At 73.0% G+C, this 230,686-nt stretch carries 183 protein-coding genes, 3 pseudogenes and 1 riboswitch (2 of these 187 cut by a window edge); of the genes and pseudogenes, 67 read left to right on the forward strand and 119 right to left on the reverse strand.

What is annotated here, in order from left to right:
- The 7 genes in view from O7606_RS06120 to O7606_RS06150 are tightly spaced (at most 49 nt apart) and all read right to left on the reverse strand, a layout consistent with a single transcriptional unit that may run on beyond the window.
- Positions 1-8,934 carry the 5' end (the start) of a non-ribosomal peptide synthetase gene (locus tag O7606_RS06120; protein ID WP_281598087.1) on the reverse strand. The gene continues 9,567 nt to the left of window position 1, outside the view, so 8,934 of the gene's 18,501 nt are visible here — the first part of the coding sequence; it begins with the start codon at positions 8,932-8,934; its stop codon lies beyond the left edge, outside the window.
- A gap of 49 nt (positions 8,935-8,983) precedes the next feature.
- Entirely contained in the window at positions 8,984-9,184 is a 201-nt protein-coding gene (locus O7606_RS06125) for an MbtH family protein (protein WP_281598088.1), read from the reverse strand.
- Complete coding sequence (locus tag O7606_RS06130; RefSeq protein WP_281598089.1) at positions 9,181-10,458, reverse strand: MFS transporter; 1,278 nt, start codon at positions 10,456-10,458, stop codon at positions 9,181-9,183. Before O7606_RS06130 ends, O7606_RS06125 begins: the two co-directional genes overlap by 4 nt.
- Positions 10,455-11,735, reverse strand: a complete 1,281-nt coding sequence (locus O7606_RS06135) for a glutamate synthase-related protein (protein ID WP_281598090.1) — start codon at positions 11,733-11,735, stop codon at positions 10,455-10,457. The genes O7606_RS06130 and O7606_RS06135 overlap by 4 nt, the downstream gene beginning before the upstream one ends.
- Positions 11,732-12,739 (reverse strand): asparagine synthetase A, encoded by a 1,008-nt coding sequence (locus tag O7606_RS06140; RefSeq protein ID WP_281598091.1) that lies wholly within the window; start codon positions 12,737-12,739, stop codon positions 11,732-11,734. Before O7606_RS06140 ends, O7606_RS06135 begins: the two co-directional genes overlap by 4 nt.
- Entirely contained in the window at positions 12,736-14,040 is a 1,305-nt protein-coding gene (locus O7606_RS06145) for a methylaspartate mutase (RefSeq protein WP_281598092.1), read from the reverse strand. Before O7606_RS06145 ends, O7606_RS06140 begins: the two co-directional genes overlap by 4 nt.
- Positions 14,037-14,549: a cobalamin-dependent protein gene (locus tag O7606_RS06150; RefSeq protein WP_281598093.1), complete on the reverse strand. Its 513-nt coding sequence runs from the start codon at positions 14,547-14,549 to the stop codon at positions 14,037-14,039. Before O7606_RS06150 ends, O7606_RS06145 begins: the two co-directional genes overlap by 4 nt.
- Positions 14,550-14,726: 177 nt before the next feature.
- Here O7606_RS06150 and O7606_RS06155 point away from each other — a divergent pair, with 177 nt between their 5' ends.
- Complete coding sequence (locus O7606_RS06155) at positions 14,727-14,882, forward strand: hypothetical protein (RefSeq protein ID WP_281598094.1); 156 nt, start codon at positions 14,727-14,729, stop codon at positions 14,880-14,882.
- A gap of 24 nt (positions 14,883-14,906) precedes the next feature.
- On the opposite strand, the gene O7606_RS06160 is transcribed toward O7606_RS06155, so the two are convergent.
- Together O7606_RS06160 and O7606_RS06165 are read right to left on the reverse strand one after the other, a co-directional pair.
- A complete protein-coding gene (locus O7606_RS06160; RefSeq protein WP_281598095.1) occupies positions 14,907-17,891 on the reverse strand; it encodes an AfsR/SARP family transcriptional regulator in 2,985 nt (994 codons plus the stop codon).
- Between the two features lie 125 nt (positions 17,892-18,016).
- Complete coding sequence (locus O7606_RS06165; protein ID WP_281598096.1) at positions 18,017-18,424, reverse strand: hypothetical protein; 408 nt, start codon at positions 18,422-18,424, stop codon at positions 18,017-18,019.
- Between the two features lie 643 nt (positions 18,425-19,067).
- Here O7606_RS06165 and O7606_RS06170 point away from each other — a divergent pair.
- Positions 19,068-20,435, forward strand: a complete 1,368-nt coding sequence (locus tag O7606_RS06170; protein ID WP_281598097.1) for an endo-1,4-beta-xylanase — start codon at positions 19,068-19,070, stop codon at positions 20,433-20,435.
- A 216-nt stretch (positions 20,436-20,651) separates the two neighbouring features.
- On the opposite strand, the gene O7606_RS06175 is transcribed toward O7606_RS06170, so the two are convergent.
- Positions 20,652-21,641, reverse strand: a complete 990-nt coding sequence (locus O7606_RS06175; protein WP_281598098.1) for a LacI family DNA-binding transcriptional regulator — start codon at positions 21,639-21,641, stop codon at positions 20,652-20,654.
- A 351-nt stretch (positions 21,642-21,992) separates the two neighbouring features.
- Complete coding sequence (locus O7606_RS06180; RefSeq protein WP_281598099.1) at positions 21,993-24,113, reverse strand: RICIN domain-containing protein; 2,121 nt, start codon at positions 24,111-24,113, stop codon at positions 21,993-21,995.
- Between the two features lie 767 nt (positions 24,114-24,880).
- Between O7606_RS06180 and O7606_RS06185 the strand changes: the two genes are divergently transcribed.
- Positions 24,881-26,494 (forward strand): RICIN domain-containing protein, encoded by a 1,614-nt coding sequence (locus tag O7606_RS06185; protein WP_281599514.1) that lies wholly within the window; start codon positions 24,881-24,883, stop codon positions 26,492-26,494.
- Between the two features lie 64 nt (positions 26,495-26,558).
- On the opposite strand, the gene O7606_RS06190 is transcribed toward O7606_RS06185, so the two are convergent.
- Positions 26,559-29,414, reverse strand: coding sequence for a glycoside hydrolase N-terminal domain-containing protein (locus tag O7606_RS06190; protein WP_281598100.1), 2,856 nt, complete (start codon positions 29,412-29,414; stop codon positions 26,559-26,561).
- Positions 29,415-30,075: 661 nt separating this feature from the next.
- Here O7606_RS06190 and O7606_RS06195 point away from each other — a divergent pair.
- A complete protein-coding gene (locus O7606_RS06195; RefSeq protein ID WP_281598101.1) occupies positions 30,076-30,780 on the forward strand; it encodes a FadR/GntR family transcriptional regulator in 705 nt (234 codons plus the stop codon).
- 72 nt (positions 30,781-30,852) lie between these two features.
- On the opposite strand, the gene O7606_RS06200 is transcribed toward O7606_RS06195, so the two are convergent.
- The 11 genes from O7606_RS06200 to O7606_RS06250 form a co-directional block, all read right to left on the reverse strand.
- Positions 30,853-31,710, reverse strand: a complete 858-nt coding sequence (locus tag O7606_RS06200; RefSeq protein WP_281598102.1) for an amidohydrolase family protein — start codon at positions 31,708-31,710, stop codon at positions 30,853-30,855.
- 33 nt (positions 31,711-31,743) lie between these two features.
- A complete protein-coding gene (locus O7606_RS06205; RefSeq protein ID WP_281598103.1) occupies positions 31,744-33,069 on the reverse strand; it encodes an enolase C-terminal domain-like protein in 1,326 nt (441 codons plus the stop codon).
- The gene (locus O7606_RS06210; protein WP_281598104.1) at positions 33,066-33,212 is read right to left on the reverse strand and encodes a hypothetical protein; all 147 of its coding nucleotides are present in this window, start codon (positions 33,210-33,212) and stop codon (positions 33,066-33,068) included. The genes O7606_RS06205 and O7606_RS06210 overlap by 4 nt, the downstream gene beginning before the upstream one ends.
- Positions 33,209-34,240 carry an ABC transporter permease gene (locus O7606_RS06215; protein ID WP_281598105.1) on the reverse strand — a complete coding sequence of 344 codons (1,032 nt, stop codon included), beginning with the start codon at positions 34,238-34,240 and terminating at the stop codon, positions 33,209-33,211. Before O7606_RS06215 ends, O7606_RS06210 begins: the two co-directional genes overlap by 4 nt.
- On the reverse strand, positions 34,233-35,774 hold the full coding sequence (locus O7606_RS06220; protein WP_281598106.1) for a sugar ABC transporter ATP-binding protein: 1,542 nt from the start codon (positions 35,772-35,774) through the stop codon (positions 34,233-34,235). The genes O7606_RS06215 and O7606_RS06220 overlap by 8 nt, the downstream gene beginning before the upstream one ends.
- Positions 35,771-36,832, reverse strand: coding sequence for a sugar ABC transporter substrate-binding protein (locus tag O7606_RS06225; protein WP_281598107.1), 1,062 nt, complete (start codon positions 36,830-36,832; stop codon positions 35,771-35,773). The genes O7606_RS06220 and O7606_RS06225 overlap by 4 nt, the downstream gene beginning before the upstream one ends.
- Before the next feature lie 581 nt (positions 36,833-37,413).
- Complete coding sequence (locus tag O7606_RS06230; protein ID WP_281599515.1) at positions 37,414-38,811, reverse strand: endo-1,4-beta-xylanase; 1,398 nt, start codon at positions 38,809-38,811, stop codon at positions 37,414-37,416.
- Between the two features lie 722 nt (positions 38,812-39,533).
- Entirely contained in the window at positions 39,534-40,556 is a 1,023-nt protein-coding gene (locus tag O7606_RS06235; protein ID WP_281599516.1) for a LacI family DNA-binding transcriptional regulator, read from the reverse strand.
- A gap of 77 nt (positions 40,557-40,633) precedes the next feature.
- Complete coding sequence (locus tag O7606_RS06240; RefSeq protein ID WP_281598108.1) at positions 40,634-41,473, reverse strand: carbohydrate ABC transporter permease; 840 nt, start codon at positions 41,471-41,473, stop codon at positions 40,634-40,636.
- Positions 41,470-42,459 carry a sugar ABC transporter permease gene (locus tag O7606_RS06245; RefSeq protein WP_281598109.1) on the reverse strand — a complete coding sequence of 330 codons (990 nt, stop codon included), beginning with the start codon at positions 42,457-42,459 and terminating at the stop codon, positions 41,470-41,472. Before O7606_RS06245 ends, O7606_RS06240 begins: the two co-directional genes overlap by 4 nt.
- A gap of 98 nt (positions 42,460-42,557) precedes the next feature.
- A complete protein-coding gene (locus O7606_RS06250; protein WP_281598110.1) occupies positions 42,558-43,850 on the reverse strand; it encodes an extracellular solute-binding protein in 1,293 nt (430 codons plus the stop codon).
- Between the two features lie 253 nt (positions 43,851-44,103).
- On the opposite strand from O7606_RS06250, the gene O7606_RS06255 reads away from it, so the two are divergent.
- The 3 genes from O7606_RS06255 to O7606_RS06265 all read left to right on the forward strand — a co-directional run bounded on the left by O7606_RS06255 (position 44,104) and on the right by O7606_RS06265 (position 48,115).
- Complete coding sequence (locus O7606_RS06255; RefSeq protein WP_281598111.1) at positions 44,104-45,729, forward strand: glycoside hydrolase family 43 protein; 1,626 nt, start codon at positions 44,104-44,106, stop codon at positions 45,727-45,729.
- A 278-nt stretch (positions 45,730-46,007) separates the two neighbouring features.
- A complete protein-coding gene (locus O7606_RS06260) occupies positions 46,008-47,201 on the forward strand; it encodes an endo-1,4-beta-xylanase (protein ID WP_281598112.1) in 1,194 nt (397 codons plus the stop codon).
- Between the two features lie 167 nt (positions 47,202-47,368).
- Positions 47,369-48,115, forward strand: coding sequence for a polysaccharide deacetylase family protein (locus O7606_RS06265; protein WP_281598113.1), 747 nt, complete (start codon positions 47,369-47,371; stop codon positions 48,113-48,115).
- 49 nt (positions 48,116-48,164) lie between these two features.
- On the opposite strand, the gene O7606_RS06270 is transcribed toward O7606_RS06265, so the two are convergent.
- Complete coding sequence (locus tag O7606_RS06270) at positions 48,165-49,322, reverse strand: AI-2E family transporter (RefSeq protein ID WP_281598114.1); 1,158 nt, start codon at positions 49,320-49,322, stop codon at positions 48,165-48,167.
- Positions 49,323-49,536: 214 nt separating this feature from the next.
- Positions 49,537-49,616: riboswitch (S-adenosyl-L-homocysteine riboswitch) on the forward strand.
- Positions 49,617-49,631: 15 nt separating this feature from the next.
- Here O7606_RS06270 and metH point away from each other — a divergent pair.
- Positions 49,632-53,204 carry a methionine synthase gene (metH, locus tag O7606_RS06275; RefSeq protein ID WP_281598115.1) on the forward strand — a complete coding sequence of 1,191 codons (3,573 nt, stop codon included), beginning with the start codon at positions 49,632-49,634 and terminating at the stop codon, positions 53,202-53,204.
- Positions 53,205-53,316: 112 nt separating this feature from the next.
- Here the strand turns inward: metH and O7606_RS06280 are convergent, their stop codons facing one another.
- The 6 genes from O7606_RS06280 to O7606_RS06305 form a co-directional block, all read right to left on the reverse strand.
- Positions 53,317-55,722: a ricin-type beta-trefoil lectin domain protein gene (locus O7606_RS06280; protein WP_281598116.1), complete on the reverse strand. Its 2,406-nt coding sequence runs from the start codon at positions 55,720-55,722 to the stop codon at positions 53,317-53,319.
- A 366-nt stretch (positions 55,723-56,088) separates the two neighbouring features.
- Positions 56,089-56,940, reverse strand: coding sequence for a sugar phosphate isomerase/epimerase family protein (locus O7606_RS06285; protein ID WP_281598117.1), 852 nt, complete (start codon positions 56,938-56,940; stop codon positions 56,089-56,091).
- 6 nt (positions 56,941-56,946) lie between these two features.
- Positions 56,947-58,131: an ABC transporter substrate-binding protein gene (locus O7606_RS06290; RefSeq protein WP_281598118.1), complete on the reverse strand. Its 1,185-nt coding sequence runs from the start codon at positions 58,129-58,131 to the stop codon at positions 56,947-56,949.
- 14 nt (positions 58,132-58,145) lie between these two features.
- Positions 58,146-59,135: an ABC transporter permease gene (locus tag O7606_RS06295; protein WP_281598119.1), complete on the reverse strand. Its 990-nt coding sequence runs from the start codon at positions 59,133-59,135 to the stop codon at positions 58,146-58,148.
- Positions 59,136-59,137: 2 nt separating this feature from the next.
- Positions 59,138-60,112, reverse strand: coding sequence for an ABC transporter permease (locus O7606_RS06300; RefSeq protein WP_281598120.1), 975 nt, complete (start codon positions 60,110-60,112; stop codon positions 59,138-59,140).
- Positions 60,109-61,623 carry a sugar ABC transporter ATP-binding protein gene (locus O7606_RS06305; RefSeq protein ID WP_281598121.1) on the reverse strand — a complete coding sequence of 505 codons (1,515 nt, stop codon included), beginning with the start codon at positions 61,621-61,623 and terminating at the stop codon, positions 60,109-60,111. Before O7606_RS06305 ends, O7606_RS06300 begins: the two co-directional genes overlap by 4 nt.
- 564 nt (positions 61,624-62,187) lie before the next feature.
- Between O7606_RS06305 and O7606_RS06310 the strand changes: the two genes are divergently transcribed.
- The gene (locus O7606_RS06310) at positions 62,188-65,736 is read left to right on the forward strand and encodes a ThuA domain-containing protein (RefSeq protein WP_281598122.1); all 3,549 of its coding nucleotides are present in this window, start codon (positions 62,188-62,190) and stop codon (positions 65,734-65,736) included.
- Between the two features lie 254 nt (positions 65,737-65,990).
- On the forward strand, positions 65,991-67,550 hold the full coding sequence (locus O7606_RS06315) for an arabinofuranosidase catalytic domain-containing protein (RefSeq protein ID WP_281598123.1): 1,560 nt from the start codon (positions 65,991-65,993) through the stop codon (positions 67,548-67,550).
- An 88-nt stretch (positions 67,551-67,638) separates the two neighbouring features.
- On the opposite strand, the gene O7606_RS06320 is transcribed toward O7606_RS06315, so the two are convergent.
- Genes O7606_RS06320 through O7606_RS06350 form a run of 7 tightly spaced genes read right to left on the reverse strand, consistent with a single transcriptional unit; the run spans position 67,639 to position 74,757 of the window.
- Positions 67,639-68,652 (reverse strand): aldo/keto reductase, encoded by a 1,014-nt coding sequence (locus tag O7606_RS06320; RefSeq protein WP_281598124.1) that lies wholly within the window; start codon positions 68,650-68,652, stop codon positions 67,639-67,641.
- Positions 68,649-69,410: an SDR family oxidoreductase gene (locus tag O7606_RS06325; RefSeq protein WP_281598125.1), complete on the reverse strand. Its 762-nt coding sequence runs from the start codon at positions 69,408-69,410 to the stop codon at positions 68,649-68,651. Before O7606_RS06325 ends, O7606_RS06320 begins: the two co-directional genes overlap by 4 nt.
- Complete coding sequence (locus tag O7606_RS06330; RefSeq protein ID WP_281598126.1) at positions 69,407-70,435, reverse strand: alcohol dehydrogenase catalytic domain-containing protein; 1,029 nt, start codon at positions 70,433-70,435, stop codon at positions 69,407-69,409. Before O7606_RS06330 ends, O7606_RS06325 begins: the two co-directional genes overlap by 4 nt.
- Positions 70,436-70,459: 24 nt before the next feature.
- Positions 70,460-71,686 carry a mandelate racemase/muconate lactonizing enzyme family protein gene (locus O7606_RS06335; protein WP_281598127.1) on the reverse strand — a complete coding sequence of 409 codons (1,227 nt, stop codon included), beginning with the start codon at positions 71,684-71,686 and terminating at the stop codon, positions 70,460-70,462.
- A 1-nt stretch (position 71,687) separates the two neighbouring features.
- A complete protein-coding gene (locus O7606_RS06340; RefSeq protein ID WP_281598128.1) occupies positions 71,688-72,515 on the reverse strand; it encodes a carbohydrate ABC transporter permease in 828 nt (275 codons plus the stop codon).
- Entirely contained in the window at positions 72,515-73,489 is a 975-nt protein-coding gene (locus tag O7606_RS06345) for a sugar ABC transporter permease (RefSeq protein ID WP_281598129.1), read from the reverse strand. The genes O7606_RS06340 and O7606_RS06345 overlap by 1 nt, the downstream gene beginning before the upstream one ends.
- 2 nt (positions 73,490-73,491) lie before the next feature.
- Positions 73,492-74,757, reverse strand: a complete 1,266-nt coding sequence (locus O7606_RS06350) for an extracellular solute-binding protein (RefSeq protein ID WP_281598130.1) — start codon at positions 74,755-74,757, stop codon at positions 73,492-73,494.
- A 153-nt stretch (positions 74,758-74,910) separates the two neighbouring features.
- Between O7606_RS06350 and O7606_RS06355 the strand changes: the two genes are divergently transcribed.
- Positions 74,911-75,681: a FadR/GntR family transcriptional regulator gene (locus tag O7606_RS06355; RefSeq protein ID WP_281598131.1), complete on the forward strand. Its 771-nt coding sequence runs from the start codon at positions 74,911-74,913 to the stop codon at positions 75,679-75,681.
- A gap of 105 nt (positions 75,682-75,786) precedes the next feature.
- Here O7606_RS06355 and O7606_RS06360 read toward each other — a convergent pair whose 3' ends face one another.
- Positions 75,787-77,211 carry an RICIN domain-containing protein gene (locus O7606_RS06360; RefSeq protein WP_281598132.1) on the reverse strand — a complete coding sequence of 475 codons (1,425 nt, stop codon included), beginning with the start codon at positions 77,209-77,211 and terminating at the stop codon, positions 75,787-75,789.
- A 625-nt stretch (positions 77,212-77,836) separates the two neighbouring features.
- The gene (locus O7606_RS06365) at positions 77,837-79,147 is read right to left on the reverse strand and encodes a PHB depolymerase family esterase (RefSeq protein ID WP_281599517.1); all 1,311 of its coding nucleotides are present in this window, start codon (positions 79,145-79,147) and stop codon (positions 77,837-77,839) included.
- A gap of 358 nt (positions 79,148-79,505) precedes the next feature.
- Between O7606_RS06365 and O7606_RS06370 the strand changes: the two genes are divergently transcribed.
- Positions 79,506-80,528, forward strand: coding sequence for a PaaX family transcriptional regulator C-terminal domain-containing protein (locus O7606_RS06370; protein WP_281598133.1), 1,023 nt, complete (start codon positions 79,506-79,508; stop codon positions 80,526-80,528).
- Between the two features lie 4 nt (positions 80,529-80,532).
- On the opposite strand, the gene O7606_RS06375 is transcribed toward O7606_RS06370, so the two are convergent.
- Positions 80,533-82,428, reverse strand: coding sequence for a copper resistance protein CopC (locus O7606_RS06375; RefSeq protein WP_281598134.1), 1,896 nt, complete (start codon positions 82,426-82,428; stop codon positions 80,533-80,535).
- 146 nt (positions 82,429-82,574) lie between these two features.
- On the opposite strand from O7606_RS06375, the gene O7606_RS06380 reads away from it, so the two are divergent.
- The 3 genes from O7606_RS06380 to O7606_RS06390 all read left to right on the forward strand — a co-directional run bounded on the left by O7606_RS06380 (position 82,575) and on the right by O7606_RS06390 (position 85,237).
- Positions 82,575-84,143, forward strand: coding sequence for a serine/threonine-protein kinase (locus O7606_RS06380; protein ID WP_281598135.1), 1,569 nt, complete (start codon positions 82,575-82,577; stop codon positions 84,141-84,143).
- Between the two features lie 117 nt (positions 84,144-84,260).
- Complete coding sequence (locus tag O7606_RS06385) at positions 84,261-84,599, forward strand: hypothetical protein (protein WP_281598136.1); 339 nt, start codon at positions 84,261-84,263, stop codon at positions 84,597-84,599.
- 83 nt (positions 84,600-84,682) lie between these two features.
- Positions 84,683-85,237 carry a Uma2 family endonuclease gene (locus O7606_RS06390; protein WP_281598137.1) on the forward strand — a complete coding sequence of 185 codons (555 nt, stop codon included), beginning with the start codon at positions 84,683-84,685 and terminating at the stop codon, positions 85,235-85,237.
- Between the two features lie 41 nt (positions 85,238-85,278).
- Here O7606_RS06390 and O7606_RS06395 read toward each other — a convergent pair whose 3' ends face one another.
- Both O7606_RS06395 and O7606_RS06400 read right to left on the reverse strand, forming a co-directional pair.
- Positions 85,279-85,542: a hypothetical protein gene (locus tag O7606_RS06395; protein ID WP_281598138.1), complete on the reverse strand. Its 264-nt coding sequence runs from the start codon at positions 85,540-85,542 to the stop codon at positions 85,279-85,281.
- Positions 85,535-86,416: a helix-turn-helix transcriptional regulator gene (locus O7606_RS06400; protein ID WP_281598139.1), complete on the reverse strand. Its 882-nt coding sequence runs from the start codon at positions 86,414-86,416 to the stop codon at positions 85,535-85,537. Before O7606_RS06400 ends, O7606_RS06395 begins: the two co-directional genes overlap by 8 nt.
- Before the next feature lie 416 nt (positions 86,417-86,832).
- On the opposite strand from O7606_RS06400, the gene O7606_RS06405 reads away from it, so the two are divergent.
- Positions 86,833-87,033, forward strand: a complete 201-nt coding sequence (locus O7606_RS06405; protein WP_088983780.1) for a helix-turn-helix domain-containing protein — start codon at positions 86,833-86,835, stop codon at positions 87,031-87,033.
- Positions 87,034-87,053: 20 nt separating this feature from the next.
- Positions 87,054-87,290 (forward strand): GntR family transcriptional regulator, encoded by a 237-nt coding sequence (locus O7606_RS06410; RefSeq protein ID WP_281598140.1) that lies wholly within the window; start codon positions 87,054-87,056, stop codon positions 87,288-87,290.
- 314 nt (positions 87,291-87,604) lie between these two features.
- Here the strand turns inward: O7606_RS06410 and O7606_RS06415 are convergent, their stop codons facing one another.
- Positions 87,605-89,539: an FHA domain-containing protein gene (locus O7606_RS06415; RefSeq protein ID WP_281598141.1), complete on the reverse strand. Its 1,935-nt coding sequence runs from the start codon at positions 89,537-89,539 to the stop codon at positions 87,605-87,607.
- 172 nt (positions 89,540-89,711) lie between these two features.
- Entirely contained in the window at positions 89,712-91,664 is a 1,953-nt protein-coding gene (locus O7606_RS06420) for a hypothetical protein (protein ID WP_281598142.1), read from the reverse strand.
- Positions 91,665-91,853: 189 nt separating this feature from the next.
- On the opposite strand from O7606_RS06420, the gene O7606_RS06425 reads away from it, so the two are divergent.
- Positions 91,854-92,423 (forward strand): NADAR family protein, encoded by a 570-nt coding sequence (locus O7606_RS06425; RefSeq protein ID WP_281598143.1) that lies wholly within the window; start codon positions 91,854-91,856, stop codon positions 92,421-92,423.
- A 540-nt stretch (positions 92,424-92,963) separates the two neighbouring features.
- On the forward strand, positions 92,964-93,221 hold the full coding sequence (locus tag O7606_RS06430) for a DUF4190 domain-containing protein (RefSeq protein WP_281599519.1): 258 nt from the start codon (positions 92,964-92,966) through the stop codon (positions 93,219-93,221).
- Between the two features lie 8 nt (positions 93,222-93,229).
- Here the strand turns inward: O7606_RS06430 and O7606_RS06435 are convergent, their stop codons facing one another.
- The 8 genes from O7606_RS06435 to O7606_RS06470 all read right to left on the reverse strand — a co-directional run bounded on the left by O7606_RS06435 (position 93,230) and on the right by O7606_RS06470 (position 103,891).
- On the reverse strand, positions 93,230-94,330 hold the full coding sequence (locus O7606_RS06435; RefSeq protein WP_281598144.1) for an NYN domain-containing protein: 1,101 nt from the start codon (positions 94,328-94,330) through the stop codon (positions 93,230-93,232).
- A 114-nt stretch (positions 94,331-94,444) separates the two neighbouring features.
- A complete protein-coding gene (locus tag O7606_RS06440) occupies positions 94,445-95,497 on the reverse strand; it encodes a S1 family peptidase (RefSeq protein ID WP_281598145.1) in 1,053 nt (350 codons plus the stop codon).
- 313 nt (positions 95,498-95,810) lie between these two features.
- Complete coding sequence (locus tag O7606_RS06445) at positions 95,811-96,764, reverse strand: NAD-dependent epimerase/dehydratase family protein (protein WP_281598146.1); 954 nt, start codon at positions 96,762-96,764, stop codon at positions 95,811-95,813.
- The gene (locus O7606_RS06450; protein ID WP_281598147.1) at positions 96,755-97,972 is read right to left on the reverse strand and encodes a cytochrome P450; all 1,218 of its coding nucleotides are present in this window, start codon (positions 97,970-97,972) and stop codon (positions 96,755-96,757) included. The genes O7606_RS06445 and O7606_RS06450 overlap by 10 nt, the downstream gene beginning before the upstream one ends.
- Positions 97,969-99,450 carry a class I adenylate-forming enzyme family protein gene (locus O7606_RS06455; RefSeq protein ID WP_281598148.1) on the reverse strand — a complete coding sequence of 494 codons (1,482 nt, stop codon included), beginning with the start codon at positions 99,448-99,450 and terminating at the stop codon, positions 97,969-97,971. Before O7606_RS06455 ends, O7606_RS06450 begins: the two co-directional genes overlap by 4 nt.
- A gap of 23 nt (positions 99,451-99,473) precedes the next feature.
- The gene (locus O7606_RS06460; RefSeq protein WP_281598149.1) at positions 99,474-100,211 is read right to left on the reverse strand and encodes a glycosyltransferase family 2 protein; all 738 of its coding nucleotides are present in this window, start codon (positions 100,209-100,211) and stop codon (positions 99,474-99,476) included.
- Positions 100,208-101,239 (reverse strand): 3-oxoacyl-[acyl-carrier-protein] synthase III C-terminal domain-containing protein, encoded by a 1,032-nt coding sequence (locus O7606_RS06465; RefSeq protein WP_281598150.1) that lies wholly within the window; start codon positions 101,237-101,239, stop codon positions 100,208-100,210. Before O7606_RS06465 ends, O7606_RS06460 begins: the two co-directional genes overlap by 4 nt.
- Positions 101,240-101,311: 72 nt before the next feature.
- A complete protein-coding gene (locus O7606_RS06470) occupies positions 101,312-103,891 on the reverse strand; it encodes a tetratricopeptide repeat protein (RefSeq protein ID WP_281598151.1) in 2,580 nt (859 codons plus the stop codon).
- 131 nt (positions 103,892-104,022) lie between these two features.
- Here O7606_RS06470 and O7606_RS06475 point away from each other — a divergent pair, with 131 nt between their 5' ends.
- On the forward strand, positions 104,023-104,778 hold the full coding sequence (locus O7606_RS06475; RefSeq protein ID WP_281598152.1) for an alpha/beta fold hydrolase: 756 nt from the start codon (positions 104,023-104,025) through the stop codon (positions 104,776-104,778).
- A gap of 85 nt (positions 104,779-104,863) precedes the next feature.
- Here the strand turns inward: O7606_RS06475 and O7606_RS06480 are convergent, their stop codons facing one another.
- The 6 genes from O7606_RS06480 to O7606_RS06505 form a co-directional block, all read right to left on the reverse strand.
- Positions 104,864-106,084, reverse strand: a complete 1,221-nt coding sequence (locus O7606_RS06480) for an MFS transporter (protein ID WP_281598153.1) — start codon at positions 106,082-106,084, stop codon at positions 104,864-104,866.
- Between the two features lie 23 nt (positions 106,085-106,107).
- The gene (locus tag O7606_RS06485; protein ID WP_281598154.1) at positions 106,108-106,992 is read right to left on the reverse strand and encodes a pentapeptide repeat-containing protein; all 885 of its coding nucleotides are present in this window, start codon (positions 106,990-106,992) and stop codon (positions 106,108-106,110) included.
- Between the two features lie 60 nt (positions 106,993-107,052).
- On the reverse strand, positions 107,053-107,658 hold the full coding sequence (locus O7606_RS06490) for a TetR/AcrR family transcriptional regulator (protein WP_281598155.1): 606 nt from the start codon (positions 107,656-107,658) through the stop codon (positions 107,053-107,055).
- A 145-nt stretch (positions 107,659-107,803) separates the two neighbouring features.
- Positions 107,804-108,652 carry a sugar phosphate isomerase/epimerase gene (locus tag O7606_RS06495; RefSeq protein ID WP_281598156.1) on the reverse strand — a complete coding sequence of 283 codons (849 nt, stop codon included), beginning with the start codon at positions 108,650-108,652 and terminating at the stop codon, positions 107,804-107,806.
- Positions 108,649-109,800 (reverse strand): dihydrodipicolinate synthase family protein, encoded by a 1,152-nt coding sequence (locus tag O7606_RS06500; protein ID WP_281598157.1) that lies wholly within the window; start codon positions 109,798-109,800, stop codon positions 108,649-108,651. The genes O7606_RS06495 and O7606_RS06500 overlap by 4 nt, the downstream gene beginning before the upstream one ends.
- Positions 109,797-110,948 (reverse strand): Gfo/Idh/MocA family oxidoreductase, encoded by a 1,152-nt coding sequence (locus O7606_RS06505; RefSeq protein WP_281598158.1) that lies wholly within the window; start codon positions 110,946-110,948, stop codon positions 109,797-109,799. Before O7606_RS06505 ends, O7606_RS06500 begins: the two co-directional genes overlap by 4 nt.
- 194 nt (positions 110,949-111,142) lie before the next feature.
- Between O7606_RS06505 and O7606_RS06510 the strand changes: the two genes are divergently transcribed.
- Positions 111,143-112,159, forward strand: a complete 1,017-nt coding sequence (locus tag O7606_RS06510) for a LacI family DNA-binding transcriptional regulator (RefSeq protein ID WP_281598159.1) — start codon at positions 111,143-111,145, stop codon at positions 112,157-112,159.
- A 39-nt stretch (positions 112,160-112,198) separates the two neighbouring features.
- Here O7606_RS06510 and O7606_RS06515 read toward each other — a convergent pair whose 3' ends face one another.
- The 6 genes from O7606_RS06515 to O7606_RS06540 are packed head-to-tail and all read right to left on the reverse strand — an operon-like array spanning position 112,199 to position 118,010.
- Complete coding sequence (locus O7606_RS06515; protein ID WP_281598160.1) at positions 112,199-113,041, reverse strand: PmoA family protein; 843 nt, start codon at positions 113,039-113,041, stop codon at positions 112,199-112,201.
- Positions 113,038-113,649 carry a hypothetical protein gene (locus tag O7606_RS06520; protein ID WP_281598161.1) on the reverse strand — a complete coding sequence of 204 codons (612 nt, stop codon included), beginning with the start codon at positions 113,647-113,649 and terminating at the stop codon, positions 113,038-113,040. The genes O7606_RS06515 and O7606_RS06520 overlap by 4 nt, the downstream gene beginning before the upstream one ends.
- Before the next feature lie 4 nt (positions 113,650-113,653).
- Positions 113,654-114,532 carry a carbohydrate ABC transporter permease gene (locus tag O7606_RS06525; RefSeq protein WP_281598162.1) on the reverse strand — a complete coding sequence of 293 codons (879 nt, stop codon included), beginning with the start codon at positions 114,530-114,532 and terminating at the stop codon, positions 113,654-113,656.
- Positions 114,529-115,509: a sugar ABC transporter permease gene (locus O7606_RS06530; RefSeq protein ID WP_281598163.1), complete on the reverse strand. Its 981-nt coding sequence runs from the start codon at positions 115,507-115,509 to the stop codon at positions 114,529-114,531. The genes O7606_RS06525 and O7606_RS06530 overlap by 4 nt, the downstream gene beginning before the upstream one ends.
- A gap of 22 nt (positions 115,510-115,531) precedes the next feature.
- Positions 115,532-116,869 carry an extracellular solute-binding protein gene (locus O7606_RS06535; RefSeq protein ID WP_281598164.1) on the reverse strand — a complete coding sequence of 446 codons (1,338 nt, stop codon included), beginning with the start codon at positions 116,867-116,869 and terminating at the stop codon, positions 115,532-115,534.
- Positions 116,870-116,888: 19 nt separating this feature from the next.
- On the reverse strand, positions 116,889-118,010 hold the full coding sequence (locus O7606_RS06540) for a LacI family DNA-binding transcriptional regulator (RefSeq protein ID WP_281598165.1): 1,122 nt from the start codon (positions 118,008-118,010) through the stop codon (positions 116,889-116,891).
- Positions 118,011-118,256: 246 nt separating this feature from the next.
- Between O7606_RS06540 and O7606_RS06545 the strand changes: the two genes are divergently transcribed.
- From O7606_RS06545 to O7606_RS06575, 7 genes are all read left to right on the forward strand, one after another.
- On the forward strand, positions 118,257-119,585 hold the full coding sequence (locus tag O7606_RS06545; protein ID WP_281598166.1) for a Gfo/Idh/MocA family oxidoreductase: 1,329 nt from the start codon (positions 118,257-118,259) through the stop codon (positions 119,583-119,585).
- 148 nt (positions 119,586-119,733) lie between these two features.
- Positions 119,734-121,164, forward strand: coding sequence for a glucuronate isomerase (uxaC, locus tag O7606_RS06550; RefSeq protein WP_281598167.1), 1,431 nt, complete (start codon positions 119,734-119,736; stop codon positions 121,162-121,164).
- Positions 121,161-122,465: an enolase C-terminal domain-like protein gene (locus tag O7606_RS06555; protein ID WP_281598168.1), complete on the forward strand. Its 1,305-nt coding sequence runs from the start codon at positions 121,161-121,163 to the stop codon at positions 122,463-122,465. Before uxaC ends, O7606_RS06555 begins: the two co-directional genes overlap by 4 nt.
- A complete protein-coding gene (locus tag O7606_RS06560; RefSeq protein ID WP_281598169.1) occupies positions 122,456-123,946 on the forward strand; it encodes a mannitol dehydrogenase family protein in 1,491 nt (496 codons plus the stop codon). Before O7606_RS06555 ends, O7606_RS06560 begins: the two co-directional genes overlap by 10 nt.
- 88 nt (positions 123,947-124,034) lie before the next feature.
- The gene (locus O7606_RS06565; protein WP_281598170.1) at positions 124,035-125,186 is read left to right on the forward strand and encodes a Gfo/Idh/MocA family oxidoreductase; all 1,152 of its coding nucleotides are present in this window, start codon (positions 124,035-124,037) and stop codon (positions 125,184-125,186) included.
- Positions 125,187-125,246: 60 nt separating this feature from the next.
- Positions 125,247-126,692, forward strand: a complete 1,446-nt coding sequence (locus O7606_RS06570) for a polysaccharide lyase family 1 protein (protein ID WP_281598171.1) — start codon at positions 125,247-125,249, stop codon at positions 126,690-126,692.
- A 168-nt stretch (positions 126,693-126,860) separates the two neighbouring features.
- A complete protein-coding gene (locus O7606_RS06575) occupies positions 126,861-127,598 on the forward strand; it encodes an HD domain-containing protein (protein ID WP_281598172.1) in 738 nt (245 codons plus the stop codon).
- A 114-nt stretch (positions 127,599-127,712) separates the two neighbouring features.
- On the opposite strand, the gene O7606_RS06580 is transcribed toward O7606_RS06575, so the two are convergent.
- Positions 127,713-129,338, reverse strand: a complete 1,626-nt coding sequence (locus tag O7606_RS06580) for an anibiotic ABC transporter (protein ID WP_281598173.1) — start codon at positions 129,336-129,338, stop codon at positions 127,713-127,715.
- Positions 129,335-130,252, reverse strand: a complete 918-nt coding sequence (locus O7606_RS06585; RefSeq protein WP_281598174.1) for an ABC transporter ATP-binding protein — start codon at positions 130,250-130,252, stop codon at positions 129,335-129,337. The genes O7606_RS06580 and O7606_RS06585 overlap by 4 nt, the downstream gene beginning before the upstream one ends.
- Before the next feature lie 108 nt (positions 130,253-130,360).
- Here O7606_RS06585 and O7606_RS06590 point away from each other — a divergent pair, with 108 nt between their 5' ends.
- Positions 130,361-131,101 (forward strand): TetR family transcriptional regulator, encoded by a 741-nt coding sequence (locus tag O7606_RS06590; protein ID WP_281598175.1) that lies wholly within the window; start codon positions 130,361-130,363, stop codon positions 131,099-131,101.
- 81 nt (positions 131,102-131,182) lie between these two features.
- Here the strand turns inward: O7606_RS06590 and O7606_RS06595 are convergent, their stop codons facing one another.
- On the reverse strand, positions 131,183-132,769 hold the full coding sequence (locus tag O7606_RS06595; RefSeq protein ID WP_281598176.1) for a glycosyltransferase 87 family protein: 1,587 nt from the start codon (positions 132,767-132,769) through the stop codon (positions 131,183-131,185).
- A 132-nt stretch (positions 132,770-132,901) separates the two neighbouring features.
- Positions 132,902-133,465, reverse strand: a complete 564-nt coding sequence (locus tag O7606_RS06600) for an NAD(P)H-dependent oxidoreductase (RefSeq protein WP_281598177.1) — start codon at positions 133,463-133,465, stop codon at positions 132,902-132,904.
- Positions 133,466-133,568: 103 nt separating this feature from the next.
- Here O7606_RS06600 and O7606_RS06605 point away from each other — a divergent pair, with 103 nt between their 5' ends.
- A complete protein-coding gene (locus tag O7606_RS06605) occupies positions 133,569-134,090 on the forward strand; it encodes a MarR family winged helix-turn-helix transcriptional regulator (RefSeq protein ID WP_281598178.1) in 522 nt (173 codons plus the stop codon).
- Here O7606_RS06605 and O7606_RS06610 read toward each other — a convergent pair.
- The 16 genes from O7606_RS06610 to O7606_RS06685 all read right to left on the reverse strand — a co-directional run bounded on the left by O7606_RS06610 (position 134,043) and on the right by O7606_RS06685 (position 152,000).
- Entirely contained in the window at positions 134,043-134,345 is a 303-nt protein-coding gene (locus O7606_RS06610; RefSeq protein WP_281598179.1) for a PRC-barrel domain-containing protein, read from the reverse strand. The genes O7606_RS06605 and O7606_RS06610 overlap by 48 nt on opposite strands.
- Positions 134,335-134,709, reverse strand: a complete 375-nt coding sequence (locus tag O7606_RS06615; protein ID WP_281598180.1) for a hypothetical protein — start codon at positions 134,707-134,709, stop codon at positions 134,335-134,337. Before O7606_RS06615 ends, O7606_RS06610 begins: the two co-directional genes overlap by 11 nt.
- 4 nt (positions 134,710-134,713) lie before the next feature.
- A complete protein-coding gene (locus tag O7606_RS06620) occupies positions 134,714-135,943 on the reverse strand; it encodes a divalent metal cation transporter (protein ID WP_281598181.1) in 1,230 nt (409 codons plus the stop codon).
- Between the two features lie 21 nt (positions 135,944-135,964).
- Positions 135,965-136,423 (reverse strand): hypothetical protein, encoded by a 459-nt coding sequence (locus tag O7606_RS06625; protein WP_281598182.1) that lies wholly within the window; start codon positions 136,421-136,423, stop codon positions 135,965-135,967.
- A gap of 126 nt (positions 136,424-136,549) precedes the next feature.
- Complete coding sequence (locus O7606_RS06630; RefSeq protein ID WP_281598183.1) at positions 136,550-137,371, reverse strand: maleylpyruvate isomerase family mycothiol-dependent enzyme; 822 nt, start codon at positions 137,369-137,371, stop codon at positions 136,550-136,552.
- Between the two features lie 151 nt (positions 137,372-137,522).
- On the reverse strand, positions 137,523-138,392 hold the full coding sequence (locus O7606_RS06635; protein ID WP_281598184.1) for a sugar ABC transporter permease: 870 nt from the start codon (positions 138,390-138,392) through the stop codon (positions 137,523-137,525).
- 35 nt (positions 138,393-138,427) lie between these two features.
- The gene (locus O7606_RS06640; protein ID WP_281598185.1) at positions 138,428-139,513 is read right to left on the reverse strand and encodes an ABC transporter ATP-binding protein; all 1,086 of its coding nucleotides are present in this window, start codon (positions 139,511-139,513) and stop codon (positions 138,428-138,430) included.
- Positions 139,510-140,835 (reverse strand): sugar ABC transporter substrate-binding protein, encoded by a 1,326-nt coding sequence (locus tag O7606_RS06645; protein WP_281598186.1) that lies wholly within the window; start codon positions 140,833-140,835, stop codon positions 139,510-139,512. Before O7606_RS06645 ends, O7606_RS06640 begins: the two co-directional genes overlap by 4 nt.
- Positions 140,832-141,689 carry a carbohydrate ABC transporter permease gene (locus tag O7606_RS06650; RefSeq protein ID WP_281598187.1) on the reverse strand — a complete coding sequence of 286 codons (858 nt, stop codon included), beginning with the start codon at positions 141,687-141,689 and terminating at the stop codon, positions 140,832-140,834. Before O7606_RS06650 ends, O7606_RS06645 begins: the two co-directional genes overlap by 4 nt.
- Before the next feature lie 28 nt (positions 141,690-141,717).
- Entirely contained in the window at positions 141,718-144,528 is a 2,811-nt protein-coding gene (locus O7606_RS06655) for a sialidase family protein (protein ID WP_281598188.1), read from the reverse strand.
- Between the two features lie 302 nt (positions 144,529-144,830).
- On the reverse strand, positions 144,831-145,787 hold the full coding sequence (locus O7606_RS06660; protein WP_281598189.1) for a TerC family protein: 957 nt from the start codon (positions 145,785-145,787) through the stop codon (positions 144,831-144,833).
- 225 nt (positions 145,788-146,012) lie between these two features.
- Positions 146,013-146,999, reverse strand: a complete 987-nt coding sequence (locus O7606_RS06665) for a dipeptide ABC transporter ATP-binding protein (protein WP_281599521.1) — start codon at positions 146,997-146,999, stop codon at positions 146,013-146,015.
- Positions 147,000-147,049: 50 nt separating this feature from the next.
- Positions 147,050-148,102, reverse strand: a complete 1,053-nt coding sequence (locus O7606_RS06670) for an ABC transporter ATP-binding protein (protein WP_281598190.1) — start codon at positions 148,100-148,102, stop codon at positions 147,050-147,052.
- A 13-nt stretch (positions 148,103-148,115) separates the two neighbouring features.
- Positions 148,116-149,105: an ABC transporter permease gene (locus O7606_RS06675; protein WP_281598191.1), complete on the reverse strand. Its 990-nt coding sequence runs from the start codon at positions 149,103-149,105 to the stop codon at positions 148,116-148,118.
- A 59-nt stretch (positions 149,106-149,164) separates the two neighbouring features.
- Positions 149,165-150,910: an ABC transporter substrate-binding protein gene (locus tag O7606_RS06680; RefSeq protein WP_281598192.1), complete on the reverse strand. Its 1,746-nt coding sequence runs from the start codon at positions 150,908-150,910 to the stop codon at positions 149,165-149,167.
- Positions 150,911-150,968: 58 nt separating this feature from the next.
- Entirely contained in the window at positions 150,969-152,000 is a 1,032-nt protein-coding gene (locus tag O7606_RS06685; protein ID WP_281598193.1) for an ABC transporter permease, read from the reverse strand.
- 319 nt (positions 152,001-152,319) lie between these two features.
- Between O7606_RS06685 and O7606_RS06690 the strand changes: the two genes are divergently transcribed.
- The 3 genes and pseudogenes from O7606_RS06690 (at position 152,320) to O7606_RS06695 (ending at position 153,049) form a co-directional block, all read left to right on the forward strand.
- A complete protein-coding gene (locus O7606_RS06690; protein ID WP_281598194.1) occupies positions 152,320-152,547 on the forward strand; it encodes a hypothetical protein in 228 nt (75 codons plus the stop codon).
- Positions 152,548-152,608: 61 nt separating this feature from the next.
- Positions 152,609-152,698: pseudogene (locus O7606_RS27590) on the forward strand (SEC-C metal-binding domain-containing protein); the annotation flags it as partial.
- A complete protein-coding gene (locus O7606_RS06695) occupies positions 152,699-153,049 on the forward strand; it encodes a YchJ family metal-binding protein (RefSeq protein WP_348651155.1) in 351 nt (116 codons plus the stop codon).
- Positions 153,050-153,431: 382 nt separating this feature from the next.
- On the opposite strand, the pseudogene O7606_RS06700 reads toward O7606_RS06695, so the two are convergent.
- From O7606_RS06700 to O7606_RS06710, 3 genes and pseudogenes are all read right to left on the reverse strand, one after another.
- Positions 153,432-154,154: pseudogene (locus tag O7606_RS06700) on the reverse strand (hypothetical protein); the annotation flags it as partial.
- Between the two features lie 78 nt (positions 154,155-154,232).
- Entirely contained in the window at positions 154,233-155,150 is a 918-nt protein-coding gene (locus O7606_RS06705; protein ID WP_281598196.1) for an SPFH domain-containing protein, read from the reverse strand.
- A 119-nt stretch (positions 155,151-155,269) separates the two neighbouring features.
- Positions 155,270-156,535: pseudogene (locus O7606_RS06710) on the reverse strand (MFS transporter); the annotation flags it as partial.
- Positions 156,536-156,752: 217 nt separating this feature from the next.
- Here O7606_RS06710 and O7606_RS06715 point away from each other — a divergent pair.
- The 8 genes from O7606_RS06715 to O7606_RS06750 all read left to right on the forward strand — a co-directional run bounded on the left by O7606_RS06715 (position 156,753) and on the right by O7606_RS06750 (position 165,703).
- Positions 156,753-157,082, forward strand: coding sequence for a hypothetical protein (locus O7606_RS06715; RefSeq protein WP_281598198.1), 330 nt, complete (start codon positions 156,753-156,755; stop codon positions 157,080-157,082).
- A 195-nt stretch (positions 157,083-157,277) separates the two neighbouring features.
- Positions 157,278-158,411 carry an N-acetylmuramoyl-L-alanine amidase gene (locus tag O7606_RS06720; protein ID WP_281598199.1) on the forward strand — a complete coding sequence of 378 codons (1,134 nt, stop codon included), beginning with the start codon at positions 157,278-157,280 and terminating at the stop codon, positions 158,409-158,411.
- A gap of 168 nt (positions 158,412-158,579) precedes the next feature.
- On the forward strand, positions 158,580-159,857 hold the full coding sequence (locus O7606_RS06725) for a DUF559 domain-containing protein (protein WP_281598200.1): 1,278 nt from the start codon (positions 158,580-158,582) through the stop codon (positions 159,855-159,857).
- Positions 159,844-160,533: a hypothetical protein gene (locus tag O7606_RS06730; RefSeq protein ID WP_281598201.1), complete on the forward strand. Its 690-nt coding sequence runs from the start codon at positions 159,844-159,846 to the stop codon at positions 160,531-160,533. Before O7606_RS06725 ends, O7606_RS06730 begins: the two co-directional genes overlap by 14 nt.
- The gene (locus tag O7606_RS06735; RefSeq protein ID WP_281598202.1) at positions 160,530-163,802 is read left to right on the forward strand and encodes a DUF87 domain-containing protein; all 3,273 of its coding nucleotides are present in this window, start codon (positions 160,530-160,532) and stop codon (positions 163,800-163,802) included. Before O7606_RS06730 ends, O7606_RS06735 begins: the two co-directional genes overlap by 4 nt.
- Positions 163,803-163,931: 129 nt before the next feature.
- Positions 163,932-164,822: a helix-turn-helix transcriptional regulator gene (locus tag O7606_RS06740; RefSeq protein ID WP_281598203.1), complete on the forward strand. Its 891-nt coding sequence runs from the start codon at positions 163,932-163,934 to the stop codon at positions 164,820-164,822.
- 33 nt (positions 164,823-164,855) lie between these two features.
- The gene (locus O7606_RS06745; protein ID WP_281598204.1) at positions 164,856-165,197 is read left to right on the forward strand and encodes a hypothetical protein; all 342 of its coding nucleotides are present in this window, start codon (positions 164,856-164,858) and stop codon (positions 165,195-165,197) included.
- Positions 165,198-165,265: 68 nt separating this feature from the next.
- Positions 165,266-165,703 carry a hypothetical protein gene (locus O7606_RS06750; RefSeq protein WP_281598205.1) on the forward strand — a complete coding sequence of 146 codons (438 nt, stop codon included), beginning with the start codon at positions 165,266-165,268 and terminating at the stop codon, positions 165,701-165,703.
- Between the two features lie 7 nt (positions 165,704-165,710).
- Here the strand turns inward: O7606_RS06750 and O7606_RS06755 are convergent, their stop codons facing one another.
- From O7606_RS06755 to O7606_RS06785, 7 genes are all read right to left on the reverse strand, one after another.
- Positions 165,711-167,162 (reverse strand): condensation domain-containing protein, encoded by a 1,452-nt coding sequence (locus O7606_RS06755; RefSeq protein ID WP_281598206.1) that lies wholly within the window; start codon positions 167,160-167,162, stop codon positions 165,711-165,713.
- Positions 167,159-168,526 (reverse strand): MATE family efflux transporter, encoded by a 1,368-nt coding sequence (locus O7606_RS06760; protein WP_281598207.1) that lies wholly within the window; start codon positions 168,524-168,526, stop codon positions 167,159-167,161. Before O7606_RS06760 ends, O7606_RS06755 begins: the two co-directional genes overlap by 4 nt.
- A gap of 7 nt (positions 168,527-168,533) precedes the next feature.
- Positions 168,534-172,136 (reverse strand): type I polyketide synthase, encoded by a 3,603-nt coding sequence (locus O7606_RS06765; protein WP_281598208.1) that lies wholly within the window; start codon positions 172,134-172,136, stop codon positions 168,534-168,536.
- A gap of 7 nt (positions 172,137-172,143) precedes the next feature.
- Positions 172,144-172,986, reverse strand: a complete 843-nt coding sequence (locus O7606_RS06770; protein ID WP_281598209.1) for an acyltransferase domain-containing protein — start codon at positions 172,984-172,986, stop codon at positions 172,144-172,146.
- Between the two features lie 13 nt (positions 172,987-172,999).
- Complete coding sequence (locus O7606_RS06775) at positions 173,000-174,106, reverse strand: hypothetical protein (protein ID WP_281598210.1); 1,107 nt, start codon at positions 174,104-174,106, stop codon at positions 173,000-173,002.
- Between the two features lie 715 nt (positions 174,107-174,821).
- Entirely contained in the window at positions 174,822-175,418 is a 597-nt protein-coding gene (locus tag O7606_RS06780) for an STAS domain-containing protein (protein ID WP_281598211.1), read from the reverse strand.
- 148 nt (positions 175,419-175,566) lie between these two features.
- A complete protein-coding gene (locus O7606_RS06785; RefSeq protein WP_281598212.1) occupies positions 175,567-176,139 on the reverse strand; it encodes an STAS domain-containing protein in 573 nt (190 codons plus the stop codon).
- A gap of 634 nt (positions 176,140-176,773) precedes the next feature.
- Between O7606_RS06785 and O7606_RS06790 the strand changes: the two genes are divergently transcribed.
- From O7606_RS06790 to O7606_RS06800, 3 genes are read left to right on the forward strand one after another with little or no spacing between them, the layout of a single operon-like run.
- Complete coding sequence (locus O7606_RS06790; RefSeq protein WP_281598213.1) at positions 176,774-177,457, forward strand: response regulator transcription factor; 684 nt, start codon at positions 176,774-176,776, stop codon at positions 177,455-177,457.
- Positions 177,454-178,803, forward strand: coding sequence for a HAMP domain-containing sensor histidine kinase (locus O7606_RS06795; RefSeq protein ID WP_281598214.1), 1,350 nt, complete (start codon positions 177,454-177,456; stop codon positions 178,801-178,803). The genes O7606_RS06790 and O7606_RS06795 overlap by 4 nt, the downstream gene beginning before the upstream one ends.
- Positions 178,797-179,390 carry a GerMN domain-containing protein gene (locus O7606_RS06800; RefSeq protein ID WP_281598215.1) on the forward strand — a complete coding sequence of 198 codons (594 nt, stop codon included), beginning with the start codon at positions 178,797-178,799 and terminating at the stop codon, positions 179,388-179,390. Before O7606_RS06795 ends, O7606_RS06800 begins: the two co-directional genes overlap by 7 nt.
- Positions 179,391-179,480: 90 nt before the next feature.
- Here O7606_RS06800 and htpG read toward each other — a convergent pair whose 3' ends face one another.
- Positions 179,481-181,394 carry a molecular chaperone HtpG gene (gene htpG / locus O7606_RS06805; protein WP_281598216.1) on the reverse strand — a complete coding sequence of 638 codons (1,914 nt, stop codon included), beginning with the start codon at positions 181,392-181,394 and terminating at the stop codon, positions 179,481-179,483.
- Positions 181,395-181,594: 200 nt separating this feature from the next.
- Between htpG and O7606_RS06810 the strand changes: the two genes are divergently transcribed.
- From O7606_RS06810 to O7606_RS06850, 9 genes are all read left to right on the forward strand, one after another.
- Entirely contained in the window at positions 181,595-182,530 is a 936-nt protein-coding gene (locus tag O7606_RS06810; protein WP_281598217.1) for an STM4015 family protein, read from the forward strand.
- 35 nt (positions 182,531-182,565) lie between these two features.
- Complete coding sequence (locus O7606_RS06815; RefSeq protein ID WP_281598218.1) at positions 182,566-183,654, forward strand: STM4014 family protein; 1,089 nt, start codon at positions 182,566-182,568, stop codon at positions 183,652-183,654.
- Positions 183,642-184,445: an STM4013/SEN3800 family hydrolase gene (locus tag O7606_RS06820; RefSeq protein WP_281598219.1), complete on the forward strand. Its 804-nt coding sequence runs from the start codon at positions 183,642-183,644 to the stop codon at positions 184,443-184,445. The genes O7606_RS06815 and O7606_RS06820 overlap by 13 nt, the downstream gene beginning before the upstream one ends.
- On the forward strand, positions 184,442-185,752 hold the full coding sequence (locus tag O7606_RS06825; protein WP_281598220.1) for an STM4012 family radical SAM protein: 1,311 nt from the start codon (positions 184,442-184,444) through the stop codon (positions 185,750-185,752). The genes O7606_RS06820 and O7606_RS06825 overlap by 4 nt, the downstream gene beginning before the upstream one ends.
- Entirely contained in the window at positions 185,749-186,609 is an 861-nt protein-coding gene (locus tag O7606_RS06830) for an STM4011 family radical SAM protein (protein ID WP_281598221.1), read from the forward strand. Before O7606_RS06825 ends, O7606_RS06830 begins: the two co-directional genes overlap by 4 nt.
- Positions 186,610-186,834: 225 nt before the next feature.
- A complete protein-coding gene (locus O7606_RS06835; protein WP_281598222.1) occupies positions 186,835-188,526 on the forward strand; it encodes a serine/threonine-protein kinase in 1,692 nt (563 codons plus the stop codon).
- A gap of 84 nt (positions 188,527-188,610) precedes the next feature.
- Positions 188,611-190,251, forward strand: coding sequence for a hypothetical protein (locus O7606_RS06840; protein WP_281598223.1), 1,641 nt, complete (start codon positions 188,611-188,613; stop codon positions 190,249-190,251).
- Positions 190,252-190,463: 212 nt separating this feature from the next.
- A complete protein-coding gene (locus tag O7606_RS06845) occupies positions 190,464-191,687 on the forward strand; it encodes a multidrug effflux MFS transporter (RefSeq protein WP_281599523.1) in 1,224 nt (407 codons plus the stop codon).
- A gap of 550 nt (positions 191,688-192,237) precedes the next feature.
- Positions 192,238-193,155 carry a 5'-3' exonuclease gene (locus O7606_RS06850; protein ID WP_281598224.1) on the forward strand — a complete coding sequence of 306 codons (918 nt, stop codon included), beginning with the start codon at positions 192,238-192,240 and terminating at the stop codon, positions 193,153-193,155.
- Between the two features lie 77 nt (positions 193,156-193,232).
- On the opposite strand, the gene O7606_RS06855 is transcribed toward O7606_RS06850, so the two are convergent.
- Both O7606_RS06855 and O7606_RS06860 read right to left on the reverse strand, forming a co-directional pair.
- Positions 193,233-194,120: an MHYT domain-containing protein gene (locus O7606_RS06855; RefSeq protein ID WP_281598225.1), complete on the reverse strand. Its 888-nt coding sequence runs from the start codon at positions 194,118-194,120 to the stop codon at positions 193,233-193,235.
- Positions 194,121-194,304: 184 nt separating this feature from the next.
- On the reverse strand, positions 194,305-197,106 hold the full coding sequence (locus O7606_RS06860; protein ID WP_281598226.1) for a DEAD/DEAH box helicase: 2,802 nt from the start codon (positions 197,104-197,106) through the stop codon (positions 194,305-194,307).
- Between the two features lie 86 nt (positions 197,107-197,192).
- Here O7606_RS06860 and O7606_RS06865 point away from each other — a divergent pair, with 86 nt between their 5' ends.
- Positions 197,193-197,954: an HAD-IA family hydrolase gene (locus O7606_RS06865; protein WP_281598227.1), complete on the forward strand. Its 762-nt coding sequence runs from the start codon at positions 197,193-197,195 to the stop codon at positions 197,952-197,954.
- 58 nt (positions 197,955-198,012) lie between these two features.
- Here O7606_RS06865 and O7606_RS06870 read toward each other — a convergent pair whose 3' ends face one another.
- From O7606_RS06870 to O7606_RS06895, 6 genes are all read right to left on the reverse strand, one after another.
- Complete coding sequence (locus tag O7606_RS06870; RefSeq protein ID WP_281599524.1) at positions 198,013-198,954, reverse strand: diacylglycerol kinase; 942 nt, start codon at positions 198,952-198,954, stop codon at positions 198,013-198,015.
- Positions 198,955-199,054: 100 nt separating this feature from the next.
- Complete coding sequence (gene tatC, locus O7606_RS06875; protein WP_281598228.1) at positions 199,055-199,987, reverse strand: twin-arginine translocase subunit TatC; 933 nt, start codon at positions 199,985-199,987, stop codon at positions 199,055-199,057.
- Between the two features lie 18 nt (positions 199,988-200,005).
- Positions 200,006-200,371, reverse strand: coding sequence for a Sec-independent protein translocase subunit TatA (tatA, locus tag O7606_RS06880; RefSeq protein WP_281598229.1), 366 nt, complete (start codon positions 200,369-200,371; stop codon positions 200,006-200,008).
- A gap of 135 nt (positions 200,372-200,506) precedes the next feature.
- The gene (locus O7606_RS06885; RefSeq protein ID WP_281598230.1) at positions 200,507-200,755 is read right to left on the reverse strand and encodes a hypothetical protein; all 249 of its coding nucleotides are present in this window, start codon (positions 200,753-200,755) and stop codon (positions 200,507-200,509) included.
- A 9-nt stretch (positions 200,756-200,764) separates the two neighbouring features.
- On the reverse strand, positions 200,765-201,775 hold the full coding sequence (locus O7606_RS06890) for a YafY family protein (protein WP_281598231.1): 1,011 nt from the start codon (positions 201,773-201,775) through the stop codon (positions 200,765-200,767).
- Positions 201,772-202,770: a WYL domain-containing protein gene (locus O7606_RS06895; protein WP_281598232.1), complete on the reverse strand. Its 999-nt coding sequence runs from the start codon at positions 202,768-202,770 to the stop codon at positions 201,772-201,774. Before O7606_RS06895 ends, O7606_RS06890 begins: the two co-directional genes overlap by 4 nt.
- 234 nt (positions 202,771-203,004) lie before the next feature.
- On the opposite strand from O7606_RS06895, the gene O7606_RS06900 reads away from it, so the two are divergent.
- Positions 203,005-204,090: a DUF3866 family protein gene (locus O7606_RS06900; RefSeq protein WP_281598233.1), complete on the forward strand. Its 1,086-nt coding sequence runs from the start codon at positions 203,005-203,007 to the stop codon at positions 204,088-204,090.
- A 157-nt stretch (positions 204,091-204,247) separates the two neighbouring features.
- On the opposite strand, the gene O7606_RS06905 is transcribed toward O7606_RS06900, so the two are convergent.
- From O7606_RS06905 to arc, 8 genes are all read right to left on the reverse strand, one after another.
- The gene (locus O7606_RS06905) at positions 204,248-204,427 is read right to left on the reverse strand and encodes a hypothetical protein (RefSeq protein ID WP_281598234.1); all 180 of its coding nucleotides are present in this window, start codon (positions 204,425-204,427) and stop codon (positions 204,248-204,250) included.
- 58 nt (positions 204,428-204,485) lie between these two features.
- On the reverse strand, positions 204,486-205,844 hold the full coding sequence (gene pafA, locus O7606_RS06910) for a Pup--protein ligase (protein WP_281598235.1): 1,359 nt from the start codon (positions 205,842-205,844) through the stop codon (positions 204,486-204,488).
- Positions 205,845-205,987: 143 nt separating this feature from the next.
- Positions 205,988-206,836, reverse strand: coding sequence for a proteasome subunit alpha (prcA, locus tag O7606_RS06915; protein WP_281598236.1), 849 nt, complete (start codon positions 206,834-206,836; stop codon positions 205,988-205,990).
- Positions 206,837-206,899: 63 nt separating this feature from the next.
- Positions 206,900-207,739, reverse strand: coding sequence for a proteasome subunit beta (gene prcB, locus O7606_RS06920; protein ID WP_281598237.1), 840 nt, complete (start codon positions 207,737-207,739; stop codon positions 206,900-206,902).
- On the reverse strand, positions 207,658-208,344 hold the full coding sequence (locus O7606_RS06925; RefSeq protein WP_281598238.1) for an endonuclease VII domain-containing protein: 687 nt from the start codon (positions 208,342-208,344) through the stop codon (positions 207,658-207,660). Before O7606_RS06925 ends, prcB begins: the two co-directional genes overlap by 82 nt.
- A 21-nt stretch (positions 208,345-208,365) precedes the next feature.
- Entirely contained in the window at positions 208,366-208,581 is a 216-nt protein-coding gene (locus tag O7606_RS06930) for a ubiquitin-like protein Pup (RefSeq protein WP_281598239.1), read from the reverse strand.
- Between the two features lie 93 nt (positions 208,582-208,674).
- Complete coding sequence (dop, locus tag O7606_RS06935) at positions 208,675-210,192, reverse strand: depupylase/deamidase Dop (protein WP_348651136.1); 1,518 nt, start codon at positions 210,190-210,192, stop codon at positions 208,675-208,677.
- Positions 210,193-210,368: 176 nt separating this feature from the next.
- Positions 210,369-212,150 carry a proteasome ATPase gene (arc, locus tag O7606_RS06940; protein ID WP_281598240.1) on the reverse strand — a complete coding sequence of 594 codons (1,782 nt, stop codon included), beginning with the start codon at positions 212,148-212,150 and terminating at the stop codon, positions 210,369-210,371.
- Between the two features lie 168 nt (positions 212,151-212,318).
- On the opposite strand from arc, the gene O7606_RS06945 reads away from it, so the two are divergent.
- Positions 212,319-212,609: a ferredoxin gene (locus O7606_RS06945; RefSeq protein WP_281598241.1), complete on the forward strand. Its 291-nt coding sequence runs from the start codon at positions 212,319-212,321 to the stop codon at positions 212,607-212,609.
- A gap of 515 nt (positions 212,610-213,124) precedes the next feature.
- Here the strand turns inward: O7606_RS06945 and O7606_RS06950 are convergent.
- The 3 genes from O7606_RS06950 to O7606_RS06960 all read right to left on the reverse strand — a co-directional run bounded on the left by O7606_RS06950 (position 213,125) and on the right by O7606_RS06960 (position 215,872).
- Positions 213,125-213,697, reverse strand: coding sequence for a hypothetical protein (locus tag O7606_RS06950; protein WP_281598242.1), 573 nt, complete (start codon positions 213,695-213,697; stop codon positions 213,125-213,127).
- 43 nt (positions 213,698-213,740) lie between these two features.
- Entirely contained in the window at positions 213,741-214,709 is a 969-nt protein-coding gene (locus O7606_RS06955; RefSeq protein ID WP_281599527.1) for a tRNA (adenine-N1)-methyltransferase, read from the reverse strand.
- A gap of 71 nt (positions 214,710-214,780) precedes the next feature.
- Entirely contained in the window at positions 214,781-215,872 is a 1,092-nt protein-coding gene (locus O7606_RS06960) for a site-2 protease family protein (RefSeq protein WP_281599529.1), read from the reverse strand.
- Positions 215,873-216,081: 209 nt separating this feature from the next.
- Here O7606_RS06960 and O7606_RS06965 point away from each other — a divergent pair, with 209 nt between their 5' ends.
- From O7606_RS06965 to O7606_RS06985, 5 genes are all read left to right on the forward strand, one after another.
- Entirely contained in the window at positions 216,082-217,029 is a 948-nt protein-coding gene (locus O7606_RS06965) for a PD-(D/E)XK nuclease family protein (protein WP_281598243.1), read from the forward strand.
- Positions 217,030-217,181: 152 nt separating this feature from the next.
- Complete coding sequence (locus tag O7606_RS06970) at positions 217,182-218,399, forward strand: sensor histidine kinase (protein WP_281598244.1); 1,218 nt, start codon at positions 217,182-217,184, stop codon at positions 218,397-218,399.
- Entirely contained in the window at positions 218,396-219,076 is a 681-nt protein-coding gene (locus O7606_RS06975) for a response regulator transcription factor (protein ID WP_281598245.1), read from the forward strand. Before O7606_RS06970 ends, O7606_RS06975 begins: the two co-directional genes overlap by 4 nt.
- 232 nt (positions 219,077-219,308) lie before the next feature.
- Entirely contained in the window at positions 219,309-220,073 is a 765-nt protein-coding gene (locus O7606_RS06980; protein WP_281598246.1) for an ABC transporter ATP-binding protein, read from the forward strand.
- Complete coding sequence (locus O7606_RS06985) at positions 220,073-222,622, forward strand: FtsX-like permease family protein (RefSeq protein ID WP_281598247.1); 2,550 nt, start codon at positions 220,073-220,075, stop codon at positions 222,620-222,622. The genes O7606_RS06980 and O7606_RS06985 overlap by 1 nt, the downstream gene beginning before the upstream one ends.
- A 57-nt stretch (positions 222,623-222,679) precedes the next feature.
- Here O7606_RS06985 and O7606_RS06990 read toward each other — a convergent pair whose 3' ends face one another.
- Together O7606_RS06990 and O7606_RS06995 are read right to left on the reverse strand one after the other, a co-directional pair.
- The gene (locus O7606_RS06990; protein ID WP_281598248.1) at positions 222,680-223,342 is read right to left on the reverse strand and encodes an HAD family phosphatase; all 663 of its coding nucleotides are present in this window, start codon (positions 223,340-223,342) and stop codon (positions 222,680-222,682) included.
- A 123-nt stretch (positions 223,343-223,465) separates the two neighbouring features.
- Complete coding sequence (locus O7606_RS06995) at positions 223,466-224,470, reverse strand: neutral zinc metallopeptidase (protein WP_281598249.1); 1,005 nt, start codon at positions 224,468-224,470, stop codon at positions 223,466-223,468.
- Here O7606_RS06995 and O7606_RS07000 point away from each other — a divergent pair.
- From O7606_RS07000 to O7606_RS07010, 3 genes are all read left to right on the forward strand, one after another.
- A complete protein-coding gene (locus O7606_RS07000; protein WP_281598250.1) occupies positions 224,366-224,797 on the forward strand; it encodes a DUF1707 domain-containing protein in 432 nt (143 codons plus the stop codon). The genes O7606_RS06995 and O7606_RS07000 overlap by 105 nt on opposite strands.
- Before the next feature lie 223 nt (positions 224,798-225,020).
- Positions 225,021-226,283: a hypothetical protein gene (locus tag O7606_RS07005; RefSeq protein ID WP_281598251.1), complete on the forward strand. Its 1,263-nt coding sequence runs from the start codon at positions 225,021-225,023 to the stop codon at positions 226,281-226,283.
- A gap of 109 nt (positions 226,284-226,392) precedes the next feature.
- Complete coding sequence (locus tag O7606_RS07010; RefSeq protein ID WP_281598252.1) at positions 226,393-226,782, forward strand: hypothetical protein; 390 nt, start codon at positions 226,393-226,395, stop codon at positions 226,780-226,782.
- A gap of 29 nt (positions 226,783-226,811) precedes the next feature.
- On the opposite strand, the gene O7606_RS07015 is transcribed toward O7606_RS07010, so the two are convergent.
- Entirely contained in the window at positions 226,812-227,330 is a 519-nt protein-coding gene (locus O7606_RS07015) for an NUDIX hydrolase (RefSeq protein ID WP_281598253.1), read from the reverse strand.
- 353 nt (positions 227,331-227,683) lie between these two features.
- Positions 227,684-227,899, reverse strand: coding sequence for a hypothetical protein (locus tag O7606_RS07020; RefSeq protein WP_281598254.1), 216 nt, complete (start codon positions 227,897-227,899; stop codon positions 227,684-227,686).
- A 135-nt stretch (positions 227,900-228,034) separates the two neighbouring features.
- Between O7606_RS07020 and O7606_RS07025 the strand changes: the two genes are divergently transcribed.
- From O7606_RS07025 to O7606_RS07035, 3 genes are all read left to right on the forward strand, one after another.
- Positions 228,035-228,418 (forward strand): hypothetical protein, encoded by a 384-nt coding sequence (locus O7606_RS07025; RefSeq protein ID WP_281598255.1) that lies wholly within the window; start codon positions 228,035-228,037, stop codon positions 228,416-228,418.
- Positions 228,419-228,677: 259 nt separating this feature from the next.
- Positions 228,678-229,547 carry a PAC2 family protein gene (locus O7606_RS07030; RefSeq protein WP_281598256.1) on the forward strand — a complete coding sequence of 290 codons (870 nt, stop codon included), beginning with the start codon at positions 228,678-228,680 and terminating at the stop codon, positions 229,545-229,547.
- Positions 229,548-229,668: 121 nt separating this feature from the next.
- Entirely contained in the window at positions 229,669-230,460 is a 792-nt protein-coding gene (locus tag O7606_RS07035; protein ID WP_281598257.1) for a GntR family transcriptional regulator, read from the forward strand.
- A 33-nt stretch (positions 230,461-230,493) separates the two neighbouring features.
- On the opposite strand, the gene mshC is transcribed toward O7606_RS07035, so the two are convergent.
- A protein-coding gene (gene mshC / locus O7606_RS07040; protein ID WP_281598258.1) for a cysteine--1-D-myo-inosityl 2-amino-2-deoxy-alpha-D-glucopyranoside ligase crosses the window boundary here: on the reverse strand, positions 230,494-230,686 show its final stretch. Its footprint extends 1,046 nt past the window's final position; 193 of the gene's 1,239 nt are visible here — the last part of the coding sequence; its start codon lies off the right edge, out of view — the gene reads right to left on this strand; its stop codon occupies positions 230,494-230,496.

The raw sequence follows: 230,686 nt of genomic DNA on the forward strand, positions 1-230,686 counted from the left end.
GGCGACCGGCGGGCGGGCCCGGTCGGTCGGCACCACCGGCGCCGACGGCAGTCCGGCGAGCGCCCCGGTCCAGTGCCGCAGTTGCGTGGCGACCACGCTGTCCGGCTCGTCGGCCGCGCCCAGCAGGGCGTGCTGCCAGGCCGCGTAGTCGGCGTACTGCACCGGCAGCGGCGTCCAGGCGGGCCCGACGCCGGCCCGGCGGGCGGCGTAGGCGGTGGCCAGGTCGCGGGTCAGCGGCCCGACCGACCAGCCGTCGCAGGCCACGTGGTGCAGCAGCAGCACCAGCACCGTCTCGACGCCCAGCTCGAACACGGTGACCCGCAGCGGCGTCTCGACGGCCAGGTCGAACGGGCGACCGACGACGTCCCCCAGGGCGGTGGGGTAGTCGGTCGGCGCGCAGGTGACCACCTCGACCACCGGCCGCGCGCCGGTCAGCGTCCGCGGCGTGGGACGTCCGTCCACCGCCGGCAGGACGGTCCGCAGCACCTCGTGCCGTTCCAGCACGTCGGCGAGGGCGTGGACGAGCGCGGCGTGGTCGAGCCGGCCCCGCAGCCGGTACGCCAGCGGCACGTTGTAGGCCGCCGGGCGGTCCACCTCGCGCAGGAACCACATCCGCCGCTGGGCGTGCGACACCGGCACGACCGCCGGATCGGGTCGGGGGCGCAGCGCGGGGCGGCGGGTCGAGTCGCCGTCCAGGGTCCGGGCCAGCCCGGCCACCGTGGGGGCCCGGAACACCGTCCGGATGTCGATCTCCGCGGCGAAGGTGGCGCGGACCCGGGCGATCAGGCGGGCCGCCAGCAGCGAGTGCCCGCCGAGGGCGAAGAAGTCGTCGTGCCGGCGCACCCGCGGCACGCCCAGCACGTCGGCGAAGAGTCCGGCGAGGATGGCCTCCCGGGCGTCGACGGGCGACCCGTCGGCGCCGGCGCCCGCGCCCGGGTCGCCGCCGACGGCCGGGGGCGCGGGCAGCGCAGCCCGGTCCAGTTTGCCGGTCGCGCCGATCGGCAGCGCGTCGACCGGCACGATCGCCGCCGGCACCAGGTGGTCGGGCAGGTGGTCACGCAGGTACGCGCGCAGCGCCGCGGGCGCGGGCGTGCTGCCCGGCCGGGCCACGACGTACCCGGTCAGCCGGCGGTCCCCCGGCCGGTCCTCGCGGACCACCACCGCGGCCCGGCCGACGTCCGGATGCCGGGCCAGGACGGCCCGGACCTCCCCCGGCTCGATCCGGAAGCCACGGATCTTCACCTGGTCGTCGACCCGGCCGACGAACTCGAGGATCCCGTCGGCCCGCCAGCGGACCAGGTCCCCGGTGCGGTACATCCGTTCCCCGGGCGCGCCGAGCGGGTGGGCGACGAACCGGGTAGCCGTGGTGGCCGGCTGGCTGACGTACCCGTCGGCGAGTCCCACCCCGGACATGTACAACTCGCCCACCACGCCCACCGGTGCCAGGTCGAGCCGGTCGTCGAGGATGTAGATCTGTTTGCCGGGGGTGGGGACGCCGACCGGGATGGTGGCCCGGCGGGTGTCCGCCGGGACGACCCGGTGACACACCGTGAAGATGGTGCTCTCGGCCGGCGAGTAGCAGTTCTCCAACCGCAGGTCGGGGTGACGGTCCAGCAGCCGGGCCAGGTGCTCGACCGAGGCCACCTCGCCGCCGGTCATCACCTGCCGGACCCCGTCGAACACCGTCGGGTACTCGTCGAGCAGGAAGTTCAGCAGGCTCGCCGACAGGTGCAGGGTCGTCACCCGGTGCTCGGCGACCAGGCGGGCGATCACGTGGGGCTGCGGCGTGCCGCCCGGCTGCAACACGCAGGTGGCCCCGATCAGCAGCGGGGCGAACAGCTCCAGCACGAAGCCGTCCCAGGACAGCGGCGCGCACTGCAACCACACGTCGGTCGGGTCCAGGTCCACGTAGGACGGGTCGAGCAGGGTGCCGAGGACCGCCCGGTGCGAGGTCATGATCCCCTTGGGTCGCCCGGTCGACCCGGAGGTGAACATCACGCACGCCGGGTCACCCGGGCGCGCCGACGCCGGCACGACCACGCCGTCGTGCCGGGCATCGCCGTCGTGCCGGGCATCGCCGGGCCCGGCGGCGGGGGCCAGCCCGCGTGCCTCGCCCAGCCCGACGCCGTCGGGGGTGACGACCAGCGGGGCGCGGGTCTCGGCCAGCACCGCCCGTCGGCGTTCCAGCGGGAAGGCCGGATCCAGCAGCGTGTACGCCGCGCCGGTCTTGAGCACGGCCAGCACCGCGACGACCAGGTCCGGCCCCCGGTCGAGCTGGATCCCCACCACCGTCCCCCGGCGCGCGCCGGCGGCGGCCAGCCGCCGGGCCAGCCGGTCGGCGCGGGCGTCCAGCTCCCGGTAGCCGATCCGCTCGACGCCGAAGACCAGGGCGGTCGCCTCCGGTCGGGCGGCGGCCACGGCCGCCACGGCGGCGTGCAGCGTCACGTCCGGCTCGGACCGGCCGACGCCGTTCCAGTCGTACCGCAGTCGACGGCGCTCGTCGGCGCTCAGCAGGTCGATCGCGCCGATCCGGGTGTCCGGCGTGGCGACCACGTGGTCGAGCAGCCGGGTCAGCCGCTCGGTGAAGGCCGCCACCGTGGTCCGCTCGAACAGCGGGGCGGGGAACTCCACCACGCCGTCCAGACCGGCCGGCACGCCCTCGGGCGACCGGCGTTCCCGCAGCTCCACGTTGAGGTCGAACTTGGCCGTCCCGGTCCGCACCGGCTCCAGCCGGGCCGGGGCCGCGCCGAGCCGCACGTCGTCGTCGACGGTGTTCTGCAGCACCAGCATGACCTGGAACAGCGGATGCCAGGAGGTGGAGCGGGGCGGGTTGACCTCCTCCACCACCCGCTCGAACGGCACGTCCTGGTGGGCGAACGCGGCCAGGTCCGTCCGGCGCACCCGGGCCAGCAGCTCCCGGAACGTCGGGTCGCCCGTCGTGTCGGTCCGCAGGACCAGCGTGTTGACGAAGAACCCGACCAGGTCGTCGAGGGCGGCGTCGGTCCGCCCGGCCACGGCGGCGCCGATCGGGACGTCGCCGCCCGCCCCGAGCCGGGTGAGCAGGGCCGCCAGGGCCGCCTGGAGGACCATGAACAGCGTGACGTCGTTGGCCCGGGCGAGCTCACCGAGCCGGGCGTGGGTGGCCGCGTCGATCCGGAACGGCAGGTGCGCCCCGGCCGTGCCGCCGTCGACGGGTCGCGGGTGGTCCGTGGGGAACACGGGTGACCCGGGCAGCCCGGCCAGCGCGGCCCGCCAGTACGCCAGCCCGGTGGCGAGCACGCCGCCCGGGGCGGTCCCGTCGCCGAGCAGCGCCCGCTGCCAGCGCGCGTAGTCGGAGTACCGGACCGGCAGCGGCGCCCAGTCCGGGGCGACGCCGTCCCGCCGCGCCGCGTAGGCGGTGGCGAGGTCGCGTACCAGGGGCGTCATCGACCAGCCGTCACAGGCGATGTGGTGCAGCACCAGCACCAGCACCGAGTCACCGGTGTCGAGGGCGACCAGGGTGGCCCGCAGCGGCGGCTCGTCCGCCAGCGCGAACCGGTGCCGGGCCGCGCGGGCGACGACCGCCGCCACCTCCGCCTCCGGGCACCACGCCGTGTCCAGCGCCGGTCGGACGTCCGCCGGCGGCAGCACCACCGGGCGCGGCTCGCCGTCGACCGCCGGGAACAGGGTGCGCAGCGGCTCGTGCCGGACCATCAGGTCGCCGAGCGCCGCCCGCAGCGCCGCCGGATCGAGGACGCCGCGCAGCCGTACCGACTGCGGGGCGTTGTAGGTGCGGCCGTCACCGTCGGTCTGGTCGAGGAACCAGAGGCGACGTTGGGCGTGGGACAGCGCCGGCGGCGCGTCCGGCGGCGCGGCGGTGACCGCCGGGCGCGCGGCGTCCGCGCCGTCGATGCGTTCGGCGAGGTCGGCGACCCGCGGGGCGGCGAACAGCGCGGCCAGCGGCAACTCGACCCCGAGGGCGGCCCGGATCCGGCTCACCAGCCTCGTCGCCAGCAGGGAGTGCCCGCCGAGGGCGAAGAAGTCGTCGTCGACGGTGACCGTGGGCAGGCCCAGCACCCCGGCCACCAGCCCGCACAGGATCTCCTCACGGGGGGTGCGGGCGGCCCGGCCGGCCGACACGGCGGCGAAGTCCGGCGTCGGCAGCGCGGCCCGGTCCAGCTTGCCGTTGGCCGTCCGGGGCAGCTCCGCCACCAACACCACGGCGGCCGGAACGAGATGACCGGGCAGCCGGTCGACCGCGTGCGCCCGCACCTCGACGGCGGTGAGCGTACGGGTGACCACGTAGGCGACCAGCCGGGCGCCGTGCGCGGCGTCGGTGTGCGCGACCACCGCCGCCTGGGTGACCTCCGGATGCTCGGTGAGGGCCGCCGCCACCTCCGCCGGCTCCACCCGGAACCCGCGGATCTTCACCTGGTCGTCGGCCCGGCCCAGGTAGTCGAGGGTCCCGTCGGCCCGGCGTCGCGCCAGGTCCCCGGTGCGGTACATCCGCTCGCCCGGCGCGCCGAACGGGTCGGCCACGAACCGCTGCGTGGTCGCCCCGGGCTGGTCGAGGTAGCCGCGGGCGAGGCCGACTCCGGCGACGTACAGCTCACCGACCACGCCGGGCGGCGCCTGCCGCAGGGCGGCGTCGAGCAGGTACGCCCGCTTGTTCGCCACCGGCCGGCCGATCGGCACGGTCACGCCGGTCACCTGGTCGGCCCGGTCGACCTGGTGCCAGGTGGTGAACCCGAGACTCTCCGCCGGCCCGTACCCGTTGACCACGGTCAGGCCGGGCCACCCGCGCAGCGCCGCGCCGACGTGGGCGGGCGAGGCGGGCTCCCCGCCGGTGAACACCCGGCGCACCCCGGCCAACGCCCGCGGGTGCTCGTCGACCAGGTGGTTGAAGAGGCTCGCGGAGGTCTGCAGCATGGTCACCCCGTGGGCGGCCACCAGCTCGGTGATCCGTTCCGGGTCCGGTCGGCCGTCGGGGTGCAGCACGCACACCCCGCCGAACAGCAGCGCCCCGAACAGCTCCAGCGCGAACGCGTCCCAGGACACCGGGGAACACTGGAGGAACACCTGGTCCGGGCCGAAGTCGGCGTACCGCTGGCCGGCGTACGTGCCGACGAGCGCCCGGTGGGCGGCGACCACCCCCTTCGGCGTCCCGGTGGAGCCGGAGGTGAACATGACACAGGCCGGATCGTCGGGGCGGACCCCGACCGTGGGCGCGGTGAGGCCGTCGCCGCCCGGCGGCAGCTCGTCGAGGCAGACCAGCCGGGCGGTGGCGGGCAGGCGTCCGGCCGCCGCCCGCCGGGTCACCACGAGCGGCGTCGACGCGACGAGCGCGGCGAGCCGGGCGGCCGGGAAGGCCGGGTCGAGCAACGCGTACGCCCCGCCGGCCTTGAGCACGGCGAGCAGCGTGGTCACCAGGTCCGGGCCACGTTCCAGGTGCACGCCGACCACGACGCCGGGCCGGACGCCCGCCCCGACCAGCCGGTGGGCGAGCGGGTTCGCCCGGGCCTCCAGCGCGCGGTAGGTGAGCGTGGTGTCCCCGGCGACCAGGGCGGGCGCGTCCGGGGTCCGCTCCGCCTGCGCGCGGACCAGGTCGTGCAGGCACCGGTCGGCCGGGTACCGGACGCGGGTGTCGTTCCAGGCGGCCAGGTCCCGCCGTTCGGCCGGCAGGAGCAGGTCGAGGTCGCCGATCGGAGTGCCCGGGTCGGCGGTGAGCACCGCGACCAGCCGGTCGGCCAGCGCGGCCACCGTCGCCCGGTCGAACCGGTCGGCGGCGTACTCCAGCACGCCGGTGACGCCGGCCGGCCGCCCGTCGGCGGTGTGCGTCTCGGCCACGTCGACCAGCAGGTCGAACTTGGTCGCCGCCGGCCGGATCTCGCGTACGTCGACCGCCAGGCCCGGCAGGGACCGCGGCCCGCCGGCGTTCTGGAGGACCAGCAGCACCTGGAACAGCGGGTGCCGGCCCGGCAGCCGGGCCGGGTTGACCGCCTCCACGACCTGGTCGAACGGCACGTCCTGGTGGGCGAACGCGGCCAGGTCGGTCTCCCGGATCCGGTCGAGCAACTGACGCAGCGACGGGTCGCCCGAGGTGTCGGCGCGCAGCACCAGGGTGTTGACGAAGAAGCCCACCAGGTCGTCGAGCGCGACGTCGGACCGGCCGGCCACCACCGTGCCGATCGGCACGTCGACGCCGGCGCCGAGCCGGGTGAGCGTGGCGGCGAGCGCCGCGTGCAGCACCATGAACACGGTGGCCCGGGCGGCCGTGGCGACCTCGACGAGTCGGGCGTGCACGTCGGCGGGCAGCGTGAACGGCACCGTGCCGGCCCGGTACGTCGGCACGGCCGGTCGGGGCCGGTCGGCGGGCAGGGCCACCTCGGCGGGCAGCCCGGCGAGCCGGTCCCGCCAGTAGCCGGTCTGCGCGTCGCCGAGCCCACCGGCGAGCAGGTCACGTTGCCACAGGGTGTAGTCGACGTAGCCGACCGGCAGCGGGTCCCAGTCCGGGGCGTGCCCCGCCAGACGCGCCCGGTACGCCACCGCCAGGTCACGCAGCAGCGGTCGCATCGACCACCCGTCGCCCGCGATGTGGTGCAGCACCAGCACGACCACCGTCTCCCGGGCGGCGCGCAGCACGGTGACCCGCAGCGGCGGGTCGGTCGCCAGGTCGAAGACCCGGGCCGCCTCGGCCCGTACCGCCGGCTCCGGGTCGGCCCCGACCTCCCGTACGGACACCCGGGGGCGTCCCCGGGCGGCCTCGACGACCTGCTGCCGGGGCCGCCCGTCGACGACGGGGAACACGGTCCGCAGCACCTCGTGCCGGTCCGCGAGGTCAGCTACCGCCGCGTCGAGCGCGGCGACGTCGGGCGGGTCGGTCGTCCGGGCCACCCGGACCAGGTTGTACTTCTCCGGGGCCTCCTCGAACTGGTCGAGGAACCACAGTCGGCGTTGGGCCGGCGACGGCTCACAGTCGGCGGGGCGGGCCCGGGGCAGCAGCGGTGGACGGGCCGTCGGCGCGGTCCGGACCAGGTCGGCGAGGCCCTCGGGGGTGGGCGCCGCGAACAGGGCCCGAATGTCGATCTCCACCGCCAGCTCGGCCCGGATCCGGCTGATCAGGTGGGCGGCCAGCAGCGAGTGGCCGCCCAGGTCGAAGAAGTCGTCGTCCGCGCCGACGGCCGGCAGCCCCAGCACGTCGGCGACGAGCGCGCACAGCGTCTCCTCCGTGGGCGTCACCGGGGCCCGGCCGCGGGCCTCGACCGTCGGGGCGGGCAGCGCCGCCCGGTCCAGCTTTCCGTTGGCGGTGAACGGGATGGCGTCGAGGACCACGACCGCCGCCGGCACCAGATGGTCGGGCAGCCGGGTCCGGGCGTCGGCCCGCAGCTCCGCCCCGCCGACCCCGGCGTCGGGGGCGAGCACCACGTACGCGGTGAGCCGCCGGTCGCCGGGGCGGTCCTCCCGTACCACCACCTCGGCCCGGCGTACCGCCGGATGGCGTGTCAGCGCGGCCCGCACCTCGGCGGGCTCCACCCGGAACCCACGGATCTTCACCTGGTCGTCGGCCCGCCCGACGAAGTCCAACGTCCCGTCCGGACGCCACCGGACGAGGTCACCGGTGCGGTACATCCGCTCCCCGGGCCGGTCGAACGGGTCGGCCACGAACCGTTGCGCGGTCGCGCCGGCCTGGTGGAGGTAGCCGTCGGCCAGCCCGACACCGGCCATGTACAGCTCGCCGACGACGCCGACCGGCACCCGTTCGAGCCGTTCGTCGAGGACGTGCACCCGCTTGTTGCGGATCGGCCCGCCCACCGGGATCGCCGTGCCGGTGTCGGCCACGGCGATCCGGTGGCAGGTGGTGAAGATGGTGGACTCGGCCGGCGAGTACCCGTTGACCAGCCGCAGGTCGGGGCGGCGGCGCAGCAGCCGGGCGACGTGCGTGGTCGATGCCGGCTCCCCGCCGGTCAGCACCTGCCCGACCCGGTCGAAGACCTCGGGACGTTCGTCGACCAGGAAGTTGAGCAGGCTCGCCGACAGGTGCAGCACGGTCACCCCGTGCCGGGCGACGAGGTCGACGATCACGCCGGGCTCGGGCCGGTCGCCGGGGTGCAGCACGCAGGTTCCGCCGTGCAGCAGCGCGCCGAACAGCTCCAGCGCGAAGCCGTCCCAGGACACCGGGGAGCACTGCAACCACACCTGCGCCGGCGCGAAGTCGACGAAGGACTGACCGAGCAGGGTGCCCACCAGGGCCCGGTGCGGGGTGGCGACGCCCTTGGGCCGACCGGACGACCCGGAGGTGAACATGACGCAGGCGAGGTCGGCGGCGGTGGCCACGCCGGGGGCGACGTCGGCCCCGGCGTCGCTGTCGGCGTCGGCGTCCGCGCCGGTGTCGGTCCGGACGATCCGGACCGGCGCGCCGGCCAGCCGGCGCGCCGTCTCCCCGTCGCCGACCACCAGCGCGCAGCGCGCCTCGGCGAGCACGAGCCGCAGCCGGGCCGGCGGGAACACCGGATCCAGCAGGGTGTACGCGGCGCCGGCCTTGAGCACGCCGAGGAGCGCCACGACGAGGCTCGCCCCCCGGTCCAGACAGATCCCGACGACGTGGCCGGGGCCGGCGCCCCGGCCACGCAGCGTCGCGGCGAACCGGTCGGCCCGCTCGTCCAGCTCGCGGTAGTCGAGCCGGTCGTCACCGGAGACGACAGCCGTCGCCGTCGGGGTCCGCCCGGCCCACTGGGTGACCAGCTCGTGCAGACACCGGTCGGCGGGGTACGCCGACGTCGTGTCGTTCCACCCGACGTCGGGCCACCGGGCGTCGGGCCAGCGGACCTCGGGCCGCCTGGCGTCGGGCGGCGCGGGCCGGGTCGGCTGCGGCCCGGGGCCGCCGGGGGTCGGCCGCCCCGGGGCCCCGTCGGTCGGCCGGGGCGCCCCGCTGAGCCGTTCCTGTGACTGGGTCACCGTTCCACCACTCCACTCGTCGGTCTCGACACCGGTCAGGGGATCCCGCTCACCCGGCCGCGAGGCTCGCCGGCCGCAGGTCGGTCCAGGACCGCTCCACGTAGTCCAGGCAGGCCTGCCGGGTGTCCTCGCCGAACGCCACCCGCCAGCCGGCGGGCGCCACGATCCGGGCGGGCCAGAGTGAGTGCTGGTTCTCGTCGTTGACCAGGACCAGGTACACGCCGTCCTCGTCCTCGAACGGATTGGTCATGACTCCTCCTTGGGTGGGCTGGTGGGCAGGTCCCGGACGGACCTGATCGGGCCGATGAGCCGGACGAGCTTGCCGAGGACCACCGCGACGGTGATCACCCAGAGCGCCTGCCGGATGCCGAGCACGGCGCCGAGCCAGCCGCCGAGCACGGCCCCGACCGGGATGACGCCGAACTGGATGAAGCGCGAGCTGGTGTACATGCGGGCGAGCAGGCGCGGTGGGCAGTACGCCTGCCGGAAGCCGGTCACCACGACGTTCCCGACCACCATGCCGATCGACGGGACGAGGATCCCGAGGACGAACAGCAGCAGCCCGGGGCCGTCCTGGGTCAGCGGGATGAGCAGGCAGAACGGCGCGGTGCCGAGGGAGAACAGCAGCAGGGCGCGGGCGCTGCCGAACCGGGTGGCGACCCGCCGGGCCAGCACCGCGCCGACCAGACCGCCGATGAAGTCGGCCGCGAGCAGGAACCCCACCACCCCCGGCGCGGCGCCGACGGTACGGATCAGGAAGATGACCGTCAGGGCGTACATCGCGTTGAGGGTGAAGTTGTCCACCGCCGCGCTGATCGCCAGGATCCGCAGGTAGCGGTCCCGCCCCACGTAGCGCAGCCCCTCGCCGATCTCCTGCTTGGTGCTGGTCCGCCTGACCTGCGGGCGGGGCAGGTTCTCGGTGACCCGCATCCGGAGCAGGCACACCGCCGAGACGACGAAGGTGACCGCGTCCAGGAACAGCCCGGTCACCGCGCCGACCGCCTGGGCGATCAGACCGCCGAGGGGCGGCCCGGCCAGGTTGGCCACCTGGTCGGTTCCCTGGAGCTTGGCGTTGGCCTCGGCGAGTTGGGCCTTGTCCACCACCGCCGGCAGGAACGCCTGGTAGGCGGTGGTGAAGAACATCGACGCGGTGCCGGCGGCGAACGCCACCACGATCAACTGCCCCACGCTGAGCAGCCCGAGCCAGGCCGCCACCGGCACGCTGAGGAGCACGGCCACCGACACCGCGTCGGCGGCCAGCATGGTCTGCCGACGTGAGCTGCGGTCGATCCAGGCGCCGGCGGGCAGGCTGATCAGCAGCCACGGCAGCCACGCCATCGCGTTGATCACGCCCATGGTGACCGGCCCCGCCTCCAGCGTGACGACCGCGACCAGGGGGAACGCCACGCCGGTCACCGCGCTGCCGACCTTGCTGGTCGCCTCGCCGAACCACAACAGCCGGAATTCGCGGTGCCGCAGCAGCGGGACGGAGGCCGGCGCCGGCGGGTTCTCGGTGAGACTCATACCGGCTGCGCCTCCCGTTCCGTCGTCTCCGGCGACCAGACGTCCATCTCGGACAGACCCGTGGTGGCGTACCGTCCCAGCGCGCTGACCAGCAGCCGTATCTCCAGCTCCAGGGCCTCGACGAGCCGGACCAGCCCCGCCTCCGGATCGGTGTCGGCGGCCAGCAACGCGGCCCGGCCCAGGCCGACGGCGTCCGCGCCGAGCGCGAGCGCCTTCACCGCCCGTGCCCCCGACCACATCCGACCGCTGACCAGCAGCGGTCCGGACGGCGACCGGCCGATCCGGCGCAGGCACTCCACCAGCGGCAGCCCGACGTGGTCGAGGAAGGCCAGCGGCGCCCAGCCGGTGCCGCCCTCCGCCCCGTCGACGGTCACCGCGTCCGCGCCGGCGGCCCAGGCCACCCCGGCCGCCTCGGCGACGTCCCGGGCCGGCGGCAGCTTCACCCACACCCGGGCGCGGGGGTAGTTGTTGCGCATCAGGTGGATCTGGTGCGCCAGGATCTCCGGGGTGAACGTGCCCGGGGCGCTGGACCGGAGCACGGCGTCGGCGCCCGCGCCGTACACCGGGTCGAGCAGGTACTGGTCGCCGAGGCGGGTGGCGGCCTGCCCGGCCACCACCGTCATGCCGCCCAGGCCCGGCTTAGCCCCCTGGCCGACCTTCAGCTCGAAGCCGAGCCGGCCGCTGTCGAGCAGCGGCTGCGCCGAGGGGTCGCTGTAGACGAGGTTCCACACCTCGGCGTCGGCGTCCTCGGTGCTCTGCTGCACCACCACGCCGCCGAGTCCGTCGGGCACGGCCGTGCCGTACGCCTGGAGCCGGCCGAGCAGCGCGCTCTCCCCCGGCGGGCCCAGCCGGCCGTACCCGTTCACCGGCACGACGTTCTCGCCGATCACCATGGGCAGACCGAGGGCGCCCGCCTGCCGGGCCACCGCCCGACCGAGGTCGGCCCCGGCCACCCGGGTCGAGCCGAAGGCGGACACGTAGACCGGCAGCGGCGTGCGGAACCCACCGACCGACGCGCGCAGGTCCACGTCCCGGTAGGTGGGCTCGCGGGCCAGGTCGACGAGCTTCTCCAGCCGCAGCGGCACGAACACCGGCGGCACCAGCCGCAGCGCGTCGAGCCCGTCGGCCGGGGTGGTCCCGCCGCCGCCGTACAGGGCGCGCCCGTAGGTCGCCAGCTCCGGGAAGACCGCCGCCGCGCCGACCCGCGCCCGTTCCCGGACGACGTCCTCGGCGAAACCGTCGGCGCGCAACGCGGCAGGGCGCCCACCCGCGGTCACGGGGCCACCACCCCGGGGACCTTCGGGAAGGCCGCGGCCTGCCACACCGCGTCCAGTCCCGCCACGTACCGGGTCAGCCGCTGGACGCCGAGGCCGAACCCGGCGCTGGCCGGCAGGCCCTCCCGCAGCATCCGCAGGTACCAGCCGTACTTGGCCGGGTTCTCCCCGGTCTCCCGCATCCGGGCGATCACCCGGGCGTAGTCGGACTCGCGTTCCCCACCGCTGATCAGCTCCCCGAAGCCCTCCGGGGCGATCAGGTCGAAGTTGCGCAGCCGGCCGGGCTGCGCCGGGTCCTCCCGGTCGTAGAAGCCCCGGGAGCCCTTCGGGTAGTCGACGAGGAAGAACGGGCGACGCGCGGCACGGGACAGCAGCGCCTCACCGGCCCAGTCGATCTCCGCCGCCGGGTTCTGGTCATGCCCCGCCGCGCGCAGCTCGGCGACGGCCGAGGCGTGCGTACGCTCGTCGAACACGCCGGTGAGCAGCTCGGCGAACGCGCTGGCCGGACGGCCGAGGGTGGCGAGCTCCGCCGGGCAGTGGGTGACCACGTGCCGCACGGCATGGGTGACCAGGCCGGTGGCCAGCGCGATCACCTCGTCGCGGCCGGCGCCGGCCAGCTCGACGTCGATCTGGTGGAACTCGGCCAGGTGTCGGCTGGTGTGGCAGGTCTCCAGGGGTTCCAGGCGGACGTTCGGCGCGATCGAGAAGATCCGGTCGAACGCCCGCAGGGACGCCTGCTTGTAGAGGATGACGCTGGTCATCAGCTTGTAGCGATGGCCGTAGTAGTCGAGGTCGACCTGCTTGGCGCCGCGCGCCCCCGGGTCGGTGACCGGGCCGATGATCGGCGGGAGCAGCTCGACGAAACCCGCGGCGGCGAGGTACTCCCGGGCGGCGGCCAGGATCCCGTGCTGGATGCGCAGCGCGGCCCGGGTGGTCGCCGCCGACAGGTGCTCGCCGGGCGGCGGGGGCAGCACCGGGGCGATTGTCGTTTCGGGCGCTGTGGTCATCGGATTCCTCTCGTTCGGTGCGGTACGGACGGGTCGGCGTCGAACCGGCGCTCCACGTGGGACAGCGCGTTCATCAGGCTGGCGGCGGTGGTCGGCGGCGGAGTCGGGACGTCCGCCGGGATGGGCATGTTGCCGGTACGGGCCCAGCGCAGCCGGCCCCGCTCGTCGATGAAGCTGGCGCTGCGTCCGGCGTTGTCCGGGTGCAGGCAGTACGGGACGTCGAGGTGCCCGCGGGCGAACGCCGCGAGCAGGGCCCGGCCGACGTCGTCGTCGAGCTCCAGCGTGGCCTCGATCAGGTTGCCGGCCTCGCGGTACACCTGCCCGACGAGGTCGTCCGGGTCCTCGGCCCCGACCACCCGGACGATCGCCGCCTCGTCCCGTGCCGCCTCGTCGGCCAGCCGCAGCGCCGCTACGTTCTCGCCGATCGTCGGGATCCGGTGCGCCTCGGCGGCGGTCTTGACGATCAACCGGGCCGCGCCCGCCCGTACCGCCACCCGGGCGGCCAGCTCCGACAGCCGGCGGGCGCCCGCCGCGTGGCGGGGGTACACGCCCATGTAGGTGTAGACGACCACGTGCCACTGGATGTCGGGCAGGTACTCCCGGGCCAACCGGCGCAACGCGGTCACCGCGGCGACGTCCTGCTCCGCGTCGGTCTGCTGGGCGTAGCTCAGGGACACGCTGCGCAGCCCGTACGCCCGGAAGAACAACGCCTCCAGCACGCTGACGGCGACCAGCAGCCCCGGTGGGCACAACTGCCCCAGCAGGCAACCGCCGAACGTCTCCAGGTGCGGCTCGGGCCCCCGGTCGCCGGCCCGGGCGAGCAGCGCGCAGGAGTCCGCCCAGTTGCGCACCGACTCCCGCAGCGGGGTGCGGCCGTACGGCAGGCAGTAGGAGACCGGGCCGCCCTCGGTCGCGTGCAGTCCGACGTCCACCAGCGCGCCGACGATCCGCCGGGGGTCGGCCGAGCCGTGCCGCACCTGCACCGGGAAGGTCGGGCCGGGCAGGTCGCGCAGCATCGCGCGGGTCGTGTCCGCCGGGTGGGTGACCAGCGGGTACCCGTTGAGGTCGAGGCCGGCGGCGACCGCCCGGCGGGCCGCCGCGTGGTCGCCCACCCGGGTGTAGCTGTCCAGGGTCACGGTGCCGGCGGTGACGGCCGGCGTCGAACGGACCGCGAGCAGCCCGGCCCGCATCCGCCCCGGGTCGCTGAACCCCATCCGGGGCTGCACCACCAGGCGTCCGGCGGCTGCCGCGCGGTCGACGAAGTCCCCGAAGGAGGCCCCGGCGACCGCCGGTGGGGTCAACACGGCACCGTCGCGGCCAGCGAGTCGACGAAGGCGCGGAACGACCGCAGGTGGTCGGTGGCGCGCAGCAGACCCGCGGCGGCAGGCTCGGCCGGACCGCCCGTGATCGCCGCGTCGGCGTCGAAGACCGCCCGGTAGCCGGCGGCGACGAGACGACCGGTACGTTCGACGGCCCCCTCCCCGGCGGTGAGCCCGAGTTTGCCGCCGATGACCACCGGCAGCCGGGCCGTGTCGGCGGACCGTCGGATCGTCCTGATGAGACGCAGGCCGTCGTGGAAACCGTGTCCGTTGACGGTGCTGACCACCACCAGGTCCGGCCGCCGGCGGGCGCACTCCTCGGCGAGCAGCTCCTCGGGGACGCAGGGGCCGAGGTTGGTGGTCCGGTGGCCCCATTCCTGGAGCAGAAGTTGCAGGAACACCAGGTTCCAGGTGTGCGCGTCCGAGGACACGCTGCTGATGATGATGTCGAGCCCGGCCTGCGCCGGCACCGCATCGTCGGGATCACTCATGACGGCGATCGTCGACCCCGACCCTATCGGCCGGTTATCGCACGACCCGGCGACTGATCGACAGACGACATCGGGACAACGGCGGCGACAATAAGGCGGCAATAGGTTTCGGGACTAGCGTGATTCTCATCAGGCGGGCCCGTCGAGGTCGGACCCGGAATCTGCTGAGGAGTCGAGATGAACGCAGTACGCCGTATGGTCGTCATCGGAGCGGTCGCCCTGGGCGTGGCCCTCACCGGCGTCGCCACGCTGGCCGAGCACGCCGCCGACGGTCGGGCCCGCGCCGACGGCGTCCCCCCGGTCGTCATCACCGGCGACACCCCGTGGGAGTAGCCGCCCGCTGACCCACCCGCCGGGTCATCCCCCGTGGCGTGACTCCACCGTCGCCGGGTCCACCGACATCGACCGCAGCACCGTACGGGCCCGGGTGGCCCACGTCGACAGTCCCCGGTCGACGAACGTCCGTAGCGCCGCTCCCGCCAACCCGACCGCCTGGTCCCTGTCCCGGTCGGAGAGCAGCGCCGCCAGGTCCAGACCGGCCCGCGCGACGCCGACCTGGTCGAGGATCTTCTCCGCGCTCGCCACCGCCGCCCGCAGCAGCGCCGCCGCCTCGTCCGGCTTGCCGAGCCGGGCCTTGATCAGGCCGAGGGCGTGCAGCGCGTAGCCCTCCCCGAGCATGTCCCGGTTGCCCCGGACCATCTCCAGCACCGTCTCCATGATCAGCTCGGCTTCGGCGTACCGGCCCTGCAGACGCATCGCGGTGCCCAACCGGTGCAGCACCTGCGCCTCCACCCGGGAGCCGCCGACGTCCTGGCAGATCACCAACGCCGCGTTGAGGTCCTGGACGGCCCGCCCGTACGCGCCGGCGTCCAGGTCGATGCGGGCGAGCTGGTTCAGCGCGTGCGCCTGACCGATGACGTCGCCGACCGCGCGGAACGCCGCGATCGCCCGGGTGTAACCGTCGGCGGCCCGCTCCTGGCTGCCGGTGTGGTAGTCGAGCGAGGCCAGGTTGCGCCAGACCATCGCGAGCCCGTGGGTGTCGTCGAGCTCGGTGAAGATGGTGAAGGCGGGGGCGAGCGCCGCCCGCGCGGCGTCGAACCGGCTCCGGCTCAGGTTCAGGGAGCCGAGCGAGCACAGCAGCGCCGCCTCACCCCGCCGGTTGCCCGCCGCGCGCACCGCGGCCAGCGCCGTCTCGTGGGTCCGTTCCCACTCCGTGGTGTACCGGTTGGCCTCGAACAGCGTCACCAGGCTGACCGCGAGCTCCCAGCTCAACTCGTCCAGGCCGGCGGACGCGGCGTCATCGACCGCGGCGCAGAGGTTCAGTCGTTCGGCGTCGAGCCACCCCAACGGGTCGGCCAGCATCCGGCCCGGAAAGCCGTCCGGGGGACGCCACCGTGGCGCCGTGCCGCGGAGCACGGTGTAGTCGCCGCCGTAGAGTCTCCCGTGCGCCTGTTCGGCCAGGGCGAGCCAGCCGCCGAGCATCCGGATCCGGGCGTCGGCGACCACTGTCGCGTCCTCGTCGGAGGCCAGCCGGTCGACGGCGAAGAGCCGGATGATGTCGTGGAAGGCGTAGCGCGGCTCGGCCTCCAACCCGATCGCCCGGACGTCGAGCAGTTGGGTGTCGACCAGCAGGTCGAGCAACCCGTCGGCGCGGCGGAGGTCGTCGCCGAGCAGCGCGGCGGCCACCCAGGGCGGCACGCTGTCGCGGGCGGCGAGCCCCAGCAGCCGGAACAGCCGGGCGCTACGCCCGTCCAGGCCGTCGTAGGTGAGGGTGAGGCTGGCCCGCACCATCATGTCCCCGTGGGCCAGCTCGTCGAGCCGGTGCCGTTCGTCGGCGAGCCGGCCCACCATCGACGCCAGCGACCAGTGCGTACGGGCGCTCAGCCGGGCGGCCACGATCCGCAGGGCCAGGGGCAGGCCGCCGACCACCTGCACCAGGGTCCGCGCCGCGACCGGCTCACGACTGACCCGCTCGACGCCGATCACGCGGGTGAGCAGGCCCAGCGCCGGATCCGGGTCGAGCACCCCCACCTCGACCAGGCGGGCCCCCGCGATCCCGGTGAGCCGGGTCCGGCTGGTCACGATCACCGCGCAGGTGTCGCTGCCCGGCAGCAGCGGGGCGATCTGCCTTTCGGTCGCGGCGTCGTCCAGCACCACCAGGACCCGCCGGTCGGCCAGCAGGGTGCGGTACAGGTCGGCCCGCTCCTCGGCGGCCTCGGGGATGCTGGCGCCGGGCAGACCCAGCGCGCGCAGGAACCGGGCCAGCACCTCCGTCGGATCGGCCGGCGGGTGCTGCATGCCGGCCAGGTTGCAGTAGAGCTGCCCGTCCGGGAACCGGCCGGCGGCGAGAAGGTGGGCCGCGTGGACGGCCAGGGCCGTCTTGCCCACCCCGGCCTTGCCCGCCACGACGACGACCCGCACCGCCCGGTCGACCGGCTCCACCAACGAGGTGACGACCTGCGCGACCTGCGTGTCCCGTCCGGTGAAATCCGAGATGTCCGCCGGAAGCTGGTGGGGGGCGAGCCGGGCCGGCCCCGGCGACGCCGCGTCGACGGCCAGGCGCAGGGACGGGTCCTCGGTGAGGATCGCGGTCTCCAGGCGACGAAGCTGCTCCCCCGCCTCGATGCCCAGCTCGTCGATGGCGATCTGCCGCCCGGCCCGGTACGCCTCCAACGCCTCGGCGGCCCGGCCCGACCGGTAGAGCGCGATCATGAGCTGCCCGCGCAGCCGTTCCCGGAGCGGATGGCTGGCCACCAGGTCGCCGAGCTCGACGCTGAGCCGGTGGTGCCTGCCGAGCTGCAGCTCGACGTCGATGCACTCCTCCAGCGCCCCGAGACGCTCCTCGTCGAGGTGCACCGCCCGACCGCGCAGCGTGTCGCCGATCTCCCCGCCGAGGGCCGGACCACGCCAGAGCGCCAACGCCCGGCGCAGCAGGTCGGCGGCTTCGGCGAGCTGATCACCCCGCCGGGCGGCCCGGGCCCGACCCACGAGCGTCCGGAACAGGCCGAGGTCCAGGCTGTCCTCGGGGAGTCGGATCAGGTAACCCGGCGCACGGGTGACGATGGTGTCCGCCAGACCGACGGGGGCCAGCGCGGCGCGGAGCGCGGACACGCAGATCTGCACCTGGCTGCGGGCCGTGGTGGGAGGTCGCTCGCCCCACACCAGGTCGATGAGGGTGTCCATGCCGACGACCCGGTTGGCGTCGAGCAGCAGCGCGGCCAGGATGACCTGCTGACGCCCCGGCGGGATCCGCACCGGGGCGGCCACGGCGCCGATCTCGACCGGCCCGAGAATTCGGAAAGCCACGTCGACCAGGGCTGCGTTCGGGTGACCGGCGTCCATCCCGTCGCCTCCACTCGAAGCTGGCCGCAATGAGGTGAGGAATAGCAGAAGCAGATTCCACGTCGACCGTAACGGGACGCCGCCCCCGGGGACAACCGCTGATCACCGCTCACGCGATCCTACGCTCAACTGATCCGACCGTCCGGTGGCGGGCTACCGGTCGGGGGTCCCGGCGACACGAAGCGCTGCCTGTCGATCAGCAGCGCGCGGTCGGAAACCCGGAACACGTCCACGAAGTCGTACGCCTCACCGTCCACGGTCAACCGGCCCACCGCGGCCAGCCGCCGGTCGGATCCGAACACCTCGACCACGGCGTGGTGGGCCCTGGCCCCGGATTCGAGTAGTCGCTCGACCCGCTCGGGCAGGTCGGCCGACGAGCCGGTGACGACCGACCGCGCCCCGGGCTCGAACAACGAAAGACACCCGTCGATGTCACCGGAATCGAGGTAGTCGTAGCACAGCCGGACATGGTCCACCGCCGCCGCCAGCGTGGCGTCGACCCGCAACCCCGAACGAGCCCTGCCCCCGTCCATCACGACACCGCCTCACCCCTCGACCGCCTATTCTGACAACCCTCCTCCCAGCCCCCATCACGGCGCTATTCCGGCATCCCGCGCGCCCTCGGCGCGGAGGCGGCCGGGCGAGATCAGTCGGGCCACGGAGGAAGCTCCCGCCGACCCGGGGCTGTGAGCGATCACATTGACGCCTCTGCTCGCTGACCATCCGACCCGACCCCGCGCCGACGCTTCCACCAGTTGAGCATGTTATCGATAACATGGTATGTTTCGGCGGAGCGCAGGGCACGCTCACGCGGGGTCGCCGGGCACAGCGCGGACCTGCACAACCGCACCCGTCGACGACCCGTCCGGGCCAGTCCGTGAGGCATCCCGACGTTCTCCCGCCAGGAGCACGCCGCCTCGACGGCACACATCACGGAGCCGACTCCTGGCGGTCCGCCGCCCGGAGCGGCCCCGAGCATCGCCGTCATCTCCGTTCCAGTCGCGACCGGGCCGGCACGTGCCCGTCCCGCTGCGGCACGCCCGCCGGAGCCTGGCCCGACGGCAGCGACGACCCGTCCCCGCCGCGCCGGGCCGCCCACCGGGCGCTCCACCTACCACCTCCCGCTGTGCGGGGGCCGCGTCCCCGGACAGCACCACCTCCCCTGGAAGGCGAACCATGAAGGACAGATCAACCACCCGGGCCCGGCTGCGGCTCGCGTTGGCGCCGCTGCTGGCGACCTGCGCCGCCGCCGCCACGATGGTCGCGATGGCGCCCAGCGCCAGCGCCGGTACGACTCTTGGCGCGTCGGCTGCGGAGAAGGGTCGGTATTTCGGCGCGGCGATCGCGGCGGGCCGGATGTCGGACAGTCAGTACATGAATATTCTGAACGCCGAGTTCAACAGTGTGACGGCTGAGAACGAGATGAAGTGGGCTTCCACGGAGCCTCAGCAGAATGTGTTCAGTTATGGTAGTGCGGATCGGATCGTGAACCACGCGTTGTCGCGGGGTATGTCGGTGCGTGGTCATACGTTGTTGTGGCATGCGCAGCAGCCGGGGTGGGCGCAGGGCATGTCGGGTTCGGCGTTGCGGAACGCGGCGATCAATCATGTGACGAAGGTGGCCACGTATTATCGTGGGAAGATCCATTCGTGGGATGTGGTGAACGAGGCGTTCGCCGATGGTGGTTCGGGTGGTCGTCGGGATTCTAATCTGCAGCGTACGGGTAATGATTGGATCGAGGCGGCGTTCAGGGCGGCGCGGGCGGCGGATCCGGGCGCGAAGTTGTGTTACAACGATTACAACACGGATGGGATCAACGCGAAGTCGACGGGGATCTACAACATGGTGCGGGATTTCAAGTCCCGTGGTGTGCCGATTGACTGTGTGGGGTTCCAGTCGCATCTGGGGACGACGTTCCCGGGTGATTATCAGGCGAATTTGCAGCGGTTTGCTGATCTTGGTGTGGATGTGCAGATCACCGAGTTGGACGTGATGAAGGGGTCGAACCAGGCGAACGTGTTCGCGTCGGTGACGCGGGCGTGTCTGGCGGTGTCGCGGTGTACGGGTATCACGGTGTGGGGTATCCGGGACAGTGACTCGTGGCGGGGCAGCGACGACGCGCTGTTGTGGGACCGCAGCGGCAACAAGAAGCAGGCCTACCACTCCACCCTGGAGGCGCTCAACGCCGGCGGCGGCACGCCGCCGCCCACGACCACCCCGCCGCCGCCCACCACGACCCCGCCGCCCTCCGGCGGCGGCTGCACCGCGTCGGTGACGCTCAACTCCTGGTCCGGCGGCTTCGTCGCGAACGTGAAGGTCACCGCCGGCAGCGCCGCGATCAACGGCTGGACCGTGCGGGTCGCCCTGCCCGGTGGCACCGCCGTCACCGGCACCTGGAGCGCCCAGGCCAGCGGCGCCAGCGGCACGGTGAACTTCCGCAACGTCGACTACAACGGTCAGGTCGGCGCCGGAGCCAGCACCGAGTTCGGCTTCCAGGGCACCGGGGTCGGCCCTTCCGCCGCCCCCACCTGCACCGTCGGCTGAGCGACCGCGCCGTCGGGGTCCGGCCCGGGAACGTCTCCGGGCCGGACCTGTGGCCTGCCGGCCGGACGGCTCACGCGCGCCCGCTCCTGCTCACACCCAGGACCCGTCCGCCCGGTCGGGCCCGGCGCGGACGTGGCCGGGCCCTGTGCGCGTCGGGCCGGTTGGGCGTCGGCCCCGGGGTCGCCGGAGGCAGGCTCGGCTCAGTGGCTCAGTGGCTCAGTGCCGCGGCGGCGCGGCTACGCTGCGCCGGGAGACCAGCGTCGGCGCGATCGTCCGGCGCAACGCGCCGCCGCTGACCGACTCGATCTGGGTGAGCAGCATGTCCAGGCTCGCCTGGGCCACCGCGGCGAAGTCCGGCCGGACGGTGGTCAGGGGCGGAATGAAGTACGCGGCCTCCGGCACGTCGTCGAAGCCCACCACGCTGATGTCGTCCGGCACCCGCCGGCCGTGCTCGTGCAGGGCCCGGAGCACCCCGAGGGCGAGGTGGTCGTTGGCGGTGAAGACGGCCGTGACCTCGGGCATCCGGGCCAGCATCTGCCCGCACCGGTAACCCGCCGCCGCCGACCAGTCCGCGGGCACCAGAGGCGGGATCTCCGCTCCCGCCGCGAACAGCGCCTCCCGCCAGCCGTCGATGCGCCCGGCGCTGTCGAACCAGTCCGCCGGCCCGGACACGTGCCAGACCGTACGGTGGCCCGCGTCGAGCAGGTGCTGGGTGGCGGCCCGCGCGCCGGCCACCTGGTCGACGGTGACCAGCGGCACCGGCCCCTGCGGATCACCGTCGACGGTGACCAGTGGCACCGTCTTCGGGAGACGTTCCAGCGCCTCCCCCGCCGACTCGACGGGCGCGATGACGATCACTCCGGCGACGCGGTGCGCCAGGTGCCGCTCGACCACCGCCGAGATCGACCGGTGGTCGAGGTCGCGGACGCTGCCCACGCTGACCGCGAAGCCGGCCTCCGCGGCGGCCTGCTCCAACGCGGCGAGCAGCGAGGCCGGGCCGTAGAGGGTGGTGTTCTGGGCGACCACCCCGATCACCTGCGACCTGCCGGTGACCAGCGCCCGGGCCGCCCGGTTCGGCCGGTAGCCCAGCTCGGCGATGGCCGCCTGCACCCGCAGCCGGGTCTGCTCACGGACGTTCGGATGACCATTGAGCACGCGCGACACGGTCTGGTGGGACACTCCGGCAAGCCGAGCCACGTCCGTCATCGCAGGATCGCGTACGGTCATCTCCATACTCCCCGCCTGCCCGTCGGTCGCCACAGCCCGTCAACGATGACCGGAGCGGCAAGGAATCGCACGGCGCCCACGCCGCCGAAACGTGCCGGAGTGGATAGCGCCAGGTGACGGACAGTCTACGCGAGGGGACAACCCGGAAGCGGCGAGGTGGCGCAGGCCACCCCGGCGAGCCGGGGCGCTGACGGGGGCGAACGGCGGGCTGCCGGGGCTAACGGCAGGCGGCCTGGTCCGCACGCCACCCGGAAGCGTGCGGACCAGGCCGCCGTCACCAGGCGCGGAGCGGGCGGGAAGCTCCGCCCACCCGGCGCCTCGTGAGCTGGGTCACGGCGTGGCGAGCTCGAAGCGTCGCACCGTGACCGCGCCGCCCAGTGCCTGGGTGGCGTAGTTGAAGATCCCGAACCGGTAGCCCATGAAGAACTGCCAGTTGCTGTCGAGGGTCAACGCGTTGCCCAGGGCGACGAAGTTGACCCCGTCGGTGCTGTACGAGAACCGGGCCTGTCGACCCGAGCCGGGTCGGATGTCGGCGTTCGCCCGGAGCCAGATGCGTCCACCTGAGACGGCCGCGCTGGCGATCTCGGTGCCGGTGCCGGTGGTGTTCCAGCTACCGTCCATGGTCAGACCGTTGGTCATCACCACCCGGGTGGCCCCGTTGTCCCGCCGGACGCCGATCCAGGCCGAGGAGTTGCGCAGCACCGCCAGTCCGGCCCGGTCGCCGTCACGCATGGTCGAGTAGTCCAGCTCGATGGTGCCGGTCGAGGACGGCCCCTGGATCCGGTGGGTCACCGTGTTGCGGGCCCGGTAGAGGTCGTTGGTGACCGTGGCGGTCTGCAGGCGCAGGCCGTTGTTCACCGAGTACCGGCTGGTGTCCGGGTTGTGGTTCCACTCGTACTGTGGGCCGAGGGTCGTGCCGGCGAAGGTGTCCACGCCGGTCAGCGGCTTCACCGCCCGCGGCGGCGTGGGCACGGCCGGCTTCGGGTACGTCGCGCCCCATGCGCCGTTGACCGTCTGCACCTGCGGCCAGCCGTCGCTGGTCCAGTTGATCGGTGCCATGGCCGGCATCCGGCCGCCGGGGTACGCGTCGACGAAAGCCATGTAGTACCACTGGCCGCTCTGGGTCTGCACGAGTCCGCCCTGGTGGGGGACCCCGCCACCGGAGATCGGGCCGGGCATGTTCAGCAGCACCTGGCGCATCTCGTACGGGCCCCAGGGGTTGTTGGCCTTCAGCACGTACTGGCCGTTGGCCGGGCGGGTCAGCCAGATGTAGTAGCTGCCGTTGCGCTTGTAGAACCGCGCGCCCTCCAGGGTGCCGACGCTCGACGGCGTCTGGAACACCTGTTGCGCCCGCACCTGGGTCTTACCGTCGGCGGACAACTGCGCCACGCTGATCGTGGTGTTGCCGTACGCGACGTACATGGTGTCGTTGTCGTCGACCAGCAGGCCGGCGTCGTAGTAGCAGTTGTTGATCGTGGCGTGCTGGTTCCACTGGCCGTCGACAGCCGTGGCGGTGTAGATGTACGTCCGGGCGAAGTCGATGCAGCCGGCCCAGTAGTACGTCCGGTTGCTGGGCCGGTAGCCCAGCGTGGACGCCCAGATCCCGTTGACGTACGCCTTCTGCCCGTTGGTCAGGTCGTACTTGGTGCCGAAGTCCAGCTTGGGCACCGCGTGCCCGGCGAACTCCCAGTTCACCAGGTCGTACGAGCGCAGGATCGGCGCGCCCGGCGAGTAGTGCATCGTCGACGAGGTCAGGTAGTAGACGTCGTCGACCCGGATGACCTCGACGTCGGCGAAGTCCTGCCAGACCACCGGGTTGTTGTACGTGCCGTTGCTGGGCGGCGGCGTGGTGGGCGGCGGGGTGGTGGGGTTGGTGCCGCCGTCGACCCGGACGAACTGCCACTGCTGGTTCGCGCCGCCCCAGTCGTCGTACTGGACGATGTTCGCCCCGTCGGCGGTCGAGGCGTTCTGCACCTCCAGGGCCTTGTTGCTGTTGCGGTTGATCAGGCGGACGTGGCCGCCGTCGGAGTCGGCCAACCGCCACTGCTGGTTGGCCCCGTTGTGGTCGGACCACTGGTGCACGGCCGCGCCGTTGGCGGTCGACACGTTCGCCACGTCGAGGACCTTGCCCGACAACCGCGACTTGACCCGGTAGTAGCCGCCACCGGAGTCGACGAACTGCCACTGCTGCTGGTTGCCGTTGTTACGGGTCCACTGGGTGATCCGCGCGCCGTCGTTGGTGGCCAGGTTGTACACGTCCAACGCCTTGCCGCTGTTGCGGTTGACCAGCACGTACCAGGCGTTCGTGTCGACCGTCGCCGCGGCGGCCGGCGACGACGCCACCGCCGCGAGGGTGCCGCCCACCACCAGCGCCGCCGCCGCGGCGACGACCCGCGTCAGCCATCCGCGCCGCCGTGGCACGGCCGGCGGGGCCATACCAATGGTCACCATGATCCTCCTTAGGGAAAACGGAACCGGGTAACCGCGCGCAGGCGGCTGCCGGGAACGCGTGAGCGTGCGCTTCAACTGGTGATGTGATCGCGCCACGACACGCTCCCCTGCCCGAGGGAGCGCGCCCAGCGGCGCCGACGGTGACGAGAGCGGCGCAGCCCGGCGCAGCTACAGGTTCAGCCGTCTTGAGTATCGACTGTGAACGATAACAAGGGCTTAGTCAAGCCGTAACACCAACGACCCAGGGGGGCCGGCCCGGCTTCCCGGGGGGATGCCGCCGCGGCTGGTGAGCCGACGTCGTGTCGACCCCGGACCGACGGATCCGGACCGGCGCGGACCCGGTCGACGTCCGGTCAGGTGAGCGCTCACAACGCGGCGGGCGGGCCGCCCTTCCCACCGAGTCGAATCGCTTTACATAGATGTTTGTCATCGCTAACATCGCTGACACCATCGCGCGCCTGACGCAGCCGTCGAAAGGACCGGTCCTCCGCGGGATCACGCGGAGCGGCCGGGCTCCGACACGGCTGTCGGTCGACGCGATCCGGGCCGTCCGTCGCGATGCCCGCGCGACGCGGCTCGCTGTTCCGTCCACCCCGCCGCCGTCCGACCCCCCGGGCGGCGGGTCGCGGCGGTCCGGCGCCGACGGGCGCTCCGGCGTCGACGACGGCCCCAGCGCCGACCGGTGACGCGCCGGTCGGCCACCCCACCACCCCAGGAGGATCTACGTGCGCGTGACAACGAGATGGCTGTTGGCCGTCATGAGCGCCATGCTGGTGACGCTCACGACGGCCGCCGTCGAGTCTGCGGTCTCCCCCCAGCCCGCCCAGGCCCTGAACAACGGGGTCGGCCGGACCCCGCCGATGGGCTGGAACAGTTGGAACACGTTCGGCTGCAACATCAGCGAGACGTTGATCAAGCAGATGGCCGACGCCATCGTCAACTCCGGCATGCGCGACCTGGGCTACAAGTACGTCGTGGTCGACGACTGCTGGATGAACCCGACCCGCGACGCGCAGGGCAACCTCCAGGCCAACCCGAGCCGCTTCCCCAGCGGCATGAAGGCCCTCGGCGACTACCTGCACTCCAAGGGCCTGCTCTTCGGCATCTACCAGGCGCCGCTGGACAAGACCTGCGCCCAGTACTTCAACTCCTACCCGGGGGCGACCGGCGCGCTCGGCCACGAGGCCCAGGACGCCCGCCAGTTCGCCGCCTGGGGCGTGGACTACCTGAAGTACGACTGGTGCTCGCCCACCGGCACCATCAACGAGCAGGTGTCCCGGTTCGCCCTGATGCGTGACGCCCTCGCGGCCACCGGCCGACCGATCCTCTACAGCATCAACTCGAACAGCATCCACGAGAAGACCGGGCCCATGCGCAACTGGGGCGACGTGGCCAACATCTGGCGTACCACCGAGGACATCACCAACACCTGGGACTCCGGCCAGACCAACGGCTACCCGATGGGCATCCAGAACATCGTCAACGTCAACGTGCCGCTCGCCGGCTACGCCGCCCCGGGCTCGTTCAACGACCCGGACATGATGGAGGTCGGCAACGGCGGCATGACCGACACGGAGATGCGCTCGCACTTCTCCCTCTGGACGATCATGGCGGCGCCGCTGATCGCCGGCAACGACATCCGCTCGATGTCGTCGGCCACCCAGACCATCCTGAAGAACGAGAACCTCATCGCGATCAACCAGGACAGCCTCGGTCTCCAGGCCGTCCAGGTCTCGCACGACGGCACCCGGCGCGTGCTGGCCAAGCGCCTGGCCAACGGTGACGTCGCGGTGGCCCTGTTCAACCAGGGCAACAGCACCACCACCGTCTCCACCACGGCGGCGGCGGTCGGTAAGAGCGGCACCTCGTTCACCCTGCGCGACGCGTGGACCAACGCCGTCACCACCACCGGCGGGGCGATCAGCGCCTCCGTGCCCGCCCACGGCACCGTCGTCTACCGGGTCAGCGGCGGCGGCACCGTCACTCCCCCGCCGACGCCGACCACGTTCCGGCTGCGCAGCGAGTCCAGCGGCCGGTGCCTGGACGTCGACAACGCCGGCACCGCCAACGGCACCGGAACCCTGATCTGGGACTGCCACAGCAACGCCAACCAGCAGTTCACCCAGAGCGGCCAGACCCTCCGGGTGCTCGGCAAGTGCCTGGACGTGCCGACCAACGCGGCCAACGGCACCCGGGTGCAGATCTGGGACTGCAACGGCGGCAACAACCAGCAGTGGACGTTCAACGGCAACGGCTCCGTCAGCAACGTCCGGTTCCCGAACCTCTGCCTGGACGTCAACAACGGCGGCACCGCCAACGGCACCACGGTGATCCTGTGGAGCTGCCACGGCGGCGTCAACCAGCGGTGGGCCAGGGCCTGACCCGGCGCCGCGTACGGACGTGCCCCCCGGGCTCAGGCACGGGGGGCACGTCCGGCGACGGCCGTCACAGGTTCGTGACGGTCCACTGGTTGTTGGGGCTGGTGTTCGGCGCCCACAGGCAGACGGCGGAGCCCACGGTGGCGTTGCCCATGCCGTCCAGGGCGGTGCTGGTGCCCCGGTTGACGATCTGCTGCCGACCGCCGCCGACGTCGGCGAGCCGCCACTGCTGGTTGTTGCCGCCGTTCCAGGCGGCCTGGCGGACGTTGGCCCCGTTGGCGGTGTTGCCCCAACTGTCCAGGACCATGCCGTTGGTGCGGTTGACGATGCGGTACCAGCCCCCGCCGGCGTCGACCAGTTGCCACTGGAGGTTGTTGCTGCCGTCCCAGTTCCACTGCTTCAGGTTCGACCCGGAGGCGACGTTGCCGCCGCTGTCCAGGACCAGGCCGGTCGCGGCGTTGCCGATCCGGACGTACCCGGTGGGTTGTTGCGGCGGGGCGGCCGCCGCCGTCACCCGGTAGGTCCGGCCCGCCTGGACGGGCAGGGCGATGACGTCGGTCTCCGGCTTGGTGACCGTGACGGCGCCGCCGCTCGTCGTGTCGGTCACCTCGAAGGCGCCGGTGAATGCCCGGCCGCGCACGTTGACCGTGCCGGCCCGGTCGGCCCGGATCTGGATCTCGGTGGCCTGGCCGTTGCTCCACGTCACGCCCACGGTGTAGCCGCCGCGGCCGCGCAGCCCGGAGACCTGGCCGGACGGCCACGCCGTCGGCAGCGCCGGCAGGACGTGCAGCTCGTTGTTGTGGCTGTGCAGCAGCATCTCGGCGATGCCGGAGGTCGCGCCGAAGTTGCCGTCGATCTGGAACGGCGGGTGCAGGTCGAACATGTTCGGCGCGAGCCGATCGGTGCGTACCAGGTCCCGGATCAGCTTGTGCGCCCGCGCGCCGTCCTCCAACCGAGCCCAGAAATTGATCTTCCAGGCGAGGGACCAGCCGGTGCCGTCGTCGCCGCGCAGCTCCAGGGTGCGCTTGGCGGCCTCGAAGAGCTGCGGGGTGCCCCGCCTGGTGATCTGGTTGCTGGGGTGCAGGCCGTACAGGTGCGAGACGTGCCGGTGGGTCCGCTCGGGCTCCACCCAGTCGTAGAGCCACTCCATCACGTTGCCCCGGGAGCCGACCTTCATCGGGGCCAGCCGCTGCCGGGTGGCCCGGACCTGGGTACGGAAGTCGGCGTCCACGCCGAGGATCTCGCTGGCCCGGGCACAGCCGTCGAACAGGTCCCGCAGGAGCTGGTTGTCCATCGTCGGGCCGGCGCAGACGCTGGCGTCCTGGTGGTGGCCCAGCTCCGGTGAGTTCGACGGGTTGGTCACCAGGTAGCCGAGGGTCGGCTCGGTGACCAGGGTGTCCAGGAAGAACTGGGCGGCGCCCTTCAACGCCGGGTAGTTCACCCGGAGGAACTCGACGTCCCCGGTGAACAGGTAGTGGTCCCAGATCATGGTGGCCAGCCACGCGCCGCCGGTCTGCCACATGCCCCAGAACGCGCCGTCGACGACGGAGGTGGCCCGCCAGGCGTCGGTGTTGTGGTGGGTGACCCAGCCCCGGGCGTTGTACTGCACCTGGGCGGTGCGGGCGCCCGCGGTCGCCAGGTCGTTGATCATCGAGAAGACCGGCTGGTGGCACTCGGGCAGGTTCGTCGTGTTCGCCGGCCAGTAGTTCATCGGCAGGTTCACGTTGATCGTGTACTTCGAGTCCCAGGACGGGGTCATCGAGTCGTTCCAGATGCCCTGGAGGTTGGCCGGCTGGGTGCCCGGCCGCGACGAGGCGATCAGCAGGTACCGGCCGTACTGGAACAGCAGCGCGGAGAACTGCGGGTCGGTGCTGCTCGCGTGCTGGGCGATCCGCACGTCGGTCGTCCGGTCGGCCGCCGAGGTACGGCCGAGGTCGATCGAGACCCGGTTGAACAGCGTCTGGTGGTCGGCCACGTGCCGGCTGCGCAGGTCGTCCCAGGTGCGCGCGGTGGCGGCGTCGAGGTGCCGCCGGGCGATGCCCTGGTGGTCGCCACCCACGTTGCGGTAGTTGACGTAACTGGAGCCGATGGAGACCAGCACCGTCACGCTGTTGGCGTTGGTCACCCGCACGGTGCCGCCGGAGCTGCTGACCGTGCCACCGTCGGCGATCACCCGGGCCAGCGCGTGGAAGCGGACCTGGCCGGTGATCCCCTCCATGCTGCCCGAGGTGCCCTCCAGCGCCACCGTGCGGCCGTCCGGGCTGGAGATCGTCGTACGCTGCGGGCTGTCGAAGACGCCGGTGAAGCTGATCGACCCGGCCCGGTCTGCGGTGATCCGCATGGCGATCACCTGGTCCGGCGCGCTGGCGATCACCTCACGCCGGTGCCGGACGCCGTTGGCCAGGTAGGTCGTCGTGGTGGTCGCGGTGGTCAGGTCGAGCTCACGGCGGTACTCCGTCGCGGTGACGCTGGGAAACGTCAGGTTCAGGTTGCCGACCGGCTGGTACGCCAACTGGCCCACCGGCCGGCCGAGCATCCGCTGGTTGATCAGGTCCTGCGCCTGGGTCCACTGGTTGGCGAAGACCAGCCGCCGGATCTCCGCCAACGCGCCCGCGCCGTTCGGGTTGCTGGGGTCGTGCGGACCACCGGCCCAGACGGTGTCCTCGTTGAGTTGCAGCCGCTCCCGGTCGACGTTGCCGAAGACCATCGCGCCGAGGCGGCCGTTGCCGACCGGGAGGGCGCGCAGCCAGTCCGTGCCGGCCGACCTGTCGTACCAGAGGGTGAGGTCGCTGGCGGCGGCGCTGGGCCCGGCCGACGCGGACGGGGCGGCCTGGGCGGCGGCCGCCAGGGACACCGGCAGCAGGGCGCCTCCCGCGCCTGCCGCGCCGGCTTTGAGCACGTGCCGTCGGGTTACGTCTGACATCGATGGTCCTCCGTACGGAAGCGGATCGGTGGTGGTGGGGTGGCGGTCGCGCGGCGACGGCGCGGCGCCGCTGACAGGTGCGGGTCAGCGGCTGGCGTCCGTGGCGGCGCGGCGTCAGAGGGACGGCCGTCGTCGGCGCCGGCCCCTCCACGGCCCATCCGTCCTCCTCCCGCCGCTGGCCCGGTCGGCGCCGGACCGGCGGCGGTTCGTCACCGATGTTCGGCGATCGGCCGTAGGTGGTGACACACTTTGTCGCGACGCGTGTGAGCGCTCACACAGACGACGCTCGGAGCGGGAGGCCGGCACGGTGTAACCTGCGCCAACGACGACCATCGACCTCTATGTTATCGATAACATTAAGTTCGTCAAGAGCCGGTAACGAACAGTCGATCCACCACGTGCCGGGTCCGTTCCGGCCGCGACGGTCAGCGGGCGAGCCAGCCGCCGCCTCGACGACCAGGGCGACGAAGGCGGTCGCCGACGTAGCGGGCGCCGCGGGTCACTCGTGCTCCTCGGTCGGGGCGGTGGCGGCCCGGTCGTGCCGCGTGATCAGGGTATCGTGACGACGGGGAGACATCTGATGTCTTTATAGTGGAGTGGATCGTCGGTGTCCAGGGCTGGGCACCGACGCGATCCGGCCGGCGTGTGTGAAGGGAAGCTCGTGGCACTGACCGACGAGGCGATCGCGAAGATCCGGGGCATGATCCAGAGCGGCGAGCTGCCCCCCGGCACGAGGTTGCCACCGGAGCACCAGCTCGCCGCGCAGATCGGCCTGTCGCGCAGCGGCGTACGGGAGGCGGTGAAGGTCCTGGAGTCCGCCCGGGTGCTCGACGTGCGCCGCGGGGACGGCACCTACGTCACCAGTCTCGCCCCCCGACTGCTGCTGGAGGGGCTCGGCGTCGCCGTGGAGCTGCTGCGCGACGACACCCTGCTGGAGGTGATGGAGGTGCGCCGCATGCTGGAGCCGGTGGCCACCGGGACGGCGGCGCTGCGCATGTCCGAGCGGGACCTCGACGAGCTCGCCCGGATCCTGGAGGACATGCGCGCGGCGGCCGACGACGCCGAGAAGCTCATCCAGTTCGACACGGCCTTCCATCGCACGGTCATCGCGGCCACCGGCAACGAGACGCTGACGTCGCTGCTGGACGGGTTGTCCAGCCGCACCCTGCGGGCCCGGGTGTGGCGTGGGCTGATCGAGGGGAACTCGGCGCACACGACGATCGAGGAGCACCACGCGATCTACCTCGCGCTACGCTCCCGCGACCAACTGCTCGCCCAGGCCAGCGCCCTGATGCACGTCAACACCTCCGAGGCGTGGCTGCGTACGGTGCTGGCCGCCCCGCGGCCGGAGCAGCCGCCGCGGTAGCCCCCGGACAGGGGGCGGCGTCGGCGCCCGCCCCGGACGTCCGCTGCGCCGGGCCGACCGGCCGGTAGGTCGTCATCCCACCCGCCCGGCCAGCCGGTAGGCGCGGATCGCGGTGCCGGCGAAGACGTCCCGGCGCTCCGCCTCGGTCAACGGGGGCAGGCACTCCACCAGCGCCGAGTGGACCGTGCCGTAGTCAGCGGCCAGCAGGCAGACCGGCCAGTCCGACCCGAACATCAGACGTTCGGCGCCGAACTCCTCGAACGCCACCGCGACGAACGGTCGCAGGTCGTCGGGCTTCCAGCCCGGCCCGGCCTCGGTGACCAGACCGGAGAGCTTGGCGGTGACGTTGGCGTTAGCGGCCAGCGCCGCGAACGGGCCGCGCCACCGGCGCAGCCCCGCCCCACCCTCGTCGATGCGGGGCTTGCCCAGGTGGTCCAGCACGAACCCGAGCTCCGGCACCGCCTCGGCGGCCCGCGCCGCCGAGGCGACCTGGTCGACCCGGATCACCAGGTCGAACGCCAGCCCCGCCGCGCCGATCTCGGCCAGCCCGCGCCGCACCTCGGGGCGGTCGAGGTAGTGGGGGTCCGGCTCGCCCTGCACCTGGGCGCGCAGCCCCACCAGCAGGTCGCCGCCGCGCAGGCCGCGGTACCGCTCGACGGTGGCCGTGACGTCGTCGGCCGCGACGTCGATCCAGGCCACCACCCCGGCGATCGCGGGGGTGTCCGCCGCCCAGCCCAGGAACTCGACCGCCTCGTCGGGATGGCAGCGGCCCCCCTCGACCAGCACCGTCGCGTCGATGCCGTGCGCGGTGAGCTCGGTGGTCAGGTCGGCCGGGGTGAACGGCCGGCGGATCGCCGCCAGCCCCGGCTCGTCCAGCCAGTGGTAGCCGTGTTCGGGCTGCCACAGGTGGTGATGCGCGTCGATGATCACGTGACCTCCGGTGGTGGTGGGCGGGTCGGCCGGTCAGGACGTCGCCGCGGGGACCGGGGTCGCGGCGGTCGCCCACTCGGGGCCGTCCGGGAAACGGTACGCGGCCAGTGACCCGGCGACGATCTCGGCGCTCATACCGGGGGCGGTGGGCGCCAGGTACCGGCCGCCACGCAGCCGCACCGGGTCCACGAAGTGCTCGTGCAGGTGGTCGACGTACTCGATGGCCCGGTCGTCGGTGCTGCCGCTGACCGCCACGAAGTCGAACATGGCCAGGTGCTGCACCAGCTCGCAGAGGCCCACGCCGCCGGCGTGCGGGCAGACCGGCACGCCGAACTTCGCCGCCAGCAGCAGGATCGCGAGATTCTCGTTGACCCCGCCGACCCGGCAGGCGTCGATCTGCACCACGTCCACCGCGCCGGCCTGCAGGAGCTGCTTGAACATCACCGCGTTGTGCACGTGCTCGCCGGTGGCCACCTTGACCGGCGCGAGGGCCCGGCGCACCGCGGCGTGGCCGAGCACGTCGTCCGGCGAGGTGGGCTCCTCGATCCAGTACGGGTCGAACGGGCTCAGCTCGCGCATCCAGCCGATGGCGTCCGGCACCCCCCAGATCTGGTTGGCGTCGACCGCGAGCCGGATGTCCGGCCCGACGGCCCGCCGGGCGATGCCCATCCGGCGTACGTCGTCGGCGAGGTCGCCGCCGACCTTGAGTTTGATCAGGTCGTAGCCGGCGGCGACGGCCTCCACGCAGAGCCGCGCCAGCTTCTCGTCGTCGTAGCCCAGCCAGCCGGGGGTGGTGGTGTAGGCCGGGTAGCCCTCGGCCAACAGCCGCCGTTCGCGTTCCGCCCGTCCGTCGGCGGCGGCCCGCAGCAGCTCCAACGCCTCGTCCCGGGTCAACGCGTCCCGCAGGTAGCGGAAGTCGACCTGCGCCACCAGTTGCTCCGGGGTGAGGTCGGCGAGCAGCTTCCACAACGGTTTGCCGGCCCGCCGGGCGGCGAGGTCCCACACCGCGTTGACCAGACCGCCCGCGGCCATGTGCACGACGCCCTTCTCCGGGCCCAGCCAGCGGATCTGGCTGTCGCCGATGAGTCGCCGCGCCAGCGCGCCCGGGTCGGCGACCAGCTCGTCGACCGGCTGGCCGACGACCATCCCGGCCAACGACCGCACCGCCGCGACCTGGATCTCGGTGCCCCGGCCCACGGTGAAGACGAGCCCGTGGCCCTCGGCGCCGGCGGTGGTGCGCAGCACCACGTACGCGGCCGAGTAGTCGGGGAACGGGTTCATCGCGTCGGACCCGTCGCGGTGGCGGGACGTGGGAAACCGTACGTCGATGGTTTCCACGGACGAGATGCGTTCGGTCACCGGTGCTCCTGGAGGTCGGTCGGCACCGCCGGGTGGGCGACGGCGGATTCGGCGCCGCCCGGGTCGGGCGGCGAGGTGTCGACAGGGGTACGGCGGGTGGCGGCCGGGCCGGACGGTCGGCCGCCCCCGGTGGTTCGTCTCACGTCTGGGCCTTGCCGCCGGTGATCCGGGAGACCACCAGCGCGACCAGGATGACCGCGCCGTTGAGGAAGTTGGTCCACTGGGCGGGCACTCCGGCCAGCGTCAACACGTTGATGATCATGAACAGCAGGAGGACGCCGGTGAAGGCACCGAACACGCTGCCCTTGCCGCCGTTGAGGCTGACACCGCCGATGACCGCCGCCGCGAACACCTGGAAGATCGCGCCGTCGCCCTGCGCGGCCGGCACCGCCGCGAGCCGCCCGCTCATCAGCAGACCGGCCAGGGCGGCGAGCATGCCGGCCACCACCAGGCTGGCCCAAAGGATCCGGTCGGTGCGGATGCCCGCCGCGCGCGCCGCGTCGACGTTGCCGCCGATGGCGTAGAGGGCACGCCCCGGGCGGGTGAAGCCGAGCACCACGATGCCCGCGGCGAAGAGCAGCAGCGACACCCAGATCGAGGCCGGAACCCCCAGCCAGGACGCCGAGCCGAGGTACGTCATCGTCTCCGGCAGGGCGAAGAAGGTCTTGCCGCCGGAGATGCCGGTCAACAGCCCGCGCAGCACGATGAGCATGCCCAGCGTGACGATGAAACCGTTGAGACCGAACCGTACGATCAGCAACCCGTTGAACGCCCCGACGAGCGCCCCCACGAGCAGGACCAACGGAATCGCCAGCGCGTCCGGCAGGGCGTTCAGCCCGAGGCCGTGGGTGAGCGCCGGGTCGATGATCAGCCAGGCCGCGACCCCGGGGGCGAGGCCGAAGACGGACTCCAGGGAGAGGTCCATCTTGCCGGTGATCAGCACGATGGTCTCGGCGAGGACCACGATGGAGATCTCCGACATGCTCTGCAGCACGTTGATGATGTTGTCGGAGCTGAGGAAGACCGGGTTGACGATCGCGCCGACGATGGCGACCGCGACGATCGCCGGCACCAGCGCCAGGTCCCGCAGCCGCGCGAGCGCCAGCCTGCGCGGCGGTGGCGGCGGGGACGTGGCGGGGGGCGTGGCGGTCGGGGAGAGTGTGTCAGACATGGTCGAGATCGACCCCTTCCATGGCGGCTACCAGGTCGTTGTCGCTCCAGCCGTGGGCCATCTCGCGGACCACCCGGCCCTGGAACATCACCAGGATCCGGTCGCAGATGCGCAGGTCGTCGAGTTCGTCGGAGACGACCAGCACGGCGGCGCCCCGCCGGCACACGTCGTCCACGACGCCGAGCAGGGTCTGTTTGGAGCGCACGTCGACCCCGGCGGTGGGCGTGATGAGCACCAGCAGCTTCGGGTCACTGGCCAGGGCCCGGCCCATCACGACCTTCTGCTGGTTGCCGCCGGACAGGTCGGCCACCGGCGCCTGCGGGCCGGACGCCTTCACGGCCAGGTCGGCGATGGTCCGCCGGGCCAGGGCGTCCCGTCGGGCCGGCGAGATCAACCCGTGCCGACCGATTCGCTGCGGCACGGTCATGGTGACGTTCTCCGCGATGGACAGCCCCGGCACCAGGCCCTCCCGGTGCCGGTCCTGCGGCACCAGACCGACCCCGGCGTCGAGCGCGTCGGGCACGCTGCCCGGGCGCAGCGCCCGGCCGTCGAGGGTGACGCTCCCCCCGACCGGCCGGGCCAGCCCGACGATCGCCTCGGCCACCTCGACCTTCCCGCTTCCGCCGCCGCCCGCGATGCCGACGACCTCGCCGGCCCGCGCCTGCAGGGAGAGCTCCGCGCCGGACCGGGTGGTGAGGTCCCGCACCGACAGCAGCACCCGCTGCCGCGTCGGGGCCGGCCGCTGGACGCTGTCCGGCAGGCTGACGTCCTCACCGGTCATCGCCCCGACCAGCGCCGAACGGCTGAGCCCGGCCACCGGCGCGGTGACGATGTGGCGGGCGTCGCGGAAGACCGTCACCCGGTCGCAGATCTCGTAGATCTCCTGGAGGTGGTGGCTGATGAACAGGAAGGTCACGCCCTGGGCGCGCAGGTCCCGGATCCGCTCGAACAGCCGGTTGATCCCGGCGGCGTCGAGCTGTGCGGTCGGCTCGTCGAGAATGATGAACCGCGCGCCGAAGGAGAGCGCCCGGGCGATCTCCACGAACTGCCGCTGCTCCACCGAGAGCGTCGCGGCCGGCTGGCGTACGTCGACGTCGACCGACCAGCCGGCGAGCAACTGCTCGGCCTGCCGGCGTACCGCGTTCCAGCGGATCAACCGGCCCGGGCCCCGCGCGTGCCGGTTGAGGAAGAGGTTCTCCGCGACGGTCAGCGTCGGGATGATCGTCGACTTCTGGTAGACGCAGGCCACCCGCTGCCGCCAGGCGTCCCGGTCGCCGAGGGGTGGCGCCGGCCGGCCGTCGAAGGCGACCGCGCCGGCGTCGGCGGTCTGCAGGCCGGTGAGGATGCTGACCAGAGTGGACTTGCCCGCGCCGTTACGTCCGACGAGCGCGTGGGTCTCCCCCCGCCGGACCAGGATGCCGGCGCCGTCCAGGGCCAGCGTGGAGCCGAAGCGTTTGGTGATGTCCACGGCCTCCACGACGGGCCGGTCGGCGGCGGCCGGCCCGTCGGTCGGGTGGTGCGCGGCGGCCGTCATCCGGCGTTGCCCCACAGTGAGGTGTCGTCGTACTTGAGGGTGGGCTCGCCGCCGATCGACGCGCCGTCCTGGGTCACCAGCGGGGCGGAGAGCTGGTCCTCCAGCAGGCCCTCACGGACCTGGACGATGACGCTGTCGTGGTCGGTGGGGCCGGGCTGGAAGGTCCTGCCGTCCATCGCCGCCTTGACGTAGAAGAGTCCGTACTTGGCGAACAGGTCGGCCGGCTGGCTGACGGTGGCGTCGATCAGACCGTCCTTGATGTTCTTGAGCTCCTCGGGGATGCCGTCGTTGGAGACGATGAAGACGTGCTCCGGGTCCGACGGCGGGACCTGCAGGCCCTTCTGCTTGAGGAGCTGGAGGGTGCCCGACAGCGCGAACGAGGACTGCATGTAGATGCCCTTGACGTCCGGGTCCGACGCGAGGCGGGTCTGCAGCTTCGCCGCGGCGACGTCGCTCTTCCAGTCGGTGGCCTCGCCGAAGACGGTGATCCCCGGGAACTCCTTCTTCATGCACTCGTTGAACGCCTCGGTGCGGTCCCGCCCGTTGATCGAGTCCAGGCTGCCCTGCAACATGACGACCTTGCCCTGGCCGCGGAGCTTGGCGCCGAGGAACTGGCAGGCCTTGGTGCCGTAGGCGCGGTTGTCCGCGCGCACCACCATGAAGACCCTGCCGGTGTCCGGACGGGTGTCGACGGTGACGACCGGGATGTCCTTCTGTTCGAGCTGGGCGAGGGTCGGGGCGATGGCCGCGGTGTCCTGCGGGGCCATCACCACCCCCTTGACCCCCTGGCTGATGAAGGTCTGGGTGTTCGAGATGAGGTTGGCGATGTCGTTCTGCGAGTTGGTCGTCTTCAGGTCGACGCCGGACTCGCCCGCGTACTGCGGCACGTACTTGATGTAGGAGTTCCAGAAGTCGGTGTCCGAACGCGGGTAGTCGACGCCGACGAGGGGCTTGCCGCCCTCGCCGCCGGCGGAGTTCCCGTTGCCGCAGCCCGCCGTGGCCAGGGCCGCGCCGAGCATCGTCGTCAGTGTCAGGCTCAGCAGAGCTTTCCGGTTCACCGGTGTCCCTTCGTGGTGGTGTGCATCGGTACGGTCGCGCGGCCCGGACCGGCCGAAGCGCCCGAGGGCCGGTCCGTCAGCAGGTCGGTCGACGGGTCGAGCCGGTGGTTCTGCCGACGCCGGCCGTGTCAGGAGCGGACGGGATACATCAGATGTATTTTATAGATCAGGCATCCGGGGGTGTCCAGAGCGAACGTGGCACCGGTCCGTCGCCCCGGTTTGATCCGCGCGCCATCCGTCCGATACATCTGACACCTCTACCCTCCGCACGAACCGTGCCCCACCACGGTGGGACGTGGCGGGGCACGAGGCTCACCGCGCCGCCGGTCAGACTCGGTGGCGCTGAGGGCTTCGAGCACGCAGCGCCGACTGAACGGCGGACTGGACCTGGCGGGACGCCGCGAATTGCGCTGGCCCGCAGGGCCAGCCCTGAGACATCCGATGTCAGACCGGGCAGCCAGCGGCGTCGCTGTGAACGTCTGCCGCGGCAGGTGGATTGTTGCCGCCAATGGCGGTACCGGCCGTTCGACCAGACATGAGATGTCTGGTCGAACGGCCGGACCGAGCCGGTACGGCCGTGGTCAGCCGATCCGGACGAGCTGCCACTGCTGGTTGGCGCCGCCCCAGTCGTCGTACTGCACGATGTTGCCGCCGTCGGCGGTGGAGGCGCCCTGCACCTCCAGGGCCTTGTTGCTGTTGCGGTTGATCAGGCGGAGGTAGCCGCCGCCCGAGTCCGCCACCCGGAACTGCTGGTTGTTGCCGTTGTGGTCGGACCACTGGATGATCGCCGCGCCGTTGGCGGTGGACGCGCCGTTGACGTCGAGGACCTTGCCGGACAGCCGCGACTTGACCCGGTAGTAGCCGCCGCCGGAGTCGACGAACTGCCACTGCTGCTGGTTGCCGTTGTTACGGGTCCACTGGGTGATCCGCGCGCCGTCGTTCGTGGCCAGGTTGTACACGTCCAACGCCTTGCCGCTGTTGCGGTTGACCAGCACGTACCAGGCGTTGGTGTCGATCGGGCCACCCGGGTTGGGATTGCCGCCGCCGGCGTTGAGCGCCTCCAGGGTGGAGTGGTAGGCCTGCTTCTTGTTGCCGCTGCGGTCCCACAACAGCGCGTCGTCGCTGCCCCGCCACGAGTCACTGTCCCGGATACCCCACACCGTGATACCCGTACACCGCGACACCGCCAGACACGCCCGCGTCACCGACGCGAACACGTTCGCCTGGTTCGACCCCTTCATCACGTCCAACTCGGTGATCTGCACATCCACACCAAGATCAGCAAACCGCTGCAAATTCGCCTGATAATCACCCGGGAACGTCGTCCCCAGATGCGACTGGAACCCCACACAGTCAATCGGCACACCACGGGACTTGAAATCCCGCACCATGTTGTAGATCCCCGTCGACTTCGCGTTGATCCCATCCGTGTTGTAATCGTTGTAACACAACTTCGCGCCCGGATCCGCCGCCCGCGCCGCCCTGAACGCCGCCTCGATCCAATCATTACCCGTACGCTGCAGATTAGAATCCCGACGACCACCCGAACCACCATCGGCGAACGCCTCGTTCACCACATCCCACGAATGGATCTTCCCACGATAATACGTGGCCACCTTCGTCACATGATTGATCGCCGCGTTCCGCAACGCCGAACCCGACATGCCCTGCGCCCACCCCGGCTGCTGCGCATGCCACAACAACGTATGACCACGCACCGACATACCCCGCGACAACGCGTGGTTCACGATCCGATCCGCACTACCATAACTGAACACATTCTGCTGAGGCTCCGTGGAAGCCCACTTCATCTCGTTCTCAGCCGTCACACTGTTGAACTCGGCGTTCAGAATGTTCATGTACTGACTGTCCGACATCCGGCCCGCCGCGATCGCCGCGCCGAAATACCGACCCTTCTCCGCAGCCGACGCGCCAAGAGTCGTACCGGCGCTGGCCGGGGCGCCCAGGCCGAGCACCATGCCGGCGGCGAGCAGTCCGGCGGCGACGCGTGGAAACGCCGCTCTCATCCGGGGAAATCGTGAGGGGCTACCCGAGCCCTTCGAGACGTTCATGCTTGTGACGCCTTTCGGGACGGGGCCGCGAGCTGGTGGTGGTCACGGCCCGGTACGTGCGAGTCGGTGGGTTGCGGTGACACCCGGGGGTCATGGCAGGATCACCGGGCCCGGTCACCGGCGGCCCGTCGGCCGCCGCGCGTCTGCTGGTCACCGCGTGGTACGGGTCCGGCACGGGTGACACGACCCGGGTCGAACCCCGGCGGCACGCGTCGACGCTCCCGGTGGCGACGCACCGCCGTTCACCTGCTGTGCTGCCCATTGTTAACGATCACAGCAGGCCGAGGCCAGCGTGTACCTGCTCGATTGACGAGCATGGAGAACGCTAACATCGATAACGACGAGATTGCCAGATCGTTTCGCAACCTTCAAGAGGGCGTCCGGCAGCGACGCTCCGACCTGGGCCGGAGCCCGGCCGAGGGTGGGCGGGTGACCGACCGACGTGACACCACCGGCCGCAGGACACGACCGGGCGCGCGGGACACGACCGGGCGCGCGGGACACGACCGGGCGCGCGGGACACGACCGGGCGCGCGGGACACGACCGGGCGCGCGGGACACGACCGGGCGCGCGGGACACGACCGGGCGCGCGGCGGCGACGGGAAAAGCGGGCGGGCCGGGCCCCGGCTCAGCGACCGGGCGGTGGGGCGGCGCTGTCCCGGACGACCAGTTCGGTGGCGAGCTCGACGCGCGGGCTCTCGATCTTCTCGCCGTTGGCCAGCCGGAGCACCGTACGCGCGGCCAGCATGCCCATCTCGGCCAGCGGCTGGCGGATCGTGGTCAGCGGCGGTGAGCACCACCGGACCTCCGGCAGGTCGTCGAAGCCGACCACGCTGATGTCGTCAGGCACCCGCAGGCCGCGCTTGCGGACCGCCTCGTAGACGCCCAACGCCATCTGGTCACTGGAGGCGAAGATGGCGGTGGGCGGGTCGGCCAGGCCCAGCAGCTGGGTGCCGCCGGCGTAGCCGGCCTCGTGGTAGAAGTTGCCCGGCCGGATGAGGGTGTCGTCGATGGCGAGCCCGGCGGCGTCGAGGGCGGCCCGGTAGCCGTCCATCCGGGCCCGGCTGCACATGAGCTGCGGCGGACCGGCGATGAAGCCGATCCGCCGGTGCCCGAGGCTGAGCAGGTACTGGTTGGCGCGCAGGCTGCCCGCCCAGTTGGTGGCGCCGATGGTGGGCGCCTCCTGCGGGGCCACCCCGGCCGGGTCGACGATGACCACCGGAATGTTGAGGCGGCGCAGCTCGGCCTGCAACGGTGGCGCCACCATCGAGGTCACGAAGATGACGCCCTCGGTGGAGCGGGCGCGCATGTTGTCCAGCCACTGCTTGGCCGACGAGGTGCGTCGGTGGATGGCCGACACCACGGTGCCGGTGCCGCTGGAGTGCGCGACGTCCTCGACACCCCGGATGATCTCCACCGCCCAGGGGCTGTCGATGTCGTTGAAGACCAGGTCGACCAGCCCGGAGCTGGGCCGCCGGCTGGGCTGTCGACGACGGTAGCCGTGCCGGGTGAGCAGGTCCTCCACCCGTTCCCGGGTCTGCGGCGCGACGTCCGAACGGCCGTTGATCACTCGGGAGACCGTGGGCACGGAGACGCCGGCCAGGCGCGCGATCATCGCGATGGTGACGTTCCGGTTGGTCTCGGAGCCCACGGTCTGCCCTTTCGTCATGCCTGCAGCCTACGGCCGGGGAAGGCTGGCGGATCCGGTGCCACTGCCTGCCTCGCCGGTCAACCCTTGACGCTGCCGGCCAGACCACCGACGAGCTGACGCTCGGCGACGGCGTAGAAGGCGAGCGCCGGCAGCATCGACAGCACCACGTAGGCCAGCACCTTGGCGGTGTCGTCGGCGTACTGGCCCTGGAACGCCTGGACGCCGACGGGCAGCGTCCACCAACCCTGGTCGGTGAAGACCACCAGCGGGAGCATGAAGTTGTTCCAACTCGTCACGACGGCCAGCACCGAGACGGTGGCCAGCGCGGGACGCGCCATCGGCAGCAGGACCCGCCAGAAGAACCCGAACGGGCTGCACCCGTCGAGGATGGCGGCCTCCTCCACCTCGCCCGGGATCGTCCGGAAGAACTGCCGCAGGATGACGATGGTGACCGGCAGGCCGAACGCCGCCTGCGGCAGGATCACCCCGAGCGGATTGTCCAGCAGACCCATGCCGCGCAGCAGCACGAACAGCGGCAGGATGGCCACCGCGAACGGGAACATCAGCCCGATCGCGAAGATGGTGACGATCAGCTCCCGGCCCCGGAAGGCGTAGCGGGCCAGGATGAACGAGGCCATCGCCGCCGACGCCACCATGATCACGGTGCCGGACACGGCGATGAAGAGACTGTTGCCGAGCTGCCGCCAGAACACCTCGGAACCGAGGATCTCGGTGTAGTTCCCGGTCACCCAGGGGTCGGGCAGCCCGAGCGGGTTGGTGGAGAGCTGCCCGTTGTCCTTGAAGCCGCCGAGCACGCCGAACAGCACCGGCACCACGATGAGCGAGCCCACGGCGATGGAGATGAGGTGCAGCACGAGGCGGCGGGTCCGGACCGCGGGGTTGGCCGTGGTGGTCATCCGTTCGCTCCCTGGGTGGTGAGCGCGCCTTCGGTGTCGCGGCGCATGACGATCCGCTGGTAGAGGAGGGCGAAGACGAGGCTCAGCAGGAACATGATGATGCTGATCGCGCTGGCGTAGCCGACCTCGAAGCGCCGGAAGCCGTACTGGTACATGGTCACCGCCATGGTCTCCGAGGCGTGCACCGGGCCACCGCCGGTGAGCACCCAGACCATGTCGAAGAGCTGGATGGTGCCGATGACCGACAGGAACACGCTGATCCGGATGGTCGGCCCGAGCAGGGGCAGGGTGACGTGCCGGAACGCCTGCCAGGCGGTGGCGCCGTCGGTGGTGGCGGCCTCGGTGAGCTCCTTGGGGATGCTCTGCCGCCCGGCCAGGTAGAGGATCATGTGCAGGCCGAAGTACTTCCAGGAGACCACCAGGAAGACGGCGAGCAGCACGGTGTCCTGGTCGGCGAAGATCGTGCCGGCGTCCGCGCCGAGCACCCGGGTCAGCCAGTCGCCCAGTCCGCGGTTGGGCGAGAACACCAGGGAGAACAGCACCGCGGTGGTGACCTCGGAGAGCACGTACGGGGCGAAGAAGATCAGCCGGTAGACGCTGCGGCCCCGCAGCGGCTGGTTGAGCAGCATGGCCAGGCCGAGCGCGATCGGGAGCTGGACGACGACCGTCAGCACGATCAGGACCAGCCCACGCCACAGGTCGCCGAGGAAGGTCGGGTCCTGGAAGGCCCGGGTGTAGTTGTCCAGCCCGATGAAGTTCTCCGGCAGTCCGAAGCCGTTCCACTTGTAGAGGCTGGCGTAGCTCGCCACCACGATCGGGGCGAGGACCAGCAGCAGGAACAGCAGCAGCGCCGGGGTGAGGAAGGTGGCGAAGGTGCCCAGCCGGCCCGGCCGGGGCCGACGGTCACGCGATCGTCTGGCCGCCGGGGTCTGCGTCGGACGTCCGGCCGCCTGCCGCGGGCCCGACATCGTCGGTGGACTCGTCATAGCTGCTCCACTCGGTTCTACACGGACGACTGCGGGGATGGACGTCGTCCCTGACGACGGAGTCAGGTCGTCAGGGACGACGGTGCGGCTGGGGCCGGTTACTGGCTCTTCGCCACCTTGGTGATGTCCTTGACGATGTCCTGGGCGGACTTGTCCCCGGCGACCAGCGCGGCGACGCTGTCGTTGACCTGCTGCCCGACGGCCGGCGGGTACGCCTGGTCCAGGTAGAGCTGGAACCCGGTCGCGTTGGCCAGGGTCTGCGCGACGGCCTTGTTGTTCGGGTCGGCGATGCCGTCGGTGGCGCCGGTGACGGTGGGGAGCACCGCGCCGGTCGCGGCGGACTTGCGCTGGTTCTCCACGCTCAGCAGGGTCTTGAGGAAGTCGAGCGTGGAGGCGGGGGCGTCCTTGCCGACGGCGAAGCCGTTACCGCCGCCGAACACCTCCGTGGCGGAGCCCTTGCCGCCGTCGACGGCCGGGAACGGGAAGAAGCCGAGCTTGTCGCCGAGGCCCTTCTTGCTGGTGGAGGCGGACGCCTGCACCGACGGCGCCCACTGGCCCATCAGCTCCATGGCGGCCCCGCCGTTGCCCATCGTGGCGGCCTGCCCGTCCGGCGAGCCGAACTCCGCGCCCAGGAACCCCTTCTGGAAGGGTTGCAGGTCGACGAGCTCCTTGAAGCGCTGGCCCGCGGCGACGAAGTCGGGGGTGTCGAAGTTGTTGTCCTTGGACGCCTGCTGCAACGCGCCGAGGCCGCCGATCCGCATCGCCAGGTACGCCCAGTAGAAGTGGGCCGGCCACTTGTCCTTGCCGGCCAGGGCGACCGGGACGATGCCCGCCGACTTGATCTTGCGGACGGCGTCGAGCAGCTCGGCCCAGGTGGCCGGCGGGGTGGTGACGCCGGCCGTGGCGAAGTGGTCCTTGTTGTACCAGAAGCCGACCATACCGAGGTCGAACGGGACGCCGTAGATCCGGCCGTCGATCGTGTACGGCTCCATGGACAGCGGCAGCAGCGTGTCGATCCACGGCTTGACGTCGTCGGTCAGGTCCTTGACCAGACCCGCCTCCACCTGCTGCTTGAGCACGCCCCCGCCCCAGGACTGGAACAGGTCGGGCGGGGAGCCCGCCTGGGTGGCGGTGGTCAGTTTGGCCTTGAACGCCTCGTTCTCCAGCGGCTGGATCTCGATCTTCACGTTGGAGTTGGCGCCCTGGTAGCTCTTGGCGATGTCCGCCCACACCGGCAGCATCGGCTCGGTGTTCTGGATGTGCCACCAGTTGATGGTCTGCGATCCGCCCGAGTCAGCGGAGTCGTCGCCGCTACAGGCGCTGAGCAGGTAACTGCCGACGCCAGCGCCGACGAGGCCGAGCAGCGTTCGGCGGGAGAGGTGCGCGGTCATGGTTCATCCCTTCGCGGGCTCACGAGGTACGCGGATGCCGGGTCATCCGCGGGTGGGGTATCGGAAGCGGGGTCCGGAAGTTTCGGGGTGGTGGTGGTGTGTTTCCGGGTGATGGCCGGCACGCTACGACGTCTGTGTATTCACGGTCAAGAGTCTGTCGCCACTGGACCCGAACCGTTACGGTGGTCGAGACTTTCCAAACTTCCCGAACGACCTTCCGGAAGTTGCCCGAAAGATGGACAGAGGAGCCGACATGTCGACCGAGACCGCTGACGTGGCGACCGCCGCCCGGTCGATCCGTAATCCCGTGCTGTCGGGTTTCCACCCGGATCCGTCGATCCTGCGGGTGGGTGACGACTACTACCTGGCCACCTCGACGTTCGAGTGGTACCCGGGGGTGCGGGTGCACCACTCCCGCGACCTCGTGCGCTGGCGCGCGGTGGGCGGGATCATCACCGAGCGTCGCCTGCTCGACCTGCGCGGCTGCGGCGACTCCAACGGGGTGTGGGCGCCCGACCTGACGTACCACGACGGCGAGTTCTTCCTGGTGTACAGCGACGTGGCCAGCTTCGCCAGCGGGTACTGGGATCCACAGAACTTCCTGATCACCGCGCCGGACATCACCGGCCCGTGGTCCGACCCGGTCAAGCTGCACGGCCGCGGCTTCGACGCCGCGCTGTTCCACGACGACGACGGCAGCACCTGGCTGCTGAGCATGAGCGCCGACTGGCGGCCCGGCCGGGACCGGTTCGGCGGCATCGAGATCCAGCAGTACGACCGGGCCGAGCGGCGACTGGTCGGACGCCCCCGGATCATCTTCACCGGCACCGCGGTCGGCCTCACCGAGGGGCCGCACCTGTACCGCCACGACGGGTGGTACTGGCTGGTCACCGCCGAGGGGGGCACGAGCTGGGAGCACCAGGTCACCGTCGCGCGGTCCCGGGAGCTGTTCGGGCCGTACGAGGTCGACCCGGCCGGCCCGCTGCTGACCTCGGTGGGCCGCCCCGACCTGCCGTTGCAGAAGGCCGGCCACGGCAGCCTGGTCCGCACCCAGAGCGGCGACTGGTACCTGGCCCACCTGGTCGGCCGCCCCTACACGCCGCTGGGCAACTGCGTGCTCGGGCGGGAGACCGCCATCCAGCGGGTCGAGTGGGCGCCGGGCGGCTGGCCCAGGATCGCCGACGGCGTGCCGGCCGACGAGGTCGACGCGCCCGACCTGCCGGCGCACCCGTGGCCGGACGAGCCGGTCACCGACCACTTCGAGACCGACGAGCTGGGCCCGCACTGGTCGACCCTGCGCCGCCCGGCCGGCCCCGACTGGATCGACCTGCGGTCCCGGCCGTCGCACCTGCGGATCCACGGTGGGCAGTCGCCGGTCGGCCGGCAGACGCCCAGCCTGGTGGCCCGCCGGGTCGGCGCGACCCGCTGCTCGCTGGAGACGGCGCTGGAGTTCGATCCGACCGACCACCGGCAGCTCGCCGGGATCACCGCCTACTACAACACCCTCAACTGGCACCACCTCTACCTGACCCGCGCCGACGACGGCCGGACGGTGCTGGAGGTGCTCAGCTCGGACAGCGGGCGACGCCGGGCCCGGCCCGAGCTCAGCGTGGACACCGCCGGCGTCACCCGGGTCGGGCTGCGGGCGGAGTTCGACGGTCCGGTCGTCCGGTTCGCGTACGACCTGGGCGCCGGCTGGCAGGCACTGCCGGTGGAGCTGGACGCGACGATCCTGTCCGACGAGCACGCCGCGCTGATCATCGACGGGGAGCCGGCCGCGTGGGGCTTCACCGGGGCCTTCCTCGGGTTGTGGGTGCAGGATCTCGGTGGTGACGGCGGGTACGCCGACTTCGACCACGCCACGTACCTCGAACACTGAGCACCGCCGGACGGGCCGGGTCGCACGTTCTCGCGGCCCGGCCCGTCCGGCGTCCCCGGTCGGGGCGCTCCCCCGCCGCCCGACGAGCGCCGCCGACGTCGGAAGTTTCGGTGGTTGACCAGCGGCATCGACCGACCTTAACGTTTCAGGCGAGTTTCCGAAATTCCCCTCGAAATTATCGGGACGTCTTCCGGTAGTTCGGTGTGCCCGGCGGCGGCCACCAGCGTGACCCGCCCCCGCGACGCCCGGCCCGGCGACGTACCCGGGAAGGAGCGTCGATGCTGCTCAGACGGTGGATAGCCGCCGGTGTCGTCGCCGTGGCGACCGTCGGTGTGCTGAGCACCGTGCCGGCCACGGCGGGTCGCCCCCACGACCCCGCCGACCAGAGCCTGCGCGCTCTCGGCCTGCGCCACGGCCTGTACGTCGGCACCGCGGTCGACACGGCCGCCCTGGACGACCCCGACGACCCCCGGTACCGGGAGATCGTCCGGGACGAGTTCTCCTCCGTCACCGCGGAGAACGCCATGAAGTGGGAGTCGTTGGAGCCCACCCGGGGCAGGTACGACTGGGCGGCGGCCGACAAGATCGTCGCCACCGCCCAGCGCAACGGCCAGCGACTGCGCGGCCACGTCCTGGTCTGGCACAACCAACTGCCCACCTGGCTGACCGACGGGGTCGCCGACGGATCCATCGACAAGGCCCAGCTACGGCAGATCCTGCGCCAGCACATCACCACGGTGGTCAGCCGCTACCGGGGCAAGATCTGGCAGTGGGACGTCGTCAACGAGGCGGTCAGCGACCCCTGGGACGACCCGCCCACCCTGCACTACAAGGGCTTCTGGGCGCAGCACCTGGGTCCGGGCTACGTCGCGGACGCGTTCCGCTGGGCGCGGGCCGCCGACCCGAAGGCGCTGCTGTTCTACAACGACTACAACATCGAGGCGTTCGGCTCGGGCGACCCGGCCGACGACAAGACCCAGTTCGTCCACGACATGGTCCGGGACCTGCTGGCCCGGGGCGTGCCGATCGACGGGGTGGGCAGCCAGGGGCACCTGGGCACCCAGTACGGCAACTTCGACACCTTCCAGGTGGCCGACGCGCTGCGCCGGTTCGCGAAGCTGGGCCTGGCCACGGCCTTCACCGAGGTCGACGTGCGCAGCCAGCTCACCGAGGGGGTCCGGGCCGGCGTCCCCGACGAGATCAACCCCCGTCTCCAGGCGTCCGCGGCGAACTTCCACGTGCTGCTGCAGGCGTGCCTGGCCGAGCCACGCTGCCTGTCCTTCACCGTCTGGGGCTTCACCGACCGGCACTCCTGGGTGCCGGGCTGGTTCGACGACCCGCCGGAGGGCCTGGCCACCCTGTACGACGAGAACTACCAGCCCAAACGGGCGTACCAGACGGTCAAGGCCGACCTGATCTTCGCCGGCCCGCCGTACGTGCTGCCCCGCGTCACCCCGCGTCCCCGCCGCTGACGAGCCGCCGGGGTTCCCGGCCGACGTCGCCGTGGGCCGGTCCGCCGTCGGGGTGGACCGGCCCACGGCGACCGGAGCCGACCGCCGCCCGTGGGACGGGGCCCGCCGACCCACGGGCGGCGCGCCGGACGGACCGCGGGCATCACCCGGACAGGAGGGCGCCACCCGTGCCACCGAACGCGGTGACCCGCCGCCTGCCGTACCCGCCCACGGCACCCGGCCCGACCACGGCCGCGGCACCCGGACTGACCACGGCCGTCACGGCCGGCCCCGCCGTGGCCGCCGCGCGGCCCGCCCAGGCCCGCCCCGGGGTCAGCCCCGACATCGTGGACCCGGCGCGTGGCGGCGGTCGGGTGGTCAGCCTCACCTTCGACGACGGGCCCAACCCGGTCGACACGCCACGACTGCTGGACGTGCTGCGCCGGCACCGGATCACGGCGGTGTTCTGCCTGGTGGGCGACCAGGTCGACGCGCACCCCGAGGTGGTCGGCCAGATCGTCGCCGCCGGTCACCCGCTGGGCAACCACAGCATGCGCCACGACGACATGAGCGGCTGGAGCGTCGAGCGGATCGCGGCGGACCTACGGCGGACCAACGAGGCCATCCACCGGGCCGTGCCCGGCACCCGGATCCGGTACTTCCGGGCCCCGTACGGCGCCTGGGGTCGTACCCCGGCCGTGGCGGCCTCGTTGGGCATGCGACCGCTGGGGTGGCGGCTGGCGATCGGGGACTGGGAGCCACCCGGCGCGGACGAGCTCGCCCGCCGCCTGCTCGACGGGATCACCCCCGGCGCCGTCGTGTTGCTGCACGACGGCGGAGGTGACCGGAGCCAGACCGTCGACGCGGTGGCCCGGGCCGTGCCCGTGCTGAGAGCGCGGCGGTGGCGGTTCGCCCTACCCGAGCACCGCGCCTGAACCCATCCCACAGTCGCGCGGGGCGCGCCGGCCGGGAAGAGCGGCCCGGTCAGGCCGTCTCCGGCGCGGTGGCCGCCCGACCGGGGGCCGGCACGTCGGAGACGGGCTCGTCGGTCCCCGGCACGTCGGACTCGGGCTGCGGCGCCGGATCACTGAGCTGTTCCCGCAGGTACGTCCAGCCGACGGCGATCAGCGCGGCGGCCGGTACGGCCAGCAGGCTGCCCACGATGCCGGCCAGGCTGCCGCCGAGCGTCACGGCGAGCAGCACCACCGCCGCGTGCAGCCCGAGGCCCCGGCTCTGCACCATGGGCTGGAACACGTTCCCCTCGAGCTGCTGGACCACGATGATGATGGCGAGCACGATCAACGCGTCCGTTGGTCCGTTCGACACCAGCGCGATGAGCACCGCGACGAAACCGGCGAAGAGGGCGCCCACGATCGGGACGAACGCCGCCACGAAGGTCAGTGCCGCCAGCGGCAGCACCAGTGGCACGCCCACGAACCACAGGCCGAGACCGATGAAGACGGCGTCGAGCAGGCCGACGAACGCCTGGGAGCGGACGAACGCCCCGAGGGTGTCCCAGGAGCGGGCGGCCACGACCGGGACGTCGGTGGCGAGCCGACCCGGCAACTGGCGGCCCAGCCAGGGCAGGAAGCGGGGGCCGTCCTTGAGGAAGAAGAACATCAGGAAGAGCGCCAGGACGGTGGTGACCAGTCCGTTGACCAGGGTGCCCACGCCGGTCACCGTGGCGGTGACGATACTGCCCATGCTGTCCTGGACCCGGCCGACCGCGGTGTCGAGCGCCGCGCTCATCTCGTCGTCGCCGATGTTCAACGGTGGCCCGGAGGCCCACTCGCGGAGCTGCTGGAGACCGCCGACCACGCCGGTGACCAGTTCCCCGGACTGCGCGGCCACCGGCACCGCGATCAGCACCACGACACCCGCGGCGAGCAGGAGAAAACCCACGGTGACGGCCGACGCGGCCAGCCCCGGCGGCCACCCGTGCCGACGCAGGAAACGGGTCACCGGCCAGGTCAGCGTGGTGATCAGCAGCGCGATCACCAGCGGCCAGACGATCGGCCACATCCGGCCCAGCACCCACAGCACGACGGTGGTGAACAGCAGGACCAGCAACGCCTCCAGCGAGACCCGGGCCGACGTACGTAGCGCGGCGCGGGTCTTCGTGGCGCTCACCGTGGTCGGCATCGGTCTCTCCAGGCTTCGTCGGCATGCTCCCGGCAGCCCCGCACGGCGCTCCACCGGCGCGGCGGCGCAGCCTCCACCGGCGCAGAGGCGCAGCCAGTATGCACGCGCAGGCCGACGACGGGATCGACGGGTGACGGGCGTGGCACCGGACCGCCGCACCGCTCCGGCACCGGCGGAGTGACCGACCCGCCCCGCTTCGGTTAGGATCGACAGGCTGACCGAGAGGCGCTGCAACGGGCGTGAGCCCGCCACGCTCGGCCGGCTTGCCGTACTCCGCAAGGGCGCCTCCCGGAATGGGAGGGTGCGCGGATGCGAAATTCAGTGCGAGAGCTGCGGAGCCTGCTGGCGGAGCGGATCGTGGTGCTCGACGGGGCGTTCGGCACGATGCTCCAGGGCGCCGGCCTGGCGCCCGCCGACTACCGGGGTGACCGGTTCGCCGACCACCCGCAGGACGTCACCGGCGACCCGGACCTGCTCAACCTCACCCGGCCGGACGTCATCCTCGACGTGCACCGGCGCTACCTGGCGGCCGGCGCGGACATCACCACCACCAACACCTTCACCGCGACCAGCATCGGCCAGGCCGACTACGGTCTGCAGTCGGTGGCGGCGGAGATGAGCCTGCGCGGCGCGCAGCTCGCCCGGCAGGCCGCCGACGAGGCGGGCGGCCGGTTCGTGGCCGGGTCGATCGGCCCGTTGAACGTCACCCTGTCGCTGTCGCCCAAGGTCGAGGACCCGGCGTTCCGGGCGGTCACCTTCGACGAGGTGCGCGCCGCCTACGCCGAGCAGATCGCCGCCCTGGCCGAGGGTGGCGTCGACCTGCTCATGGTCGAGACGATCTTCGACACGCTCAACGCGAAGGCCGCCATCGCCGCCGCCCGCGAGGTCGCCCCGGACCTGCCACTGTGGATCTCGGTGACCATCGTGGACCTGAGCGGCCGGACGCTGTCCGGGCAGACCGTCGAGGCGTTCTGGGCGTCGGTGGCGCACGCCGAGCCGCTCGTGGTCGGTATGAACTGCGCGCTCGGCGCGGCGGAGATGCGCCCCCACCTGGCCGAGTTGGCCCGGGTGGCCGACACCTTCGTGGCCAGCCACCCGAACGCCGGCCTGCCGAACGCCTTCGGCGGCTACGACCAGACCCCGCAGGAGAGCGGCCTGCTGCTGGGCGAGTTCGCCCGGGACGGCATGGTCAACATCGTGGGCGGCTGCTGCGGCACCTCCCCCGCGCACATCGAACGGATCGCCAAGTCGGTCGCCGGGCTGCCGCCGCGCCGGGTGCCGGCGCCCCCGGCGGCGACCCGGTTCAGCGGTCTGGAGCCGTTCACGATCGCCCCGGACACCGGGTTCGTCATGATCGGCGAACGCACGAACGTCACCGGGTCGGCCCGGTTCCGCCGGCTGATCGAGGCCGACGACTACCAGGCGGCCGTCGACGTGGCCCTGGAGCAGGTACGCGGCGGGGCCAACCTGCTCGACGTCAACATGGACGCCGACCTGCTCGACAGCGAGCGGGCGATGACCACGTTCCTCAACCTGCTCGCCACCGAGCCCGAGGCGGCCCGCATCCCGATCATGGTCGACAGCTCGCGCTGGAGCGTGCTGGAGGCCGGGCTCAAGTGCGTGCAGGGCAAGGGCGTGGTCAACTCGATCAGCCTCAAGGAGGGCGAGGAGCCGTTCCTCGCGCAGGCCCGGCAGATCCGCGAGTACGGCGCCGGCGTGGTGGTGATGGCCTTCGACGAGCAGGGCCAGGCCGACACCACCGAACGCAAGGTGGCGATCTGCGGCCGGGCGTACGACCTGCTCACCAAGCAGGCCGACTTCCCGCCGGAGGACATCATCTTCGACCCGAACGTGCTGGCCGTGGCCACCGGCATCGCCGAGCACAACGGGTACGCCAAGGCGTTCATCGACGCGCTGCCGCTGATCAAGGAACGCTGCCCCGGCGCGCGTACCAGCGGCGGCATCTCCAACCTGTCGTTCTCGTTCCGCGGCAACGACGTGGTCCGGGAGGCCATGCACTCGGCGTTCCTGTTGCACGCCGTCCGGGCCGGGCTGGACATGGGCATCGTCAACGCCGGTCAGCTCGCCGTCTACCAGGACATCCCGGCCGACCTGCTGGAGCTGGTCGAGGACGTGATCTTCGACCGGCGGCCGGACGCGACCGACCGGCTGGTGACGTTCGCCGGGAGCGTGCAGGGCGCCGGCACCCGGCGGACGGTGGACCTCACCTGGCGGGAGGCGCCGGTCCGGGAACGACTGTCGCACGCCCTGGTGCACGGGATCGTGGACTTCATCGAGGCCGACACCGAGGAGGCGCGGCAGCAGGTCGTCCGCCCGCTGGAGGTGATCGAGGGTCCGCTGATGGACGGCATGAAGGTCGTCGGCGACCTGTTCGGGGCGGGGAAGATGTTCCTGCCGCAGGTGGTCAAGAGCGCCCGGGTGATGAAGCGGGCGGTGGCGTACCTGGAGCCGTACATGGAGGCGGAGAAGGCCGCCGGCATCGGTCGGGGCAACGGCAAGGTGGTGCTGGCCACGGTCAAGGGCGACGTGCACGACATCGGCAAGAACATCGTCGGCGTGGTGCTCGGCTGCAACAACTACGACGTGGTGGACCTCGGGGTGATGGTCCCGGCCGCGAAGATCCTGGACGTCGCGGTCGCCGAGAAGGCCGACGCGGTCGGCCTGTCCGGGCTGATCACGCCGTCGCTGGACGAGATGGTCACGGTCGCCGCCGAGATGCAGCGGCGCGGCCTGACCCTGCCGCTGCTGATCGGCGGGGCCACCACCTCCCGGCAGCACACCGCCGTGCGGATCGCGCCCGCGTACGAGGGCAGCACCGTGCACGTGCTCGACGCGTCCCGGGTGGTCGGGGTGGTGTCCGACCTGCTGGACGCCGACCGCGCCGAGAAGCTGGGCGAGGAGAACCGCATCGAGCAGGCCCGGCTGCGCGAGCAGCACGAGCAGCGGCAGCGTACTCCCCTGCTGCCGTTGGGTCGGGCCCGCGCCAACCGGGAGGCCGTCTCGTTCGACGGGCTGCCGGTGCCGGAGTTCACCGGCGTACGGGAGGTCCGGCCGGATCTCGGCACGCTCCGCGAGATGATCGACTGGCAGTTCTTCTTCCTGGCCTGGGAGTTGAAGGGGCGCTACCCGGCGATCCTGGAGCAGCCGGCCGCCCGGGAGCTGTACGACGACGGGAACGCGCTGCTGGACGAGATCGTCGCGGCCGGTTCGCTCACCGCGCACGGCGTGTACGGGTTCTGGCCGGCGCACGCCGAGGGCGACGACCTCGTGGTGGACGGCGTACGGCTGCCGATGCTGCGCCAGCAGACCGCCAAGCCCGACGGGCGTCCCAACCGCTGCCTGGCCGACTACGTCGCCCCGGCCGGCGACCACCTGGGCGGGTTCGCGGTGGCGATCCACGGCGCGGACGCGCTGGCCGCCCGGTACGAGGCCGAGCACGACGACTACCGGGCCATCATGGTCAAGGCGCTGGCCGACCGGCTGGCCGAGGCGTTCGCGGAGTGGATCCACCTGACCGCCCGCCGTGAGTGGTACGAGCCGGGCGTGGAGCCGTCGCTGGCGGACCTGCACGCCGAACGGTTCCGGGGCATCCGGCCGGCGCTCGGCTACCCGGCCAGCCCCGACCACAGCCTCAAGGGCGAGCTGTTCACGCTGCTCGGCGCGGACCGGGCCGGCCTCGGCCTGACCGAGTCGTACGCGATGACGCCCGCCGCCGCGGTCAGCGCGCTGCTGTTCGCCCACCCGGCGTCCCGTTACTTCACGGTCGGCCGGATCGGCGAGGACCAGGCCCGCGACTACGCCGACCGCCGGGCCCTGCCCTACGAGCAGATAGAACCCTGGCTCCGCCCCAACCTAAGCTGACCCCGCCCACCCCTCCCCCGCCTTGTCGATCTAGGGAAGATTGTCGTTGGTGCATCTCCATCCACGACAATCTTCCCTAGATCGGCGGAGAAGGGGGGGGGAAGGGGGAGGGTTAGTTGCGGAGGGACCACTGTTGGTTGGTGCCGCCGTGGCAGGACCACAGGTGCACCTTCGAGCCGTTGGCGGTGCCCTGGGCGGAGACGTCCAGGCAGAGGCCGGACTGCACGCCGGTGATGGTGCCGTTGCTGTTGAGGTTCCACTGCTGGTTGGACTGGCCGTTGCAGTCCCAGATGATGGCCAGGGTGCCGTTGGCGGTGCCCTGCCCGGAGGCGTCCAGACACTTGTTGCCGTACACGATCAGTTGCTTGCCGGCGGTGTGGGTCCAGCGCTGGTTGGTCGCGCCGAGACAGTCCCAGATCTGGGCCTGGGTGCCGTTGGTGGTGCTCGACCCGCCGATCTCCAGGCAACGGCCGGACTGACCGCCGACGATCTGCGTGTTCTGCGGCGTGGGCGGAGGCGTGGTGCCGCCCTGCGGGCCGGCGGCGGCCATCACGGCCTGCGCGCCCGCCGGCCACTGGCCGTTGGACACCACGACGTTGTTGTTGACGACGTTGCCCCGGTCGCCGTTGGTGACGTTGGTGCTGTTGTTGGTCGACCAGTTGTTGGTGACGGTGAAGTTGCCCATGTTCTCGGCGTACCAGTAGTTGGCCGTGGCCCAGGTGCCGGTGTTGGAGAAGACGTTGTTGCGGGCCGTCCAGTACCGGGAGCCCTCGTCGAAGTAGACGCCGAAGTAGCCGTTGGTGCGCAGGCAGTAGTTGTCGCTGATCAGCCCGCCCTGGTTGGCCGAGAGCGTGTAGATGCAGCCGCCGTCGTTCATCTGCTGCATCACGTCGTGCACGTAGTTGCCGATCAGCCGGTTGTTGGACGCGGTGGTCGGGGTGGAGTAGCGCGGCTGGTAGTTGTAGAGCCCCCGGTTGGCGTAGTGGTTGCTGCCGCCGGCGTCGTTCGCGCCCCAGCCGTACCCCATCGACATGCCGGTGTACGGCATGTTGTAGACCTCGTTGTACGAGACGGTGGCGTTGGTGACGTACGTGGTCAGCACCGACACGATGCCCCGGTGCTCCACGCCGAGATCGTGGATGCGGTTGTTGCTGATGGTGATGTCCCGGTTGACCATCCGCTGGTCGCCGGGGTGGTGGGCGTCGGCGCGCACGCCGCCGACGACGATGCCCCCGGCGGAGCTGCGGGCGATCTCGGAGCGGGTGACGACGATGTTGCTGGCGCCCAGGCCGACCCCGCTGGTGTGCGCGTTGGCGTCGTTGCCGATGCCGATGGCCGTCTGGCCGAGGTTGAGGAACTGGGAGTCGGTGAGGGTGACGTTGTTGGCCGCGGAGACCTGCACGGCGGCGGGTGACTGCGCCCAGTTCGGCCGGGTGGCCTCGAACTGGGAGCAACCGTTGTGGCAGGAGGTGAAGCTGGGCCAGCTCCAGTTGCCGACGATGTAGGCGCCGGTCTGCTGGTCGACGTAGCCCTGGTTGCTGCTGGGCGTCAGCCAGCTCGTGCCGGTGAAGGTGATCCCGCTGAAGGTGAGGTGGTGCGCGGGCGCGTCGTAGGTGCCACCCACGCTCAGCAGGGACTGCAACGTCGGCAGCTCCACGCTGACGTTGCTCATGTTCTGGCCGGCGAGCGGGATGTAGGACAGCGCCCCGGTGCCCGGGTTGAGGTACCACTCCCCCGGCGCGTCGAGAAACTCGTAGGCGTTGCTCAGGTAGAGCGGCCCGGCCCGGTGCGGGCTGGTGAACGTGTCGTACCCGAAGTTGTTGTTGCTCCAACCCGGCTGCTGCATCGTGATCATGCCGCCGCTGATGCTCTGCACCGACACGTACCGGTCGGTGAACGAGCCGACGCTCTCCATCTGGATGCGGTTCTGGTTGGTCGTGTTGTTCAGGTAGCCCAGCGCGCTGTTGGTGAACCGCATGCCGGTGCTGCTGGGCGTGAAGTCGGCCCGGTTGACCTGGGTGCGGGCCCGGGTGGCGATGGCGCCGTTGACGTAGAGCTGCCGGGTGTCGACGCCGGCGCCGACGTTGGCCCGCCAGATGTTCTTCGCGGAGTCCACCAGCGACCAGCCGGTGACCGCACGGGCGCCGCTGATCACCGGCCGCGCGGAGGCGGCGGCCCGCCACACCACCCGGTGGCCGTTGACGCCGGAGTCGGCGGCGGTGAACCGCAGCGGGGCGCTGAGCCGGTACACCCCGTCGGCCAGTTCCACCACGATGTCGTCGGTCATCGCGGCGGTGCGGGAGCGTACCGCGGTCTGGGCGGCGGTCAGTGAGCACGGCTGGGCGGCGGAGCAGGTGGTGCCGCTGCCCGAGGGGGAGGCGTAGAGGGTGGTGACGGCGGCGGAGGCGGGAGCGGCCGAGGTGACCACGACGGTCACGGCGGTCGCGGCGGTCAACGCCGCCGCGGCCGCCCCGGCCCACAACCGCCGCGGCGCGGCGGGAGAGGGGGGTACGGACACGGGAGGTACTCCTAACTCGGGTGGGGGTGGTGTGGTGCGGGCGGTCACCGCCCCTGGCCGGTGGCGCCGGCGGCGGCGTGGTCACCGCGGTCGGTCCTGCGGGGACGGGGTCCGACTGCGGCGTGACGGACCCCGTGCCCGCAGAACAGCCGATCGACCCGAGGTCGCGCCCGGTGGTCGGCGCCACCGCGCGTGGCGTGGCACGGGTGCCACGCCGGACGCTCGCGCTCGGACGGCTCATCGAGGGGGAGATCGGGCTGCGGCTTGCCCTCCGCGGCGCCCGGTGACCCGACTGCGGTGAATTTCATCATACGAATGATGTGTTGGCAAGGATCGCGGGCGCCCCCGGGCCCACGACAGGACCGGTCAGCGCAGGAGTTGTCGCAGGTAGCTCAGCCCGTCCATGGCGAGGTGGTCCTGCGACGGGGCGAGCGGTCGCCAGATCGAGGCGGCGGTGGCGATTGTCTCGTTCTCGGCGGTGAACGACTCGATGCAGATCGAACCCCGGTAACCGGTGGCGCGGAGCACGGCGAAGAACCGCGGCCAGTCGAAGTGGTCCATCCCGGGCGCGCCCCGGTTCGTCCCGCTGACCTGGACGTGCTTGATGCGCCGACCCGCCAGGACGAGCGCCAGGTACGGGTCGGCCTCCTCGATGTTCATGTGATAGGTGTCGATCATGATGCCGACGTTGGCGGGCAGGCCGTCGATCAGCTCGATGGTCTGCTCCATGGTGTTGACCACGCTCGTCTCGTACCGGTTGAGCGCCTCCACCCCGATGCTCACGCCACGCTCCCCGGCGTACTCGGCGACCGGGGCGAGCGCCCGCCGGAACTGCCGGTAGCAGGCCTCGCGGGCGGCCGGAGACATCCGCCAGGTCCGGCCCACCGCCGCGTAGACCGGGCCGCCCACGCAGCCCGCGCCGACGACCGCCGCCGCGTCCACGCAGCCCCTGAGGTACGCCGCGGTGGTCTCGACGGCGTCCGGGGTGGTGGCCACCAGATCCCGCCCGGGCGGGGTGACCGCGCAGACGGCGGCCACCCCCAGCCCGTGCTCGGCGAGCAGGTCACGGGCGCGGACCGGATCCCAGTCACCGGGCTGCTCGATCGGCAGCTCCACCACGTCGAAGCCGAACGCGGCGATCCGGGGCACCAGTTCGGCGAGCGCCCGGTCGTCGACCGGAGAGGTCCACACCCACGGATTGACGCCGATGTCGTACACCGGCTGCTACTTCCAGCGTTGCGGATAGCCGGGCAGGTCGGTGCAGCCGCACATCGCGTAGTGCAGCGGCGGCATGCCCGGGTCGACGTACTGGTCCAGGTTGTCCTGGGTGATGGTCGGCTGGGGCAGCTTCCAGGGGTTGGCGACGGGCTCGCCGTCGAGGATCCGCAACGCCGCGATGATCGGCGTACGCCACTGGTAGGTCGGGTACGTGGGCGCGACGGCGGTGAGACCCTTGTCCTTCCAGAGCTTCAGGAAGTCGAGCTGGTCCTCCCCGTTGATCGGCGGCACCGGCTTGCCCGCGTCCTGGAACGCCTCGACGGCGGCGACGGCGACCGCCCCGGCGTCCATCCAGACGCCGTCGATGGTGCCGTGCCGCTGAAGGTAGTCGTCGACGATCTTCTTGGTCTTGGCCGGGTCGCCGTCGGTGAACTCGACGCCGACCACGTCCACCTTCGCCTTGTCGAAGACGAGCTTCGCGGCCGACCAGCGGGTCTCCAGGACGTCGACGCCGGGCAGGATGCGCAGGGCGAGCAGCTTGCCGCCGGGCTTCATCCGCTGGCTGACGAACTCGGCCCCGACGTGGCCGAAGCCGTACCCGCCGATGGGGTTGATGAAGGTCACCGGGCAGGTGGTGTCGACGCCCCGGTCGAAGACGACGACCGGAAGCCCCTGCTTGCAGGCGGCCTCCACGGCCGGGGTGAGCGTGGCGGTGGTGTTCGGCGAGACGATGAGGGCGTCGCAGTCCTTGCCGAGCAGATCGTTGATGTCGGCGATCTGCTTCTGGTCCTTGCCCTCGGCGTCCACGTGGACGAACTCGCTGATCCGGCTCTTCTGCGCCTCGACCTCGGCCTGCATGGTCTTGAACCCGACCTGCCGCCACGGGTTGTTCAGCGCCGCGTTGGAGAAGCAGATCTTGTGCGGGCCGGCCTTCCTGAACTTCGCGGTCTGCGCCATCGTCGGGTTGAGCGCCTGCTCCCAGGGCCGGTCGGCCGGCCCGGTGGGGGTGGCGGCGAGCAACGCCAACTCGTTGTCGTAGTCGGCCTGCACGAAGAACTTCGACTGCTCCCCGGTGCCCGACCCGGTGGACTCCGAGGCCTCGCCGGACGGGGACGCGCCCGGCTCGTCGGTGGCGCAGCCGGCCAGCGTCAGCAGGGCGGCGGCGGCCAGCACGGTGATGGTACGTCTCATGTGGTGATTCCCCTTTACCTGGATGAGGAGCGCAGGGCCGAGACCGCGACAGCGGCCAGGATGATCGCGCCCTGGACGGTCGATCTGAGGGCGCCGGAGACGCCGTAGAAGTTCATCAGCGCGAAGAGGACCTCCAGGGTGAGCGCCCCCAGCATCGCGCCGACCACCGAGCCGCGACCGCCGCCCAGGGCGACCCCGCCGAGGACGACCGCGGTGATCGCGCCGAACTCCAGGCCGGCGCCCGCCTGGAACGACACGCCGCTGTACCCGCCGAGCAGGATCGCCGCGAGCGCCGCGGCCAGCCCGCTGAGCACGAACGCGGTCGTCCGGACCCGCCAGACCCGTACCCCGCTCAGCTCCGCGGTGCGGGCGTTGTCGCCGACGGCGACCAGGCTCCGGCCGAAGTCGGAGCGGGCCAGCAGCACCGCCAGCGTCGCGGCGACCAGCAGCACGAGCAGCGCGTACGGGACCCGCCCGAGGCCCGGAACGTCCTCGAACGCGCGCCGGCCGAACCTGCGGAACTCCTCGGAGAGCCCGCCCTTCGGGGCGCCGTCGGACCACAGGTACACCGCGCCGACGAGGATCAGGAACATGCCCAGCGTGGTGATGAACGACGGCACCCGCAGCCGCGTGGTGACCAGCCCGTTGACCAGCCCGACGAGCATCCCCCCGACGAGCAGCAGCGCCACCACCGGCCAGGTGCGGGACGGGTCGCTGTCGATGAGCCGGGCGGCGACGACCACCTGCGCGGTGACCAGGGAGCCGACGGAGAGGTCGAACTCGCCGGAGACGATCACGAAGTACTGGCCGGCGGCGAGCAGGACGATCGGCGCGGACCGGCCGAGGAAGGACATCAGCGACGGCGGCGCGAGGAAGTCGGGCTGCCGGATCGCGACGAGCACCAGCAGCACCGCGAGGATCGCGACGATGGGGGCGAGGCCGCCGGGGCGGGGACGCCACCGGGTCCACCCGGTCGACTGGTGACGGTCTTCGGCGAGTTGCATGGTCAGGACGCCTCCCTGCGCATGGTCCGCCGGGCGTAGACGGCGACCGCCGCGATGATGATCACGCCTCGGATCACCTGCTTGAAGAAGGCGTCCACTTCGAGCTGGTTGAAGATGGCGTCGATACTGGCGAGCAGGAGCACCCCGCCGACGGTGCCGACGACGCCGCCGCGCCCGCCGGCGAGGGCGGTGCCACCGAGGACCACCGCGGCGATCGACTCCAGGTCGTAGAGGCCCTCGGTGCCGACCCGGGGCGCGCCCGAGCCGAGCCGGCTGGCGAGGTAGATCCCGGCGAGGCCGGCGCAGAGCGAGCAGAGCACGTGCGCGGTGACCAGGACCCGGTCGTTGCGGACGCCGGAGAGGCGGGCGACCTCCGGGTCCCCGCCGACGGCGACCAGGTGGTGGCCGAAGCGGGTCCGGGCGAGCAGGAACCAGACCGCCCCGGCGACCGCGAGCAGCAGCAGGAAGGAGAGCGGCACCGGCCCGATCCGTTGGTAGCCGAGGCTGCTCACCAGGGCGGGGGCGGTCTCGCCGGCCGGTCCGTCGTAGCCGTTGTCGAGGTAGCCGCGCAGCAGCAGCCCGACGCCCAGGGTCGCGATGAACGCGTTGACCCGCAGCTTGGTGACGAACACCCCGTTGAGCAGGCCGATCGCGGCGCTGACCGCGAGCACCAGGCCGATCGCCGGGAGCAGCCGCCCGTCGCTGCCGGCCATCGTCTCGGCGGCCACCAGGGTGCTGAGGCTGACCACGTACGCCACGGAGAGGTCGAGCGAGCCGCCGAGGATGACCAGGGTCTGCCCGACGGCGACGAGGCCGAGGCCGGCGGCGACGTGCAGCAGGCTCACCGTGGTCGACTGGTTGAAGAGCTGACCGCCGTCGAGCATGACGACCAGCCAGCCGATCGCCAGGGTGAGGCCCAGCGCGACGAAGACGCCCGACGCGGTCCGCCGGGCCGGCAGGGTGATCGTGGCGTTCACGCGGCGGCCTCCCGTACGGTCCCGACCGCCAGGGCGAGGACCTCCTCCTCGGACGCGCCGGCCGGCAGCTCACCGGCCACCCGGCCGTCGCGCATGACGACGACGCGGTCGCTCATGCCCAGCAGCTCGGGCAGCTCGGACGAGATCATCAGCACGGCCGCGCCCTCCCGCGCGAGTCGACGGACCAGGTCGTGGATGGCCGACTTGGCGCCCACGTCGATGCCGCGGGTCGGCTCGTCGAAGAGCAGCACCTTCGGGGTGAGCGCCAACCACCGGGCCAGGACGACCTTCTGCTGGTTGCCGCCGGACAGGAACCGGATCTCCTGGTCGTCGCCGGCGGCGCGGACCTCGACGGCGGCGAGCAGCTCGCGCAGCCGTACGGTCCGGGCGGCGCGGCCGGTCCAGGCCGGCCGGAGGGCCCGGCTGGCGAGCAGCCCGTTGTCGAGCACCGACTGGCGGGCGACGATCCCCTCCCCCTTGCGGTCCTCGGTGACGTAGGCGATGCCGGCGCGCATCGCGGCGCGGGGCGACCGCAGCCGCACGGGTCGGCCGTCCAGGGTGACCTCGCCGGTGGTGAAGGGGGCCACGCCGAAGAGGGCACGGGCCAGCGTCGACCGGCCGGAGCCCTGCAACCCGCCGACGCCGAGCACCTCGCCGGCGCGCAGCGTCAGGTCGACGTCGCGTAGTTTGCGGTTGCCGCCGCCACGGACGGTCACCCGGACCGGGCCGAGGTCGGCGGGACCGGACCGGTCCGGGTAGTAGTGGGACAGCTCGCGGCCGACCATGTGCCGGACCAGCTCGTCGACGCCGGTGTCGGCGGCGCGCGTCGTGGTCACCTTGCGGCCGTCCTTGAGCACGGTGATCCGCCCGGCGAGGTCGAACACCTCGGTCAACCGGTGCGAGACGTAGAGCAGCCCGATGCCCTGTTCCTGGAGCCGCCGGACGAGTCGGTAGAGCAGCTCGACCTCGTGGTCGGCGAGCGCGGCGGTGGGCTCGTCCATGATGAGCAGCCGGGCGTCCAGGGCCAGCGCCTTGGCGGTCTCGACGACCTGCTGCTGGGCGACGCCGAGCTCGCCGACGCGGGCGTCGGGGGACAGGGTGGTCTCGCATATGGAGGCGAGCAGCTCGGCCGTCCGGTCACGCATCGCCCGGCGGTCGACCAGCCCTCGCCGGGTCGGCTCGTGTCCCAGGTGGACGTTCTCCGCGACGGTGCGCTCCGGCAGGAGGTTGAACTCCTGGTGGATGATGCCGATGCCGGCCCGCTGGGCGTCCCGGGGGCCCCGGAAGGTCCGGGGCGCGCCGGCGAAGGAGATGGTGCCGGCGTCGGGCGCGTGCGCGCCGGACACGACCTTCATGAGAGTGGACTTGCCGGCGCCGTTCTCGCCGACCACAGCGTGCACCTCGCCTGGGTCGACGTCGAGGTCGACGCCGTCGAGGACCCGCACGCCGAGGAACGACTTGCCGATCCCCCGGAGTGTGAGCAGCGCGGACGGCGGTGGGTCGGAGGACATCGCGGTATCCCTACAGGCGGCGGTGGTGGACCGGGGTCGGGTGAGGGGGCGCCGGGTCGACCGGGCCCGACGCGCGAAGAACGCGCTTCCTGGCGGATAGCCGTAACTTTTGCCCTACCCGCCCGAACTTTCGGTTGCCCCCGGGAGACATAACACGTATGAAGATAGATGTTCGTCTGGACGCTCGCAATCCCTTGATCACCGTGACCGGGTCCGTCTCCCGGACCGCTCCCGCCGTACGGCGGGCCGCGCGACGCGGGACCGCAGCCGGCCCCGGGTCAGCGACGTCGCAGCCGCCCCGAAAAACAACACCAACCCCTCATATTGACATTTACTGATGCAAAGCGCATGCTGACCGCGCAGACCACAGGGACGGGACGCAGCCGGGCAACGCTGTGTCACGCCCTTCGCAACTGACTGCCGTCGCGGCGGACGGCAGGGGGACCGACCAGCACCACGTCAGCGCCCACCGCGGATCCGGGCACCGCTTCGGGCACGCCGTGGTGCGGCTGCTCCGCGCCCAGTGGCCGCCACCCCCACCGTTCCGTCCACAGAGGAGACGGCATGCGTCGCAGCACATTGATCATCGGCACGATAGTGGGCCTGTTACTCTCGCTCGCGCTCGTGCCCCCGGCCTCGGCCGCCCCGGCCTTCCGCGCCCTGCTGTTCACCAAGACCACCGGCTACCGGCACGACTCGATCCCGGCCGGGGTCACCATGTTCCAGCAGCAGGCCGCGGAGAACAACTTCGAGGTCGTGCACAGCGAGGACTCGTCCGTCTTCACCCCCGCCAACCTCGCCACCTTCGACGTCCTCATCATGTTCCAGACCTCGGGCATGGTCTGGACCTCGACGGCCCAACGCCAGGCGGTGGAGGGTTTCCTCGCCAGCGGCAAGGGCATCGTCGCCATCCACAACGCCACCGACATGGGCATCGAGTCCGAGTACCCGTGGTGGGACCAGACGGTCAACGCCGGCGCCCACATGCCGGAGCACTCCCCCGGCGTGTTGCAGGGCACCGCCATCGTCGCCGACAAGAAGCACCCGTCGACGGCGAGCCTGCCGGACCGCTGGACCCGCAGCGAGGAGTGGTACAACTTCGACAAGAACCCGCGTGGGCAGGTCCACGTCCTGGTCACCGCCGACGAGCGCACCTACAACCCGGGCTCCCGGGCGATGGGGGCGGACCACCCGATCTCCTGGTGCCGTACGGTCAGCGGCGGCCGGGTCTGGACCACCGCGATGGGCCACGCCGCCGCCTCCTACAGCGAGACCCACTTCCGTAACCACGTCCTCGGCGGGGTCAGGTGGGCCGCCGGCAACGCGGCCGGGGACTGCGGCGGCACCGTCTGGGGCAACTTCGAGAAGCGCACCCTGGACGACAACACCGCCGACCCGATGGCGCTGGCCGTCCTCCCCGACGGGCGGGTGATGTACGCGCAGCGGGCCGGCCAGGTGAAGATCTTCAAGCCGTCCACCAACACCACGGTCACCGCCGGCACGCTCAGCGTCTACACCGGCGGCGAGGACGGCCTCACCGGGCTGGCGCTGGACCCGAACTTCGCCAGCAACGGCTACGTGTACCTGTACCACTCACCGGCCAGCAGCACGACCGACATCAACCGGGTGTCCCGTTACACGCTCAGCGGCGACACGCTGAACACGTCCAGCGGGGTCACCGTCATCGACATCCCGGCGTACCGCAGCCGGACCCACCCCGAGCCCGGCCACACCGGCGGCTACATCGAGTTCGGGCCGGACGGCAACCTCTACATCGGCACCGGTGACGACACCCCGCCGAACCTCGACCCGGCCTGGCAGGGCTACGCCCCGCTGGACTGGCGGTCCGGCAAGTCGCACCTCGACGCCGCCCGCAGCGCCGGCAACACCAACGACCTGCGCGGCAAGCTGCTGCGGATCCGCCCCTCGACCAACGGCGGCTACACGATCCCGACCGGGAACCTGTACCCGCAGGGCACCGCGCAGACCCGGCCCGAGATCTACGCGATGGGCTTCCGCAACCCGTTCCGCTTCTCCATCGACCCGGCCAACGGCTGGGTCTACCTGGCCGACTACGGCCCGGACCGGAACCCGCCGACCACCAACCGTGGCCCGGAGGGGCTCGTCGAGCTGAACGTCATCAAGACCCCGGGCAACTACGGCTGGCCGTTCTGCCACGGCGACAACCAGCCCTACGCGCCGTACAACCCGGACACCGGGGTGGTCGGGGCGAAGTTCAACTGCTCCGCGCCGGTCAACAACTCGCCCAACAACACCGGCCTGACCAGCCTCAAGCCGGTCGTCGCGCCGAACATCTGGTACGGCTACGGCACCTCGCCGACCTTCCCGGAGCTGGGCTCCGGCGGCTCCGCCCCGATGGGCGGTCCGGTCTACCGGTACGACCCGAACAACCCGTCGGCGACGAAGTTCCCGCCGTACTACGACGGTGTGCACTTCTTCTACGAGTGGGCGCGCAACTACGTCAAGGAGGTCCACTTCGACTCGGCGTCGGCGGTGACCCGCACCAACCCGTTCCTGCCCGCCGGCAACTTCAACAAGCCGATGGACATGGAGTTCGGCCCGGACGGGTCGCTGTACCTGCTCGAGTGGGGCAGCAACTTCGGTGGCGGCAACAACGACTCGGGCCTCTACCGGATCGACTACATCCAGGGCGGCCGGTCGCCGATCGCCAAGGCCGTGGGCACGCCCACCAGCGGCAACGCGCCACTGACCGTCCAGTTCAGCAGCGCCGGCACGATGGACCCGGACCCGGGCAACACGCTCACCTACCAGTGGACGTTCGGTGACGGCGCCACTTCCACGGCGGCCAACCCGTCACACACCTACACCTCCAACGGCAGCTACACCGCGCAGCTCAAGGTCACCGACAACACCGGCAAGACGGGCTTCGCGAACGTGCAGATCACCGTCGGCAACACGGCCCCGGTGGTCACCATCACCACGCCGGCCAACGGCGGCATGCTCACCTTCGGTGACAGGGTGTCGTACACGGTCACCGTCTCCGACCCGGGTGGCGCGGCGATCGACTGCAGCAAGGTGTTCGTCAACCCCGCTCTCGGGCACGACGACCACCAGCACGAGACCGTCGAGTACCCGGGCTGCTCGGGCACCATCCCCACCGACCTGCTCGGTGGGCACCCCGACGGCGCGAACCTGTACTACGTGCTCAACGCCCGCTACACCGACAACGGTGGCAGCGGGGGCGCGCCCCCGCTGACCGGCTACGCCTCGACGATCCTCCAGCCGAAGCACAAGCAGGCCGAGTACTTCTCCAGCCAGTCGGGCATCCGGGTGGTCGACCAGGCCGGCGCGGAGAGCACCAAGCGCGTCGGTGACATCTCGAACAACGACTGGATCGCCTTCACCCCGATGAGCCTGTCGGGCATCAGCACGGTCAGCTACCGGCTGTCGTCGCCGAGCGGCGGCGGCTCCATCGAGCTGCGGGCCGGGTCCCCCACCGGCACGGTGCTGGCCACCACGCCGGTGCCCAGCACCGGCGGCTGGGACAACTACCAGTCCACGCCACCGGTGAACGTCACGCCGCTGGCCGGCTCGCACACGCTCTACCTGGTGTTCAAGGGCAGCTCGAACAACTGGTTCGACCTGGACTCGCACACCTTCGGCGGCGCCGGGGTCGGCACCCCGGCCGCCCCCAGCGGGATCGCCGGTCGGACCTGGACGCTCACCGCCCAGCACAGCAACAAGCTGATGGACGTCAACGGCGTCTCCACCGCCGACGGCGCGCAGATCCACCAGTGGGCGGCCACCGGGGGCAACAACCAGAAGTGGCAGGCCGTCGACGCCGGTAACGGCGCGGTCCAGCTGAAGGCGGTGCACAGCGGCAAGTGCGCTGAGGTGACCGGCGGATCCACCGCCGCGGGCGCGTACCTCCAGCAGGCCACCTGCGGCACCGGCAACCAGCAGAAGTTCACCGTCACCGCGACCGGCGCCACCGGCGTGTACACGGTGAAGAACGTCCAGAGCGGACTCTGCCTGGACGTCAACAGCGCCGCCACCACCGACGGCGCACGGCTGGTGCAGTGGACCTGCCACAGCGGCGCCAACCAGCAGTGGCGGTTCACCGCGGTATGAGGTGACCGGCGTCCGGCGGACGCCCGGTGACCACGGCTCAGGCCAGGGCCGGGATCAGCTCCCAGAGAACTGATCCCGGCCCGCTGCTGTTAACGCTCACGACACTGGTCGGCAGACGTAAACATCGACTGATGAGCGATTACCAGGTCGCCCATGGTTCGGCTTGACCCGTCCATTGTTAGCGTTATCATTGAGAAACCCCACTGAAATCCGGTCGCCGCCGACCCCCGTCCCGTCGTCCGTGAGGAACCGCCATGGTCGTTCCGAAACGCCCGCGCCGTCGAACGTCCCTCCTGGTCAGCGCGTCGATCATCGCCCTCGTCGCCGGCACCGCGTCCGCGCACTCCCCCGCCGCCGCCCGCACGCCCGTCCCGGGCGCCGCCACGACCACGACGGCCGTCCCGGCCGTGGCGGCGGCCATCGAGCCGGGGCAGAGCACCCGGATCGTGGGGACCCAGTCCGGTCGCTGCCTGGAGGTCGGTAACTCCAGCACCGCCAACGGAACCCAGACGCAGCTCTGGGACTGCCACGGCGGCGTCAACCAGACCTGGACCTGGACCACCGCCAGGCAGCTCACGGTGTACGGCGACAAGTGCCTGGACGCCTCCGGGCAGGGCACCGCCAACGGCACCCCGGCCATCATTTGGGACTGCAACGGCCAGCCCAACCAGCAGTGGGCCGTCAACAGCAACGGCACCATCACCGGTGTGCAGTCCGGGCTCTGCCTGGACGCCAGCGGCAACGGCACCGCCAACGGCACCAGGATCCACCTCTGGTCCTGCCACGGCGGCACGAACCAGCAGTGGACCTCACCGACCTCGCCGACGCCGCCCCCGCCACAGCCGGCCGGGCCGCGTCCGTGCGACATCTACGCCTCCGGCGGCACGCCGTGCGTCGCCGCGCACAGCACGACCCGGGCGCTGTTCGGCTCGTACGCCGGCAACCTCTACCAGGTGCGGCGCGCCTCCGACAGCACCAGCCGGAACATCCCCGTACGGGCCGCGGGCGGCACCGCCGACGCGACGGTCCAGGACTCGTTCTGCGCCGGCACGAGCTGCGTCGTCACCGTCGTCTACGACCAGTCCGGGCGCGGCAACGACCTCTGGTACCAGGGGTCGAGCGTGGTGCCGGGCTCACCGCAGAGCAAGCCGGCGAACGCGACCTCCGAGTCGCTCACCGTCGGCGGAAACAAGGCGTACTCGCTCTACATCAACCCCGGCAACAGCTACTGGCGCGACGGTCACCTGACCGGCGTGCCGACCGGCGCTGCCCCCGAGGGCATGTACATGGTGACCAGCGGCACGCACGTCAACAACGGCTGCTGCTTCGACTACGGCAACAGCGAGACCACCCGCAAGGCCGACGCCGCCGGCGCGATGGACGCCATCAACTTCAGCAGGCAGTGCTGGTTCGGCGGCTGTCAGGGCACCGGCCCCTGGGTCCAGGCGGACCTCGAATGGGGGCTCTTCCCCGGTGGCAGCCAGAGCTGGAACCCCAACCAGCGCTCCTTCACCAGCAAGTTCGTCACCGCGACCCTGAAGAACAACGGCACGACGCGCTTCGCGATCAAGGGCAGTGACGCGCAGGCCGGCAACCTGTACACGCTCTGGGACGGCGCCCTCCCGCCCGGCTACAGCCCGATGAAGAAGCAGGGGGCCATCATCCTGGGCAGCGGCGGGGACTGCTGCAAGCCCGACGGTGGCGCGAACCTCAGCGCGGGCACCTTCTACGAGGGGGCCATGGTCGCCGGTTACCCGTCCGACGCCACCGAGAGCGCGGTGCAGGCCAACATCGTGGCCGCCGGCTACCGCTGACGCCGGCGGACGCGTCCCGCGCGCCGGTCCGCCGCCCGGAGACGGGCGGCGGACCGGCGCGCCACGGACGACGGTCGGGGGCGGGGGGTCAGTCGGGTGGTGGCGCGTCGAGCAGCCCGGCCGTGCGCAGCGCCGACCACAGCTCCGTCGGGACGTCCACGTCGGCCCGGCGCAGGGTCTCCGTCACCTGGCCCGGGCCGCGCAGGCCGACCACCGTCGAGACCACGGCCGGATGCGAGCGGACGAAGGCGAGCGCCGCCTGCGGCAGGGTCACCCCGTACGTCTCGCAGACCGCCGCGATCCGCCGGACCCGGTCGATCAGCTCCGGCGGGGCCTGCCGGTAGTCGTAGACCGCGTCGTCCGGTGGCCGCTCCCGGGACAGCAGCCCCGAGTTGTAGACCCCGGCGACCACCACGCCCACCCCGCGCTCCTGCGCGGCGGGCAGCAGGTCGGCCAGCGCGCCCTGTTCGAGCAGGGTGTACCGGCCGGCGCACATCACCACGTCGACGTCGGTCTCCCGGACGAAGCGGGCCGGCATCGCGGACTGGTTCATGCCGACCCCGACGGCCCGGACGACGCCCTGCTCCCGCAGCTCCACCAGCGCGGGCACGGCCTCGGTGGCGGCCTGCTCCCAGTGTTCGTCCGGGTCGTGCAGGTAGACGACGTCGAGCCGGTCCAGGCCGGTGCGGTCGAGGCTCTCCTGCACCGAGCGTCGCACCCCGTCCCGGCTGAAGTCCCAGACCCGCCGGTGGGTGGCGGGCACGTCGAACCCTTCCGGGTCGCGCCGGCGCGCCTGCTCCGGCGACGGTACGAGCAGCCGCCCGACCTTCGTCGACACGACGTACCCGTCGCGGGGGCGGGCGCGCAGGGCCGCGCCGAGGCGACGCTCGGACAGGCCGAGCCCGTAGTGCGGCGCGGTGTCGTAGTAGCGGATCCCCGCCGCCCAGGCGGCGTCCACGGCCTCGGCGAACTCCTCGTCGGTGGTCGCCCGGTACAGGTTGCCGCCCTGCGACCCGCCGAAGCCCAGCTCGGTGAGGCGCACCGCCGGCCGGCGTGGCAGCGCCCGGGTCCGCGTCGCCCGGGGCGGTGGTCCGTCGGTCATCGGCCCAGCCAGCCGCCGTCGACGGGCAGGACCACGCCGTTGACGTAGTCCGACGCCGCCGACGCCAGGAAGACGGTCGCGCCGGCGATGTCGTCGGCCCGGCCCCACCGGCCGGCCGGGATCCGGGTGAGGATCGCCTGGTTGCGGTCGGGGTCGTCGCGCAGCGCCCGGGTGTTGTCGGTGGCGATGTAGCCGGGCGCGATGGCGTTGACGTTCACGCCGTGGGCCGCCCACTCGTTGGCCAGGGCCCGGGTGAGCCCGGCCAGCCCCGACTTGGCGGCGGCGTAGCCCGGCACGGTGATGCCGCCCTGGAAGCTCAGCAGCGACGCGGTGAAGATGATCTTGCCTTGGCCGCGGGCCACCATTCCCCGGCCGATCTCCCGGCTCAGGACGAACTGGCTGCTCAGGTTGACCTCGATGACGTGGTCCCACAGCTCGTCGGCGTGCTCGGCGGCCGGGGCGCGGGCGATCGTGCCGCCGTTGTTGACCAGGACGTCCACCGGGCCGAGCGCGTCGAGGTCCCGGGCCAGCCGACGCACGGCCGCCCGGTCGGCCAGGTCGACACGCAGCGCGGTGAACCGGCGGCCGGTCGCGCGTACCCGGCGTTCCACCTCGCTGCCGGTCGGTTCGAGCTGGGCGGAGACGCCCACCACGTCGGCGCCGGCCCGGGCCAGCGCCTCCGCCATGGCCAGGCCGATGCCGCGCCGGGCGCCGGTCACCACCGCGGTGCGGCCGGACAGGTCGAAGGGGGTGGTCACCGGCCTTCCCCCTGCCAGTCGAGGAGCACCTTCATCACGCCGCCGCCCGACTCCAGCGCGTCGAACGCGGCGGTCACCGCCGTCACCGGCTCGACCCGGGAGATGAGCTCCCGCGCCGGGATCGCGCCGGAGGCGACCAGCCGGATCGCCTCGGCCACGTCGTCGCGCGTGTACAGCCGCGCGCCGAGCAGCTCCAGCTCGCGCCAGAAGAACCGGTGCAGGTTCACCGGCCGGGGCTGGGCGTGGATGGCCACCATGACCAGCCGGCCCCGGGTGGTCAGGACGTCCACCGCCGTGGCGACGCCGGCAGCGGCGCCGGACACCTCGAAGGCCACGTCGGCGCCCGCGCCGTCGGTGCGTTCGCCCACCAGCGCCACGACGTCGGTCGCCGCCGGGTCGACGGCCTCGACGCCGACCTTCCCGGCGACCGCACGGCGGAACGGGTCCGGCTCGACGAGCAGCACCCGCGCGCCGCGACCCTGCGCGACGGTGGCCACCAGCACGCCCACCGGCCCGCCGCCGACCACGACGACGTGGTCGTCCGCGGTCACCTGGCCCCGCCGGACGTCGTGCACGGCCACCGCGACCGGCTCGACGAGCGCCGCGTGGTCGAGGGGTAGCCCCTCGGGCAGCGGCAGGACCAGGTCCGCCGGCACCGTCCAGGACGACTGCATGGCGCCCGGCGAGTCGATGCCGAGGAAGTTCATGGCGTGGCAGACGTGGGAGTTGCCGCGTCGGCACGCGGCGCACCGCCCGCACGAGCGGGTCGGCAGCACGGTGACGGCCTGGCCGTCGGCCAGGCCGGTGACGTCCGCGCCCACGGCGTCGACCCGGCCGGACATCTCGTGCCCGAGCACCGCCGACGCGCCGACCCGGGCGTCCATGTCGCCGTGGTAGATGTGCAGGTCGGTGCCGCAGATCCCGGTGTAGGCCACCGCGATCCGCACCTCGCCGGGGCCCGGGGGCAGCGGGTCGCGTTCCTCGATCCCGAGGCGCCGCGCGCCCCGGTAGACGACTGCCTTCATCGGTCTTCCCTCTCGAACTGTCGGTCAGTGGCAAACGCTGGGTGAGACCTCGTTGCGGGCGGCGACCGGCGGGTCGATGGGCGGGCGACGGGTGACCGTCGTGCCGTCGAGCGCCGCCAGCAGCCGGTGCCCGGCCCGCTCCGGCCGGACGTTCGGCCCGTCGACGGTCTGCGGGTCCGGCCGGCGGACGGTGGTACGGATGACCTCCTCGTCGACCCGCACGCCCAGCCCGGGCGTGTCACCGAGGACGAACGCGCCGTCCTCGACGTGCAGGTCGATCGTGACGCCGACCGGGGCGTGCAGGTCCTGCAACTCGCTGGTCAGGTGGTTCGGCACCGAGGTCGCGGCGTGCAGCAGCCCGACCGGGCTGTTGCCGATCGGGCTGACCGGCAGGTCGTGGGCGTGCGCCAGGGCGGACACCCGCAGGAAGTGGGTGACGCCCCAGACGGCGGCCATCTGGACGATGTCCACCGCCCCGGCGGCGAGCAGCGGGCGGTACTGCTCCAGCCCGGTGAGGTTCTCCCCGGTGGCCACCGAGGCGCGGACGCCCCGGCCCACGGCGGCCAGCCCCTCGGCGTCCCACCGCCGGACCGGCTCCTCGATCCAGATGAGGTCCAGGGCGCGTTCGAGCTCGCAGACGTACCGGACGGCCTGTTTGCGGCTCCAGACCTCGTTGACGTCGAGCATCAGGCCGGGACGGGGACCGCGTCCCACCCCGGCCAGCACGTCCCGGACCAGGCTGAGGCGTTCCCGGTCCCGTTCGACGTCCAGGCCGCCCTTGAGCTTGGCGGCGCGCAGGCCGTGCCGGGCGTAGACCTGGTACGTCGCGGCGAGCTCGTCGTCGGTCAGCCCGATGTCCAGCCCGGAGGCGTACGCGGGAACCCGCCGGTCCCGACCGCCCAGCAGCCGCCACAGCGGCTCGCCGGCCGCCTGGGCCTTGATGTCCCACAGGGCGGTGTCGAGCGCGCCGATGGTCCCGAAGACCGGCCCGGCGTGGCCCGCCTTGAAGGTGTGCCGCAGCATGCGGTCGTACAGGGTGGTCACGGCGCGGGGGTCTTCGCCCTCGATGGCCGCGAAGATCCGCTCGATCTCCACGTGCGGCCCCAGACCGAAGCCGGTGATCCCCTCGTCGGTGTCGACGAGGACGATCGGCACCGGGACGACGCCGTCGGCGAAGACGCCGTTGGCGTCGCCGACGGGCCGTCCCCACTCCTGGACGGTGGTGAGCGTCCGATAGCCGGTGATCCGCATGTCAGCCCTTCGTGGAGCCGGCGGCGACGCCGTCGGCGATCTGGCGCTGGAGGAACAGGTAGACCACCAGGACGGGGATCGCGGCGATCAGCACCCCGGAGGCGAAGGTGGGGATGTCGTCGGAGTACTGCCCGCGCAGGGAGGTCACCCCGACCATGAGGGTGCGGTGGTCGACCGACGGCATCATCAACAACGAGATGATCACGTCGTTCCAGCAGAACAGCGCGTTGAGGATGCCGACCGACAGCAGCGCCGGGCGACCCAACGGCACCATGATCCGCCGGTAGACGCCGTACACGGTGTTGCCGTCGATCCGGGCCGCGTCGACGATCTCCGCCGGGATGGTGCGGTAGTAGCTGGTCATCAGGAAGACGGTGAAGGGCAGGAACTGCGCGACGTAGACGAGGACCAGCCCCGGGTACGTGTCGATCAGTCCGGTGTCCCCCATGATCCGGGCCAGCGGCACCATGATCACCTGGAACGGGACGAACAGCGCCGCGAGGCAGCCCAGGAAGATCACCGACGAGCCGCGGAACCGCAACTGGCTCAGCGCGAAGCCCGCCATCGACCCGATCAGCAGCAGCAGCGCCACCGAGAGCGTCACCACGAGCAGCGAGTTGGCGAAGTACCGGGCCATCCCGACGCTGTTCCACGCGGTGGTGAGGTTCTCCCAGTGCAGCGCGCTGGTCGGGGAGAACCGGTCGAGGATGTACTCCCGCCGGGTCTTCATGGCGACGTTGGCGGTGAACAGCAGCGGGTAGATCGTCGCCAGCGCGAGCAGCGCCATCGGGACGGCGACGAGCCACCGGCCCAACCGGAGGCGGGCCATCAGGTCTCCTTCCCCGCCCGGCGGAGGATGCTGATCTGCGCCAGCCCCACCACGAGCATGATCAGGAAGAGCACGGTCGACGCGGCCGACGCCAGCGCCGGACGGTTCATCTGGCCCTGCTGGATCCAGATGTAGTACTCCGGCAGGTACGTCGACCCCTCCGGTCCACCGGCCGTCATGACGTAGAGCAGGCCGAACATGGACGTCAGCATCCCGATCATCGTGGTCACGAAGACGAACTGGATGGTCCGGGAGAGGCTGGGGACGATCACGTGCCGGATGATCTGGGCGAGCGACGCGCCGTCCACCCGCGCGGCGTCCAGGAGCGCGGCGTCCAGGGTGGCGAAGCCGGCGAGGAACACCACCAGGGCCATCCCGAAGGTCGCCCAGACGTGCACGCCGACCACCGTGACCATCGCGACGTCCGGGTCACCGAGCCAGTCCACCGGGCTGACGCCCACGCCGCCGAGGACGGAGTTGAGCGGGCCGTCGTAGGCGAGCAGCAGATTGAAGATCGCGCCGACGATGACCGGGGAGAGCACCGCCGGGAAGAAGTAGACGCTGCGGTAGAACCGGTGCCCGGGGGTGCGGAGGTAGATGAACGTCGCGAGCAGACCGGGGATCGCCACCGCGACCGGCAGCAGCAGCACCAGCAGACCCACGTTGCGCAGGGCGGTGCGGAACAGCGGGTCCTGGAACAGCTCCAGGTAGTTGTCGAGGCCCACGGTCGTGCCGTTGCGCGCGCCGTCCCCGGTGAAGGAGAAGTTGACCCCGAGCAGCAGCGGGTACAGCCGCAGCGCCACGATGACGGCGATCGCCGGGGCCACCAGGACGTAGGGGGCGAAGCGCTCGGCCCGGCGTCCGCCGGCGACCCGCCGCGCGCCGCCGCGACGGGCACGCCGGTCGGTCGGGGCCCCGTCGGTCCGTCCGGCCGGAGCCGGACGGACCGACGACGTCGATTGTCCGATCGGCACGATCAACCCGCCTGGTCGGAAGCGGCCAACTGCTTCACCGCCTCGTCGACGGTGACCGAACCGCTCAGCAACTGCTGGGAGAGCCGGCCCATCAGGTCCAGGGTCTTCGAGGACAACGCCACGTGCAGCGCGGGCTTACCGGTCTTGAGCTCGGAGACGATGGTGGCGACGGCCGGACCGGCGTCCGACACGTCGATGGTGGTGTCGGCGGCGATCGCGCCGGCCTCGGCGTAGAACGCCTTCAGGGCCTCTGCCGAGGTCAGCGAGCGCACCAGGTCCGCGGCCACCTTCGGCTCCTTCGTCCACTTCGCGACGCCGTATCCGATGCCGCCGTCGTACGCCAGGACCGGGGTGGTGCCGGGGGTGACGACCGGGGCGTCCATCACGCCGAGCTTCTCCGGCGTGAGGAACTCGTTGAAGTCCTTCCAGTGCCCGACGTCCGACATCAGACCCATGACGTGGGCGGCCTTGCCGGCCTGGAAGAGCGCGAAGGAGTCGTTGAACATCGCGGTCGAGTTGGCGCCCTCGTTGTTCAACCCCGCGTCGCCGGCCTCCTTCCACAACTGGAAGATCCGCTTGACGTTGGGCGCGGACCAGTCACGCTTGCCGGCGATCCAGTTGTCGTACTCCTCGGCGGTGAGGGTGCCCGACCCGAGGGCGGAGAGCCAGAACTGGATGCCGGCGCCCTCCTTGTTGCCGAGCGCGAAGCACTTGGCGCCGGCCCTGGCGATGGCGGCGCAGTCCTCGACGAACTCGGGCCAGGTGGTCGCCGGGCTGGCCGGGTCGAGCTCGGCCTTCTCGTAGATCGCCTTGTTGTAGTAGATGGGGTGACCCTGCAGGGTCACCGGGCCGGCGTAGGTCCTGCCGTCCTTGCTGAACGCCTCCCAGCCGGCCAGCCGCTCCTTGTCGTCCGCGACGTACTCGTCCAACGGCACGAGGGCGTCCGTCCGGTCGCGGATCTGGCCGCCGCCGTTGAAGAGGATGACGTCGGGTCCGCTGCCGGACTGGATGGCCGTGCCGAGCAGGGTGTAGTACTGGTCGAACGGCTGGGCCACGAACTCGACGGTGACGTTCGGGTGCTTCTTGGCGAAGTCGGCCTTTGCCTTCTCGATGTAGGGTGCGGCGGAGGCCTCACCGGACTTCCAGTCCCACACCACCAGTTTGCCCGACGAGCCGCCGGACGGGGAGCCCGAGTCGCTGGCGCTTCCGCAGCCGGTCAGGGCCAGTCCCGCCACGAGGACAGCCGACAACGCTATTTTTTTCTTCATCGACGCTCACCTTCTACGGGGGGTGGCCGGGGGGCCGGCCGGCGGCGCTAGATTTGACGGGAACGTAACTCGTATGACGTGTGACGTCAATAGCCGGACGTACACTCGGTGGCAGCTCGGGCCGCCCTCCGCGGCCGGCATCCGGAGGGGAACATGACGACATCGCAGGAGACGACCCGGCCCGACGCGGCGCCTCCGGCCTGGGCCCGCCGGCCGGCCAACCTCGCCCGGGCGGTCACCGCGGAGCTGGTGGAGCGCATCGTACGGGGCGTGCATCCGTCGGGCACGCCGCTGCCGCCGGAGCCGATCCTCTGCGAGACCTTCTCGGTGAGCCGGACGGTCGTCCGGGAAGCCGTGAAGATCCTTCAGGAGAAGGGTCTGGTGCAGGTCCGTCAGGGCGCCGGCACGATGGTGACCCCGCCGGCGATGTGGGACATGCTCGACGAGCTCGTCCTCGGCGCGACCATCGCCGAGGACGACAGCCTGGCCATCCTCGACGACCTCGTGGTGACCCGGCGGGTGCTGGAGTCCGACATGGCCAACGTCGCCGCCCGGGTCGCCGACCAGGAGGTCCTCGACCGGCTCCGCGCCCTGGTGGACCGGATGGACGAGCTGGTCGACGACCACGTCAGCTACCACGACCACGACCGGGCCTTCCACGACACGGTCATGCAGGCGTCCGGGAACCGGATCGCCCGTGGGGTGGTCCGGTCGCTGGAGAGCCAGGTGGTCAACACCGCCCGGTACATGGGCCGTACGGAACGCGCCCTGTGCGTGGCGTCGAACCAGGGGCACCGGCGCATCTACGAGCGCATCGCCGCGCACGACCCGGAGGGCGCCGCCCAGGCGATGTACACGCACATCACCGAGGCCTGGCTGGTCCGCCGCAGCGGCTCGGAGACCCCCACCCGCCTGCGACGCTGACCTGCGGTCACGACCGGACGGGCCCCCGACGTCCGGAGTCGTCGAAACTCCGTCCGTCGGGGGCCCGTCATCGGTCAGCGACCCGCGGTCAGGTGCCCGGACCGGTCAGGAGAACTGCGCGAAGAACCGCCAGATCTCGCCCTTGGTCCAGGTCGTGACGCCGCTTTCGGCGTAGGTCCCGTCGACCGGGCCGGGCATGTGCCCGTTGTCGTACGCGGCCCACTGCACCGGGTACCCCGCCCGGCAGCCCGAGTAGGTGGTGGTGATGTGGGTCCGGCTGCCGGCGGCCGGCTCCGGCGGGTTCTGCGGGGTGCAGCCGTTGTTCCGGACGAACGTGTCACGCAGGTTGCGTCCCCCGGAGATCGACAGCACGTTGTCGCTGATGCCGTGCAGACCGAAGTACGCCACCGGCTGGGTGCCGCCGCTGCATCCGCTGATCAGGCCACCGGAGATGACCGCGACGGCCCGGAAGACCGTCGGCCGGGCGCAGGCCAGCGCGTAGCTCATGCCGCCGCCCCAGCTGAAGCCGGTGGCGAAGCGCTGGGCCGGGTTGACGCAGAGGTCACTGTCGATGCGACGGATGATGTCGTCGATCAGGGTGACGTCCTCGCCGCCCGGGTTCGCCCAGCCACCGTTGAGGCCCTGCGGCGCGACCAGGATCGCGGTGTTGTTCGACTGCTCCCACTGGCCGTAGTACGACCAGGCCTGGCCGCTGGTGCCGCCGGAGTCGATCTCGTTGGCGGTGCCGCCCCGCCAGTGCAGCGCGAAGATCAGCCGGTAGCGGTTGTTGTTGTTGTAGTTGTTCGGCATCCGCAGGATGAACGAGCGGTTCTTGCCGTTGCTGGTGATGTTGTGCGTACCGTTGCGCAGCGTCGGCGCCTTGCCGCAGCCGGCCGTCCCGTTGCCCGGGTTCGTGGGCGGCGGGGTGGTGGGCGGCGGGGTGGTGGGGTTGGTGCCGCCGTCGACCCGGACGAACTGCCACTGCTGGTTCGCGCCGCCCCAGTCGTCGTACTGGACGATGTTCGCCCCGTCGGCGGTCGAGGCGTTCTGCACCTCCAGGGCCTTGTTGCTGTTGCGGTTGATCAGGCGGACGTGGCCGCCGTCGGAGTCGGCCAACCGCCACTGCTGGTTGGCCCCGTTGTGGTCGGACCACTGGTGCACGGCCGCGCCGTTGGCGGTCGACACGTTCGCCACGTCGAGGACCTTGCCCGACAACCGCGACTTGACCCGGTAGTAGCCGCCACCGGAGTCGACGAACTGCCACTGCTGCTGGTTGCCGTTGTTACGGGTCCACTGGGTGATCCGCGCGCCGTCGTTGGTGGCCAGGTTGTACACGTCCAACGCCTTGCCGCTGTTGCGGTTGACCAGCACGTACCAGGCGTTCGTGTCGACCGTCGCCGCGGCGGCCGGCGCGGCGTTGACCGCGACCAGCGTGCCGGCGGCGACGACGGCGGCCGCAGCGGCGGCCAGACCGGCCCCCCAGCGGCGGCCGGGTGGAGAGGCGGGACGGGCCTCACCGATCGTTCTCATGATCCGCTCCTTCGATTGGGGCGTCGCCCGATCGCAGCCGGACGTACGGCCCGGCCGGTGCCGGCGTCGGTGGTGGCGTCAGGCACGTGGGACATGGTTCGCGGAACCCGGGCGGCCATCGGACCTGCGCGGCCACCGGACCCACCGCGGTGTCGCGGATCCGGAAGGCCGGCGCATGCGGCGGCGGCGCGTCGTCAGGCTCCCGGCAGCCGAGGTGAACCGCGAGAAAAAGTTAACGCTCAACACGTCGTACGTCAAACTATCCCAGTCGATGGATGACGGCGTCCGGAGGACACCGGCCGGTCGATCCGGGCGCGGCCCGATGCCATGAGCTGGGTTTCCACCCTCCATCGTCGCGCCAATCCCCCCGACCTGCCCCGCCGGGCGGACCAACCAGCCACCCGAACGACAAGCGATCGAAGAATGCGGATGTTATCGCTCACAGCGGACCGTCGGGTCCGGGCGGCGGTGCGCCTCCCGCCCGGTGGGACGACCGCCGCCGGTACCGTCGAAAATCGAAAAGGGACTACCTGTTACGTCATTCGTATGATCTATAGTCGTAACTGTCCGGTCCGGGGCCGGCGGATGGTGGAGCCACCGACCCCGGGCCGGACCTACCCGTGCGTCAGGCGACCGTGCAGGCCGCGCCGTTGAGGGCGAACGCGCTCGGCTTGCCGTTGTTACCGGTGTGCGTGGCCTGGAACCCGACGCTGACCGAGCCGTTGACCGGGATCGCGGCGTTGTAAGCGACGTTCCGCGCCGTCACCTGCCCCGAGGACGGCGCGTAGGTGGCGTTCCAGCCGGAGGTGATGGCCTGCCCGCCGGGCAGCGTGAACGCCAGCGACCAGCCGTTGACCGCGCTGCCGCCGGTGTTCGTGATCGTGATGTCGGCGGTCAGCCCGTTGTTCCAGGCGTTGACGGCGACCGTCACCCGGCACGCCCCCGAGCCCGGCGGCGGCGTGGTGGGCGCCGGCGTGGTCGGGGCGGGGGTGGTCGGGGCGGGGGTGGTCGGGGCGGGAGTGGTCGGGCCCGGCGTCGTCGGCGCCGGCGTGGTCGGCGACGGCGAGGTCAGACCGAAGAACTGGATGGCGGCGGCCGCCATCCCGCCGGAGGGCAGGCTGTGACCGGCCCCCTGGATGCTGTACGCCTCCAGCAGGACGTTGCCGTTGGAGGTCCACCGCCGGCGGTTCCAGTTGGTCTGCGGGGTGTCGGTTGAGGTGGGCGTCTGGCTCAGCCCGAACACGTTGGTCCACTGCTCGATCGACTCCTGCAGCAACTGGTACGGCACCAGCGTGTCGTTGGTACCGTGCCAGACCTGCAGCTTGGGGCGGGGGCCGGAGTAGCCGGGGTACGCCTGCCGTACCGCGTCCCCCCACTGCTGCGGGGTGCGGTTCATGTTCCCGCCGGTGCACTGGCTGCGCCCCGGCGGGTAGTCCGCCGCGCCGGCGAAGCAGTTGAACGGGACGCCCATGAACGCCGCCCCGGCCTTGAACACCTCCGGGTAGACGGCCAGCATGTGGTTGGTCATCATGCCGCCCGACGAGCTGCCCGTCGCGTAGACCCGGTTGAGGTCGCCGCCGTACTGCCGGCTCACGTAGTTGATCATCGACACCAGCGACACCGGGTCACTGCCCCCACCGTGCCGTTTGGCCGTGTCCGACCAGGTGTCGAAGCAGTTACCGAACCCGGCCTGCTGGGTCGCGGTCGGGTAGATCACCACGAAGCCGTACCGGTCGGCCAGCGAGGCGAACTCGCTGCCGGAGTAGAAGGCGGGGCCGGAGCCGCCACAGCCGTGCATGGCCACCACGATCGCCGGGTTGGCGGGACGGGCGTCCGGCACGTAGACGTACATCCGCATGCCGCCCGGGTTGTCGCCGAAGTTGGTCACCTCGACCAGCGAGGCGGCGTACGCCGGTTGGAGCGAGGGGATCACCATGCCCACCGCCGCGAGCGACGCGGCCAGGGCGAGCAGCAGTCTCTGTCTGATTCTGGTACGCACGATTTCATCGCCTATCTCCGCGGGTGAGATCGTCCCCGCAGGTTGGGATCGGCCCTGCGCCGGCGTGGGGGTACGCCCGGATCCCCGCGCTGTTCGCCCTGGCCTACGACATCCGAGGTGCCCTGCCCGGCCCCGCGTCGCATCATGTGGCACATAGTTTCCCCCTCGACCCGCAAAGTGTCAATTGAGGGGACTCGATAGGTCCGGGGGGGGTGCCGGACGAGCCCGTCCCACCAGCGGAAGCACCCTTTACAGTCGAGGGCACCCGACCCCGAGCCACCCCCGGAGCGCCCCTGTGAGCAGCCCGTTCCACATCGAGGAGATCTTTCCGGACGACGCGGGGCACACGGTGCGGCTGCCCCGCAGACAGACCGGGAACGCCCCGCAGGGACTCGTGGTGACGCTGCTGGCCGACTACACCGTACGAACGGGGGCCTGGCTGCCGTCCGCGGCGCTGGTCGCGCTGCTCGCCGAAGCCGGGGTGAGCGCCGCCGGCGCCCGCACCGCGATCAGCCGGCTGGTCCGCCGGGGCGTCCTCGACGGCAGCCGGCAGGGCCGGCACAGCTTCTACCGGCTCAGCCGGCCGGCCGCCGTCAACCTGTCCGTCGGCGGCCGGTGGATCGTCACCGCCACCGACCCGACGACAGCGTGGGACGGGCAGTGGACCCTGGTCGCCTTCTCGCTGCCGCAGGACCACGGCACCCAGCGGCGGAACCTGCGCCACCAACTGCGCTGGCTGGGGTACGCGCCGCTCTACGACGGGCTGTGGATCTCACCGCACGAGGTGACGCCGCCGGTGCGGGCCCACCTCGCCCAGCTCACCCTCGGCGCGGTCACCGTGTTCCGCGGCCGGCAGGCCGAACTCGACACCCTCGCCGGCCGCGACCCCCTCGACGCCTGGGACGTCGCCGCGATCGCCCGGCATTACGAGTCCTTCCTGCGGCGCTGGCGGCCACTGCTGCCCCGGGTGACGTCCGGGCAGGTCGGCGGGGCGGAGGCGGTGCAGGCCCGGACCGAGGTGATGGACACCTTCCGGCGTTTCCCCGTCCTCGATCCGCAGCTACCGACCGAGATCCTGCCCCCGGGATGGCTGCGGGAACCGGCCCGGCAGGTGTTCGCCGCCGTCTACGACGGACTCGCCCACCCCGCCGAACGGCACGTCCGCGCCGTCGTCGCCCGGTTCGCCGACCAGGAGCAGCCCGGCATCCGGGCGCACACCACCGCCGACCTGCTCGCCGGCCTGGGCCCAGGCGAGGCCCCCGCCTGCGGGGACGGGACCATTCCGGACGCCGCCGGCAGCGGAAGGGTCCCGTCCTGAGCTGTCAGGGCAGGTCGAGGGTGTACGCGGCGGTGCGCACCTCGCCGCCGATCTGGAAGTCGAAGAACGCCCGGTACCGGCCGGCGCTCGGCGCGGTCAGCCAGAACTTGACCGCCCCGTCGACCAGCTCCGGCTCCGGGTGGACGTGCACGTAGCCCAGGTCGCCCTCCCGCACCACCACCAGGTGCCCGTACGCGCCCAGGTAGCGCTCCAGGCGTACCTCCCCCGGACCGCCCACCCGGAACACCATCGGCGTGGACACCCCCACTGTGGGCGTGCCCTCCATCGACACCGTGTACGGATCGACAGTGGCCTGCGGCTGCGCCGGCGGCACGGCGGCCGGCGTGTGCGCGCCCGGCACGTGGTAGTCCACCCCCAGCACCAGCGGCAGTTGAGCGCCGTCCGCGGTGGTCACCGAGAAGTCGGCGTAGACGCGGTACGCCCCCGGCGTGGCCAGCCGCAGCGGGACCTGCCAGGTGCCGTCGGCCGCCATCGTCGGGTGCAGATGCTGGTAGCCGCTCAGGTCACGGCCCACCACGATCAGGTGCAGCGGCCGGTCGTGCACCACCGCGAAGCGGGTCGCCGGCTGCCCGTCGGCGCCGACGATCCGGAACCGGTAGTCCACCGTGCCGCCGGCCGGCTGGGTCCGCTGCACGGGCCGCAACGTGTACCCGCCGCCACTGACCGTCGTCCCGGTCACCAGACCCGGGCCGTCCCCCGGGTGCGAGTGCGCGCCGGTGCCGGGGGCGTGCTGGTGGCCGTCCATGGCCGACACCGCCGACGCCTGACCCGGCCCGCCGACGGCCGTCCGGGTGTCGACGGCCCGCTCGTCGCCGGCGCTGATCCGGCCGATGCCGAACCCGGCCAGCAGGGCCACCACCACCGCCCCGACCAGCAGCGCCATCCGCGCGTCCCCCAGCCGGAACCGGCCCGCCGCCCCGGTGACAGGTTCGGCACCAGCCGCGCCGGAACCGGCCCCGTCGACCGTCGCCGGCCGCCCGGCGCCGGCCTTGACCGTCGTACGGTCGGCGCCGGCCTTGACCGTCGTACGGTCGGCGCGGGCGCGGGTGGGCGTACCCGGTCGTCCCCTGGTCTTCGGGCCGACGCCGCGCCCGCGAGCGGCGCTGCCCGACCGGCCGGGGCGGCCCTGCGGGGCGCGACCGGCCAGGGCCGGACGGCGACGCCAGGCCAGGTAGCCGCCCGCCGCCAGGGTCAGCACGACGGCCCCGCCCGCCCAGACTCCACCGGGGACGCCGCCCTCGTCGTCGGAGTCGGCCGGCGGGGCGGCCACGGCGGGCGGGGTCGACGGCGGGGCCGAGGAGGACGTGCCCGACCCCTGGTGACCCTTGGTGTCGTGCTGCTCGGCGGCGGCCACCAGCGCCGGGTCGGGTTGGTCGGTGGGCGGCTGCCAGCCCTGCGGGGCCGCCGTGGCCCGGCCGGTGTAGCGGAAGCTCATGGTGCCGCGCACCGGCTCGCCGTCCGAGGCCACCGAGAGGTAGCTGACCGAGTACTGACCGGCCGCCGGCAGGTGGGCCAGCTTCACCACGGCCGGGAAGCCGGTCGAGTACTCGCGGGGCTCGAACTGCCCGTCGACCAGCAGGTACTCCCGGACCGGCTTGTCCAGCGGCTTGGCATCCCCGTACGACCAGCCGTAGTCGACGCGTTTGCCGCCCGGGGCGGTCACGGCGAAGTAGGCGTTGTTGGCGACCCGCTCGGTGAAGTAGAGCGCCACCGTCGTCACCGGCTCCTTCACCGTGGCCCCGGAGGCCGGCGTGGACATCGCCAGGGTGCCGTGGGCCGAGGCCGGCGCGGGCGACGCCAGGACGGCGACCGCCGAGGCGAGGAGGAACGCGAGCGCGGCCGAAGCCAGGCGGGACGGAGCCGAGGGTTGACGACGCATCAGATCATCCTCCCGAGGTCAGGGCTTCAGTCAAGAGGCGTTCATCTTTTTGTTCCTACGACAAAAGTTACCCGCACGTCGATGTGACATGATGTCGCGACGGTTGACCGTCGGGACGATCCGATCCACGAACGGTGATAGATGTGATGCTGCGCCCTGGCCTCAGACTCGGCGACCGGTACCGTCTCGACACCCGGATCGGCGCCGGCGGCATGGGCGAGGTGTGGCGGGCGGTCGACGTGCTGCTCGACCGGACGGTCGCGGTGAAGGCCATGCTGCCCGACGTGGCGGACGACCCGGACTTCGCCCGACGCTTCCTGGTCGAGGCGAAGGCGATGGCCAGCGTCAACCACGCCGCCGTGGCCTCGATCCACGACTACGGGCACAGCGACGGGCTGACCTTCCTGGTGATGGAGTTCGTCGACGGGCAGTCCCTGTCCCAGCTCCTGGCCCGGCACGGCCGGCTCTCCCCCGCCGACACCATGCACCTGGTCGCCCAGGCGGCCGACGGGCTCCAGGCGGTGCACGAGCGCGGCATCGTGCACCGCGACATCAAACCGGCCAACCTGCTGGTCCGGCCGAACGGCACCCTGCTGATCACCGACTTCGGCATCGCGCGCCGACACGACGCCTCGCTGCTGACCGCGTCCGGCGCGGTCCTCGGCACCCCCACCTACCTCTCGCCGGAGCAGGTGCTCGGCCGACCGGCCACCCCCCTCAGCGACGTCTACTCGCTCGGCCTCGCCGGGTACGAGTGCCTGACCGGACGCCGCCCGTTCACCGGCGACAACCCGTACGCGATCGCGCTGCGACGGGTACAGTCGCCACCCGCGCCGCTCGGCGACGACCTGCCCCAGCCGGTACGGGCCGTGGTGGAGCGGGCGTTGGCCGTCGAGCCGGCCCACCGTTGGCCGTCCGCCGCCACCCTGGCCCACGCCGCCCGCTGGTCTGCCGGTCCGCTCGCCCACCCACCGCCGCCCCCGCCGGTCCCAGGCCCACCGCTGCCGGCCCCGTCGTCGCCTTACCCGTCGTCCCCTCCCCCGTCGTCGTCTCCCTCGTCGTCGCCCGTCAGCCTGCCGCCGTCGGCCCCGGCACCGGTCCCGCCGTCGTCCGCGACGCCACCGCCACCGGCCGCGCGCCCGGCTGCCCCGGGCCGGTCGAAGCGACGACAGCGGGTGCTGCTGGCCGCGGCGGTGGTCGTGGTCCTGGTCGGCGGGGCGGCGACCTGGCAGGGGCTGCGCCCGGACGGCGGCGGGTCCCCGGCCGACGCCGGCCCGCCGGCGCCGGGCGCCACCGCCCCGCCGGGGCCGAGCGCCACCGCCCCGACCGCCCCGGCCGGTTTCGCCGCCTGCGACGCGGCGTACTGCCCGACGGCGCCGCTGTGCTGGGGCGGGCTGGTCGCCATCAGCGGCACCGCCATGCCACCCCGGAAGGCGGACTGCGCCGGGGAACACTCGTGGGAGACGTACGCCGCGGTCCGGCGGCCCGACGACGCGGCGGACCTGCCACAGGACGAGCTGCTGGCCCACCCGTCCGTCGCGGCGGCCTGCTCGTCGGCGGTCCTGGCGGCCCGCAGCGTCGAGCCGGACGGCACCCGGGCGTGGGTCCGGGACGCCTGGCCGATCGAGCTGCCGGCCGACCAGGGCTGGCTGGTGCACTGCCTGGCCCGCCCGGAGTCCGGCGTCTCGACGGGCCCGGCCTTCCGTCCGGCCTGACGGGGTTCGGTGTCGTCGTGCCGCGCCTGGCTCACCTCGGGCGAGGGCACGGGTCGAGGGCATAGGTGTACTTCGTCGACACTGTCGAGCTGCCCCGGATATGGGGCAGGCCGCACGGTGGTGGTGAACCTGATCTTCGGCTTCCCCGGGGAGAGCGAGCAGGACGCCCAGACGCAACTGGCATGGTTGCTCCGGCTCCGCGACACGGCACCACCGGGTCGGGTCGACTGCTCGTTGAACCTGCTGGAGATGGTCCGGGGCGCGCCGATGGTGGCGCACCCACCACCCGGCGTCGAGCTGTCCGGGGTCGCCCCCTGGGCGTTCAGTTACGCCTGGAACGCACCCGCCTGGCGTCGCGGTTTCGCCGCCCGGCTGGAAGCGGTCGAACGGCGCCCCCGGGTCACACCTGTCGAGCGCGGCGACCAGGTCGGTGACCCGGTAGGCAGCTCGACATGACCGGCGAGGGCTGACCGAGCGACGCGCCGACCCGTCCGGCCAGGTGTGCTGGGTCCTCAACGGCAGCCCGGTACGATGCTCGGATGAGCGCGGAGGCGGTTGGCAGGCACATGCCCTCGGTCGTGACGCTCGACGATCTCACCGCGATGATGGCCGCGGACGACCACCACCGGTACGAGATCAGCCCCGAGCAAGTCCTCTCGATCATGCCGCCCCCGGGATACGCCCACGCGATCATCGCGACCCGACTCATGGTGTGGCTCGCCCAGGCGGGTGTGGCGGCGGACCGCGTCGCCCAGGCCGTCGGGCTGCGCATCCCCGGCCGGCACGGTGGCGTCGGCGGTCGCATCCCTGACCTGGTCGTCTGGAGCAAGTCCCAGGCCGACGGGGTCTGGCTGCCGGTCACCGACGTGCTGCTTGTCGTCGAGATCGTCTCCCCCGGCTCCGAGGGCGTGGACACGGTGACCAAACGCAACGAGTACGCCGCCGCTGGCATCCCCCAGTACTGGATGGTCGACCAGGATCCGGCGCAGACGGTCACCATGCACCGGCTGGACGGCGACCACTACACCGTTCGGGCGACCATGCCGCTCGCCTGGGTTCTCAACGGCAGCCCGGCCGACCACGATCTCGGCTAATCAACAGCTTCCGCGTCCGGGACCTCCGCGAGGTGCTGCGGTCATGGGTAAGCCCGCCGGCCCCCTGGGCCGGAGACCTGCTGCGCTTCGTCAAGGCTGTCGAGCTGCCCGTTTCTGGGGCAGCTCGACAGGGAGCAAACGGAAACCCTGTCCCCCGCACCCCGGGCCGCCTTCAGCGCGGCCAGGAACGCGGCCAGATCCTCGATCGGCTCACCTCGCAGCTCGTCGATCGAGCCGACCGGCCGAATCCCCTGCTCGCGCTGCTCGCGCGCGAGGTCACCCAGGCGCCACGCCAGCTCACCCATGGTGCACCTGTTCGGCGATCTTGCCGATGAGCCGGCGGGACTGGTCCGGGTCCAGCGTGGACGCGGCCAGCTTCGCCCAGGCCCGTTCGAAGGCGGCCAGCTCCGCCGGCCGGTCCAGGTAGAGCGCCCCGGTCAACGACTCCTGGTAGACCACCGGCGGCTCCGGCACGGCCCGGTTGCCGTCCGGCGCGAAGTCCAGCAGCGTGAACGACCCGGCCACCGCCCCGGCGGACAGCCCGGCGGCGAGCGGCAGCACCCGAATCGACACGTTCGGCAGCGCGGTCACCTGCCGCAGACGCTGGAGCTGTGCGGCCATGGTCGCCCGGTCACCGGTCACCCGCAGCAACGCCGCCTCGGCGAGCACCACGGCCAGCCGGGGCGGCGGCGGCAGTCGACGCCGCAGCACGTTCTGCCGCTCACGCCAGGCCCCTTCCAGCCGTTCCCGGTCGTCGTCGGTCGCCTCCGGGTCGGGCTCGTGCAGCGCCCGCGCGTACCCAGGGGTGCGCAGCAGCGCCGGCACCAGCGCGTCGGCGTACTCGCGCAGCCGCAGCGCGGTGGCCTCCAACCCGGCGTGCAGGCCCAGCCAGGCCGGCACCTCGGCGTACGAGTGCCACCAGCCCCTGGCCCGCGTCTCGCCGGCCAGGACGACCAGGAGTGCGGTCAGGTCGGCGGCCACGCCGTACAGCTCGCACATGCCCCGCACGTCGACGCCGCGCACGGTGCCCGCGCCGGTCTCGATCCGCCACACCTTCTGCCTACTGCACTCCAACGCCACCGCCGCCGCGTCCAGCGTCACCCCGGCGGCGAGCCGCAGCTCCCGCAACATCCGCCCGAGCTGCCGACGCGGCACCGTCGACGCCCCACCCTCCGTCATGCGCCTCCCCTTCCGCTGGTCGTCCTGTCGCAGGTCCGTCGGTCACCGCGCGTCAGGCCGCCGGTAGCGGCCCGCCCGCTGGTTGGTCTCCCCCGGCGGCGTCCGTCGCGCCCCGGGCCGCGCCGCCCGCTCCGCGCCGTCGCCAGCCGCACCCCCTTCACCGGGTACGCCCTGAGCGCCCGCCCGCCACCGACACCGCCCCGGGTCGTCCCGTTCCGGACCCAACCGCCCGATCACGTCGAGCACGACCTCCCCCGGCCACAGGAACCACTTCCACCGCCTGGACACGTCTTCGCCCCCCTCATCGACCCGCCGAGAGGGTGAACAGTTGAACAGACTACCCGCACAGTGCATGCTTGAACAGATCATTCGATCAGATGGCAGGTGTTCAGTTCGCACGTTCTTAACGTGTCCTCATGGGGAAGCTTCGGCTCGTGGCGAGCCAGGAGGTGCAGGAGATGCTCGGCGTCTCCCGGACACGCGCCTACCAGATCACCAACTCGAAGACCTTCCCCGACCCGGTCGCCGTGCTGTCGGTCGGCCGGATCTGGCGCACCGAGGACGTCGAACGCTGGATCAAGGACCACCGCCCCGACCTCCACGACCCCGCGCAGTAGGTGAAGCCTCCAACACCCTCATGCCCTACGCCGCGCCGCTGTGGAGATCAATCCGGGACGATCTTCGCGCCAGAATCAGGGCAGGCTTGCTCAAACCGGGCGATAAGCTCCCGCCCACCCGAGTGCTCATGGAGCAGTACTCGACCAGCTCCGCCACCGTCCGACGGGCAATTGACCTGATGATCGAGACCGGCGAGCTGATCGGCCGCCAAGGCATGGGCGTCTTCGTGGCCGACCCCGCTGACCGAGAGGCGTAGGCACAGGCCCTGTCCACGCTGCCAGCACTCGCCCCCATGCGGCGATCAAGGCCGCCGGAGACCCGGACGGTAGGCATGGGGAAGCTTCGACCCGTGGCAAGCCAAGAGGTTCAGGAGATGCTGGGCGTTTCCCGCACCCGCACCTACCAGATCACCAACTCGAAGACCTTCCCCGACCCGGTCGTTGTGCTGTCGGTCGGTCGGATCTGCCACGCGCCGGCCCGGCTGGCCCAGGTCCATTCACTTCACGGAGAACGCGCTGTCGGGAGCGCTCGATGCCCCTACATCCTGTATATCGGAGAGCTTCGAGCGGGTCAGGAGGCGACCGGTAGCTCCTGGCGGTAGAAGATGTCGATGTCGACCTCTTCCCCGCCGACGGTCAACGTGTCCCACGGGCCGCTGGCCAGCAGGGTCCGCACGGTCTCGCCCTTCAGCTTCCGCAGGTGGTCTGAGAGGGTCTGGTCGTCGGGCAGGCCGGTCAGGCGGGAAGCCAGCCGGGCACGGATTCCCCGTAACCGCTCCAGCAACGCCTCGACGTCCGCCTCCCGGTCCGGTCCGTCGGTCGCCGGGGCGCGGTCGCTGGCTGCCGTCGGGGCGCTGCCGCCCGCCGCCGTCGGAACGGTCCCGGTCTCGGCGATCACGTCGGCGATGACGTCGGCGATGGCGCGGTTGACGCCCTGCTCGTCGGCGGTCACCATGGCGTTCCAGGCGCGACTCTTGTGCCGGTACTGGAGCATCGACATCGCCGCCTCGTGCCGGGCGAAGTCGGCGTCCCGGAACGGCCGACCGCTCCAGCCGCCGGCCAGCGACCGGGCCAGCGAGATGGCCGACGCCAACCCGCTGTTGAGTCCACGGCCGGGCCAGAAGTGGATCGAGTTCGCCGCGTCGCCGATCAGGAAGCCGTACGTGCCGGGGGTGGTCGACGTCGGGGCGTACAGCCGGGCGGTGAACCGTGGGCGCTGGACCATGTCCAGGCGGAACGCGGTGACGGCGGTCAGGTTCTGCGGCGTCACGCCGAAGAAGGTCAGCCCCTCGTTCACCCGCCGCCACAACGGCGAGCTCTTGATCAGGGCGGGCAGGAACAGCGTGCCGTGGGTGGCGCACTGGAAGTCGCCGGCGTCCTCGCGGGCCATCAGGCACGGGCGGGACGCGATGCAGTCGGTGAACTCCCGCCGGACCGGGTCCAGCCCGACGACCTCGGCGGCTTCGGCGTCGGTGAGCCGCATGTTCAGGAAGCCCTCGCCGCCCAACGAGTTGAGCAGGAAGCGGTTCTGGGCCACGGTCAGCAGGACGCTCATCGGGTCCGGCAGGTCGGATTTCACCCGCAGGCCCAGGACGACGTCCTGGAGGTGCCGGTCGCCCAGCGAGTAGATCGAGCTGTCGGCGACGCCGAACTTCGTGGTGAAGTGCTCACGGGTACGCGACCGCGCGCCCTCGCAGATGGCGAGCACGTGCTCCCGGGCGACGGCCTGGTGCCGCTCGGCCGCGTCGAACCTGGCCGGCACCAGCCGGATCCGTCCGGACTTCTCGTTCGCCAACTCCAGGAGCCGGTCCTCGATGTAGGCGATCCGGATGTTCCGTGGGCCGTAGCCGCGGATCGAGTCGGGGCCGGTCGGCCACATCTCCGAGTACGCCCCGGGAACGAACAGCCGCTCCTGCGCCTCCTCGGGCAGGTTGAGGTACTGGCGGCTCTGGACGGTCACCACCTGCTGCCGTCGTACGTTGCCCTGCGCCTCGTTCTTCCACGCCACCCGCGCGCCGTCCTGGGTCCAGCGGCCGTCGTACACGGTGACGGCGACCCGGTCACCCAGGAGCCGTTCCAGGAGCAGGGCCAGGCTCAGCCCGACCGGCCCGCCACCGGAGACGGTGACCCGCAGGACCGGGCCCGGGTCGATGACCTGGGTGACCCGGTTGTCGGGTTGGAACATGGTCAGGTCGGAGATCATCGTGGTCACGTCGGCGGTCACCTCGAAACAGAACGTCTCGTCGGTGATGGTGATCAGGTCACCGTGCTGGAGGACGTGCGAGCTGACCCGTTGGCCGTTGACCAGGGTCCCGTTGCGGCTGCCTCGGTCGTACAGCACGTACCCGCGTTCCTCGCGCACCACCTCGGCGTGGAAGCGGGAGACGCCCGTACTGGTGATCACCACGTCGTTGTCGCTCAGGCGGCCGAAGGTGAACCGGGTGTCGCCGACCGGAATCCGCCGCCCGGGACGGCGGCCCGTACGCTCCACGATCTCAGGTGCCACTCGGTCCTGACCTTTCTGCGGACGCTCACGCTGCGACGTGCACTCTAACCACCGTGACCAACCCGGGTAAGTCGGCCAACGGGCCGTTCGCGATCAGGTTGCCGACACCGGATCCCTTGCCGGACAGGCGATCCGGGGTCGGCGCGGGTCCGACCCGCCATCCCCCGCCGGGTCACCTGCCCGGGACGAAGTCCGTGCCGAGCTGGGTGTCCGCACGGTTGGCGAAGTAGTCGAGCTGGGAGCTCAGTTTCGACTTCAGCGCGGCCTCGGTCGGCAGCTCGTCCTCAAGCGACTGCGCCGTGTCGGAGGTGGTGAGGTGGAGCAGGGCGCCGGTGGTCGGGTCGTACAGACTCGCGCTGAAGAACGGCGTCCAGCCGTCGCTGTTCGGCACGTAGACGAAGACCCGCTGGAACACGACCAGACCGTCGAGGGTCGGCTCGCTGTCGTAGCTGCGCCACTCCTGGTTGTAGGTGGCGTACTCGTCCTTGAGCGTGCCGTCGCACTCCGCGTTGCCTGTCAGGTGGACGAAGTAGTCCTTGACGGTGGCGCGGAACTGCGGCTTGACGTACGTGACGTACAGGGCGGATCTGATCTTCCCTTGCGTGTACCACCTACCGGCGAACGAGGAGGGGCTGTACAGCCAGTTCTTCCAGTCGTTGCCGGCGACCTTGTCGACGCACTGGGTGCCGATGGTCGGGAAGGTCCGCACCGAGGCGTGCGGAGCGCTCGGGGCGCCGAACGCGCCACCGGCCGCCGGCATGACCTCGGCCAGCCGGTCGAACGGCGGATCCTGGTAGCGGAGCTCGGCGGTGTACGTGCGGAGGCCGTTGCGGGCCAACTCGTCGACGACGCCGACCATCTGCGGGATGACGTGGGCGTTCTGCCAGACCAGGACGATCGCCTTGAGCTGTGACCCGAGCAGCGCCTTCGCCGCCGCCGAGGCGTACTGCGCGGGGTTCCAGCCTTCGACCATCTTCTCGGCCAGGATCAACCCGAAGTTCGTCATGATCTCGGCGCAGTCCACGAACGCGGCGCCGATGGCGTCCCCGAGCGCCTGCACGGTCTTCGGCGCGAGCCGGGCGATCTGCTCGGCGTGCTTGTAGACGCAGGCGCCGACCCGGGCGGCCTGGTCGGTCGCGGCGACGGCCCGGACCACGGCGTCGGTCGGCTTGGCCGGCATGACCACCTGGAGCGAGGCCGACATCAGGTCGAGGACGGGACGCGTGAGGTCCAGCGAGCCGCTGATCACCACCGGTTCGTCCGGGTCGAACCGCGTGGCGTCGACCTTCAACGTGATCATGCTGCCGCCCGCCATGACGACCGACTGCGCGTTCATCCGTCGACCCAGCAGGTCGATCAGCAGGCTGTACGGGTTGCTCGGCTCGGGCGTGACCGTCTGGTACGTGACCCCCCTGGGCAGCCGCAGCAGGTACGGCTCGGTGTGCCGGTTGCTGAGGTGGAGCGTGTAGGTCTTCCGGGTCGCATCGTCCCGGACGAACGTGACGCACTCGATGGTCTTCGGCACGAACCCGGCCAGCTTCACCGTGATCGGCAGGGCCTGGTACTTGCAGTCCTCGGCCACGGGAGGGTTGCCGGCCGCCCGGCCGATACCGCCCAGCAGGAGATTGTCGCTGCTGAGCAGGTTCCTGGCCGTGGTCCTGGCCTTCTCGGTCGCCTGCTCGACGTCCCACCAGCCGATGTCCCAGACCGAGAACCGGTCGGTACGGACGGTCGCGGTGTGTTTGCCCCGGTCGACTGAGTCCGGCGGCAGCGCCACCCACTCGTCACCCTCGAAGCGCAGGATCGCCAGGTTGTCGACCTGCGCCGGCGTGGCGTCCTGCGGGTACGAGATGGTGACGGTGGCGTCAGCGTCGGGCCCGAGTTTCCCGCCCTGGACCTCGACCCGGCTCGCCGGACCGTCGAAGAGGCGGTAGCCACCGGTGTCCGCCGTCGGCGGCTCGACCGTGGTGACTTCGAGCCTTCCGCCCTCCAGCTTGGACTTCCTGACGGTGACCGTCGTGTGGGTCGTCTCGTCCCCGGCGGTTATCTCACCGTCGCCCGAGCACGCCGCCGTGCCCGCGGTCAGAATCGTGAGGCTCACCAGCACCGCCGCTGGTCGTCGCATGCGCTGCCATCCTTTGTGTACGCCCGGCGGAAGCGGCGAATCTAGCATCCCGCGGCGGTACGGACGGCACGGCCGAATGGTCGGACGTCGGCACCGGCGCGAACGGATCCCGGCGCCGATCGACCGACCGGGCGGACCGCAGCCGGAACCCGGTGGCCGGGGCGGGGCGGATGTGGCATGTTCTGCCGCATGCGCCCGACCGACGTCCTGCCCAGCTCCGTCGAGGAGGCCCGCCGGCGCGAGGCGGCGGGCGTACCGATGCGGTTCCTGTTCTTCTGGGGCCACCGACCGGGCCGGGGCGGTGGCGTCGGCCGGGGTTGTCTGAGCCAGTGGTGGCCGGCGCCGTTCACCGTCGACGGTCTGGAGTTCCCGACCGCGGAGCACTTCATGATGCGCCACAAGGCGCTGCTCTTCGGTGACGAGGAGGTCGCCGACCAAATCCTGACCACGCCGGACCCGGGCGCGGTCAAGGCCCTCGGCCGGCGGGTACGCGGCTTCGACGAGGCCGTCTGGCAGACCCACCGGTACGCGATCGTGGTCGCCGGGAACACCGCGAAGTTCGGCCAGCGCCCGGAGTTACGGGACTACCTGCTCGGCACCGGGGAGCAGATCCTGGTCGAGGCGAGCCCGCTGGACCGGGTGTGGGGCATCGGGCTGACCGCCGACGACGAACGGGCGACCAGCCCGGCACGTTGGCGCGGGCTGAACCTGCTCGGCTTCGCCCTGATGGACGCCCGCGCGGCCCTACGCGCCTCCTGACCCGTCCGGGGCGGGTGGACGCAGCACAGGCGGCGCGACGGAACCGCGTGCACCGCCGCCCGCACAGCAGGCGGGCGCGGAGAGCCAGCAGAGCAGGCGGGCGCGGAGAACCGCAGCGGAGCAGGGGCGTCACGTCGGAGCAGGGGCGTCACGTCGGGCTCGGACGTGTGGTCCGGTCGGCGTCCTTTGGAGCTGCCCCATATCCGGGGCGCTGACCCGGTCACGCAGTGCCCCATATCCGGGGCAGCTCCAAAGGACGCGCACACCTCATCATCTCCCCCGCCCAGGCTGCCCGGCCGAACCGCCCGGCCCACCCACAGGCGAACCGCCCGACCCACCCACGGCCGAACCGCCCGGCGGAGCCGCCGCCCGGCCGACCCACCGCACAGCCGGGCCGCGCACGGCCGCCCTGGCCCCGGGGCGCTTGCGGGCGGCGGCCAGACTGTGAGGTCACCCGTCACACCGGAGGAACCCATGGACGACCAGCAGCCGCCCGTACCGCCCGCCCCGGGCAACGGGCCGCCGCCGTACCAGCAGCCCATGTACCACCCGCAGTACGCGCCGTTCAACACGTACGCGATCCTCGCCCTGGTGTTCGGGGTGATGGTGTTTCCGCCGCTGGGCATCTACTTCGGCAACCGGGCCCGGCGGGAGATCGCCCAGACCGGCGAGCGGGGCGGCGAGCTCGCCACCGCCGGCATCGTCGTCGGCTGGATCTTCACCATCCTGTACGGGGTGCTCCTGCTGGTCTGGTGCGGTCTCGCCGGCACGATGCTGGCCGGGTCGACCGCTCCCTGATCCTGCGCTCAGCCGCCCGGGGTGAGCAGGTAGTCGTCGTTGTCCTGGCTCCACCGCAGGTCGACCACGCCGCTGGTGGCCGCCGCCCGGCAGAACTGCAGGAAGCTGCGGTAGCCGAGCTTCTTCTCGCTGAAGTCCGGGCGGGCCCGGCGGAGCTGGTTCTTCAGGCCGGACAGCGCCACCGTGCCGTCGCCGCCCGCCAGGTCGACCACCACCGACCGGAGCAGGCCGAACGCCACCTCGCGGTCGCCGTGCTCGGGCAGCGACACCTCCGGGTCGCCCTTGGCCGGGCCCTCGGCCAGCTCGACCACGCGGTGCGCGGCGAGGTGCCGCAGCAGCTCGCCGAAGGTGCGGAACCCGTAGTCGGACTCGCTGAACGTGGGGTCCTTGCGCAGCAGGGTGCGCTTCAGGGTGGAGGCGCTCACCGTGCCGCTGGAGCTGCCCTGGAGACCTGCGACCGTCTGGGCGACGAGGACGGCGAGCGTGTCGACGTCCCGGGGCGGCTCCTCCTCCACGGCCGGCGGCTCGACCTCCGGCTCGGTCACCGGCCGCGCGCCGGGCTGCTGCGCCGGCTGCGGCTCCGCGCCGGGCGGCCGGGCCGGACGGGTTCGCCGCTCCCGGACCGGCGGGATGTCCACCCCTTCCAGCCGGTCGTAGTAGAGGAACTCGTCGCAGGCCGGCGGCAGCAGCGCCGAGGTGGACTTCTCCACCCCGACCCCGATGACCCGCTTGTTGAGCTCGCGGAGCTTGTGCACCAGCGGCGTGAAGTCGCTGTCGCCGGTGCAGATCACGAACGTCGAGATGTAGCCGCGCTCGAAGGCCAACTCCACCGCGTCGACGGCCATCTTGATGTCGGCGGCGTTCTTGCGGGACGCGCCCATCCGCTGCGGGATCTCGATGAGCTCGACGTGGGAGCGGGTCAGCATCCGCCGGTCCTCGTCGAAGTACGACCAGTCCGCGTACGCCCGACGCACCACCACCCGCCCCCGCTCGGCGAGCGCGTCCGCGATGGGACGGAAGTCGAACGGCTTGCCGCCGTGATGGTCGCGGGCGCCCAGCGCGAGGTTCTCGTAATCGAGGAAAAGGGCAATCCGGTCTTCCTGCTCCACGCCGAACACCCTACGCCCTGCCCGGTGGCTCGCCGCGCCGCCGTCGGCGACCGCCGGACGCGGCGACGGCCGTCACCTGGTGGTGACGGCCGTCGCCCGGTGGTGGTGGGACGATCAGATGATCTCGACGCCGTAGACGCTCAGCGCCTCGGTGACCGGCTGGAAGTAGGTGGTGCCGCCGGTGGAGCAGTTGCCGCTGCCGCCGGAGGTCAGCCCCAGGGCGGTGCTGCCGCTGACCAGCGCGCCCCCGCTGTCGCCCGGCTCGGCGCAGACGGTGGTGCGGATCAGGCCGCTGACCGAGCCCTCGGCGTAGTTGACCGTGGCGTCGACCGCCTCCACCGTGCCGCCGTGCAGGCCGGTGGTGCTGCCGGAACGTTCCACCGACTGTCCGACGTAGGCGTCGGCGGCGCCGGTGACGTCCCGGGTGGTGCCGTCGTAGAGGTACACGCTGCCGTCGGCGGCCCCGGCGTCGGCGTGCGTGACGATGCCGTAGTCGTCGCCGGGGAAGCTGCCGGTGCCGCCGGTGCCGAGCAGGGCGCTCTGCCCCGAGTCGGCGTACCAGTTGGCGGCGATGTCGGTGCAGTGTCCGGCGGTCAGGAAGTAGCTGCCGGCGGCGTTGCGGACGTTGAAGCCGGCCGAGCAGCGACCGCCGCCGCCGGCCCAGATGGCCTCGCCGCCGGCGATCCGGACGCTGAGGGTGCCGGCTTCCCGCTCGACCCGGACGGCCCCGCCGAGCCGGTCGGCGACCGCCTCGACACGCTGGAGCTTCGCGCCGGTGACGGTGCTGTCGACGGAGACGACGACCTGGTTGGTGGCCGGGTCGGTCCACCACGCGGTGCCGGGGATCTTCGCGGAGCTGTCCAACGCGGCGGTGGCGCGGGCCAGTTCCCCCGCGCCCCGGGTGACGGACCGGGGGGTGGCGCCGGCCGCGCGGACCTTCGCGGCCGCCGTCTCGTCCGTCACGGTGACCACCATGGTGCCGTCGGCCCGGGCGTACGCCCCGGCGGAGCGGTCGCCGAGGGTGGCGGCGAGCGCGGTGGCCTGGCCGGGTGAGGCGGCTGCCGGCGGCGCGGCCTGGGCCGGCGCGCCGGCCAGCGCGCCGGCGACCAGCACGCCGGCCACGGCGCTGGCGGTGACCTGCCGCGACGGGGACCCGGGAAGACGCATGGGATACCTCCAGGAGCACGAGCCGCCCGGTCAGGCAGCCCTGGGTGTCCGATCGGATGGTGAGGCTCAGCCGATCGGGTGGGTCGAAGTATTCACAGCCCTCACATTGATGGCAAGAGTCATGGTTGACCACGGTCCGTGATATCTCACGACTTGAGTCCCGACAGTCCGGCCGGCGGCAAGTCAGACGATTGGTGGGGATTCGCGCCGTCTTCGCAGGTCAGCGTCGAAGTGTGACGGCCGTCACCGGAACCGGACGGGCACCGCCCCGACCACCATGCGGGACGCGATGGATCACCGGAAAATCGGTGGTTTAGCGATCTTCAGAACCGGCCGGGCGGGACGCCCGCACCGGGCCGGCAAGCCGGGCGAGGTGGTCGTCGAAGGTCTTCTCGGGGCGGTAGCCCTGCCGGGTGGCGCGGCCGGTGTCGAGCACCACGGTCCGGGCGAGCTGGTCCACGGCGTACCGGGTGAGCAGCGGCGGACGGCCGGTCAGCCCGGCCAGCGTGGTGGCCACGCCCGCCGCCGCGTCGGCCAGCCGCGCCGGCACCCGCGCCAGACGCACCGGCTCGCCCAGCGCGACGAACACCGCCCGCAGCACCGCGTCCCGCGAGTACGGCCGGGCGTCGGCGACGTTGTACGCGCCGGCCGGCCAGCCCGTCGCCGCCAGGCAGGCCGCCGCCAGGTTCTCCACCGCGGTCAGGCTGAGCTGGACGTCCGGCCCGGGCACCGGCAGCCAACCGCCCCGGCGCGCCTGCCGGAGCCGGGGCAGCAGGTGCCGGTCACCGGGCCCGTACACCGCCCGGGGGCGCAGCACGACCGCGCCGGCCGCCAGCGCGAGCCGCTCCCCGGCCGCCTTGGTCCGCCCGTACGCGGAGAGCTGCCCGTCGACCGGATGGTCCTCGGTGACCAGTCCCGGCCCGCCCGGCCGGTACACGCTGGCGCTGCTCACCCAGACCAGGGGCCGCTCCCCCACCGCGTCCAGCAGCCGGGCCGTGCCGGTCACGTTGACCGCCCGGTACGCGCGTTCGGTCGCCGGCCCCGGCGTCGGGTCGCCGACCGCCGCGGCCAGGTGGATCACCACGTCCGTGCCGGTCAGGTCCGGGACGTCACGGCCGGCGTCCCAGGGCACGTGCCGGCCCACCGGCCCGGGACGCCGGCCCAGGCACCACACGTCCGCGCCGGCGGTCGCGGCGGCCCGGGCCACGGCCGCCCCGCAGAACCCGCTCGCGCCGGTGACCGCCACCCGGAGCCCGGTCAGCCGCACCGGCCGGCCCTGATCACCAGACGGGCCCAACCGGGCAGCGCGGCCCGCCCGTCGGCCCGCGCCGACACCACCACCGGCCGGTACGGGGCCAGCGCGGCCAGCACGTCGGCGAGCTGCGCGCGGGCCAGCCGCGCCCCTGGGCAGGAGTGCCGACCGGCCCCGAAGACCAGCCGCGCCGTCCGGGTCGGGGCCGGGTCGACGCAGTCCGGCCCGCCCCGGTGCGCCCCGGCGGCGTGCCGGGCGACCAGCAGCAACCGGTCCCCGGGCCGCACCGGGCAACCGTCCAGCTCACCGGATCCGGCCGCGACCCGGGGCAGCAGCGGGCTCGGGGCGGTCACCCGCAGCAGCTCGTCGACCAGGATCTCCCGGGTGTCGGTCTGCTCGGCGTACCGCCACAACCGGTCGTCGGCGCACCAGGCCACCGCGCGCGGCACCCCGGCGACCGTGGTGTTGACCGCGGCCACCGCCAGCATGCCGGCCAGACCGGGGCCGGACGCGGACCCGGCTCCTCCCCCGCCGCCGGACGACGGGTCCAGCAGGTCGGCCAGGGCCGACGTGGCGCGGCGGGCGGCCTCGGCGCGGCCCGGACGGCGCGGGCCCGGCAGTTGCTCGGCGGCGGCCGTGGCGGCGACCCGCCGGGCGGCGGCGGCCAGCGCCGACGGGTCACCGCAGACGCCGAGCAGCGCCGCGGTGGTGGCGCCGGCCAGCTCGGCGACCACCGGCACCAGGTCCACCGACGCGCCCCGGGCCAACGGGGCGAGCCGTCGCCGCAGCACCTGCGTCCAGACCGGACGGAGCCGGGCCACGCCCGCCGGGCCCAGCCCGTCGGCGAGCGCCCGCCGGGCCCGCAGGTGCGCCGGGCCCTCCTGGTCGAAAAGCAGCCCGTCGACGCCGAGCTGTCGGGCCGCCCCGCCGACGGTGCCCGCGGCGAGCCGGTCCAACGGGATCCGGGTCAGCGCGTCGAGGTAGCTCTGCGCGTCGTGCACCAGGACGGTCCGGCCGAGCCGCGCCACCGGCCGGCGGCGGGTGGCGGCCAGCAGCGTGAACAGCAGCGGATACCGCCGCAGGTAGACCTGCCGGTCCCGGCGACGCCCCCGGCCCGCCGCCCACCGGGCCCTGCCGGCGGCGGTCGGGCGGACCGGGGCCGAGGCGGCTCCGGCGGCGGCCGGGCAGGCCGGGGTGGCGGGAGGCGAGGTCGGCTCGGTCACGGCGCGGTCCGACCGACGTCGCCGGTGACCCTGGCGGCGGCCAGGGTGGCCGCGGCGGCCCGGTCGGGCTTACGCGACCGGCCGCTGGTCGGCACCGGCGCGAAGACCAGGTCGTCCGGGCGGGCCGCGCCCATCCGGGCCAGCACCGGGCGCAGCGACCTGCGCAACCCGGCCGGGTCGGCGCCCGGCACGGGTTGCACCACGGCGACCAGGCGTTCGTCACCGTCGACGGCCGGCACGCCGACCAGCACCGCCAGGTCCACCCCGGGTACGTGCAGCGCCGGCTCGTACAGGCCGGGGTAGATGTTCTCCGCGCCGCGCAGCACCATGTCCTTGGCCCGGCCGGCGAGGACGATCCGGTCACCGACCAGCCGGCCCACGTCCCCGGTGTCCACCCATTCGGCCGGCGCCTCGCCGAGGTAGCGGTGCGCCTGCCCCGGGCCGCGCAGCAGCAGCCGGCCGTCCGGGCCGGTGCGCGCGGTCACCCCGGGCAGGGCCGCCCCGACCAGGTCACCGTCGTCGGTGAAGGCGGACTTCTCGGCGTACTCCACGGCGGCGGCCGGGAAGAGCTCGGTCAGCGCGTACACGCCCCACGCCTCGTCCGCGCCGGCCCGCCGCAGGCGCTCCAGCAGGGTGGCGCTGACCGGCGCGGACCCGCTGTAGAACCGGCCGGACAGTCGGGGCCGGCAGGCCAGCAGCGCCCGCGCCTGGGGTGGGGTCAGGTAGCTGGCCTGGGGGCGCAGCCGGGCCACCTGCCGGGCGAGCGCCCGGGGCGAGCGGGCCGGCAGGGCCACCGGGGCGCCGCTGGCCAGCGCCGGCACCAGCACGAAGAACGTCCCGCCCAGCACCGGCTCGTCCGGTCGGGGCCGGACCAGGTCGGCGACGGCGCGCAGCCCGGCGGTCAGGCCGGCCCGCCGGTGCACGACCGCCCGGGGCCGGCTGGTCGTGCCCGAGGTGAAGATGATCACCGCGTCGTCGTCCGGTCCGCCCCGGTCGGGAACCGGTCCGGTGTGGACCGGCAGCGCCGGCGCGCAGCCGGGCAGCCGCCGGCCCACGGTCCGGACCGGCCCGAGGTCGGCCAGCCGGGGCAGGGCCAGCCCGGCCCGCCCGGCCAGCGGACGCGCCCAGCCGGCGACCGCCTGCGCCGCCGCGTCGGCGACCACCAGGGCCGGTCGGGCCAGCGCCAGCCGGGCGGCCAGCACGTCCGGGCCGGCCGTCGGGTCGAGCACCGCCACCCGCAGACCGAGCCGGTACGCGGCCAGCAGCGCCGCGAGCGCCCGGGGACCGGGGCGGACCGCCACCCCGAGGGTGTCCCCGGCGACCAGGTGGTGCCGGTGCAGCGCGGCGGCGTACCCGTCGGCCAGGTCCGCCAGGTCACCCCGGGTCACCCGGACCCGGGGCCGACCGGACGGGCCGGCGGTGAGCACCGCCGGGCGGTCCGGGTGCCGGCGCAGCGCGGCGGCCAGTTCGTCGAGCACGGGTTGCCTCCCGATCGCGCGGTTCAGCGGGGGTCCGGGGAGAGCTGCCCGCTGCCCCGGTCCAGGTACCAGGCGGCGGTGCGGCGCAGCCCGTACGCCCGTAGTCGCCGGGTCGAGTTCTCCACCACCATGTGCCGGTCGTGGGCGATGGCGGCGGTGTGCCGGCGTACCCGGTTGAGGAACTCCCGGTCGGTGGGTGACGGCCGCCGGGGCATCCCGCCGACGGCCAGGTAGGTGGCCGCGGTGATGGCCATGTTGTTGCCCGCGTGCATCCGGTAGGGGGCCCGCCAGCCGGCGCCACGGTGCGCGGGACGCAGCCGCCCGAACGTGGCGGCGGCGACCACCAGGCACCGGAAGGCGGCCCGACCGACCGGACCGTGCTCGTCGCGGCGGGCCACGATCCGGCCGCAGGCCAGCTCCGCCCCGGCGGTCAGGGTACGCCGGGCGGCGGCCACCCAGCCGGGGCGCGGCAGACAGTCGGCGTCGGTACGGGCCAGCAGGGTGGCCCCGTGCGCGATGGCGTACCGGAAGGCGGTGTCCACGGCCGCGCCGACGCCCTTCTGCCGTTCCTCGATCAGCCCGGTCGGCACCGGGGCGGTGACGGCGAAGCGGCGGACCACGTCGGCGGTGCCGTCGGTGGAGCCGTTGTCCACCACCAGCAGGGTGAAGTCCTGGTCGGTCTGCGCGGCCAGCGCGGCCAGGGTGGCCCCGATCCGGGTCTCCTCGTCGTACGCGGGCACCACCACCCACAGCGCGGTCACGACTTCTCCCAGACCATGGTCATCAGGCTGACTCCGCCGCCCAGACCGATGAACAGCACCCGGTCGCCGGGGCGCAGGCCGGGATCGACCCGGGCGAGCTGCACGCCGAGCGTGGCGCTGGCCAGGTTGCCGAGGTCGGTCACGGTGACCTCCAGTTTGTCGCGCGGAACGCCGGCCACCTCGACGAACCGGTCCAGGTAGGGCAGGGTCACCTGGTGCACCAGGACCCGGGCGTAGTCGGCCCAGTCCAGGCCGGTGCGGTGGCGCACCCGGTGCAGGATGTCCGGGCCGATCTTCTCGAAGACGTCGCGCAGCGCCCGGCCGTCGCCGGTGAAGTAGGTGTGCTCGTCGCCGCGCGGATGCCGGGAGCCGCCGCCGGGGATACCGCCCACCGTCCAGTGCTCCGACCAGGTCTCGGTGTCCACGTCGAGGATCCCGCCGGTGGCGACCGGCTCCACCAGCACGGCGGCCCCGGCGTCGCCGAAGGTGTAACCGGCGAGGGCGGCGCGGGCCTGGTCCAGGCCGGTGAGCCGCCAGCGCATCGCCCGGGTCGGGGTCTCCCCGGTCACCACCAGCGCGCGATGGGCCCGACCGGCGAGAATCATCGACCGGGCCAGGTCGACGCCGTTGAGGAAGCTGTTGCAGGCGTTGGTGACGTCCAGGGCGTGCGCCCGGCCACCCAGCTCGGCCTGGACGATGTGCGCGGTGGCCGGCTCGACGACGTCCCGGGAGGCCGAGGCGAACAGCAGCAGGTCCACCTCCTCGGGTTCGCGTCCGGCGGCGGCGAGGGCCTGCCGGGCGGCCCGGACGGCGAGCGTCGAGGCGTACTCGTCGTCGGCGGCCAGCCGGCGGGTGGCGATCCCGGTCGTCCGGGCCAGCAGCTCGGGCGGCAGCGTCAACCCACTGGCCTCGGCGATCCGGCGCTGCAACTCGCCGGTGGGCACCACCCGGCCGGGCAGGCTGACCCCGACCGCGGTGATACCGACCCGCCGGAGGGCCGGAGGCGGTGGCGGCATGGGCTCGATCACGCCATGAGCTTGCCTAACGTCCCCGCCGGGCGGATGAGTAGGGGTGCTCACCTACCCGCCGTGACCGGTGGACTACGCGGTCACCGGCCCGGCGTCGGCGGCGAGCCGTGACCGGACCTGGTCCGCCTCCGGGTGGCCGAGCTGGTCGAGCACGTCGGCGGCCCGCCGCCAGGCGGCACGGGCGGCGGCGGGGTCACCGGCGGCCGCCCGGGTGTCCCCGAGGTGGGTCGTCGTGGTGGCCTCGAAGTACCGTTCGCCGACCTCCCGGTAGATCGCCAACGCGCTGCGGAAACACTCCTCCGCCGGCGGGTACTCGCCCAGGTGGTGGTGGGCGGCGCCGAGGCTGTCCCAGGTGTGCGCCTCCCACAACCGGTTGCCGAGCCGCTGCTGCTGGGCCAGGGCCCGCCGGCAGTGCTCCAACGCCCGCCGGTGGTCGCCGAGCTGGGTGTGGCACCACCCGATGTTGTTCAGCGCGTTGGCCTGACCCTGGTCGTGGCCGGCCGCCCCGAACAGGTCGAAGGCACGCTGCGCGTGCGCCAGGGCGCGCCGGTGGTCGCCCAGCCGTTCGGCCACCTTACCGAGGTTGAGCTGGGCTCGGGCCCCACCGACCAGGTCACCGAGCGCGGCGTACAGCGCCACGGCGCGCTCCAGGTGCGCGCGGGCCTCGTCGTGCCCGCCGAGCCGCAGGCACGCCACCGCCAGGTTGCGGTGCGCGCGGGCCTGACCGTCCCGGTCACCGGCCCGACCGGCGGCCTCCAGCGCCACCCGCTGCGCGGTGGACTGGTCCCGCCAGGCCCCGACCCGGTCCAGGTAGGTGTTGACGCACCAGGCGAGCTGCCAGGCATGGGTGGCGAAGCCGTCGGCGGCGGCCAGGCTGACGGCGGCGAGCAGCGTACGGTGCTCGGCGCTGAGCCACGCCCACGCGCCGTCCCGGTCGACCAGGTCCGGCAGCGCGACGTCGACGTCGGCCGCCGGCAGGTCGACCGGGTCACGGTGCGGATGCAGCAGCAGGTCCGCCCGGTGCGCGGTGTGCAGGTAGTGGTCCAGCAGCCGGCCCGCCGCCGCCCGCCGCTCGGGTTCCGGAACGTCGGCCCGGCACCGCTCCACGGCGTACGCGCGCAACAGGTCGTGTTGGACGTACCGGCCGGGGGTGTGCTCGGTCAGCAGGCTCGCCCGGGTCAACGCGGCCAGCGGTCGCCGTACCCCGGTCGTCGACACCGCGGCGAGGCTGGCCGCGGCGGCCACCGACACGTCCGGGCCGGGGTGCAGCCCGAGCAGCCGGAACAGCGCCGCCGCGGCCGGGTCCAGACTCCGGTACGACCAGGACAGCACCGCCCGCACGTCGGCGCCGTCACCGCCGGAGAACCCGTCCAACCGGCCGTCGGCCAGCTCGTCGGCGAGCCGGGTCAGCGGGAAGTCGGGGTGGGTGGCGGCCCGCGCGGAGACGATGGCCAGGGCCAGCGGCAGCCGGGCCGACGCGGCGACGATCCGGTCCACCGCCGCCGGCTCGTCGGCCACCCGCCGCCCCCCGACCCGCCGACCCAGCAGCTCCCGCGCCTCGTCCGGGGTGAGCAGGTCCAGCACCAGCGGCTGCGCGCCCTCGGTGGCGACCAGTCCCGGCATCTGGTGCCGGCTGGTCACCAGCACCAGGCAGCCCGGCGCGCCGGGCAGCAACGGCCGGACCTGGTCGCCGTCCCGGGCGTTGTCGAGCAGCACCAGCATCCGCCGGCCGGCCAGCAGGCTGCGGAACAGCGCGGCCTGCGCGGCGGGCCCGGTCGGGATCCGCTGCGGCGGTACGGCCAGGGCCTCCAGGAACCCGCCGAGCGCCTCGGCCGGGTCCAGCACGTGCCCGCCCGGGTCGAAGCCCCGCAGGTTGACGTAGAGCTGCCCGTCCGGGAACCGGTCGGCGACCTGGTGCGCCCACCGCACGGCGAGGGCGGTCTTGCCCACCCCGGCGGTGCCGCCGATCACCGAGACGACCACCGTGTCGGCCGGTCCGTCGGCCAGCCGGGTCAACGCGGCGAGCTGCGCGTCCCGCCCGACGAAGTGCCGTACCGCTGCCGGCAGTTGCCGGGGCACCACCCACGGCCGGGGCCACTCCCCCACCCCGGGCCGCTCCGCCGCCCGGCCGGTCTGCTCCGTCCCGCCTCCGGTCCGCTCCGCCCCGCTTCCGGTCCGCTCGGTCGCGGGCCGGTCGGTCGGTGGCGGCGCGGTGGGCGTAGCGGCGCGGGCCCGGCGACCGAGTTCGGCGCGGGCCGCGGCGGCCAGCCGTTCCTCGGCCCGTACGCCGTCGGCCGCCCGCAGCAGCCGCCAGTGCGCGGCGTCCCACCGGGCCAGGTCGGTCAGCTCCGCCGGCACCCGGGCCCCGACCTGCCCGGCGTAGGTGGCGCAGGCGTCGACGTACGCCCGGACGAAGTCCCACTCGGGCAGCGACTTGGCGTTGAGTTTGTCGCTGAGGGTGGACCGGGCCAGCGGACGCCCCCGGCCGGCGGCCACCGCGACCAGGGTGTTCAGCGACGGCCCGCCGGCGAGTTGCCGCAGCCGCCGCAGGTCGTCGACGAACCGCCGCAGCGCTTCCCGCCCGGAATCCGACACGACGCGCACCTCCCGCACCCGCCGACCGTCCGTGGTGGACGGCGTCAGCGTAGTCACCGCCGCCCACCTCCCGAGGCCACCACGACTCGGCGCGACACCCGGCCCCCGTCGCCGTGTAGCGTCCGACGTGGTGGCGGGTCGGGCGCCGGTCGCCACCGGGCGCCTGCCGACAGAGAGGACGGACGAGCGTGCCGACGAACGCCGAGCAGGGGCCTGGCTGGCTCCGACGGTTCCATCCGGCGACGCCGGGCGCGACGCGTCTGGTGTGCCTACCGCACGCCGGTGGCGCCGCCAGCTACTACTTCCCGTTCTCCCGGTCCCTGGCCCCACGGGTCGAGGTGCTCGCGGTGCAGTATCCGGGCCGGCAGGACCGCCTCGACGAGCCGCCGCTGGACCGGATCAGTCGGTTGGTCGACGGGGTGGAGGCGGCGCTGGGCGCCGCGCCGTCCGCCACGCCGCTGGCGTTCTTCGGCCACAGCATGGGCGCGGTCATCGCGTACGAGACGGCCCTGCGGTTGCAGGACCGGGGGTTCACGTTGGACCACGTCTTCGTGTCCGGCCGCCGCGCGCCCTCGTGCTACCGGACGGAGTCGGTGCACCAGCGTGACGACGAGGGCATCATCGAGGAGATCGCCCTGTTGGGCGGCACGAACGTCGCCGCGCTACGGGACCCTGACCTCCTCGCCATGGCGATGCCCGCCCTCCGCGCCGACTACCAGGCCATCGAGACCTATCGGCACGTTCCGGGGCATCGGCTGCGCTGCCCGGTGACCGTCCTGGTGGGCGACGCGGATCCGCGGACCACCACGGAGGAGACGAAGGCGTGGGCCGGGCACGTCGCCGGTCCGCTCGACGTGCGGGTGTTCCCCGGCGACCACTTCTACCTGAACCAGCAGGCCGCGGCGGTCACCGCGCTGGTGGCGGAGCGACTGGCCCCGGCCTGACGCGACGGCCTACCCGAAGGCCGACAGGAAGGTGTCGACGGCGGCCACGGTGACGGTCCGCCGCTGCGCCGCCGGCACGGCGCGGTCAGGTCGGGTCCGCCCGACGGACGGCCGGTGGGCGGGTGGCCGGCACCAGCGCCAGGGTGGGCAGCAGCAGCAACGGCACGACCAGCAGCGCCCGCAGGGTGCCGACATGGTCGCCGAGCAGCCCGATCAACGGCGGCCCGGCCAGGAACGCGGTGTAGCCGATCGCCGCCACCACGCTGACCCGGACGGCGGCGTGCTCCTCCTCGTCGGCGGCGGCGCTCATCCCGACCGGGAAGCCCAACGACGCGCCGAGCCCCCACAGGGCCGCCCCGGCCACCGCCACCGGTCCGGAGCCGACGAGCACGGCGGTCAGCGACCCGACGACCGCCACGCCGACGGTGCCGAGCAGCACCGGCACCCGCCCCCACCGGTCCAGCAGCGGCGGGCCGGCGAGCCGCCCCACGGTCATCCCGACCACGAACAGCCCGAAGACCGCCGCGCCGGCCGCCTCGCCGAAGCCGTGCCCGTCGACGAAGGCGACCGCCAGCCAGTCGTTGGCGGCGCCCTCGGTGAACGCCATCACCAGCACCAGCAGGCCGACCAGCAGGGTCCGGGGCTCCCGCCAGGCGTCCCGGAGCCGGCCGGAACGCCGGCCCGTGGCCCCGGGGGCGTGCGCGGCGGCCGGCAGGAAGCGGCGGACGGCGGGCAGCGTGCCGGCCACCACGACCACCGCGACCAGGCCGAGGTGCGCCGTCAACGACGCGCCGAGGCTCGCCGCCCCGGCGCCCAGGCCCGCGCCGGTCACCGACCCCACGCTCCACGCGGCGTGGAACCGGGGCATGATCGTGCGTCCCAGGCGACGTTCCACCGCCGCCGCCTCGACGTTGAAGGCGACCTCGGCCGTGCCGGCGCCGAGCCCGGCGGCGAAGAGCCCGAGCGCGACGCCCGGTATCGAGCCGGCGACCTCGGCGGCGAACGCGCCACCGGACAGTCCGAACGCGATCAGCAGGTGCGCCGTCACCACCGTGCGGGCGGCGCCGAGCCGGTGCGTCACCAGGCCGGCCGTGGTCAGGGCGAGCAACGCGCCGCTGGACATGGCGAGCAGCACCAGACCGAGCTCGCCGGCGCTGAGCCCGAGCGCCGTCCGGACCGCCGGCACCCGGGAGAACCACGAGGCCACGGCCAGTCCGTTGAGCGCGAACACGACCAGCACGGCGTTGCGGGCGGCCCGCACGTACGACGGCGTCGCCGGGTCCGTCGCGTCTCGGACCTGTTCCATCTGCGGTGCCCTCCCCCGTGTGGTCAGCCGGACCGTCGCCGGCTGTTCCGCCGTACCCGCGGACGGCTGTCGCCACCCGTCCGGACCGGGGTGAGCGGCAGGCTCGTCCAGTGGGTCGGCCGGCCCAGCTCCGCCGGCACCCGGGTGCTCCGGTCGCCCCGGGCGGCGTCGAGTTGGGCGCGGGTGAGGAAGAGGCAGCCGGTCAGGTCCGCGCCGCGCAGGTCGGCGCCGCGCAGGTCGGCCCCGGTCACGTCGGCCAGGCGCAGGTCCGCGCCCCGCAGGTCCGCGCCGATCAGGTACGCCCCGCGCAGGTTCGCCGCGCGCAGGTCGTCCCGGCGCAGGTCGGCGCCGATCAGGCCGGCGCCCCGCCGGTCCGGGCCGGGGCGGCCGGTCCGGGAGCGGAGCCGTTCGCTGGCGGCTGACAGCACCGGGTTGACCTGTCGCCGCAGCGCGTCGACGTCCAGGGCGCGCAGCGCGTCCGGCTCCTGGCCGGTGAGCGCGGCGAGGGTGTCCCGGGCGGCGTCCAGCTCGTCGTCCAACGGCGCGCCGGGGCGCAGGGCCCGCGCGACGGTGACGTGCCAGAGCAGCTCGCACAGCGACCGCACGACCGGGAACACGGCCGTCATCGGCTCGACCAGCTCCGGGTGGACGCGCCAGTCGCGTCCGCCGAAGGTCACCTGGGCGACCTGCTGCCCGGCGCCGAAGCAGTCGAAGACGGCGCAGCCGGCGAAGCCGCTCCCGCGCAGCCGGTCGTGGATGCCACACCGGTGGTCGACGCCCAGGTGCGGGCAGGGCGTGCCGGCCGGCTTGTCGAGGGCGAAGTCCGCCGAGGCGGCGAAGGCCGGCGCCAGGCAGCAGATCGCGAAACAGCGTCCGCAGTCCGCGCGCAGATCAGCGGGGACGGACATCGGTGTTCTCCTCCCGGGCACGGCAGGCAAGCCTAGCCCGGCGGCGGGTCGGGGCCGGGGTCAGCGTCCGGTCAGGGCACGCAGCAGGGTACGGACGGCGTCGCGCAGGTCCTCCCGGCTCTCCTCGGTGCCGGGGGGCGGCGCGGCCAGTCCGCCGGTGCCGACCAGCCGGTCGAAGAGCAGCCCGTCGACGAAGGCGACGAACTGCTCGCCCTGCCGGCGCGGGTTGACCGCTCCGGCCTGGGCGAGCAGGCCCCGGATCTGCTCCCGCATGGGCGTGCCGTGGGCGAGGAGCCGGCGCAGCTCGTGGTGGTGTGTCGCCTCCAACTGGCAGGCGTACCGGGCCAGCACGCGGTTGCGGCCGGGGCCGAGCCAGGTGTCGAGCAGGAGGGCGAGGGCGGTGGCGAGCTGGTCGAGGTCGGCCGCGGTGAGCGGCGGCAGCGGCCCGGCCGACGGGTCGACCGGCAGGTGGCGGGCCTCGTAGTCGGCGCGGTTCAGGTCGACGACGCGTTGCGCCACCGCCTCCACCAGGGCCCGGCGGGTCCGCAGGTACGCCGAGGTGGTGCCGGTCGGCATGGTGGCGCGGGCGTCCACCGCCCGGTGGGTGAGCCCCCGGATGCCCTGTTCGGCGATCAGGTCGATGGCCGCGTCCGCCAGCAGGTCCACCCGTTTTACCCGGCCTGTCACTGGTTCCCCCACCGGTCGTCGACTCGCCGTACCATGTGTTTCTACACCTGTAGAAGACAATCGCGGGGGCGGGGCCGTCACCATCGCCGCCCGGTGGAGGGGACCGGGCGGCGGTGGTCCGACGTCAGCGCACGTGTTCCAGATAGCCCCGCACCGAGGCGTCCAGCACCTCCCGACCGGGGCGGGCCCACACGTCGGCGTGGAAGACCTCCACCTCGACCGGGCCGGCGTAGCCGGCGGCGTCCACCGCCGCCCGCAGTCCACGCAGGTCGATGCAGCCCTCGCCGGGCAGGCCCCGCCCCAGCAGCACCCCCTCGGGCAGCGGGGTCACCCAGTCGCACACCTGGAAGGCGGCGATCCGGTCACCGGCCCGGGCGATCTGCTGGTGGACCGCGTCGTCCCACCAGACGTGGTACGCGTCCACCACCACCCCGACCACGCCGACGTCGAACCGCTCGGCGATGTCCAACGCCTGCCCGAGACTGGCGACCACGCACCGGTCGGCGCAGAACATCGGATGCAGCGGCTCGATGGCCAGCGTCACCCCGGCCGCCGCGGCGTGCGGGGCCAGCTCGGCGATCGCGTCCGCCACCCGGTTCCGGGCGCCGGCGAGATCCCGGCTGCCGGCGGGCAGACCGCCGGAGACCAGCACCAGCACCCGGCAGTCCAGGGCGGCGGCCTCCTCGATGGCCCGCAGGTTCTCCGTCCGCCAGTCGTCGTCTGCGGTGAAGAAGCCACCACGGCACAGCGAGGTGACGGTGAGCCCGGCGTCGCGGACCAGCCGGGCGGCGCGGGCCACGCCGTACTCCCCGACCGGCTCGCGCCACAGGCCGACGCCGGGGACGCCCGCGTCGACGCAACCCGCGACGACCTCCGCCAGCGGCCAGTGTTTCGCGGTCGCCTGGTTGAAGGAGAACCGCTCCAGTCCGGCCGGCACGTCGACGCCCGGCACGAGCTGCCGGGCGGCGGTCACTGGGCCACCCCGGCGACGGTGAACAACGCCCGGGCCCGGGCGGCGGCCAGGTCGGCGTCGGGCAGCAGACCGGCCCGGTCGGCGAGGACGAGCAGCCGGGCCAGGTGGGCCGGGGAACGGCCGGCCTGCTGGCCGCCGACCATGGTGAAGTGCTCCTGGTGGCCGGTCAGCCAGGCCAGGAACACGATGCCGGTCTTGTAGTGCCAGGTCGGCGTCCCGAACAGGTGCCGGGCCAGCGGCACGGTCGGGGCCATGATCCGGTCGTACGTGGAGACGTCGCCGGCGTCCAGGGCGGCCAGCGCCGCGCCGGCGGCCGGGGCGATGGCGGCGAAGATGCCCAGCAGCGCGTCGGAGTGGCCCTGCCCGTCGCCCCGGATCAGCTCCGGGTAGTGGAAGTCGTCGCCGGTGTAGAGGCGCACCCCGGCGGGCAGCCGGCGACGCAGGGCGACCTCCCGACCGGCGTCCAAAAGGGAGATCTTGATGCCGTCGACCTTGTCGGCGTGGTCCTTGACGAGCTGGAGCACCGTGTCGGCGGCCAGGTCCAGGTCGGTGGCGCCCCAGTAGCCGGCCAGCGCCGGGTCGAACATGTCCCCGAGCCAGTGCAGCACCACCGGCTCGTCACTGGCGGTGAGCAGCTCGGCGTAGACGGCGAGGTAGTCGTCGGGGCCGGTGGCGGCCGAGGCCAGGTGCCGGCTGCACATCAGCACCGGCCGGGCGCCGGCGGTCAGCACCTCCTCCAGTTGGCTCCGGTACGCCGCGGTCAGCTCGGCCACCGGGTACTCCCCCGGCGGCAGGTGGTCGGTGTTGACCCCGGCGACGATGCGCCCGCCGACCGAACGCGCCTCGGCGGCGCTGCGGCGGATCAGCTCCCGGGTGGCCGCGTGGTCGAGCCCCATCCCCCGTTGGGCGGTGTCCATCGCCTCGGCGACCCCGAAGCCGTACGACCACAGGTGGTGGCGGAAGGCGAGGGTGCGCTCCCAGTCCAGGGCGGCCGGCGCGCCGGGGACGTTCTCCGCGCCCGGGTCGGCGACGACGTGCGCGGCGGCGTACGCGACCCGGGAGGTGGGCGGGCCGGCCGGGCGGGCGAATCCGTCGCCCCCGCCGAGCCGGTACGTCTCCCCGCCCGGCAGTCGCACCTGGGCGCTCACCGGTCCAGCTCCGGCACCTCGACGCGGACGCCCTCACGGGCGGAGCGCAGGCCCAGCTCGGCCAGTTGCACGCCGCGCGCCCCGGCGAGGAAGTCCCAGCGGAACGGCTCCCCGGCGACCACGTGCCGCAGGAACGCCTCCCACTGCACCTTGAAGCCGTTGTCGAACTCCTCGTTGTCCGGCACCTCCGTCCACTGGGACCGGAAGCTCTCGGTCACCGGGAGGTCCGGGTTCCACACCGGCTTCGGGGTGACCGCCCGGTGCTGGACCTTGCAGCCGCGCAGCCCGGCGACCGCGCTGCCCTCGGTGCCGTCCACCTGGAACTCGACCAGCTCGTCGCGGTGCACCCGGACGCACCAGGAGGAGTTGAGCTGGGCGACGATCCCGCCGGCCAGCTCGAAGATGCCGTACGCGGCGTCGTCGGCGGTGGCCGGATAGGCCGCCCCGGACTCGTCGACCCGGCGGGGGATGTGCGTGGCGATCACCGCCGTCACGGCCCTGACCTCGCCGAACAGCTCCTCCAGCACGTACTGCCAGTGCGGGAACATGTCGACGACGATGCCGCCGCCGTCCTCGGCGCGGTAGTTCCAGGACGGCCGCTGCGCGGGTTGCCAGTCGCCTTCGAACACCCAGTAGCCGAACTCGCCGCGCACCGAGAGGATCTGCCCGAAGAAGCCGCCGTCGACGAGCCGCTTGAGCTTGCGCAGGCCGGGCAGGAAGAGTTTGTCCTGCACCACGCCGGTCCGCAGCCCGGCGGCGCCGGCCGCGCGGGCCAGCTCCAGGGCGGCGGCGCTCGTCTCGGCCAGCGGCTTCTCGGTGTAGACGTGTTTGCCGGCCTCGATGGCCTGCCGGATCGCCTTCTCCCGTTGCTGGGTCACCTGGGCGTCGAAGTAGATCTTCACGTCGTCGCGGGCCAGCGCCGCGCTCAGGTCGGTGGTCCAGTCCGCCAGTCCGTGCCGTTCCGCGATCTCCCGGAGGCGGGTCTCGCTGCGGCCCACGAGCACGGGCTCCGGCCAGATGGTGGTGCCGTCGTCAAGTGGCACGCCACCCTGCTCGCGGATGGCGAGCAGGGAGCGGACCAGGTGCTGCCGGTACCCCATCCGGCCGGTGACGCCGTTGAGGATGATGCCGATCGGCCTGCGGGTCATGGTCTTCCTTCCACCTCAGGCAAGCGCTTTCCCAAGCAGGGTAGGTGTCCCCGACGTCGCCGGGCAAGGCCCCACCCCGACACGTCGTGTGACCTGCCGGACCCGACGGACGCTGGGACCGGTCCACGCCCTGCGGTAACCTGAGGCGCGCCCGGCGGCGCGAGGCACATCGACAGAGCGACTCGGGGGTGGCCATGGCGACGCTGGCCGACGTCGCCCGGCGGGCCGGGGTCTCCCCCGCGACCGCGTCGCGGGTGATCAACGGCAGCAGCAAGACGGTCACCGAGGAGCTACGCGACCGGGTGCTGCGGGCCGTCGCCGACCTGCGGTACGTGCCCAACGCCCACGCCCAGCTCCTGGCCCGGCCGCAGCGCAGCGTGGTCGGCGTGATCGTGCACGACGTCTCCGACCCGTACTTCGCCGAGGTCACCAGGGGGCTGCAACGGGTGGCCACCGCGCGCGGCAAGCTGCTGATCATCTGCAACAGCTACCGGGACCCGGAACGCGAGCTGGAGTACGTCGACCTGCTGCGCGGCCAGCAGGTGGCGGCGATGATCCTGGCCGGCTCGGGCTACCACGACGACGGCTTCACCACCCGGCTCAACGAGCAGCTCGCCGCGTACGAGGCCACCGGCGGCCGGGTCGCGGTGATCGGCCGGCACGAGCACGCCGGGGACGCGGTGATGCCGGCCAACGAGTCCGGCGCCCACCTGCTGGCCGGGGAGCTGGCCGCGTTGGGGCACCGACGGATCGGGGTGATCGCCGGCCCCCGGCTGCTCACCACCACCACGGACCGGCTGGCCGGGCTGCGCCGGGGCCTCGCCGAGGCGGGGCTGCCCCTGCCGGAGGAGCACATCCGCTACGCCGGGTTCGACCGGGACAGCGGCGTCGCCGCCACCGCCGCCCTGCTCGACGGGGCGCCCGACCTGACCGCGATCGTGGCCCTCAACGACTCGATGGCCGTCGGCGCGTTGTCGCTGCTGCGGGCTCGGGGCATGACCGTGCCCGACCAGATCTCCGTCGCCGGGTTCGACGACATGCCGATCGCCCGGGACGTCACCCCCACCCTCACCACCGTCCGGCTGCCGCTGGTGGAGATGGGCGCGCGGGCGATGACGCTCGCCCTGGAGCCCGAGGTCGACGGCGACCGCGTCGAGGTGCTCGACGTCGAGCTGGTACGCCGCGACAGCACCGCCCCCGCCCCGGCCTGACCGCCGCCCGCCCCGCACGCCGTCCGGGGCGGGCGGCGGTCAGGCCGGCGGGTCCAGCCGGGCGGCGAGCGCGGCCAGCGCGGCCCGGTCGAGGTGGCCGTCGACCACCGCGACCCGGTGCCGGCCGGGGCGGGACGTGCCGGCCGGGATCACCCGGGGCTCGTCGAACGCGAAGGCCGCGCACACCCCCGGATACATGCCGCTGCGGACGAACCAGCGGTCCCCCTCGGTGAGCCCGGAGAAGAGCAGCGTCCACGCCGCCCCCTGCGGGCTGGCCCCGAGCATCGCCACCCAGGGCTCGGCGCTGCCGTTGACCGCCTCCTCCCCCTCGGCCGTGGCGGTGCGCACCTCGGGCGGGTCGGCCGCGAGCGCCCGCCAGAAGAACCCGCCGTACCCGGTCGGGCCGGGCCGGCCGTTGGTGGCCGGGCTGCCGAACGTCACGTCCTGACCGGCCGGCGCGGTCAACGCGTAGCCGACGGTCAGCACCCAGGTCCGCCCGTCCAGCGGGCGGGCGACCAGCCGGCGGCGCTCGGTGAGCAGCACCTGGCCGTCCCGGTCACACCAGCGCAGCCGGTGCTCCAGATGGTCGGGGTCCCGGCGGTACCACTCGACGTGACTGATCCGGCCGTGGTCGTCCCGCCAGGTGTAACCGGCGTCCCGGACGTAGGTCCGGCCGCCCCACAGGTTGGTGCCGTTGACGTCCTGCACGGCCAGCGAGGCGCCCAGGTGCCAGACGTGGTCCTCGGGCAGCACGTCGGTGACCGTCGTGCCGGCGAGGGTCCGCACCGGGTGCAGGTACGGGCGTACCCCGTGCCGGGGGTCCAGGTCCGGGTCGAGCACGTACCGGGCCACCTCGGTCCCGTCGACCAGGAGCCGGGTCACCGGCGTTCCCCTCGGGTCGCCGGCTGACGCCGGCTCACGGCGTGCAGGGCGGCCAGGGCGTACCCGGCCAGGATCGGCGCCGCCACCGGGTGCACCATGACCGCCAGCACGGCGGCGATCCCGGCCACCGCGCCGACGCCGGCCCACCGCGCCGGCCGGTCCAGGCACTCCCGTCCGGCGACGAGCGCCGCGGCCCGCCAGCCCCGGCCGCCAGCGCGTCCGACGTGCACGACGACCAGGGCCGCATACCCGAGGGCCGCCACCATCGCCGCCACGGTGACCAGCAGCATCGGCGTACCGCCGGGCACCCGGCCCCGGGCCAGGGCGGTGAGGTCCAGCGCCACCAGTACGACGACCGCCAGCCCCAGCAGCGTCGCCGGCACGCCGGGCAGCGCCGCCCGGCCGTACCGGCGCAGGTTGTCCCGGGCCGGCGGCCAGCTCCCGGTGGCCAGCCAGTCGTGTACGGCCGCGCTCGCGGTGGCGACGGCCGCCCCGGCGGTGAGCAGCGGCAACGCGCCCAGCAGCAGGGCGAAGCCGAGCACCGCCAGGTCGCTGGCGTCGCGGGCGGTGTCCCGCCAGTCCCGCCGGACGGGCACGTCGACGCTCATCGGCTCATCCCTTCAGGCCGCTGGTGTTGATGCCCTCGACGAGCATCCGCTGGAACGCCACGAAGAACAGGAACACCGGCAGCAGGGAGAGCACCGACATGGCGAACATCGGTCCGACCGCGCTCTGGCTGGTGGAGTCGATGAACAGGGTCAGCGCCACCGGGACGGTGTAGTCGGTCAGCTCGGACAGGAACACCAGTTGCCGGAAGAAGTCGTTCCAGGTCCAGATGAACGAGAAGATCGCCGTGGTGACCAGCGCCGGCCGGCTCAGCGGCAGGATCACGTGCCGGAAGATGCCGAACGCGTTCGCCCCGTCGATCTTGGCGGCCTCGTCGAGCTCCCGGGGGATGCCCCGCATGAACTGCACCATCAGGAAGACGAAGAACGCCTCGGTGGCCAGGAACTGCGGCACCAGCAGCGGCAGGTACGGCCAGTCGCCGCCGACCATGCCCATGCTCCGGAAGAGGATGTACTGCGGCACGATCAGCACGTGGCCGGGGAGCAGCAGCGTCCCGATCATCACGGTGAACCAGACGCCGCGCAGCCGGAACCGCAGCCGGGCGAAGGCGTACGCGGCGAGCAGGCAGGAGACCGCGTTGCCGACCACGGACAGCAGGCTGACCATCGCGCTGTTGAAGAAGAACCGGCCGAAGCTGACGTCGAAGTTGGTCCACCCGTCGGCGTAGTTGCCCGGGGTGAACACCTCGGGCAGCAGGCCGATGTTGTTGACGATCTCCTGCTGCGACTTGACCGAGGTGCCGATCATCCAGAACAGCGGGTACAGCACGATCCCCAGGATCGCGACCAGCACGAGCAGACGTACGGCCTGGCGGCCACCGCCGCGAGGGCGGCGGACGGCGGCCGGGGGCGCGATCGCGGTCACCGGTCCTCCCCGTCGGAGTAGTGCACCCAGAACCGTCCGGTGCTGAAGAAGACCACCGTGATGACCGCGATGGCGATGAGGAACACCCAGGCCATCGCGGAGGCGTAGCCCATGTTCAGGTCGGTGAAGCCGGCGATGTAGAGGTTGAGCGTGTACATCAGGGTGGAGTCCACCGGGCCGCCGGTGCCGTTGCTGAGCACGAACGCGGCGGTGAAGCCCTGGAAGCCGTTGATGGTCTCCAGCACCAGGTTGAAGAAGATCACCGGGGACAGCATCGGCAGGGTGACGGCGCGGAACTGCCGCCACTTGTTGGCCCCGTCGACCGAGGCGGCCTCGTACAGCTCGGTGGGGACCTGCTTCAGCCCGGCCAGGAAGATCACCATGGGCGCGCCGAACTGCCAGATGGCCAGCACCATCAGGGTCTCCAGGGCCCAGTCCGGGTCGTTGACCCAGGGCTTGCCCTCGATGCCGAACAGGCCCAGCAGCGAGTTGAACGCGCCGTCCCGGTTGAACATGTTCACCCAGACGATGGCCAGCGCGACGCTGCCGCCGAGCAGCGACGGCAGGTAGAACAGGCCGCGGAACAGCCCGACCCCACGGAACGCACGGTTGAGCAGCAGGGCCACCCCGAGCGCGGCGGCCAGCTTGAGCGGCACCGCGATCAGGGCGAACTTCAGCGTCACCTGGACCGCGTGCCAGTAGGACGGGTCGGCGGTGAACATCCGCTCGTAGTTGGCGAGCCCCACCCACTCGATCTCCGACCAGGGGGTCAGGATGTCGTAGTTGGTGAAGCTCAGGTAGAGCGACAGGATCATGGGGATCGCCGTGACGGCCATCAGGCCGACGAGCCAGGGCGACAGGAAGACGTAACCCGCCAGACCTTCGCTGTGCCGGAGTCCGCCGGCCCCACGTCGGGCGTGGGGCCGGACGGATCCGGTGTCGCGGCGGGTCGGGTCGGGCGCGGTGGTCAGGGCCACGGGCCGACTCCTCTCCGAGCGGTCAGGCGATGGCGGACTTGCAGGCCGCGATGAACTGCGCTGCCGCCTCGGCCGGGGTGGCCCGCCCGTACTGGGCGTTCTCGGCGGCCTTGATCAGCTCGGACTTGACCTTGCTGTGGCCCTTGATCGGCACCTGCGGGGACTGGCCGAACTTCGCGGCGAGGTCCGACTCGACCTGGATGGACTGCTTCATCGCCGGGTCGGTGACGCTGTCGCTGACCTGCTTGCGCAGCTCCAGGTTGGACGGCAGGCCCCGGTCGGTGCCGAGGAGCTTGACCGCCTCCGGGTCGTTGGTCAGGAAGTTCAGCACGTCGACCGCGACGTCCTTGTGCTTGCTGCCGCGGAAGACCGACCAGTACATCGAGGCCCGCGCCCACTGCGCGCTCGGGTCACCCGGGTACGCGATGACGCCCAGCTCGTCCTTGGTGTTTTTCTTCAGCTCCGGCATCTGGTTGACCCACACCCAGGAGGTCGCCGCCTTGCCGGTCACCACGAGCTGCTTGGTGATGTCGGTGGCGTTGCCCTCGTGGATGACGTCCGGGGTGGGGGTCGCCTTGCGGTCCCGGGCGCCCTTCCACAACTCGAACCACTTGGTCACGTCCTCGGCGGTGAAACCGAGGTCCGAGCCGTTGTAGAGGTCCTTGCCCTGCTGGCGCAGCCACACCCAGAACGCCTTGTAGTCGGCGCTCGGGTCCTGGGTGCCGAGTCTGGTCTTGCGCGCCACCTGCTCGGCCCAGGCGATGTGCTCCTCCCAGCTCTGGCCGGTGGTCGGCTCGGGCAGGCCGTTCTTCGCCAGCAGCGTCTTGTTGTAGACCAGGCCCTGGGTGTTCTCCCCGGCGGCCAGGCCGGCCAGCTTGCCGTCGACGACGCCGTACTTCCAGAGGCTCTCCGGGAACGTCGACACGTCGAGCTCGCCGTCGTCCTTGTACTTCGTCAGGTCGAGAGTGGTGTTACGGGACGCGTACTCGGACAGGTAGTTGTCGTCGATCTGGAAGATGTCCGGCGGGTTGCCGCCGGCGGTCAGGGTGGCCAGCTTGTCGAAGTAGCCCTGGTTGGCCTGCCAGGTCTTCTCGAACGTGACGTTCGGGTGCTTCTGGGTGTAGAGGGCCAGGGCCTCCTCGGTCAACTTCGCCCGGGCCTCGCCGCCCCACCAGAAGATGGAGAGCTTGACCGGGGCGTCCGGGTCGGAGCTGGCCGCGTCGTCCCCGCCGCAGGCCGCGGCGCCGAGCACCAGCGGCGCCGCGACGACCGCGGCGAGCAGGCCGCGGAGCAGGCGACGGCGGGGGGTACGGTGGGAGGGCCCGGAGGGCGGGCCGGCGGTGGTGGTTGCGGGGTGCATGTGCGCTCACTCCTTGGCGTTAGGAGGCGACGACGTCACCGGTGACGGTCGCCGGGTGACCCGGGCCCGCAGGACAGTGCGGGTCCGGGTCGGCCACGACGGCGCCGGCGACGCCCCGACCGTCCAGGGATGCGGGTGCGGTCGAGTCGCGGACGACCAGTTCGGTCTGGAGTAGTACCTGTGCGGTGGTGCGACGGTCGTCGGACGTGCCGCCACGGGCGCCACGGGCGCGGACGCCGGTGTCGTGTTGCAGCAGCATGTCGACGGCCGTCCGGCCGGCGGCCGAGGTCGGTGTGGCCACCGTCGTCAACTTGGGTCGGGTGAGCCGGCTGAGCGCGATGTCGTCGACCCCGACGACGCTCACGTCCTGCGGCACCCGGATCCCGGACGCGTCGAGCCCTTCGATGAGCCCGATCGCCATCAGGTCGTTGTAGGCGAGCACCCCCGACACCCCGGCGCGGCGGACCTGCTCGGCCAGCCCGGCGCCGCCGGTCCCGGTGGGCGGGTTGGGGCCGAGCACGGTCAGCTCGGCGCCGCCGGCCCGCGCCGCCGCGACGGCGGCCCGGCGCAGCTCACGGCTGGTCCAGGAGCCGCGCGGCCCGCTGAGCAGGGCCAGCTTGCGGTGCCCGAGGGCGAGCAGGTGCTCGATCGCCGCGCGGGCGCCCTGACCCACGTCCATCATCACGCACGGCAGACCGGCCACCTGCCGGTTGATCACCACCAGGGGGACCTCCCGGCTGAGCTGCTCGATCAGGCTGTTGCTCATCCGGGGGCTGCACAGCAGGACGCCGTCGACCTGCTTGGCCATCGCGTGGACCAGCTCCTCCTCGGCGACCGGGTCCTCGTTGGTGTCGGCCACGAAGACGTGGTAGTCGCGGTGCCGGGCCTGGCTCTCGGCCGCCTTGATCAACGGCGGGAAGAACGGGTTGGCGATGTCGGCGATGATCAGCCCGATGTTGTGGGTGCGGCCGGTGATCAGCGCCCGCGCGGCCCGGTTCGGCCGGTAACCCAGCTCCTCGGCGCAGGCCAGCACCCGTACCCGGGTGTCGGGGTTGACCAGGTGGGGGGCCGAGAACGTGCGGGAGACCGTGGAGATGTGCACGCCGGAGGCCCGTGCGACGTCTCGGATGGTGGCTGGCACGGCGGCCCCTCGGTGGCGGGTCGGTGTGGCTGCGGTCACGTGGGTGTCGCCAATTAATGCAAACGGTTGTGTTGCTGTCAACGGGTTCTTCGATGTCGGTTTTGTTTCGGCGGCGGGCCGCCCGCCCTGTCGTACCTGGTCAAAGCGGGATCTATGACGCGGTTTTTCCATCGACCGTTGACGTCGCCGCAACCGTCGTGGTTACTTCGCTGCAAACCTTTGCAGTCCGTCGGGAGGCGATACGCGATGTCATCCGGAACCGGGACACGGGCCCGGCACGCCCTGGTGGGCGCCGGGGCCCGGGCCGAGATGTTCGTCCGGGCGCTGGTGCTCGACCACGCCGACACCGCCGAGCTGGTCGCCTTCGCCGACCTCAACCAGGCCCGGATGGACGCGCACAACCGCTGGCTGACCGAGCTGGCACACCCGCCGGTCCCGACGTACCCGGCCGCCGAGTTCGCCGCCATGCTGGTCGAGGAACGCGTCGACGTGGTGCTGGTGACCAGCACCGACGTCACCCACGACGAGTACGTGGTGGCCGCCCTGCACGCCGGCTGCGACGTGGTCACCGAGAAGCCGATGACCGTCGACGCGCCCCGCTGCCAGCGGATCCTCGACGCGGTGGCGGCCACCGGCCGGCAGGTGCGGGTGGCGTTCAACTACCGCTACAACCCGCTGCACGAGAAGGTCCGGCAACTGCTCGCCGACGGGGCGGTCGGCGAGATCGGCTCGGTGCACTTCGAGTGGCTGCTCGACGTCCGGCACGGGGCCGACTACTTCCGCCGCTGGCACCGCGAGCGGGCCAACTCCGGCGGCCTGATGGTACACAAGGCCAGCCACCACTTCGACCTGGTCAACTGGTGGCTGGACGCGACGCCGGTCGAGGTGTACGCCGCCGGCCGGTTGTTCTTCTACGGCGAGAACGGCCGCCGCCACGGCTACGCCCGCGACTACGACCGGGCACACGGCGCGCCCGCCGCCGGTGACGACCCGTTCGCCCTGCACCTGGCCACCCACCCCCGGCTGCGTGAGCTGTACCTGGACGCCGAGACCGAGGACGGCTACCACCGGGACCGCAACGTGTTCGCCCCCGGCGTCACCATCGAGGACGACATGGCGGTGCTGGCCCGCTACTCCACCGGCGCGACGATGACGTACCACCTCACCGCGTACGCCCCCTGGGAGGGCTACCGGGTGATGGTCAACGGCAGCCGGGGCCGGCTGGAGCTGGAGGTCGTGGAGAGCGACTTCGTCAGCCCGCAGGCCGCCGGCGCGCTCAAGGGCGCCGCCCTGCACGGCGACGAGGCCGCCGCCGAGCACGGCTCGGCCACCATCACCCTGCGTCCGTTCTGGTCCCGACCGCGGACCGTGCCGGTGGAGGGCTACACCCGGGGTGGACACGGCGGCGCGGACGCCCGGATGACCCGGGTCCTGTTCGGCGGGGCGGCCGACCCGATGGGCCGCGCGGCGACCGCCCGGGACGGGGCGCTGGCGCTGCTCACCGGCCTGGCCGCCAACCGGTCCTTCGAGACCGGCCAGCCGGTCCGGGTCACCGACCTGCTGACCCTGCCCTGACCCACCCCACCCGGCCCACCTGAACCGCCCGACCCGCCCGGTCCACTCCACCGCCCGGCCCGGGTGACGCGCCCGGCCACCTGATTCGCCCGGCCACCTGATTCGCCCGGCCACCTGATTCGCCCGATCCGCCGAGGAGCCGACAACCGTGCCCACCGCGAACCGCACCGACCTGCTCTTCCCCGCCGAGCCCGGGCAACGGGCCCTGGCCCGGGAGCTGTACGCCCTCGCCGCGCAGCAGCCGATCATCTCGCCGCACGGGCACGTCGACCCGGCGCTGCTCGCCGACGACCAGCCGTTCCCGGACCCGGCCCGGCTGCTGATCGTGCCGGACCACTACCTCACCCGGATGCTGCTCAGCCAGGGCGTCCGCCCGACCGAGCTGGGCGTGCCGACGGTGGACGGCAGCCCGGTGGAGACCGACGGCCGGGTCATCTGGCGGCGGTTCGTCGACCACTGGCACCTGTTCCGGGGCACCCCGTCGCGGCTCTGGCTGGAGCAGACCTTCCGCGAGGTCTTCGACGTGCACGTCCGGCTCTCGCCGGTCACCGCCGACGAGGTGTACGACACGCTCGCCGCCCGGCTGGGCGAGCCGGAGTTCCGCCCCCGGGCGCTGTTCGAACGGTTCGGCATCGAAGTGCTCGCCACCACCGAGTCGCCCCTGGACGACCTGGGCCGGCACGCCAAGCTCGCCGCCGACGGCTGGGGCGGCCCGGGCGGCCGGGTGATCACCACGTTCCGCCCGGACAACGTGGTGGACATGGAGTTCGACGACTGGTCGGCCAACGTCGACCGGCTCGCCGAGGTCTCCGGGGAGGACACCGGCACGTACGAAGGGTTCCTGCGCGCCCTGCGCCGACGCCGGGAGGCGTTCGTCGCCGCCGGCGCGACCTCGTCGGACCACGGCCACCCCACCGCGCTGACCCTCGACCTGAGCGCGGCCGAGGCGGCGACGCTGTACGACAAGGGCCGGCGCGGGCAGGCCGACGCCGCCGACGCGGAGGCGTTCCGGGCGCACATGCTGCTGGAGTTCGCCCGGATGTCGCTGGACGACGGTCTGGTCATGCAACTGCACCCGGGCGCGGTGCGCAACCACAACCGGTGGCTGCACGCCACCCACGGGCGGGACGTGGGCGGGGACATCCCGCAGGCCACCGAGTACCTGCACGCGCTGACCCCGCTGCTGGACGCATACGGCAACGACCCCCGGCTGACCGTGGTGGTCTACACCCTCGACGAGTACACGTTCAGCCGGGAGCTGGCCCCCCTCGCCGGCGGGTACGCCGCCCTCTACCTCGGCGCGCCCTGGTGGTTCCTGGACTCCCCCGAGGTGCTGCGCCGGTTCCGCGAGTCGGTCACCGAGTCGGCCGGCTTCTACAACACCGCCGGGTTCGTCGACGACACCCGCGCGTTCTGTTCCATCCCGGTACGCCACGACGTGGCCCGCCGGGTCGACGCGGCCTTCCTGGCCCGGCTGGTCGCCGAGCACCGGCTGGCCGAGGACGAGGCGGCCGAGACCATCGTCGACCTGGCGTACCGGCTGCCGAAGAAGGTCTTCAGGATCGGGGGCAACTCATGACGGTCACCATCACCGGCGTCGACGTGCACGACGTACGGTTCCCCACCGCGCGTACCGGCGACGGCTCGGACGCGATCAACAAGGGCGACTACTCGGCCACCTACGTGGAGCTGCGCACCGACGCGGGCGTCACCGGGGCCGGGTTCACCTTCACCAACGGTCGGGGCAACGAGATCACCTGCGCCGCCGTCCGCGCCCTCGCCCACCACGTGGAGGGGAGGACGGTCGCCGAGATCGCCGCCGACCAGGTGACGTTCTGGCGGTCGCTCAGCGCCGACGTGCAGTTGCGCTGGCTGGGCCCGGAGAAGGGCGTCATCCACATGGCCACCGGCGCGCTGGTCAACGCGGTGTGGGACCTGCGGGCCAAGCTGGCCGGCAAGCCGATGTGGCGGTTCCTGGCCGAGCTGTCGACCGAGGAGCTGGTGGGCAGCGTCGACTTCCACCACATCACCGACGCGCTCACCCCCGACGAGGCCGCCGCCATCCTCGACAAGGGACGCGACGGGCTGGCCGACCGGCTCGCGGTGCTCGAGCAGAGTGGCTTTCCCTCGTACACGACGTCGGTGGGGTGGCTGGGGTATCCGGACGAGAAGGTGCGGGCGCTGACCCGCGAGGCGTACGCGTCCGGCTGGCGGGCGATGAAGATGAAGGTCGGCGGGCCGCCCGCCGACGACCTGCGCCGGGCCCGGATCATCCGCGCCGAGATCGGCCCGGACGCGCTGCTGATGATGGACGCCAACCAGGTGTGGGACGTCGACGAGGCGATCACCAACATGGCGGCGCTGGCCGAGGTGGACCCGTACTGGATCGAGGAGCCGACGCACGCCGACGACATCCTCGGCCACGCCCGGATCGCCCGCGCGGTGACCGAGGCGACCGGCGGCCGGTGCCGGGTCGCCACCGGCGAGGTGGCCGCCAACCGGGTGATCTTCAAGCAGCTCCTCCAGGCCGAGGCGATCGGCGTCATGCAGATCGACTCCTGCCGGGTCGGCGGGGTCAACGAGGTGCTGGCGGAGATCCTGCTGGCCGCGAAGTTCGGGGTGCCGATCTGCCCGCACGCCGGCGGCGTGGGCCTCTGCGAGTACGTCCAGCACCTGGCGATCTTCGACTACCTGCGGGTCGGCGTCAGCCTGGACGGCCGGATGGTCGAGTACGTCGACCACCTGCACGAGCACTTCGTCGACCCGGTCCGCACCCGCGACGGCCGCTACCTGCTGCCCACCGAGCCCGGCTACAGCGCGACGATGAAACCGGCGTCGATCGCCGAGTTCCGCTTCCCGGACGGCCCGGCATGGCGGTGACCGTGGGCGCGTCCGCGCTCGGGCTGGACGCGCTGCGCCGGGTGCCCGAGGCGAGCCGGCCGCTGCTGCGTCCCGGCACGGTGCCCGCCGGCATCGTCCACCTGGGTCTGGGCGCGTTCCACCGGGCCCACCAGGCGGTCTTCACCGAGGCGGCGGTGGCCCGCGCCGGCGGCGACTGGGGCATCGTCGGGGTCGCCCCGCGCAGCGCCACGCTGGTGGAGACCCTCACCGCGCAGGACGGGCTGTTCAGCGTGACCACCACCTCGGCGGCGGGCAGCCACACCCGGGTGGTGGGCGCGCTCGCCGGGGTCCGGCACGCGGCCGGCGACCCGGCGGCCGTGGTGGCGCTGCTCGCCGACCCGGCGATCCGGGTGGTGACGCTCACCGTGACCGAGAAGGCGTACCAACTGGATCCGGCCAGCGGGCGGCTGCGGCCGGACCCGGAGCTGGTCGCCGACCTGACCACCGACCGGCCGCCGCGTACCGTGCCCGGTCTGCTGGCGCGCGGCCTGCTCGCCCGGGCCGCCGCCGACGCCGGGCCGCTGGCGCTGGTGAGCTGCGACAACCTGCCGGCCAACGGCCGCCGGCTGCGCGGGCTGGTGGAGCAGTCGCTGGCGTACGCGCGGGCGCCCGAGCGGGCGATCGACTGGGTGGCCGCCCGCGTCACCTTCCCGGGGACCATGGTGGACCGGATCGTTCCGGCCAGCACCGGGGAGACCCTGGCCGTCGCCCGGGAGGCGCTGGGCGTCACCGACCGGGCGGCGGTCGCGGCGGAGCCGTACTCGCAGTGGGTGATCGAGGACGACTTCCCCGGTGGCCGGCCGGCGTGGGAGTCGGCCGGCGCGGTGCTCACCGACGACGCCGGGGCCTGGGAACGGCTGAAGCTGCGCGCCCTCAACGGCGTGCACTCGGCCGCCGCGTACCTGGGGGCGTTGGCCGGCCGGGAGACCATCGCCGACGCGCTCGACGTGCCGGGCCTGGAGACGGTGCTGCGTCGGCTGGTCGCCGAGGACGTGGCGGCCAGTTTCGTCCCGCCGCCCGGGGTGTCCGTCGTCGGGTACGGCGACCAGGTGCTGGCCCGGTTCGCCAACCCGGCGATCCGGCACCGTACCCTCCAGGTCGCCATGGACGGCAGTCAGAAGCTGCCGCAGCGGATCCTGCACACCGTCGCCGACCTGCGTGCCGCCGGCCGGGAGGCGCGCTGGGCGACGCTGGTGGTGGCCGCCTGGATGCGGTTCGCCCGGGGCCGCGCGGACGACGGCACGGTCCTGCCGTTGGACGATCCGCTGGCCGACCGGATCCGGGCCGCCCTGGCCGCCCACCCGGACACCCCGACCGGGGTGGTCGACGCGCTGTTCGGCCTGACCGAGGTCTTCCCGCCCGAGCTGGGCGCCGACGAGCAGACGCGGGCGGCGGTCACCGGTTGGCTGACCGACCTGGACCGGCACGGCGTGGCCGCGACCCTGGCCGGCGCGGCATGAGCGCGGGGCGGGCCCGGTGAGCGGGGCGGCCGACGGCCGGGCCCCGGGCGGACCGGTCACGGGACCGGTGGGCGGGAGGCGGCCCCGGGTGGCGGTGGTCGGCGCGAACGGGCACGGCCGCTGGCACCGTCGGGTGATCGCGCCGCTGCACGCGTCGGGCCGGCTGGAGCTGGTCGCGCTGGTCGACGTACGTGCGGTGGAGCCGGACCCGGACGCGCCGGTGCCGGCGGGCACGGGCGTCTTCACCGACCACCGGGAGATGCTGCGGCGGGCCCGGCCGGACGTGGTGGTGGTCTGCACGCCACCGCACACCCACCTGCCGATAGCCCGGGACGTGCTGACCTCCGGGGCCGACCTGCTGCTGGAGAAGCCGCCGGTGCTCTCCCGGGCCGAGCACGAGACGCTCACCGACGTGCTCGCCGAGACCGGGCGGGCCTGCCAGGTCGGGTTCCAGGCGCTCGGCTCGGCCGCGCTGACCCGGCTGGTCGCGGCGGTGACGCAGGGCCGGTTGGGCGCCGTGGTCGGCATCTCCACGGTGGCGGCCTGGCAGCGCGCCGACGGCTACTACGCCCGCGCGCCGTGGGCCGGGCGGCGGGTCGTGGCCGGCCGCCCGGTGCTGGACGGTGCGCTGGCCAACCCGCTCGCGCACGCCTGGATGCAGTGCCTGGCGGTCGCCGAGGCGATCGTCGGCCGACCGGTCACGCCGACCCTGGTGGAGTTGGAGCGGTACCGGGTCCGCCCGATCGAGGTGGACGACACGGCGACCATGCGGGTGACGTCCCGGTCGGGGCCGCCGATCGTGGCGGCGGTGACGCTGGCCGCGGAGGGCTTCGTCCGGGGCGAGGTGATCGTCGACGGCACCGCCGGCCAGGCGGTGCTGGAGTACCCGACCGACCGGCTGCGACTGCCCGGCGACCCCGGGGCGCAGGTCGTGCCCGGCCGGGTCGGGCTGCTGGAGAACCTGCTCGACCACCGGGCCGTCGGGGCGCCGCTGATCGCGCCGCTGGCCCGGACGGCGCCGTTCACCACCGTGCTGGAGGTGATCCAGCAGGCCCCGGAGCCGACGCTGCTCGGCGGCGACCTGGTCACCGTCTCCGGCTCGGGGGCCGACCGGGTGGTCTCCGTCCGTGGGGTGGACGCGGCGCTGCGGGCGGCGGCCGAGGCGGGCGCGCTGCTGTCGGAGCTGGCGGTGCCGTGGGCGGTCCCGCCGGCCCGGATCGAGGTGGTGGCGAAGGACTGACCACCGCCGCCACGGACGTTTCCACCCCACACCACCCCACCGAGCACCTCGGAGACTCCCATGCGCATCCGCACGTCCGGGGCGGCCCTGGTCGCCCTGTCCCTGCTTCTCGTCCCGGGCACGGTGGCGTCGGCCGCCCCGCCGCCCGACGCCGCCACCGGCCCGAATGCCGCCGCCGGGCCGGACGCCACCGCTGCCGGCCCCGGCGCCGGCGCCGGCCCGGACGTCGCCGCGGTCGGCGGGACGGTGCCCCGGCCCGTCGAACGGTTCGCCCGGCAGACCCTGCCGGCCGGTGACGGCTGGGCCGCCGCCGGCCCCGGCACCACCGGCGGCGCGACCGCCACCGCCGACCAGGTGCACCTGGTCCGCAGCCGCGCCGACCTGGTCCGGGCGCTGGGCGGCGACAACGCCACCAACCGGGCCAACGCCACCCCGAAGATCATCGTGGTGGACGGGGTCGTCGACGGTTTCCAGGGCGACGACGGCGCCCTGCTCGACTGCGCCGACCTGGCCGACCCGGAGTACTCGCTGCCGGCCTACCTGGCCGCGTACGACCCGGCGGTGTGGGGCAGGACGCCGCCGACCGGGCCGCTGGAGACCGCTCGGGCGCGCTCGGTGGCCAACCAGACCCGGCACACCCAGATCAACGTCGGCCCGAACACCACGATCGTCGGACGGGGCGGGGCGACGCTCACCGGGCTGACCCTGATGATCGACACGGCCAGCAACGTCATCGTCCGCAACCTCACCTTCGACGACGCCCGGGACTGCTTCCCGGCCTGGTCGCCGACCGACGGGGAGACCGGCAACTGGAACTCCCAGTACGACCAGATCTCCGTCCGGCGCAGCGAGAACGTCTGGGTGGACCACAACACGTTCACCGACGGCGACAACCCGGACAGCGCCCAGCCGGTGCACTTCGGTCGGCCGTACCAGGTGCACGACGGGTCGCTCGACGTCACGCACACCGCCAGCCTGGTCACCGTCACGTACAACAGGTTCGTCGGGCGGGACAAGCTGATGCTGATCGGCTCGTCCAACACCGTCGGCCCGGACGTCGGGCGGCTCAAGGTGACCCTGCACCACAACCTGTTCGACCGGGTGCTGCAACGGCTGCCCCGGGTCCGCTTCGGTCAGGTCGACCTCTACAACAACTGGTACCGGCTGGCCGGTGACGACTTCGAGTACGCCGTCGGCGTGGGCGTGCAGTCGGCCGTGTACGCGGAGAACAACCACTTCACGCTGGGCGCCGGGGTGACCGCCGCGGACCTGCTCCACGACTGGGGCGGCACGGCGGTCACCACCCGGGGCAACTGGGTGCGCGCCGACGGCGACCGGCTCGCCCGCCCGGTGGACCTGGTGGCCGCGTACAACGCCGCCCACGACCCGGACCTGGGCGCGGACGCCGGCTGGACGCCGACCCTGCGCCCAGCCCCGCCGCTGCCGGCCCCGCTGGTGCCGCTCGTGGTGGGGACGCTCGCCGGCGCCGACCGGCTCCCGCTGTAGCGGAGACGACGTGGGCCGGGGGCGGTCCCGGGACCGCCCCCGGTCCGCCGATCTCCCCCGGGCCGCGGCCCGGGGAGGGTCACCCTGGACGGCCGGGACGCGGTGCCCGTCCCGCCGGACCGGCGAGCCCCGACCGGCGTGGGACCGGGCGTCGGTTATAAGTGACGGATGGATTTTCCGCCGTACCTGGGCACGATGCCGATGCACGCGATCACGGAGATCCACGGCGAGCCCGGCCTGCTGGAACGCTTCCGGCTGGAGACGCTGGCCTTCGACCCGGCGGCGCGCGGTCGGCTGACCGAGGCCCTCGACCTGGCCACCGAGCTGCACCGCGCCGACCGGCGGGTCCGCGAGCCGTACCTCAACCACCTGCTGCGGGTGGCGATCCGGATGATGCACCACTACCAGGTACGTGACGTCGACGTGATCGTGGCGGGGCTGCTGCACGACGCGGTGGAGGACCACCCGGTGGAGCTGGCGGGCCGGATCCCGGCGGGCGCCGACCCGGTGCCGGTCGCCCTCGGCGTGCTCGCCGACCGGTTCGGCGTCCGGGTCGCCCGGCTCGTCGCGGCCGTGACCAACCCACCCTGGGAGCCGGGCCGTGACCGGCACGTCCAGTACCGGGAACACGTGGCGGCCAGCCTCGACCGGGAACCCTGGGCCCGGGTCGTCAAGATCTCCGACTTCACCGACAACGGGGTCGGTGTGATCCACACCGTCGGCCCGAAGGTCGTCTCGTCGGCCCGCAAGTACCGGCCGCTGGTCCCGGTGCTGCGCGAGCTGATCGCCCGGCCGGACACCCCCCTCGCGCCCGCGGTGAAGGAGCACATCTACGACCAGCTCGATCTGGCCGAGGAACGCTTCCGCGCCATCCTCGACGACCCGCGGGACCGGACCGCGTCCTGACCGCGCTGGTCGGCGCGGCCCGGGCCAAGGAGCTGGTCCTGACCGCGGCCGGCGGGCCCGGGACCCCCGCGCCCGCCGGCCGCGCGGGCGCCGGGCGTCCCGGGCCCGGGCGGCTCAGGGGGTCAGGTCGCGGCGGCGGAACCCGACCAGACCGGCGGCCAGCAACAGCGCCGCCACGCCGGTCAGCGCCGCCAGCGGCAGCACGGCGAGGTCCGCCGACGGCAGCGCCGGCACGTGCGTGTACGGCGAGACGTCCAGCAGCGCCTGCGGCAGGTCCAGCACCGCGCCGAGCTGCCCGAGCAGCAGGAACACGATCAGCGTCGCCCAGGACGCCGACGTCGCCTGGCGGGGCGCCAGCCCGAACAGCGCCACCACCACCCCGGCCACCACCAGCAGGGCCGGGAACCGGACCAGCGCCGCCCCGACCAGCTCTCCGGCGCGGCCGGCCGGGTCCCCGGCGACCGTGGCGTACCCGAGCCCGGTGGCCGCCCCGGCCAGCGTCATCAGGGCGAACGCGCCGAGCCCGGCGGTGAGCAGGTGGCCGGCCAGCCAGCGGGGGCGGCTCACCGCCGTGGCGAGCACCGCCTCCAGGGCGCCGTCGGTCTCCTCGACCCGGGTGCGCGCCATCGCCTGCACGACGTACGCGCCGATGGTCAGCGCGAAGATCCCGAGCATCGCGGTCAGGTAGGCGTCGACCAGGTTCGCCCCGCCGCCGAGCTGGCTGATCACCTCCGCCGCCGCGGCGTTCTCCCCCACCATGTTCTCGACCTCGTCGGCGGCGAGCCCCATGCCGAACCCGAGCACCGCCACCCCGAACGCCCAGCCGAGCAGGGCGGCACGTTGCAGCCGCCAGGCCAGCCCGACCGGGCTGAGCAGCCACCGGGACGCCCGGGCCGGGCCACGCCGGGTGGCGAGCAGGCCGGCGCCGAGGTCCCGCCGGCCGGTCAGCCCGTACGCCGCCGCCACGGTCACCGCCAGCAGGGCGGCGGGCAGCAGGAGCACCCACCAGCGTTCCCCGTCGTACGGGCGGATCAGGGTGGCCCAGCCGAGCGGGGAGAGCCAGGACGGCCATGCGCTGTCCACCCGCAGGCCGTCCGGGGTGGTCGCACCGAACACGTCCCCGGCGGCCCGGAGCGTGAAGCAGACCCCGACGGTCGCCGCGGCGAGGGCGTTCGCGCCCCGGGACGTGCCGGAGAGCTGCGCGGTGACCGCGGCGAGCCCGGCGAAGGAGACCCCGACGGTGGCTACCGCGCCGGCGGTGGCGACCGAGCCGGCGAGCGGGAGCCCGCCGCCGACCAGGGTCAGGGCGATCAACGCCGCGGCGAGCAGGTTGGCCCCGACGGTCACCGCGAGCGCGGCGGTGAGCAGCGCGTACCGGCCGACCGCGGAGGCGCCGAGGAGCTCGGCCCGGCCGGTCTCCTCGTTCTGCCGGGTGTGCCGCACCACGGCGAACGTGCTCAGCAGCGCGGTAAGGACGGCCAGGGTGAGGTACGACTCGGCGAACACCACCGAGCCCAGGCTCGGCCCGGCGACCGGTCCGTTGAACGCCCGGGCGACCAGGCTGGCGGCGGCGGTGCTCGCGTAGGTGAGGCGGTCCTGCTCGCCCGCGTAGAGGCCGGTGACGCTGGCCGCGAGGCCGGCGGCCAGCGCCGGCGCGCCGAGCGCCCAGACCGCCAACCGGACCCGGTCCCGGCGGACCGCGAGGCGGGCCAGTCGGCCCGCGCCGGTGAGGGCGCTCACCGCTGCCCCGCCGACAGCGGCGCGGCGGCGGAGCGGTCACCGTAGTGCCGCAGGAACAGCTCTTCGAGGGTGGGCGGCGCGCTGGTCAGCGCCCGTACGCCGAACCGCACCAGGTGCCCGAGCACGTCGTCCAGGTGGGCGGGCTCGACCTCCAGGTGGATCCGGCCGTCGACCTCCCGGACGGCGTGCGTGCCGGGCAGGGCGGCCAGCCCGGTCACCGGGCGGTCGGTCTGCGCGGTGATCGAGGTACGGGTGAGGTGGCGCAGCTCGGCGAGGGTGCCGGACTCGACGGTGCGGCCCTCGCGGATGATGCTGACCCGGTCGCAGAGGGCCTCGACCTCGGCGAGCACGTGGCTGGAGAGCAGCACGGTGCCGCCGTCGTTCCTGATCCGCCGGACCTCGTCCTGGAACACCGCCTCCATCAGCGGGTCGAGGCCGGAGGTCGGCTCGTCGAGCACGTACAGGTCCACGGTGGTGGCGAACGCCGCGACGATCGCCACCTTCTGCCGGTTGCCCTTGGAGTAGGTGCGGCACTTCTTGGTCGGGTCGAGGTCGAACCGGTCGAGCAGCGCGTCGCGGCGGCGGTGGTCCAGCCCACCGCGCAGGCTGCCGAGCAGGTCGATGGCTTCGCCGCCGGAGAGGTTGGGCCAGAGGTTGACGTCGCCGGGCACGTACGCGAGGCGGCGGTGCAGCGCGACCGCGTCCCGCCACGGGTCGGCGTCGAGCAGCCGGACCTCGCCGGAGTCCCGGCGCAGCAGGCCGAGCAGGACGCGGATGGTGGTGGACTTGCCGGAGCCGTTGGGGCCGAGGAAACCGTGCACCTCCCCGGCCGCCACGTGCAGGTCGAGCCCGTCCAGGGCCCGGGTGCTGCTGCCGAAGGTCTTGACCAGGTCGTGGACCGAGATGACGGTCATGACGCCTCCTGTCGATACGGATGCCGACGCCTCCACTGTACTGACCGATGGTAAGGAGACGACGCCAGCCCCACCCACCTCCGGTCAGGGGGCGGCTAACCTCGACCGGTGGACGAGTCACCTCCCGGCGACACCCGGGCCAGGATCCTGCGCACCGCGCTGGACCTCTTCTCCGCGCACGGCTACCAGCGCACCACGTTGCAGGAGATCGCCGACCGGCTGCGGTTGACCAAGGCGGCCATCCTCTACCACTTCCCGAGCAAGCAGCACATCCTCGACGACCTGATCGAGCCGCTGCTGGCCGGCCTGGAGCGCACGGTGGACACCGCCGGGCGGCTCCCGCCGGAGCGGGCCCGGTGGGCAATCCTGGAGGGCTGGGTGGACGTGCTGCTCACCCACCGCCGGCCCCTCGGCATGCTCTTCCACGACATCGCGATGATCGCCCGGGGGCCGACGTACCAACGGCTCATCCGGATCTCGCTGCATGCCAACGAGGTGGTCGCCGGCCCGGACGCCGACCGGCGCGGGCAGGTGCGGGCCGGGCAGGCCATCGCCATGTGCTCCGACCCGGTGCTGTTCTTCCAGCACGTGCCACCGGAGACGCTGCGGGCCGACATCCTCGACGGGGTGCGCCGGCTGTTCGACGGACCGGCCGACCCGGCCGACCCGGCCGACCCGGAGGCGGCGACGACCCGGGCGCCCCGCCGGGCCGGCCGCCCCCGCGCCCTGAGCAGCGGCCAGGTGGCCGCCGCCCGCCGGATGCACGCGGCCGGATCGCACTCGGTCGAGGAGATCGCGGCCTCGCTCGGCGTCTCCCGGGCCACCGTCTACCGGCACCTGAGCCGTTGATTACGAGACGCATTTAGAGACGATTGCGAGACTATTCTGCGACCGGCCACCACCCCGGTCCGGCCGCCGCCGGCCGGCCGGTCACCCCGACCGGAACTCCGTGTACGTGGCGATCGGAGCGCCGCCGGCGTCGTAGGCGACCAGCCGCCCGTACGACAGGGTGGCGCTGCGGAACGAGAAGAGCCGCTGCCCCGGGTACGCCTCCACCAGCGGGACGGCCCGGGGCGGACCGCCCGGGGCGGAGCGGTACTCCAGCCGGGCCACCGACCCGTCGACCACCCCGTTCACCCGCACCTTCGTCCGCTCGGTGGCCAGGCCGAAGACGATCGGCCGGGCCGCCGCGCCGAGCGCGCCGCACTGCGGCTCACTGCGGCAGACGAAGAAGTAGCGTGGGTTGTCGAGATCCGCTCCGGTGTACGCCTTGAACGTCGGGTCGGCGCCGGCCGGCAACGGCTGCACGGCGACGACGGTCAACGCCGCCACGACAGCCACCACGGCCCGCGCCGACCCCCGCCGTCGGCTGGCCGGGAGCGCGCCGGCCGCCGCGACCGCGACCCCCCCGAAGCCGACCAGGCAGAGGGCGACGGTGCCCACCGTGCGGGCGTTCTCGAAGACGAACTGCGCGCCCGGCGTCGGCGAGACCCGGCTCAGCAGCACCCCCAACGACAGCACCAGGACGGCGAGCAGCCCACCGCCCGCGACCCGCTGCGCCACGCCCCGCGCCCCGACCAGCAACATCGCCGCCAGCACCGGCCAGATCTGGTGATGGGTCCAGGACACCGGCGACGCCGCCACCGAGGCGCAACCGACCAGCACCACCGCGTGCGTCGACCGCCCGTCGTGGCACAACTGCCGGGCCCGCAGCAGGGCCACCCCGCAGACGACCGCCACCAGCGTCGCCCACAGCAGCGGCAGCGTGTCGGCCGGCACCCCGAGCCGCAGCAGCATGCCGTGCACGGAATGGTTGCCCAGTGAGGCGAGGTTGCCGATACGGGACGTGTCGAACATGGCGGCGGTCCAGAACGTCCGACTCTCGGCGGGCAGCGCCACGGCGGCGGCGAGCGCGCAGCCGACGAAGACCGCCACCGAGCGGGCCGCGTCCCGCCACCGACCGGCGACCAGCAGGTAGACCACGAAGATCAGGGGGGTCAGCTTGACGGCGGCGGCGAGCCCGATCAGGGCGCCCCGGACCCGGGCGGGGGTGAGCGCCAGCCCGTCGACGAACGCGAGCGCCACGAGGAAGATGCTCACCTGGCCGAAACGCAGGTTGCTCTGCACCGGGGCGGACAACAGCAGGACGCAGGCGGTGGCCGCCACCGCCACCTGCCGCCGGTGGGCGGGGAAGACCCCCGTGCGGCCCAGGGCCACCGCGATGACCACGACCGCCGCGCCGGTGGCCGTCAACCAGCCGAACTGGACGGTGGTCTCGGAGAGCAGGCCGACCGGCCCCAGCAGGATCGCCGCGAACGGCGGGTACGTGAAGGGGCCGCCGTTTTCCGCGACGTACGAGTAGAGGCCACCGCCGGCCTGGAGCTGACGTACCGCGCCGTAGTAGATGTGCAGGTCGGAGAGGCGTTCGGCGGCGGGACGGCGCAGCACGAGCGCCGCCGACACGAGCGCCGTGACGCCGAAGACCGACCACAGCGCCACCGCCGCGCGACTCCGCATCGGGTCAGTGTAGGAACACACGCGGTGAACGGGGCGCCCGGCGCGCTGACGCGTCAGGGTCGGTGGGGACGACGACGTCGTCACGGCGGCGGGGGGCCGAGAGCGTCCCCGCCGCCGCGACTCCGCCCGGGGTCAGGCGGTGGCGCGCAGCGGGGCGAGCGCCTGGCTCCAGGCGATCACCTCGTCGAGGAGGATGTCCACGGCCGGCACGTTGTACTCGCCCGGCTTGAACACGCTGTAGTTCTCGAACTCGGTGGCCAGGGAGAGCACCACCTGCTGGCGGACGTCGGCCATCTTCAGCTCACCGGCGACCAGGCGCAGGTGCTCGACGGCGCGCGCGCCACCGGCGGAGCCGTACGAGACGAAGCCGACGGCCTTGTTGTTCCACTCGGCGAAGAGGTAGTCGATGGCGTTCTTCAGCACGCCGGACGTGCTGTGGTTGTACTCCGGGGTGACGATGACGAAACCGTCGAACGAGGCGATCTTGGCGGCCCACTGCTTGGTGTGCTCGTTCTGGTACTGCCCCAGCGACGCCGGCACCGGCTCGTCGAGGTGCGGCAGCGGGTAGTCGAGCAGGTCGACCAGCTCGAACTCGGCGTCGTCGCGGCGCGAGGCCAGGTCGAACACCCACTTGGCGACCTGCTCGCCGTTACGGCCGGGGCGGGTGCTGCCGATGATGATCCCGATACGGGTCATGACGAAGTCTCCTGCACGGTCGGGGTCGGCCGGGTTCGGCCGGTACTTGCGGCGTCAAGCAAACAACCTTGTAGTTGCTTTGTCAAGCAACTACTGTGGGCGCGTGACGAGTGAGGAGCCGCTCCGGCAGGGCCCGTTGACGCCCGACGAGGAGGCGTTCCTGCGCGCCTTCGCCCGGACGATCATCACCGTCCCCCGGGCGCTCGACGCCGACCTGCTGCGCGAGCAGTCCATGTCGATGAGCGAGTACACCGTCCTGCGGCTGCTCTCCGAAGCGCCCGACCGGCGGTTGCGGATGAACGACCTGGCCGCCGGCGCCGCCCTGTCGCTGAGCGGGACGAGCCGGATCGTCGACCGGTTGGCGGCCCAGCGGCTGGTCCGTCGGGAGCGCTGCCCGAGCGACCGCCGGGGCTACCACGCCGTGCTCACCGACGCCGGCCTGGACCGGTTGCGCCGGGCCTGGCCGACCCACCTGGAGAGCGTACGGCGGCACGTCTTCGACCACCTCCGGGCCGCCGACCTGGCCGCGTTCACCACCGCGCTGACCCGTTTCGCCCCGGGCGTCCCGGGCCCCGGCTCAGCCGACCAGTCGGCGGACGTCCGGGGGCAGCTCGGACCACGGTAGCCGGGTGACCCGGCGGCGGATGATCCACCGTGCCACGGCCTCCACCAGCCACGGCCCGCTCACCCCGTCCCGTTCGTAGCCGAGCAGCCGGCCCCACGGCCCCCGGGTGACCAGGACGCCGGTCAACCGCAGCCGGCCCTGCCGGTCCGCCTCGGCCACCACGTCGACGACCCGGCCGAGCCGCCGGCCGTCCGGGCCGGCCACCGGGACGCCGATCAGGTCGCTGACCCGGGGCGGGCGTCGGTCAGTCGTCACGCCCCGCCCCCGGAATCCGGCCGATCAGGTGGGTGTCCAGCCACGCCTCCAGGGCCGGCTCGGGCAGCCGGTCCCGGGCGACCGTGAGGCGCACCGCCGCGTCCACCCGCCCCACCAGCTCGTACGGGATGCGCCGCAGGTGGTCGCCGTCGTCGTCCCAGCGCTCGGCGACCGCGGTGATCCAGCGGCCGACCAGCCCGCCGAACCGCTCCCCGAGCGCCCGCTGCCCGGTCAGCAGCGCGCTGACCCGCACCCCGTCCCGGGTCCGCCGCAGCTCGACGTCGTCCACCTTGCCGAGCGGGATGCCGGCCCGGTCCAGGATCTGCCGGTCGAGCAGGTTGGCGGCGAGCAGCACCTCCCTCACCGGGTCACCGCCCCGCGCCGCTGACGACCAGCAGCGGGATCGCGGCGACCGCGGCCACCACCACGACCACCAGGTAGACCAGCCCCATCGTGTTGGCCAGTCGGCCGTTGACCCGGTCGCCGAGATAGCCCCGGTCGTTGGCGACGACCAGCACCGGCAGGTACGTCAGCGGCAGGATCACCGCGTTGAGGATCAGCATGTACTCGGTGAGCCGCACCGGGTCGACGGTGGTGCACAGGGTCGCCACCGCGACGAGGATGCCGACCAGCAGCACGGTGTGGAACCGCGCCGCCTGCCGGGGCCGCAGGTACTTCCCCCAGGACCAGCCGAAGTACTGGGCCACCGTGTAGCCGGCGGAGAGGCTGGTCTCCATCGCCGCGCCGAAGGTGGCCGCGAACACCCCGATGATCGCCAGCGCCAGGCCGACGACGCCGAACGCCAGGCCGGCGGGGAGCACCGCCTGGCCGACGGTGTCCACCGCGACCCCCGCCGGCGCGAACACCACCGCCGCGCTGGCGAGCAGCCCGAACGCCAGCACCCCGCCGAGCGGAAACCCGACGAGCGCGTTGGCCCGGCTGACGGCCAGTTCCCGGGCCGTCCACCGTTCCTCCACACCGCCGGAGGAGAAGAAGAACATCTCGTACGGGGTCATCGCGGAGGCGAAGATCGCCACCGCGAAGTACCAGTAGGTCGGCCAGTCCTCGGTCGGCGGCAGGGTGGTGGCGACGACCTGCCGGGACAGCTCGTGGACCGGTGGCCCGAGCGGGACCGCCGCCACCAGCAGGACGATCAGGGCGAGACCGGCGAAGCCGAAGATCCGTTCGAGCAGCGCGAACCGGACCCGCCACAACGCCAACCAGAGCAGCAGGGCCACCAACGGCGCCCACAGCAGGTAGGGGGCGCCGCTGAGCAGTTGCAGGGCCAGCGTGACCCCGCCGATCTCGGCCGCCAGGGTGAGCAGCGTGACCAGGTACGAGCTGACCAGGCTGAGCATCGCCACCCGGGGGCCGAGCCGTTCCCGTACCAGGTCGAAGACCGGTCGGTTGCTGATCGCGGTGACCCGGCCGGCCATCTCCGCGTAGACGCAGATGCCGACCACGCCGACCAGCAGCACCCAGGTATGGGCGAGCCCGAAGCGGCTGCCCGCCTGGGACGCCGAGACGATGTCGCCGACGTCGACGAAGCCACCGACCGCGGAGAGCACGCCCAGGGTGACGGCGAACGGCCTGCGCACCGGCCACCACGTCACCCGGGGTCACCCGTACTCCTGGAGGAGGCCGGCCAGCGCGGCGGTGACCGGGGCGAGCGCGTCGACCGACCGCCGCAGCGCGGAGGGGTCGGGGGCGCGCGCCGCCCGCCGTACGTCGGTCAGCCGGTCGGTGGCCGCGAGCAGCAGCGGGCCCAACCGGTCCCGGAGCCGGGCGGTGGGCGCGTCGACCGGGGTGGCGGCGGCGAACCGCCGGGCCGCGCCGGACACCGCGGCCCGGCCGTCGTCGAGGACGTTGCCGGTGTACGGGGACGGCAGCCGACCGGCCAGCCGGGCCCGGCCGACCAGGTCGGCGGTGACCAGGGCGTGGTAGGCCGACCGGGCGGCCCCGGCGGCGGCCCGGCGGTAGTCGTCCGCGGTGGGCGTCCGGGTGCTCGCGTACCCGACGCCGCCCCAGCACAGCGGCAGCAGGACGAGCAGGGCCACCGCCCAGCGCCGCACCGACACCCCACACCCCCGCTCGGGCGAATTGCACCTTGTGCGCAATTTACCGGAGCGGCTGTCCCGTGGCGGACGGACCGGCGGACGGGCGCCGGAGCCCGGCCGACGCGGCCCGGCGCCCCGCCCCTCCGGTCACATCACGTGCCGCAGCACCCCCAGCGACCGGATCACCGGCTCCGGCGCGGTCAACGCCCGCAGCAGATCCGGCTCGCGACCGGTGAGGCTGTCCAGCACCTCGGCCGTGTCGCCGTGCCCGTCCGGCTCGGCGTCGACGCCCGCCGCCACGAACACGTCGTCGTCGACCACGCCGATCTCGTACCGGGACACGGCGGCGTCCCGCAGCGCGAGCACCGTGGCCGGCGGCTGACCACCGATCACGCCGACACCACCGGCCAGCAGCAGCCCGTACATGGTGACCAGGGGGAAGTCCTCGACCCGGGACTCCGGCTCCAGGCCGAGCGCCAACGCCACGTCCCGCTCGTGGATCCAGGCGTCCCACATCATGTGCAGGGTCCGCGTCGACCAGTGCAGGAGCCGCCCGCTCGGCGCGGGCATCAGCGGGCCGTCCGGCCCGGCCATCCGGGCCGAGAACAGCTCCTGCTCCCGGTCCACCAGGTCCGCCAGGGTCTGCACGGTGGCCTCCGGGCTCTGCCGGGGCGAGTCCGCCAACCACAGCGCCGGGGTGGTGGCCGGTGAGAACGGGCCGTGCCGCAGGAAACGCTCCATGTCCTGGCCGCCCCCGAGCAGACCGACGTGCAGCTCGGCGACGTTGATCACGTGACCGACCACGTCGTGCACCGACCAGGCCGAACACCGGGACGGGGCGGCCCAGGCGTCGGCGTCGAGCTTCGCCAGCAGCCGGAGGAAGTTGGACCGCTGACGGGTCAGCGTCGCGGCGATCATCTCGGGTCCGGCTGTCAGACCACGCTTCTCGGTGAGTACAAGATCAGACAAAGGGAACGCTCCTCGACGAGAGGGGATGGAAAGAGGGCAACCTGCGCCGCGGCCCGGGTCGCCCGGGCATCGGGCGCATCCACGCAGGTGGTCAGTCCTGAAAGGATACCGGCAGGCCACAACCACTGTGGAGCACGCTCCCCACCCCGGCTCAGACCCCGTAGAACCCCCGGTACCGGCGGATCAGCCGCCACTGCGCCACCACCGCCGCCCCGGTCAGCAGGACCATCACCAGGGTCGCCGCCGCCGCGTAGCCGTACCGCAGGTACTCGAAGGCGGTCCGGTAGACGAACAACGACAGGTACGTGGTCGCGTACGGGGGCGGGCCGCCGTCGGTCACCACGAACGCGGGGACGAACGAGAACTGGAGACTACCGATGGCGTCCCGCGCCACCAGCAGGCCCAGCACCGGAGCCATCAGCGGCAGGGTGATCCGGCGGAACACGTCCCAGCCGGTGGCGTCCTCGATCGCCGCCATCTCGTACACGTCGGCGGGCAGCGCCCGGCGGGCGGCCAGCAGCACCAGGAACGTCTCCCCGATGGTGAACACGCTCATCGCCACGATCGCCGCCCGCGCGTCGGTCGGGTCGGTCAGCCACTGCGGCGGGGTCCGCCCCAGCACGGTCAGCCCGTTCTCCCCGCCCAGCCGCAACACCTGGTTCACCGGGCCGTACAGCGGGTTCAGCAGCCACAACCAGAGCAGCCCGTAAGCGATCTCCGGCACCGCCGTGGGCAGCGCGGCGGCGGTACGCGCGGCGCCCACCGCCGGGGCCCGCCGGTGCAGCAGCAACGCCAGCCCGAGCGCCAACAGCAGCCGCAACGGCACCGCCACCAGGGCGAACACCAACGAGTTGGTCAACGCCACCCGGAAGACCGGGTCGCTGGCCAGCTCCCGGACGTTGTCCCAGCCGACGAACGTCGGCGGACGCAGCAGGTCGTACTCGGTGAACGCCAGCCCCAGGGTGACCGCCGCCGGCAGCAGCACCAACCCGACCAGCCCGACCAGGTACGGCGTCAGCATCCACCCGAGCTGCCGCCGGGAACGGGTGTCCGGCCTCATCCCGGCCCGCGCCGCAGGCCGGTCTCCGGGTCGAAGACGTGCACGTCGGGCCAGCGGACGGTGACCCGCACGGCCGCCCCGACGGCGGGTCGACGCGCGGCCGGGACCCGGGCCACCACCGGATGCCCGCCGGCCAGCGTCAGATAGGCGTACGCGTCCTCGCCGACCACCTCGACCCGGTCCACCACCGCCGGCCCGCCGTCGCCGGCGCCCCCGGCGACCCGACCGTCCCCGGCTGCCGCGTCGCCGGCCGGGGTGGGAGCGGCCAGCCGGACCACCTCGGCCCGGAAGCCGAGCTGCCCGTCCGCCCCCGGCGGCGGGTCACCGGTCGGGGTCAACGCGCCCGCCGGGAGCAGGTTCATCGCCGGTGACCCGACGAACCGGGCCACGAACACGCTGGCCGGGGCCCGCCAGATCTGCTCCGGCGTGCCGACCTGCTCGACCCGGCCGGCGCGCAGCACCGCGATCCGGTCGGCCAGCACCAGCGCCTCGGTCTGGTCGTGGGTGACGTGCACCATCGTCGCGCCGAGCCGGTCGTGCAGGGCGCGCAGCTCGGCACGCATCTGCACCCGCAACGCCTGGTCCAGGTTGGACAGCGGCTCGTCGAGCAGGAACACGGCCGGCTCGCGGACCAGGGCCCGGGCCAGCGCCACCCGCTGCCGCTCCCCGCCGGAGAGCTGCCCGGGACGGCGACCGAGCAGGTCCGCGCAGCCCACCGTCTCGGCCGCGGCGCGGGCCCGCTGCCGGGCCGCCGCACGGGGCACGTCGCGCACCTGGAGGCCGAAGGCGATGTTCTCGGCGACGCTCAGGTGCGGGAACAGCGCGTACGACTGGAAGACCATGGAGACGTCGCGCAGGCCCGGACGCAGGCCGGTGACGTCCCGCCCGGCGACGGCGACCCGGCCGGCGGTGACCGGCTCCAGCCCGGCCGTCACCCGCAGCACCGTCGACTTGCCCGCCCCGGACGGGCCGAGCACCACCAGCAGCTCCCCACGCGCCACCGTGAGGTCGACGTCGTGCAGCACCCGCGTGCCCCGGTACGCGGCGCACACACCGGTCAGGGCCAGTCCCGGCGCGCTCAACCCCGCTCGCCCCGGGCGAAGACCGGTCGGGTCTCCGTGTCGAGCTGACGGATCACGTCGTCCAGCCGGTCCCCCCGGTACATCGCGTTCTCCAGGATGCCGTAGCTGACGTCCTCGATCTCCGGCCAGGTCGACACGGTCGGCAGCGCCCGGACCGTCGGGACGGCGTCCAGGAACACCTTCGCGTTGCGCGGCGGCCGGGTCGGGTCGAGGAAGGCCGGCGAGTTCGCCACCTTCGTGTGCGAGGGCACGGTCCGGCCGGTCGCGGCGATGATCCGCTGCCCCTCCTCGGCGATCGCGAACTCCAGGAACTCCCACGCCGCGGACTTGTTCCGGGCGCCCTTCGGCATGCAGTACGCGTCGGAGTGCAGCACCCCTACCGGCTGCCGGTAGACCGGCAGCGGGGCCACGTCCCACTCGAAACCGGTGACCGTGCGGAAGGTGGTGGTGGCCCGGCGGGACGTCATCAGCATGGCGAGCCGACCGTTGGTGAAGCGGGACTCGTCGTCCTCGGCCTCCACCTCCTCGTCGGTCGGCGTCACCCCGTACGCCTGGCGCAGGTCGATCAGGTTCTTCAACGCCTCCCGGGCGGCCGGGCTGTCCAGGGTCAGCCGGGTCGGCTTCGCCGGGTCGTCGACGATCTCGCCACCGTTGGACCAGACGAACGGGGCCAGCCGGATGACGGACGGCTCGACGCCCAGCCCGTGCACCGCCGGCCGCGCCGCCGCCCCCTCGCTCTCGGTGCCCCTCACGATCGCCCCGTTGCCGGCGCGGGTCATCAGGGTGGCCGTCCGCACCAGGTCGTTCCAGGTCCAGCCGGCCTTCGGCTCGGGCACCCCGTACCGCGCGAACAGGGTGCGGTTGTAGTAGACGGCCAGACTGGAGACGTTCTGCGGCAGGCAGAGCTGCCGGCCGTCCCACGTGAAGGCGTCCATCGCCACCGGGTAGTAGTCGGCCGGGTCGAGCACGTCCGAGCCGGCGATCCGGTCGTCCAGCGGCTCGATCACGCCCTTGGCGGCGAACTGGCCGTAGAAGCGGTAGTTCATCAGGAACAGGTCCGGCGGGGCGCCCCCGGCGACCGAGGTGGACAACCGGGCCAGCAGGTCCTTGCGGTCACTGGCCTCGACGAGCTGCACCCGCGAGTCCGGGCGTCGCTGCTGGTAGGCGTCGATCAGGGTGCGGTAGGCGGCGAGCTCCTCGGGCGCGCCGAACACCAGCAGCCGCACCGGGTCGTCCGCCGACGGCCGGTCGTCGGCTCCACAGCCGGTGGCGAGCAGCACGGTGGACAGCAGCAGCGCGAGCAGCGCCTTGGGTCGCATCATCGTCCGTTCCGGTCGGGGTCGTAGGGGCGCAGGAAACGCCGCTGGGCGAGCACGAACACCAGCAGCGCCGGCGCCGTGGCGAAGACGGCGCCGGCCAGGAACACCGGGAAGTTCGTCGGATCCAGCACCGACAGCGAACGCAACGCCAGCGGCAGGGTGAACAGGTCACGGTCGTAGACGTAGACCAGCGGGTCGAGGAAGTTCGACCAGGTCAGCACGAACGTCAACGCGGTCAGGCCGGCGGTCACCGGGCGGACCAGCGGCAACGCCATCCGCCACCAGATCCGCACCGGGCTCAGGTCCTCCACCAGGCAGGCGTCGTACAGCTCCGCCGGCAGCGCCCGGAACGCCAGGTAGTACACCAGGACGTACAGGGGTGAGGTGCCGATCAGCGCCGGGGCGACCAACGGCGCCAGGGTATCGGTCAGGCCGAACATCCGGAAGATCGTGAACCGGGGCACCAGCAGCGCGGTGGCCGGCACCATCAACGCCACCAGGGACGCCGCGACGACGGCGGCGGCGGCACGCGGGGCGAGCCGGGCCGTGGCGAACCCGGCCAGCGAGGCGACCAGCACGCTCAGCGGCACGGCGACCACCGCGACCAGCACCGAGTTGAGCGAGGCGCGCAGCAGACCGCCCAGCTCCACGGCCTGCCGGTAGCCGGTGGCGCTGACCGGGTCCGGCGCCAGCCGGGGGGTCGGCGGCGGTGGCAGGCCGGGCTCGGTGAGCGAGCCGGAGACCAGCAGCAGCAACGGCGGCACGAAGACCAGCAGGACGAAGACCGCGCCGAGCGTCCGCCACGTCCGCGACCAGCCTCCGGGCAGCGGTGGGGGGCCGCTCGCGCGGCCCCCCACCCGGTCGACTCCGATGATCGTCTACCGCCTAGCCGAGGCTGAGCTGCCAGGCGGACAGCCCGTGCGAGGCGGCGTAGAGGATCCGCTCGCCCGGCACGACGGTGAGCCCGGCGACCTCCACGTTCGGCATGCCCGGGGCGGCCTTCACCCAGCTCCTGCCGCCCTTGCGGAGCTTCAGCACGCCGAAGTCGGTGGCCGCGTAGAGGGTGCCGGTCACGTCGTCCCGGACCAGGTCGGTGACCGGCTGGTCGCCGAAGTCGTACGACCGGTCGACCCAGGTCGCCCCGGCGCCCGCCGCCGTCACCTCGAACACGTGCCCCACCGTGGTCGGGGTGTTCGAGTTGAACCCGCTGTACGAGACCCACGTCCGGTTCGGGTTCGCCGGGTCGACGTGGACGCTGGTGACGAAGCGGTTCGGGGTGGTCGGGGTGTCGATCCGGGTCCAGGTGACCGCCGAGGCCGGCTCGGCGTCCACGTTGTGGCTGACGAAGACGCGCCCGGTGCTGGTGGCCGCGTACGCGGTCGACGAGTCGGTGCCGACCCGCTCGACCACCGACACCGCGCCGCCGGCCCGGTCACCCCACGCGGCGTCGGTGAGCCGGGTGCCGCCCAGCTCCTCCCAGTCGCCGCAGACGTCCTCGTAGGTGCCGTTCCAGGAGTTGCAGATCCGGTTCGCCTCCTCGACCGACCGGTCCCCCAGCCCGAACGTCTTGGTGCGGTAGACGGTGCGGCCGGTGCCGGCGAACATGGTGCCGCTGACCTTCGGGTCACTGATGTGCGGGGCGTAGAACAGCGTGTTCGCGTGGCCGAAGATCGGGTCGGAGACGGTGATCCAGTCGGCGACGTCCCCGTTGTCGAAGTTCACCTCGGGGGTGGCGTCGAAGAACGTGTGGAAGCGGAACTCCGGCCGGGCCACGTCGAATCCGGACGCGCCGCCGTCACCGATCATCGTGTTGACCCAGCGCCTGCGCTGGCCCTTGTTCTCCCAGGTGCCGTTGTCCTGGGTGCCGCCCTGGAGCAGCGTGTGGTCGTGCGGGCTCACCGAGAGGCTGACGTACTGCAACGTCGACATGCCGTTGTTGATCCCGTCGAGCTTCTCCGGGATCCGGGACAGCATCTGCCGGCAGCGGGTCTTCTGCGCCTCGGTGGTGAGGCCCCGGTCCGGGTTGTCGCACCACGCCGACCGGTCCACGAACCGGCCGTTGGAGCGCATCACGCCACCGTCGCTGGCCTCGAAGAACTGGTACGGGTTGCCCGGCCGGGTGACCAGCGCGTGCTGGTCCGGGTGCAGGCCGTTGGGGTGCAGCTCGTCGGTGCCGTCGTAGGTCATGTCGGTGCCGCTGACCCCGGCGTCGGTGGAGAGCACCACCGCCCGCTTGTGCGCGACGGTCTCGCCGTACACGTAGGACCCGCCGGTGTAGACGATGTCCGGGTGGCCCTTCGGGGTGTGCACGAACAGGTCGTACCAGCACTGGCCGGTGCACTGGTTGTAGGTGGCGTAGCCCGGGTCCGCCGGGTTCGAGCTGGACAGGTCGGTGAAGGTGGGCGCGCCGGTGGCCACGTCGTCGCTGCGGAACAGCCGCGAGTACGGGTTGCCGGTGTTGCCCTCGTAGACGTACATCCGGGTCCTGCCGTCGGGCAGCTTCGTGACGTCGATCGCCGGGCGGGTCTGGAACACCGCCCGGTTCAGCGAGTCCTTGATCTGGGTCCAGGTCGCGCCGCCGTCCGGCGAGCGCCAGACCCCCCGGGCGTACGAGGCGGCGTACACGATCTCGGGGTTGCCCGGGTCGAGCTTGACGTAGCGGACGCCGCGCGGCGAGCAGGCCGCGGTGTTGTTCCACTCGGCGGCGCTGCCGGTGCACTCGCCGGCGTTCGCCGAGCCGTTGTGCACGAACGCCCACTTCTTCCCACCGTCGGTGGACTTGTACAGCCCCCACTTGGCGGCGTCCGGCACCGGCCGGGTCACGCCGGTGCAGCAGGAGCTGGACATGCCGCGCAGCGCGGTGGTGGTGGCCACGTAGAGGGTCTTCGGGTCCCCCGGCTTGATGGTGATCTCACCAATGCCCTTGCCGGCGAGAGCGTCCTTGCCGAGCGGGCCCTGCCAGGTCAGGCCACCGTTGGTGGACTTGTAGAGGCCGACGCCGGCGACGCAACCGGAGGCGCAGGTGTTCGCCTCGCCGGTGCCGACGTACACGGTCAGGCCGGTCTGGTCGTTGCGGTCGATGACCACCGAGCCAGCGGCGTTGATGCCGAGCGGCCCGCCGAGGTAGATCCAGTTGGGTTGCGGGGCGAGCACGTTCAGGGTGCCCCACACCCCGCCGCCGGCCGGGGTCACGTACGCCCGGCAGAGCAGCGGCCTGCAGTCCGGGGCGATGTCGATCGAGGTGACCCGGCCACCGGCGACGTACTCGTTGGGGACGTAGTTGTAGGCGTTGCGCAGCTCGGTGAACGGGTAGAGGGCCTCGCTCGGCCCGACGTTCGTCCATTTCGCGGTCGCCGCGCCCCGGGCGGCGGCGTCGACGCGCCGCTCGGCCTTCACGTACGCGTCCTTCGAGCGGTCCAACTGGGCGATGCTTATCGAGTCCGCCGGGTACGCCCGTTCGAGAAGTTCCTGCTGGGCGGCGTTGCCCGGGCCGTCCGGCGACATCCCGTCGTTGCCCGGCGCCGCCTGGCGCAGCCGTTCCAGGTGGCCGGCGAGTCGGCCGGGAAGCTCGCCGTCCCCGGTGGCGGTGACCGGCGCGACCTCGATGCCGGAGTAGTGGAGGCCGGCGAGTCCGGTGGTGGCCACCAGGGCCCCGACCGCGAGTCCGACGAGTAGGTGACGACGTCTGCGCTTCACGAGGGTCCCTCCTGCCGCCACGACCGACGCCGGATTGGCAACCGTCACTGGCAGCGTCCCAGGTGGAGGATCGCAGAGGTGATCTCGGCGGGCAATCCCCCCCACGGGCTGTCACGGCCTCGCCCCTTTCTCGACGATCGAGGCGTTCGCACAGGTGGGAGCGGTTGTCACGGCAGCGGGCAGGGAGAGGCAACGCCAAACCGTTATGAAAACGGTCCCCGGATCGCCGTGGTCACCGGCGGGTACCGTCCTCCCGGGGGACCCGACGATGCGGACGCTCGCAGCGGGCCACCCGGCGCCGGTCAGCCCCGGGTGGCGGCGCGGGGCTCGTCGGTGGGCGCCGGGTCGTCACGGGTGGCGGCGAGGCTCCAGCCGATGGACACCACGAGGGTGGCGACGATGACGCCCAGGGTCAGCGGAATGGGAAGTTTTCCGACCGGGGTCTCGGAGAGCACCAGTTTCACGCCGGCGAAGGCGAGCAGGAAGGCCAGGCCGTAGTGCAGCTTCGTGAAGCGGCGTAGCAGGCCGGCGAGGCAGAAGTAGAGACTGCGCAGGCCCAGCACGGCGAAGGCGTTGGCGGCCCAGACGATGAACGTGCTGGTGGTGATGGCCAGGATCGCGGCGACGGAGTCCACAGCGAAGATCAGGTCGGTGGCTTCGACCGCGACGAGGACGACCAGGAGCAACGTCGCGACGCGCCTGCCGTCGGCGCGGATGAAGAACCGGTCACCGTGGTAGCGGGCGTCGGTCGGGATGATCCGGCGGACGAGGCGGACGACCAGGTTACGGTCGGGGTTCATCTCCGCGTCGTGCCGGAAGGCCATCTTCCAGCCGGTGTAGACGAGGAACAGGCCGAGGACGTACGCGGTCCAGAAGAACGTCTCCAGCAGTTGCGCGCCGACGAAGATGAACACCAGGCGGAAGGCCAACGCGCCGACGACACCCCAGAAGAGCACCTTGTGCTGGTATGCGGCCGGGACCGCGAAGGAGGTGAAGATCAGCGCGAAGACGAAGACGTTGTCGACCGACAGGGCCTTCTCGATCAGGTAGCCGGCGTAGTAGGCGCCGGCCGCCTCGTCGCCCTGCCACACCCACAGCAGAGCGCCGAAGGCCAGGCCGGCGGCGATCCAGACGCCGGACCAGACGGCGGCCTCCCGGAAGCCGACGACGTGGTTGTCGCGGTGCAGGAACAGGTCGACCGCGAGCATCACGGCGATCGCCGCGGTCAGGGCCGCCCAGGCCCACCAGGGTACGGACATCACGGGAAGCTCCCTCCGACCGGGCCGACGTCACCGCGTCGACGGACTGGTCGAAGGTCTCCCCGAAGCCGCCTGCCCTGGCGGCCCGCGCGGCCGGGGCCCGGGTGGGCCCGTACTGACGACCGACGCGTCCGATGGCGGGTACTCCCCCTCGAACTGCGATCCATTATTCATGAAGCATGGATCGCATGTCTAGGGTCGGTCGCGCCGACGTCGGGACGCCTCCTACGGCGCTCCGGTCTCGGGGTGGTGGCAGGCGGTGGCCTGACTGCCGCCCGCCCTCGGCACCAGCGCGGGAACCTCGACGGCACACAGGTCGGTGGCCTTCCCACAACGGGTCCGGAACCGGCACCCCGACGGCGGATCCAACGGCGTCGGCACGTCCCCGACCAACCGGATCCGCCCCGCCGCCCCCACCCCGGACACGTCCGGCACCGCCGACAACAACGCCCGCGTGTACGGATGCTGCGGACGCCGGTAGATATCCGCCCGATCACCGATCTCCACGATCCGCCCCAGATACATCACCGCCACCCGCTGCGACACATGCCGCACCACCGCCAGATCATGCGCGATGAACACGAACGCCAACCCCAGATCCCGCTGCAACCCCCGCAACAGATTGATCACCTGCGCCTGGATCGACACATCCAACGCCGACACCGGCTCATCCGCCACGATCAACCTCGGCGACAACGCCAGAGCACGGGCGATCCCCACCCGCTGCCGCTGACCACCCGAAAACTCGTGCGGATACCGGTTGTAGTGCTCCGGGCTCAACCCCACCAGCTCCAACAACTCCCGCACCCGGTTACGCACCCCACCCGGCGGAACGATCCCGTTGACCTCCAACGGCATCCCCACGATCCGCCCCACCGTGTGCCGGGGATTCAACGACGCGTACGGATCCTGAAAAACGATCTGCACGTCCTGCCGCAACCGACGCAACTCCCGCCCCCGGGCCCGACCGATGTCCCGCCCCGCGAACGTCACCGTCCCCGCCGTCGGATCCATCAACCGCACCAGCATCCGCCCGGTGGTGCTCTTACCGCAGCCGGACTCCCCCACCAGACCCAACGTCTGCCCCGCCGACACGGTGAAGTCCACCCCGTCGACCGCCCGCACCACACCCGACCGCCGCCACCCCTCCCGCACCGGAAAATGCTTCGTCAACCCGGCGACGGACAACAACGGCTCGACCCCGGCAGCCACCGCGCCCGACCCGGCCCCGGCAGCTCCCGCGCCCGACCCGGCCCCGGCGGTCACCGGGCCGCCCCGACGCCGATGGCCTCCTCGGACCGGATCCGGGCCCGGTCCCCGGCCGGCAGGTGACACGCCACCCGATGCCCCGGCTCCCCGGCCACCGGCAACAACTCCGGCACCACACTGCGGGACCGGCCGTCGGTGCGGTCGGCCCACCGGCAGCGCGGGTGGAACGCGCACCCCGACGGCAAATCGATCAGGCTCGGCGGGTTGCCCGCGATCGGCGTCAGATCCGCCTCCGCGTCACCCCGCAACGACGGCACACTCCCCAACAACCCCCAGGTGTACGGGTGCTCCGGCGACCGCAGCACCTCACCCACCGGGCCGTGCTCCACCACCCGACCGGCGTACATCACCAGCACCTCGTCGGCCACCTGCGCCACCACCCCCAGATCATGGGTGATCAGCACGATCGCCGACCCGAACTCCCCCTGCAGATCCGCCAGCAGGTCCAGAATCTGCGCCTGCACCGTCACGTCCAACGCCGTCGTCGGCTCATCCGCGATCAACAACCGCGGGTCGTTCACCAACGCCATCGCGATCATCACCCGCTGCCGCATCCCACCGGAGAACTCATGCGGAAACTGCGCAAACCGCCGCCCCGGCTGCGGGATCCCCACCCGACCCAGCATCTCCACCGCACGAGCCCGCGCCTGACGCCGCGACACCCCCGGATGATGCACCCGATACGCCTCCGCGACCTGCCGCCCCACCGAAAAGTACGGATGCAACGCCGACAACGGATCCTGGAAGATCATCGCCACCTCCCGACCCCGCAACCGCCGCACCCGCTCCTCCGGCAACCCCACCACCTGCCGACCACCCACCCAGATCTCCCCCGACACCACCGCCCGCCGCGGGTCATGCAACCCCAACACCGCCAACGAGGTCACGCTCTTACCCGACCCCGACTCCCCCACGATCCCCAACGTCCGACCCCGCCCGACAGCGAACGACACCCCGTCCACCGCCCGCACCACCCCATCCTCCGTACCGAACCGCACCCGCAGCTCCGACACCCGCAGATACGGCCCGTTGTCGTCGTTCGTCATCACGTCTCTCCTCTCAGCTCAGTCGGACCCGAGGGTCGATCACCGCGTAGAGCAGGTCGACCACGATGTTGGCGGCCACGATGAACACCGCCGCGAGCAGCACGGTGGCCATCACGACCGGCAGGTTGAGGAACTGCACCGCCTCGACGGTGGCCTTGCCGAGCCCCTGGAGACCGAAGATCGTCTCGGTGATGAAGGTGCCGCCGAGCGCCACGCCGATGTCCAGGCCGGCGATGGTCACGAGCGGGGTGACGGCGGCCCGCAGCGCGTGCCGCAGGTGCACCTGCCGCCGGGACAGCCCCTTGGCCCGGGCGGTACGGACGAAGTCCTCAGAGAGGGTCTCCAACATCTGCGCCCGGGCGAGCCGGGCGTACAGGGCGGAGTTGAGGAAGCCGAGGGTCATCCAGGGCAGCAGCAGCCCGTGCGCCCAGCGCAACGGGTTCTCTGTCAACGGGGTGTAGCTGGGGAAGGGCAGCAGGCCGGTGGCGTAGACCAGCAGGTAGAGCAGGACCAGCCCGAAGAAGTAGACCTGCATGGAGGCCCCGGTGAGGGTGATGCCGATGGCGATCCGGTCGAAGGCGGTGCCCCGACGCAGCGCCGAGACCATGCCCAGCGAGACGCCGAGCACCAGCCAGACCACGGCGGCCCCGAGGACGATGCTGAACGTGACCGGGGCCCGCTGGGTGATGATCTCGGTGACCGGCTGGTTGTTCCGGAACGAGAAGCCCAGGCAGGGCGCCGGGCATTCGCGCCGGAAGTCGCCGCTGCCGTAGGTGCGGCCGGCGAAGACGCCCCGGACGAAGTCCGCGTACTGCCGGGGCAGCGGGTCGCGCAGGCCGAGCCGGTCCTCGACCTGGGCGATGTCGGCGGCGGTGCAGTTCCGGCCGCACATCACCTTGGCCGGACTGCTGGGCACGGCGAAGAAGAGCCCGAAGGTGAGCAGGCTGATGACGGTGAGGGTGACGACCGCGACGAGCAGCCGCCGGACGACGAAACGGAGCATGGGCACCTCCCGGCGCGGCCGGTGGGGAGTGACCAGCCGGCCGCTCCCCACCGGCTGGGTCACGGCTTGACGAAGATGTTGTTCACCTGGATCGCACCGAACGCGTCACTGAGGTAGGCGTTGCCGACCTTGGAGCCGCGCAGCTCGTACGCGGCGTCGTAGTAGCAGGGGACGACCGGCGCCAGGTCCCGCATGATCTTCTCGTCCAGGGCCATCCAGGCGGCGTCCTGTTCGAGGGCGGGCAGTTGGCGGATCCGGTCGATCTCGGCGCTGACCCCGGGGTCGTTCAGGTAGGAGAGGTTGTTGCTGCCCTCGTCGACGATCTCCCGACCGTCGTAGAGCGGCGGAATGGTCGTCGACCCGGTCGGCCAGTCCATGCCCCAGCCGCTCAGATACAGGTCGTACGGGTTGTTCCGGCGACCGATCTCGTCGTAGTAGCTGCTGGAGTCGATCGCGGTGGCGGTGACGGTGAAGCCCCGCTCGGAGAGGGTCTTCCGGAGCGCCTCGGCCTGCCGGGTCCGGGTCTCCGTGTTCGCGTACGCCAACACCAGGGTCGGCTTCTTCCCGGCCAGCAGCTCCGCGACCTTGTCCGGGTCGCCGGTCACCGGGGCCTGGTACGCGTCGTACTGCTGCCAGCCGGCGGTGGTGGGTGAGGTCAGCGTGGTGGCCGGGGTGCCTGCCGCCTGCCCGCCGATCGCCTTGAGCAGCGCGTCCTTGTCGACGGCGTAGTTCAGCGCACGACGGACGTCCACGTCGGTGATCCGCTGGGTGTTGACGTTGAGCACCCAGGTGTACTGGGTCGGGCCTTTGACGACCCGTTCGGCGACCGGGCCGGTGGTGGTCCGGGGCAGCACGGCGGGCGGCACGTCCTCCCAGGTGAACGCGGCCTGGTCGGCGGGCGCGTCGGCGACCAGCCGCTCGGCGATCTGGGCGGCCTCCAGCCCGAAGGTGAACCGGAACGCGTCCGGGTAGGCGGTGCGGATCGGGTCGGTGGCCGGATCCCAGTGCGGGTTGCGCTCCAGCTCCAACGCCACGTCCCGCTGGTACGACCGGACCTTGTACGGCCCGGAGGAGAACGGCCGCAGGTCGTAGCTGTCCCGGGTGTCCTTGGCCGCGGGCACCGGCGCGGTGGTCGGCAGGGCCGCCGCGTACGGCATGTCGCAGTGCGGCTCGGCGAACGTGAACCGGATGGTCCGGTCGTCCGGGGTCGCCACGCCGTCGGGCGTCGGTCTGCCCCCGTCGTACGGGCCCCGGTAGGTGGCGTTGTAGACGCCACCCGGGTAGAGCCAGCGCTGGATGTACTTCGGCCCTTCGTTGAGGTTGGGGGCGAACGAGCGGGCGACGCCGTAGGCGACGTCCTTGCTGGTCACCGGCGAGCCGTCCTCGTACCGGAGGCCGTCGCGCAGGGTGTACTGCCAGACCTTGCAGTCACCGTTCACGTCCTTGCCGGGGTCGGTGGCCAGGTCGCCGACGACCATCATGGTGCCGCTGCCGTCCTCCTTGTAGCCGGTCAGCGACCGCTGGATCAGGCCGCCGGTGAGCTGCGCCCGGTTGACGTAGGTGCGGGCCGGGTCGAGGTGCTCGAAGTCCGCGACCTGCATGACGGTGAGGGTGCCGCCGCGGGTGGCGCCCTCGACGGCCGGTGCGGGGGCCCGGTTGTCGGCCGGGTCGTACGACACCGAGCCGGTCTGGGTGCGGGTCCCCTGGTCGCCGCCGCCGTCGTCGTCGGTGGTGGGTGTGCATCCCGCGGCGACGAGCGTCACGCCGAGGGCGCCGATGGTCAACGTCCGCCATGATGCGCGCACGGTGGTCTCCCTTCTCGCCGGCCGTCCGCTGCGGCCGGGGCTGTGGTGGGTTCGGGGTCTAGCGGCTCGACCGGGGGTCCAGCGCGTCGCGCAGGGCGTCGCCGAAGAGGTTGAACGCGAGCACCAGCAGGAAGATCGCCAAGCCGGGGAAAAGCGTGTACCAGGGATCGGTGGCGACGTATCCGATGCTGCTGTAGATCATTCGGCCGAGATCCGGGGTGGGTTCGGTGACGCCGATGTTGACGAATGCCAGGGCGGCCTCCACCGCGATGAACTGCGGCACGTTGAGGGACACCGTGACCAGAATCGGCGCCCAGATGTTGGGGAGGAGTTGACGCAGCAGAATGTGCGCGGTGCCCGCCCCGGCGGCCCGGGCGGCCTCGACGAACTCCCGTTCCCGCAGGGAGATCACCTGACCCCGGACCAGTCGGGCGGTGTAGGTCCAACTGAACAGCCCGAACGTGGCGATGATCAATGCGATCCGGAAGGCCGGCGGCGGGGCCTCGCGGGCGGTGTAGAAGCGGTCCTCCAGGATCGGGATGACCGCCAACGCGAAGATCAGGAACGGAAACGCCAGGGTCACGTCGACGAACCAGTTGATCAGGCTGTCCAGCCAGCCCCGGGCGTAGCCGGCGACGATGCCGACGGCGACGCCCACCGCGCAGGCGAGCAACGCCGAGGCGAACGCGATGAACAGGGAGGTGCGCAGCCCGTACACCAGTTGCAGGAGGATGTCCCGACCGGTGCCCGGCTCCAGGCCGAGCCAGTGCGCCGGGCTGACTCCCCCGGCGTACCCGACCGGCATGCCGAAGCTGTTGAGCCGGTCCACGAACTTGTCGGTGGGATCGATTCCGGTCAGCTTCTGCACGAGGGGCGCGGCGAGGGCGAGCAGCATCGCCGCGACGAGGGTGGCTCCGCTGGTCATCGCCGTCCGGTCCCGGCGCAGGCGCCGCCAGGCGAGCTGGCCGGGGGACCGGCCGACGACCGGGCGGCGACTCTCCCCCGGCGGCGGGGCGTCCGCCGGGAGCACCTGCACCGGTTCCGGCTCACCGACCGGGGATCGTGCGGGCGGGCGGGACAGGTCGCTCATGACGGTCCCTTCGTCGATCACGGAATGACTTCCGCCCTCGACGCTAAAACAGTTACAGCGACCCGATTGAATCGTTACGGTAACACTGGAATTGGTTGTCGCGCATCGCTAACGATTCGGCATCGCGACCGACGCCTTGCAATAACGGGTCGACAAGGTTGTCATCCGTTCGGTCGATAATCTGTACGGTGCCGGACACCGCGCCGGGGCGTCGGCGGCCGCGCTTTCCGGGGCGCGCCTGCCAGCGCCGGGGGCGAGGACGACCCCGGCCACGACCGGCCGACGTTTGCGGCCCGCCGTCGCGGGCACCTGTGCGGGTATGAGCACCGACAGGCACCCGGACCACGCCGCCACCGACGAGCCGGACGGCAGCACCGCGTACGAGGCGTCGCTGCGGCCGCCGGGCGAGTCCCTGCACAGCACCGGGGACACCGGTGACGACCTCGGTGGACCGGCCCCCGACGAGGGTCAGCCGGCCACCACGACCAGCCGCGCCGGGTACGACGTGGACGCCGTCTCGGGCAGCGCCGACCCGTTCGAGGAGTGAGGTCCGCGCCGCCACGGTGACCGGCTCGAGCGTCCGACGTGCGGTCGGCCAGAATGACCGGGTGGGAAAGCGGGGGACGCGCCGGCCGCCGGCAGACGAAGCAGCCTGTCCGTGCGGCACGGGTGACCCGTACTCGCGGTGCTGCGGCCGGCTGCACCGGGGCGAGGCCGACGCCGGTACCGCCGAGGCGCTGATGCGCTCGCGGTTCGCCGCCTTCGCGGTCGGTGATGCCGCGTACCTGATGCGGAGCTGGCACCCCACGACCCGCCCGACCGCCCTCGACCTGGACCCGCGAACGCGGTGGACCCGGCTGGAGGTGCTGGCGACCGACCGGGGCGGTGTCTTCGACACCGTCGGCGAGGTCGAGTTCCGGGCCCACTACCGGGAACGGGGCCGGCCGGGCACGCTGCACGAGCGCAGCCGGTTCCGCCGGGAGGACGGCCGCTGGGTCTACCTCGACGGTCGGGCCGGCCCGGACCGGGGTGGTCCCGAGCCGGCCTGACCTTCCTCGACGTCGGCCCCTCCGCTCAGCGGGTGGGGCCCTCGTCGGTGGCCGGGCGGATCACCATGGTCGCCTCCGGGTCCTGGCGGGGCTGGGGCGGAGTCGCCCCGCGCTGCGGGATCCGTACCGTCGCGTCGGCATCCTGGCGGGCAAGGGCGACGGTCGCGTCGGCGCGCGGGAGCGGCGCGGTGGCGTCGGCGTCCCGGAGCGGCGCGGCGGTGTCGGCGCGCGGGATGGGCGCGGTCGTGTCGGCGTCCCCGGTCGGGAAGGTGACCGTCTGGTCCGCGTCCCACGTCCCGGCGGGCCCGCCGGCCGGCGTCGGGGCGGTCGCCGACGCGTCCGTGGGATCCGTCGCCGGCACGTCGGCCGGGGCAGCCGGCCGGGACATCTGCTGCTCGACGTCGAGGCGGGCGGCCCGGTAGGCCCGGGTGTGCGCGGCGATCGTCCGGGACTCCTGCTCGGCCCGGCTCAGCCAGGACTCCCACCGGCTCTGCATCGGCCGTACCAGGCCACCGCCGACCCCGACGACGAGGATGCCGCCGATGGTCGCCAGGACCGCGACCAGCACCGGCGTGGTGACCGTGGTGGCGATGCCGACCTGGTTGAGGGCGGCGATCACGCCCAGACCGAGGATGAACGCGGACGCGACGTTGGCCAGCAGCCGACCGTAGGAGAGCCCGCCGAGCGCGCTGCCGATGATGTCCTTGACCGCGCGGGCGATGGCCGCCGCGACGACCACGATGACGATGGCCACGAACGCGCGGGGCAGCCACGCGATGATCCCGGCGATCAGGTCCGAGATCGGGTTCGGGCCCCAGATCCCGAAGGCCAGGTGCAGGGTGACCAGCAGCACCCCGAAGTAGGCGAGCTTGGCGACGATGTCGCTGGCGTCGTACCTGGACCGGGCCAGGGCGGTCCGGACGCCGCCGCGTTCGACGATCCGGTCGAAGCCCACCCGTTCCAGCACCCGGTCGACGAGCCGACGGGCCGCCTTGGCGACCAGCCAACCCGCGACCAGGATCGCCACGAAGGCCAGCGCCTTCGGCAGGAACAGCAGCACGGCACGCAGGGTGTCGCCGGCCGCGTCTGTGAAGTTGTCGGTCATCTGGGTCGTTCCTCACCTCGACTGGGCACAACGCTGGTTCCGCCCCTACCCGCTCGCCCGTCGGGCCACACCTACCTCCTACCGGTACCCGTCCCGGCGCGACGAGCCGGTCACCGGCGTGCCGGACCGGGGGTCCGACGACGGACCGGCGGCCGGACCTTCCCGCTCCCACCGTGGAGGGTCCCGGCGGTCGTGGCGCCCGTCGCCCCCGTCCCCCGCCGCCGGGCCGGCCCCCGCCGGTTCCCGGTCGAGGAGCTGCCACAGCTCCGCCGGCACCGGCAGGACCAGGGTGCTGTTCGTCCGGGCGACCACCTCGACCATGGCCTCCAACAGCCGCAACCGGTACGTCCCGGGCGTCGCCGCCATCACCCGGGACGCCTCGGCCAGCCGGCGGGCCGCCTGCGCCTCCCCGTCCGCGACGGTCACCCGGGCCCGGCGTTCCCGCTCGGCCTCGGCCTGCCGGCCCATCGACCGTCGCATCGGCTCGGGCAGCGTCACGTCCCTGATCTCCAGCCGCTCGACCAGCACCCCCCAGGGTCGGGCGGTCACCGCGTCGACCGACGCGGTGAGCTCGGCGTTGAGCCGTTCCCGGTCGCCGAGCACGCGGTCGAGGTCGGTCCGGCCGATCACCGTACGCAGCGCGGTCTGCGCCACCTGACGTACGGCCCAGGGGTAGTCCCGCACGTCGACCAGGGCCCTGACCGGGTCCACCACCCGGTGGCGGATCACCGCGTCCACGGTGAGCGTCACCTGGTCCCGGGTGACCGCCTGCTGGGCGGGCACGTCCAGCACGACCGTCTGCACGTTGACCCGGACCATCCGTTCGGCGATCGGCACGATCAGCCGCAGACCGGGCCGCCGGACCCGGTCGAGCGCCCGGCCGAAGCGGAACACGACGCCGCGCTGGTGCTGCTGGACCAGCCGGACGCCCAGCACCGCCAGCATCGTCACCAGCACCGCGACGACGATCAGACCGACGACGACGGCTGCTCCCATGTCCCCTCCGGTCCCGGCAGGCGTCCACCTGTCGGGGCGCGGTTACCCGCTGCGACAGCGCCCACTCCCGCCGTCACCGGCGGCCCGGCGGCGCGCCGGCGGCGGCCCCACCGGGACCGCAGCGTCAGGAGCGCCGCCAGCGCCAGGTACGGGACGGCCGCCAGCACGAACGCGTTCCGGTGTCCGCCCGCGGTGGCGGCCAGGGCGTAGCCGGCGTAGACGGCGAGCAGGCTCAGGTCGGTGGCCATCCCGGCCAGCGAGGTGACCGTCGCCCGGCTCGGGCCGGTGATCCGGGTCTGCAAGCGCGCCTCGGTCAACACGGTGGCCGCCTGGAACCCGCAGAACGCGACCGCGACCAGCCCGAAGCCGACCGTACCGCCGAGCGCGGCGCCGCCGGCCAGGGCCAGCGCGGCCACGGTGAGCAGCACCGGCTGGGCCCGGTCGCCCAGCCGCTCCGCCGTCGGGGCGAGCAGCCCGCCGATCGTGCCACCGCCCCAGACCAGCAGGAGCAGCAGCGGCACGCTGGTCTCGGCCGCCCCCGTCTCGACCGCCAACAGTGGGGCGTACTCGTCGAGGGCGCTCCACAGCGCGACGACGGCGGGCACCGCCAGGACGGCCCCCCGTACCCGGGGATCGGCGCGGACCTCGGTCAGCCCGGCGCGCAGGTTGCCGAGCCAGCCCAGGTCCGGGCCGTCCGCCCCGCCCACCGGGGCGGTGGGCGGGGCGGCCGCCCGGGTCGCCCGGCTGTCCTGGCTGTCCGGGCCGGGCGGGCCGGGCGGGCCGGGCCGGGCGGGTGGTTCGGCGGGGTGACGCTCGGGCAGCCGGGTGGCCACCAGCGCGGCGAGCAGGCAGGCGCACACGCTCGCGGCCCCGACGGCGCGGTGTCCTCCGGCCGCGAGCACCGGGCCGGCCACCCCCATCGCGGCCATGAACCCGAGCATCTCGGCGCTGCGGGCCCGTCCGGTCAGCCGGGCGTACCGGTCGGTGGCGTCGAGCCGCTCCAGCTCCGTCCAGACCAGCGCCTCCGTGGTGCCCGAGGCCAACGCGCCTCCGACGCCCCAGAGCAGGAAACCGGCGGCGAAGGCCGGGTACGACGGCAGGAACGTCCAGAGCGCGAAGCCGGCGGCGGCGAACAGCGGCGCGATCACGAGCAACAGCCGACGGGAGACGGTGTCGGCGAGCGCGCCGGAGGGCACCTCCAGCACCACCCCGGCGACCGTCCAGAGCACGAAGAGACTGGAGATCTGCGCGATGCTCAGCCCGGTGGCCTGGAACAGCAACGCGAAGACCGGATAGAAAAGAACAAATTCCCCGAGGAACGCGTACCCGTAGAGGGCGACAGCCAGCCGACGGGCGGCGGGGACGGGGGTGACAGAGGGCAGCATGGGACCTTCCCGCAGGAGACGACACGGACGCCGGAGTACGGCGGGCGTGGCGGCCCACGGCAGCGGTGGTCACCGGTGCGGCATCAACATCGCCAGGTCATGCCGCGATCGTACCGCTCCCGACAGTGGGATTGTCACCGAGCACACGTGCGTGGGCGGTTTAGCGTTGGTCCGTGCGGTGAAGGTTGAACCCAACGTGTCCAGGAAAGGGGTAGTCGTGTCCAGCGCCTCCCGTAACCACCCCAGCCGGCAGGTCGCCCTGCCCGACGACGTCACCGACCCGCTGCTGTGGCGGCTGGCCTTCGACGTGGCCCGGGCCCACCAGCCCGACGAGTCGGGCCGGTGCGGGAACCTGAACTGCCCGGACGAGCACGGGCCCTGCCCCGCGCTGCACCACGCCGAACGGGCGATGTTCCTGGCCCGCGGCGGCGTCGACGACGCCGACCTGCGGCACGACCACGCCGGCGACGTGCCGTCGGCCGGCGGGGAGCGGGCCGACGCCCAGCCGCCCCGGCGACTGCCCGGCTCGGGGCTGCGCGCCGCCTGACGCCCACGCCGGCCCCGGCCGACGCCGCAGGCCGCCCGACGGCACGATCCGGCCCGGCCGTCCGCTTCGATCGATTCTCGTCCCCGTCTCCCCCTAGCGCTGCCGTCCAGCCGGCAATATTCTCCATTTCGTGCGCGGCATCTGGAGTTCCTTTACATGCCCCGCGCCGTCGTCGGCTGGCCTAGGGAGACGCTCATGATCTTCGACAATCCGGAGCTGGACCGTCGGACCCTGCTACGCGCCGGCCTCGGCGCGGCGGCGGTCGCGGTGGTCGGCAGCGAACTGGCCCGGCCGACGGCCGCGCAGGCGGCCACCGGTGACGACCTGGACTGGATCCTGAGCTGCGCCGACTGGGGCGCCCGCCCACCGAAGGACCCGCTGGCGGTCAGCACCATCCCGACCAACAAGATCATCGTCCACCACATGGCCTTCCCCAACACCCCCGACCTCTCCCGGGAGCAGGCGGTCCGGCTCGCGAAAAGCTGTCAGGACCTGCACATGGACGGCAACGGCTGGTCCGACACCGGGCAGCACTTCACCATCAGCCGCGGCGGGTACGTCCTGGAGGGACGGACCGGCAGCCTGGACACCCTCCGGGCGGGCGAGCGGCAGATGGTCTCCGCGCACTGCCCCGGCGAGAACGGCCGGGCCATCGGCATCGAGAACGAGGGCACCTACGTCACCGAGCTGCCGCCGCAGGCGCTGCTGGACTCCCTCGTCAAGCTCTGCGTGACGATCTGCCGCCAGTACGGCCTGTACGCCCACGACATCTTCGGACACTGGGACTTCCGGGCCACCCAGTGCCCCGGCGCGCTGTTCTACCGGGAGTTCCCCACCCTGCGCCACCGGGTCTTCCGGGCCCTCGGCACCGACCTGGCCGACGTGCCGGCCCGGCGCTGGCCGGACATCTGGCGCTTCGTCGGCGGTCCGGTGGTCCGGGTCGCCCAGCACCTGCTCGTGCACCGGGGCTACCCGGTCGTCGTCAGCGGCACCTTCGACACCGCGACCGTGGCCGCCGTCCAGGACTGGCAGGCCCGCAACGGCATCCCGGTCGACGTCGACGCCACCCTGACCGGCCCCACCTGGGAGACCCTCGCGCCGGAGCTGGACCGGCACGCCGCCGGCCCGCCGGTCAGCGCGGTGCAGGAGATCCTGAACACCAAGGGGTACGCCGAGGTCACCGCGACCGGCGAGTTCGACGAGGCCACCCGCCGGGCGGTGCGGGACCTCCAGCGCCTGCACCACCTCCCCCCACACGGCAAGGTCGACACCACCACCTGGTGCGCCGTCGTCGGCGGCACGGTCCGCCAGTCCCTCCGCCGACGCTGACCCCCCACCCACTCCCGCCGCGCCCGCTCTCCACCCGGCTGATCAAGAGGTTTTCGCGCCCGCGGACCGGATCCCCCTACCAGAACGTCTTGGTGAACCAGGCGGAGGGCGGGAACGGGTGGGTGGGGTGGTACGGGGCGCGGTCGGGTGTGGACGTATCGTCACCGCATGACGTACGGGGTCGGCGGTCCATGGTGGACGGCGCTGGCCGCGTACCGGGTCTGTCACCTGGCCGGGGCCGGCCGGGAGCTGCTCGATCTCGCCCTGGATCCGCTGCCCGCCGACGCGCCCGCGGTGCTGTGGTACGAACCGGCCGTCGGCCTCGACGCGGCCGGCCAGGTGAGCCGGCTGATCGAGGCGGCGGACCGGGCCGCCGTCACGCTCTTCCCCCGCTGGCTGCCCGGGGCGGACCGGCTCGACGGTCCGGGCGTGCTCAGCGTCGAGGCGGCCCGCGTGCTGGCCGCCCGGGCCGCCAGCCGGTCGGCCCGGTTCGGGCCGTTCCTGGTCGAGCTGGCCGAGCGGGCCTGCCGGGCCGCGGCAGGACCGGACCGTGGTCGTCGCCCGGCGCAGGCGCGCTTCCCGGCGGAGGTGCGCGCCGCCGGGCTGGTCCGGGTCCTCGCCGACGCCTGTGACCGCCCGTCGGTCGCCCTGGTGGTCGAGGTGCCCGACGGTCTCGCCCCGGCCGACGAGCAGGCGCTCGCCGCCGCCGTCGAGTGGTTCGCCCAACATGGAAGCTGCGCGGTCTGGCTGGCCGGCCCGGAGCTTCGCGCCGTGGACCGGATCCGCAGCGTGCGGATCACGCTGCCCGACGCGGTCACCCGCCTCGCCGCCCCCGGACAGGCGGCCTCCCACCGCACCGCACAGGACCGGGCTACCCGACCCGCCGCGCCTGCCGCGCCCCCGCCGGTCGGCCCGCGGCGGAGCCCGGCGGACCCGGACCACCGGCCGCCGGGCCGGACCCGTCGACCGGCAGGCCCGGAGCATCAGCCGGCGGCCCAGGAGCGTCGGCCGGCGGGCCCGGGGGACGGTCCGGGCGGTCCCGTGCTGCGGGTGCCGCCCCGGGCCGGGCTGCCGCGCGCCGACAGCGCCGCCGAACAGGCGTTGGAACGGGCGCTCGCCCGGCACGACTGGGCCACCGGCCGCCGGTGGAACCACACCCTGACCCGGCACACCCTGGCCCGGCCGTACCGGCTCGACCTGTTCTGGCCCGCCGAGGGCCTGGTGGTGGAGGTGGACGGTCCGGAGCACCGGGAACGGCTGCGGTACGCCGACGACCGGCGCCGCGACGCCCAGCTTCAACTGCTCGGGCACGACGTGCTCCGGTTCACCAACGACCAGGTGCTCAGCGACGTGGACGCGGTGCTGGGCATCATCCGGGACCTGCTGGCCGGACGACGCGCGGCCGGCGTGCGAGACGAGGGGACGAGGCACCATGTCGACCGTTGAGGCTCTGCCGAACCTGACGCCCAACCAGATCAACGCGCTGGTCGTGCTGATGGTCGAGGCGCGCAAGCTGACCAACACCGAGCTGCGGGAGCTGGCCGGTTTCACGCTCACCGGAGCGGACAACGCCAAGCTGGTGAAGCTCGGGCTGGTCGTCACCGACCGGTCACACCGGCCCTTCTCGCACGAGCTGACCGACCACGGCTGGCACGTCGCGCGACGACTGCACACCGTCCGGCCGCCGCAGCAGGCCGGCTCGGCGACCCGGTCGCTGCTGACCGCGTTGCGCAACATGGACCGGGCGTTGGCCCGACTGCGGATCAGCCAGGCCGACTTCTTCCGCCAGGAGCCGGCCCCGGCCACGGTCGACGCGCCGCAGGCCCCGGCCCCGGCCCCGGCCCCGGCCCCGGAAACCGTCGCCCCGGAGGCGTTGGTCCGGGCCGCGTACCGGGAGCTGGCGGTCACTCCCGGCGCCTGGGTCGGCCTGGCCGACCTGCGGGAACTCCTCGACGATCTCGACCGGGACGCGGTGGACGGCGCGCTGCGTGCCCTGGTCCGGCAGCCCGACGTACGGATCATCCCGGTCGCCAACAGCAAGGCGTTGAGCACCCGGGACCGGGCCGCGGCGGTACGGATCGGAGACGAGGAGAACCACGCGCTGTCGATCGGGCCGGCATGATCGGCCCGGCGGAACGGGACGCCCTGGAGGCGCTCACCTTCAACCCGGCGGCCACCCCCGACGACGTCTGGCGGCCGTCCCCGTACGACGTGCCGGAGCTGCACGAGCAGGTGGTCGGGGAGATCCTGCGTGGGGTCGGCCGGGCCCGCCGGGCCGACGCCGGTCAACCCCTCGGGGTGGCCGTGCAGGGGCGGGCCGGAGCGGGCAAGACCCACCTGCTCGGCGCGGTACGCGACCAGATCCAGCGCAGGGGCGGCTACTTCTTCCTGGTCAACCTGATCAACGGCAGGACGTTCTGGGAGAGCGTCGCGTTGGCCCTGGTCGAGGGGATGGGCCGGGACGCGATCGGGTGGGGCAGCCAGCTCACCACGCTGCTGCGTCGGCTCGGCGCGCAGCTCGGCGTCCCGGCGCAGGTGCGCGACGCGGTCGCCGGCCGTACCACGGTCACCCGCGCCGACCTGGACGTCTTCGTCCGGGCCCTGCGCGACTACGACCGGGAGGTCGGCCGGGACGCGCAGGACACCGCGCGGGCGCTGGTGCTGCACGGCTCCCGGGAGTACGAGGCGCAGGACGTCGGGTACGCCCACCTGATCTCGGAGCCGGGCGACCCGGCGGCCCGCGCCTTCTGGGGCCTGAACGGCCCGGTCCGCTCCGCGCAGCAGATCGTGCAGGACGTCTCCCGGCTCGTCGCGCTGACCCTGGAGCCGACCATCATCGCGGTGGACCAGCTCGACACGCTCTTCGCGCAGACCAGCACGGCGATGTTCGACCGGCACGACGACCTGGAGGAGGCGGCGGCCCGGACGGTCGCGCCGGTCGCGGACGGGCTGCTCGCCCTGCGTGACATCACCCGACGCGCCCTGACCGTGGTGTCCTGCCTGCCCGACACCTGGGTGCTGCTCACCCGTAGCGCGCCCACCCCGGTCGCCGACCGGTTCCGCACCGCCGTCCTGCCGGACCGGATCCCCCGCCCGGAGATCGGGCGGGCGATCATCGAGAAGCGGTTCACCCAGGCGTACCAGGAGGTGGGGTTCACCCCGCCGTACCCGACCTGGCCGGTCGCGCCCGAGGCGTTCGCCGACGCCCCGAACCTCACCCCGCGCGCCCTGCTGCGCCGGGTCGACCGGCACGTCACCGCCTGCCGGGAGCGCGACGAGATCGTCGAGCTGACCCGGCTGCTCGACGTCGACCCGACCGCCCCGACGCCGGTACGCCCGAGGACCCCGGCGGACGCGCTGGCCCGGCTCGACGCCCGCTACGACGAGTTGGTCGCGGCGGCCCGGGTCGCCGACGCGTTGGATCCGGCCACCGAGGACACCCGGATGCCGGAGCTGCTCGGGGCGGGACTGGCCGCCTGGATCGGCGAACGGTCGTCGACCGGGGCGACGTACCGGCACGACCCGCCGCCGGGACGCCGGCCGGCCCTGCACGGGCGGCTGGTCGAGGTGCTCGACGAGGGCACCGAGAACGAGGCCCACTGGTGTTTCCGGGCGATCGCCAGCGGTAACGCGATCGCCGTGCTGAGCCGGATCCGGGCCGCCTGCACCATGGCCGGACTGGACCGGGAGATCCCGCAGCGGCGGCTGGCGCTGCTCCGTAACACGCCGTGGCCGAGCGGCCGGCGTACCGCCGAGGTGCTGGCGGCGTTCCACGCGGCCGGCGGGACGACACACGTCGTCTCCGACGCCGACCTGCGGGCGTTCGCCGCGCTCGCGACGATGGCCGCCGAGGCGGACCCGGCGTACCCGGACTGGTTGGTCAGCCGACGGCCGGCCAGTCGCGCCGCGCTGTTCCGGATGGCGCTCGGCGGCCCGGGCGACACCACCGACGACCCGGCGGCCGACGCCGGCACGCCGACCCACCCCGACGGCGGACCGACCGGCCAGGCCGGGGGCGGCCCGACCGGCGGGACGATCGACCGGGCCGGCGGCGACCTGACCGGCCGCGACGGTGGCGCGGCGCTGGCCGGCGCAGGGTCGGGCGGTCCGGGGGCCGGCGACGGGCCGGGCGGATGGGGCGCGGCGGCGGACGTCCACGACGTCGCCACGCCGGTGGTACGGCTCGGGCACGCCGTCGCCGACGGTCGGCCCTTCGAGGTGGCCCTCGCCTCGCTGCGCCGGCACAGCGTCGTCTTCGCCGGTTCCGGCTCCGGCAAGACGGTGCTGATCCGGCGGCTGGTGGAGGAGTGCGCCCGGCAGGGCGTCTCGTCGATCGTGCTGGACCCGAACAACGACCTGGCCCGGCTCGGCGATCCGTGGCCGCGTCCGCCGGCCGGCTGGCTGCCCGGCGACGAGGACCGCGCCCGCGACTACCTCGCCCACACCGAGGTGGTGGTCTGGACGCCCCGGGTGACGGCGGGGCGGCCGGTGAGCTTCCAACCGCTGCCCGACTTCACGCCGGTGCGGGACTCGCCCGACGAGTTCGACCAGGCGATCCGCTCGGCGGTCGAGGCCCTCGCGCCCCGGGCCGGGGTCGCCGGGACGACCAGGCTGGCCCAGCAGGGCAAGGCGGTGCTCACCGAGGCGTTGCAGGCGTACGCGCGCAGCGACATGCTCGGCCTGCCCGGGTTCACCGACTTCCTCGCCGAGCTGCCCGACGGGGTGAGCCGGATGGCACGCGCCGACAAGCTGGCCCACGAGGCGGCCGAGACCCTGAAGGCGGCGATGGTCACCGATCCGCTCTTCGGCGGCGTCGGCACGCCCGCCGACCCGGGCACGCTGCTCACCCCGACGCCGGGCCGACGGGCCCGGGTGTCGGTGGTGAGTTTCGTGGGGTTGACCTCCGACCAGCAGCGACAGAGCTTCGTCAACCAGCTCCAGATGGCGCTGTTCGCCTGGATCCGGCGGCACCCGGCCGGCGACCGGCCGCTGGGCGGGCTGTTCGTGATGGACGAGGCGCAGACGCTGGCCCCGTCGACCGGGCACACGCCGTGCACGGCCAGCTCGATCGCGCTCGCCGCGCAGGCCCGCAAGTACGGGCTCGGGCTGGTCTTCGCCACCCAGGCGCCGAAGGGGCTGCACAACCAGATCGCCGGCAACGCCACCACCCAGTTCTTCGGGTTGTTGAACGCGCCGGCGCAGATCGAGGCGGCCCGGGGTCTGGCGCAGGCCAAGGGCGGCCGGCTGGCGGACATCGGCCTGCTCGCCAGCGGGGAGTTCTACGCGGCCGGCGAGGGCGGTCCACTGGTCAGGATCCGCACGCCGATGTGTCTCAGTCACCATCCGCCCACGCCGCTCTCCCCGGAGGAGGTGGTGACGCGCGCACGGTGACCCATGGTCGCATCAGGACGACACTCCGTCGCATGAGACGGCCACGCGTCTTGACTTCCTTTTCCGGAACCTATACACGTTGCAGGGCACATCACTCAGCGTTGCCACTCGACATCAAGGAGTGCCCGGATGCCGGAAGACATCGGCTCGACGGTGCCACGTCGCCAACTCGGTCGACTGCTGCGGCAGTTCCGCACCGAGGCGGGCGTCACCCTGGACGCCGCCGCCGAGGCGCTGGAGTACAGCCGGCAGAAGATCTGGCGGATCGAGTCCGGCACGGGCGCCGTCCGGGTGCTCGACGTCAAGGCGATGTGCGAACTGTACGGGGTGGCGGCGGAGACGACCGACTCGATGCGCGCGCTGGCCCTCCAGACCCGGGCCAAGGGCTGGTGGCACGGGTACGGCGACGTGCTGCCGGCCTGGTTCGAGCTGTACGTGGGGCTGGAGTCCGCCGCCGCCGACCTGCGCCGGCACGACGAGTCCGTGATTCCCGACCTGTTCCAGACCCGCGAGTACGCGCAGTGGCTGATCCGGCTGGACCAGCCCCGGGCCGGCGAGCCGGACCGGGACCGGGCGGTCGCGTTCCGGCTGCGTCGGCAGGCGGTGCTGACCCGCCGTACGCCGGCCGCGCCCCGGGTGCGGCAGATCGTCTCCGAGGCGGCGCTACGTCGGACGGTCGGCGGGCCGTCCCTGATGATCGCGCAGTTGCAGCGGCTCACCGACACCGACGACCTGCCGAACGTCTCGGTGCGGGTGATCCCGCTGGCCGCCGGCCCGCCCCCGGGCGCGGCGGCCGGCTCCTTCGTGATCCTCGACTTTCCCGGCGGACGGGACGGACGCGCCGCGCCGGAGCCGTCGATGGTCTACCGCGAGTGCCTCACCGGGGCGCTCTACCTCGACAAACCCGAGGAGGTGACGGCCTACGAGGACGCCTGGCGCGGCCTGGACCGGCTGGCGCTCGACGAGGGCGACTCGGTCGACCTGATCAAACAGGTCATCGGGGAGCTCCGGCACGACTGACCCGCACCCACCCCTGATCGAATGGAGACCGGAGTGAATCCGCTCGTGAAAGTCGCCGTCGGCGTGGCCGCCGCCGTGCTCGGCAGCACGATGATCGCCTCCCCGGCGACCGCCGCCACCCTGACCGTCGACGGCTCGTGCGACGCCTGGTTCGGCGTCGGCCAGTGGCGGGACTTCTACTGCGCCGCGTCCGCCTCCGGCGGCACCGGCGACTACCACTACGCCTGGTGGGCGGCGCCGTTCACGATCCTTGAGGTCGACGAGGGCCCGTCGGTCAACGGGTACTGCTCCGCGTACGCCGACACCCGCGCGGTGGTGACGGTCACCAGCGGCACGGAGACCGCCAGCGCCTCCTTCCCGTTCACCTGCTCCTGACCGGCCGTCCCTCGGCGCTGCGGAGGATCGCCCGTACGCCGAGGGACGCCGCCACCACGACGGCCGCCGTGCCCACCGTCCAGAACGGACAGGCCACCGGCCGGGTGTCCAGCGCCGTGCCGGCGAACGAGTCGCCCGGCGCGATGCTCAGGCCATGCAGTCGGGCGACCAGGTGCGGCGCGACCGCGACGAGCAGGCTGCCCCCGAAGGCGATCGTCGCCGACCGGGGCGACCGGGGCGACCCGGCCGCCCTGCCGGCCCTGGTGGGACCAACCGACGAGGGCGGTCGCCGCGACGAGGGCCGCGAGCAGCCACACCCGGTCGGCCACCGCCGACACGGCCAGGCCCGGCGGCAGCAGAGCATCGACGATCTCGTACGCCATCCAGGCAGGTCCCACGTCGGGCTGGCCGTGGGTCACCACGAGGATCCGGTCCTCGTACCGCCCGACGGCGAGGGTGGTGCGGAGCAGGTCGGCGGCGGCCCAGTCGACCAACCCGGACGTTAGGGGCGGATCACGACAATTGCCCACTTTTTGTGAGCTTGTTCACCGGGCCGGCGTCCGCCCGACACCCGTCGAAGACGGCCTGGAAGTCGGCGAGCGTGACCTCTCCGACAGCCAACGCCATGGTGACCCGCTCGAAGGCGAACAGGAACGCCCGGATGTCGTCGGGCGGCAGCAGCGCGGTGTCGGCCATCAGCGACAACTGGAGCCGCTGCGGGGTGCCCCGGGTGTCCAGGAAGACCGCCATCCCCTCGGCGTCGGCCTTCTGCGGCCAGTCGAAGGTGGTCGCCGCGGCGAGCCGGTCGAGCTGCGCCGCATCGGTGACCGGTCGGCCCGCCGGCCGGGGCAGCGTGGACCACATGTCGTTGAACTGGCAGCCCGACTCGAAGTCCGTACCCCGGGTCCGGGCCACCGCCGTGACCACCTGCCCGGCGGCACGGCCGTCGTAGCGGGCGTGGGCCCGGGCCTGCGCCATCACCCGGGTCGCGCGGTCGACCAGGTCGGCGACGGACCCGGCGGACAGCTCCACCGCCGTCCGGACGGCCTGGTTCAGACTCGACACGGTGTGGAACAGCTCCGGGGCGAACCGGTTGCTCTGCATGATGTCCAGCGGCAGCACCGGCCCGGGGCAGAACCGCCGCAGCAACCCCAGGCCGACCGACAGCAGCAGCACCGACGTGGTGGTCCGGTGCCGGCGGGCCGCCGCCCGCAGGGCCACCGGCATGGCGTCGGACTCCAGCTCACCGCGGAAGAACCGGGGCGTCGCCGGGGCGGCCCGGGCGGGCAGCAGGCCGGGAGTGAGCCGTTGCACCTGCTGCCGTAGGTGGCGGACGGCCTCGACGTTGAGCAGTTGCCCCTGCGGGGACCGTTCGAAGGTGGCCAGGTCCACCGGCTGCCAGGCCGGACGGGCCGGCGGGGCGGGCGTCCCGTCCACCCGGGCCTGCAACAGGGCGGTGAGCTCCGCCGCGAGCAGATCGGCGCTGAGGTAGTCCGCCGACAGGTGCGACACGGCGAAGGCGACGAGCACCGGGATGCCCTCGTGCAGGGCGACGGCGAACCGGATCGGCACCTCACGCTCGTGGTCGAAGCCGCCGGTGGCCCGTTGGAGGTACCCGGTGACGATGTCGGCGAAGCTCACCGGGTCGTCGGCCGGGCGGTCGTGCAGCTCCACGGTGACCACGCCCCGGGGCAGCACCTCCTGGACGACCTCGCCGCGTTCGCTGGCGTGGTAGAGGGTGCGCAGCGACTCGTGCCGCCGCATCAGCTCGGCAAGCTGCTCCACCACGTCACCGGGGCTGAGCAGCAGCGGGACGGGCACCCACCGGGTGAGCACGAAGAACGGCTTGGTCTGCGGGTACCAGTGCCGGATGACGTCCCAGGTGCCCTGCTGCCCCCAGGACAACGGGGCCCGGCGGGCCCGTCCGCCGTGGAACTCGCACTCGACGCTACTCTCGGTGATCATGCGCGGTCGCCTCTCCGGATCACGGTCGTCTCCGCCGGGGTCAGGGCCGCCGCCGGACGGGCGAACAGCACCTCCCGCAGGCAGAACAGGGTGTACGTCAGGCCGGCCGACCAGCCCGCCACCTGGGCCCACATCACGGCGTCGATGCCGAACGGGCCGTTGAGCAGGTACGCGACCGGGATCTGCACGAGCACGAAGGCGATGACCGTGCAGATCAGCGGGGCGGTGGTGCGGCGGGCCCCGTTCAGGTACCCGTGCGCCACCACCATCACCGTGTACAGCGGCAGGAACGGGTAGATGATCGTGATGTACCGCTCGGTCAGCGTCCGGGCGGCCGGGTCGTCGGTGAACAGCCCGGCGATCGGTGACCGGGCCAGGATCACCACCGCCGCGACCAGGACGGACAGGCCCACGGTCAGCCCGATCGTGCGGACCAGGCCGTGCCGGGCCCGGAGCCGGTCGCCGAGCCCGAGGTTCTGCGCCACGAAAGCGGTCGTCGCGCCGGAGAGGTCCAGGAAGAGCATGCCGGTGAACAGCTCGACCCGGGACACCACGGTGAACGCGGCCAGCACCGTGTCGCCGTACCGCTGGATGACCCAGACCAGCACCATGATGCCCACCGCGAGGATGACGTGCTGACTGGCCAGCGGCAGTCCGAGCCGTACGGCGTCACGCAGCTCACTTCGTACCGCCGGGGTGGACCGGCCGCCGGTGACCGGGTGGGCGCGGGCCGCGTGGGCGAGCCCGACGACCAGCGCGAGGGTGCTCGCCGCCGCCGTGGCCAGAGCGGCCCCGGACACCCCGGCGTCGAGCACCGCCACCAGGAACCAGACCAGGACGACGTTCACCACGCTGCCGAAGCCCTGCACCCACATGGCGGCCCGGGAGTCGCCCAGCCCCCGGAAGTAGGCGCTGACCGCGGCGGTGCCGAAGATGCCCGGGAAGCCGAGGGAGAGCATCCGGAAGAACCCCTGCGCGTCGGCGGCGAGCGTGCCGTCGATGCCCATCAGCGCCAGCGCCGGGCCGGCCAGCACGGTCGCCAGGGCGACACAGCCGACCGACCAGGCGACGGTGGTGAGCGTCAGGGCCCGCACGACGGCCCGCCGGTCCTCGTGCTGACCGGCGCCGCGCAGGTGCGCCAGCCGGATGGTGAATGCGGTGCCCAGCCCGATGAACATGGCGTTCAGCAGGTAGAACAGCGGACCCGTCGCCCCCACCACGGCCAGCCCGGTCACCCCGACGTACCGTCCGACGATGATGCTGTCGACCAGCAGGTAGCCCTGCTGGAGCAGGTTGGCCGCGGTGAGCGGCAGGGCGAAGCCGACGATCCGTCGCAGCGCCGGCCCGGTGGTCATGTCCGTCATGCGGGGCTCACGACTCGCGGTCGGCGAACTCGACGAGATCCTCGATGTGGTACGCGATCTCGGCGATCGTCCGGTCGGCGAGCAGGTCCGCGACGTCGTACTGCACGTCGTGGCAGACGGCGATACTGCTCGCCACCGACGTCGCCATGATCGAGTCTCCGCCGAGGTCGAAGAAGTCCGCCTCGACGTCCAGCTCGGGAAAGCCGAAGGCGAGGGCCAGGCAGCGTCCCACCGACTGCTCGACCTCGGTGTAACCGCCGTCCGCGCGGCCCACCAGCGTGACCTCCACCGCGGCCACGTTGGCCCGGATCCGGTCCGAGGCCCGCCGCAGCCGCTCGTCCAGCGCCCGCATCTCCTGCTCCACCTTGGCCTCGATCTCGGCCGACAGCGGCACGTCGTACGAGCGCAGCAGGTGGATCAGCTCGCCCCGGTAGTGCAGCTCACCGCCGAACAGCCGGGACCGCCGGGACCGCAGCGCCGCGTCCATCACCTCCAGGCCGGTCCGGGTCGGCAGGGCCTTGAACATGGTGTCGCCGTTGGTGCCGTGGTCGACGGCCATGCCGATCTCCTTCCAGGCGACCCAGTCCAGGGCGACCACGTGGCCTCCGCCGCCGGCCTGGGCCCGGGCGACGGCGTCCAGGTAGTAGTTGCCGGCCGCGTAGTCGGCCTGGCCCGGGGCGGGGAAGACCGAGGCCACCGAGGAGAAGTGCACGACGAAGTCGGGGCGGTCCGCCCGGGTGAGCTGGTCCAGCAGGAACGCCGCGTGCAGCTTCGCCCGGACCACCGCCTCGAAGTCGGCGAGCTGACGGAACATCAGGGTGCTGCCACCGGGCAGCCCGGCGGCGTGCACGATCCCGTCGACGCGCCCGTACTCGCGCTGAATGCCGGTGACCGCGGCGGTCAGCGCCGCCGGGTCGCCGGCGTCGGCCGGGGTGACCTGCACGGTCGCGCCCAGTTCCTCGATCTGGCGGACGGCCCGGATCCGGCCGGCGACGGCCGACCCGGCCCCGGTCGCCAGCAGGTCGTCCCACCGGTCCCGGGACGGCAGGCCGGACCGGCTGAGCAGCACCAGGTTGATCTTCGGTTCCCGCTCGGCGAAGAACCGGGCCACGGCCAGGCCGAGCGCGCCGGTGCCGCCGGTGACCAGGTACGTGCCGCCCGGCTTCAGGTAGGTCTGCGGTCCGTCGGCGGCGATTTCCGGGACCTCCACGAAGACCTCACGCAGCCGCTGGTCGCCCCGGAGCAGGAACAGGCCGTGCTCGGCGGAGAGGATCTCGGCGCGCACCGCCGCCGGAGGCGCCGCCGCGTCCACGTCCAGGTGCCGGACCCGGATGTACGGGTACTCGCGGCCGATCACCTTGCCGAAGCCGACCAGGGCGGCGTTCTCGGTCACCGCCGTGTGGTCGCCCTCGGCGGCGGGCACCGCGGCGCGGGTCAACACCGTCAGGTCGACCTTGACGCCGGCGGCCATCAACGCCTGGGAGAGCAGGAACAGACCGTTGAGGTTCTTGCCGGTCCGGCGCTCGACCTCGACGATGTCGGTGGCCGGCTCCGCCTCGAAGGCCAGCGCGTACACCAGGTGGGTGACCGGGCCGTCAGCGACCAGCCGGGCGATCCGTTCGTATCCGGTCGGGTCGGCGGCGGTGAACACCGGGCCGTCCGGCCCGATCGGCGCGCCGAGCCGCAGCACCCGCAGCTCCCCCGGTCCGGCGGCGGTCAGCAGCGCCTCCGCGTCGGTGTCCGGGTCCACCAGGGCCAGCACCGTCGCGCCGGCGGTCACCTCGGCGGCGGGCGCCGGGGCGGGGCGGAACTCCACGTCGTGGGTCACCGGGTGGCGGTCCTCGGCGGCGCCGAGCGAAAGCTGGTCCCGCCAGGTGTCCGGGAACTCCACCCAGGCCAGGGACTCGTCGAACAGGTAGCCGGGCAGGCGGACCACCCGGGGCGGGACCGGTCCGGCCAGGCTGCGCCAGTCGACCGGGGCGCCCCGCAGGTACTCCCGGGCGGCGGCGGCCAGCGGGGTGTCCGGCAGCGCCGGCAACCGGTCGGCCAGCGCGTCGACGAGTTGGCGACGCAGGTCGTCCCGGTCGGTGACGACCAGCGCGAGGCGGTGCCGGTGGGCGCTGCGGGAGATCCGGCTGGTGTGGCAGATGTCGGCGATGGGCAACTCCCGGCCGGCGGGCTCGTCGAGGAACCGGACGTACCGTTCGGCCAGCGCGGTCAGCGACCGGATCGTGGCGGCGCTCAACGTGAACAGGTCCCCGGCGACGGGTCCGGCGGGCCGGTCCAACGGCGGCTCGACGTACTCCTCCACGACCACGTGGGCGTTCGTGCCGCCCAGCCCGAAGGCGCTCACCCCGGCCCGGCGCGGGTGGCCGTCCGGCGACTCCCAGGGCCGCAGGCCGGTCGAGACGTACAGCGGGCCGGCGGCGAAGTCGAGACTGGGATTGGGGGTGTGGAAGTTCGCCTGCGGCGGGATCATCCGGTGCCGGAGCACGGCGATCGCCTTGATCAGCCCGAGCACGCCGGAGCCTTCGAAGAGGTGGCCGACGTTCGCCTTGACCGTGCCGACCGCGCAGAACCCTCGGTCGGCGGTGTACGTGGCGAAGGCGCGTCTCATGCCCTCGTGCTCGATCGGGTCACCCACCCGGGTCGCGGTGCCGTGCGCCTCCAGGTAGCCGATGCTGCGGGCGTCCACCCCCGCGTTGCGCCACGCGGTCCGCAGCAGCTCGGCCTGCGAGTCGGAGTCCGGGTTGGTGATGCCCTCGGTGTTGCCGTCGTGGTTGACCGCGCTGCCCTTGATGACGGCGTAGATCTGGTCGCCGTCGGCCTGCGCCCGGCTCAGCCGTTTCAACACGACCGCCCCGGAGCCCTCGCCGAACCCGGTGCCGTCGGCGGCCTCGTCGAAGGTGCGGGTGACCCCGTCGGAGGACTCGATGCCGATGTTGCTGTGCGGGTGTTTCACCGGCGCGAAGACGATCCGGGCGCCGCCCACCACCGCCATGTCGCAGTCCCCGGCCAGCAGCGCGTTCTTCGCCTGGTGCACCGCGACCAGGGTCGCCGAGCAGGCGGTGTCGACGACCAGGCTGGGGCCCCGCAGGTCCAGGAAGTGGGAGAGCCGGTTCGCCAGCATGGCCGGGATGTTGCCGGTCAGCGCCTGCTGGCCGACGCTCGGGTCGATCCGGGAGATGTAGTCGAGATAGGTGGAGCCGGGGTTGACCGCGAACCCCACGAACACGCCGGTACGGCTGCCGCGCAGCCGGTCCCGGGAGTACCCGGCGTCCTCGAAGGCCAGGAACATGGCCCGCAGCACCATCCGGTGGTGCGGGTCGGTGAGCGTCGCCTGACGCGGGTTCATGCCGAACGCGGCGTAGTCGAAGGTGTCCACGGTGTCCAGGAAGGACCCGTTGTGGTACTCCAGGTCGGTGTCCTCCACCGGGTCGACGCTGACCGCGCGCAGGTACCGGATGTACTCGGCGAGCTTCTGCCGGCGGTCCTCGGGGAACGGCCGGGTGAGGCTGGTCCCCGACGCGACGACCTGCCAGAAGGCGTCCAGGTCCCGGACGCCGGGCACCTCCACCGAGAGCCCGACGACGGCGATGTCCGTGTTCATGGGTTCCTCACCTCTGTGCGATCCGGCTCACGAGTGAGCTCAGGGTCTGACCGTTGACCTCGTCGAAATCCGTCACTCCGGCGGCCCGGAGGGTGTTCACCGCGCGCACCCACTCGACAGGCGTGGACAGTTGTCGGGCCAGCAGGTCCGCCGCCCGACCGACGTCGAACACGTCACCGGTGACGCTGGACACCACCGGCGTCCGGGCCGGGGCGAACGTCTGCTCCGCGAGCACGGCGCGGAACGCCTCCTCGGCGGGGGCCATCAGGGGCGTGTGGAAGGGGCCGCTCACGTTGATCGGCACCACCCGGGCCCCGGGCAGGGCCGCGATGGCCTTGCCGGCCACGGCGACCTCGGTCCGGTCCCCGGCGATGGTGGTCTGGGTGTCGGCGTTGAGGTTCGCGACGTACACCCGGCCCAGGCCGGTCTCGGTGAGCGCCCGCCGGACGAACGCCTCGGGCACGCCCTGCACGGCGGACATGCCGCCGCCGGTGACCTCGGCCATCAGCTCCGCCCGGCGGGCGACCAGCCGCAGCGCGGTGGCCAGGTCCAGCACGCCGGCGGCGTGCAGGGCGTTGTACTCGCCCAGACTATGTCCGGCCAGGTACCGGTGGCGCGTCGGGTCCTCCGCCAGCCGGGTCGCCCCGAGCAGCGCGTTGACGAAGAACACCGCCGGTTGGGCGTACCGGGTGTCCCGGAGGCGGCGTTGCGGGTCGCGGACGCACAGCTCCTCGATCGGGTAGCCGAGGATCTCGTCGGCGAGGGCGGTCTGCTCCGGGAACCGGGCGAACAGGTCGGCGCCCATGCCGCGCCGCTGCACCCCCTGACCGGGGAAGAGTAGGCAGTGCATCAGGGGTCTCCTCTCAACGTCGCGCCGACCGCTGGATCGGTTCGAAGCGCAGGTCGCGTGCGCCCGTCGTCAGGCACTCGCGGACGTACCGGCGGGCGCCCGGCCCCGGACCGCAGTCCACGACCCGCTGGACCCGGGCGTCCCGGATCGCGTGACCGGTGGCCAGCTCCCACTCGACCGGGCGGACCAGGACCTGGTGCAGGAACTCGTCGGCCAGGTCGGTGGCGTGTTGCAGGTTGCGGGGCGCGTCGGTGGCGTACACCGGCAGGGCGAGCTGGTCCGGTCCGGGCATCGGGCCGACGAACCCGAGGTCCTGCCGTACCTGCCGGACGGCCGGCAGCAGGTGGACGCTGTGGAAGGGGATCGTGTTGGGCAGGAACGCCCACCCCACCCCGGGTCGGGTGAGCTCACCCTCGTGCGTGAAGTAGAAGTCGAGCAGCTCGGCGGGGCTGCCGCTGAGCACCTGGGCGGTGGGTGAGTTGACCAGCGACAGCGACAGCGACGGGCCGTCGGCCCGCTGGTGGCGACGCAGCAGCGCGGTCAGGTCGTCCCGGGCGAGGCCGGTGACCATGGCCATCGGCCCGGGTGGCGCCGCCCGGGCCTGCCCCGCCCGGTAGCGGTCGAGCTGCGCCGACTCGACCGGCCGGTCGGCGGCCCGCTGGTGGCCCCGGACGAGGCTGAGGGCGACCAGCCGCAGGGAGGTCGCCGCCAGGTCGAGGAACTGGTCCATCCGGCGCGGACGGAGGCCCGCGACGAGGGCCGCCTGGAGGCCGATGCTGTGGCCCAGGGCCGCCACCACCTGGTCGCCGACGACCTCCAGCGTGGGCTGGAGGTGGCAGACCTGGAGCACGTGTACGCACACCCCGGCGACGATGGAGTTCGCCAGGGTCTCCGGGGCTACGGCGCCGGGGTTCTCCAGCCACCGCCGCAGGGGCAGCCCGGCGGGCAGCAGGGCGGCCCGGACCTCCTCGCCGACGTGGGCCACCACGTCGTCCAGCACGGTGAAGACCTGGTGGAAGTAGAGCTGGTTGTCCGGCCGTCGATAAAGTTCGCCGAGCATGGGCAGCAGGGTGTCGACCCGCCCACCGAGCCCGTCGAACAGCAACAGGGTACGCGTCATGGAATGCCTGTCCATAAAGCTCGGGGTATTCGCATAATTGCACCGGAGACCGCCCTTGAGCAGCCTGCCGAATCATTCCGCTCATCTGCGGGAAATGCGCCGGAAACTCGGGTCAGTGGGAAATCGCAGCCGACGGCATCGTCGACGGCTCACGCCGACGGCACGTCTGCCACGTGGCAGCGCGGCACATCAGCCTGACGGCAGCACGCGCCCGTCAGCCTGGCGACGGTATGTGGCGGCCGGAAGCGGCGGCCGGCAGGCGAACGCCGGCCGGGCGCCCCGGGCCACCGGTGGGCCGGCTCGACGACCTGTCGCGCTACCCCTCGGCACCGCCGGAACCGGCGACGAACGGAACGTGGAACGCAGGCGCACCAAGGAGAGGGGAATCACCGTACGTAAATGTGGTTGCGGACACGCAACGACCGTACATCGAACCATCCGTCGATGGGAATAGCTCGACGTAGGAAACCCGTGAAGTTCCGCCGGAGCGTCACCAATTCCGCTTCTGCCAGGAGTTTTGGACGCCAGATCCGCCTCCCATCCATCAGAAGATTGACAGATGGCAAAGTTGGCTCCATTTTCGGCCTTCTGCCACTTCACCACGGTTATGCCCGGATGTCCGTCCGGCCGGCGACGCCGCCCGCGGGAGCACGGGTTCACCGGGGCCCAAACCCGGACGGTCCGGCGCGGCCCCGGTGCTGGCGGCGCGGTGGCCTCAGACCTGGGGGGTGAGGCAGGTGAGGGCCTGGGAGCGGTGGTCGAAGACGAGGAACACCGCGTCCAGCCGCATCGTGTGCAGCACGGTCAGCACGAACCGCGAGGGCGCCACCAGACAGAACGACCGACCGCGCTGACGTGCGTCCCGATGGGCCCGGACCAGCAGCCCCAGACCGGTGGAGTCGATCATCCCCACCCGGGACAGGTCGGCCACCACGTCACGGTCCTCGGCCAGAGCCGTGGCCAGCGCCTCCCGCAGGACGTCGGCGACCAGCACGTCGATGTCCCCGCTGGGGGTGAGCACCCGGACCCCCGCCACCTCCTCGACGTCCACCCGCCAGGCCCCGCGGTCCCTTTCCGGCGCCGGCACGGCGTCGGCCGGCGGAACCGGTGGCGTCGCCAGGGCCGCGGCGGTGCAGCCGGGACAGCGGTGTGGCCCGACCGCGAACGGCGAGCCGTCCCAGCCGTGTTCACCGAGCACCGTCCAGACCACCTCGGGCTCGGGCAGCACTGCGGGAACCGCCTCGTCGGTCGTCCCGCAGTGGTCGCAGATCAGGTTGACCGTGTCGGCGCGCAGCCCGGGAACGACCGTCATGCCGTACCTTTCCGGTGCGTCAGGGTGGCCCGGCGGGGCCGGTCGACAGGGCGGGCGGAGGCGACCCGGCGGGGTCGGTCGGCGCGGCGGGGCGGGTGGAAGTGGGGGGTCGGGCCGCGGTGCCGGCGGCCCGACGACGTGGGCGTCCTCATCGCGGGACGGCGGGGACGCCGACCTGGGCCCGACCGCGCGCCACCGGGGCCGCCGGCCGGGATCGCCGCTGGTCGTCCGAGGCGCCGGCGTCGTCGGCGGGCACCACGCCGACAGCGCCGGATCCGTTCGCCCCGGCGGAGCCGGCCGGTGGGACGGCACCGGGCTGCCGGCCGGTAGGAGGCTGGACGGAGCCAACCGGCCGGGCCGGGGCGGAACTCCGGGGCAGGTGCGAGGACGACGGCTCCTCGACGATCTGGAAGACCTGGTCGACCCGGGCGACCTGGAGCAGCCGCCAGATCCGCGGGGAGGGGGACCTCAGGGTGAGCCGGCCGCCGAGCCGCCACATCCGTCGGTGGGTGTCCAGCAGCAAGCCGATACCGGCGGCGTCCACGTGTGGGCACCCCGACAGGTCGATCACCAGGCTGGGCGGCTCCAGCTTGAGCACGGCGTCGATGACCACGCCCAACTCACGCACACCGGCCAGGTCGAGTGGCTCGGTGACGACGATCTCGGCCAGCTCCGTGCCGTGGGCGCCGTGCGGGGCGTCGCCCTGTCCGGTTCCGCTCACGGTCGCTCCCGTCCGTCGTCGTGGTCGCGGACGTCCAGCCTCCCGCGTGGGTTTGGCGGTACTCCCCCGAACATGTGACGGATCGGTGACAAAGGGGCCGTCCCGGGTGCTCGACCCGGCCGGGCGACGCTACGTCGGCAGTGTCGCGGCCCGCACCGACCACCCGCGGCGGCTGAACCGGCACGTCGCCGGCATGGTCGACCGGGACGAACGACTGGTCCTGCCGACGGGAGACAGCCGGCAGCCGAGGATAACGGTCACGCCCGGTAGCCCACCCACACTGCGCCACCAGTTGCCACGCTCGGTGACCATGGGCCCGGCAAAGGTCGAGCCTTCCCGACGCTTTGCTCTGCACCCATATCCGCGACACCAGACCCGAGCAGGGGTGATGTCCGTGGGTAAGCGCCGACTCCGGACATCCACCAACCACTGACGGTGACTGGCGCATACCTGGGTGCAGAGCAAAGCCTGCGGCGGGGTGTCGACGACCGGGCACGCCATGACTCACGGTAAGGGTGCGCAGGCCACGCGCGGACCACGTTCGTCCCCGGGCGCGTCCAGCCCGGCGTCTTCGTCGCCCGGGCGACTACCGGGCGGTTGTCACCGGTCAGGGTGGTCGCGCAATGATTGCGGCATGACGGGAGTGCTGGTGATCGAGGACGACGACCGGATCCGGCTGTCCCTGGTGCTCGCGCTGGAGGACGAGGGATACCCGGCCCGGGGCGCGGCCACGGCCGAGGAGGGGCTGCGGATGCAGCGTGGCACGCCGGCCGACACCGTCCTGGTGGACCTGATGCTGCCCGGGGTGGACGGGTTCGAGTGCATCCGGGAGATCAGACGCTTCGACGACGTCCCGATCGTCGTGGTCAGCGCCCGGGACGACACTCACGACATCGTCGCCGCGTTGGAGGCCGGCGCGGACGACTACCTGGTCAAACCGGTGGCGATCAAGGAGCTCACGGCGCGGCTGCGGGCGCTGAAGCGCCGGGCCCGGACGCCGGTCGCGGACGTGCCGGAGGTGCCGACGCTGACCTTCGGGGAGTTGGAGATCCTGCCCGACGGCGGGGAGGTCCGCCTCGGTGGCGCGCCGATCGCGGTCACCCGGACCGAGTTCCGGTTGCTGTGCGAGCTGGGGCAGCATCCGGGGCGGGTGTTGTCCCGCCAGCAGTTGCTGGAACGGGTCTGGGGTTACACCGTCGGTGACGAGCGGCTGGTCGACGTGCACGTGGGCCGGTTGCGGCAGAAGATCGAACGGGACACCACGGCCCCCCGGCACCTGGTCACGGTCCGCGGGCTCGGCTACAAGCTGCAACGATGAGACGGGCTGGTCTGCGTACCCGGGTCAGCGCCGGCTTCGCCGCCGGCGCGTTGGCGCTGTCCACCTCGATCGCGCTCGCCTCGTACCAGTTGACCCGCAGCTCCCTGCTGGCCGAGCGGGAGCGTACGGCGGTGCGGGCGGCGTACTTCGACGCCGTCATCGTGCAGTCCGGGCTGGCCGGGGAGCGTCCGGACATCATCGAGGTGCTGCGGTCCCTGGACACCGGGGGCAACCGCCGGGCGGTGCTGCGCCGCGACGGGGTCTGGTACGCCCGCAACATCGACGCCGGGGTGACCACCGGGATCCCGGCGTCGATGCAGGAGCTGGTGGCCGCCGGCACTCCGGCGGTGCAGCGGATCCGGGTCGACGGGCAACCGGCGGTGGCGGTCGGGGTGCCGCTGTCCCCCACCACCGCGTTCTACGAGGTCGACTCGCTCCAGGAGCTGGAGGAGACGCTGGGCACGGTGGCCCTGGTGCTCACCGCCGTCGCGGTCATCACCGCCGCCGGCGGCGCGGTGATCGGCTGGCACGTCACCCGGTACGTGCTGCGGCCGCTACGGTCGGTCAGCGACGCCGCGGAGGAGATCACCGCCGGGGACCTGACCGCCCGGCTGGACCCGGCGACCGAGCCGGACCTGGCCCGGCTCACCACCTCGTTCAACCACATGGTGGACCAGTTGTCCCGCCGGCTGGAACGGGATCGGCGGTTCGCCGCCGACGTCAGCCACGAGCTGCGGTCCCCGTTGCAGACCCTGGCCGCGGCGGCGAGCGTGTTGGACCGGCGACGCGAGCACCTCGACGACCGCACCCGTACCGCGACGACGTTGATCACCGACGAGATCGCCCGGTTCCAGGCCCTCGTCAACGACCTGCTGGAGCTGGCCCGCAGCGACCAGCCGGCCGACCGGGCGCCGGTGGCCGTCGCCGAGCTGGCCCGACAGGTGTGCCGGGGACGCGGGCTGCCGGAGGAACTGGTCCAGGCCACCGGCCCGGGCACCTGGCTGGTCGACCGGCGACGGGTCGAGCAGCTCCTGGGCAACCTGTTGGACAACGCCGTCCGGCACGGCGGCGGCCCGTGCGCCGTCCGGCTGGCCGCCGGCGACGACGGCTACCGGGTGGAGGTCGACGACGAGGGGCCGGGCATCGACCCGCAGGACCGGGAAGTGATCTTCGACCGGTTCGTCCGGGGGCGTGGGGCCAACGCCCGGGGCGGCAGCGACGGCACCGGTCTGGGCCTGGCGCTGGTGGCGCAGCACGCCGCCGCGCACGGCGGACGGGTCGTCGTCGACGACCGGCCCGGCGGCGGCGCCCGGTTCCGGGTCGAGCTGCGGGGGCCCCGGTGTTGACCGGTCGGCCGGGCCCGGTCCGGCGGCGGGTGACGCTGGTCGGGCTGGCCGCGCTGCTGACCCTGACCGGGTGCGGGGTCTCCGGGGAACCGGAGCCCCGGGAGGTGACCCCGCCGTTGGGACCGTTCCCCGGGTTGAGCTCCCCCGGGCCGGCGGTGACCGAGGCCGGCGCCCGGACCGAACGGCTCTGCTACGTACGCGACGACAGGCTGGTGCTGGTCGACCGCCGGGTCCGTACGCCGCAGACGCCTCGCGAACAGATCGGGTTGCTCCTCGACGGGCCGGTCGGGCCCGAGCGGGACGCCGGCCTGACCAGCACCCTGACCGGGGTGAACGTGGTCACCAACGTCCGGGTGACCCGGGGTGAGGCGACCGTCGACGTGGGTGAGCGGCTGGCCGGCACCGGCCGCAACGACGAGGTGCTCGCCTTCGGGCAGATCGTCTGCACCCTGACCAGCCGGCCGGACGTGGACCGGGTGACCTTCCGGCAGAAGGGCGAGCGGCTCGGCGTGCCCCGGGCGGACGGGTCGCTGTCCACCGGGCCGCTCACCGTCGCCGACTACGCCGCCATGATCGCGCCGCGCTGACCCCTGGCTCAGGCGGGCAGGTCCACCAGCGGCGTCCGTCGACCGTGTGGAGCCGGGGGCGGGAACGCGGCCCCACCCCCGGCCCGACGGTCACAGCGTACGGGCGAGCCGGTCGGCGAGGATCCGGGTGAACCGGGACGGGTCGGCCAGTTCGCCGCCCTCGGCGAGCAGCGCCATGCCGTGCAGCAGCTCGGCGGTCTCGGTCAGGCCCTCGGTGTCGACGCCCTGCTCGTGGGCCTTGCGCAGCCCGGTGACCAGCGGATGCGTCGGGTTGAGCTCGAGGATCCGCTTGACCGGCGGGACCTCCTGCCCCATCGCCCGGTACATCTTCTCCAGCGTGGGGGTCAGGTCGTGCGCGTCACCGACGATGCAGGCCGGGGAGGTGGTCAGGCGGGCGGAGAGCCGGACCTCCTTCACCTCCTCGGCGAGCTGCTCGCCCAGCCAGGTCAGCAGCGGGGCGAAGTCCTTGCGCTGCTGCTCACGCTCCGGCTCGGCGCTCTTGCGCTCCTCCTCGGAGTCCAGGTCGACCTGGCCCTTGGCGATCGAGCGCAGCGGTCGGCCGTCGAACTCACCGACCCGCTCGACCCACACCTCGTCCACCGGGTCGGTGAGGATCAGCACCTCGTAGCCCTTGGCGCGGAACGCCTCCATGTGCGGCGAATTCTCGATCATGGTGCGGGACTCGCCGGTCAGGTAGTAGATGTCGGACTGGCCGTCCTTCATCCGCTCGACGTAGCCGGCCAGGGTGGTCAGCTCGGTCTCGTGGTGCGTCGAGGCCACGGAGGTGACCTCCAGGAGGGTGTCCCGGTTCTCCGTGTCGTCGATCAGCCCTTCCTTGACCGCCCGGCCGAACTCGGTCCAGAACGTGCGGTAGCGCTCGGGCTGCTCGGTGAGCATGGTCCGGACGGTGGCGAGGACCTTCTTGACCAGCCGGCGACGCACCACCCGGATCTGCCGGTCCTGCTGGAGGATCTCCCGGGAGATGTTCAGCGACAGATCGTGGGCGTCCACCACGCCCTTGACGAAGCGCAGGTAGTCCGGCATCAGCGCTTCGCAGTCGTCCATGATGAAGACGCGCTTGACGTAGAGCTGGACGCCGCGCTTGCCCTCCCGCATGAACAGGTCGTACGGCGCGTGGGACGGGATGAACAGCAGCGCCTCGTACTCGAAGGCGCCCTCGCCCCGCATGTGGATGGTCTCCAGCGGGTCCACCCAGTCGTGGCTGAGGTGCTTGTAGAACTCGTGGTACTCGGCGTCGTCGACCTCGCTGCGCGGTCGGGCCCACAGCGCCTTCATCGAGTTGAGGGTCTGGACGTCGACAGTCGTCTTCCCCTCCTCGTCGGTGCGCTCCGTCGTCATCCGGATGGGCCAGGCGATGAAGTCGGAGTACCGCTTGACGATCTCCCGGAGCTTCCACTCGGCGGTGTAGTCGAAGAGGTTGTCCTCGCTGTCCTCCGGCTTGAGGTGCACGGTGACCGAGGTGCCCTGCGGGGTGTCCTCGACGTCCTCGACGGTGTAGGTGCCCTCGCCGGTGGACTCCCACCGGGTGCCGCCGGTCTGCCCGGCCCGGCGGGTCACCAGCTCCACCCGGTCGGCCACCATGAAGGTGGCGTAGAAACCAACGCCGAACTGCCCGATCAGCTCCTGGGAGGCGTTGGCGTCCTGGGACTCCTTCAGCTTGCGCAGCAGCTCGGCGGTGCCGGACTTGGCGATCGTGCCGATCAGGGCGACCACGTCGTCCCGGGACATGCCGATGCCGTTGTCGCGGACGGTCAGCGTCCGCTTCTCCTTGTCGACCTCGATCTCGATGTGCAGGTCGGAGGTGTCGACGTCGAGATCCTTGTCGACCATCGACTCCAGCCGGAGCTTGTCCAGCGCGTCGGACGCGTTCGACACGAGCTCGCGCAGGAAGACGTCCTTGTTCGAGTAGATCGAGTGGACCATCAACTGGAGCAGTTGACGCGCCTCCGCCTGGAACTCGCGCGTCTCGACCCCGTTGCTCACGCCGACTCCTTTCCGGAACAGTGCTGTCGCGGAAAGGATACGAGCTGTCGCGCGGACCGCCGAGCAGGGTCCGTGATCGGTGACGGCGCGTGGCGTCATCCCCACCGCCCCCGGCGCCGGCGTGGGCGGTCGGGCGGGCGGCGATGTCGGCGGCCGCTGCTACGGTGCCGTCGCCGTAGATCCCGAGGGCGGAGGCTCGCGTGACCATCAACTCCCATGTGACGACGTTCGACGGCCTGCCGGTCGTGCGGTTCGCGCCCGACCTGGCGCTGCCGGCCGACCCGTCGGCGGTGGCCTGGCGGGTCGAGGCCGCCGACTACGACTCGTCGCCGCAGGAGCTGACCGAGACGCTGGAGGCGCTGCTGGCGGCGGTGCCCGCCGGGTCGATCCGGGCGCTCGTCGTCGGCCAGTGGGGCAGCCCGTACGAGAACCCGGCCCCGGTCGACCTGCTGGTCTCGCTCGCGCCCCGGCTGACCGGCCTGCGCGCGCTCTTCCTCGGCGAGATGACCTTCGAGGAGTGCGAGATCTCCTGGATCCGGCACGGCGACGTCAGCGGGCTGCTGACGGCGTACCCGGCGTTGGAGGTGCTGCGGGTGCGCGGCGCGGACGGTCTGACGCTGCGCCCGACGCGGCACCCGGCGCTGCGGGAGCTGGCGTTCGAGTCCGGTGGCCTGCCCGCCGCCGTGGTCCGGGCGGTCGGTGAGTCGGACCTGCCCGCCCTGACCCACCTGGAGCTGTGGCTCGGCGTCGACGACTACGGCCGGGACGCCACCGTCGCCGACCTCGCGCCGGTGCTGGGCGGCGATCGGCTCCCCGCCCTGCGCACGCTCGGACTCTGCAACACCGACCTGGCCGACGAGGTGGCCGCCGCCGTCGCCACCGCCGGGGTCGTGCCGCGCCTGACGGCGCTCGACCTGTCCATGGGCACCCTCACCGACGTCGGCGGCGAGGCGCTGCTCGCCGGGCAGCCGCTGACCCACCTGCGCCGTCTCGACCTGCGCCACCACTTCCTCTCCGAGGAGCTGGCCGGTCGGCTGGTCGCGCGGCTCGCCGGGGTCGACGTGGACGTCGACGACGCGCGCAAGGCCGAGGAGTACGACGGCCGGGTCTACCGCTACACGATGGTCGGGGAGTAGCCGGCGATGGGCGGTGGCGCGACAGTGGGGCGGGCGTGGTGGAGCTGACGGTGGTGGGCAACCCGGGCCACCGCCGGGTCCGCTTCTTCACCGCGGCGGCGGTCGCCGCCGGGCTGGCCACGCCGACCGTGCTGCCCTGGCGCGACGTGCTCACCGGGGCCGCCGCGCCGCCGGCCGGGACGCTGGTGCGGATCGACTCCCCCGGCGAGGACGCCGAGGTCGACCGGCTGCTGCGGGGCGCCCACGAGCCGGCGCGGCACGGCGAGATCGTCGGTCTGGCCGCCGGGCACGCCGGGCTGCGCCGGGCGCTGACGCGGCTCGCCTCCGGCGGGGCGACCCTGCTCAACCAGCCCGCCGACGTCGCCACCCTGTGCGACAAGCGCCGCTGCCACGCGCTGCTGGCGGCGGCCGGCGTGCCGGTGCCGGCGGCGCTGCCCGGCGTCACCGGGTACGCCGGGCTGCGGGCGGCGATGCGCCGGGCCGGGTGGACGCGGGTGTTCGTCAAACCGGCGCACGGCTCCTCTGCCTCCGGGGTGCTCGCCCTGGCGACGCACGGCTCCCGGGTCGTCGCCACCACCTCGGTGGAACGCGACGGCGGGCGGCTGTTCAACTCGCTGCGGGTCCGCCGGTACACCACCGAGACGGAGGTCGCCGCCATCGTCGACCGGCTCGCCCCGGACGGGCTGCACGTGGAGCGGTGGCTGCCGAAGGCGGGCCTCGCCGACCGGGTGGTGGACGTACGGGTCGTGGTGGTGGCCGGGCGGCCGACCCACGCGGTGGTCCGGGCCGCCCGGGTGCCGATCACCAACCTGCACCTGGGTAACGCCCGGGGCGACCTGGCGGCGGCGCGCGCGGCGGTCGGCCCGACCGGCTGGGCGGCGGCCATGGCCACCTGCGAACGGGTGGCGGCCTGCTTCCCGGGCACCCTGCACGTGGCGGTGGACCTGATGTTCCTGCCCGGCTGGACGCGGCACGCGGTGGCCGAGGCCAACGCCTTCGGTGACCTGCTGCCCGGGGTGCTCGACGAGGACGGCCGGGACAGCTACGCCGCGCAGGCGCACGTGATCCTCGCCGGCTGGCGGCCGGCGGTCGGGGCGACCCGGGAGGCGGCATGCGTGACCTGATCGGCTCGCACGACCTGCTGCTGGTCACCCTGGACACGCTCCGCTTCGACGTGGCCGACGAGCTGGCCAGCGCCGGGCGCACCCCGGCGCTGGCCCGGCTGCTGCCGGACGGCCGGTGGGAGCGGCGGCACACCCCGGCCAGCTTCACCTACGCCGCCCACCACGCGTTCTTCGCCGGGTTCCTGCCCACCCCGACCGGTCCGGGGCCGCATCCGCGGCTGTTCGCCGCCCGGTTCCCGGGCAGCGAGTCCGCCGGGGCGGACACCTGGGTCTTCGACGCGCCGGACCTGCCCACCGCGCTGCGCGCCGAGGGCTACCACACGCTCTGTCTCGGTGGGGTGGGGTTCTTCAACCGGCGCAGCCCGCTCGGCGCGGTGCTGCCCGGCCTGTTCGCCGAGGCGCACTGGGAGCCCGCCTTCGGGGTCACCGCGCCGGGCTGCCTGGACGCCCAACTCGACCGGCTGGCCGAGGTCGTCGACCGGCTGCCGGCCGGCCGGCCGCTGTTCACCTTCCTCAACGTCGCCGCGCTGCACCAACCGAACCACCACTACCTGCCGGGCGCCACCGAGGACACCCGGGCCAGTCACGCCGCTGCCCTGGAGCACGTCGACGCCCGGGTGGACCGGCTCGTCACGCTGGTCACCGGCCGGTCCCGGCCGGTGTTCGTGATCGTGTGCGCGGACCACGGCACCGCCTACGGCGAGGACGGCCACACCGGCCACCGGTTCGCCCACGAGGTGGTCTGGACGGTGCCGTACGCCCACTTCACCCTCGACCCGGGAGACTCGTGACCCTCGACGGCTCGCCCTACCAGGGCTACCTCTACGCGTACCCGCACAAGACGGCGTACCGGCCGCTGCGGCCCCGACCGGCGCTGCGCGACGTCTGGGCCGGGCAGGCCCGCGACGCGCTCTTCCTCTACCTGCACGTGCCGTTCTGCGAGATGCGCTGCGGTTTCTGCAACCTGTTCACCCGGGCGAACCCGCCCGCCCAACAGGTCGGGGCGTACCTGCGACAACTGCGCCGGCAGGCCGAACGGGTCCGGGCGGCGCTCGGCGGGGACACCCGGTTCGTCCGGGCCGCGTTCGGCGGCGGCACCCCCACCTACCTGGAGGCCGGCGAGCTGGTCGAGCTGTTCGACATCGCCGAGGAGACCGCCGGCGGCCCGCTGGCCGGGCTGCCCGTCTCGGTGGAGACGTCGCCGGCAACCGCGACCCCGGACCGGCTGGCCGTGCTCGCCGAACGCGGCGTCACCCGGGTCAGCATCGGGGTGCAGAGCTTCCTGGACGCCGAGGCCCGCGCCGCCGGCCGCCCGCAGCGCCGCGACGAGGTCGAACGGGCGCTGGGAGCGATCCGGGCGGCCGGCGTCCCGGTGCTCAACGTCGACCTCATCTACGGCATCGACGGGCAGACCGCCGCGTCCTGGCTGGCCAGCCTGGAGGCCGCGCTGGCCTGGCGGCCGGAGGAGCTCTACCTCTACCCGCTGTACGTCCGGCCGCTGACCGGGCTGGGCCGGCGGGCGCGCACCCGCGCGGACTGGGACGCCGAGCGGCTGGCCCGCTACACCGAGGCGACGCAGGTGCTCGACGCGGCCGGCTACCGACAGGAGTCGATGCGGCAGTTCCGCCGCGCCGACGTGGCCACCCCCGCCGGCCCGGACTACTGCTGCCAGGACGACGGCATGGTGGGGTTGGGCTGCGGGGCCCGGTCGTACACCTCGGCGCTGCACTACTCCTTCGACTACGCGGTCGGCGTCACCGAGGTCCGCGCGGTGCTCGACGACTATTCGGCCCGCCCGGCGGGCGACTTCGACCACGCCGAGGTGGGCATCGTCCTCGACGACGCCGAGCAGCGCCGCCGCTGGCTCATCCAGTCGCTGCTGCGGGTCGACGGCCTCGACCCGGCCGCATACCGGCAGCGGTTCGGCGCCGCGCACACCGACGACTTCCCCGAGCTGGCGGAGCTGACCCGGCGCGGCTGGGCCACCGCCGACGGCGCCCGGCTCACCGCCGCCGGGCTGGCCCGCTCCGACCTGGTCGGGCCGTGGCTGGTCTCCGCGCCGGTGCGCCGGGCGATGGCGGAGCACACGCCGCGATGAGCCTGTCGATCCTTTACCGGGGCCCGTTGGCGAGCTGCAACTACGACTGCCCGTACTGTCCGTTCGCCAAGCGGCGCGACCCGCCGGAGCTGCTGCGCGCCGACCGGGCCGCCCTGGACCGCTTCGCCGGCTGGGTCGGCGACACCACCGACGTACGGCTGTCGGTGCTGTTCACGCCGTGGGGCGAGGGGCTCACCCGGAGCTGGTACCGGACGGCGATGGTGCGACTGTCCCACCTGCCGCACGTCGACCGGGTGGCGATCCAGACGAACCTGGCCGCCCGGCCGGGCTGGCTGGCCGACGCCGACCGGGACACGGTGGCGCTGTGGACCACCTACCACCCGGGGCAGGTGACCCGGGAACGCTTCCTGGCCCGCTGCGCCGAGCTGCGTGAGCTGGGCGTGCGCTTCTCGGTCGGGGTGGTCGGGCTGCCGGAGCACCTGGCCGAGGCGCGGGCGCTGCGCGCCGCCCTGCCGGCCGAGGTCTACCTGTGGGTCAACGCCGCCGACGGGCACCGCTACGACGCGGCGCAGGAGGCCGCCTGGACGGCGCTGGACCCGCTGTTCGGCTACAGCGTCCGCCCGCACCTGTCGCTCGGCCGTCCCTGCCACGCCGGGGAGACGGCGGTGTCGGTGCGCGGCGACGGCACGGTACGCCGCTGCCACTTCGTCGCCGAGCCGATCGGCAACCTCTACGACGGCTCGTGGCGTGCCGCCCTGACCCCCCGGGCCTGCCCCAACGCGATCTGTGACTGCCACATCGGGTACGTGCACCTCAAGCCGCTGGGCCTGCGGGACGTGTTCGCCGGCGGGGTGCTGGAACGCATCCCGGCGGACTGGCCCCGGCGACCGGGGTGACCGGCCGACCCCGGGGTTGCCGTGATCTGTTACCTCTGACGTCGTGCTGCTGCCCGACCCGCTGCCCCACGCTGACGTATCGGCTGTACCGACGCCGGACCAGCGCCCCGTAGGCTCGTCGCCGTCGCCGTCGCCGTTCCGGTTCCGGCGTCCGCCGGACGCTGCCGGCGTCGACGGCTTCCGACACATCCCGTTTGGACGCGGTGGCTCGCGGGAGGCGGCACGGTGAACGCCCACAACTGGCAGATCTCCGGTTACACGCACCTTCGGGAGCTCGGGTCCGGGGCGTCCGGCCGGGTCGTCCTGGCCACCCACGACGCCACCGGCACGCCGACCGCGATCAAGTACCTGGTCGGCACGGTCGGCGACGACCCGTCCTTCCGGGCTGCGTTCCGCGCCGAGGCCGAACTGCTCGCCTCGATCGACGACCCGTTCGTCGCCCGTCTCTACGAGTACGTGGAGTCCGCGCGGGGCGCGGCCATCGTGATGGAGCTGGTCGACGGGGTGTCGTTGCGCCAGATGCTGCGCGCGAACGGCCCTACCGGCCCGGAGTCGGCACTGTACGTGCTCAAGGGCTCGCTGCTCGGCCTGCACGCCGCGCACGTCCGAGGCGTGGTCCACCGCGACTACAAGCCGGAGAACGTGCTGGTCACTGGGGCCGGCGAGAGCAAGCTCGCGGACTTCGGCATCGCCATGCCGATCGGCCGTGCGGCGGGCGCCTCGGTCACCGGCACGCCCCGCTACATGGCCCCGGAGCAGTGGCGCGGCGCGGCGGCCACCCCGGCGTCGGACATCTACGCGGCGACGGCGGTCTTCTACGAGTGCCTGACCGGCCAGGCCCCGTTCACCGGTCCAGGGTTGCTGGATCTTCGCGACCAGCACGCGCACGCGCCGATCCCCACCGAGCCGACCCCGGAGGCCGTGCACGACCTGCTGCGGCACGGGCTGGCCAAGCAGCCGGAGGAACGCCCACAGCCGGCCGCCTCGTTCCTTCACCGGCTGGAGGCGGTGGCTGTCGCAGCGTACGGGCCGCAGTGGGAGGAGCGTGGCCGCAGCCGCCTAGCCGAGCGGGCGCTCCTGCTGGCCCTGCTCTTCCCGTCGCACGATGCCGGCCACGGGGGCACGGCCGTCGCCACCACCACCCTGGCCACCACCACCCTGGCCACCGGCGCCCTCGACGCCGACACCGTCGACGGCGGGAGCGGCCGGCGTCGGGGCTGGGGACGCAGGACCCTGGTCGCCGGGAGCATCGCGGTGCTGCTGGCCACCGGGGGCGTGAGCTACAGCTACGCCGCCCGGGACGAGACGCCGGTCGAGCTGGCCGTCGCCACCGACCCGACGACTCCGGCCGCCGCCGACCCGGCCGGTGATCCGTTGGACCCGACGTCGCCGCCGACGCCCACCGCGGACGCGCTGACGCCCGCCCCGACGCCCACGCCGTCGACGACCGCCCCACCGACGACCGTCCCGGCCGTCGCTCCGACGGTCCGCCGTACCCCGTCGGCCACGCCCAGCCGGCCCCCGACGCCGAGCCCGCTGGTGAGCACGACCCCATCGCCGCCGCCCGACCGCAGCCCGCCCACCGTCGGCGGGGTCTCCGCCGATCCGACCACCCTGGACCCGAAGGGCTGCCCGTACGGCCCCACCGCCAGCACGGTCACCGCCTCGGTGACCGACGACCTGACGACGGCCGGCGAGCTACGGGTGAGCTTCCGCTACACGCTCGGCGGGGCGACCGCCACGGTGTCGATGGTCCGGCTCAAGGGTGACGTCTTCCGGGGCACGCTGGGGCCGCTGGGCACGCCCCGCAGGGACACCACGATCCCGGTCGACGTCACCGCCACCGACGCCGCCGGCAACACCGGCGCCGGCCGTCGGGTGTCCGTGACCCTCCAGTCGTCCTGCACGCCGGGCTGACCGCCGATGGCCGCCCACCCGGCCGGCACGGCTGGCCGCCCGCCGGTCGTGCGGACCCCCGACGCCCCCGGAAGGACGTACCCGATGACCCAGCCGACCCTGCCCACCGGAGCGCGCATCCTGGCCCAGGCCCACCCGGGCGTCTGCGGCATCTGGTGGCGGGCGTCGACGCCGGACGGCGTGGAGCAGCTCGCCCTCCGCATCGCCTCGACCGATCCGGACCTGGCCCGGCGGCTGACCGCGACGACCGAAGCGGTCGGCGCGCTGCGCCACGGCGGACTGCTGACCACCGGCGCGCCGATCCGGCACAACGGGGCGCTGTGGCTGGTCGCCGACCGGGTTCCCGGGCCGACGCTGTCCGCGCTGGCCGAGGCGGACGGCGCCGGCCTCGACGCGGGCGCGGTGGCGACGATCGCGGCGGAGATCGCCCGGACGCTCTCCGCCCTGCACACCGTCGGCATCGGCCACGGCGCGGTGCACGGCCGGACCGTCACGGTCAGTGGGATTGGCGCGGTGACGCTCACCGAGACCGGTCTGCTACCCGGACTGCGCCACGTGCCCGCCGACCCGGCGGTGGACCGGCGGGCGTGGGCGGAGCTGCTCCGCTGGCTGGTCGCCCGGTGGTGCGGGAAGGAACCCGGGTCCGACCTGCTGTTGCGCTGCGCCGCCCGGGGGGAGCACGACCTGGCCGGGGCGGTGCGGGAGTTGCGGGACGGCCCGCTGCCGGTCGGGGCCGGCGCGCAGACGACGCTGGTCGCCGCCGTGACGGCGGGTCAGCGGCCGGTGGCGCGCCCGGACGCCCCCACGGTCGCCGTGCTGGCATCGACCGAGGTGACCCACCGGGTCGCCGAGGAGCCGACGACGGTGCTCCCGAGCGACACGCCGACCACGGCCATGTCGATGTCGATTCCCACCGATCCGTTCCGGTCCACCAGCATGTCGACGGCGCTGGAGCCGGACGGTCCGCCGCACAGCGGACCGGGTCGGGCTCCGGCAGAGCCGGACCCGCAGGTCACCGCCGCGCCCACCGCGTATCCCGGGCCGACCGGGCGGTACCAGCCGATCACCGCCCAGGAACGGACCAGCGTCTTCCCGACCGCCCACGAACCGACCGGTCCCTTCCCGACCGCCCAGGAACCGACCGGTCCCTTCCCGGACACGGCCGGTCACGAACCGGCCGGACGGGGCCGTCCGGTCACCGTCGGGCGGTCACCCACCCGGAGCGGTGAGGTGCGCTTCGGTCCCGGGGTGCCGCCGGCGACGCCAGCGGCACCGGTCTGGCCCGCGGCGTCGCCACCTGCCGGGCCCCGTCGCTCCCGGTGGCGACTGGCCGGCTCGGTGCTGTCGACGCTGCTGACCCTCGCCCTGCTGGTCGCGGTCGGGCTGCACCTCTGGCAACGGATGAGCCCGTTGGAGATCCACTCGGTGCGGGTGGCCGTGCCCGAGCCGCCCGGTGACCGCTGCGACGTCACGGTGGACGTCGTCGCGACCGTGGAGACCAACGGCCGGGCCGGCGCCATCCGCTACCAGTGGTTGCGCAGCGACGCGGAGCCGGGCGGCCTGCTGACCGAGCGGGTGGCCCGGGGCCAGCGCACGGCCACCCTGCATCTCAAGTGGGCGTTCAGCGGGGTGGGCGCGACGACGGAGACCGCGGTGGTCAACATCACCGAGCCGACCCCCACCCAGGGACGCGCCATCTTCCGCTACCAGTGCGCGGCACGCTGACACCGGGCGCTGCGCGGCACCGGTCGCGGCCCCGGGCGGGCGGCGACGTGGAAAAGTGACCCTGCACACCTCCGCCGGCAGGCGGGAATGCCAGGCGGCCAGCGGTCTTTGGTCGCAGGTATGAGCTCACAAGATCAGAGGCACGGTGCCCGATGAGCGTCGACGCGAAAACCGCGCTTCCGCCGGCGCCGGCCTCCTCCCCCGGCGACCTGATGGACCGGGGGCAGCGGCTCCGCCTCGTCCTGGTGCTCGGCTCGCTCATCGCGATCGGGCCGTTGACGATCGACATGTACCTTCCCGCGCTGCCGGCCATCATGGACGACCTGCGGATCACCTCGGCCCAGGCGCAGCTCACCCTGACCGGCACGCTGGCCGGGCTGGCGATCGGTCAGTTGCTGATCGGCCCGCTCTCCGACGCCTTCGGCCGCCGCCGGCCGTTGCTGGCCGGCGTGGCGTTGCACGTGCTGGCCTCGGTGTGCTGTGTCGTCGCGCCGAACATCGAGGTGCTCGGCGTGCTGCGGGTCCTCCAGGGGCTCGGCACCGCCGCCGCGGCGGTCGTCGCCATGGCGGTGATCCGGGACCTGTTCAGCGGGTCGGCGTTCGCCACCCTGCTGTCCCGGCTGATCCTGGTGATGGGCGTCGCGCCGATCCTCGCGCCGACGCTGGGCAGCGGGGTGCTGGGCTGGACGAACTGGCGGGGGGTCTTCGTCGTGCTCGCGGTGTTCGGGGTCGTGCTGTTCGTCGTCGCGGCGCTGGGGCTGCCGGAGACCCTGCCGCCCGCGTTGCGCCGCAGCGCCGAGCTGACCGCCACCCTGCGCACGTACGGCGCGCTGCTGCGGGACCGCACCTTCGTCGGTCTGATCCTGGTCGCCGGCCTCGCCATGGCCGCGCTGTTCGCGTACGTGGCCGGCTCGTCGTTCGTCATGCAGGGGCAGTACGGGCTGAACGAGCAGGAGTTCGGGTTGGCGTTCGGGGCCGGGGCGGTCGGCCTGATCGTCGCCACCCAGTTGAACGTCCGGCTGCTGCGCCGGTACTCGCCGCAGCGGATCCTGGTCACCGCGCTGGCCGGCGGCACGGTCGCCGCGGCGGTGCTGCTGCTCTTCGCCGCCACCGGGTTCGGTGGGCTGCCCGCCCTGCTGGCTGCCCTGTGGGTCGTGCTGGCCGCGGCCGGGCTGGCGATGCCGAACGCGCCCGCGTTGGCGCTGTCCCGGCACGGTGAGGCGGCCGGCACCGCGTCCGCGCTGCTGGGCGCGGTGCAGTTCGGCGTGGGCGCGCTCGCCGCGCCGCTGGTCGGGGTGCTCGGCACCGGGGCGCTGGCGATGGCGCTGGTGGTGGCCGGTGGCATGGTCTGCGCGGTGGTGGTGCTGCTGGTGGTCGTCCGGCCGGCCCGGTTGGCCGCGCTGGACCCGGTCCCGGTGGCCAGCGCCGCGCACTGACCGCCCGACGCACGTCCGGCGCTGAGTGGCTTCGATCTCGCCGCGGTCCGGAACGGTGTTCCCAGCCGCCCGCCGGCACCGCGCCCGACCCCCGACGCGCGCCGCTGTGCACGCACGCCGCCAGGTCCACGGCGCGCGCCGCTGGGCACGACGTCCGCCAGGGCGCAGCGCAGCCCCCCGGCATGCCGCGCCGGCGTCCAAAGCCCGGCGCGCCGGGAGTTCGCCAGCCCACCGGCCCCGGATCGGTGCGGTCGACGCTGCAACTCCCCGGCGCGCGCTGTGGAGCTGCCCCATATCCGGGGCAGCTCCACAGCGCACGCCAACCACTCCCCCACGCCGCCTCACGCCACGCCCCACCACGGTCCCGCACCAGGCCGCATCCACATCGCACCGAACCACGCCCGCGCCGCGCTGGGCCGCGCCGCGCTGGGCGCAGCCAGACCACGCAGGGCGCCGCACCAGGCCGCGCCGGTCCGGCCGTTGCGGAGCGGCCGCGCCGAGCGGGCGTGCCGGCTGCCCGGGCTCGGCGTCGCTGTGCCAGGCTGTCCCCGTGGCATCGCGACCTCTCCTGCTGATCGACGCCCCCAGCCTCTACTTCCGGGCCTACTTCGGCATCCCCGAGTCCGCCGCGAAGGCGCCCGACGGCAGCCCGGTCAACGCGGTGCGAGGTTTCCTCGACATGCTCGCCACACTGGTCCGCACCCGCCGGCCGGACCGGATGGTGTGCGCGTTCGACCACGACTGGCGGCCGGACTGGCGGGTCGCGCTGCTGCCGTCGTACAAGGCGCACCGGGTGGCCCCGGAGGGCGGCGAGGTGGTGCCGGACACGCTGAGCCCCCAGGTGCCGGTGATCCTGGACGCGCTGGCCGCGATCGGCGTCCCGGCGGTCGGCGCCGCCGGCTACGAGGCGGACGACGTGCTCGGCACCCTCGCCACCACCCAGCCCGCCCCGGTGGAGGTGGTCTCCGGCGACCGGGACCTGTTCCAGCTCGTCGACGACAGCCGTCCGGTACGGCTGCTCTACGTCGGCAAGGGCGTGGCGAAACTCGACGACTGCGACGACGCGGCGGTCCGCGCCCGGTACGGGGTGCCGGCCGACCGGTACGCGGACTTCGCGGCGCTGCGTGGCGACCCCAGCGACGGGCTGCCCGGCGTGCCCGGGGTCGGCGAGAAGACCGCCGCCCGGCTGATCGAGCGGTACGGCAGCCTCGCCGGCATCCTCACCGCGCTCGACGACGACAGGTCAGGGTTCGCTCCCGGCCTGCGGACGAAGCTCGACGCCGCCCGGGATTACCTGGCCGTCGCGCCGACCGTGGTGCGGGTGGCCCGGGACGTGCCGCTCCCCGCGCTCGGCACCGACCTGCCGACCGCCCCGGCCGACCCGGACGCCCTGCTGGCCCTGGCCGAGAAGTGGAACCTGGCCAGCCCGGTCCGCCGTCTCGTCGACGCCCTCGCCGACCGGGCCTGACGAACCGGCCGAACCCCCACGAGCCCGCCGGGCCTGACGAACCGGCCGAACCCCACGAGCCCGCCGGCCCTGACCGGTCAGCGGCGGACGTCGTCCCGGCGGCGGGGAAACGGGACGCCGGGCTGGCCGAGCGTCGAACGCGCCCGAAGGCCGACCGGGTCCGCCGGCGCGGACGCCGGGTCGTCGGCGACCGGCGCCGGCGTCCACCGGGAGTCCAGGTACGCCACGCCGGCCCGATCCTCCTCGGTGGGCGCGGCGAGGAGCGCGTACACCAGCCCGACCACCACGAAGATCACGGCGAGCACGATCGGCACCAGCAGGGTGCTCACCTCGGCGCCGGTCACCCCGGACCGCTCCGGGTGCAGGTGCACGGAGAGCGCGCTCATCCCGGTGAAGTGCATCCCGCTGACGGCGACGCCCATCACCAGCGCCGAACCGATCAACGCCGCCGTCCGGCGTACGGTCACCGCCAGCCAGAGCGCCGCGGTGGCGGCCACCAACGCGATCACCACCGACAGCGCGACCCGGGTCGGGTCGTAGCCCAGGTCGCCGCGCAGCTTCATCGCGGCCATGCCGGTGTAGTGCATCGCCGCGACGCCGGCCCCGGTGAACAGGCCACCGGCCAGGATCCGGGGCACGGAGACCCGCCCGGTGCCGACGACGACCAGGCCGATGCCGACCGCGACCACGGCGATGACCGCGCTGGCGATGGTCAGCGGGACGTCGTAGCGGATCTGGGCGCCCTCGACGGCGAACCCCAGCATCGCCATGAAGTGCATGGTCCAGATGGCGGTGCCGCCGATCGCCCAGGCGGCCAGCGCTCCCCACCAGAGGCGCTGACCGGTGGTCGCGGCGGTGCGGATGCGCCCGGCGCTCACCAGCCCCAGGAAGGAGCCGAGCACGGAGAGGCCGTACCCCAACGCGGGTGTGATCCATCCGTACTCGATGTGATTGATGTCTGCCACAGCGGCGATCCCCCCAGAAGATCCTCCGGCGTGAGAGACACGCCGCAGCAATGATCTGTGACGCCGTCACCAGGCACAACAGCGCCCCAGCGGCAATCCGCCGCGTGCCGTCCCGGTGACCGTGCGACGCGCCGACAGCCGCCCGGTCACTACTGAGCGTTACCTCCGGAAGGGGGCCGGTGGGTCAGACGGTGGCGTGGTACGCGAGCACGCCCCGGTTGACGGCGGCGATGGCCTGCCGGGCGGTGGACCGCAGCTCGGCCGACGCGCCGCCGGAGTCGGCGAGCTGCCCGAGCAGGTCGACCACCTGCCGCGCCCAGCGGACGAAGTCACCGGCCGGCATCTCCCCGTCGAGCTGCTGCCCGCTGGCCAGCACCTTCGCCAGGGCCTCGCCGCGCGCCCACCGGTAGATCGGCCAGGCGAAACCGAGATCCGGCTCCCGGGTGACGGCCAGCCCGCGGGCCGCCTCGTCCGACTCGATGCCGCTCCACAACTGCAACGTCGCGTCGACCGCGTCGGAGACCCCGCCACGCGGCACCGAGGCGCGCTCGTCGAGGTCACGGCGGGCCTCGAAGACCACCACCGACACGGCGGCGGCCAGCTCGGCCGGGGACAGCCCGTCCCACACCCCCCGGCGCAGACACTCGGCGACGAGCAGGTCCGCCTCGGTCCAGATCCGGGCCAGCATCCGCCCCGCGTCGGTGACCGCGCCGTCGGCGCCCAGGTAACCCCGCGCGGTCAGCAACGCCACGATCCGGTCGAAGGTACGGGCCAGCGATCCGGTCCGGCCGGCCACCCGCTGCCGCAACTCGTCGGTGTCGCGTTCCAGCCGGCGGCGGCGCTCCGCCCAGCGGGCGTGCTCCTCCCGCTCCGGGCAGGCGTGGCAGGGGTGCCGACGCAGCTCCGAGCGGAGCTGGCTGAGCATGTGGTCCTCGCCGGCCGCCTGCCGGGAACGCCCACCGCGCCGCCCACCGTGCCGGTCCAGCCCGGTGCCGGCGACCTGCGCGGCGAGATCCCGCCGGGCGGCCGGCGACCGGTGGTTGAAGTGCTTCGGCACCCGGATCCGGGCCAGCACCTCGGCCGGGGTGGTGAAGTCGCCGGGGCTGATCCGCCCGGCCCAACGGTCCTGGGTCAGCACCAGCGGACGGGGCTCGCCGAAGCCGCCGGTGGCCGGGTCGAGCACCACCGCCAACCCGGCCCGCCGCCCGGAGGGCACCCGGATCACGTCACCGACCCGCAGCCGCTCCAGCGAGGTGACCGCCGCCGCCTTGCGCTGGGTCTGCCCCTGCCGGGCGATGGCCCGTTCCCGGTCGCCGATCGCCACCCGCAACGCGAAGTACTCGTCGAAGTCGCCGTGGTGGCAGGCCGCCTCCGCGCCGTACGCGTCGATGGTCTCGGTGTTGCGCTGCACCTGCCGGGCCAGGCCGACCACCGACCGGTCCGCCTGGAACTGCGCGAACGACGACTCCAGCAGCTCCCGGGCCGGCTCCGCGCCGACGCTGCCGACCAGGTTGACCGCCATGTTGTACGACGGCCGGAAGCTGGACCTCAGCGGGTACGTCCGGGTGGACGCCAGCCCGGCCACGTGCCGGGGGTCGGTCTCCGGCGACCAGACCACCACCGCGTGCCCCTCGACGTCGATGCCCCGGCGGCCGGCCCGGCCGGTGAGCTGGGTGTACTCCCCCGGGGTCAGGTCGACGTGAGCCTCGCCGTTGAACTTGACCAGGCGTTCCAGCACGACGCAGCGGGCCGGCATGTTGATGCCCAGCGCCAGGGTCTCGGTGGCGAAGACCGCCTTGACCAGACCCCGGACGAACAGCTCCTCGACGACCTCCTTGAACGCCGGCAGCATGCCCGCGTGGTGGGCGGCCAACCCGCGTTCCAGACCGTCGAGCCACTCCCAGTAGCCGAGCACGGTCAGGTCCTCGCCGGGGATGGCGGTGACCCGGGACTCCACCACCCGGCGGATCTCGGCGCGTTCCTCCGGGGAGGTCAGCCGGAGCCCGGCGGCCAGGCACTGCTGCACGGCGGCGGCGCAACCGGCCCGGCTGAAGATGAACAGGATCGCCGGGAGCAGGCCCTCCCGGTCGAGCCGGTCGACGATGTCCGGGCGCAGCGGGCCCCGCCAGCGCGGGCCGCGCCGACCGGCCCCCGGCCCGGCGCCGCGCCCCTCGCCGAGGTCGAGCCGGCGCACCGTGTCCCGCGTGTAGCGGAGCAGCTCCGGGTGCACGTCGTGCTTGCGGGCCGCGTCCGCGTCGTGGAACAGGTCGAACATCCGCTTGCCGACCAGCATGTGCTGCCACAACGGCACCGGCCGGTGCTCGCTGACCACCACGGCGGTCTCCCCGCGTACGGTGACCAGCCAGTCGGCGAACTCCTCGGCGTTGGAGACGGTCGCCGACAACGACACCAGGGTCACCGAGTCGGGCAGGTGGATGATCACCTCTTCCCAGACCCCGCCCCGGAACCGGTCGGCGAGGTAGTGCACCTCGTCCATCACCACGTACGCCAGGCCGGCCAGGGTGGTCGAGCCGGCGTAGAGCATGTTCCGCAGGACCTCGGTGGTCATCACCACCACCGGCGCGTCCCCGTTGATCGCGTTGTCGCCGGTGAGCAGGCCCACCTGCTCGACGCCGTACCGGTCGACCAGGTCGTGGTACTTCTGGTTCGACAGGGCCTTGATCGGCGTGGTGTAGAAGCACTTGCGCCGGGTGGTGGGCGTCTCCCCGCCGTCGGCCGCCGCCGGCTTCCCGGGCCGGCCCCGCAACGCCAGGTGTACGGCGAACTCGCCGACCACAGTCTTGCCGGCCCCGGTCGGGGCGCACACCAGCACCCCGCTGCCCCGCTCCAGGGCCTGACACGCCTCCCGCTGGAAGTCGTCGAGGTCGAACCCGAGGTCGAGGGCGAACTCGTCCAGGGCCGGGAAGAGGGTGGCCTGCGCGGCCCGGTGGCGCGCCGCGGCGTACCGCTCGGCGGGGCTCGACATGCCACCAAGATTAATGCGTCTCCGGACGGGGCACCCGGCAAGGCCGACGCGCAGGCCGGTCCGGGGCGGTCGGTAGGGTGCACGACGTGCCGGATCATGTCCATGCGCCCGAACCCAGCGCCCACCACGCCGCCGACCCCGCGCCGCAGCCGCGCCGCCGGATCGAGGCGGTGCTGTTCGACTTCCACGGCACCCTGGCGCAGGTGGAGGACGCCCGGCAGTGGGTGTCGGCCGCCGCCACGAGCTGCGGGGTGACCCTGGAGCGGATGCGGGCCACCGTCCTCGCCGACCGGCTGCTCACCGCCGGGCGGGCCGGCGGGCCGCTGCCGCACCGGGTGCCGCCCCGGCTGGCCGAAGTGTGGTCCGACCGGGACCTGTACCCACACGCGCACCGGGCCGCGTACACCGGGCTGGCCGGCACCGTGGACGCCGGTATCGACGGCCTCGCCGACGCCCTCTACGAGCGGGTCCTCAGCCCGGACGGCTGGGTGCCGTACCCGGACGCCGGGCCCACCCTGGCGGCGCTGCGGGCGGCCGGGGTGAAGACCGCGGTGGTCAGCAACGTCGGCTTCGACCTGCGACCGATGTTCGACGCGTGGGAGCTGACCGGGCTGGTCGACACGTTCGTCCTCTCCTACGAGGTGGGCCGGCGCAAGCCGGACCCGGGGATCTTCCTGCGCGCCTGCGGTCTGCTGGGCGTCGACCCGGAGCAGACGCTGATGGTCGGCGACACGCCCGCCGACGCGGGCGCGGTCGACGCGGGCTGCGCCACGCTGGTGCTGCCGGCCTCGGACGCCGGCCGGCCGCACGGCCTCGGCGCGGTGCTCGACCTGGTGACCCGCGGCTGACCCCGCCCGTCGCCCGCCCGGGGCCGCCCGGCCCCCGTCCGGGGGCGTCGGGCGGTTCTCAGCGCAGCAGTCGCGCCGCCGCCGGCACGGCGGTGACGGTCACCGGCAGCGGCAGCGCCCGTTCCCCGTCGGCGTACGTGACGATGCCCTCGGCGGCCACCTCCACGGTGCGGGCCCGGTAGCTGCGCACCAGCGGATGCCGCACGTGACTGCCCTGGTAGATGCGCGGTTTGACCCGCATCAGGGTGCGCCTGTCGAACCGTCCGCCGACCACCACGTCCAGCAACCCGTCGGTCGGGTCGGCGTCCGGGCAGATCCGCATGCCGCCGCCGTAGCTGGCGCAGTTGCCCACCGCGACAAGCACCGCGTCGACGTCCTGCGGCACGCCGTCGAGGCGCAGGGTGTAGCGGCGCGGGCGCAGCCGGGCCAGTTCCGCCACGATCGCCAGGTCGTACCGGCGGGGGCCACGCGGCCAGCGCATCCGGTTGGCCCGTTCGTTGACGACCGCGTCGAAGCCGGCCGCGAGGACCGCCCCGTACCAGCGGACCGTGCCGTCGGCCCCGGTCATCCGGGCCAGGTCCACCGGGCGGGTCCGGCCCGCGCGCAGCGCCGCCACGATCACCTCGACGGCGGCGTCCGGGTCGACCGGGAAGCCGGTGTCGGCGGCGAAGTCGTTGCCGGTGCCGGCGGGCACCGGCCCGAAAGCTACAGCCGTGCCGGCCACCGCCTGCAACGCCCGGTGCACGGTGCCGTCCCCGCCGACGGTCAGCAGCGCCGCCACGCCGTCGGCTACCGCCGCCCGGCAGGCCGCCTCGGCCTCCTCGGCGGTGCTGGCCTCCAGCAGCCGGACCGGCCGGCCGGTAGCGCCCAGCCGGTCCAGCAGGCGGGGCAGCGCCCCCCGGCGTCGTCCCCGCCCGGCGGTCGGGTTGGCCAGCACGGCCACCGGCCCGTCGGGCGGCCCGACGGCCGCCGGGTGATCATCCGCGGTCACGGCCAGCAGAGTAGTCGACCGGCCGGCCACCGGCTGACCGGCGGACAACCGGCGAGCCCGAAGACGCCGCCCCCCACGCACGGGGACGGCGTCGGCGCGTTCCCGGGGATCACGTCATGTCGTCGTAGCGGCGCTCGATCGGGGCCGGGGCCGCGACCGGCTCCGGGGCGGCGATCGGCGCGCTCGCCTCGACCCGGTCGCCGGCGGTCACCGGATCCCGGTCGTCCGCCAGCGGCGAGACCTCGTCGTCGTCGAGCCCGGCGTAGATCTCCTTGCCGCGACCCCGACGCCTGTCGTTGAGGAACGCGACCCCGACGGCGGCGAAGTAGAGCGCGGAGAGGCAGAGCGCCAGCGCGGTCATCCCGAACGGGTCCGGCGTGGGCGTCACCACCGCCGAGAAGGCGAAGAACGCGAAGACCGCCACCCGCCACCAGCTCAGCAACTTGCGCGCGCTGGCCAGGCCGACGAAGTTGAGCATCAGCACGATCAGCGGGAACTCGAACGCCACCCCGAAGATCAGGATCATGTTGGTGACGAAGGAGATGTACCGGGTGACCTCCAGCGACGTTTCCACGCCGGTGACGCCGGACTCCAGCAGGAACGACAGGCCCTTGTCGACCACGAAGTAGGCCAGCGCCGCCCCGCCCATGAACAGCGGCGCGGCGATCCCGACGAAGAAGTACGCGTACCGGCGTTCGTGCCGGTGCAGGCCCGGCGCGATGAACGCCCAGAGCTGGTAGAGCCAGACCGGGGAGGCGACGATCAGACCGATCCACAACGCCAGCTTGAGCTTCAGCAGGAAGCCGTCGGCGGCGCCGAGCTGGACGAACGGCTCATCCGGGTTGATCTGGTAATACGGTTCGGCGAGCAGCTCGAAGACCGGCTGCGCGAGCACGAAACCGACGACGAAGCCGGCGACGAGCGCGATCGACGCGCGGAACAGCCTGTCCCGCAGCTCGCGGACGTGCTCGATCAGGGTCATCGAGCCGTCGGCGGCCTGCTGGAACTTGCTCGGACCACGCTTACGGAGACCGAAGGCCACGGCGGACCGGCCTCCCGGTCAGTTCTCGCGGACGCGCTGCACCGGGTCGATGACCGGCGGCGCGACCGGCTGCTGCGGCGCGGCCTGGTACGGCGCCTGCTGCGGCTGACCGGCGTACGGCGCCTGCTGCGGCTGACCCGGGTGGTACGGCGCCTGCTGCTGCGGGTGGGCGGCGTTCGGCGGCAACGGCTGGTAGCCGGCCTGCGCGTCGGCCTTCTCGGCCAGGTCGCCACGGTCGTCGTCCTGGAGGCTCTTGGTCTCCGCCTTGATGATCCGCAGCGAACGGCCAAGCGAACGGGCCGCGTCCGGGAGCCGCTTCGCGCCGAAGAGCAGGATCAGCACGACCACGAGTACGGCGATGTGCCACGGCTTGAGGGCACCCATGGGAAGCTCCAGTCGCTCTGTGGGACGGGTGGTGTGTCGCAGCCCATCGTACGTGCGCCGACAGCCTGCGCCACCCGCCGGCCCAACGGTTGTCGAGGCCGGCCGGTGAAGTCTCGACCAACCCGACGTGTCACGTCAACCGCCCCGCTTGGCCCTGATCAGCGCCATCCGCTCCTCGGCGGTGGCGAGCCGACGCTGCAACGCCTCGGCCCGTTCCTGGAGCACCTCGGCGTTCGCGGCCAGCGACGTGGCCTGCTCCTGACGCTGCTGGAGGGTCAGCGCGGCCCGGCGCAGCCGGGGCAGCCGGACCAGCACCGGCCGCACGGCCAGGCCGAACGCGACAAGCGGGACGAGCAGCAGCGCGAGCACGATCCACTTCAGCACGCGGTCAGCCTACTGCCCGGCCGGCGCGCCCGCCGACGTGGCCAGCGGGGCCGCGTACGCGTCCAGGGCGGCCACCGCCTGCGCCCGCACCTGCTCGACCAGCTCGGCCGGGGCCAGCACGGTCACGTCCGGGCCGAGCCCGAGCACGAACCGGCGGGCCCAGCCCAGGTCGGTCACCCGCAGCGAGACCAGCCAGCGGTCCCCCTCACCCGGCTCGATCCGCTCACAGGGGTAGTACTCGGTGATCCACCGTTCGCCCCGACCGATCCGCAGCGTGATCAGCGGCAGATCGGGCGTGGGCCGGAACACCCCGCCGGTCAGGTCGGACGAGCGGGCCTGCGGCGGCGCCGTGGCCGGCTCGTCCAGCTCGGTGACCGCGTCGATCCGGTCGGCCCGGAACATCCGCACCGCCTCGGCGCGGCGGCACCACGCCTCCACGTACGCCCGGCCGCCGACCGACAGCATCCGCAGCGGGTCGATGGTGCGTTCGGTGGTCTCGTCCCGGGCCGCCGTGTAGTAGGTGACCCGCAGCGCCCGGCCGCCCTCCACCTTCGCCCGCAGCGCCTCCAGCCGCTGCGTGTCGCCGGGCAGCCGGACCGCCACCGGCGCGCCGACCAGGTCACCGCCCGCGCTCTCGATCTTGGCGAGCGCCCGCTCGACCGCGTCCCGGTTGGCCACCCCGGGCGTCTCGGCGAGCATCCGCAACGCCACCACCAGCGCCAACGCCTCGTCCGGGGTCAACCGCAACGGCCGGTCGATGCCCGCGTCGTAGGTGATGGTCACCCGGTCACCGTCGAAGGCCATGTCGATCAGGTCACCCGGGCCGTAGCCGGGCAGCCCGCACACCCAGAGCAGCTCCAGGTCCTCGCGCAACTGCCGCTCGCTGACGCCGAGGTCCCCCGCCGCCTCGGCGATCTCGATGCCCGGCCGGGCCAGCAGGTACGGCACCAGGTTCAGCAGCCGGGCGAGCCGGTCGGCCGAGGCACGCGACCCGGTCGGCCGGGTGGCGGTACGGGTCATCGGGCACCTCCGCTCAACGCGGCCTCGTCGTGCCGGGCCGCGATCTCCGTCAACCGCCGGACCACCGCGTCACGCAGCTCGGGCGGGTCCAGCGCCCGCACGTCCGGCCCGTACCCGACCACCTGGCCGGCCAGGAACTCCACGTCCGCGTACGGCAGGACCAGCCGGTCGCCGTCCGGGCCGCTGCTGCTCTCCACCGCCCAGCGGCGCAGCCCGGCGGCCCGACCCGGGGTGACCAGGACGGTGGCCCGACCGGTCCGCTCCACCGGACCGGAGAACCGGGCCACGTGACTGATCAGGTCGATCCCCTCGGGTGGGGCGTAGGCGCCGGGCCGACCGGTGACCCGCACCGCGCCGACCACCCGGGACAGCCGGAAACAGCGGGTGGCCGACCGGTCCAGGTCGTGCCCGACCACGTACCACCGGCCCCGCCAGCAGACCACGCCCCACGGCTGGAGACGACGGGTGGTCGGCGCGTCACCACCGGCCGTCCGGTAGTCGAAGCCGACCACCCGACGGTCCCGGGCCGCGGCCGTCAACGGCGCGAACGCCGGATCGACCGTGACCATCGGCTCCACCCCCAGGGTGGCCTGCGGGTCCACGTCCACGCCGGCGGCACGCAGCTTCGCCAGCCCGGACGAGGCGGCGGCGGCCAGCCCGGCGTGCTGCCACAACCGGGCCGCGATGCCCACCGCGGCGGCCTCGTCCGGCTCCAGCGGAATGTCGGGAAGCGCGTACTCCCGGTGCGCGATGCGGTAACCCGGCTCGGTGTCGAAGATGCTGGCGGTGCCGGTCTCCAACGGGACGCCCAGCTCCCGCAGCTCGGCCTTGTCGCGCTCGAACTTGCGCTGGAACGCCTCGTGATCCCGGACGTCGTCCGGATCGTGTTCGTAGCCGGGCACGGTCGCGGCGATCTGCGCGGCGGTGAGGAACCGGCGGGTGGACAGCAGGCAGATCACCAGGTTGACCAGGCGTTCGGTGCGGGTCCGCGACACGTGCATGACGCTAGCAGCCGCGCCGGGCCGGCCGTACACCCGCGCGGGCGTGCCGCGCCGCCGCAGGTGGCGGCCGTCACGCGCACCGGACGGACCCCGCCGACCGATCGTCGCCGTCCTCCCTGCCCCCGGCAGCGACGGCGACGACGGCGACGCCGCCGCGACCCGGGCATCGACCCCGACCGACGAGGCCGGGCGCCACCGCCCCGGCGGCGACCGCTAGCGTTTCCGGTCATGGTGCGATGGCGGACGGGAACGGTCACGGCGCTGCGCCGGCAGTGGCCCGGCGCGACGGAGCTCGACGTCGCCCTGCCCGACGGCGCGACCATGCGCGCCCTGGCCTACCCCGAGCTGGTCGGCCACCCCGAACCCGGCGACCGGGTGCTGCTCAACGCCGGCGCGTTGCTGATGGGCCTCGGCACCGGCGGGTACGCGCTGGTCGTCGCCCTGCCTGACCGGCTCCCACCGGACCCGCCCGCCGACGCCGGCAACCGCGACGCCGGGCACCTGGTCAAGGCCCGCTACACCCCGCTGCAACCGATCCTGCTCGGCGTGGACGAGGAAGCCTCCCCGCACCACGCGCTGCTCGCCGACGCCGACGACCTGGCCGGACTGCCGGTGGTCACCGCCGACCTGCACTCCGCGCTGCCGGCGATCCTGGCCGGCGTACACACCGACGCACCGGGCCTGCGGGTCGCCTACCTGCTCACCGACGGTGGCGCGCTGCCCGCCTGGTTCTCCCGCACCCTGGCCGGGCTGCGTGGGCGGCTGGCCGGCACGATCAGCGTCGGCCAGGCGTTCGGCGGTGACCTGGAGGCCAGCACCCTGCACACCGGGCTGCTCGCCGCCCGGCAGGTGCTGCGCGCCGACGTCGCCGTCGTCGCCCAGGGGCCGGGAAACCTGGGCACCGGCACCCGGTGGGGCTTCTCCGGGGTCGCCGTCGGCGAGGCGGTCAACGCTGTCGCCGCCCTCGGCGGGCAGCCGGTCGGCTCCCTGCGGATCTCCGCCGCCGACCCCCGCCCCCGGCACCAGGGGGTGTCGCACCACAGCCTCACCGCGTACGGGCGGGTGGCGCTCGCCCCAGCGGACCTGGTCGTCCCGGACGGCCTCGACCCGACGCTGGCCGCCGAGGTGGACGCGGCGACGGCGGAGCTGGCCGCCCGGCACCGGATCGTCCGGGTCGACACCGCCGGGCTGGACGCCGCGCTGCGGGCCAGCGTCGTGCCGCTGTCCACCATGGGACGGGGTCTGGACGCCGACCACGCGTACTTCCTGGCCGCCGCCGCCGCCGGCCGGCACGCCGCCCGACTCGTCCGCTGACCGACCCGGCAGGGCGGTGGGCATACGGCCTGCGCGACGGCAACCAGCGCGGCGGCCAGCCGCTGACCGGTCAGGCACGGCACGGCACGGACCGGTCAGGCACGGCACGGAGCGACACGGTGGACGGGCCGCCCGCCACGCCGGTCCGGGCGCGCGGTCAGGCCAGCAGGACCAGGGCGGCCCAGGCGGCCAGCAGCACCACCAACACCAGCGCCAACACCCAGGTCGGCACGGTGAACTCCCCGCGACGGTTCGCCGCGATCTCGTCACGGATCTTGTTCCGGCGGCGCTCGACCCAGGTCAGGCGCTCAGGATCGGGAGGTGATGGGTAGGCCATGGCCCGGCAAGCGTACCCGGCGCTCCGGTCGGACCACGGCCCGACCGGAGCGACCCGGTCACATGCTCGCGATCAACCGCTCCACCCGCTCGTCGTACGCCCGGAACGGGTCCTTGCACAGCACCGTGCGCTGCGCCTGGTCGTTGAGCTTCAGGTGCACCCAGTCGACGGTGAAGTCCCGCCGCTTCTCCTGCGCCTGCTTGATGAACTCGCCGCGCAGCCGGGCCCGGGTGGTCTGCGGCGGCGTCTCCTTCGCCTCGAAGATCTCCGGGTCGGTGGTCACCCGGTCGACCTGGCCCCGCCGCTCCAGCAGCGCGTAGAGGCCCCGACCTCGCCGCAGGTCGTGGTACGCCAGATCCATCTGCGCCACCCGCGGGTGCGACAGCGGCAGGTCGTGCTTGCGCTGATAACGCTCGATCAGCCGGAGCTTGGTCACCCAGTCGATCTCCCGGGACACCGGGCCCAGGTCACCGCTCTCCACCGCGCCCAGCACCCGACCCCACAGCTCCACCACCCGCTTGGCGGTCTGGTCGCCGCCCCGCCGCTCCACGAACTCGGTCGCCTTGGCGAGGTACTCCTGCTGGATCTCCAGCGCGCTGATCTCCTTGCCGGAGGCCAGCCGCACCTTCCGCCGACCGGTGATGTCGTGCGACACCTCCCGGATCGCCCGGATCGGATTCTCCAGGGTGAGGTCCCGCATCACCACGCCGGCCTCGATCATGCGCAGGACGATGTCCGCCGAGCCCACCTTGAGTAGCGTGGTGACCTCGTTCATGTTGGAGTCACCGACGATCACGTGCAGTCGGCGGTACCGCTCGGCGTCCGCGTGCGGCTCGTCGCGGGTGTTGATGATCGGCCGGCTGCGGGTGGTTGCCGAGGAGACGCCCTCCCAGATGTGCTCGGCCCGCTGCGACAGGCAGTAGACCGCCCCGCGCGGCGTCTGCAGCACCTTTCCCGCGCCGCAGATCAACTGCCGCGTCACCAGGAAGGGGATCAGCACGTCCGCCAGCCGGCCGAACTCGCCGTGCCGGGAGACCAGGTAGTTCTCGTGGCAGCCGTACGAGTTGCCGGCCGAGTCGGTGTTGTTCTTGAACAGGTAGATCTCGCCCGCGATGCCCTCGTCGTGCAGCCGCTTCTCCGCGTCGATCAGCAGCCCCTCCAGGATCCGCTCACCCGCCCGGTCGTGCGCCACCAGGTCGACCACCGAGTCGCACTCCGGCGTCGCGTACTCCGGGTGCGAGCCGACGTCCAGGTAGAGACGGGCGCCGTTGCGCAGGAAGACGTTGCTCGACCGGCCCCAGGACACCACCCGACGGAAGAGGTAACGCGCGACCTCGTCGGGCGAGAGCCGCCGCTGCCCTCGGTAGGTGCAGGTGACGCCGTACTCGGTCTCGATACCGAAGATTCGCCGCTCCATGATGAGACATTAGCCCCCCGGAGCCCGGATTGGGCAGCGCTCGACGGGGGGCTTGTCGCGGTCGGTCGCCGGACGGCCACCATCCGCGCCGGCAGCGCGCAGACCGGACGGGCGGGCCCGTCCGGTCTGCGCGCTGGATCAGGTCAGGGCTGGGTCTCGCCGGTGCTCGCCTCGGTGGGCGTATCCGGGGCCTGCCCCTCCAGGTCCGCGGAGCCGGCCGAGGTGGTCGGCTTGCCGGACGGCGCAGCCGGCGGCTTCGCCGTCTCCGTACGGGCCGTCGGGGCGGGCTCCTCGCCGCCGTCCAGCAACGAAGTCAACGCCGCGCCGGTGATCCGGCGGAAGGTACGCCCGACCCGGGTGCGGTCCAGCACCGCCACCTCGAGCTGGTCGGCGGCGATCGTCCGGGCCACGCCGCCCTCGCCGCCGACGCTGCTCAACGCCTTGACCGCGACCTTCACCGCCCCGCCCAGCGACATGTCCGGCCGGTGGTCGGTCTTGAGCACCGCGGCGATCGCCTCGGCCTGCCCACCCATCGCCATCCGGCCCGGCTCGTCGGTCACCGACCCGTCGTAGGTGCACCGGTACAGCTCGTCCTGCTCCGCGGTGGCCCCCACCTGCGCCACGCACAGCTCCACCTCGAACGGCTTGGACTGCTCGGTGAAGAGCGTGCCGAGGAGCTGCGCGTACCAGTTCGCCAACGCCCGGCCGGTCACGTCCCGCCGGTCGTAGCTGAGCCCGTTGAGGTCGGCCATCCGCACCCCGGCCCGCCGCAGGTTCTCGAACTCGTTGTAGCGGCCGACCGCGGCGAAGCCGATCCGGTCGTAGATCTCGCTGACCTTGTGCAGGGCGCTGGAGAGGTTCTCCGCGACGAAGAGCACCCCGCCCGAGTAGCTCAGGACCACCGCGCTGCGGCCCCGGGCGATGCCCTTGCGGGCCAGCTCGGAGCGGTCGCGCATGATCTGTTCGGGCGAGGCGTAGAACTGCATGGCCACGGCGGCGGTTCTCCTTAGAGCGCTGTGCTGACGGCTGCTGGTTGCTGGTGACGGGGAGCGGGGTCAGCCGCCCGGATTCTCCATCCGGCCCTGGACCACGCGCTCGGCGAGCGCGGCGGTCTCCTCGGCGGTGAGCCGGTGCGTCCCCTCCGCCGTCGCGGTCATCACCACCGGGTAGATCCGCCGGGTGAGGTCCGGGCCGCCGGTGGCGGTGTCGTCGTCGGCGGCGTCGTAGAGCGCCTCGACGGCCAACCGGGTCGCCTCGTCGACGGAGAGCCCGGCGCGGTACCGCTTCTTCATCGCCGACCGGGCGAAGATCGAGCCCGAGCCGATCGCCTCGTAGCCGGTCTCCTCGTACGGGCCGCCGGTGACGTCGAAGCTGAAGATCCGCCCAGCCGTGGCCGGGTCCGGCGCGGCCAGGTCGAAGCCGGCGAACAGCGGGATCACGGCCAGGCCCTGCATGGCCGCGCCAAGGTTGCCCCGGATCATCGCGGCCAGCCGGTTGGCCTTGCCGTCCAGCGAGAGCATCGCGCCCTCGATCTTCTCGTAGTGCTCCAGCTCCACCTGGAACAGTCGCATCAGCTCGATGCCGATGCCGGCGGTGCCGGCGATGCCGACCAGCGAGTACGCGTCGGCGGGGTGCACCTTCTCGATGTCCCGCTGGGCGATCAGATTGCCCATGGTGGCCCGCCGGTCGCCGGCCATCACCACGCCACCCGCGGCCGAGATGGCGACGATGGTCGTCGCGTGCGGCGCGAGGTCGGCGGCCATGCCGGGCGGCAACGGCCGCCGGCCGGGCATCAGCTCCGGAGCCACCCGACTCAGGAACTGGGTGAAGGAGGACGTCCCCGCGTTGGTGAACTCAGCTGGTAGACGCCCGGATGGATCAAAACCCGCTGCCACGTGGTTCCTCTCAGGTACGTGATCGCCCCGGCCAGCCGCGACTGATCGTCACGGAACTGTCCAAGACCACCGTTGCAGTTGAAGCAGAGTATCCCGCGCACCCACCCGGTGCGATGATCGTGGTCCACATGTTGCGGCCCGGGGGCGCGGCAGATCGCGCACACGCCGCCCTGCTCGGCCAGGAGCTCGTCGAACTCCCGCTGACCGATCCCGTACCGCCGCCGCAGGTGATATTCCGGGCTACCGCCGTAGAGCCGCTCCCTGACCTCACGGGTCCTGGTGTTGTGACACGGCTTGCAGTACGTCGCGTATCCCGAACTGTCGGAGCGGTTACGAGGAAAATCCGTCAACGGCTTGACGATGCCACAGTCAGCGCAGAACCTGTGCCCCTCAGGAAGGACACGCCGGGTCGCCACCTCCCGACCGTGCTTCTCCTTCGCCCGTTTCGCATAGCTGGCCTTCGAGCGTTGGTTGAAGCACGGTTTGCAGTAGCTACCACGCCCGCTGGGACGCTTGCTGCTGGCGCAGAAGTCATCCAGCGGCTTCCATTCCCCGCAGTCACGACAGCGGCGTCGGCCGTTCCGATCATCCAAAGACAATCCCATGTCCGATTTAGTCCGGAATAATCACTGACCTCCTTTTTGTACGTAACCCCGCACAAATTCTTCGGCGTTCTCTTCCAGGACGGAGTCGATCTCGTCGAGCAGGTCGTCGACGTCCTCGGTGATCTCGGCGTGCCGCTCGGCGACCTCCGGGTTCGCCTCGGTGGTGACGTCCTCGACCTCCTCGCCCTGCCGGGCCTTGCCCGACTGGGACTGACCGCCGCTGTCACGGGTAGCCATGGGGTGCCTCCTCCACGATCGCCTGCCAGAAACTTACCTCGCGGGAGCGACGAAAACCGGCCACGTGACCCGCTTTCGCCGAAGGCGGACGACTCAGCCGCCGGTCAACGTCTCCAGCAGGTCCTTCGCGCTCTCGCACCTGTCGAACAACGCGCCGACGTGTCGCCGGGTCCCCCGCTCGGGCTCCATCATCGGCACCCGCACCAGCGACTCACGCCCGACGTCGAAGATGACCGAGTCCCAGCTCGCCGCGACCACCTCCGAGGGAAAATCGGCCAGACAGCGGCCCCGGAAGTAGGCCCGGGTGTCCTCCGGCGGCTCCGTCATCGCCGTCCGGGTCTGCTCGTCGGTCAGCAGCGTCTTCATCGACCCCCGCGACACCAGCCGGTGGTAGAGGCCCTTCTCCGGCCGGACGTCGGAGTACTGGAGGTCGACGAGTTGGAGCTTGTGCGAGCCCCAACCGAGCTTCTCCCGCTCCCGGTAGCCCTCCAGCAGCCGCAGCTTGGCCACCCAGTCCAACTCGTCGGCGCAGAGCATCACGTCGCGGCCCAGCCGGTCCAGCACGTCCTCCCAGCGGTCCAGCACGTCGAGGGTCTGCTCGTCGGCGTCGGCGCCGTACCGGTCCTCCACGAACGACCGGACCCGCTCGTAGTACGCCCACTGCACGTCCAGGGCGGTCAGCCGCCGGCCGTCCCGCAGTCGCATCCGGTGGGTCAGCGACGGGTCGTGGCTGACCGTGCGCAACTCGCCCACCGGGTCGGCGATGCCCAGGTCCGGGCCGAGCGCCTTCTCCTCGATCATGGTCAGGATCAGGGCGGTGGTGCCCACCTTGAGGTACGTGGAGATCTCCGACAGGTTGGCGTCACCGATGATCACGTGGAGGCGGCGGTACTTGTCGGCGTCGGCGTGCGGCTCGTCGCGGGTGTTGATGATGGGCCGCTTGAGCGTCGTCTCCAGCCCCACCTCGACCTCGAAGAAGTCGGCCCGCTGGGAGATCTGGAACCCGCTCTGGCCGCCGTCCTGGCCGATGCCGACCCGCCCGGCGCCGCAGACGATCTGCCGGGTCACGAAGAACGGCGTGAGGTACGCCACGATGTCGGCGAACGGCGTCTGCCGGCGCATCAGATAGTTCTCGTGCGCGCCGTAGCTGGCGCCCTTGTTGTCGGTGTTGTTCTTGTAGAGGTGGATCGGGTGGGTGCCCGGGATGGTGGCCGCCCGGCGGGCCGCCTCGGCCATCACCCGCTCCCCCGCCTTGTCCCAACGGACCACGTCACGCGGATTGGTCACCTCGGGGGTGGAGTACTCCGGGTGGGCGTGGTCGACGTACAACCGCGCGCCGTTGGTGAGTATGACGTTGGCCAGGCCCAGGTCCTCGTCGGCGAGCGCCTCGGCCGGGTCGTACGCGGCCCCGGAGTAGGTGAACCCCCGGGCGTCGCGCAGCGGTGACTCCTCCTCGTAGTCCCAGCGCGCCCGGCCACCCCGGTTGAGCTCCGGCCGCGCGCCGTAGGCGTTGACCACCTGCGACGAGGTGACCATCGGGTTGGCTCCGGCCTGGCCGGGCACGGAGATCCCGTACTCGACCTCGGTGCCCATGATCCGTCGTACGCTCATCGACCTGCCCGCTCCGCTCGCCCAACGTGCTCCGGTGTCACGTCGAGCGTAGTCGTCGTCACGGAAGAAATGGGCATGGCGGACGCCCGGTACGGCGAAACCGGCCCCGCCCGGGCGCAGGCCGGAACGACCGGAAGCCCGTGGCGTGTCACGCCACGGGCTTCCGGTCGTCGGTGCTAGAGGTACTGGCCGGTGTTGCTGGCGGTCTCGATGGACCGACCGGCCTCCGTGCCCTTGCCGCCGGAGACGAGGGTGCGGATGTAGACGATCCGCTCGCCCTTCTTGCCGGAGATCCGGGCCCAGTCGTCGGGGTTGGTGGTGTTGGGCAGGTCCTCGTTCTCGCGGAACTCGTCGACGCAGGCGTCGAGGAGGTGCTGGAGCCGCAGCCCCTTGCGCCCGGAGGTGAGGAACTCCTTGATGGCCATCTTCTTGCCCCGGTCGACGATGTTCTGGATCATCGCGCCGGAGTTGAAGTCCTTGAAGTAGAGGACTTCCTTGTCGCCGTTGGCGTAGGTGACCTCGAGGAAGCGGTTCTCCTCGGTCTCCGAGTACATCCGCAGCACGACCGCGTCGATCATCGCCGCGACGGTGGCCTGGGGGTCGCCGCCGTGCTCGGCCAGGTCGTCGGCGTGCAGCGGCAGGCCGGCGAGGATGTACTTGGAGAAGATGTCCTTGGCCGCCTCGGCGTCCGGACGCTCGATCTTGATCTTCACGTCGAGCCGGCCGGGTCGCAGGATGGCCGGGTCGATCATGTCCTCCCGGTTGGAGGCGCCGATCACGATGACGTTCTCCAGCCCCTCCACGCCGTCGATCTCGCTGAGGAGCTGCGGGACGATGGTGTTCTCCACGTCCGAGGAGACACCCGAGCCACGGGTCCGGAAGATCGAGTCCATCTCGTCGAAGAACACGATCACCGGAGTGCCCTCGCTGGCCTTCTCCCGCGCCCGCTGGAAGATCAGCCGGATGTGCCGCTCGGTCTCGCCGACGTACTTGTTGAGCAGCTCGGGGCCCTTGATGTTGAGGAAGAAGCTGGTGTGCTTCTCCTTGCCCTCCCGCTCGGCGATCTTCTTGGCCAGCGAGTTGGCCACCGCCTTGGCGATCAGCGTCTTGCCGCAGCCCGGCGGACCGTACAGCAGGATGCCCTTCGGCGGCCGGAGCTGGTGCTCACGGAACAGGTCGGCGTGCAGGAACGGCAGCTCGACCGCGTCACGGATCTGCTCGATCTGCGACTGGAGACCACCGATGTCGGTGTAGCCGACGTCGGGCACCTCCTCCAGGACCAGCTCCTCGACCTCGCTCTTCGGGATCCGCTCGTACGCGTACGCCGAGCGGGGCTCGATCATGAGCGAGTCGCCGGCCCGGATCGCCGAGCCGATCAGGGTCTCCGCGAGGTGCACGATGCGTTCCTCGTCGGAGTGCGAGACCACCAGCGCCCGGTCACCCGGCTCACCGGCGGGGCCCGCCAGCACCTCCTTGAGCATCACCACCTCGCCGACCCGCTCGTAACCGAACGCGTCGACGATGTTCAACGCGTCGTTGAGCAGGACCTCCTGGCCGCGCTGGAGCGCGCTGGCGTCCAGCGAGGGGGAGACGGCCACCCGGAGCTTGCGGCCCCCGGTGAAGATGTCGACCGTGCCGTCGTCGTGCCGGGCCAGGAAGACGCCGTAACCGCTTGGCGGCTGTGCCAGGCGGTCGATCTCCTCCTTGAGCGTCACGATCTGCGCACGAGCCTCTTTGAGGGTGCTCACGAGCCGTTCGTTGTTCTCGGTCAGCCGCGCCAACTGTGCCTGGGTGGCCGCCAGGCGCTCTTCGAGCTGCCGGACGTGTCGGGGGCTCTCGGTCAACTTGCGCCGCACCAGAGCGAGTTCCTCTTGGAGAAACGCGACCTGCGTGGAGAGATCGTGGGCCTCCTTCTCCCACCGTGCGGCGCGCGAATCCGCGTCGTCGCTGCGTGCCACGTCCCACCTCCCCGGGGGGCTTGAACGTTCTGCCCTAACACTAGCCGCTATGAGCCCGATTCGGTCCCACGCAACGCCCTGAACCTTGATCGCCGGGACGGCGACCGGGTCGTCCGGTCCCTTCGGGTACCGTCGGGGGGCAGGTACGGGAGAAGGTGGGGTGCACCGGTGACGGAGGTCATGACGGACCAGTTGCAGGTCTGGGTGGATCAGGATCTCTGCACGGGCGACGGGCTCTGCGTGCAGTACGCGCCGGAGGTCTTCGAGTTCGACGTCGACGGCCTCGCGTACGTCAAGGGCGACGACGGCGAGCTGCGGCAGGATCCGGGCGCCCGGGTGGCCGTCCCCGCCCACCTGCGGCTCGAGGTGATCGACTCGGCGAAGGAGTGCCCCGGCGAGTGCATCCACGTCGTCCGCGGTGACGGCGTCGAGGTGGCCGGCCCGGACGCCGAGGACTGAGCCCGGCCGGTCTCACCGGCCGCCCGAGACGATCTCGCGGACCTGTCCCGGTCGGTCGCGCGCCTGCGTCCCGGTCGGTTTCGCGGGCTCACCCGCCGGGCAGGGTGTGCGTCCGGCGCGCTGTCGAGCTGCCCCGGATGTGCGCCCACGAGGCGGCGACCGACCATGCGGCTGCCAGACGGCCGGCGGTCGAAGGGGCAGCGACCCCCAGTGGCGCCTGACAACGACCGGCAGTGGCTGACGAAAAGCGGCAGCGGCCGGGCTGACGACACCGACGGCGTCCGGCCGGGCTGACGACAACCGGCGGGTCCGACCGGTGCGGGCCGACCAGGCAGAGGCCGACCGGTGAGAGCGACCAGGCGGGGGCGGAACCGGGATCAGCGTCGCGATGTGGGCGCACGGACGGGGCAGCTCGACAGCGTCGGCCCGGCACCCAGCGCTCCCGACGCGCCCGCTCGACGGCTCCGCGCAGAGGCTCGGAACGAATGCTGGGAACAGCGGCGCAGCGTGCGGGCTCACGTCACCGGGCGGCCGACCACCGACGCGACGAGTCGGGCGAACTCCTCCAGTCGGGCGACCTGCCCCGCGCCGCCGTCGTCCAGGGTCTTGCCGAAGCGCAGCGCGTCGTGCCGTGGCGCGCCGGCCGCATCGTCGCCGGCCGGGGCCTCGTCCAGCGAGGTCAACAGCAGGTAGACGTCGATGCTGTCGACCCGGATCCCACCGTTGTCGGCCCGGTTCAGACGACGACGGCAGCCGACCTCGGTGACCGTCGACACCGGCACCACCCGCAGCGACGAGGTCATCGAACCCGGTGGACCCTCCCCCGGCGGCACGTCCTCGCCGTGCCAGAGGACGAGCCGGTGGCCGTCGCAGACCACGACCTCCTGCCACACCCCGTTGACCTCGTTGACGAAACGTTCCAGGGTGAACCCGAGCACGGACGCGCCGCCCAGCACCCCGCCCAACGCCTCCAGCGCCACGTCCGGGTCACGCAGGTAGGCGCGGGCGGCCGACTCCAGATCCCGGTACGGCGACCAGTCCGGGAAGACCGCGGGCAGGTCGTCTCCGCCGATCTCCGGTCGGCTCATGCCACCGCCTCCCCCCGCTCGACGTGGTCGTCCGACGCGACGGTCACCGGGCGCCCGCCTCCGCCGCGCCGGCCCCGGTCACCCCGTCGGGTCCGGTCACCCCGTCGGGTCCGGTCACCCCGTCGGCCGCCCGTCGCGCCGACTCGGCTTCGCGCAGCAGTTGACGCCGCTGCGCGTACGCCTCGGTGCCCTTGCTGGGTTTGCGCCGCCGGGGCGGCGCGGTGACGCCGGGGGCGAGCTTGCGGGCGGAGACCAGGAACGCGGTGTGCGCGATCATCCGGTGGTCGGGGCGGACGGCCAGGCCCTCGGCGTGCCAGTCCCGCACCAGCGACTCCCAGGCGCGGGGCTCGGTCCAGCCGCCGCGTTCACGCAGCGCCTCGACCAGCTCGGAGAGCTGCGGGGTGGTGGCGACGTACCCGATGAGCACCCCGCCGGGCGCCAGCGCCCGCTCGACCATGTCGAGCATCTCCCAGGGAGCCAGCATGTCCAGGATGATCCGGTCGAAACCGGTCTCCGGGCAGTCGGCGACGTCGCCGACGCGCAGCCGCCAGGCCGGGTGCGGGCCGGCGAAGAACGCCTCGACGTTGCGCCGGGCGATCTGGGCGAAATCGTCGCGGACCTCGTAGGAGTGCAGCTCGCCCGCGACGCCGACGGCCCGCAGCAGGGAGCAGCTCAGCGCGCCGGAGCCGGCGCCGGCCTCCAGGACCTTCGCGCCGGGGAAGATGTCACCCATCGCCACGATCTGGGCGGCGTCCTTCGGGTAGATCACCTGTGCGCCGCGCGGCATCGACAGCACGTAGTCGGAGAGCAGCGGACGCAGCGCGAGGAAGGCCGTGCCGCCCCCGGAGGTGGTCACCACGCTGCCGTCGGGCAGGCCGATGAGCGCGTCGTGGTCGAGGATGCCCCGGTGGGTGTGGAACGCCTTGCCCGGCTCCAGGGTGACCGTGTGCATCCGCCCCTTGGGATCGGTGAGCTGGACCCGGTCGCCGGGGCGGAACGGCCCCCGGCGCACGGGCGGCGACGCCGGTGGCTCGGCGGTCGGCTGGACGCCGTTCTCGGCCGGGAGGGCGGTGGGGTGTGCGGTCACGTGTTCATCTTCCGTTTGGGTTCCAGGAGCTGCGCCAGATCCGCGATGTGCAGAACGCCGACCACATCTTCGCCTGACGTCACGACGTACTGTGCGCCCGGGTGGGTCTGCACCGCGTCGACCACCTGTTCCCCGTCCAGACCGACCGGCAGCACCGGCAGCGTGGCCAGCGGGCGGGCCACCTCGTCCACGGCGAGCCAGGGTCGCCGGGCGACCGGCACGGCGGCGACCCGGGCCGGGTCGACCACGGCGACCGGACGGCCGGCGGCGTCGGTGACGGCCAGCGTCGGCTCCGGTGGGCCGTGCCCGGCCCGGCGGCGGTCCGCCTCGGCCAGCGGGGTGCCGCTGGGCACCCCGAACAGCGGGCGGGCCAGCCGGGACAGGTCGACCAGCGGGAAGCGGCGGCTCATCCGGGCGACCCGGATCGACCGGCCGGCGCCCCGCCAGAGGGTGACCGCGACCAGCAGCAGCACCGGCAGGGCCAGCGGCAGCAGTACCTCTTGCAGGGTGAGCAGGACGACGGCGACCGCGGTGCCGAGCGCGACCGCCCGGCCCACCCAGCCGGCGATCTCGGTGGCCAGGTGCCGGTCCCGGGTGACCGCCCAGATCGCGGCCCGCAGCGCCCGACCGCCGTCCAGCGGCAGGCCGGGCAGGACGTTGAAGACGGCCACGACGACGTTGCTCACCGCCAGTTGGAAGGCGAGCTGGTGCGGCAGCGTCCGGTCGGGCAGGGCGAGGGTGGCGGCCACGGCGGCGGCCCCGAGCGCCGCCGACACCGCCGGGCCGGCCAACGAGATCACCAGGTCGGCGCGGGGGGTGGGGGCGTCGCGTTCCAACTCGGTATACCCGCCGAGCAGCTCCAGGGTGATCCCCCGCACACCGATGCGGTAGCGGCGGGCGGTCAGCGCGTGCCCGAGCTCGTGCAGCAGCACCGAGCCGAGCAGGGACACCACGAAGCCGAGGCCGACGAGGAGGCCGGCCACCGGGGACAGGTCGAGCTGCCGACGGGCGAACACCGCGTACAGGACGGCGACCAGCAGGGCGACGACGACCATCGACGGGTTCAGGCGCAGCGGCACCCCGAACACCCGGCCGACGCCGAGTCCGGTGCGCCGGGCCGGGCGGGAGGACGCTGACGGGTGCTGCTCCACCGCGACGATGCTACGGACCGGTACGGCGCGGCCGACGGACCAGCCCGACCGGGGTGGCCGATCGCCGGGGTGGCGTCGGGCCGCCGCGCCCCGCCCACGGTGCGGCGGTGGCGTCGGTGTCACACCGGTGACCTAACCTTCGGGGCATGACGGCGGAACCGGTGACGACCCAGCAGGAAACGGCCGCGACGCGGACGCCGGCGACGGTCCAGCCGCCGGTGGGAGCGGGGGCGCCGCCGACGGTGCGGGCGTCGCTGTCACCGTCCCGGGCGGCCGACTTCAAGACCTGCCCGCTGCTCTACCGCTTCCGCAGCATCGACCGGTTGCCGGAGCGGCCCAGCGTGGAGCAGGCCCGGGGCACTCTGGTGCACGCCGTGCTGGAGCGGCTGTTCGATCTGCCGGCCGTCGGCCGGACCCCGGCGGCGGCCGGTGACCTGGTCGCCCCGCAGTGGGATCGGCTGGTCACCGAGCAGCCCGAGCTGGCCGGTCTGTTCGCCGACGACGACCCGGCCGCCCGGGCGGAGTTCCTCCGCTCCGCCGCCGGCCTGCTGGAGGGCTACTTCACCGTCGAGGATCCACGGCGGCTGGAGCCGGCCGAGCGTGAGGCGTTGATCTCCGCGGTGGTCGACGAGGAGCTGCTGATCCGGGGTTACCTCGACCGGCTCGACGTGGCCCCCGACGGGGCGCTGCGGGTGGTCGACTACAAGACCGGTGGCGCGCCGCGCGAGGCGTTCGAGGCCCGCGCGCTGTTCCAGCTCAAGTTCTACGCGCTGGTGCTGTGGCGGACCCGGGGGGTGGTGCCGCGGGTGCTGCGGCTGCTCTACCTGCGCGACGCGGAGGTCTGCGACTACACCCCCGACGCCGAGGAGCTGGCCCGGTTCGAGCGGACGGTGGTGGCGCTGTGGCGGGCCATCGAGCAGGCCACCGAGCGGCGTGACTTCCGCCCCCGGCCGAGCCGGTTGTGCGACTGGTGCAGCCACCAGGCGCGCTGCCCGACGTTCGGCGGCACTCCCCCGCCGTTCCCGGAGGCGGGCGTCGGCGACCCGCTGCGCGACGCCAGGTCCCGGCCCGCTCCGCCCGGCGCCGACGAGTGACCTGCCGGCCCGGCCGGCCGGTCGCGTGCCTGCGCGGCGACCGCCGTCGGGGACGGCAGCGGCCGGGGACGACGCCGTCTCCTCCGCAGGGATGAGCCGAGGTTCACCGCCGGCGACGACCGGCGCGCCGGTACGCCGGTTAGCGTCGTGATGTGATCGAGGCACCAGCCTGGCTACGTCACCGGCCGCTCGCCGCCGACATTCTCGTCGCGGTCGGGCTGCTCCTGGTGGACGTGCTGTTCACCCTGGTCACGCCCCGGGAGTTCTGGCCCCGGCAACTGCCGGTGGCGATCGGGTGGAGCGTGCTGTGCGTCGCGCCGGTGGCGGTGCGCCGGGTCGTGCCGTGGTGGGCGGTCGGCGCGGCGTTGGCGACCCTGGCGCTGCCGGCGGTGCTCAACTACGCCCCCACCACGCAGAGCCTCACCTTCGTGGCGCTCACGTACACCATGGCGGCGGCCCGCCCGTTACGGCCGGCGATCGTCGCGACGGTCGTGCTCTGGACGCCGGTGCTGGTGCTCAACCTGGTGGCCCCGCTCGGCAGCGTGCTGGAGGTCCCCCCGCTGGCCGCGGTGCTCAACAACCTGCTGGTCGCCCTGGTGTCGTTCTCGGTGGGTCGGACGGTGCAGGCCCGTCGCGCCTCCACCGAGGCGCTGCGGGAGCGGGCCCGGGTGGCCGAGACGAACCAGCGGTCCCTGGCCGAGCAGGCGGTCGCCGACGAGCGCCGCCGCATCGCCCGGGAGCTGCACGACGTGGTGGCGCACCACGTCAGCGTGATGGGGGTGCTGGCCACCGGGGCCCGACGGGTGCTGCGGCGGGATCCGGACGCCGCCGACGAGGCGATCGGCACCATCGAGGACACCAGCCGGGCGACCCTGCGGGAGATGCGCCGGCTGCTGGACGTGCTGCGTACCGACGAGCCGGCCGCCGAGCTGGCCCCGCAGCCGGGGCTGGCCGGCATCGAGACGCTCGTCGACCAGGTGCGGGAGGCGGGTCTGCCGGTGACGTTGACCGTGCAGGGCAACCCCGGCGTGCTGGAGGACGGGGTGACGTTGACGGTCTACCGGATCGTGCAGGAGGCGCTGACCAACGCGCTCAAGCACGCCGGTCCGGCGACCGCGCAGGTCAAGCTCACGTTCGGCGAGGTGTGGCTGGTGGTGGAGGTGACCGACACGGGTCGCGGGCCCGGTCGGGAACCCGACCGGATCGGACACGGTCTGGTCGGGATGCGGGAGCGGGTCGGCCTCTACGGTGGGGTCCTGCGCACCGGTCCCCGCCCCGGCGGGGGCTACCAGGTGTGCGCGACGCTTCCGATGGACCAGCTCGCCGCCGACGACGGCCCGGGCGCCCGGCACGGCAGGAGGACAGCTTGACCGAGGACACGGGACGGCCGGTGCGGGTGCTGCTCGCCGACGACCAGCCGCTGCTGCGTACCGGCTTCCGGATGGTGCTCGGCGCGGAGGACGACCTGGACATCGTCGCGGAGGCCGCCGACGGCGTCGAGGCGGTCGACCTGGCCCGGCGGTTGCTGCCCGACGTGGTGCTGATGGACATCCGGATGCCCCGGATGGACGGGGTGGCCGCCACCCGGGCCATCGTCGACGCGCGGCTGCCGGTGCGGGTGCTGATCCTGACCACCTTCGACCTCGACGAGTACGTGGTGGGCGCGCTGCGGGCCGGGGCCAGCGGTTTCCTCGCCAAGGACGTGCCCGCCGAGGACCTGGTCACCGCGATCCGCACGGTCGCGGTGGGTGAGGCGGTGGTGGCCCCGCGGATCCTGCGGCGACTGCTGGACCGTTTCGCGGACCTGCTGCCCGACCCGTCGCACACGCCGTCGAGGACGCTGGCGTCGTTGACCGAGCGGGAACGCGAGGTGCTGGTGCAGGTCGCCCGGGGCCTGTCCAACGCGGAGATCGCCCGGGCGTTGTCGGTGAGCGAGACGACCATCAAGACCCACGTCGGGCACGTGCTGACCAAGCTGGGGCTGCGTGACCGGGTGCAGGCGGTGGTGTTGGCGTACGAGTCGGGGCTGGTCCGTCCCCGGGGTTGAGCGGGGGTTCGCGCGGACCGGTTTGCCGAGGCCACGTAGCGTGACGGGCGGGGCGGGACCGCCGCGCTCAGGGGTGACCCTGAGTACGGGTCGGGGATCCTCCCGCAGCGAAAGATCCGTCCTCGTTCCACCTTCGGGCGGACGGACCGACCCGACGTGGCACCGAGGATGAGCACAGGCCGCGCCGGCCAGCGGGGGCGGCGCGGAGCAGGAACCTAGTCGAGGGGGAACGGTGACCACTGCGGTGGACCGTCAGGCGCCGGTCGCGGCACGCGCCAGCGACGTGTGGAAGGTGTACGGCAGCGGCGAGGCCCAGGTGCTCGCGCTGCGCGGAGTCAGTGTGGAGTTCGAACGCGGACGCTTCACCGCGATCATGGGCCCGTCCGGCTCGGGCAAGTCGACGTTGATGCACTGCCTGGCCGGATTGGACTCGGTCACCCGGGGCACGGTGGCGATCGGCGACACGCAGGTGACCGGGCTGAAGGACGCCGGGCTGACGAAGCTGCGCCGGGACCAGGTCGGGTTCATCTTCCAGCAGTTCAACCTGCTGCCGACCCTGACCGCCAAGGAGAACATCCTGCTGCCGTTGTCGATCGCCGGCCGCAAGCCGGACCCGGCCTGGTACGACACGGTCATCGACACGGTCGGGCTGCGGGACCGGCTGGACCACCGGCCGGCCCAGCTCTCCGGCGGCCAGCAGCAGCGGGTGGCCTGCGCCCGGGCGCTGGTCTCCCGCCCCGAGGTGATCTTCGCCGACGAGCCGACCGGCAACCTGGACTCCCGCTCCGGCGCGGAGGTGCTCCGGTTCCTGCGTGACTCGGTACGCGAGCACGGGCAGACCATCGTGATGGTCACCCACGACCCGACGGCCGCCGCGTACGCCGACCGGGTGGTGTTCCTCGCCGACGGGCAGATCGTCTCCGAGCTGGTCGAGCCGACCGCCGAGACGGTGCTGGACACCATGAAGAAGCTGGACGCCCCCGAGGTGATCCGCTGATGGTCCGGGCGACGCTGAAGAGTCTGCTGGCCCGTAAGGTCCGGCTCGTCCTCTCCGGCCTGGCGGTGGTGCTCGGGGTGATGTTCGTCTCCGGCTCGTTCGTGCTCACCGACACGCTCGGCCGCTCGTTCGACGCGATCTTCGCCGACGCGTTCGAGGGCATCGACGTCAACGTCGCCGCCAAGCCGGCGATCGAGGGCGCCGGTCAGGGCGGCCCGCCGGTCGCCGCGCCGCTGCCGGCCGGCGTCGTCGACCAGGTCGCGCAGGTGCCCGGGGTGGCCCGGGCCACCGGCGTCGTCAACGCCGACGGGGCCCGCCTGATCGGCGGCAACGGCAAGGTCGTCGGCACCCTCGGCGCGCCGCAGTTCGGCCAGAACTGGCTCGGCGAGGACGACCTGATCCAGCTCCGCGAGGGACGCGGACCGCAGGCCGCCGACGAGATCGCGATCAACGCCGGGCTGGCCGAGGCGGCGAAGGTCGGCCTCGGCGACCGGGTGGGCGTGCTCACCCTCGCCCCGAAGCGGGAGTTCACCGTCGTCGGCGTGTTCGGGTTCAGCGGCGACCGGGACAGCATCGGCGGCGCGCAGAACATCGCCTTCACCACGCCGGCCGCGCAGGAGCTGATGCTCGGCCGGCCGGGCACGTTCAGCAGCGTGACCGTCGACGCCGCCGACGGCGTACGCGCCGAGACGCTGCGCGACGACGTCGCCGCCGTCGTCGGCGACGGGTACGACGTGCAGACCGGCCGGCAGTTGTCCGACAGCGCGGCGGCCGGGTTGAAGGAGGGGTTGTCCTTCTTCAACCGGATCCTGCTCGGCTTCGCCGGGGTGGCGCTGCTCGTCGGCACGTTCCTCATCCTCAACACGTTCTCGATCATCGTGGCGCAGCGGACCCGCGAGCTGGCCCTGATGCGGGCGATCGGGGCCAGCGGCCGGCAGATCATCGGCTCGGTGGTGCTGGAGGCGCTCGCGGTGGGGCTGCTCGCCTCGCTGCTGGGCCTGGCCGCCGGGGTGGGCGTCGGCGCGCTGCTGGCGTACCTGTTCGGGCAGCTCGGCGGTGACCTGGCGCTGGCCGGCATCGCGGTGCCCCCGTCGGCGGTGGTCAGCGCGTTCGCCGTCGGCATGCTGATCACGCTGGTGGCGGCGCTGCTGCCGGCGCTGCGGGCGGCCCGGATCCCCCCGATCGCCGCCATGCAGGACGTCGCCACCCCGGACCGGCCGCTGACCCGGGTCACCGTGGCCGGCGGGATCGTCACCGCGCTCGGCGTGGGGCTGCTGACGCTCGGCCTCACCGGCAACGCCCGCGGCAACACCCTCCCCACCATCCTCGGCGGGGTGCTGTTCGCCTTCGTCGGGGTGGCGCTGCTCACCCCGCTGATCAGCCGACCGGTGGTGTCGTTGCTCGGCGCGGTGTTCGCCTGGTCGGTGCCGGGCAAGCTGGGTCGGCTCAACTCCGGCCGCAACCCGCGCCGCACCGCGATCACCGCCGCCGCGCTGATGGTCGGCATCGCGCTGGTCACCGGGGTGACGGTGATCCTGGACTCGGCGAAGTCCAGCATCGCCGGGCAGGTCGAGGACAGCCTCGACGCCGAGCTGGCGATCTCCGGCGCGCAGACCGGCCCCCGCCAGCCGACGTTCGACCCGGCGGTGGTGGACCGGGCCGCCGCCCTGCCCGGGGTCACCGCCGCGCTCGGCCTGTTCAACGACTTCGCCGAGGTCGACGGGGAACGCCGGTACGTCAACGCGGCCACCGACCTGGCCGCCGTGCAGCGGATCTACGGCGCGCGGGCCGTCGCCGGCAGCCTGGGCACGCTGCGGCCCGACCAGATCGCGTTGAGCGAGCCGGTGGCGGAGAACCGCGGCAAGTCGGTCGGGGACACCCTCACGATCCGGTACGCCCGCGGCGCGACGCACACGTACACGGTGGCCGCGATCGTCCCCGAGGACGAGCTGCCCGGCTCGTACCTGCTGCCCCGGCAGAGCGCGGCCGACTTCACCGTGCCGCAGGCGTACCTGGCGTTGGTGCAGCTCGCCGACGGCACGGACCAGGACCGGGTGCAGGCCGAGCTGGACACGCTGGTCGCCGACAGCCCGGAGGTGACGGTCGTCGACCGGGCCGCCTACGTCGAGCAGCAGACCAGCGGCTTCGACCAGATCCTCACGATGATCCAGATCCTGTTGGCGCTGGCCATCGTGATCGCCGTGCTGGGGATCGTGAACACCCTCGCGCTGTCGGTGCTGGAACGCACCCGGGAGCTGGGTCTGCTGCGGGCGATCGGTCTGCGGCGGGCGCAGACCATGCGGATGATCACCGTCGAGGCGGTGGTGATCTCGGTGTTCGGCGCGCTGCTCGGCATCGTGGTCGGCACCGCCCTCGGCGCGGCCGTGGTGGAGGCGCTGCGGGACGAGGGCATCACCGACCTGGTCCTGCCCTGGTCGCAGATGGGTGTCTTCCTCGTCCTGGCCGCCCTGATCGGGGTGATCGCCGCGGCCGTGCCGGCGATCCGCGCCGCCCGGATCAACGTCCTCGGGGCCATCGCCCACGACTGAGACGCGCGGGCGGGGACCCCGGGTGACGCCTGACGGCGGGCCCGGGGTCCCCTGCTCTCACCCGGCGGGCGGCGCGGGCGGCGGCGGGTTGAGCAGGGCGGCCAGGACGGTCAGGTCGACCCCGTCCAGGGTGTCCCGCAGGTGCGCCCCGGCCACGTCGTCCAGCGGCACCTCGGCCGGCACCGCCAGCACCGCCGCCCCGGCGGTGAGCGCGCTGGCCACCCCGGCCGGCGAGTCCTCCACCGCCACGCACCGGCCGATCGGCACGTCCAGCAGTCGGGCGGCGGTCAGGTACGGCTCCGGGTGCGGCTTCGTCGCCGTCACCTCGTCCCCGCAGACCACCACGTCGAAGTTGTCCCGCCCGAGGGTGTCCATCGCCACCTCGACCAGCCGCCGGCCGCTGGAGGTGACCAGCGCCGTCGGCACCCCCGCCGCCCGGACCGCCCCGAGCAGCGCCAGCGCGCCGGGCCGCCACCGCAGGCCGGTGCGGAACAGCTCCACGATCCGGTTGTCGATCCAGGCCGCGCTGGCCACCGGGTCCCGCCACGGCTGGCCCAGGTCGTCGTGGAGGAGACGCATCGAGGCTGCCATGCTGCTGCCCACCATGGCGCGACGGGTCGACACGGAGAGCGTGCCGCCGTACTCGGCGGCCAACTCGTACAGGGCGACGTCCCACAGCTTCTCGCTGTCGACGAGGGTGCCGTCCATGTCGAAGAGCACGGCGGCGGGGTGGTGGCGGTTCAGCGGTGCCTCCCGGGGTGCGACGCGGTCCCGGCGATCCTCCCAGCCCCGCCGGTCGCCGCCGACCCCGCACCCCGCCGACGAGACCTGCGTCAACCCCGGTCAGCCCAGGTCGCAGGCGGACAGCGTCTTCTCGTACCCGGTGAAGAACGCCTGGGTACGCTGCTCGGCGGTGCCGTGCGCGCCCTCGGCGAACCACGGCTGACCCGGGTCGTCGCCGACCGCGAGCAGCCCCTCCCGGAACTCCTCCAGGTCGCCGTCCTCCAGCTCCAGGACCCCCGCCTGGACCGACCCGCCCAGGTACGCCCCGGCCATGCAGTCGGCCTGCAACTCCTGCTCGATGGTGTAGCTGTAGCGGATGCCCAGTCGAATCTGGACGCCGTGGGCGTACTCGTGGCCGAGCAGGTAGTACAGGAACGCGTCGCCGATCTGCCGGAACGCCGCCACCGCCCAGTTCACGTCGTACGCGATGAAGTCCCCCGCCGAGCAGTAGACGGCGTTGTCACGGGGCAACGGCTGCCCGCCGCAGGCTACCTCGCCCTCCCGGGCGTACGGGATGATCCGCCGGACCGGCTGGAACCGCTCCCCGGAGGCACGGAACTGCGCCGACCAGTACGTCTCGGCCGAGCGGACGGCGTCGTTGATGTCCTTCTTGAAGTCCTCGACGTTTGTCGACCGGTCCGCCCTGGTGGTCTCGTCCTGCGAGGTCACGCCCGGGCCCGGCTCCTGCGGGCCGGGGCCCCCGTCGTCGGTGACCGGGCCGACCGCGCAGGCCCCGGCGACGACCATCGCCGTCACCAACCCGCCGACCCACCCTGCGGTACCACGCGTCACGGTGCCCTCCCCGGCGTCGGCGCTGGGACAGCAGTACCCCCCACCCTGATCGATGATGCGCTCACCCCGCCAGCGGAGGGCGCGGCGGATCAGCTGATCCGCTGGGCGACCGGGGCGGGCCGAACAATGCGGTACGCGCCGTGCCCGGCCCCTGACTACCCTGCTGCCGTGAGCACAGCCGACGACCGCCGGCCGGACCTGGTCGAGCCGCCCGGGATCCGTATCGGCACGCCCGAACGCCGGGCGGCGAAGGAGGCGCTCGAGGAGCACCACGACGAGGACCGGCTGGACGACGCGGAGCTCGCGCGCCGGGTGACCGAATGCGAGCGGGCCGGCACCCGGGCGGAGCTGCTCCGGCTCTTCGCCGACCTGCCCCTGCCCCACCCGGAACTGCCCCCGGTCACCCCGGCCCGGCCCGGCGCCGACGACGACTTCCCGCCGATCGCGCAGGCCGTCTTCCTGACGTTGACGCTCGGCCTGCCGGTAGCCGTGGTGCTCGGCATCGTCAACGGCGCCTGGTGGGCGCTGGCCGTGCCGGTCGCGGTGACCGTCGTGATGACCTACGTCGAGCACCTGCGCGGGAGCGACCGTCCACGGTGACCGGTGGGGCCGGACGACGGTGACCGGTGGGGTCAGGCGACGGCCACCGGCCAGGACGGCAAGTGGGAGCATCAGATGCGGTATCGGGTGCCGGACACGGGCGAACAATCGTCCGCCGCCCCGAGACCAACCAGGTATGACGACACGATTCGGGGCATCCGCCACGCCCCACCGCACCGTACGATCCCGCCGTCCGATCAGCGCCGCCGTTGCCGGCATTGTCGTGCTCGGCGGCCTTACCGTCGGAGGCACGCCCGCCGTCTCCGCCGCCGCGCCGCCGACCACCGTCCGGATCAGCCTGGACAGCGCGGGCGGCCAGGCCACCGAGTACCGCAGCGAGCCGTTCGCGGCGAGCGCCGACGGCCGGTACGTCGCCTTCACCTCCGCCGCGCCGAACCTGGTGCCCGACGACACCAACGGCACCTGGGACGTGCTGGTCCGCGACCGCCGGACCGGCGTCACGAGCAGCGTCAGCCGGTCGACCACGGGAGTCGTCGGCGACAGCTCCAGCCACGGCCAGTCCCTCAGCCCGGACGGCAGGTACGTCTCGTTCACCTCCGACGCCACCAACCTGGCGCCCGACGACACCAACGGGGCCTCCGACGGTTTCGTCCACGACCGCCGCACCGGCCGTACCAGCCGGGTCACCCTGACCGACGGCGACGCCCAGGCGGACGCCCGCAGCTACGCGCCGGCCATCAGCGCGGACGCCCGGTTCGTGGCGTTCGTCTCCGACGCCGCCAACCTGGTGCCGGGCGACACCAACGGGGTGGCCGACGTCTTCCTGCGGGACCGGCGGGCCGGCGCCACCGTCCGGGTCAGCGGCCCGAACGCCGACGCCCCGTCCGACGCGCCGACGATCAGCGCCGACGGCCGGTACGTGGCGTTCACCTCCGAAGCGGCCCTGGTCCCCGGCGACACCAACGGAGTCGCCGACGTGTACGTCCGCGACCTGCGTACCGGCAGCCTCCGGCGGGTCAGCGTGTCCACCACCGGCGCGCAGGCGGACGCGCTGACCGTCTCCCCGTCGATCAGCGCGGACGGCCGGTACGTGGCGTTCACCTCCGAAGCGGCGCTGGTCCCCGGCGACAGCAACGGGGTGGCCGACGTGTTCGTGCGGGACCTGCGCGCCGGCACGACCGTCCGGGCCAGCCTGACGGCCGACGGCGGGCAGGCCACCGGCGGCAGCAGCTACGGCCCGATGGTGAGCGCCGACGGCCGGCACGTCGTCTTCACCTCCGACGCCACCGACCTGGTGCCGGCCGACGGCAACGGGGTGGCCGACGTGTTCGTCCGGGACCTGCGCGCCGGCACGACCGTCCGGGCCAGCCTGGCCGCCGACGGCGGGCAGGGCGACGACGGCAGCTACAGCGGCGTGGTCACCCGGGACGGCAGCCACGTCGCCTTCGCGTCGGCGGCCACGAACCTGGTACCCGGCGACACCAACGGCGTGACCGACGTGTTCCTGCGCCACATGCCCCGCTGATCTGCCCGGTGGCGGGCCGGAGGGTCCCGGTCGCACGAAGCCGGGACCCTCGGTAGCGGTCGTTCGGGACGCTTGTGTGGCGTTGTCGATGCTGGGAGGCCGCCTGCTGATGAACACCTACGGTGACCGCACCTCAGATGACCGACACGAAGGCCTGGACCCCCATCAGAGGATGATGGACGCCATCGCGGCGGTGACCGCGACCCTCACCGGGCCAGGCTTCGAATCCGGCGAGGAGATCCGAAAGCTACAGTCGGCCATCAGGGACAACGCTTCCCGGTTGGCGCCCACCGACCGTGAGCCTTGGGAAAGGGTCATCTCCTTTCTGGAACAGATACAGAAACAGCTGGACGACCAGTCAGCGAACATCAGAACGCTCGAAGCGCAGAACGAGGCGGCGGACAGACGAGCGAGGAGGACGTTCGCGTGGGGGGTCCTGCTCGGGCTGCCCGTCGGCATGATCGGCACTCTGCTGATGTGGGCGATCGGCATCAGCTGACCAGGGCGCAGAAGCAGAATGGAAACGGCTCACCGGATTCGTCCGAACTCGGCGTAGTGGGGTCGGTCCTCGTCCAGCGCGTCGAGGGCGGACCTCACCCGGCGGGCCATGGACGGCGGCAGGAAGGGCACGGCGTCGTCGCAAGTCAGGAACCGTAGGCCCTTGAGCTCGGGGTCGACCGGTCGGAGAGCGGCGGCCTGCTGCTCGTCGAGTCGGCCGCCGTCGAAGACGAACATCACGCCGTCGGACCAGACGCCGTGCGCCGGAACCCAGTCGACCAGCAGCAACCGGGTCACGGGCAGATCCAGGCCGATCTCCTCCCGGATCTCCCGGCGGCACGCGGAGAGCGGCGACTCGTCGGCCTCGGCCACCCCGCCGGGAATCTCCAGGTAGGGCTTGTAGCCGGGCACCACGAACAACACCCGCCCGACGTGATCACGGATCAGCGCCCCGCCGGCCACCCGCTTGCGGGGCATCCGCGCGGCGATGTCCGGGTCGAATTCCCGTTCGGGCTCGCCTTCGGCGGCCAGGTCCTCAGCCAACGTCACAGCGCTCACCGTACTGAGCCCGGCCGGCGGCACCATCAGTCGACGCGCCCGCAGGCACCCGTCGAATCGCATGCAGCCCGGATGGCCTGTCGGGCATCTGCCGGCACCGGACGGCACGCAGCATGGGCGCTTTCCCACTCACTCGACGGCGGCCGTTGGTTACGACGGGAGGGTCTCGACGAGCGAACGCCGCCCTGGTCGCACACCACTCACGTGCCCGGTCGCAGACGGAGGAACCCTGGCTGGGAGCCGCCCTGGCAGCGGAGTTCCCACGGGAGCAGTCGGCGGCGGCCGACGGGCTCTGCTTCTCCGACAGAGATGATCACGGTCCGGACGGTCAGGACTTCGAGGGCTCAGCTTTCCTCATCAGGCGCGGCGCCCTGGGCCTGGTGTGGCCGGTAAGTCCTGATCCATTCCTCCACGGCCGCTCGGTCCCAGACTCGAACCTTCCCGCTGGCCACCGTGTCCAGGGGATCGGGGAAGGTCTTGCGGTTCGTGATCTCCGTGGCCCGCGTACGCGACACACCACCGAGCATGTCGGCGATATCGGAGAGGGCCACAAGTCTCACGCTCAGACCGTATGCACGTAGCACCCTGCAACGTTGCCACTTCACACGTAAACCGAGCACGTTGACAGTGTCCACGTTGAAGGCACGGACGCGTCCAGCGCCCACGAGCTCCTCGACCAGGCCGATCAGGCGGCCGTGCTGGCCGGCGGCACCCCCACCCGGTACGGGGTGAGCTTCGGCCCGACCGTGGTCGACCTGGCCCGGATCGTCGCCGCGCTCGATCTGGGCGACCACGCCGAAGCCCTGACTCTGCACCGCGAGACCATCGACACGTCCGCCTTCCGCGAGCTGCCGGTGGAACACCGGGCCGCCCACCTGGTCGACGTGGCCGGACGCTGCGTCCGCCTCGGCGACCTGCCCGAAGCCGAGCACGCCCTGCTGCTCGCCCACCGCACCGCGCCGGCCGAGGTGCGGCACCGCCGCGCCGCCCACCGGGCTCTGCGCGTCCTGGCCCGGCGCAGCCCCCGACCCGCGCCCGAGATCACCCGACTCGCCGAAGCCCTCCGCGTCACCCTCTGAGCCGTGCCCGCAGACGGGTTCGTGGCGGGTCGTTCGGCTCCGATGTGCTGCTGGCTGTCCGGCCCGCGCGGGCCTTCCACCCGTTTCATTCACTTTTGGCGGGGCGGGCCGGGGCGGACCGGCGCGGCCGACGGGCCGCATCCCGCGTCGGCACGTAGGCTGGCGACGTGAGGGACATCAGGGACGCGACGGTCCGGGACGGGGACACGACCGGGCGTGGCGCCGGCGTCGGCCGGGACGATCAGGGTGAGGTGACGGCGTGACCGAGTTCGACGGGCTGCCGGTGCTGCGCTCGCCGGTGGCCATCGCCGCCTTCGAGGGTTGGAACGACGCCGCGGACGCGTCCACCGCGGCGGTCGAGCACCTGGAGCAGGTCTGGCAGGCCCGCCAGGTGGCCGAGTTGGACCCGGAGGACTTCTACGACTTCCAGGTCAGCCGGCCGACCATCACGATGGCCGAGGGCGCGACCCGCCGGGTCGAGTGGCCCACCACCCGCTTCATGGTGGCCAGCCCCGAGGGCACCGAACGGGACGTGGTGCTGATCCGGGGCATCGAGCCGAGCATGCGCTGGCGCACCTTCTGCGAGCAGGTCCTGGAGATCTGCCACAGCCTGGAGGTCGAACGGGTGGTGCTGCTCGGCGCGCTGCTGGCCGACGTGCCGTACACCCGGCCGCTGCCGATCACCGGCAGCGCGTCGGACGCCGAGGCCGCGCAGCGTTACCAGCTCACCCCGACCCGGTACGACGGGCCGACCGGGATCGTGGGGGTGCTGCACGACGCCTGTGAGCGGGCCGAGGTCGACGCGGTCTCGTTCTGGGTGCACGTGCCGCACTACGCCAACAACCCGCCCTGCCCGAAGGCGACGCTCGCGCTGCTGCACCGGGTCGAGGAGGTGCTCGACCTGCCGGTGCCGATGGCCGACCTGGCCGAGGAGGCCGCCGAGTGGGAGCAGCGGATCCGCAGCGCCGCCGAGCAGGACGCCGAGCTCGGCGAGTACGTGCGGGAGCTGGAGGAACGCGTCGGCGACGCCGGGATCACCCCGTTGACCGGGGACGAGATCGCCCAGGAGTTCGAGAAGTATCTGCGCCGTCGCGGCGGGTCCGCCGGCCCGACCGCCGGCTCCTGGTAAAGGCGGTGTCGGCGGGGCGGGGTGGCGGCGGTCGCCCCGCTGCTACATCCTAGGAGACTAGCTGTCGGGCCGGGCGTCGGCGGTGTCGACGTGACGGCAGCCCTGCGGGGAGGAACACGCCGTGCAGATCAACCCGGGAGCCGCCGAGTTCCCGCACCGGCAGATCGCCGCGCAACTGAAGGCCCAGGTGCGGCGCGGGGACTGGGGGCCGGGCGAGCGGCTACCCTCCATCCCGGCCATCGCGGAGATGTTCGGGGTGGCGAAGCAGACCGTGCAACGCGCCGTCGACCAGCTCCGGGTCGAGGGCATCCTGATCACCAAACCCGGCTCCGGCACGTACGTCCGCGGCACCCGGCGGCGACTCAACCGGCTCTCCCGGGGCCGGTACGGCGGCTTCCGTGGCTACCACACCGACCTGGCCGCCCGGTACCGGCAACACCTGATCGGGGTGGGCCGGTCCCCGGCCCCGCCGGAGGTGGCCGACGCGTTCGGCGTGCCGGACGGCACCGAGCTGCTCGTCCGGCGGCACCTGGTCCGCACCGAGGACTCCCCCGTCGAGGTGGGCGCCTCCTGGTTCCTGCCGGCCGACACCGCCGGCACCCCGCTGGAACGCGCCGAGGCGTTCGGTCGGCCGCTGTACCAGGAGGCGGAGGAGGCCACCGGCCGGCGGTACGTCACCGCCACCGACACGATCAGCGCCCGCCAGCCCAGCCGCGAGGAGGCCGAGACCCTCCAGATCCGGCCGGACACCCCGGTGCTGCACCTGCTGCACGTCGCCTACGACGCGGCACGCCGGCCGATCGAGGTGGCCCAGGCGACCTGGCCCGGGCCGATGACCACGCTCACCGAGGAGTACCGGATCCCCGGGCCGGCCCCGGAGCCCGACCCGGACCCGGGGCTGGTGCTCGGCTGACCGTCGACTCGGGACCGGGCCGGGGCGGGACGGTCAGAGCCGGATGCCGAGCAGGGCGTCCACCGTGTCGGTGACCAGCGCCGGCGCGGACGGGTCGTCCCCCGAGCCGCCCAGGGTCGCCTCGGCCCACCCGTCGACGAGCGCCAACGCGCCCGGGCTGTCCAGGTCGTCGGCGAGTCGGCGCCGTACCCCGGCGAGGAGCGCCTGGCCGGACGGCCCGGTCGGG

This window comes from Micromonospora sp. WMMD882 (assembly GCF_027497255.1).
Taxonomy (GTDB): Bacteria; Actinomycetota; Actinomycetes; order Mycobacteriales; family Micromonosporaceae; genus Micromonospora.

Excerpts from the sequence above, each read along its gene's own strand:
- O7606_RS06125 (WP_281598088.1), bottom strand. The coding sequence starts at position 9,184 with ATGACCAATCCGTTCGAGGACGAGGACGGCGTGTACCTGGTCCTGGTC.
- O7606_RS06130 (WP_281598089.1), bottom strand. The coding sequence starts at position 10,458 with ATGAGTCTCACCGAGAACCCGCCGGCGCCGGCCTCCGTCCCGCTGCTG.
- O7606_RS06140 (WP_281598091.1), bottom strand. The coding sequence starts at position 12,739 with ATGACCACAGCGCCCGAAACGACAATCGCCCCGGTGCTGCCCCCGCCG.
- O7606_RS06150 (WP_281598093.1), bottom strand. The coding sequence starts at position 14,549 with ATGAGTGATCCCGACGATGCGGTGCCGGCGCAGGCCGGGCTCGACATC.
- O7606_RS06155 (WP_281598094.1), top strand. The coding sequence starts at position 14,727 with ATGAACGCAGTACGCCGTATGGTCGTCATCGGAGCGGTCGCCCTGGGC.
- O7606_RS06160 (WP_281598095.1), bottom strand. The coding sequence starts at position 17,891 with ATGGACGCCGGTCACCCGAACGCAGCCCTGGTCGACGTGGCTTTCCGA.
- O7606_RS06165 (WP_281598096.1), bottom strand. The coding sequence starts at position 18,424 with ATGGACGGGGGCAGGGCTCGTTCGGGGTTGCGGGTCGACGCCACGCTG.
- O7606_RS06170 (WP_281598097.1), top strand. The coding sequence starts at position 19,068 with ATGAAGGACAGATCAACCACCCGGGCCCGGCTGCGGCTCGCGTTGGCG.
- O7606_RS06175 (WP_281598098.1), bottom strand. The coding sequence starts at position 21,641 with ATGACGGACGTGGCTCGGCTTGCCGGAGTGTCCCACCAGACCGTGTCG.
- O7606_RS06180 (WP_281598099.1), bottom strand. The coding sequence starts at position 24,113 with ATGGTGACCATTGGTATGGCCCCGCCGGCCGTGCCACGGCGGCGCGGA.
- O7606_RS06185 (WP_281599514.1), top strand. The coding sequence starts at position 24,881 with ATGCTGGTGACGCTCACGACGGCCGCCGTCGAGTCTGCGGTCTCCCCC.
- O7606_RS06190 (WP_281598100.1), bottom strand. The coding sequence starts at position 29,414 with ATGTCAGACGTAACCCGACGGCACGTGCTCAAAGCCGGCGCGGCAGGC.
- O7606_RS06215 (WP_281598105.1), bottom strand. The coding sequence starts at position 34,240 with ATGTCTGACACACTCTCCCCGACCGCCACGCCCCCCGCCACGTCCCCG.
- O7606_RS06220 (WP_281598106.1), bottom strand. The coding sequence starts at position 35,774 with ATGACGGCCGCCGCGCACCACCCGACCGACGGGCCGGCCGCCGCCGAC.
- O7606_RS06230 (WP_281599515.1), bottom strand. The coding sequence starts at position 38,811 with ATGGTGCTCGGCCTGGGCGCCCCGGCCAGCGCCGGTACGACTCTTGGC.
- O7606_RS06240 (WP_281598108.1), bottom strand. The coding sequence starts at position 41,473 with ATGACCACCACGGCCAACCCCGCGGTCCGGACCCGCCGCCTCGTGCTG.
- O7606_RS06245 (WP_281598109.1), bottom strand. The coding sequence starts at position 42,459 with ATGACGAGTCCACCGACGATGTCGGGCCCGCGGCAGGCGGCCGGACGT.
- O7606_RS06250 (WP_281598110.1), bottom strand. The coding sequence starts at position 43,850 with ATGACCGCGCACCTCTCCCGCCGAACGCTGCTCGGCCTCGTCGGCGCT.
- O7606_RS06255 (WP_281598111.1), top strand. The coding sequence starts at position 44,104 with ATGTCGACCGAGACCGCTGACGTGGCGACCGCCGCCCGGTCGATCCGT.
- O7606_RS06260 (WP_281598112.1), top strand. The coding sequence starts at position 46,008 with ATGCTGCTCAGACGGTGGATAGCCGCCGGTGTCGTCGCCGTGGCGACC.
- O7606_RS06270 (WP_281598114.1), bottom strand. The coding sequence starts at position 49,322 with ATGCCGACCACGGTGAGCGCCACGAAGACCCGCGCCGCGCTACGTACG.
- metH (WP_281598115.1), top strand. The coding sequence starts at position 49,632 with ATGCGAAATTCAGTGCGAGAGCTGCGGAGCCTGCTGGCGGAGCGGATC.
- O7606_RS06290 (WP_281598118.1), bottom strand. The coding sequence starts at position 58,131 with ATGAGACGTACCATCACCGTGCTGGCCGCCGCCGCCCTGCTGACGCTG.
- O7606_RS06295 (WP_281598119.1), bottom strand. The coding sequence starts at position 59,135 with ATGCAACTCGCCGAAGACCGTCACCAGTCGACCGGGTGGACCCGGTGG.
- O7606_RS06305 (WP_281598121.1), bottom strand. The coding sequence starts at position 61,623 with ATGTCCTCCGACCCACCGCCGTCCGCGCTGCTCACACTCCGGGGGATC.
- O7606_RS06310 (WP_281598122.1), top strand. The coding sequence starts at position 62,188 with ATGCGTCGCAGCACATTGATCATCGGCACGATAGTGGGCCTGTTACTC.
- O7606_RS06315 (WP_281598123.1), top strand. The coding sequence starts at position 65,991 with ATGGTCGTTCCGAAACGCCCGCGCCGTCGAACGTCCCTCCTGGTCAGC.
- O7606_RS06320 (WP_281598124.1), bottom strand. The coding sequence starts at position 68,652 with ATGACCGACGGACCACCGCCCCGGGCGACGCGGACCCGGGCGCTGCCA.
- O7606_RS06330 (WP_281598126.1), bottom strand. The coding sequence starts at position 70,435 with ATGAAGGCAGTCGTCTACCGGGGCGCGCGGCGCCTCGGGATCGAGGAA.
- O7606_RS06335 (WP_281598127.1), bottom strand. The coding sequence starts at position 71,686 with ATGCGGATCACCGGCTATCGGACGCTCACCACCGTCCAGGAGTGGGGA.
- O7606_RS06340 (WP_281598128.1), bottom strand. The coding sequence starts at position 72,515 with ATGGCCCGCCTCCGGTTGGGCCGGTGGCTCGTCGCCGTCCCGATGGCG.
- O7606_RS06350 (WP_281598130.1), bottom strand. The coding sequence starts at position 74,757 with ATGAAGAAAAAAATAGCGTTGTCGGCTGTCCTCGTGGCGGGACTGGCC.
- O7606_RS06355 (WP_281598131.1), top strand. The coding sequence starts at position 74,911 with ATGACGACATCGCAGGAGACGACCCGGCCCGACGCGGCGCCTCCGGCC.
- O7606_RS06360 (WP_281598132.1), bottom strand. The coding sequence starts at position 77,211 with ATGAGAACGATCGGTGAGGCCCGTCCCGCCTCTCCACCCGGCCGCCGC.
- O7606_RS06365 (WP_281599517.1), bottom strand. The coding sequence starts at position 79,147 with ATGGTGATCCCCTCGCTCCAACCGGCGTACGCCGCCTCGCTGGTCGAG.
- O7606_RS06375 (WP_281598134.1), bottom strand. The coding sequence starts at position 82,428 with ATGCGTCGTCAACCCTCGGCTCCGTCCCGCCTGGCTTCGGCCGCGCTC.
- O7606_RS06380 (WP_281598135.1), top strand. The coding sequence starts at position 82,575 with ATGCTGCGCCCTGGCCTCAGACTCGGCGACCGGTACCGTCTCGACACC.
- O7606_RS06390 (WP_281598137.1), top strand. The coding sequence starts at position 84,683 with ATGAGCGCGGAGGCGGTTGGCAGGCACATGCCCTCGGTCGTGACGCTC.
- O7606_RS06395 (WP_281598138.1), bottom strand. The coding sequence starts at position 85,542 with ATGGGTGAGCTGGCGTGGCGCCTGGGTGACCTCGCGCGCGAGCAGCGC.
- O7606_RS06400 (WP_281598139.1), bottom strand. The coding sequence starts at position 86,416 with ATGACGGAGGGTGGGGCGTCGACGGTGCCGCGTCGGCAGCTCGGGCGG.
- O7606_RS06405 (WP_088983780.1), top strand. The coding sequence starts at position 86,833 with ATGGGGAAGCTTCGGCTCGTGGCGAGCCAGGAGGTGCAGGAGATGCTC.
- O7606_RS06410 (WP_281598140.1), top strand. The coding sequence starts at position 87,054 with ATGCCCTACGCCGCGCCGCTGTGGAGATCAATCCGGGACGATCTTCGC.
- O7606_RS06420 (WP_281598142.1), bottom strand. The coding sequence starts at position 91,664 with ATGCGACGACCAGCGGCGGTGCTGGTGAGCCTCACGATTCTGACCGCG.
- O7606_RS06425 (WP_281598143.1), top strand. The coding sequence starts at position 91,854 with ATGCGCCCGACCGACGTCCTGCCCAGCTCCGTCGAGGAGGCCCGCCGG.
- O7606_RS06430 (WP_281599519.1), top strand. The coding sequence starts at position 92,964 with ATGTACCACCCGCAGTACGCGCCGTTCAACACGTACGCGATCCTCGCC.
- O7606_RS06440 (WP_281598145.1), bottom strand. The coding sequence starts at position 95,497 with ATGCGTCTTCCCGGGTCCCCGTCGCGGCAGGTCACCGCCAGCGCCGTG.
- O7606_RS06480 (WP_281598153.1), bottom strand. The coding sequence starts at position 106,084 with ATGGAACAGGTCCGAGACGCGACGGACCCGGCGACGCCGTCGTACGTG.
- O7606_RS06485 (WP_281598154.1), bottom strand. The coding sequence starts at position 106,992 with ATGTCCGTCCCCGCTGATCTGCGCGCGGACTGCGGACGCTGTTTCGCG.
- O7606_RS06505 (WP_281598158.1), bottom strand. The coding sequence starts at position 110,948 with ATGACCCGCAGGCCGATCGGCATCATCCTCAACGGCGTCACCGGCCGG.
- O7606_RS06510 (WP_281598159.1), top strand. The coding sequence starts at position 111,143 with ATGGCGACGCTGGCCGACGTCGCCCGGCGGGCCGGGGTCTCCCCCGCG.
- O7606_RS06520 (WP_281598161.1), bottom strand. The coding sequence starts at position 113,649 with ATGAGCGTCGACGTGCCCGTCCGGCGGGACTGGCGGGACACCGCCCGC.
- O7606_RS06535 (WP_281598164.1), bottom strand. The coding sequence starts at position 116,869 with ATGCACCCCGCAACCACCACCGCCGGCCCGCCCTCCGGGCCCTCCCAC.
- O7606_RS06545 (WP_281598166.1), top strand. The coding sequence starts at position 118,257 with ATGTCATCCGGAACCGGGACACGGGCCCGGCACGCCCTGGTGGGCGCC.
- O7606_RS06555 (WP_281598168.1), top strand. The coding sequence starts at position 121,161 with ATGACGGTCACCATCACCGGCGTCGACGTGCACGACGTACGGTTCCCC.
- O7606_RS06560 (WP_281598169.1), top strand. The coding sequence starts at position 122,456 with ATGGCGGTGACCGTGGGCGCGTCCGCGCTCGGGCTGGACGCGCTGCGC.
- O7606_RS06570 (WP_281598171.1), top strand. The coding sequence starts at position 125,247 with ATGCGCATCCGCACGTCCGGGGCGGCCCTGGTCGCCCTGTCCCTGCTT.
- O7606_RS06575 (WP_281598172.1), top strand. The coding sequence starts at position 126,861 with ATGGATTTTCCGCCGTACCTGGGCACGATGCCGATGCACGCGATCACG.
- O7606_RS06585 (WP_281598174.1), bottom strand. The coding sequence starts at position 130,252 with ATGACCGTCATCTCGGTCCACGACCTGGTCAAGACCTTCGGCAGCAGC.
- O7606_RS06595 (WP_281598176.1), bottom strand. The coding sequence starts at position 132,769 with ATGCGGAGTCGCGCGGCGGTGGCGCTGTGGTCGGTCTTCGGCGTCACG.
- O7606_RS06600 (WP_281598177.1), bottom strand. The coding sequence starts at position 133,465 with ATGACCCGTATCGGGATCATCATCGGCAGCACCCGCCCCGGCCGTAAC.
- O7606_RS06635 (WP_281598184.1), bottom strand. The coding sequence starts at position 138,392 with ATGCTGACGCCGTACCTGGTCGGGCTGGTCGGGTTGGTGCTGCTGCCG.
- O7606_RS06645 (WP_281598186.1), bottom strand. The coding sequence starts at position 140,835 with ATGATGCGACCCAAGGCGCTGCTCGCGCTGCTGCTGTCCACCGTGCTG.
- O7606_RS06660 (WP_281598189.1), bottom strand. The coding sequence starts at position 145,787 with ATGTCCGTACCCTGGTGGGCCTGGGCGGCCCTGACCGCGGCGATCGCC.
- O7606_RS06670 (WP_281598190.1), bottom strand. The coding sequence starts at position 148,102 with ATGACGAACGACGACAACGGGCCGTATCTGCGGGTGTCGGAGCTGCGG.
- O7606_RS06675 (WP_281598191.1), bottom strand. The coding sequence starts at position 149,105 with ATGCTCCGTTTCGTCGTCCGGCGGCTGCTCGTCGCGGTCGTCACCCTC.
- O7606_RS06685 (WP_281598193.1), bottom strand. The coding sequence starts at position 152,000 with ATGAGCGACCTGTCCCGCCCGCCCGCACGATCCCCGGTCGGTGAGCCG.
- O7606_RS06690 (WP_281598194.1), top strand. The coding sequence starts at position 152,320 with ATGAGCACCGACAGGCACCCGGACCACGCCGCCACCGACGAGCCGGAC.
- O7606_RS06705 (WP_281598196.1), bottom strand. The coding sequence starts at position 155,150 with ATGGGAGCAGCCGTCGTCGTCGGTCTGATCGTCGTCGCGGTGCTGGTG.
- O7606_RS06720 (WP_281598199.1), top strand. The coding sequence starts at position 157,278 with ATGATCTTCGACAATCCGGAGCTGGACCGTCGGACCCTGCTACGCGCC.
- O7606_RS06725 (WP_281598200.1), top strand. The coding sequence starts at position 158,580 with ATGACGTACGGGGTCGGCGGTCCATGGTGGACGGCGCTGGCCGCGTAC.
- O7606_RS06730 (WP_281598201.1), top strand. The coding sequence starts at position 159,844 with ATGTCGACCGTTGAGGCTCTGCCGAACCTGACGCCCAACCAGATCAAC.
- O7606_RS06735 (WP_281598202.1), top strand. The coding sequence starts at position 160,530 with ATGATCGGCCCGGCGGAACGGGACGCCCTGGAGGCGCTCACCTTCAAC.
- O7606_RS06740 (WP_281598203.1), top strand. The coding sequence starts at position 163,932 with ATGCCGGAAGACATCGGCTCGACGGTGCCACGTCGCCAACTCGGTCGA.
- O7606_RS06755 (WP_281598206.1), bottom strand. The coding sequence starts at position 167,162 with ATGATCACCGAGAGTAGCGTCGAGTGCGAGTTCCACGGCGGACGGGCC.
- O7606_RS06760 (WP_281598207.1), bottom strand. The coding sequence starts at position 168,526 with ATGACGGACATGACCACCGGGCCGGCGCTGCGACGGATCGTCGGCTTC.
- O7606_RS06765 (WP_281598208.1), bottom strand. The coding sequence starts at position 172,136 with ATGAACACGGACATCGCCGTCGTCGGGCTCTCGGTGGAGGTGCCCGGC.
- O7606_RS06770 (WP_281598209.1), bottom strand. The coding sequence starts at position 172,986 with ATGCACTGCCTACTCTTCCCCGGTCAGGGGGTGCAGCGGCGCGGCATG.
- O7606_RS06775 (WP_281598210.1), bottom strand. The coding sequence starts at position 174,106 with ATGACGCGTACCCTGTTGCTGTTCGACGGGCTCGGTGGGCGGGTCGAC.
- O7606_RS06780 (WP_281598211.1), bottom strand. The coding sequence starts at position 175,418 with ATGACGGTCGTTCCCGGGCTGCGCGCCGACACGGTCAACCTGATCTGC.
- O7606_RS06790 (WP_281598213.1), top strand. The coding sequence starts at position 176,774 with ATGACGGGAGTGCTGGTGATCGAGGACGACGACCGGATCCGGCTGTCC.
- O7606_RS06795 (WP_281598214.1), top strand. The coding sequence starts at position 177,454 with ATGAGACGGGCTGGTCTGCGTACCCGGGTCAGCGCCGGCTTCGCCGCC.
- O7606_RS06820 (WP_281598219.1), top strand. The coding sequence starts at position 183,642 with ATGCGTGACCTGATCGGCTCGCACGACCTGCTGCTGGTCACCCTGGAC.
- O7606_RS06830 (WP_281598221.1), top strand. The coding sequence starts at position 185,749 with ATGAGCCTGTCGATCCTTTACCGGGGCCCGTTGGCGAGCTGCAACTAC.
- O7606_RS06840 (WP_281598223.1), top strand. The coding sequence starts at position 188,611 with ATGACCCAGCCGACCCTGCCCACCGGAGCGCGCATCCTGGCCCAGGCC.
- O7606_RS06845 (WP_281599523.1), top strand. The coding sequence starts at position 190,464 with ATGGACCGGGGGCAGCGGCTCCGCCTCGTCCTGGTGCTCGGCTCGCTC.
- O7606_RS06860 (WP_281598226.1), bottom strand. The coding sequence starts at position 197,106 with ATGTCGAGCCCCGCCGAGCGGTACGCCGCGGCGCGCCACCGGGCCGCG.
- tatA (WP_281598229.1), bottom strand. The coding sequence starts at position 200,371 with ATGGGTGCCCTCAAGCCGTGGCACATCGCCGTACTCGTGGTCGTGCTG.
- O7606_RS06890 (WP_281598231.1), bottom strand. The coding sequence starts at position 201,775 with ATGACCCGTACCGCCACCCGGCCGACCGGGTCGCGTGCCTCGGCCGAC.
- O7606_RS06900 (WP_281598233.1), top strand. The coding sequence starts at position 203,005 with ATGGTGCGATGGCGGACGGGAACGGTCACGGCGCTGCGCCGGCAGTGG.
- O7606_RS06905 (WP_281598234.1), bottom strand. The coding sequence starts at position 204,427 with ATGGCCTACCCATCACCTCCCGATCCTGAGCGCCTGACCTGGGTCGAG.
- pafA (WP_281598235.1), bottom strand. The coding sequence starts at position 205,844 with ATGGAGCGGCGAATCTTCGGTATCGAGACCGAGTACGGCGTCACCTGC.
- O7606_RS06925 (WP_281598238.1), bottom strand. The coding sequence starts at position 208,344 with ATGGGATTGTCTTTGGATGATCGGAACGGCCGACGCCGCTGTCGTGAC.
- O7606_RS06930 (WP_281598239.1), bottom strand. The coding sequence starts at position 208,581 with ATGGCTACCCGTGACAGCGGCGGTCAGTCCCAGTCGGGCAAGGCCCGG.
- dop (WP_348651136.1), bottom strand. The coding sequence starts at position 210,192 with ATGAGCGTACGACGGATCATGGGCACCGAGGTCGAGTACGGGATCTCC.
- O7606_RS06950 (WP_281598242.1), bottom strand. The coding sequence starts at position 213,697 with ATGAGCCGACCGGAGATCGGCGGAGACGACCTGCCCGCGGTCTTCCCG.
- O7606_RS06965 (WP_281598243.1), top strand. The coding sequence starts at position 216,082 with ATGACGGCGGAACCGGTGACGACCCAGCAGGAAACGGCCGCGACGCGG.
- O7606_RS06985 (WP_281598247.1), top strand. The coding sequence starts at position 220,073 with ATGGTCCGGGCGACGCTGAAGAGTCTGCTGGCCCGTAAGGTCCGGCTC.
- O7606_RS07010 (WP_281598252.1), top strand. The coding sequence starts at position 226,393 with ATGAACACCTACGGTGACCGCACCTCAGATGACCGACACGAAGGCCTG.